The sequence below is a fragment of the Paracoccus yibinensis genome, assembly GCF_030846195.1.
GTDB classification, from domain to species: domain Bacteria; phylum Pseudomonadota; class Alphaproteobacteria; order Rhodobacterales; family Rhodobacteraceae; genus Paracoccus; species Paracoccus yibinensis.
The window spans coordinates 1-229,197 of sequence record NZ_JAVCWH010000002.1 but is presented as its reverse complement, the minus strand read 5'-3'; the positions used below and the strand labels follow the sequence as shown (position 1 = coordinate 229,197).

The 229,197-nt window shown below is 66.2% G+C and carries 203 protein-coding genes, 2 tRNA genes, 1 other RNA gene, 8 pseudogenes and 2 CRISPR repeat arrays (1 of these 216 only partly in view); of the genes and pseudogenes, 114 read left to right on the top strand and 100 right to left on the bottom strand.

All coding sequences use genetic code 11. The features are described from left to right. The 8 genes from xdhA to metH form a co-directional block, all read left to right on the top strand. A protein-coding gene (xdhA, locus tag RAH32_RS04675; RefSeq protein WP_306605592.1) for a xanthine dehydrogenase small subunit crosses the window boundary here: on the top strand, positions 1-968 show its 3' portion. It extends 484 nt beyond the left edge of the window; only the last 968 of its 1,452 coding nucleotides appear in the window; its start codon lies off the left edge, out of view; it ends in the stop codon at positions 966-968. 1 nt (position 969) lies between these two features. Further along, positions 970-3,276 (top strand): xanthine dehydrogenase molybdopterin binding subunit, encoded by a 2,307-nt coding sequence (gene xdhB, locus RAH32_RS04670; protein ID WP_306605590.1) that lies wholly within the window; start codon positions 970-972, stop codon positions 3,274-3,276. Continuing rightward, positions 3,273-4,013, top strand: coding sequence for a xanthine dehydrogenase accessory protein XdhC (gene xdhC, locus RAH32_RS04665; protein WP_306605588.1), 741 nt, complete (start codon positions 3,273-3,275; stop codon positions 4,011-4,013). The genes xdhB and xdhC overlap by 4 nt, the downstream gene beginning before the upstream one ends. After that, a complete protein-coding gene (gene guaD, locus RAH32_RS04660) occupies positions 4,001-5,284 on the top strand; it encodes a guanine deaminase (protein ID WP_306605586.1) in 1,284 nt (427 codons plus the stop codon). The genes xdhC and guaD overlap by 13 nt, the downstream gene beginning before the upstream one ends. Before the next feature lie 90 nt (positions 5,285-5,374). Continuing rightward, positions 5,375-5,833, top strand: coding sequence for a DUF1236 domain-containing protein (locus RAH32_RS04655; protein WP_306605584.1), 459 nt, complete (start codon positions 5,375-5,377; stop codon positions 5,831-5,833). A 129-nt stretch (positions 5,834-5,962) separates the two neighbouring features. Further along, entirely contained in the window at positions 5,963-7,396 is a 1,434-nt protein-coding gene (locus tag RAH32_RS04650; protein ID WP_306605582.1) for a mannose-1-phosphate guanylyltransferase/mannose-6-phosphate isomerase, read from the top strand. Between the two features lie 159 nt (positions 7,397-7,555). Next, positions 7,556-8,599, top strand: a complete 1,044-nt coding sequence (locus RAH32_RS04645; RefSeq protein ID WP_306605580.1) for a homocysteine S-methyltransferase family protein — start codon at positions 7,556-7,558, stop codon at positions 8,597-8,599. Continuing rightward, the gene (gene metH / locus RAH32_RS04640) at positions 8,592-11,306 is read left to right on the top strand and encodes a methionine synthase (RefSeq protein WP_306605578.1); all 2,715 of its coding nucleotides are present in this window, start codon (positions 8,592-8,594) and stop codon (positions 11,304-11,306) included. The genes RAH32_RS04645 and metH overlap by 8 nt, the downstream gene beginning before the upstream one ends. A 67-nt stretch (positions 11,307-11,373) precedes the next feature. On the opposite strand, the gene RAH32_RS04635 is transcribed toward metH, so the two are convergent. The 6 genes from RAH32_RS04635 to RAH32_RS04610 form a co-directional block, all read right to left on the bottom strand. After that, positions 11,374-12,414, bottom strand: a complete 1,041-nt coding sequence (locus RAH32_RS04635; protein ID WP_306605576.1) for an ABC transporter substrate-binding protein — start codon at positions 12,412-12,414, stop codon at positions 11,374-11,376. Between the two features lie 94 nt (positions 12,415-12,508). Further along, positions 12,509-13,231 carry an SDR family NAD(P)-dependent oxidoreductase gene (locus RAH32_RS04630; protein WP_306605574.1) on the bottom strand — a complete coding sequence of 241 codons (723 nt, stop codon included), beginning with the start codon at positions 13,229-13,231 and terminating at the stop codon, positions 12,509-12,511. Positions 13,232-13,241: 10 nt separating this feature from the next. Continuing rightward, complete coding sequence (gene ppk2 / locus RAH32_RS04625) at positions 13,242-14,120, bottom strand: polyphosphate kinase 2 (protein WP_306605572.1); 879 nt, start codon at positions 14,118-14,120, stop codon at positions 13,242-13,244. 3 nt (positions 14,121-14,123) lie between these two features. Then, the gene (locus RAH32_RS04620) at positions 14,124-15,050 is read right to left on the bottom strand and encodes a homoserine O-succinyltransferase (RefSeq protein WP_306605571.1); all 927 of its coding nucleotides are present in this window, start codon (positions 15,048-15,050) and stop codon (positions 14,124-14,126) included. A 4-nt stretch (positions 15,051-15,054) separates the two neighbouring features. Next, positions 15,055-15,915, bottom strand: coding sequence for an ATPase (locus RAH32_RS04615; protein WP_306605569.1), 861 nt, complete (start codon positions 15,913-15,915; stop codon positions 15,055-15,057). Between the two features lie 100 nt (positions 15,916-16,015). After that, positions 16,016-17,203 carry an OmpP1/FadL family transporter gene (locus RAH32_RS04610; RefSeq protein ID WP_306605567.1) on the bottom strand — a complete coding sequence of 396 codons (1,188 nt, stop codon included), beginning with the start codon at positions 17,201-17,203 and terminating at the stop codon, positions 16,016-16,018. Between the two features lie 238 nt (positions 17,204-17,441). Between RAH32_RS04610 and guaB the strand changes: the two genes are divergently transcribed. Both guaB and RAH32_RS04600 read left to right on the top strand, forming a co-directional pair. Continuing rightward, positions 17,442-18,890: an IMP dehydrogenase gene (gene guaB, locus RAH32_RS04605; protein ID WP_306605565.1), complete on the top strand. Its 1,449-nt coding sequence runs from the start codon at positions 17,442-17,444 to the stop codon at positions 18,888-18,890. A 175-nt stretch (positions 18,891-19,065) separates the two neighbouring features. After that, entirely contained in the window at positions 19,066-19,503 is a 438-nt protein-coding gene (locus tag RAH32_RS04600; RefSeq protein ID WP_306605563.1) for a YybH family protein, read from the top strand. 104 nt (positions 19,504-19,607) lie between these two features. Here RAH32_RS04600 and RAH32_RS04595 read toward each other — a convergent pair whose 3' ends face one another. Beyond that, complete coding sequence (locus RAH32_RS04595; protein ID WP_306605561.1) at positions 19,608-19,922, bottom strand: FYDLN acid domain-containing protein; 315 nt, start codon at positions 19,920-19,922, stop codon at positions 19,608-19,610. A 112-nt stretch (positions 19,923-20,034) separates the two neighbouring features. On the opposite strand from RAH32_RS04595, the gene RAH32_RS04590 reads away from it, so the two are divergent. Continuing rightward, positions 20,035-20,733, top strand: coding sequence for a M48 family metallopeptidase (locus tag RAH32_RS04590; protein ID WP_306605559.1), 699 nt, complete (start codon positions 20,035-20,037; stop codon positions 20,731-20,733). Positions 20,734-20,764: 31 nt separating this feature from the next. Next, positions 20,765-21,412, top strand: a complete 648-nt coding sequence (locus RAH32_RS04585) for a GntR family transcriptional regulator (RefSeq protein WP_268940868.1) — start codon at positions 20,765-20,767, stop codon at positions 21,410-21,412. Here the strand turns inward: RAH32_RS04585 and RAH32_RS04580 are convergent. After that, positions 21,409-22,062: a lipid-binding SYLF domain-containing protein gene (locus RAH32_RS04580; RefSeq protein ID WP_306605556.1), complete on the bottom strand. Its 654-nt coding sequence runs from the start codon at positions 22,060-22,062 to the stop codon at positions 21,409-21,411. The two genes, RAH32_RS04585 and RAH32_RS04580, sit on opposite strands and share 4 nt — an antisense overlap. A gap of 111 nt (positions 22,063-22,173) precedes the next feature. Further along, entirely contained in the window at positions 22,174-23,178 is a 1,005-nt protein-coding gene (gene hemB / locus RAH32_RS04575) for a porphobilinogen synthase (protein ID WP_306605554.1), read from the bottom strand. Between the two features lie 90 nt (positions 23,179-23,268). On the opposite strand from hemB, the gene RAH32_RS04570 reads away from it, so the two are divergent. The 4 genes from RAH32_RS04570 to RAH32_RS04555 are packed head-to-tail and all read left to right on the top strand — an operon-like array spanning position 23,269 to position 29,044. Continuing rightward, positions 23,269-23,841 carry a hypothetical protein gene (locus RAH32_RS04570; protein WP_306605552.1) on the top strand — a complete coding sequence of 191 codons (573 nt, stop codon included), beginning with the start codon at positions 23,269-23,271 and terminating at the stop codon, positions 23,839-23,841. Positions 23,842-23,877: 36 nt separating this feature from the next. Next, positions 23,878-27,324: a transcription-repair coupling factor gene (gene mfd, locus RAH32_RS04565; RefSeq protein WP_306605550.1), complete on the top strand. Its 3,447-nt coding sequence runs from the start codon at positions 23,878-23,880 to the stop codon at positions 27,322-27,324. After that, a complete protein-coding gene (locus RAH32_RS04560) occupies positions 27,321-28,448 on the top strand; it encodes an aminodeoxychorismate synthase component I (protein WP_306605548.1) in 1,128 nt (375 codons plus the stop codon). Before mfd ends, RAH32_RS04560 begins: the two co-directional genes overlap by 4 nt. Continuing rightward, the gene (locus tag RAH32_RS04555; protein ID WP_306605546.1) at positions 28,409-29,044 is read left to right on the top strand and encodes an aminotransferase class IV family protein; all 636 of its coding nucleotides are present in this window, start codon (positions 28,409-28,411) and stop codon (positions 29,042-29,044) included. Before RAH32_RS04560 ends, RAH32_RS04555 begins: the two co-directional genes overlap by 40 nt. Positions 29,045-29,174: 130 nt before the next feature. Here RAH32_RS04555 and clpA read toward each other — a convergent pair whose 3' ends face one another. After that, positions 29,175-31,496 (bottom strand): ATP-dependent Clp protease ATP-binding subunit ClpA, encoded by a 2,322-nt coding sequence (clpA, locus tag RAH32_RS04550; protein ID WP_306605544.1) that lies wholly within the window; start codon positions 31,494-31,496, stop codon positions 29,175-29,177. Positions 31,497-31,708: 212 nt separating this feature from the next. Beyond that, positions 31,709-32,455, bottom strand: a complete 747-nt coding sequence (gloB, locus tag RAH32_RS04545; protein WP_306605542.1) for a hydroxyacylglutathione hydrolase — start codon at positions 32,453-32,455, stop codon at positions 31,709-31,711. 58 nt (positions 32,456-32,513) lie between these two features. On the opposite strand from gloB, the gene RAH32_RS04540 reads away from it, so the two are divergent. The 6 genes from RAH32_RS04540 to RAH32_RS04515 all read left to right on the top strand — a co-directional run bounded on the left by RAH32_RS04540 (position 32,514) and on the right by RAH32_RS04515 (position 38,707). Continuing rightward, positions 32,514-33,302 (top strand): methyltransferase domain-containing protein, encoded by a 789-nt coding sequence (locus RAH32_RS04540; RefSeq protein WP_306605540.1) that lies wholly within the window; start codon positions 32,514-32,516, stop codon positions 33,300-33,302. A gap of 517 nt (positions 33,303-33,819) precedes the next feature. After that, entirely contained in the window at positions 33,820-34,380 is a 561-nt protein-coding gene (locus tag RAH32_RS04535) for a F0F1 ATP synthase subunit delta (RefSeq protein ID WP_306605539.1), read from the top strand. Further along, entirely contained in the window at positions 34,380-35,915 is a 1,536-nt protein-coding gene (gene atpA / locus RAH32_RS04530; protein WP_167621822.1) for a F0F1 ATP synthase subunit alpha, read from the top strand. Before RAH32_RS04535 ends, atpA begins: the two co-directional genes overlap by 1 nt. A 12-nt stretch (positions 35,916-35,927) precedes the next feature. After that, on the top strand, positions 35,928-36,806 hold the full coding sequence (locus tag RAH32_RS04525; RefSeq protein ID WP_103174002.1) for a F0F1 ATP synthase subunit gamma: 879 nt from the start codon (positions 35,928-35,930) through the stop codon (positions 36,804-36,806). A gap of 17 nt (positions 36,807-36,823) precedes the next feature. After that, on the top strand, positions 36,824-38,248 hold the full coding sequence (gene atpD / locus RAH32_RS04520) for a F0F1 ATP synthase subunit beta (RefSeq protein WP_103174001.1): 1,425 nt from the start codon (positions 36,824-36,826) through the stop codon (positions 38,246-38,248). 9 nt (positions 38,249-38,257) lie between these two features. After that, positions 38,258-38,707 carry a F0F1 ATP synthase subunit epsilon gene (locus tag RAH32_RS04515; protein ID WP_306605537.1) on the top strand — a complete coding sequence of 150 codons (450 nt, stop codon included), beginning with the start codon at positions 38,258-38,260 and terminating at the stop codon, positions 38,705-38,707. Between the two features lie 55 nt (positions 38,708-38,762). Here RAH32_RS04515 and RAH32_RS04510 read toward each other — a convergent pair whose 3' ends face one another. Next, complete coding sequence (locus tag RAH32_RS04510; protein WP_306605536.1) at positions 38,763-39,740, bottom strand: GlxA family transcriptional regulator; 978 nt, start codon at positions 39,738-39,740, stop codon at positions 38,763-38,765. Between the two features lie 130 nt (positions 39,741-39,870). On the opposite strand from RAH32_RS04510, the gene RAH32_RS04505 reads away from it, so the two are divergent. Then, the gene (locus RAH32_RS04505; RefSeq protein WP_306605534.1) at positions 39,871-41,280 is read left to right on the top strand and encodes a class II 3-deoxy-7-phosphoheptulonate synthase; all 1,410 of its coding nucleotides are present in this window, start codon (positions 39,871-39,873) and stop codon (positions 41,278-41,280) included. A gap of 16 nt (positions 41,281-41,296) precedes the next feature. Here RAH32_RS04505 and RAH32_RS04500 read toward each other — a convergent pair whose 3' ends face one another. Genes RAH32_RS04500 through RAH32_RS04485 form a run of 4 tightly spaced genes read right to left on the bottom strand, consistent with a single transcriptional unit; the run spans position 41,297 to position 47,907 of the window. Continuing rightward, positions 41,297-43,915 (bottom strand): nitrate reductase, encoded by a 2,619-nt coding sequence (locus RAH32_RS04500; RefSeq protein WP_306605532.1) that lies wholly within the window; start codon positions 43,913-43,915, stop codon positions 41,297-41,299. 10 nt (positions 43,916-43,925) lie between these two features. Next, a complete protein-coding gene (nirD, locus tag RAH32_RS04495) occupies positions 43,926-44,261 on the bottom strand; it encodes a nitrite reductase small subunit NirD (RefSeq protein WP_306605530.1) in 336 nt (111 codons plus the stop codon). Continuing rightward, on the bottom strand, positions 44,258-46,687 hold the full coding sequence (gene nirB, locus RAH32_RS04490; protein ID WP_306605528.1) for a nitrite reductase large subunit NirB: 2,430 nt from the start codon (positions 46,685-46,687) through the stop codon (positions 44,258-44,260). The genes nirD and nirB overlap by 4 nt, the downstream gene beginning before the upstream one ends. Positions 46,688-46,701: 14 nt before the next feature. Next, positions 46,702-47,907: an MFS transporter gene (locus tag RAH32_RS04485; protein ID WP_306605526.1), complete on the bottom strand. Its 1,206-nt coding sequence runs from the start codon at positions 47,905-47,907 to the stop codon at positions 46,702-46,704. On the opposite strand from RAH32_RS04485, the gene RAH32_RS04480 reads away from it, so the two are divergent. Continuing rightward, on the top strand, positions 47,906-48,064 hold the full coding sequence (locus tag RAH32_RS04480) for a hypothetical protein (RefSeq protein ID WP_306605524.1): 159 nt from the start codon (positions 47,906-47,908) through the stop codon (positions 48,062-48,064). The genes RAH32_RS04485 and RAH32_RS04480 overlap by 2 nt on opposite strands. A gap of 181 nt (positions 48,065-48,245) precedes the next feature. Here the strand turns inward: RAH32_RS04480 and RAH32_RS04475 are convergent. The 6 genes from RAH32_RS04475 to RAH32_RS04450 form a co-directional block, all read right to left on the bottom strand. Further along, positions 48,246-48,321: transfer RNA gene (locus RAH32_RS04475), tRNA-Ala, on the bottom strand. A gap of 34 nt (positions 48,322-48,355) precedes the next feature. Continuing rightward, positions 48,356-49,702, bottom strand: a complete 1,347-nt coding sequence (locus RAH32_RS04470; RefSeq protein ID WP_306605522.1) for a cytochrome P450 — start codon at positions 49,700-49,702, stop codon at positions 48,356-48,358. Continuing rightward, positions 49,699-50,892 (bottom strand): hypothetical protein, encoded by a 1,194-nt coding sequence (locus RAH32_RS04465; protein WP_373429666.1) that lies wholly within the window; start codon positions 50,890-50,892, stop codon positions 49,699-49,701. The genes RAH32_RS04470 and RAH32_RS04465 overlap by 4 nt, the downstream gene beginning before the upstream one ends. A gap of 55 nt (positions 50,893-50,947) precedes the next feature. Further along, positions 50,948-51,631, bottom strand: a complete 684-nt coding sequence (locus RAH32_RS04460) for a M48 family metallopeptidase (protein ID WP_306605520.1) — start codon at positions 51,629-51,631, stop codon at positions 50,948-50,950. A gap of 39 nt (positions 51,632-51,670) precedes the next feature. Further along, entirely contained in the window at positions 51,671-52,852 is a 1,182-nt protein-coding gene (locus tag RAH32_RS04455) for a vWA domain-containing protein (RefSeq protein WP_306605519.1), read from the bottom strand. Next, positions 52,852-53,016, bottom strand: coding sequence for a hypothetical protein (locus RAH32_RS04450; RefSeq protein WP_306605517.1), 165 nt, complete (start codon positions 53,014-53,016; stop codon positions 52,852-52,854). Before RAH32_RS04450 ends, RAH32_RS04455 begins: the two co-directional genes overlap by 1 nt. A 122-nt stretch (positions 53,017-53,138) precedes the next feature. Here RAH32_RS04450 and RAH32_RS04445 point away from each other — a divergent pair, with 122 nt between their 5' ends. Next, complete coding sequence (locus RAH32_RS04445) at positions 53,139-53,297, top strand: hypothetical protein (RefSeq protein WP_306605515.1); 159 nt, start codon at positions 53,139-53,141, stop codon at positions 53,295-53,297. Between the two features lie 33 nt (positions 53,298-53,330). On the opposite strand, the gene RAH32_RS04440 is transcribed toward RAH32_RS04445, so the two are convergent. From RAH32_RS04440 to RAH32_RS04425, 4 genes are all read right to left on the bottom strand, one after another. Beyond that, the gene (locus RAH32_RS04440; RefSeq protein ID WP_306605513.1) at positions 53,331-54,158 is read right to left on the bottom strand and encodes a metal ABC transporter permease; all 828 of its coding nucleotides are present in this window, start codon (positions 54,156-54,158) and stop codon (positions 53,331-53,333) included. After that, positions 54,155-55,006: a metal ABC transporter permease gene (locus RAH32_RS04435; protein WP_306605511.1), complete on the bottom strand. Its 852-nt coding sequence runs from the start codon at positions 55,004-55,006 to the stop codon at positions 54,155-54,157. The genes RAH32_RS04440 and RAH32_RS04435 overlap by 4 nt, the downstream gene beginning before the upstream one ends. Positions 55,007-55,079: 73 nt before the next feature. Continuing rightward, the gene (locus RAH32_RS04430; protein ID WP_306605508.1) at positions 55,080-55,925 is read right to left on the bottom strand and encodes a manganese/iron ABC transporter ATP-binding protein; all 846 of its coding nucleotides are present in this window, start codon (positions 55,923-55,925) and stop codon (positions 55,080-55,082) included. Beyond that, positions 55,918-56,793: a metal ABC transporter substrate-binding protein gene (locus RAH32_RS04425; RefSeq protein ID WP_306605507.1), complete on the bottom strand. Its 876-nt coding sequence runs from the start codon at positions 56,791-56,793 to the stop codon at positions 55,918-55,920. The genes RAH32_RS04430 and RAH32_RS04425 overlap by 8 nt, the downstream gene beginning before the upstream one ends. A gap of 84 nt (positions 56,794-56,877) precedes the next feature. Here RAH32_RS04425 and RAH32_RS04420 point away from each other — a divergent pair, with 84 nt between their 5' ends. Beyond that, entirely contained in the window at positions 56,878-57,297 is a 420-nt protein-coding gene (locus RAH32_RS04420) for a Fur family transcriptional regulator (protein WP_306605505.1), read from the top strand. Positions 57,298-57,304: 7 nt separating this feature from the next. After that, positions 57,305-57,661, top strand: a complete 357-nt coding sequence (locus tag RAH32_RS04415) for a YigZ family protein (RefSeq protein WP_306605503.1) — start codon at positions 57,305-57,307, stop codon at positions 57,659-57,661. Here the strand turns inward: RAH32_RS04415 and RAH32_RS04410 are convergent. From RAH32_RS04410 to RAH32_RS04385, 6 genes are all read right to left on the bottom strand, one after another. Then, the gene (locus RAH32_RS04410; protein ID WP_306605502.1) at positions 57,658-58,677 is read right to left on the bottom strand and encodes an LLM class flavin-dependent oxidoreductase; all 1,020 of its coding nucleotides are present in this window, start codon (positions 58,675-58,677) and stop codon (positions 57,658-57,660) included. The two genes, RAH32_RS04415 and RAH32_RS04410, sit on opposite strands and share 4 nt — an antisense overlap. A gap of 111 nt (positions 58,678-58,788) precedes the next feature. Then, entirely contained in the window at positions 58,789-59,661 is an 873-nt protein-coding gene (locus tag RAH32_RS04405; RefSeq protein WP_306605500.1) for a lysophospholipid acyltransferase family protein, read from the bottom strand. Continuing rightward, positions 59,658-60,542, bottom strand: coding sequence for a DMT family transporter (locus RAH32_RS04400; RefSeq protein ID WP_306605498.1), 885 nt, complete (start codon positions 60,540-60,542; stop codon positions 59,658-59,660). Before RAH32_RS04400 ends, RAH32_RS04405 begins: the two co-directional genes overlap by 4 nt. Positions 60,543-60,546: 4 nt before the next feature. Continuing rightward, positions 60,547-61,488, bottom strand: a complete 942-nt coding sequence (locus RAH32_RS04395) for a site-specific tyrosine recombinase XerD (protein WP_306605496.1) — start codon at positions 61,486-61,488, stop codon at positions 60,547-60,549. Beyond that, complete coding sequence (locus RAH32_RS04390; protein WP_306605494.1) at positions 61,485-62,942, bottom strand: hypothetical protein; 1,458 nt, start codon at positions 62,940-62,942, stop codon at positions 61,485-61,487. Before RAH32_RS04390 ends, RAH32_RS04395 begins: the two co-directional genes overlap by 4 nt. After that, entirely contained in the window at positions 62,939-63,112 is a 174-nt protein-coding gene (locus RAH32_RS04385; RefSeq protein WP_306605493.1) for a hypothetical protein, read from the bottom strand. The genes RAH32_RS04390 and RAH32_RS04385 overlap by 4 nt, the downstream gene beginning before the upstream one ends. A gap of 95 nt (positions 63,113-63,207) precedes the next feature. Between RAH32_RS04385 and RAH32_RS04380 the strand changes: the two genes are divergently transcribed. After that, positions 63,208-63,789, top strand: a complete 582-nt coding sequence (locus RAH32_RS04380; RefSeq protein WP_306606543.1) for a shikimate kinase — start codon at positions 63,208-63,210, stop codon at positions 63,787-63,789. After that, positions 63,786-64,895, top strand: a complete 1,110-nt coding sequence (gene aroB / locus RAH32_RS04375; protein WP_306605492.1) for a 3-dehydroquinate synthase — start codon at positions 63,786-63,788, stop codon at positions 64,893-64,895. Before RAH32_RS04380 ends, aroB begins: the two co-directional genes overlap by 4 nt. 19 nt (positions 64,896-64,914) lie before the next feature. Here aroB and ssb read toward each other — a convergent pair whose 3' ends face one another. Then, positions 64,915-65,415, bottom strand: coding sequence for a single-stranded DNA-binding protein (gene ssb / locus RAH32_RS04370; RefSeq protein WP_306605491.1), 501 nt, complete (start codon positions 65,413-65,415; stop codon positions 64,915-64,917). Between the two features lie 167 nt (positions 65,416-65,582). Here ssb and RAH32_RS04365 point away from each other — a divergent pair, with 167 nt between their 5' ends. Further along, positions 65,583-66,212 (top strand): lytic transglycosylase domain-containing protein, encoded by a 630-nt coding sequence (locus tag RAH32_RS04365; protein ID WP_306605490.1) that lies wholly within the window; start codon positions 65,583-65,585, stop codon positions 66,210-66,212. An 84-nt stretch (positions 66,213-66,296) separates the two neighbouring features. Here the strand turns inward: RAH32_RS04365 and RAH32_RS04360 are convergent, their stop codons facing one another. From RAH32_RS04360 to scpA, 5 genes are all read right to left on the bottom strand, one after another. After that, on the bottom strand, positions 66,297-67,586 hold the full coding sequence (locus RAH32_RS04360; RefSeq protein WP_306605489.1) for a homoserine dehydrogenase: 1,290 nt from the start codon (positions 67,584-67,586) through the stop codon (positions 66,297-66,299). A gap of 72 nt (positions 67,587-67,658) precedes the next feature. Continuing rightward, positions 67,659-68,102, bottom strand: a complete 444-nt coding sequence (locus tag RAH32_RS04355) for a methyltransferase family protein (RefSeq protein ID WP_306605488.1) — start codon at positions 68,100-68,102, stop codon at positions 67,659-67,661. Continuing rightward, positions 68,102-68,623, bottom strand: coding sequence for a hypothetical protein (locus RAH32_RS04350; protein ID WP_306605487.1), 522 nt, complete (start codon positions 68,621-68,623; stop codon positions 68,102-68,104). Before RAH32_RS04350 ends, RAH32_RS04355 begins: the two co-directional genes overlap by 1 nt. A gap of 1 nt (position 68,624) precedes the next feature. Next, positions 68,625-69,440, bottom strand: coding sequence for a glycosyl transferase (locus tag RAH32_RS04345; RefSeq protein WP_306605486.1), 816 nt, complete (start codon positions 69,438-69,440; stop codon positions 68,625-68,627). A gap of 130 nt (positions 69,441-69,570) precedes the next feature. Further along, entirely contained in the window at positions 69,571-71,706 is a 2,136-nt protein-coding gene (gene scpA / locus RAH32_RS04340; protein WP_306605485.1) for a methylmalonyl-CoA mutase, read from the bottom strand. A 57-nt stretch (positions 71,707-71,763) separates the two neighbouring features. On the opposite strand from scpA, the gene RAH32_RS04335 reads away from it, so the two are divergent. Beyond that, complete coding sequence (locus tag RAH32_RS04335) at positions 71,764-72,267, top strand: DUF4174 domain-containing protein (RefSeq protein WP_306605484.1); 504 nt, start codon at positions 71,764-71,766, stop codon at positions 72,265-72,267. Positions 72,268-72,356: 89 nt separating this feature from the next. Here the strand turns inward: RAH32_RS04335 and RAH32_RS04330 are convergent, their stop codons facing one another. From RAH32_RS04330 to RAH32_RS04300, 7 genes are all read right to left on the bottom strand, one after another. Further along, positions 72,357-72,947, bottom strand: a complete 591-nt coding sequence (locus RAH32_RS04330) for a hypothetical protein (RefSeq protein ID WP_306605483.1) — start codon at positions 72,945-72,947, stop codon at positions 72,357-72,359. Between the two features lie 14 nt (positions 72,948-72,961). Further along, a complete protein-coding gene (locus RAH32_RS04325) occupies positions 72,962-74,959 on the bottom strand; it encodes an acetyl-CoA carboxylase biotin carboxylase subunit (RefSeq protein WP_306605481.1) in 1,998 nt (665 codons plus the stop codon). Between the two features lie 102 nt (positions 74,960-75,061). After that, on the bottom strand, positions 75,062-75,274 hold the full coding sequence (locus RAH32_RS04320; protein ID WP_306605479.1) for a YMGG-like glycine zipper-containing protein: 213 nt from the start codon (positions 75,272-75,274) through the stop codon (positions 75,062-75,064). Positions 75,275-75,331: 57 nt separating this feature from the next. Further along, a complete protein-coding gene (locus tag RAH32_RS04315) occupies positions 75,332-75,574 on the bottom strand; it encodes a hypothetical protein (protein WP_306605477.1) in 243 nt (80 codons plus the stop codon). Positions 75,575-75,704: 130 nt separating this feature from the next. Next, positions 75,705-76,121 (bottom strand): hypothetical protein, encoded by a 417-nt coding sequence (locus RAH32_RS04310; protein ID WP_306605475.1) that lies wholly within the window; start codon positions 76,119-76,121, stop codon positions 75,705-75,707. An 87-nt stretch (positions 76,122-76,208) separates the two neighbouring features. Then, the gene (locus tag RAH32_RS04305) at positions 76,209-76,355 is read right to left on the bottom strand and encodes a hypothetical protein (protein WP_306605473.1); all 147 of its coding nucleotides are present in this window, start codon (positions 76,353-76,355) and stop codon (positions 76,209-76,211) included. A gap of 201 nt (positions 76,356-76,556) precedes the next feature. Then, positions 76,557-78,089 carry an acyl-CoA carboxylase subunit beta gene (locus tag RAH32_RS04300; protein WP_306605471.1) on the bottom strand — a complete coding sequence of 511 codons (1,533 nt, stop codon included), beginning with the start codon at positions 78,087-78,089 and terminating at the stop codon, positions 76,557-76,559. A 460-nt stretch (positions 78,090-78,549) separates the two neighbouring features. On the opposite strand from RAH32_RS04300, the gene RAH32_RS04295 reads away from it, so the two are divergent. Then, positions 78,550-78,696, top strand: coding sequence for a hypothetical protein (locus RAH32_RS04295; protein ID WP_306605469.1), 147 nt, complete (start codon positions 78,550-78,552; stop codon positions 78,694-78,696). A 159-nt stretch (positions 78,697-78,855) separates the two neighbouring features. After that, positions 78,856-79,958: a CRISPR direct-repeat array (repeat unit 29 nt; unit sequence GGGTCTATCCCCGCGGGTGCGGGGGAGCC). Between the two features lie 91 nt (positions 79,959-80,049). Next, positions 80,050-81,421: direct repeats of the CRISPR family, unit length 29 nt; unit sequence GGGTCTATCCCCGCGGGTGCGGGGGAGCC. Positions 81,422-81,485: 64 nt separating this feature from the next. On the opposite strand, the gene cas2e is transcribed toward RAH32_RS04295, so the two are convergent. The 8 genes from cas2e to cas3 all read right to left on the bottom strand — a co-directional run bounded on the left by cas2e (position 81,486) and on the right by cas3 (position 89,994). Then, positions 81,486-81,785: a type I-E CRISPR-associated endoribonuclease Cas2e gene (gene cas2e / locus RAH32_RS04290; protein ID WP_306605467.1), complete on the bottom strand. Its 300-nt coding sequence runs from the start codon at positions 81,783-81,785 to the stop codon at positions 81,486-81,488. A gap of 1 nt (position 81,786) precedes the next feature. Continuing rightward, complete coding sequence (cas1e, locus tag RAH32_RS04285) at positions 81,787-82,659, bottom strand: type I-E CRISPR-associated endonuclease Cas1e (protein WP_306605465.1); 873 nt, start codon at positions 82,657-82,659, stop codon at positions 81,787-81,789. Further along, positions 82,660-83,427, bottom strand: a complete 768-nt coding sequence (locus RAH32_RS04280) for a type I-E CRISPR-associated protein Cas6/Cse3/CasE (RefSeq protein WP_306605463.1) — start codon at positions 83,425-83,427, stop codon at positions 82,660-82,662. Beyond that, entirely contained in the window at positions 83,424-84,098 is a 675-nt protein-coding gene (gene cas5e, locus RAH32_RS04275) for a type I-E CRISPR-associated protein Cas5/CasD (protein ID WP_306605462.1), read from the bottom strand. The genes RAH32_RS04280 and cas5e overlap by 4 nt, the downstream gene beginning before the upstream one ends. Beyond that, a complete protein-coding gene (cas7e, locus tag RAH32_RS04270; RefSeq protein ID WP_306605460.1) occupies positions 84,098-85,237 on the bottom strand; it encodes a type I-E CRISPR-associated protein Cas7/Cse4/CasC in 1,140 nt (379 codons plus the stop codon). The genes cas5e and cas7e overlap by 1 nt, the downstream gene beginning before the upstream one ends. Beyond that, a complete protein-coding gene (locus RAH32_RS04265; protein WP_306605458.1) occupies positions 85,234-85,815 on the bottom strand; it encodes a hypothetical protein in 582 nt (193 codons plus the stop codon). The genes cas7e and RAH32_RS04265 overlap by 4 nt, the downstream gene beginning before the upstream one ends. Then, positions 85,799-87,352 carry a type I-E CRISPR-associated protein Cse1/CasA gene (casA, locus tag RAH32_RS04260; RefSeq protein ID WP_306605456.1) on the bottom strand — a complete coding sequence of 518 codons (1,554 nt, stop codon included), beginning with the start codon at positions 87,350-87,352 and terminating at the stop codon, positions 85,799-85,801. Before casA ends, RAH32_RS04265 begins: the two co-directional genes overlap by 17 nt. An 80-nt stretch (positions 87,353-87,432) precedes the next feature. Further along, a complete protein-coding gene (cas3, locus tag RAH32_RS04255) occupies positions 87,433-89,994 on the bottom strand; it encodes a CRISPR-associated helicase Cas3' (protein WP_306605454.1) in 2,562 nt (853 codons plus the stop codon). A gap of 494 nt (positions 89,995-90,488) precedes the next feature. Between cas3 and RAH32_RS04250 the strand changes: the two genes are divergently transcribed. Beyond that, positions 90,489-90,641 carry a hypothetical protein gene (locus RAH32_RS04250; RefSeq protein ID WP_306605452.1) on the top strand — a complete coding sequence of 51 codons (153 nt, stop codon included), beginning with the start codon at positions 90,489-90,491 and terminating at the stop codon, positions 90,639-90,641. A gap of 221 nt (positions 90,642-90,862) precedes the next feature. Here RAH32_RS04250 and ffs read toward each other — a convergent pair. Next, an RNA gene (gene ffs, locus RAH32_RS04245) (signal recognition particle sRNA small type) lies at positions 90,863-90,959 on the bottom strand. 41 nt (positions 90,960-91,000) lie between these two features. Next, positions 91,001-92,866 carry a bifunctional 2',3'-cyclic-nucleotide 2'-phosphodiesterase/3'-nucleotidase gene (locus RAH32_RS04240; RefSeq protein ID WP_306605450.1) on the bottom strand — a complete coding sequence of 622 codons (1,866 nt, stop codon included), beginning with the start codon at positions 92,864-92,866 and terminating at the stop codon, positions 91,001-91,003. 280 nt (positions 92,867-93,146) lie between these two features. Between RAH32_RS04240 and RAH32_RS04235 the strand changes: the two genes are divergently transcribed. After that, positions 93,147-93,599 carry a hypothetical protein gene (locus RAH32_RS04235; RefSeq protein WP_306605448.1) on the top strand — a complete coding sequence of 151 codons (453 nt, stop codon included), beginning with the start codon at positions 93,147-93,149 and terminating at the stop codon, positions 93,597-93,599. Here the strand turns inward: RAH32_RS04235 and RAH32_RS04230 are convergent. Further along, the gene (locus tag RAH32_RS04230) at positions 93,596-94,453 is read right to left on the bottom strand and encodes a prephenate dehydratase (protein WP_306605446.1); all 858 of its coding nucleotides are present in this window, start codon (positions 94,451-94,453) and stop codon (positions 93,596-93,598) included. The genes RAH32_RS04235 and RAH32_RS04230 overlap by 4 nt on opposite strands. A gap of 116 nt (positions 94,454-94,569) precedes the next feature. On the opposite strand from RAH32_RS04230, the gene RAH32_RS04225 reads away from it, so the two are divergent. From RAH32_RS04225 to ychF, 12 genes are all read left to right on the top strand, one after another. Next, positions 94,570-95,103, top strand: a complete 534-nt coding sequence (locus tag RAH32_RS04225) for a c-type cytochrome (RefSeq protein ID WP_306605444.1) — start codon at positions 94,570-94,572, stop codon at positions 95,101-95,103. 142 nt (positions 95,104-95,245) lie between these two features. Beyond that, positions 95,246-97,108, top strand: coding sequence for an extracellular solute-binding protein (locus RAH32_RS04220; RefSeq protein WP_306605442.1), 1,863 nt, complete (start codon positions 95,246-95,248; stop codon positions 97,106-97,108). 91 nt (positions 97,109-97,199) lie between these two features. Next, positions 97,200-98,276, top strand: coding sequence for a microcin C ABC transporter permease YejB (locus RAH32_RS04215; RefSeq protein WP_306605440.1), 1,077 nt, complete (start codon positions 97,200-97,202; stop codon positions 98,274-98,276). Next, positions 98,276-99,379 carry an ABC transporter permease gene (locus RAH32_RS04210; RefSeq protein WP_306605438.1) on the top strand — a complete coding sequence of 368 codons (1,104 nt, stop codon included), beginning with the start codon at positions 98,276-98,278 and terminating at the stop codon, positions 99,377-99,379. The genes RAH32_RS04215 and RAH32_RS04210 overlap by 1 nt, the downstream gene beginning before the upstream one ends. Beyond that, complete coding sequence (locus RAH32_RS04205; RefSeq protein WP_306605436.1) at positions 99,376-100,974, top strand: ABC transporter ATP-binding protein; 1,599 nt, start codon at positions 99,376-99,378, stop codon at positions 100,972-100,974. The genes RAH32_RS04210 and RAH32_RS04205 overlap by 4 nt, the downstream gene beginning before the upstream one ends. Continuing rightward, positions 100,971-102,191, top strand: a complete 1,221-nt coding sequence (locus RAH32_RS04200) for a glycosyltransferase (protein ID WP_306605434.1) — start codon at positions 100,971-100,973, stop codon at positions 102,189-102,191. The genes RAH32_RS04205 and RAH32_RS04200 overlap by 4 nt, the downstream gene beginning before the upstream one ends. A 27-nt stretch (positions 102,192-102,218) precedes the next feature. Beyond that, on the top strand, positions 102,219-103,637 hold the full coding sequence (gene cysS / locus RAH32_RS04195; protein ID WP_306605432.1) for a cysteine--tRNA ligase: 1,419 nt from the start codon (positions 102,219-102,221) through the stop codon (positions 103,635-103,637). Further along, positions 103,634-104,416: a squalene/phytoene synthase family protein gene (locus RAH32_RS04190; RefSeq protein ID WP_306605430.1), complete on the top strand. Its 783-nt coding sequence runs from the start codon at positions 103,634-103,636 to the stop codon at positions 104,414-104,416. Before cysS ends, RAH32_RS04190 begins: the two co-directional genes overlap by 4 nt. Positions 104,417-104,490: 74 nt before the next feature. Continuing rightward, a complete protein-coding gene (locus RAH32_RS04185) occupies positions 104,491-105,360 on the top strand; it encodes an ABC transporter permease (RefSeq protein ID WP_306605428.1) in 870 nt (289 codons plus the stop codon). After that, on the top strand, positions 105,357-106,169 hold the full coding sequence (locus RAH32_RS04180; protein ID WP_306605425.1) for an ABC transporter permease: 813 nt from the start codon (positions 105,357-105,359) through the stop codon (positions 106,167-106,169). Before RAH32_RS04185 ends, RAH32_RS04180 begins: the two co-directional genes overlap by 4 nt. Next, complete coding sequence (locus tag RAH32_RS04175) at positions 106,166-107,287, top strand: ABC transporter ATP-binding protein (RefSeq protein WP_306605423.1); 1,122 nt, start codon at positions 106,166-106,168, stop codon at positions 107,285-107,287. The genes RAH32_RS04180 and RAH32_RS04175 overlap by 4 nt, the downstream gene beginning before the upstream one ends. Before the next feature lie 318 nt (positions 107,288-107,605). Beyond that, entirely contained in the window at positions 107,606-108,703 is a 1,098-nt protein-coding gene (ychF, locus tag RAH32_RS04170) for a redox-regulated ATPase YchF (protein ID WP_306605421.1), read from the top strand. Positions 108,704-108,824: 121 nt separating this feature from the next. Here ychF and RAH32_RS04165 read toward each other — a convergent pair whose 3' ends face one another. Next, on the bottom strand, positions 108,825-109,583 hold the full coding sequence (locus RAH32_RS04165) for a sigma factor (RefSeq protein WP_306605419.1): 759 nt from the start codon (positions 109,581-109,583) through the stop codon (positions 108,825-108,827). A gap of 127 nt (positions 109,584-109,710) precedes the next feature. Between RAH32_RS04165 and cobS the strand changes: the two genes are divergently transcribed. Then, positions 109,711-110,685, top strand: coding sequence for a cobaltochelatase subunit CobS (cobS, locus tag RAH32_RS04160; protein WP_306605417.1), 975 nt, complete (start codon positions 109,711-109,713; stop codon positions 110,683-110,685). Between the two features lie 53 nt (positions 110,686-110,738). On the opposite strand, the gene RAH32_RS04155 is transcribed toward cobS, so the two are convergent. Further along, the gene (locus tag RAH32_RS04155; RefSeq protein ID WP_306605415.1) at positions 110,739-111,797 is read right to left on the bottom strand and encodes an alkene reductase; all 1,059 of its coding nucleotides are present in this window, start codon (positions 111,795-111,797) and stop codon (positions 110,739-110,741) included. A 134-nt stretch (positions 111,798-111,931) separates the two neighbouring features. Here RAH32_RS04155 and RAH32_RS04150 point away from each other — a divergent pair, with 134 nt between their 5' ends. The 4 genes from RAH32_RS04150 (at position 111,932) to RAH32_RS04135 (ending at position 116,833) form a co-directional block, all read left to right on the top strand. After that, complete coding sequence (locus tag RAH32_RS04150; RefSeq protein WP_306605412.1) at positions 111,932-114,241, top strand: Tex family protein; 2,310 nt, start codon at positions 111,932-111,934, stop codon at positions 114,239-114,241. Positions 114,242-114,313: 72 nt separating this feature from the next. Continuing rightward, entirely contained in the window at positions 114,314-115,093 is a 780-nt protein-coding gene (locus tag RAH32_RS04145) for a transglutaminase-like domain-containing protein (RefSeq protein WP_306605410.1), read from the top strand. Between the two features lie 118 nt (positions 115,094-115,211). Next, positions 115,212-116,372 (top strand): isovaleryl-CoA dehydrogenase, encoded by a 1,161-nt coding sequence (locus RAH32_RS04140; protein WP_306605408.1) that lies wholly within the window; start codon positions 115,212-115,214, stop codon positions 116,370-116,372. Further along, positions 116,372-116,833, top strand: a complete 462-nt coding sequence (locus tag RAH32_RS04135) for a lysozyme inhibitor LprI family protein (protein ID WP_306605406.1) — start codon at positions 116,372-116,374, stop codon at positions 116,831-116,833. Before RAH32_RS04140 ends, RAH32_RS04135 begins: the two co-directional genes overlap by 1 nt. 41 nt (positions 116,834-116,874) lie before the next feature. Here RAH32_RS04135 and RAH32_RS04130 read toward each other — a convergent pair whose 3' ends face one another. After that, positions 116,875-117,486, bottom strand: a complete 612-nt coding sequence (locus RAH32_RS04130; protein ID WP_306606541.1) for an OmpW/AlkL family protein — start codon at positions 117,484-117,486, stop codon at positions 116,875-116,877. A gap of 134 nt (positions 117,487-117,620) precedes the next feature. Between RAH32_RS04130 and RAH32_RS04125 the strand changes: the two genes are divergently transcribed. From RAH32_RS04125 to RAH32_RS04090, 8 genes are all read left to right on the top strand, one after another. After that, positions 117,621-119,225 (top strand): carboxyl transferase domain-containing protein, encoded by a 1,605-nt coding sequence (locus RAH32_RS04125; RefSeq protein WP_306605404.1) that lies wholly within the window; start codon positions 117,621-117,623, stop codon positions 119,223-119,225. Positions 119,226-119,316: 91 nt separating this feature from the next. Next, entirely contained in the window at positions 119,317-121,245 is a 1,929-nt protein-coding gene (locus tag RAH32_RS04120; RefSeq protein ID WP_306605402.1) for an acetyl-CoA carboxylase biotin carboxylase subunit, read from the top strand. After that, positions 121,238-121,966, top strand: coding sequence for a glutathione S-transferase family protein (locus RAH32_RS04115; protein WP_306605400.1), 729 nt, complete (start codon positions 121,238-121,240; stop codon positions 121,964-121,966). The genes RAH32_RS04120 and RAH32_RS04115 overlap by 8 nt, the downstream gene beginning before the upstream one ends. Continuing rightward, the gene (locus tag RAH32_RS04110) at positions 121,959-122,822 is read left to right on the top strand and encodes a hydroxymethylglutaryl-CoA lyase (RefSeq protein WP_306605398.1); all 864 of its coding nucleotides are present in this window, start codon (positions 121,959-121,961) and stop codon (positions 122,820-122,822) included. Before RAH32_RS04115 ends, RAH32_RS04110 begins: the two co-directional genes overlap by 8 nt. After that, positions 122,815-123,597 (top strand): crotonase/enoyl-CoA hydratase family protein, encoded by a 783-nt coding sequence (locus RAH32_RS04105; RefSeq protein ID WP_306605396.1) that lies wholly within the window; start codon positions 122,815-122,817, stop codon positions 123,595-123,597. Before RAH32_RS04110 ends, RAH32_RS04105 begins: the two co-directional genes overlap by 8 nt. Positions 123,598-123,641: 44 nt before the next feature. Beyond that, positions 123,642-124,097 (top strand): dUTP diphosphatase, encoded by a 456-nt coding sequence (dut, locus tag RAH32_RS04100; protein ID WP_306605394.1) that lies wholly within the window; start codon positions 123,642-123,644, stop codon positions 124,095-124,097. Between the two features lie 5 nt (positions 124,098-124,102). After that, the gene (locus RAH32_RS04095; protein ID WP_306605392.1) at positions 124,103-125,143 is read left to right on the top strand and encodes a HesA/MoeB/ThiF family protein; all 1,041 of its coding nucleotides are present in this window, start codon (positions 124,103-124,105) and stop codon (positions 125,141-125,143) included. Between the two features lie 25 nt (positions 125,144-125,168). Further along, positions 125,169-127,193, top strand: coding sequence for a M3 family metallopeptidase (locus RAH32_RS04090; RefSeq protein ID WP_306605390.1), 2,025 nt, complete (start codon positions 125,169-125,171; stop codon positions 127,191-127,193). Between the two features lie 87 nt (positions 127,194-127,280). Here RAH32_RS04090 and RAH32_RS04085 read toward each other — a convergent pair whose 3' ends face one another. Together RAH32_RS04085 and RAH32_RS04080 are read right to left on the bottom strand one after the other, a co-directional pair. Next, positions 127,281-127,775: a CatB-related O-acetyltransferase gene (locus RAH32_RS04085; RefSeq protein ID WP_306605388.1), complete on the bottom strand. Its 495-nt coding sequence runs from the start codon at positions 127,773-127,775 to the stop codon at positions 127,281-127,283. Between the two features lie 483 nt (positions 127,776-128,258). Continuing rightward, on the bottom strand, positions 128,259-128,825 hold the full coding sequence (locus tag RAH32_RS04080) for an SH3 domain-containing protein (protein ID WP_306605387.1): 567 nt from the start codon (positions 128,823-128,825) through the stop codon (positions 128,259-128,261). Between the two features lie 169 nt (positions 128,826-128,994). Between RAH32_RS04080 and RAH32_RS04075 the strand changes: the two genes are divergently transcribed. Beyond that, positions 128,995-129,996 (top strand): 2-hydroxyacid dehydrogenase, encoded by a 1,002-nt coding sequence (locus tag RAH32_RS04075; protein ID WP_306605386.1) that lies wholly within the window; start codon positions 128,995-128,997, stop codon positions 129,994-129,996. 70 nt (positions 129,997-130,066) lie between these two features. After that, the gene (locus RAH32_RS04070) at positions 130,067-131,209 is read left to right on the top strand and encodes an MFS transporter (protein ID WP_306605384.1); all 1,143 of its coding nucleotides are present in this window, start codon (positions 130,067-130,069) and stop codon (positions 131,207-131,209) included. A gap of 6 nt (positions 131,210-131,215) precedes the next feature. Here the strand turns inward: RAH32_RS04070 and RAH32_RS04065 are convergent, their stop codons facing one another. The 3 genes from RAH32_RS04065 to panC form a co-directional block, all read right to left on the bottom strand. Next, positions 131,216-131,791, bottom strand: a complete 576-nt coding sequence (locus tag RAH32_RS04065) for a hypothetical protein (RefSeq protein WP_306605382.1) — start codon at positions 131,789-131,791, stop codon at positions 131,216-131,218. A gap of 67 nt (positions 131,792-131,858) precedes the next feature. Beyond that, on the bottom strand, positions 131,859-132,668 hold the full coding sequence (gene panB, locus RAH32_RS04060) for a 3-methyl-2-oxobutanoate hydroxymethyltransferase (RefSeq protein WP_306605380.1): 810 nt from the start codon (positions 132,666-132,668) through the stop codon (positions 131,859-131,861). After that, positions 132,658-133,524: a pantoate--beta-alanine ligase gene (gene panC, locus RAH32_RS04055; protein ID WP_306605378.1), complete on the bottom strand. Its 867-nt coding sequence runs from the start codon at positions 133,522-133,524 to the stop codon at positions 132,658-132,660. The genes panB and panC overlap by 11 nt, the downstream gene beginning before the upstream one ends. 163 nt (positions 133,525-133,687) lie before the next feature. Here panC and RAH32_RS04050 point away from each other — a divergent pair, with 163 nt between their 5' ends. Further along, positions 133,688-136,180, top strand: coding sequence for a GcvT family protein (locus RAH32_RS04050; RefSeq protein ID WP_306605376.1), 2,493 nt, complete (start codon positions 133,688-133,690; stop codon positions 136,178-136,180). A gap of 21 nt (positions 136,181-136,201) precedes the next feature. On the opposite strand, the gene RAH32_RS04045 is transcribed toward RAH32_RS04050, so the two are convergent. Then, on the bottom strand, positions 136,202-136,759 hold the full coding sequence (locus RAH32_RS04045) for a TetR/AcrR family transcriptional regulator (RefSeq protein WP_306605374.1): 558 nt from the start codon (positions 136,757-136,759) through the stop codon (positions 136,202-136,204). A gap of 300 nt (positions 136,760-137,059) precedes the next feature. Next, positions 137,060-137,134: transfer RNA gene (locus RAH32_RS04040), tRNA-Gly, on the bottom strand. 158 nt (positions 137,135-137,292) lie between these two features. Here RAH32_RS04040 and RAH32_RS04035 point away from each other — a divergent pair. Further along, a complete protein-coding gene (locus tag RAH32_RS04035) occupies positions 137,293-137,910 on the top strand; it encodes a DUF5671 domain-containing protein (RefSeq protein ID WP_306605372.1) in 618 nt (205 codons plus the stop codon). Next, positions 137,903-138,277 carry a hypothetical protein gene (locus tag RAH32_RS04030; RefSeq protein ID WP_306605370.1) on the top strand — a complete coding sequence of 125 codons (375 nt, stop codon included), beginning with the start codon at positions 137,903-137,905 and terminating at the stop codon, positions 138,275-138,277. Before RAH32_RS04035 ends, RAH32_RS04030 begins: the two co-directional genes overlap by 8 nt. A 1-nt stretch (position 138,278) precedes the next feature. Here the strand turns inward: RAH32_RS04030 and uvrA are convergent, their stop codons facing one another. After that, the gene (gene uvrA / locus RAH32_RS04025; RefSeq protein ID WP_306605368.1) at positions 138,279-141,131 is read right to left on the bottom strand and encodes an excinuclease ABC subunit UvrA; all 2,853 of its coding nucleotides are present in this window, start codon (positions 141,129-141,131) and stop codon (positions 138,279-138,281) included. A gap of 182 nt (positions 141,132-141,313) precedes the next feature. Between uvrA and pyc the strand changes: the two genes are divergently transcribed. Continuing rightward, positions 141,314-144,745 carry a pyruvate carboxylase gene (gene pyc, locus RAH32_RS04020; RefSeq protein WP_306605365.1) on the top strand — a complete coding sequence of 1,144 codons (3,432 nt, stop codon included), beginning with the start codon at positions 141,314-141,316 and terminating at the stop codon, positions 144,743-144,745. A gap of 16 nt (positions 144,746-144,761) precedes the next feature. On the opposite strand, the gene RAH32_RS04015 is transcribed toward pyc, so the two are convergent. Then, positions 144,762-146,159 (bottom strand): hypothetical protein, encoded by a 1,398-nt coding sequence (locus tag RAH32_RS04015; RefSeq protein WP_306605363.1) that lies wholly within the window; start codon positions 146,157-146,159, stop codon positions 144,762-144,764. 73 nt (positions 146,160-146,232) lie between these two features. After that, a complete protein-coding gene (locus RAH32_RS04010) occupies positions 146,233-147,747 on the bottom strand; it encodes a YifB family Mg chelatase-like AAA ATPase (protein ID WP_306605361.1) in 1,515 nt (504 codons plus the stop codon). A gap of 126 nt (positions 147,748-147,873) precedes the next feature. Between RAH32_RS04010 and coaBC the strand changes: the two genes are divergently transcribed. From coaBC to uvrB, 10 genes are all read left to right on the top strand, one after another. After that, on the top strand, positions 147,874-149,106 hold the full coding sequence (coaBC, locus tag RAH32_RS04005; protein ID WP_306605359.1) for a bifunctional phosphopantothenoylcysteine decarboxylase/phosphopantothenate--cysteine ligase CoaBC: 1,233 nt from the start codon (positions 147,874-147,876) through the stop codon (positions 149,104-149,106). Continuing rightward, a complete protein-coding gene (locus RAH32_RS04000; protein WP_306605357.1) occupies positions 149,103-150,140 on the top strand; it encodes a cysteine desulfurase family protein in 1,038 nt (345 codons plus the stop codon). Before coaBC ends, RAH32_RS04000 begins: the two co-directional genes overlap by 4 nt. A gap of 31 nt (positions 150,141-150,171) precedes the next feature. Continuing rightward, the gene (sufB, locus tag RAH32_RS03995; RefSeq protein ID WP_306605354.1) at positions 150,172-151,716 is read left to right on the top strand and encodes a Fe-S cluster assembly protein SufB; all 1,545 of its coding nucleotides are present in this window, start codon (positions 150,172-150,174) and stop codon (positions 151,714-151,716) included. Positions 151,717-151,782: 66 nt separating this feature from the next. Continuing rightward, positions 151,783-152,538: a Fe-S cluster assembly ATPase SufC gene (gene sufC, locus RAH32_RS03990; RefSeq protein ID WP_306605352.1), complete on the top strand. Its 756-nt coding sequence runs from the start codon at positions 151,783-151,785 to the stop codon at positions 152,536-152,538. Next, a complete protein-coding gene (locus RAH32_RS03985; RefSeq protein ID WP_306605350.1) occupies positions 152,538-153,869 on the top strand; it encodes a SufB/SufD family protein in 1,332 nt (443 codons plus the stop codon). The genes sufC and RAH32_RS03985 overlap by 1 nt, the downstream gene beginning before the upstream one ends. Continuing rightward, a complete protein-coding gene (locus RAH32_RS03980) occupies positions 153,842-154,360 on the top strand; it encodes a hypothetical protein (RefSeq protein ID WP_306605348.1) in 519 nt (172 codons plus the stop codon). Before RAH32_RS03985 ends, RAH32_RS03980 begins: the two co-directional genes overlap by 28 nt. Beyond that, positions 154,357-154,950, top strand: a complete 594-nt coding sequence (locus tag RAH32_RS03975; protein ID WP_306605346.1) for a YIP1 family protein — start codon at positions 154,357-154,359, stop codon at positions 154,948-154,950. The genes RAH32_RS03980 and RAH32_RS03975 overlap by 4 nt, the downstream gene beginning before the upstream one ends. Then, the gene (locus RAH32_RS03970) at positions 154,947-156,158 is read left to right on the top strand and encodes a cysteine desulfurase (protein WP_306605344.1); all 1,212 of its coding nucleotides are present in this window, start codon (positions 154,947-154,949) and stop codon (positions 156,156-156,158) included. Before RAH32_RS03975 ends, RAH32_RS03970 begins: the two co-directional genes overlap by 4 nt. A 94-nt stretch (positions 156,159-156,252) precedes the next feature. Next, positions 156,253-157,467, top strand: a complete 1,215-nt coding sequence (locus RAH32_RS03965) for an NAD(P)/FAD-dependent oxidoreductase (protein ID WP_306605342.1) — start codon at positions 156,253-156,255, stop codon at positions 157,465-157,467. A gap of 158 nt (positions 157,468-157,625) precedes the next feature. After that, on the top strand, positions 157,626-159,812 hold the full coding sequence (gene uvrB / locus RAH32_RS03960; protein ID WP_306605340.1) for an excinuclease ABC subunit UvrB: 2,187 nt from the start codon (positions 157,626-157,628) through the stop codon (positions 159,810-159,812). 5 nt (positions 159,813-159,817) lie between these two features. Here the strand turns inward: uvrB and RAH32_RS03955 are convergent, their stop codons facing one another. The 11 genes and pseudogenes from RAH32_RS03955 to RAH32_RS03905 form a co-directional block, all read right to left on the bottom strand. Continuing rightward, positions 159,818-162,439 (bottom strand): ATP-binding protein, encoded by a 2,622-nt coding sequence (locus RAH32_RS03955; protein ID WP_306605338.1) that lies wholly within the window; start codon positions 162,437-162,439, stop codon positions 159,818-159,820. A gap of 502 nt (positions 162,440-162,941) precedes the next feature. Beyond that, a pseudogene (locus RAH32_RS03950) lies at positions 162,942-163,157 on the bottom strand ((S)-ureidoglycine aminohydrolase); the annotation flags it as partial. A gap of 457 nt (positions 163,158-163,614) precedes the next feature. Then, positions 163,615-165,132, bottom strand: coding sequence for an amidase (locus RAH32_RS03945; RefSeq protein WP_306605336.1), 1,518 nt, complete (start codon positions 165,130-165,132; stop codon positions 163,615-163,617). A gap of 5 nt (positions 165,133-165,137) precedes the next feature. After that, complete coding sequence (locus RAH32_RS03940; protein ID WP_306605334.1) at positions 165,138-166,136, bottom strand: acetamidase/formamidase family protein; 999 nt, start codon at positions 166,134-166,136, stop codon at positions 165,138-165,140. 23 nt (positions 166,137-166,159) lie between these two features. Further along, on the bottom strand, positions 166,160-166,870 hold the full coding sequence (locus RAH32_RS03935) for an ABC transporter ATP-binding protein (RefSeq protein WP_306605332.1): 711 nt from the start codon (positions 166,868-166,870) through the stop codon (positions 166,160-166,162). Next, complete coding sequence (locus RAH32_RS03930) at positions 166,863-167,579, bottom strand: ABC transporter ATP-binding protein (RefSeq protein ID WP_306605330.1); 717 nt, start codon at positions 167,577-167,579, stop codon at positions 166,863-166,865. The genes RAH32_RS03935 and RAH32_RS03930 overlap by 8 nt, the downstream gene beginning before the upstream one ends. Next, complete coding sequence (locus RAH32_RS03925) at positions 167,579-168,646, bottom strand: ABC transporter permease subunit (RefSeq protein WP_306605329.1); 1,068 nt, start codon at positions 168,644-168,646, stop codon at positions 167,579-167,581. The genes RAH32_RS03930 and RAH32_RS03925 overlap by 1 nt, the downstream gene beginning before the upstream one ends. Before the next feature lie 2 nt (positions 168,647-168,648). After that, positions 168,649-169,521 carry an ABC transporter permease subunit gene (locus tag RAH32_RS03920; protein ID WP_306605328.1) on the bottom strand — a complete coding sequence of 291 codons (873 nt, stop codon included), beginning with the start codon at positions 169,519-169,521 and terminating at the stop codon, positions 168,649-168,651. A 61-nt stretch (positions 169,522-169,582) separates the two neighbouring features. Further along, positions 169,583-170,818, bottom strand: a complete 1,236-nt coding sequence (locus RAH32_RS03915) for an urea ABC transporter substrate-binding protein (protein WP_306605326.1) — start codon at positions 170,816-170,818, stop codon at positions 169,583-169,585. A gap of 31 nt (positions 170,819-170,849) precedes the next feature. After that, positions 170,850-171,476 (bottom strand): ANTAR domain-containing response regulator, encoded by a 627-nt coding sequence (locus RAH32_RS03910; protein WP_306605324.1) that lies wholly within the window; start codon positions 171,474-171,476, stop codon positions 170,850-170,852. After that, on the bottom strand, positions 171,473-172,639 hold the full coding sequence (locus tag RAH32_RS03905) for a transporter substrate-binding domain-containing protein (RefSeq protein ID WP_306605322.1): 1,167 nt from the start codon (positions 172,637-172,639) through the stop codon (positions 171,473-171,475). The genes RAH32_RS03910 and RAH32_RS03905 overlap by 4 nt, the downstream gene beginning before the upstream one ends. Positions 172,640-173,160: 521 nt before the next feature. On the opposite strand from RAH32_RS03905, the gene RAH32_RS03900 reads away from it, so the two are divergent. After that, positions 173,161-173,814, top strand: a complete 654-nt coding sequence (locus RAH32_RS03900) for a response regulator transcription factor (RefSeq protein ID WP_306605320.1) — start codon at positions 173,161-173,163, stop codon at positions 173,812-173,814. Next, complete coding sequence (locus RAH32_RS03895) at positions 173,811-175,043, top strand: histidine kinase dimerization/phospho-acceptor domain-containing protein (protein WP_306605319.1); 1,233 nt, start codon at positions 173,811-173,813, stop codon at positions 175,041-175,043. The genes RAH32_RS03900 and RAH32_RS03895 overlap by 4 nt, the downstream gene beginning before the upstream one ends. 13 nt (positions 175,044-175,056) lie before the next feature. Here the strand turns inward: RAH32_RS03895 and RAH32_RS03890 are convergent, their stop codons facing one another. The 13 genes and pseudogenes from RAH32_RS03890 to RAH32_RS03835 form a co-directional block, all read right to left on the bottom strand. Next, the gene (locus tag RAH32_RS03890) at positions 175,057-175,596 is read right to left on the bottom strand and encodes a cytochrome b/b6 domain-containing protein (RefSeq protein ID WP_306605317.1); all 540 of its coding nucleotides are present in this window, start codon (positions 175,594-175,596) and stop codon (positions 175,057-175,059) included. Further along, complete coding sequence (locus RAH32_RS03885) at positions 175,589-175,852, bottom strand: PepSY domain-containing protein (protein ID WP_306605315.1); 264 nt, start codon at positions 175,850-175,852, stop codon at positions 175,589-175,591. The genes RAH32_RS03890 and RAH32_RS03885 overlap by 8 nt, the downstream gene beginning before the upstream one ends. Before the next feature lie 77 nt (positions 175,853-175,929). Continuing rightward, complete coding sequence (locus tag RAH32_RS03880; protein ID WP_306605313.1) at positions 175,930-176,973, bottom strand: NAD-dependent epimerase/dehydratase family protein; 1,044 nt, start codon at positions 176,971-176,973, stop codon at positions 175,930-175,932. Further along, positions 176,970-177,719: a glycosyltransferase family 2 protein gene (locus RAH32_RS03875; RefSeq protein ID WP_306605311.1), complete on the bottom strand. Its 750-nt coding sequence runs from the start codon at positions 177,717-177,719 to the stop codon at positions 176,970-176,972. The genes RAH32_RS03880 and RAH32_RS03875 overlap by 4 nt, the downstream gene beginning before the upstream one ends. Next, on the bottom strand, positions 177,716-179,266 hold the full coding sequence (locus tag RAH32_RS03870; RefSeq protein ID WP_306605309.1) for an ArnT family glycosyltransferase: 1,551 nt from the start codon (positions 179,264-179,266) through the stop codon (positions 177,716-177,718). Before RAH32_RS03870 ends, RAH32_RS03875 begins: the two co-directional genes overlap by 4 nt. Continuing rightward, positions 179,263-179,538, bottom strand: a complete 276-nt coding sequence (locus RAH32_RS03865) for a lipid-A-disaccharide synthase N-terminal domain-containing protein (protein ID WP_306605308.1) — start codon at positions 179,536-179,538, stop codon at positions 179,263-179,265. The genes RAH32_RS03870 and RAH32_RS03865 overlap by 4 nt, the downstream gene beginning before the upstream one ends. Positions 179,539-179,638: 100 nt before the next feature. Next, the gene (locus tag RAH32_RS03860) at positions 179,639-180,340 is read right to left on the bottom strand and encodes a VIT1/CCC1 transporter family protein (protein WP_306605307.1); all 702 of its coding nucleotides are present in this window, start codon (positions 180,338-180,340) and stop codon (positions 179,639-179,641) included. Continuing rightward, positions 180,337-182,226 carry a heavy metal translocating P-type ATPase gene (locus RAH32_RS03855; protein WP_306605306.1) on the bottom strand — a complete coding sequence of 630 codons (1,890 nt, stop codon included), beginning with the start codon at positions 182,224-182,226 and terminating at the stop codon, positions 180,337-180,339. The genes RAH32_RS03860 and RAH32_RS03855 overlap by 4 nt, the downstream gene beginning before the upstream one ends. After that, a pseudogene (locus tag RAH32_RS21490) lies at positions 182,223-182,689 on the bottom strand (FAD:protein FMN transferase). Before RAH32_RS21490 ends, RAH32_RS03855 begins: the two are co-directional and overlap by 4 nt. A gap of 55 nt (positions 182,690-182,744) precedes the next feature. Next, a pseudogene (locus RAH32_RS21485) lies at positions 182,745-183,140 on the bottom strand (FAD:protein FMN transferase); the annotation flags it as partial. A 31-nt stretch (positions 183,141-183,171) separates the two neighbouring features. Next, a complete protein-coding gene (locus tag RAH32_RS03845) occupies positions 183,172-183,651 on the bottom strand; it encodes a ferredoxin reductase domain-containing protein (RefSeq protein ID WP_306605304.1) in 480 nt (159 codons plus the stop codon). Next, positions 183,567-184,235, bottom strand: coding sequence for a flavodoxin domain-containing protein (locus RAH32_RS03840; RefSeq protein ID WP_306606539.1), 669 nt, complete (start codon positions 184,233-184,235; stop codon positions 183,567-183,569). Before RAH32_RS03840 ends, RAH32_RS03845 begins: the two co-directional genes overlap by 85 nt. Before the next feature lie 405 nt (positions 184,236-184,640). Continuing rightward, entirely contained in the window at positions 184,641-185,351 is a 711-nt protein-coding gene (locus RAH32_RS03835; protein ID WP_306605302.1) for a GntR family transcriptional regulator, read from the bottom strand. A 139-nt stretch (positions 185,352-185,490) separates the two neighbouring features. Between RAH32_RS03835 and araD the strand changes: the two genes are divergently transcribed. From araD to RAH32_RS03750, 17 genes and pseudogenes are all read left to right on the top strand, one after another. Beyond that, entirely contained in the window at positions 185,491-187,227 is a 1,737-nt protein-coding gene (gene araD / locus RAH32_RS03830; protein ID WP_306605300.1) for an L-arabinonate dehydratase, read from the top strand. A 7-nt stretch (positions 187,228-187,234) separates the two neighbouring features. Further along, positions 187,235-187,960, top strand: coding sequence for a ribonuclease activity regulator RraA (locus RAH32_RS03825; protein ID WP_306605298.1), 726 nt, complete (start codon positions 187,235-187,237; stop codon positions 187,958-187,960). A gap of 53 nt (positions 187,961-188,013) precedes the next feature. Beyond that, the gene (locus RAH32_RS03820; protein ID WP_306605296.1) at positions 188,014-189,528 is read left to right on the top strand and encodes an aldehyde dehydrogenase (NADP(+)); all 1,515 of its coding nucleotides are present in this window, start codon (positions 188,014-188,016) and stop codon (positions 189,526-189,528) included. Between the two features lie 14 nt (positions 189,529-189,542). Further along, positions 189,543-190,445: a 5-dehydro-4-deoxyglucarate dehydratase gene (locus tag RAH32_RS03815; RefSeq protein ID WP_306606537.1), complete on the top strand. Its 903-nt coding sequence runs from the start codon at positions 189,543-189,545 to the stop codon at positions 190,443-190,445. Continuing rightward, positions 190,442-191,338, top strand: a complete 897-nt coding sequence (locus RAH32_RS03810; protein ID WP_306605294.1) for a dihydrodipicolinate synthase family protein — start codon at positions 190,442-190,444, stop codon at positions 191,336-191,338. Before RAH32_RS03815 ends, RAH32_RS03810 begins: the two co-directional genes overlap by 4 nt. A gap of 71 nt (positions 191,339-191,409) precedes the next feature. Beyond that, the gene (locus tag RAH32_RS03805; protein ID WP_306605292.1) at positions 191,410-192,921 is read left to right on the top strand and encodes an ABC transporter substrate-binding protein; all 1,512 of its coding nucleotides are present in this window, start codon (positions 191,410-191,412) and stop codon (positions 192,919-192,921) included. Between the two features lie 51 nt (positions 192,922-192,972). Next, positions 192,973-194,037, top strand: a complete 1,065-nt coding sequence (locus RAH32_RS03800) for an Ldh family oxidoreductase (protein WP_306605290.1) — start codon at positions 192,973-192,975, stop codon at positions 194,035-194,037. A 68-nt stretch (positions 194,038-194,105) separates the two neighbouring features. Next, the gene (locus RAH32_RS03795; protein WP_306605288.1) at positions 194,106-195,074 is read left to right on the top strand and encodes a Bug family tripartite tricarboxylate transporter substrate binding protein; all 969 of its coding nucleotides are present in this window, start codon (positions 194,106-194,108) and stop codon (positions 195,072-195,074) included. Between the two features lie 57 nt (positions 195,075-195,131). Next, positions 195,132-195,590, top strand: coding sequence for a tripartite tricarboxylate transporter TctB family protein (locus tag RAH32_RS03790; RefSeq protein WP_306605286.1), 459 nt, complete (start codon positions 195,132-195,134; stop codon positions 195,588-195,590). Positions 195,591-195,593: 3 nt separating this feature from the next. Further along, positions 195,594-197,099, top strand: a complete 1,506-nt coding sequence (locus RAH32_RS03785; RefSeq protein ID WP_306605284.1) for a tripartite tricarboxylate transporter permease — start codon at positions 195,594-195,596, stop codon at positions 197,097-197,099. A gap of 3 nt (positions 197,100-197,102) precedes the next feature. Further along, positions 197,103-197,969 carry a DMT family transporter gene (locus tag RAH32_RS03780; RefSeq protein WP_306605282.1) on the top strand — a complete coding sequence of 289 codons (867 nt, stop codon included), beginning with the start codon at positions 197,103-197,105 and terminating at the stop codon, positions 197,967-197,969. Positions 197,970-198,084: 115 nt separating this feature from the next. Then, a complete protein-coding gene (locus RAH32_RS03775) occupies positions 198,085-198,999 on the top strand; it encodes an ABC transporter permease (RefSeq protein ID WP_306605280.1) in 915 nt (304 codons plus the stop codon). A gap of 9 nt (positions 199,000-199,008) precedes the next feature. Then, positions 199,009-199,929, top strand: coding sequence for an ABC transporter permease (locus RAH32_RS03770; RefSeq protein ID WP_306605278.1), 921 nt, complete (start codon positions 199,009-199,011; stop codon positions 199,927-199,929). Beyond that, positions 199,922-201,544 (top strand): ABC transporter ATP-binding protein, encoded by a 1,623-nt coding sequence (locus RAH32_RS03765; protein WP_306605276.1) that lies wholly within the window; start codon positions 199,922-199,924, stop codon positions 201,542-201,544. The genes RAH32_RS03770 and RAH32_RS03765 overlap by 8 nt, the downstream gene beginning before the upstream one ends. Continuing rightward, the gene (locus RAH32_RS03760) at positions 201,541-202,482 is read left to right on the top strand and encodes a 2-hydroxyacid dehydrogenase (RefSeq protein ID WP_306605274.1); all 942 of its coding nucleotides are present in this window, start codon (positions 201,541-201,543) and stop codon (positions 202,480-202,482) included. Before RAH32_RS03765 ends, RAH32_RS03760 begins: the two co-directional genes overlap by 4 nt. Positions 202,483-202,495: 13 nt before the next feature. Further along, positions 202,496-203,293 (top strand): HpcH/HpaI aldolase family protein, encoded by a 798-nt coding sequence (locus RAH32_RS03755; protein ID WP_306605272.1) that lies wholly within the window; start codon positions 202,496-202,498, stop codon positions 203,291-203,293. Positions 203,294-203,392: 99 nt separating this feature from the next. Continuing rightward, positions 203,393-204,396: pseudogene (locus RAH32_RS03750) on the top strand (IS110 family RNA-guided transposase); the annotation flags it as partial. Here the strand turns inward: RAH32_RS03750 and RAH32_RS03745 are convergent. The 3 genes and pseudogenes from RAH32_RS03745 to RAH32_RS03735 all read right to left on the bottom strand — a co-directional run. After that, positions 204,333-204,650, bottom strand: a pseudogene (locus tag RAH32_RS03745) (D-Ala-D-Ala carboxypeptidase family metallohydrolase); the annotation flags it as partial. The pseudogenes RAH32_RS03750 and RAH32_RS03745 overlap by 64 nt on opposite strands. A gap of 78 nt (positions 204,651-204,728) precedes the next feature. Further along, positions 204,729-205,016: a DUF6127 family protein gene (locus tag RAH32_RS03740; protein ID WP_306605270.1), complete on the bottom strand. Its 288-nt coding sequence runs from the start codon at positions 205,014-205,016 to the stop codon at positions 204,729-204,731. A 19-nt stretch (positions 205,017-205,035) separates the two neighbouring features. Next, positions 205,036-205,497 (bottom strand): hypothetical protein, encoded by a 462-nt coding sequence (locus RAH32_RS03735; RefSeq protein ID WP_306605268.1) that lies wholly within the window; start codon positions 205,495-205,497, stop codon positions 205,036-205,038. A gap of 467 nt (positions 205,498-205,964) precedes the next feature. On the opposite strand from RAH32_RS03735, the pseudogene RAH32_RS21480 reads away from it, so the two are divergent. The 3 genes and pseudogenes from RAH32_RS21480 to RAH32_RS03730 form a co-directional block, all read left to right on the top strand. Beyond that, positions 205,965-206,180: pseudogene (locus RAH32_RS21480) on the top strand (Arm DNA-binding domain-containing protein); the annotation flags it as partial. Between the two features lie 272 nt (positions 206,181-206,452). Further along, positions 206,453-206,623 (top strand): annotated as a pseudogene (locus tag RAH32_RS21475) (phage integrase central domain-containing protein); the annotation flags it as partial. Between the two features lie 87 nt (positions 206,624-206,710). Then, positions 206,711-207,256 carry a tyrosine-type recombinase/integrase gene (locus RAH32_RS03730; protein WP_373429678.1) on the top strand — a complete coding sequence of 182 codons (546 nt, stop codon included), beginning with the start codon at positions 206,711-206,713 and terminating at the stop codon, positions 207,254-207,256. An 80-nt stretch (positions 207,257-207,336) separates the two neighbouring features. Here the strand turns inward: RAH32_RS03730 and RAH32_RS03725 are convergent. Beyond that, positions 207,337-207,708: pseudogene (locus RAH32_RS03725) on the bottom strand (transposase); the annotation flags it as partial. Between the two features lie 74 nt (positions 207,709-207,782). Continuing rightward, positions 207,783-208,727 (bottom strand): LysR family transcriptional regulator, encoded by a 945-nt coding sequence (locus RAH32_RS03720; protein WP_306605264.1) that lies wholly within the window; start codon positions 208,725-208,727, stop codon positions 207,783-207,785. Positions 208,728-208,833: 106 nt separating this feature from the next. On the opposite strand from RAH32_RS03720, the gene RAH32_RS03715 reads away from it, so the two are divergent. The 10 genes from RAH32_RS03715 (at position 208,834) to RAH32_RS03670 (ending at position 219,013) form a co-directional block, all read left to right on the top strand. Continuing rightward, positions 208,834-209,868 carry an ABC transporter substrate-binding protein gene (locus tag RAH32_RS03715; protein ID WP_306605262.1) on the top strand — a complete coding sequence of 345 codons (1,035 nt, stop codon included), beginning with the start codon at positions 208,834-208,836 and terminating at the stop codon, positions 209,866-209,868. 5 nt (positions 209,869-209,873) lie between these two features. After that, the gene (locus RAH32_RS03710) at positions 209,874-210,689 is read left to right on the top strand and encodes an ABC transporter ATP-binding protein (protein WP_306605260.1); all 816 of its coding nucleotides are present in this window, start codon (positions 209,874-209,876) and stop codon (positions 210,687-210,689) included. Beyond that, positions 210,689-211,492, top strand: coding sequence for an ABC transporter permease (locus tag RAH32_RS03705; protein WP_306605258.1), 804 nt, complete (start codon positions 210,689-210,691; stop codon positions 211,490-211,492). The genes RAH32_RS03710 and RAH32_RS03705 overlap by 1 nt, the downstream gene beginning before the upstream one ends. A gap of 80 nt (positions 211,493-211,572) precedes the next feature. Further along, positions 211,573-212,937, top strand: a complete 1,365-nt coding sequence (locus tag RAH32_RS03700) for an FAD-dependent oxidoreductase (RefSeq protein ID WP_306605256.1) — start codon at positions 211,573-211,575, stop codon at positions 212,935-212,937. A gap of 14 nt (positions 212,938-212,951) precedes the next feature. Then, positions 212,952-214,121, top strand: a complete 1,170-nt coding sequence (locus RAH32_RS03695) for a CaiB/BaiF CoA transferase family protein (protein ID WP_306605254.1) — start codon at positions 212,952-212,954, stop codon at positions 214,119-214,121. Next, positions 214,118-214,894 (top strand): enoyl-CoA hydratase-related protein, encoded by a 777-nt coding sequence (locus RAH32_RS03690; RefSeq protein WP_306605252.1) that lies wholly within the window; start codon positions 214,118-214,120, stop codon positions 214,892-214,894. The genes RAH32_RS03695 and RAH32_RS03690 overlap by 4 nt, the downstream gene beginning before the upstream one ends. A 5-nt stretch (positions 214,895-214,899) precedes the next feature. Continuing rightward, positions 214,900-215,241, top strand: a complete 342-nt coding sequence (locus tag RAH32_RS03685; protein WP_306605250.1) for a 4Fe-4S dicluster domain-containing protein — start codon at positions 214,900-214,902, stop codon at positions 215,239-215,241. A gap of 11 nt (positions 215,242-215,252) precedes the next feature. Then, the gene (locus RAH32_RS03680) at positions 215,253-216,116 is read left to right on the top strand and encodes a dihydrodipicolinate synthase family protein (protein WP_306605248.1); all 864 of its coding nucleotides are present in this window, start codon (positions 215,253-215,255) and stop codon (positions 216,114-216,116) included. An 18-nt stretch (positions 216,117-216,134) separates the two neighbouring features. Continuing rightward, positions 216,135-217,580, top strand: a complete 1,446-nt coding sequence (locus RAH32_RS03675; protein WP_306605246.1) for an aldehyde dehydrogenase family protein — start codon at positions 216,135-216,137, stop codon at positions 217,578-217,580. Positions 217,581-217,945: 365 nt separating this feature from the next. Beyond that, positions 217,946-219,013 carry an integrase core domain-containing protein gene (locus RAH32_RS03670; RefSeq protein ID WP_306605244.1) on the top strand — a complete coding sequence of 356 codons (1,068 nt, stop codon included), beginning with the start codon at positions 217,946-217,948 and terminating at the stop codon, positions 219,011-219,013. Positions 219,014-219,145: 132 nt separating this feature from the next. Here RAH32_RS03670 and RAH32_RS03665 read toward each other — a convergent pair whose 3' ends face one another. Next, on the bottom strand, positions 219,146-219,568 hold the full coding sequence (locus RAH32_RS03665) for a c-type cytochrome (protein ID WP_373429677.1): 423 nt from the start codon (positions 219,566-219,568) through the stop codon (positions 219,146-219,148). Between the two features lie 117 nt (positions 219,569-219,685). Between RAH32_RS03665 and RAH32_RS03660 the strand changes: the two genes are divergently transcribed. The 6 genes from RAH32_RS03660 to copM all read left to right on the top strand — a co-directional run bounded on the left by RAH32_RS03660 (position 219,686) and on the right by copM (position 227,082). Continuing rightward, positions 219,686-220,081 carry a hypothetical protein gene (locus RAH32_RS03660; RefSeq protein WP_306605240.1) on the top strand — a complete coding sequence of 132 codons (396 nt, stop codon included), beginning with the start codon at positions 219,686-219,688 and terminating at the stop codon, positions 220,079-220,081. A gap of 73 nt (positions 220,082-220,154) precedes the next feature. Then, positions 220,155-221,630, top strand: a complete 1,476-nt coding sequence (locus RAH32_RS03655) for a multicopper oxidase family protein (protein ID WP_306605238.1) — start codon at positions 220,155-220,157, stop codon at positions 221,628-221,630. A 160-nt stretch (positions 221,631-221,790) separates the two neighbouring features. Next, the gene (locus RAH32_RS03650; protein WP_306605236.1) at positions 221,791-224,196 is read left to right on the top strand and encodes a heavy metal translocating P-type ATPase; all 2,406 of its coding nucleotides are present in this window, start codon (positions 221,791-221,793) and stop codon (positions 224,194-224,196) included. 142 nt (positions 224,197-224,338) lie between these two features. Beyond that, positions 224,339-224,824 carry a DUF411 domain-containing protein gene (locus tag RAH32_RS03645; RefSeq protein WP_306605234.1) on the top strand — a complete coding sequence of 162 codons (486 nt, stop codon included), beginning with the start codon at positions 224,339-224,341 and terminating at the stop codon, positions 224,822-224,824. A 165-nt stretch (positions 224,825-224,989) separates the two neighbouring features. After that, complete coding sequence (locus RAH32_RS03640) at positions 224,990-225,400, top strand: hypothetical protein (protein ID WP_155066096.1); 411 nt, start codon at positions 224,990-224,992, stop codon at positions 225,398-225,400. Positions 225,401-225,531: 131 nt separating this feature from the next. After that, a complete protein-coding gene (gene copM, locus RAH32_RS03635; protein ID WP_306605231.1) occupies positions 225,532-227,082 on the top strand; it encodes a CopM family metallochaperone in 1,551 nt (516 codons plus the stop codon). 517 nt (positions 227,083-227,599) lie between these two features. On the opposite strand, the gene RAH32_RS03630 is transcribed toward copM, so the two are convergent. Beyond that, positions 227,600-228,739 (bottom strand): hypothetical protein, encoded by a 1,140-nt coding sequence (locus RAH32_RS03630; RefSeq protein ID WP_306606535.1) that lies wholly within the window; start codon positions 228,737-228,739, stop codon positions 227,600-227,602. A gap of 166 nt (positions 228,740-228,905) precedes the next feature. On the opposite strand from RAH32_RS03630, the gene RAH32_RS03625 reads away from it, so the two are divergent. Further along, complete coding sequence (locus tag RAH32_RS03625; protein WP_306605229.1) at positions 228,906-229,076, top strand: hypothetical protein; 171 nt, start codon at positions 228,906-228,908, stop codon at positions 229,074-229,076. Positions 229,077-229,197 lie beyond the last annotated feature (121 nt).

Below are 229,197 nucleotides of genomic sequence, written 5' to 3'. Positions count from 1 at the left end.
GCGCGGGCGGTCAGGCATCCGACGCGCTGGCGGTGGAACGGGAACTCGTGACCTCGAAGCTGCGGGACATGCGGGGCGAGCGGGTCGAACTGTCGAAGGGCGGCGAACGCGCCATCATCCCCGGCGATGTGGACGATCTGGCCGCCGTGCTGGAGGCCGAACCGAAAGCCACCATCATCGCCGGCGCGACCGATGTCGGCCTGTGGGTCACGAAGTTCATGCGCGACATCTCCCCTGCGGTGTTCATCGGCCACCTGATGAAGTCCAAGCGCGTCGAGGGGGACGAGATCCGCCTGGGCGCGGGCGTGACCTACAGCGAGGCCGCGCCGCTGATCCGCCAGCATATCCCCGCCGCCTATGACTACTGGCTGCGCATCGGCGGCTGGCAGGTGCGTAACATGGGCACCATCGGCGCCAACATCGCCAACGGATCGCCCATCGGCGACACGCCGCCGCTGCTGATCGCGCTTGGCGCGCGGATCGTGTTGCGCAAGGGCGAGGCGCGGCGCGAACTGCCGCTTGGGGATTTCTTCATCGAATACGGCAAGCAGGACCGCGCGCCGGGCGAATTCGTCGAGGAGGTCATCATCCCGATCCGCCCGCAAGCCAAGGTCGCCGCATACAAGATCAGCAAGCGCCGCGACAGCGACATCACCGCCGTCGCCGCCGGCTTCTGCCTGACCGTCGAAGGCGGCACGATCACCGATGCCCGCATCTGTTTCGGCGGAATGGCGGGCACGCCCAAGCGTGCCTCGGGGGCCGAGGCCGCGCTGAAGGGGCAGCCCTTCGCCCGAGAAGCCTTCGAGGCCGCCGCCCGTGCCGTCGCGGACGACTTCCAGCCGCTGAGCGACTGGCGCGCCAGTGCCGATTACCGTCGCACGGTCGCCGCCAACCTGTTCCGCCGCTTCTGGCTGGAACAATCCGAACCCGGCCTGCCGGTTCGCCTCACCCAAGCCGTGGGAGCATGACATGAAGGACGAAACCACCATCCGCGGCCAGGCGCATCAGGACACCATCCACGACAGCGCCATCAAGCACGTCACCGGCCGCGCCGACTACACCGACGACCTGGCCGAGCCTTATGGGTTGCTGCACGCCTATCTGGGCCTGTCGCAATGCGCGCATGGCAAGATCACCGGCATGGATTTTTCGGAAACGCTGGCGCACCCGGGCGTCGTTGGGGTGCTGACTGCCAAGGACATTCCCGGCGTCAACGACGTGTCGCCCAACGGCAAGCACGACGACCCGATCTTCGCCGAGGAAGAGGTCCTGTTCTGGGGCCAGCCGGTCTTTGCCGTGATCGCGGAAACACGCGATCAGGCACGGCGCGCGGCGCACAAGGTGCGCATCACCTATGACGTTCTGCCCCATGCGCTTGACCCGATGGCCGCGAAAGACGCCGGGATGGGCTATGTCACCGATCCCCTGACCCTGCGCCGTGGCGATGCGGATGCAGGCATGGCCGCCGCGCCCCGTGTGATCAAGGGCCGCTTCAAAATCGGCGGGCAGGACCATTTCTACCTGGAAGGCCAGATCGCCATGGCCGTCCCGGGCGAGGACGAGGACGTGACCATCAACGTCTCGACCCAGCACCCGTCCGAGGTGCAGCACATGGTGGCCCATGTGCTGGGTTGCCAGAACAACGCGGTCGTGGTGAACGTGCGCCGGATGGGCGGGGGCTTCGGCGGCAAGGAAACGCAGATGAACCTGTTTTCCTGCGTTGCGGCCATTGCCGCGAAACGCTGGAACCGCGCCGTCAAGATCCGCCCCGACCGCGACGACGACATGACCGCCACCGGCAAGCGCCACGATTTCGTCGTGGATTACGAAGTCGGCTTCGACGATGACGGCAAGATCCGCGCGGTCCGGGGTGACTGGTATGCCCGTTGCGGTTTCTCTGCCGACCTCTCCGGCCCGGTGACGGATCGCGCGCTGTTCCACTGCGATAACGCCTATTACTATCCCGATGTGCGCGTCAGCAGCCATCCGATGAAGACGAACACGGTCAGCAACACGGCCTTCCGCGGCTTTGGCGGGCCGCAGGGCGTGATCGTCGCCGAACGAATCATGGAGGAAATCGCCTATACGCTGGGCCGCGACCCGCTGGAGATCCGCAAGGCGAACCTTTACCAGAACGGCCAGTTGACGCCTTATCACCAGGAGGTCACCGACCAGATCCTGCCGCAAATCTTTGCGGAGCTTGAGGCATCCAGCGACTATCACGCCCGCCGCCAGGCGGTGCTGGACTGGAACGCGAAGGGGGGCGTGATCCGCAAGGGCATCGCGCTGACGCCGGTCAAGTTCGGCATCAGCTTCACCGCGACCTGGTTCAACCAGGCGGGCGCGCTGATCCATGTCTATAACGACGGGTCCATCGCGCTGAACCATGGCGGCTGCGAGATGGGGCAGGGCCTCAACACCAAGGTCGCCCAGGTCGTGGCCGAGGCGTTCCAGTGCGACATCAACTGCATCAAGATCACCCGCACCACGACGGAAAAGGTGCCCAACACCTCGGCCACGGCGGCGTCCTCGGGGACCGACCTGAACGGCATGGCGGCGCTTGACGCGGCCGAACAGATCAAGGCGCGGCTGGTCGAGTTCGTGGCCGAACGCTGGCAGCAGCCGAAGGATGACATCCAGTTCGTGCCCGGCCATATCCGCGCGGGCGACCACCTGATCCCCTGGAACGAGGTGATCGCGGCGGCCTACATGGCGCGGATCCACCTGTCGGCGGCGGGCTTCTACAAGACGCCCAAGATCCACTGGGACCGCGCGACGGGCCGGGGGCGGCCGTTCTATTACTATGCTTATGGCGCCTCGGTGTCCGAGGTGTCGGTCGATACGCTGACCGGCGAATATGTCATCGACCGCACGGACGTGATCCATGACGTGGGTCGGTCCCTGAACCCGGCCCTGGACAAGGGCCAAGTCGAGGGCGCCTTTGTCCAGGGCGCCGGCTGGCTGACCACCGAGGAGCTGTGGTGGGACGACAAGGGGCGCCTGCGGACCCACGCGCCTTCCACCTACAAGGTGCCGCTGGCGTCTGACAGGCCGCGCGTCTTCAACGTCAAGCTGGCAGACTGGTCAGAAAACGCCGAACGCAGCATCAAGCGGTCCAAGGCCGTGGGCGAGCCGCCCTTCATGCTGGGCATCAGCGTCTTCGAGGCGATCAACATGGCCGTCGCATCCTTCAGCGACTATCGCGAACACCCGCGCCTGGACGCCCCCGCCACGCCCGAACGCGTGCTGATGGCGATCGAGAAGCTGCGGGGATGATCCGGGTCCGGGTCATGCAGGCCCTGGGGTCCACTCCGCGCGATGCGGGGGCCGAGATGTTTGTCGGTCCCGATCGCGTGGAGGGCACCATCGGCGGCGGCCAGCTGGAATACATGGCCATCGAGCGCGCCCGTGCCATGTTGGCCTCGGGCGAGGCCGAGGCGCGCATGGACATCCCCCTGGGGCCGGAAATCGGCCAGTGCTGCGGGGGCAGGGTGGTCCTGCACCTGGACCGGGAAGGCCCCACGCCCGAGGATCATCCCGACGTGCTGGTCTTCGGCGCGGGCCATGTCGGGCGCGCTTTGGCGCAGGCGCTGCAACCCTTGCCGGTCAACGCGACCCTGATCGACAGCCGTCCCGAGGAACTGGCCCAGGCCGCCCCTGGCATCGAGACCCGCCTGACCCCGCTGCCCGAATCCGAAATCCGCGCCGCCCGTCCCGGCAGCGCCGTGGTGATCCTGACCCATGACCATGCGCTCGATTTCCTGCTGGCTGCCGAGGCCTTGGCGCGCGACGACCTGTTCTATATCGGCATGATCGGCAGCGCCACCAAGCGCGCGCAGTTCACCCGCTTTGCCCGAGAGCGCGGCCTCGACGCCGCGCCGCTGGTCTGCCCCATCGGCGCAGGCTTCACCCATGACAAGCGTCCGGCGGTCATCGCCGCCTTCACCGCCGCCGAACTGATCGCGCGGCTGACTGCAGCTTCTTCTTTGAAAAAATACCCATGCAACAGCTGATCCGGGGCCGCGTTCTCGGCTTCCACGCCGACCCCCACGACACGTCCGACAACCACCGCTACCTTGAGGACGGCGCGATCCTGGTCGAGGACGGCCGCATCCTGGCCGTGGACGACTACGCCACCCTGGCCCGTCCCGGCTTGGCCGAAATCGACCACCGCCCGCACCTGATCATGCCGGGCTTCATCGACACGCATATCCACTTCCCGCAGGTGCAGGTGATCGCCAGCTGGGGCGCGCAGCTTCTGGACTGGCTGAACACCTATACCTTCCCCGAGGAAGCGCGCTTCCGCCAGCAGGGCCATGCCCCCGCCATGGCCGAGGCCTTCCTGAACCTGCTGACGGATCACGGTACGACCACGGCGGTCGCCTTCTGTTCGGTCCACGCCGAAAGCGCCGAGGCGCTGTTTTCCGCAGCCCATGCCCGCAACATGGCGATGGTCGCGGGCAAGGTGATGATGGACCGCAACGCCCCGCCCGAGGTGCTGGACACGCCCCAGCAGGGATATGACGACAGCAAGGCGCTGATCGGCCGCTGGCACGGCATGGGCCGCCAGCGTTACGCGATCACGCCGCGCTTCGCGATCACCTCGACCCCCGAACAGATGGAAGCGGCGGGAACGCTGGTGCGCGAGCATCCCGACTGCCACATCCAGACCCACCTGTCCGAGAACAAGGACGAGATCGACTTCACGCTGAGCCTCTATCCGCAGGCCCGCGACTACCTCGACATCTACGAAACCTACGGCCTTTTGTCCGACAAGCTGCTGCTGGGCCACTCGATCCACCTGCGCCCGAGAGAGATCGAGCGCATGGCGGAAACCGGCAGCCGGGCGGTGTTCTGCCCGACCTCGAACCTGTTTCTTGGATCGGGACTGTTCGACGAAGCCGGGCTGCGCGCGGCGGGCGTGGTCAGCGGGATTGCCACCGATGTGGGGGGCGGCACCAGCTATTCCATGCTGCAGACCCTGAACGAAGGCTACAAGATCCTGCAACTGCGCGGACAGAAGCTGACGCCGCTGTCGGCCTTCCACTGGATCACCCGCGGTAATGCGATGGCCTTGGGGATGGCGGACCAGATCGGCACGCTGGACCCTGGCAGCATGGCGGATCTGGTGGTGCTGGACGCCCGCGCCACGCCTGCGATGGCGCTGCGCATGGAGCGGTCGGAAACGCTGGAACAGGAACTTTTCATCCTGGAGATCATGGGCGACGACCGCAGCATCCGCGAAACTTATGTAGCGGGTAAGCCGATGAAGAAACATGGTTAATGCCGTCGCGTCAGGCCAATAATCCGTGATCCTCGGGAACTTCCGGGCCGATCTCCGAATTTTACGGCAGATACGGAAATGGAGATCACGATGAAAACCCTTCTGTCCCTGACTGCCGTTGCCGCCACCTTCGCGGCAAGCGCCGGCGTCGCCGAAACCACCATCGTTCAGACCCAGCCCTCGACCACGGTGACCCAGGTCGAAACCGACCCGAACACCACTGGCGGCGGCGCTCTTGGCGGCGCGGCGACCGGTGCAGTCGCCGGTGCTGCGGTTGGCGGCCCAGTCGGCGCGGCCATCGGCGGGGTCGCCGGTGCGGTCATGGGCGACGTCAGCGAGGACGCGCTGACCCCCGAAACCCGCACCTATATCATGGAAAACCGCACGGAATCCGTCGTTCTGGACAGCGATCTTGCTGTTGGAACGGTGGTGCCGGAAACGGCGACGATCCAGACGGTGCCGAACTCGAACGTGCAATATGTCTATGTCAATGATCGCCCCGTGGTCGTCGAACCCGAGACCCGCAAGGTCATCTACATCTACGAATAAGCGCGGGCGCGTCGTTCACGCGTTGCAGGCCGGTCCTTCGGGACCGGCCTTTTCATATGTATGGGCTTTTCTGATCCCAAGGGGCAGGCTATCCCTTGCAAGACAAGACCGGCCGCAAGGGACAGCGTCATGACCAAGATCACCCCCGTCCTGATGGCAGGCGGATCGGGAACCCGGCTTTGGCCGGTATCCCGGCAAAGCTTTCCCAAGCAGTTCGCGCCGCTGATGGGCGAGGAAACCCTGTTCCAGGCATCCGCCCGCAGGCTGTCCGGCCCCGATTTCGCCGATCCGATCGTCATGACCAACTCGGACTTCCGCTTCATCGTGGCCGAGCAGCTGGACCAGATCGCCATCCATCCCGGCGCCATCGTGATCGAGCCGTCGGGCCGCAACACCGCCCCGGCGATCCTGGTGGCCGCGCTGATGGTCGCATCGAAGGACCCCGAGGGATTGTTGCTGGTGGCGCCATCGGATCATGTGATCCCGGACCACGCCGCCTTCGCGCGCGCGGTGCGCCAGGGCGTCGGCCCTGCGTCTGAAGACCGGATCGTCACCTTCGGCATCACCCCGGACCGGCCCGAAACCGGCTATGGCTATCTGGAACTGGCGGGGAAGGGCGACGGCCCGCAGCCGCTTGCGCGCTTTGTCGAAAAACCCGATGCGGCGACGGCGGCGCAGATGCTGACGCAGGGCAATTTCCTGTGGAACGCCGGGATCTTCCTGTTCCGCGCCGATACCATGATCGACGCCTTCCGCGCCCATGCGCCGGAATACCTGTCCCCCGTGCTGACCGCCCTGGACGAGGCCAGGGACGACATCGGGTTCCTGCGCCTGGCCCGGGAACCCTGGGTCAGCCTGCCCGACCAGTCCATCGACTATGCCGTGATGGAGAAGGCGCCGAACCTGACCGTCGTGCGCTTTTCCGGCCACTGGTCCGACCTTGGCGGATGGGACGCCGTCTGGCGCGAGGCGCTGCTTGAGGCGCCTGCCGAGAATGGCGTGGTGGTGGACGGCAATTCGACCGCCATTGATTGCCAGGACGTGCTGTTGCGGTCGGATGGCAGCGATGTGCAGGTGGTGGGGATCGGGCTGACGGATGTGATGGTCGTCGCGACATCAGATGCGGTGCTGGTGGCCGACAAGAGCCGTGCGCAGGACGTCCGCCATGCCGTCAGCGCCCTTAAGGCCAAAGGCTGCAAGCAGGCCACATCCTTTCCGCGTGATCACCGCCCCTGGGGCTGGTTCGAGACGCTGGCCCTGGCCGACCGGTTCCAGGTCAAGCGCATCGTCGTGAAGCCCGGCGCGTCGCTGTCGTTGCAAAGCCACGTCCACCGGTCCGAACACTGGATCGTGGTCAGCGGCACCGCGAGGGTGACGGTTGACGACAAGGTGACTCTGGTCACGGAAAACCAGTCGATCTATGTGCCCCTGGGCGCGGTTCACCGGATGGAGAACCCCGGAAAGGTGCCGATGGTCCTGATCGAGGTGCAGACCGGCAGCTATCTGGGCGAAGACGACATCATCCGATACGAAGATGTCTATGCCCGTGGCAGTGCGGAATAGCGAATGAAGCCGGGGGCGCTTCGCCCCCCGGACCCCCAGAGGATATTTAGGCCAGAATGAAAGGGATATGCCGCGCGTTCATAATCTTCTGTAGGATTATGAATTTGCCGTCCCAAGGCTGTGTCGCTATATCTGCCCCTTCCTGGCAAGGGTGAGAAGATGACCGGCAGACTTTCCCGATCCCCCGCCTTCGCGGCGCTTGACGCTGCTGCGTCCGAACGGATCCTGATCCTGGATGGGGCAATGGGCACGCAGATCCAGCAGCTTCGGCTGGGCGAGGATGACTATACCGGCCGCGGGTCGGGCCATGTCTGCCGCCATCATTCGGACCACCCGCAGCAGGGCAACAACGACCTGCTGATCCTGACGCAGCCCGAGGCTGTCGAGGAGATCCATTACCGCTATGCCATGGCGGGGGCGGATATCGTGGAAACGAACACCTTTTCCGCCACGACCATCGCCCAAGCCGATTACGGGATGCAGGATGCCGTCCATGACCTGAACGTCGAAGGCGCGCGCATCGTGCGCCGCGCGCTGGACCGCGCCACCGCGCAGGACGGGCGGCCCCGTTTCGTCGCAGGCGCCATCGGGCCGACGAACCGCACCGCCTCCATCAGCCCGGACGTGAACAACCCCGGCTATCGGGCCGTGACCTTCGAGGACCTGCGGGTCGCCTATCTGCAGCAGGCGCGCGGCCTGATCGAGGGCGGCGCCGACATCCTGCTGATCGAGACGATCTTCGACACGCTGAACGCCAAGGCGGCAATCTTCGCCTGCATTCAGGCGATGGAGGGGCATGGGCGCGCGCTGCCGCTGATGATCTCGGGCACGATCACCGATGCCTCGGGGCGCACGCTGTCGGGGCAGACGCCGACCGCCTTCTGGTATTCGGTCCGTCATGCCCGGCCCTGGTCAGTGGGGCTGAACTGCGCGCTTGGCGCATCGGCCATGCGCCCGCATCTGGCGGAACTGGCAGGGGTGGCGGAAACCAACATCTGCGCCTATCCGAACGCGGGCCTGCCCAACGCTTTCGGCCAGTATGACGAAGGCCCGAACGACACCGCCGTCCAGGTCGCCGAGTTCGCGCGCGAGGGGCTGGTGAATGTCGTCGGCGGCTGCTGCGGCACCACGCCCGACCACATCCGCGCCATTGCCGAGGCGGTCGCCCAATTCACCCCCCGAAAGGTGCCCGAATATGTCTGATCGCCTGCTGCGCCTGTCGGGCCTGGAACCCTTTACCCTGACGCCCGACATTCCCTTTGTGAACGTGGGCGAACGCACCAACGTCACCGGGTCGGCCCGTTTCCGCAAGTTGATCACCAACCGCGATTATGCCGCGGCTTTGGAAGTGGCGCGCGACCAGGTGGAAAACGGCGCGCAGATCATCGACATTAACATGGACGAGGGGCTGATCGATTCAAAGGCCGCCATGGTCGAGTTCTTGAACCTGCTGGCCGCCGAACCCGACATCGCCCGCGTTCCGGTGATGATCGACAGCTCCAAATGGGAGGTGATCGAGGCGGGCCTGCAATGCGTGCAGGGCAAGCCGGTCGTGAATTCGATCTCTATGAAGGAGGGCGAGGAGCAGTTCCGCCAGCAGGCCAGCCTGTGCCTCGCCTATGGCGCGGCGGTCGTGGTCATGGCCTTCGACGAACAGGGCCAGGCCGACACCTGCGCCCGCAAGATCGAGATCTGCGCGCGGGCCTACAAGACTTTGACCGAGGAAGTCGGCTTCCCGCCCGAGGACATCATCTTCGACCCCAACATCTTCGCCGTGGCGACGGGGATCGAAGAGCATAACAACTATGGCGTGGACTTCATCGAGGCGACCCGCTGGATCCGCCGGAACCTGCCCCATGCCCATGTCTCGGGCGGGGTGTCGAACCTGTCGTTCAGCTTCCGCGGCAACGAGCCCGTGCGCGAGGCGATGCACGCCGTGTTCCTGTACCACGCCATCGGGGCGGGCATGGACATGGGCATCGTCAACGCGGGCCAGCTTGCCGTTTATGACCAGATCGACGCGGATCTGCGCGAGGCTTGCGAGGACGTGGTCCTGAACCGCCGCCCCGACGCGACCGAACGCCTGCTGGAGATCGCCGAACGCTTCAAGGGCGAGGGCGGGGCCAAGGCGCGCGAGAAAGATCTGTCCTGGCGCGAATGGTCGGTCGAGAAGCGGCTGGAACATGCGCTGGTGAACGGCATCACCGAATATATCGAGGCCGATACCGAGGAAGCGCGCCAGCAGGCCGAACGCCCGCTGCATGTCATCGAAGGCCCGCTGATGGCCGGCATGAACGTCGTGGGTGACCTGTTCGGCGCGGGCAAGATGTTTTTGCCGCAGGTGGTGAAATCCGCCCGCGTGATGAAGCAGGCCGTGGCCGTGCTGCTGCCCTATATGGAGGCCGAGAAGGCCGCGAACGGCGGCGGCACCCGGCAGGCGGCGGGCAAGATCCTGATGGCGACGGTCAAGGGCGACGTCCACGACATCGGCAAGAACATCGTGGGCGTCGTGCTGGCCTGCAACAACTACGAGGTCATCGACCTGGGCGTGATGGTGCCCGCGCAGAAGATCCTGGAGGTCGCGCGTGAGCAGAAGGTAGACGTGATCGGCCTGTCGGGCCTGATCACGCCCAGCCTGGATGAAATGGTGCATGTGGCGTCCGAGATGGAGCGCGAGGGCTTCCAGGTGCCGCTGCTGATCGGCGGGGCCACGACCTCGAAGATCCACACGGCGGTCAAGATCGCGCCGCGCTATCACAAGGGCGCGGCGGTCTATGTGACCGATGCCAGCCGGGCGGTGGGCGTCGTGTCCTCGCTGCTGTCGCCCACGCAGCAGGCGGATTACGTTCAGGCGATCCGGGCGGAATATCTGGACGTTGCCGAACGCCACGAACGCGCCGAGGCCGCCAAGCAGCGCCTGCCGCTGGCTGCCGCGCGGGCCAATGCGCTGAAGGTGGACTGGTCCGATTACCGCGCCACGCCCCCGCAGTTCACGGGTACCCGGATCATCGACGACTGGGATCTGGCGCAGATCGCGCGCTATATCGACTGGACGCCGTTCTTCCAGACCTGGGAGCTGAAGGGCGTCTATCCCCGCATTCTTGAGGATGAGAAGCAGGGTGAGGCCGCGCGGGCGCTGTTCCACGAAGCGCAGGAAATGCTGGCCCGGATCATCGAGGGCAAGTGGTTCCACCCCCGCGCCGTGGTCGGCTTTTGGCCCGCCAATGCGGTGGGCGACGACATCCGCCTGTTCACGGGCGAGGACCGGCAACAGCCGCTTGCCACCCTGCACACCCTGCGCCAGCAGGTGACCAAGCGCGGCGACCGACCGAATGTCGCGCTGTCCGATTTCGTTGCGCCCGAGGGACGGCCCGATTACGTCGGCGGCTTCGTTGTCACCGCCGGTCCCGAGGAAGCGGAAATCGCCGCCCGCTATGAACGCGCGAATGACGATTACGCCGCGATCATGGTGAAGGCCCTTGCCGACCGCATTGCCGAGGCCATGGCCGAGATGCTGCACGAACGGGTCCGCAAGGAACTCTGGGGCTATGCGCCCGATGAATCCTTCGACCCGCAGGATCTGATCGGCGAACCCTACAAGGGCATCCGCCCCGCGCCCGGCTATCCCGCCCAGCCGGACCATACGGAAAAGCTGACCCTGTTCCGCCTGCTGGACGCGGAAGCCGCCACGGGCGTGCGGCTGACCGAAAGCATGGCGATGTGGCCGGGATCATCCGTGTCCGGCCTCTATATCGGCCACCCGGACAGCTATTACTTTGGCGTGGCGAAGATCGAGGAAGACCAGGCTCGCGACTATGCCGCGCGCAAGGGCATGGAACTGTCCGAGGTCGAACGCTGGCTGGCCCCGATCCTGAACTATACCCCACGCAAAAAGGACGAGGCTGCGTAAGCCTCGCCCTTTCTTCTTCATCCAAATCTCCCAGGGGGCGCGGGGGACTGGTCCCCCGTTTCTCCGTTCAGAACCCGGCCTTGATCTTCTCGAACTCGGCCAGTTGCTTTTCGCGCTGCGCCGGGTCGTTCGGGGTCTGCGCCAGGATCGGGGCGTCGACCTCGCTCAGGCCTTCCTTGACCGCCGGTTCATCTGCGATGGTCGCCATCGCCTCGGTCGAGGTGTGGCCATAGCCGATCGTGTCCAGCAGCGCCTTGCCCGCCGATGGCTCCAGCCAGGCGTTGATGAAATCGTAAGCCTTTTCCTCGCTGCCCGGCCCGTCCTTCAGGTTGATGTATCCACAGAAGAAGGTGGACGACCCTTCCTTGGGTGCCCGTTGGAAGGCGACAGGGTAATTGTCATTCTGCAGATAGACGACGCCGTCGTTCCACGACCAGGCGATGTCCACTGCGCCGGATGCCATCAGCTGCGCCTGTTCGGACGGGTCCGCCCAGTAGGCCGCGACGTTCTGGTGCGCCTTGCGCAGCCAGTCGGCGGCGGCCTGGAACTGTTCGTCGGTCACATTGGTCCAGTCGGTCGTCCCCGTCGCCAGATAGCCAAGCGCCCAGACATCGTCCGAGGAATCCGGCAGCGAGGTGCGGCCCTGGTACTTCGGATCGACAAAGACCTGCAGCGTGGACACGTCCTCGGCCGGAACCGTCTCGGGGTTGTAGGCGATGGCGGTCGCGCCCCAGTCGGTCGGGATATACCAGACGCCCTCGTCGTCCTTGAAGACCTCGGAGGCCAGGAACTGCGGGTCGATCTTGTCGAAGTTCGGGATCTTCGACGTGTCCCAGGGCTCGATCAGCCCGGCGTCGCGATACTTGCTGACCATCTGGCTGCAGGGGTGGGCCACGTCGGCCTTGAAGCCCGAGGCGATCTTCTGGAAAGCCTCGTCATCGTCGCCATAGAAGGCATAGGTCGGGCTGTCGCCGTGCTTGTCGATATAGCCCTGGAAGATCGACGGTTCCTCGAACCCCGCCCAGTCGAAGACGGTCAGTTCCGGGTCCGCCGCCAGAGCCGGCAGGGCCGTGACAGAGACGAGAGCGGTGGTGATCAGCAAGCGCATGATTTCGGGCCTTCCTGTTGGGCGGTTTGATCCGAACGCTAGCGGCGTGAAAACCGTCGCGCAAGGGCATCGCGCGCCGGTCAAGGACCGTTGATCAGCGCATCCGCAACGCGCCGTCCAGCCGGATCACCTCGCCGTTCAGATAGGCGTTTTCGACGACATGCGCGGCCAGGTGGGCGAATTCCTGCGGATCGCCCAGGCGGGGCGGGAAGGTGACTTCCGCCGCCAGACCATCCTGCACCTCGGGCGGCAGCCCGCGCAGCATCGGCGTGGCAAAGATGCCCGGCGCGATGGCGCAGACGCGGATCCCCAGGCCCGCCAGATCGCGCGCCAGGGGCAGGGTCATGCCCGCGATCCCCGCCTTGGAGGCGGCATAAGCGGCCTGGCCCTTCTGCCCGTCGAAGGCCGCGATCGACGCCGTGTTGACGATCACGCCGTTCTCGGCGCGCCCGTTCTTCGCCATTTCCACCGCCGCCAGCCGCAGCACGTTGAAGCTGCCGATCAGGTTCACCTCGACCACGCGGCGGAAGGCGTCCAGGTCGTGCGGCCCGTTCCGGCCGACGGTCTTCTCGCCGATCACCACGCCCGCGCAGTTCACGCAGATGTCGATGCCGCCCATCCGGTCCACGGCCTGGGCAATGGCCGCCGCCGCGCTGTCGGCGGATGTCACGTCGGCTTGGATGTAATTCGGATCGTCACTGGCCGCGCGGTCCAGCACCACGACCGTCGCGCCCTGCTGGCGGAACCAGTCAGCCGTCGCCGCCCCAAGGCCCGAGGCGCCGCCGGTGACGATGGCACGGCTGTTCTTCAGATCCATCGCTTCCCCCTTATCGGTCCAGCAGGTCCGGCCCGCCGGTGATCGCCGGGTCGGGCGTGCCGATTGCGTCCGCATCCTTGCCCGCGAAATCGACCGCGTTCAGGATCGTCTGGATCGCGGCCAGTCGGGCGCGGCGCTTGTCGTCGGACCGGATCACCGTCCAGGGCGCGATCGGCGAATGCGACAGGTTCAGCGTGTCGCGGATCGCCACGGTGTAGTCGTCCCATTTCGCCAGCCCTTCCACGTCGATGCGGGACAGCTTCCATTGCTTCAGCGGATCGGCCTCCCGCTCCAGGAAGCGGCGCATCTGTTCGGCGCGGCCCACGTTCAGCCACAGCTTGACCAGGATGATGCCGTCATCGACCAGCATCTGCTCGAACCCCGGAAGCTGGCGGAAGAAGGCGTTGCGCTGCTGTTCGGTGGAAAAGCCGAAGACGCGCTCGACGATGCCGCGGTTGTACCAGCTTCGGTCGAACAGCGCGATCTCTCCGGCGGCGGGCAACCAGTCGACGTAACGCTGGAAATACCACTGTCCCGCCTCGCGCTCGGTCGGCGTGGGCAGGGCGACGATGGCGGCAGAACGAGGGTTCAGGTTTTCCCGCGTGCGTTCGATCGTGCCGCCCTTGCCGGCGGCGTCGCGGCCTTCGAACAGCACGACCAGACGCTTGCCTGTGGCTACTACGTCATGCATCAGGCGCACCAGCTGCAATTGCAGCCGGTCCATCTGTGCCTCGTAGGTCTTCTTGTCCATCTCGGCCCGATAAGGATAGGTCGGGTCCAAGACCTGGTCCTTGACGGCATTCTCCAGGGCTTTCCTGATGTCCTTGGGCGCGGCCTTCAGGGCCTCGGTGATCTTGCCGACCAGGGGCAGGTCCTGGATATCCGCCATTGCTTATCCTTCGCCAATCCGGGAGATGTCATATTCGGTGGTCTGATAGATCTCGTTGATCCAGTTACCGTAGAGCAGATGGGCATGGCTGCGCCAGCGGTTCGAGGGCGCCCGCGCCGGATCGTCGTCGGGGTAATAGTTCAAGGGCACGTTGATCGGCTTTCCAGCCTCGACGTCGCGGTCGTATTCTTCCTTCAGGGTCGTGCTGTCATATTCGAAATGGTTGAACACATACAGCGCGCGATGCCCCGGATCCTCCAGCAGGCAGGGCCCGCACTGGTCGCTGGCCAGCAGCGTGCGCAGGGCCGGGCGGGTGTCCACGTCGGCCTGCCGGATCTCGGTCCAGCGGCTGACCGGCACCAGCACGTCGTCCGAAAACCCGCGCAGATAGGGCGAGGCCGGGGCAAGGTTGCGGTGGCGGAAGCAGCCGAAGGCCTTGTGGTCCAGCGGGTGCTTCTCCAGCCGGTGGAAATGCCAGGCCATCGCCATGCCGCCCCAGCAGACGCCGAAGGTCGAATGGACATGGCGCTGCGTCCAGGCGAAGACGCGGGTCAGTTCGTCCCAATAGGTCACGTCCTCGAAGGGCAGCAGTTCGACCGGGGCGCCGGTGATGATGAGGCCGTCGAACTTTTCGCCCGTGGCCTCGACCTCGCGGAAGGGGCGATAGAAGCTTTCCATGTGGTCGGCCGCCGTGTTGCGGCTTTCGTGGTCGGACATGCGGATCAGCTGGAAGTCGATCTGCAGGGGCGTGGCGCCGATCAGTCGGGCGAACTGGTTCTCGGTCTGGATCTTCTTGGGCATCAGGTTCAGAAGCCCGATCCGCAGGGGCCGGATGTCCTGCGTCGCCGCCCGGCCCGGAGACATGACCATCACCCCTTCATCCGACAGGATGCGATAGGCGGGCAGGTTCTCGTTCAGGGTGATGGGCATCGGCTTATTCCTTGCGGTCGATGGCGCGGGCGATAAGGTGGTCGAAGTCGGCCGGACTGCGGACCTCGGCCACCTCCTCGGCCAGAACGGTGACGCCGCGCCGCGCCATCGCATGATAGCGCGGCTGGCGGTGGGCCAGGGCGCGCGCATAGGTCCAGCGGATGAAGTCGTCAGGATTGACCTCATCCCCGTCCAGGCCCTTTTCGACCCGATAGGCGATCCAGGCCTTTTCCAGGAACTGGGGCTGGTAATACATGGGCTTGGGCGCCCGGTCGAAGCGGCGCACCAGTTCGGCGGTATGCGCGTCCGACCCCTTGATCCAGACCATCAGCAGGTCGCGTTCAAGCGCGGACAGCACCGGATCGGCCGGATCCTCGGGGTCCACCACCTCGCAGATCGATCCGCCGCTGTCACAGACGAAATGGGGGATTGCATAGATGTCGCGGGCGCGGTCCATGAAATGGCGTGTATCCAGCAGGGCCGCGATCTCGGCGCGGCGGTGCTGGTTCTGGCGCAGGCAGTATTCGTCGAAGGGCAGCCCCCCGCGGCTTGGGCTGCCGGGCTTGCCCAGATAGGTGGACAAGGGCGCCAGGTTGTCGAAGGTGATGTTCGAGGCAATATAGACACTGTCGGACAGCAGCAGCTCGCGCAGGAAGGGAACCTTCATTGCCTCGCGCTTGAAGTTGTCGGCGATGAATTCGCCCATGTAGCGGGTGCCGATCCGGTAGTCGACGCTGTAGTGGAACCAGTCGCCCGCCTCGCGCAGCATGTTGGCCAGGTAGGTCTTGCCCAAGCCCGACATGCCGAACAGCACGACGCGCTTGGCGCTTGCCCCCAGCCAGTCGCTGCCGCTGCGATAGATCATCGGATGTCCCTTCGTTTCGGGCGCATAGGTAATGCGGGGCCCGCAAAAAGCAAAGGCCCCGCCGAAGCGGGGCCTTGCGATGTCGCAGGTGGTGCCGGTGTCAGAAGCTATAGCCGATCCGCACGCCGACGCCCCAGGCATCGTTGTCTTCCATGGTTGCGACTGTCGTCTTGTTGCCGCTTTCGCCGATGCCCAGGTCGGCATCGCCCAGCTTGGTATAGTTGATGCCGGTGGTGATCTTCATGTTGTCCATGGTATAGATCGCGGCCAGCGTGACGCCTTTGCGCCCATTGGTCGGCGCCAGCGGCGAGGCCGTGTCGCCTTCGCTGGGTTCATAAAGGAAAGACAGCGAACCCGACCAGTTCTCGGTGAACTTGCGGCCGACACCGATGGTGTAGGTCGTCGTGTCCTCGACCTCGACCAGCGGGACCGAGCCGGTGCCGGTGTTGATCGGGAAAAGGAAGTTGTCCACGACGAATTCCGACCATTTCACCCAGCGGATTGAACCGAAGACCAGCGTATCCGCAGCAATTCCGGTCTGACCTTCCAAGGTCCAGCTGCGCGGCGTTTTGACGGTATATGAGCCCGAGATGGTGTCGGTAATCCCGCCGGTCGCCGCCAGGATGACATCTCCCGTCTCGGTCATGTCGAAGTCGTGGTCGATGGACGAGTTGTAGGTCAGCGACACACGGCCGGCAATCTCGGGTATCTCATAGGCCGCGCCGAGGACGTAGCCCATACCCCATTCGTCGTCGATCTCCAGGTTATAGGGCGGCGCAATCCGGTTGTATCCCAGCCCGTTCAAGGTCACGCCACCATTGGCTTTCGAGGCGCGGATCCCGCCGTGGATCGAAAAGTTGTTCTCGAACTTGTATCGCGCCAAGGCCGTGAAGGTGGTCGAGTTGACCTCGACCCGGGTGCCGCCCAGAACGGGCGATCCGGCCGGCGCCAGCGGATAGCGTATGTCCGCCCCGAAAGGCTGCTCCATGATGATGGCAGCCGACAGGTTGTCGTTGAACTGGTGCTTGTAGGACAGGCCGACAAAGCCATAGCCCTGCGCGACGTCGCCGGTCGGGCTGGGAGGAATGCCGTTGGGAAAAAGCGGATTGGGCGGAACGCCGACATCCGTCCCTTCAACCGTGGGATCGACGCCCCCAAAGCTCAGTTCCGCATAATTTCCCTGCTCGAACAGCACGGCCAGCGACTGCGGCGCCCGTTCGATCCCGCCTGCGATGATTGGGGACGCGGATATCAGCAGGACCGCACCGCCAGTCATTATTCTTTTCATAGGTATCCTCCCTTGGCAGCCATGCAGCCGCTGGATTCAGCTTTACGCCGGATGTTCTACGAATCAATTAACGGTGCAATATGACGCGGCGTCGGCAGGGCATCTGTGCAGGGCGCGTGACATTGCGGCAACTTTCGGTTGTGCCTCGGCTGCAAGAAATTCGCGCCGCCGCACTGGACAAAACCCCCGGCGCGTGAAAGGGGAAACTGCCAAACGAAATTGCCGCAAGGACACCCCCATGCAGATTCGTGAGGCTCTTACCTTTGACGATGTGCTTCTGGTTCCCGCCGCATCCACGGTCATGCCCTCGACCGCCGATGTGACGACGCGCGTGACCCGCGCCATCGCCATGAACATCCCGCTTCTGTCCTCGGCGATGGACACGGTCACGGAAAGCCGCATGGCGATCGCCATGGCACAGGCGGGCGGCATGGGCGTGATCCACCGCAACCTGAACACCGACCAGCAGGCCGGCGAGGTCCGCCGCGTCAAGCGTTTCGAAAGCGGCATCGTCTATAATCCGATCACGCTGCGGGCGGACCAGACCGTGGGCGATGCCCGCGCCTTCCAGGAACGATTCAACGTCACCGGCTTCCCGGTCGTGGACGAACAGGGCCGGGTGGTGGGCATCGTGACGAACCGCGACATGCGCTTTGCCAGCGACGACCGCACCCCGGTGCGGGCCGTCATGACCACCGACAACCTGGCCATGCTGACCGAACCCGCCGACCGCCAGCAGGCCATCGGCCTGATGAAGGAACGCCGGATCGAGAAGCTGCTGATCACCGACGGCCGCGGCAAGCTGACAGGCCTTCTTACGCTGAAGGATACCGAAAAGTCGGTGCTGAACCCGCTGGCCTGTAAGGACAACCTTGGGCGTCTCCGCGTGGCCGCCGCCTCCACCGTCGGCGAAGAGGGGTTCGAGCGCAGCCAGGCCCTGATCGAGGCGGGCGTGGACATGGTGGTGATCGACACCGCCCACGGTCATTCCGCTGGCGTCGCCAAGGCGGTCGAACGCGTCAAGATGTTCTCGAACGAGGTGCAGGTGGTCGCGGGCAACGTCGCTACGGCCGAGGCCACGCGCGCCTTGATCGACGCGGGCGCGGACGCGGTCAAGGTGGGCATCGGGCCGGGGTCGATCTGCACCACGCGGATCGTCGCGGGCGTGGGCGTGCCGCAGTTGACGGCGATCATGGACGCGGCGTCCGCTGCGGGCGACGTGCCGATCATCGCGGATGGCGGCATCAAGTTCTCGGGCGATTTCGCCAAGGCCATCGCGGCGGGCGCAAGCTGCGCCATGGTGGGCAGCGCCATCGCCGGCACCGATGAATCGCCGGGCGAGGTGATCCTGTACCAGGGCCGGTCCTTCAAGTCCTATCGCGGGATGGGCTCGCTTGGCGCCATGGCGCGCGGTTCGGCCGACCGCTATTTCCAGAAGGACGCCGCGACCGACAAGCTGGTGCCCGAGGGGATCGAGGGCCAGGTGCCCTACAAGGGACCGGCGGGCACCGTCATCCACCAGCTGGTGGGCGGCCTGCGCGCCGCGATGGGCTATACCGGCTGCGCCACGGTCGAGGAAATGCGCAGGAACTGCCAGTTCGTGCGCATCACCGGCGCGGGGCTGAAGGAAAGTCACGTCCACGACGTTCAGATCACGCGGGAAAGCCCGAACTATCGTCTGGGTTAGCCAAGGCCTGAACCTGCTGCGCCGGAACGACATAGGCCTTTTTCCGGCGCGGACGGGACTCCTCCGCTTCCTGGGTCAGCTCTCTCGCACAATCGCGTCAAATCGACAGGGACGGCCAAAGGCGCTATGATTTGGCCGGGCGCGGCTGTCGTGCCCAGGATCGCAGGAGGGAGTTATGGTCAAGTCTTTGACCTCTGTTTCCGCAGCATGTCTTTGCCTCTTTGCAGCCAATGCTGCCTTTGCCGATCCGGCCGACGATGTAACGGCGGCCTATTCGGCATGGGACGCAGCCTTCAATGCGGGGGACGCGAAGGCCATTGCCGCCTTCTACGGCCAGGATGCAATCTTCCTGCCCGCCACGCATGACGTAATCAAGGGGCCCGGAGGGGTGGAAAAGTTCTTCGACGGACTGTTCGGCATGGGCGTGACCGGGCACAAGCTGGAACTGATCGAAGCGCGGGGCGAGGGCGACATGCTTGTCGGCACGGCCAAATGGTCCGCATCGGGCAAGGATGCCCAGGGGGCCGACCAGCCATGGGGCGGCATTGCGACCCATGTCTTCGAAAAGCAGGCAGATGGCAGCCTCAAGCTGACCGTGCATACTTTCAACTGAATGATAACGGCGGCGGCGCAGGGCGACCCATCGCCCCCGGACCAGGGTCAAGGACCCGACGCCGCGGCAGCGAAAAAGGCCGGTCGCTTGACCGGCCTTTCTTCCTATTCCTCGTCGTTGTCGGCGACGTCCGCGATGTCGTCCAGCGACACGTCGCCGTCGTCATCGTCTTCCTCCAGCAGATCATCGTCCAGATCGCCGCTGTCGTCGCCCAGATCCTCGTCGTCGTCGACCAGGTCATCGTCGTCGCGGACGGCGGTCTTTTCGGTGACCAGCGTCTTGCCGCGCGAGTCGGTCAGGCTTTCCAGCGTGAACGTGTTCCCGCAGGCGGGGCAGGTCATCGGATTGGCGCGCAGGTCGTAAAAGCGCGTCGCGCAGTGCGGGCACAGGCGTTTCGTGCCCCATTCCTCTTTGGGCATGGCATTCTCCTTCCGCCGCGTTTAGGGAATTCGGTGGACCCCCTGCCACAGGCGCGGGGGGGTGTCAAAGGCTTTTCTGACAGGCGCAGCGGGGCAGGGCAAGGGCAGGCGGATGGCCGAGGCGTTCACCATCGCCAACGGATTGCGGATCACCCTGCGCCGGTCGGCCCGGGCGCGGCGCATGGTGCTGCGTGTGCCGCGTGACGGCGGGCCGGTGGTGTTGACGCTGCCCGCCCATGTCGCCTTGTCCGAGGGAGCGGCCTTCGCAGAAGCGAAATCGGCCTGGCTGATGCAGGCCACGCAGCGGCGGCCCGCACCCAGCATCGTGCGGCACGGCGCGGTGCTGCCGGTGCGAGGGGAGATGCTGGTGCTGACGCCTGCCGCCGTCCGCGCGGCGGCGGTCAGCGGCGCGGCCCTGATGCTGCCCGCCAGCCGCCCCGCAGGTCCGGTCGTGCAGGCGTTCCTCAAGCATCGTGCAATGGCTGAACTGCGTGCCGCCTGCGACCGCCATGCCGGGGCGCTTGGCCGCCCCTATCGCGCCATCGTGCTGCGTGACACGCGGTCCCGCTGGGGCAGTTGCACGTCCGACGGACGGCTGATGTTTTCCTGGCGGCTGGCCATGGCGCCGCCTGCCGTGCTGGACTATGTCGCGGCGCACGAGGTCGCGCATCTGCGCCACATGGATCATTCGCCGCGCTTCTGGGCAGCGGTGGCGGGACTGATGCCCGATTACGCGCGGCACCGCGAATGGCTGCGGCGGCACGGGTCAGACCTGATGGCATGGCAGTTCCGCGACACCGGCGGGGATTGACGCAGGCAGGATTTGTGATCACAACCCGCCCATGAACGCACCCGCACGCCCCACCGATCCGTCAGCCCACGAGAAGCTGTATCGCAACCTGCGCAGCCGGATCATGCTGGGCGAACTGCCGCCCGGCAAGGCGCTGACCCTGCGGGGGATCGCCCGCGAATACCACCTGTCCATGACCCCCGCGCGCGAGGCTGTGCGCCGCCTGGTGGCCGAGGGCGCGCTGACCCTTTCGGCATCCGGCCGCGTGACCACGCCCGCGCTGTCGGACGACCGGATCGAGGAACTGGCCGCCCTGCGCGCGCTGATCGAACCCGAACTGGCCGCCCGCGCCCTGCCGCGCGCGCATTTCGCGCTGATCGACCGGCTGGCGCAGATGAACGCGCGCATCGCCGACGCGGTCGAGAACCACGATGCAGTCGGCTATATCCGCTGCAACCTCGAATTTCACCGGATGCTGTATCTACGCGCGCAGGCCCCGGCGATGCTGGCGATGCTGGAAACGATCTGGCTGCAATTGGGTCCGACCATGCGCGCCCTTTATGGCCGGGTGAAGCGGAACGAGCCGCCGCGCCATCACCGCATGATCCTGGCCGCGCTGCGGGCAGGGGACGAACCGGCGCTGCGGCTGGCCGTGCGCGCCGATGTCACGCACGGGCTGCGTCACCTGACCTCGGGCTAGTAGCCGCCCATCTGGGGCATCTGCATCTGCGGCATCTGCGGCAGGCCGAGTCCGCCGAAGCCCAGCGTCGGGATCTCGGACGGAATGATGCGGGTGTATTTCGTTCCCTCGATCGACGCGCCGGCCATGAGGCCGGCCTGCCCGAAAATCATCGCCACAACGGGAAGCTGCGCGGTGATGGTGTCCGCGCCAAGCGCCATGCCGCCTTGCGGGATCGCATAGAAGGCATTGGCGCCCGCCAGCCAGCCCGGCGAGGCGCGGAAGGACGCAAGGGCCGCATCGGTCTGGAAGATCAGCACATGCGCATATTGCTGGGCGCCCGCCTGCAAGCCCACGGTCGCACGGGTGGCCGAATAATAGTCCACTGTCGCCCCGCCGATGCGCAGCGCGCCCTGGCCATAGGCGCCGCCCACGCCAAGCGCGGCCTCGGTCATCAGGGGCATGTAGAGGACGCCACGCGCGTTCTGCACCAGAGCCTGCGCCGAGGGATAGTTCTGGATCAGATATTGATGGGTCGCATCCACCCGCGCATCCAGTTCGGCACTGGCATTGGTGCCGACCGCGTTGCTGCATCCCGCAATGGCCAGAACCGCCGTCCCCGCCGCACCCTTCAGCACGGCCCGGCGGCCCAACTTGAAATCGTCGCTCATCACATGCCCCATGTTGTCGGACCGGCAGGCCGGTCTTTTGGGCAGGATGTTAAGGGATTTCCCAAGGCCTGTCACCCGCCGCAATGCGGGCGGGCGACGGTTCGCCTGCGGTCAGGCGCGCGCCGCGATCGCTTCGGCCACAAGGGGCGCGAAATAGGTCAGGATCCCGTCACAGCCCGCCCGGCGGAAGCAGACAAGGCTTTCGAACATCGCGTCGCGCGACAGCCAGCCGTTGCGGATCGCGCCTTCCAGCATCGCGTATTCGCCGCTGACCTGATAGGCGAAGGTCGGCGCGCCGAACTGGTCCTTCACGGCCCGGCAGATATCCAGATAGGGCAGGCCGGGCTTGACCATCACCATGTCCGCGCCCTCGGCCAGGTCGCGGGCGACGCAGCGGATCGCCTCGCCCCGGTTCGCCGGGTTGACCTGATAGGTCTTCTTGTCACCCACCAGCCGACCCGAGGCGCCGACCGCGTCCCGGAACGGGCCATAGAAGCTGGAGGCGAACTTGGCGGCATAGGACAGGATCGCCGTGTGCTTGTGCCCCGCCTGTTCCAGCGCCCCCCGCAGCGCGCCGATGCGGCCGTCCATCATGTCGCTTGGCCCCAGAATGTCGGCGCCGCTTTCGGCCTGGACCAGGGCCATGCGGACCAGGGCCTCGACGGTTTCATCGTTCAGGATCTCTCCGTTCACGACGATGCCGTCATGGCCGTTGGCATTATAGGGGTCAAGCGCGATGTCGGTCATCACCGCCAGGTCGGGCACGGTGTCCTTGACCGCGCGGATGGCGCGGTTGCCGATGTTGTCGGGATCCCAGGCACGTTCACAAGTTTCCGTCTTAAGATCTTGGTCCGAATGGGGAAAGATGCAGATGGCCGGGATGTTGAGCCTTGCGGCCCGTTCCGCCGCCCGCCTGGCGCCGTCCAGCGTCAGCCGTTCGACGCCGGGCATGGACGCGATCTCGCCCTCGGCACCAGCGACCTCGGTCACGAAGATCGGCCAGATCAGGTTGGCGGGCGTCACGTCGCATTCCGACACCATGGCGCGGATCGCAGGGGTCCGGCGCAGGCGGCGCAGGCGCGATGCAGGGAAGGGGGCGATGATGGGCGTCGGCATGGCAGGCTTCCTTTCCGGGGGCGCAAGACGGCTTTTCCTTCGGCGACAGCCGTTCTAAGGTCGCGCGCGACCAAGGACAAGGAAGCCCGCGTGCCGCAATTCGACAGCCTGATCGGCTTTTTGGACAGCCGGTCCTTTGGCACGGTCTGGTATTGGCTGGTGGTGATCGGCACCTGGTCGCTGACCGGCCGCAGCGTGATCGGCGTCCCTGTCGAAATCGTCAGCCGCACCCGCAGCGCCGTGCAGGAAGGCAAGGGCGATTGCCCGGTGGTCCTGCATCTTCTGGACTGGCTGTCGCTGGTCCTGCCGCGATGGCGGCTGGGTCGGCAGGAAGGGCTGGCCTTCTTGGCGGTGACGGGATTTTCGCTGACCTCCCTGGCGATCCTGGGCATCGGCTATGCGCTTGAACTGGCACTGGCGGCCTTTCTGCTGCTTCTGCCCTTCGCGATCCTGTTCTGGATGCGCGTGGCCCTGGCCCGCCGCCTGATGCCGCTGCTGGAGGCGGCCGAGCAGGGCGCCCGCCCCATCCCCGAAGCCGCGGCCGAGGCGGTCCGGCGCATGGTCATCCACCGGCGGCTGGTCACGGCCCTGTCGATGGCGGCGGTGGCCGTTACAGCGTTGTGGGGGGCGTTGTGGTCGGTGATCCATCCTTATGGCTTCTGAACTTGACACCGCCGCGCGGCGCTTTACCTGACGTCCATGGCCGAACACCTGATCCTTTCCGGCGCGCCCGAAGGCTATGACGCCGCGCTGATCGCGCGCGAGGCTGCGCGCGGCACGCCCGTGATCCACATCGCCCGCGACGACCGGCGCATGGCTGCGATGCGCGCGTCCCTGGGCTTTCTGGCGCCGGACCTTGCGGTGCTGGATTTTCCGGCCTGGGACACGACGCCCTATGACCGCGTCTCGCCCTCGCCCGACATCCAGGCCGCGCGGATGGCGACGCTGGCCGGTCTGGCGCAGGGGGCGGTCAAGGGGCCGTTCGTGCTGCTGACCACGCTGAACGCGGTGCTGCAACGGGTGCCGGCGCGCGACCTGGTATCGGGCGCCAGCTTCGTCGCCCGTGTGGGTGACCGCATTGACGAAGGCGCCTTGCGCGATTTCCTGGTCGGCATGGGCTTCACGCAGTCGCCCACCGTGACCGAACCCGGCGACTATGCCGTGCGCGGCGGCATCATCGACATCTTCCCGCCCGGTGAGTCCGGTCCTGTGCGCCTGGACCTGTTCGGCGACGTGCTGGATGGCGCGCGCCGCTTTGACGCCGAAACGCAGCGTACCACCGAGAAGCTGTCGCGGATCGAGCTTGCGCCCATGTCCGAGGTGATCCTGGACGAGGACGCGATCACCCGCTTCCGCCAGAACTATCGCATGGAATATGGCGGCGGCACGAACGACCCGCTGTATGAAAGCGTCAGCGCGGGCCGCAAGACGGCAGGGATGGAGCATTGGCTGCCCTGGTTCCACGACCGGATGGAAAGCCTGTTCGACTATCTGCCCGGTGCATCGGTCGTGCTGGACGATCATCTGGGCCAAGTGATCGACGCCCGGCGCGGCATGATCGAGGAACAGTTTGGGGCGCGAAAGGCCGCCATGGCCGCCAAGGGCCGCAGCGACACGGTTTACAAGCCCGTGCCGCCGGATGCGATGTTCCCGACCGAGGCGGAATGGTCCGCCTGGCTTGCCGCCCACCGGGTGCTGCGCTTGTCGGTGCTGCCGCAGCCGCCGGGGCCGGGCGTGCTGGACGCGGGCGGGCGGGTGGGGCGGAACTTCGCGCCCGAGCGTCAGGCCGAAAGCATAAACCTGTTCAAGGCCCTGGCAGATCATGTGAAGGCGCTTTCCAGGGATCACCGGGTGATCGTCGCCAGCTTCTCGGACGGGGCGCGGGAACGTCTTTCTGGACTTCTGGCCGATGAAGGCTTGGCGGGCACGAAGGCCATTGCCGACATCCGCGATCTATCCGACAAGCCTGGCACAATCGGCCTTGCCGTCTGGCCGCTGGACGAAGGCTTTGTCGCCGACGGGCAGGCGCTTGGCAAGCTGGCGGTGATTTCCGAACAGGACGTGCTGGGCGACCGGCTGATCCGGGGCGCGAAGAAACGCCGCAAGGCCGACAACTTCCTCAAGGACACGACCAGCCTGACGGCGGGCGATCTGGTGGTCCATGTCGAACACGGCATCGGGCGTTACACGGGGCTTGAGACGATCAAGGCCATGGGCGTGCCCCATGACTGCGTGGCGCTTGAATATGCGGGCGGCGACCGGCTGTATCTGCCGGTCGAGAACATCGAGCTGCTGTCCCGCTATGGCCACGAGGAAGGCCTGCTGGACCGGCTTGGCGGCGGCGCCTGGCAGGCGCGCAAGGCGCGGCTCAAGGAACGCATCAAGCTGATCGCCGACAAGCTGATGCGCGTCGCCGCCGAACGCCTGCTGCGCGCAGCCCCCGTGCTGCAGCCCGAGGACCACGACTGGCAGGCCTTCGCGGCCCGCTTCCCCTACTCTGAGACCGAGGACCAGCTTTCCGCCATCGAGGACGTGGCCGAGGATCTGGCCGCAGGCCGCCCCATGGACCGGTTGATCGTGGGCGACGTGGGCTTCGGCAAGACCGAGGTCGCGATGCGCGCGGCCTTCATCGCCGCCAGCCAGGGGATGCAGGTGGCGGTCGTGGCGCCCACGACGCTGCTGGCGCGCCAGCACTTCAAGACCTTCGCCGAACGCTTCCGCGGCACCGCGATCTGCGTGCGCCCCTTGTCGCGCTTCGTGTCCGCCAAGGACGCGGCCAAGACGCGCGAGGGACTGGCCGACGGCAGCGTCGATATCGTCGTGGGCACCCATGCGGTGCTGGCGAAAGGGGTCCGCTTCAAGAACCTGGGCCTGCTCATCATCGACGAGGAGCAGCATTTCGGCGTCGCTCACAAGGAACGGCTGAAGGAACTGCGCAGCGACATCCACGTCCTGACGCTGACCGCGACGCCCATCCCGCGCACACTGCAACTGTCGCTGACCGGCGTGCGCGACCTGTCGGTGATCGGCACGCCCCCCGTGGACCGCCTGTCGATCCGCACCTATGTCAGCGAATTCGACAGCGTGACCGTTCGCGAAGCCCTGCTGCGCGAGAAATACCGTGGCGGGCAGAGCTTCTTCGTCGTGCCTCGTTTGTCGGATCTGCCCGATGTCGAACACTGGCTGAAGGAGAACATGCCGGAACTGAACTACCTCGTCGCCCACGGCCAGCTTGCGGCGGGCGATCTGGACCAACGCATGAACGCCTTCTACGACGGCAGCCACGATGTGCTGCTGGCCACGACCATTGTGGAAAGCGGCCTGGACATCCCGACCGCCAATACCATGATCGTCTGGCGCGCCGACATGTTCGGCCTGGCGCAGCTTTACCAGATCCGGGGCCGCGTGGGTCGGTCCAAGACCCGGGCTTATTGTTATCTGACCACCAAGCCGCGCCAGCCGCTGACCCCCCAGGCCATGCGGCGGCTGAAGTTCCTGGGCAGTATCGACGGGCTTGGCGCGGGCTTCAACCTTGCCTCGCAGGATCTCGACCTCCGCGGCGCGGGCAACCTGCTGGGCGAGGAACAATCGGGCCATATCAAGGAGGTTGGGTTCGAGCTTTACCAGCAGATGCTGGAGGAAACCATCGCCAAGCTGAAATCGGGCGAGATCGAGGGCACGCCCGAGGACGAATGGGCGCCGCAACTGAACCTGGGCGTTCCGGTGACGATCCCGGAAAGCTACATCCCCGACCTGGACGTGCGGTTGGGGCTTTACCGCCGCTTGTCCGGCCTAACCACCAAGGTCGAGCTTGAGGGCTTTGCCGCCGAACTGATCGACCGCTTCGGCCCCCTGCCGCGCGAGGTGAACACCCTGCTGCTGGTGATCCGCATCAAGGCCATGGCCAAGCGCGCCAATATCGCGCGGCTTGACGCCGGGCCGAAGGGGGCGACGGTGCAGTTCCACATGGACAAGTTCCCGAACCCCGCAGGCCTCGTCGAGTTCCTGACCGACAATCGCGCCCGGGCAAAGATCACCGGAAACAAGATCTTCGTCTCGGACGACTGGAAATCCGACGCCGACCGCATCAAGGGCGCCTTCGCCGTCGCCCGCGATCTGGCCGCCAAGGCCAAGGCCGCAAGGTGACGGGACAGGTCCGGTTCGACCGGGGCCCGCTGCCGGGCGGGACGCTGTTTGCGGCCCCGCGCATGGTGATCCGCGCGGACAGTCCCTCGGGGATCGGGCCGGCGCTGCTGGCGATCAAGGCCGCGCGGGCGCAGGGCCTGTGGGTCGCGGGCTACCTGTCCTACGAACTGGGTCATGCGCTGACGCCCAAGCTTGGCGCCCTGATGCCGGCCGAACGAGGCTGCCCGCTGATCCTGATGGGCGTCTTCGACCGCCCGCTCCCCGCGCCCGCCTTGCCCGAACCGGCCGGCGTGCGGATAGGACCGGCCCGGCCGCTGTGGTCGCGGGCGCGCTATGACGCGGCCATCGACGCGGTGCGTGCCTATATCGCGGCGGGCGACTGCTACCAGATCAACCTGACCTTTCCGATGCTGGCCGAGGTCGCGGGGGATCCGCTGGCGATCTACGCGGCCCTTGCCGCGCGGCAGCCGGTGGGCGAGGGCGCCTTTGTCGATCTGGGCGGGCCGGTCGTCCTGTCGCGAAGCCCGGAACTGTTCTTCGCCGTCGATGCCGACGGCATGATCGAGACCCGGCCCATGAAAGGAACCGCCGCACGGTCAGCCGACGCCGCCGAGGACGAACGCAACACCCGCGACCTTGCGGCCTCGGAAAAGAACCGGGCCGAGAACCTGATGATCGTGGACCTGCTGCGCAACGACTTGTCGCGCATCTGCCTGCCGGGCAGCGTCCGCGTGCCGAAACTGTTTCACGTCGAAACTTATGCGACGGTTCACCAGATGATCTCGACCGTGACAGGGCAGCTTGCGCCCGGTGCCGCCTTTGCGGACATCCTGCGGGCGATCTTTCCCTGCGGCTCGATCACCGGGGCACCAAAGATCCGCGCGATGGAGATCATCGCCGAACTAGAAGGGGCGCCGCGCGGCGTCTATTGCGGGGCGATCGGCTGGATGGATCCGGCGGGGCCTATGCGCTTTTCCGTGGCGATCCGCTCGCCGGTGCTGGAGGCGCCGGACCGCTTGCTGCTGAATGTCGGCGGCGGCATCACCCATGACAGCCGCGCCGGTTCCGAATGGGAGGAAGCGTTATGCAAGGCCGCATTCCTGGACCTGTCCCCGAAGGCCTGACCGTCTTCGAGACCATGCGCGTCGAACCCGACGGGCGCATCGCGCTGTGGCCGCTGCATCTGGACCGGCTGCGCGCGGGTCGTGCCGCAGTGGGCTTTGACCTTGACGAAACGCAGGTGCTGGTGGCCTTGGCCGGGCTGCCGCGCGGCCAAGTGCTGCGGGCGCGGCTGGCGGTCGATGCGAATGGCCATGTTGCGCTGACTCATCAGCCGTTGCCGCCGAACCCCGAGATCTGGCAGGTCGCTATCTCGGACCAGCATCTGAACAGCAAGGATGCCTGGCTGCGGATCAAGTCCTCTCACAGACCGGTTTATGACCACGTGCGCGCAGGCCTTCCCGCAGCGGTGGACGAGGCGATCCTGCTGAACGAACGCGGCGAGGTCTGCGAGGGCACGATCACCAGCCTTTTTTTGCGGCGTGGAGGCCGGCTGCTGACGCCGCCGCTGTCCTGCGGCCTGTTGCCGGGCGTCTTGCGACGGTCGCTGATCCAGACGGGCCAAGCCGAGGAGGCGGTGCTGACACCCGATGAACTGCGCGACGGTGAGGTCTTCATGGGCAATGCCCTGCGCGGGCTGATCCGGGCGCTGCTGGTTTGAGGGGGGGGGGCGGCGTTTCCGGCCCCCATCGAAGGGGCCGGAAACGCCAAGCCTTCGGCTTGCAGCCCGCCACAAGAAGGAAAGCCCCGCCACGACCAGGTCGGACGGGGCTTCGTTCTTGTCTGACCGTTCAGTCGGCCGTCAGAAGCGGTGTCTTCGACTTGCCGATCCGCGGAGCGTCGGGACCGGTGATGTCGAAGGCGGGCTTGTCGTCCTCAATCTTCACGCGGACCACGCCGCCCTTGGTGAGCCGGCCGAACAGCAGTTCCTCGGCCAGCGGCTTCTTGATATGTTCCTGGATCACGCGGCCCAGGGGACGGGCGCCCATCTTGTCGTCGTAACCCTTCTCGGCCAGCCAGTCGGCGGCTTCGGAGGTCAGTTCGATATGGACATTGCGGTCCATGAGCTGCGCTTCCAGTTGCAGCACGAACTTCTCGACCACATGGACCACCACGTCGCGCGACAGCGCCGCAAAGCTGATGACCGCGTCCAGGCGGTTGCGGAACTCGGGCGTGAAGGTCCGCTCGATCGCGGCGGTATCCTCACCCTCGCGCTTGTCGCGGCCAAAGCCGATCGCGGCCTTCTGCATGTCCGAGGCACCCGCGTTCGAGGTCATGATCAGGATCACGTTGCGGAAATCCACCTGCCGGCCGTTGTGATCGGTCAGCTTGCCGTGGTCCATCACCTGCAAAAGGATGTTGTAGACATCCGGGTGGGCCTTCTCGATCTCGTCTAGCAGCAGGACGCAATGCGGGTGCTGGTCCACGCCGTCGGTCAGCATGCCGCCTTGGTCAAAGCCCACATAGCCCGGAGGCGCGCCGATAAGGCGGGAAACCGCGTGCTTCTCCATGTATTCCGACATGTCGAAGCGCAGCAGTTCGACGCCCAGGGTGCTGGCCAGTTGCTTGGCGACCTCGGTCTTGCCGACGCCCGTGGGCCCGGCGAACAGATAGTTGCCGATGGGCTTTTCGGGCTCGCGCAGGCCCGCCCGCGCCAGCTTGATGGCCGAGGACAGGGCGGTGATCGCCGCGTCCTGGCCGAAAACCACGCGCTTCAGGGTCGCTTCCAAGTCGCGCAGGACCTCGGCATCGTCCTTGCTGACGTTCTTCGGCGGGATGCGGGCGATCTTGGCCACCACGGCCTCGATCTCCTTGGGGCTGATGGTCTTGCGGCGCTTGCTTTCGCTGACCAGGTGCTGGGCCGCCCCCGCTTCATCGATCACGTCGATGGCGCTGTCGGGCAGCTTGCGGTCGTTGATATAGCGGCTGGCCAGTTCCACCGCCGACTTGATCGCGTCATTGGTATAGCGCAGGTCGTGGTGCTTTTCGAAAGACGGCTTCAGGCCCATCAGGATCTTGATGGTATCGGCCACCGAAGGCTCGTTCACGTCGATCTTCTGGAACCGGCGGGACAGCGCGCGGTCCTTCTCGAAGTGCTGCCGGAACTCCTTGTAAGTGGTGGACCCCATGCAGCGCAGCTTGCCGCCCGAGAGCGCGGGTTTCAGCAGGTTCGACGCATCCATCGCCCCGCCCGAGGTCGCGCCCGCGCCGATCACCGTATGAATCTCGTCGATGAACAGGATCGCGTCGGGGTGGTTCTCAAGCTCTTTCACGACAGCCTTCAGGCGTTCCTCGAAGTCGCCGCGATAGCGGGTGCCCGCCAGCAACGCGCCCATGTCGAGCGAGAAGATCGTGGCGCCCGCCAGCACGTCCGGGGTCTCGCCGCGCGTGATCTTCAGCGCCAGACCTTCGGCGATGGCGGTCTTGCCCACGCCGGGGTCGCCCACCAGCAGCGGGTTGTTCTTACGGCGGCGGCAGAGTACCTGGATCGCGCGCTCCACCTCGGCCTCGCGGCCGATCAGCGGGTCGACGTCGCCCTTTTTAGACTTGGCGTTCAGATCAACGCAGTATTTGCCAAGCGCGGTTTCGTCCTTGGATTCGGGCGCGGCCTCGGCCTGCTTCTGTTCGGGTTCGTCAGACCCCACGACCTTGCGGTTCTCGTTGAAGGACGGGTTCTTCGCCACGCCATGCGCGATGAAGTTGACCGCGTCGTAGCGGGTCATATCCATTTCCTGCAGGAAGAAGGCCGCATTGGATTCGCGTTCGGCAAAGATCGCGACCAGCACGTTGGCGCCCGTCACCTCTTGCCGGCCCGAGCTTTGGACATGAATGGCCGCACGCTGGATCACCCGCTGGAAGGCGGCGGTCGGCACGGCCTCGGATCCTTCGACATCGGTAATCAAAGTCGAAAGATCGTCTTCGATGAAGTCGATCAGCAGCTTGCGAAGTTCGTCCAGGTCGACATTGCAGGCCCGCATTACCTTGACCGCGTCTGGTTCCTCGGTCAGGGCCAGCAGCAGGTGTTCGAGCGTGGCAAGCTCGTGTCGATGTTCGTTCGCCAGGGCAAGGGCCTGGTGAATGGCCTGTTCCAATGAGGTCGAGAAGCTTGGCACGGTCGTCTCCTGTCAGTCGACTGGCGGTATGGGCATATCTTGGTGCCCACCTGCCCAGACTGTCACGATACAGTTAAGATTTGGTGGAATTCGGCCGGCATCAAGTGGTATTTTTGACCGATGCCACGGTTTTCCCACGGTTGAGGCAAATGTGATGCGCCATCGTGCGGATTTCAAGCGCTGCCCGCCGTGCGGGCTTTTTCACTTGCCTGTCAGAATGTGTCCTTCATTGCGCGGAGCCTCGCAAAAACCTCTGCGTCCGAGGCGTCCTCCATCCCCAGGCCCTCGCGCAGGGCCGCCACCCGCAGGAAGGGATTTGTCTCGCGTTCAAGCGACAGGGGGGCAGGCGCGCAGGACTTCCGGGCACTCTGGACGGCCTCCAGTCGGTTGCGCAGTGCCTGGTTTGCCGGATCGACCGACAGGGCGAAGGCACCGTTGCCCGCGCAATAATCATGCCCCGAACAGATCAGCGTCTCCGCAGGCAGGGCGTTCAGCCGCGACAGGCTGTTCCACATCATTGCGGCAGATCCCTCGAACAGGCGGCCGCAGCCAAGTGCCATCAGACTGTCTGCCGTGAAGGCATAGCCGGACTGGGGGAAGTGGAAGGCGACATGGCCGACGGTATGGCCCGGCACGTCGATGATTCCGACGGGTTCGCCCAATGCCTCCAGCGGTTCGCCCGGCGTGATGCGCAGGTCCAGCGGCGGAAGGCGGTGGGCATCGGCTGCCGCGCCGATGACCATGGCTCCGGTCTCGCGCTGGATTTCGGCCACGCCATCGACGTGGTCGGCATGGTGATGGGTCAGCAGGATGGCCGACAGGGACCAGTCGCGCGCGGCCAGTTCGCGCAGGATCGGCGCGGCCTCGGGGGCGTCGACCAGAACAGTGCCTTCGTCGCCATGCAGCAGATAGGCATAGTTGTCCTTCAGGCAGCGCAGCGTGACCAGTTCCAGCGGCATTGGCAAAGTCCCTTTCCTGTGGTGTGGTCAAGCCTGTCAAAAGCCGGGCCGGGGCGCAATGCACCACGATATCGCCGACCTTCGCCAGTTCTATTACCAGCGGTCGCTGGGGCGCGTGGTGCAGCGCATCCTGCGCGACCGGCTTGTTTCTCGCTGGCCGCCGGGCGGTTGCACGGGCATGACGATGGCAGGATTCGGCTTTGCCGCACCGATGCTGCGTCCCTATCTTGCAACGGCGCGGCGGGTCACGGCGCTGATGCCGGGTCCGCAGGGCGTCATGGCCTGGCCCGCAGGGATGCCGAACCACAGCGTGTTGTGCGACGAGACGGCCTGGCCGCTGGAAACCGGCAGCGTGGACCGGCTGGTGATCCTGCACGGGCTGGAAACCAGCGACGATCCCGCAGCCCTTCTGGCCGAGGCATGGCGGGTGCTTGGCCCTGGCGGACGGGTCATGGCGATGGTGCCGAACCGCGCGGGCTTGTGGGCGGCGTCCGACCGCACGCCCTTCGGCCTGGGACGCAGCTATACGACCGGACAGATCGAGACCCAGGCCCGGCGCGCGGGCTTCGTCCCGGAATGGCACGGATCGGCGGTCTATATACCGCCTTCGGACCGGCGCTTCTGGCTGGGCAGCGCCCAGATGTGGGAACGGACGGGGACGCGGATCAGCCGCGTTCTGATTGCGGGCGTCGTGCTGACCGAATTGTCAAAGCAGGTCCGCGGCCCTATTGGCCCGGATCTGCGCGTCCATGTGCCCAGCCCGCTGGAGATTCTGGACGGGGTCGTCGCCCCCCGCCCGGCACGCGCGCCGCTGGGCCGAAACGTGCAGCATCTACACGACCAATGACCCGCCGCGGGTCGAATCGCAGGGGAACCTGTCCATAAGGTGAACTGACGGCCGGAGCCGGTTTCGCATATAGCCTAAAGTCGTAACTGGTAGCCTGCTTTTGCGTCCGTCCGCCTCGTCGGTCCCGATATCGGCAGGGCGGTCAAGCCGTCCTCTGTACCGTGCCCGGTTGCGCCCGGCGTGTGTGCCCCGTGTCCGCTGGTCACGCACGCCGGGCTTTTTCCGGCCGGTTTGCAGGAACGGCACCCCCCGGCGACACCGATTCAAGGCCTTCTCCGATCCTGCCACGATGCCAGACAGGGTGTTTTGCGCACCGATCCGCGGGCTGCGGATTGTTAGGCCGCAAGCCTCTTATTTCCATGCGCTATCCGGTTGCCCGGCCCGCAATCACCTGCTAGAGACGCCGCAGATTTCCGAACGGCCCTCCATAAGCCGTGCGACTGCGACCCGCACCCCGCGACAGACCGGCAGCAAACCGGCCCGCCAGTGGGGCTTGCGCAAACCGTAAAGGATGACCGTGGCCAACTCTGTTTCCATGTCCCAGAGCATTGCCGGGCGCTATGCGCAGGCCGTCTTCGACATCGTCAAGGAAGACGGGGGCCTGGACGCCCTGGCGCAGCAGACCGAGGATCTGGGCGCCGCGCTGCATGACAGCGCCGACTTGCGCGCACTGATCAGTTCGCCCATCTATACCCGCGACGACCAGGCCCGTGCCATAGGTGCCCTGGCGCAGAAGATGGGCTTTTCGCCGGTCCTGGCCAACACGCTGCAACTGATGTCGAAGAACCGCCGGCTGTTCGTGCTGCCGCAGTTGGTGCGTCAGTTGCAGGCGCTGATCGCCGCCGAACGCGGCGAGGTGACGGCCGATGTCACAAGCGCCGTTGCGTTGACCGATGACCAGCAAGCCCGCCTGCGCGACACGCTGGCGCAGAAGTCGGGCAAGAAGGTCAAGTTGAACACCCGCGTCGATGAGGCTCTTATCGGCGGCATGATTGTCAAGCTGGGTTCGCAGATGATCGACAGTTCGATCCGCTCGAAGCTCGCTTCCCTCCAGAATGCTATGAAAGAGGTCGGATAATGGGAATCCAGGCAGCCGAGATTTCGGCCATCCTCAAGGATCAGATCAGGAATTTCGGTCAGGAAGCCGAAGTGGCCGAAGTGGGCCAGGTGCTGTCCGTTGGTGACGGCATCGCCCGCGTCTACGGCCTCGACAAGGTGCAGGCCGGTGAGATGGTGGAATTCCCGGGCGGCGTCCGGGGCATGGTGCTGAACCTCGAAACCGACAACGTCGGTATCGTGATCTTCGGCGACGACCGCGACATCAAGGAAGGCGACACCGTCAAGCGCACCCGTTCGATCGTGGACGTGCCGGTGGGCAAGGGCCTGCTGGGTCGTGTCGTTGACGCGCTTGGCAATCCGATCGACGGCAAGGGTCCGATCGAATACACCGAACGCCGCATCGCCGACGTCAAGGCGCCTGGCATCATGCCGCGCAAGTCGGTGCACGAACCGATGGCGACCGGCCTGAAGTCGGTTGACGCCATGATCCCGGTCGGCCGTGGCCAGCGCGAGCTGATCATCGGCGACCGCCAGACCGGCAAGACCGCCATCGTTCTGGACACGATCCTGAACCAGCAGAACTACAACGGCCGCGAGGCCGAGGGCATGAAGACGCTCCACTGCATCTATGTCGCCGTGGGTCAGAAGCGTTCGACCGTTGCCCAGTTGGTCAAGAAGCTGGAAGAAACCGGCGCCATGGCCTATACGACCGTCGTGGCGGCGACCGCCTCCGACCCCGCGCCGATGCAGTTCCTGGCGCCCTATTCGGGCACCGCGATCGGCGAATACTTCCGCGACAACGGCATGGACGCGCTGATCATCTATGACGACCTGTCCAAGCAGGCCGTGGCTTACCGCCAGATGTCGCTGCTGCTGCGTCGTCCGCCCGGTCGCGAAGCCTATCCGGGCGACGTGTTCTATCTGCACTCGCGCCTGCTGGAGCGTTCGGCCAAGCTGAACGAGGCCAATGGAGCAGGCTCGCTGACCGCGCTGCCGATCATCGAGACGCAGGCGGGCGACGTGTCGGCCTATATCCCGACCAACGTGATCTCGATCACCGACGGCCAGATCTTCCTGGAAACCGAACTGTTCTTCCAGGGCATCCGCCCGGCCGTGAACACCGGTCTGTCCGTGTCCCGCGTGGGTTCGGCCGCCCAGACCAAGGCGATGAAGTCGGTCGCCGGTCCGGTCAAGCTGGAACTGGCCCAGTACCGCGAGATGGCGGCCTTCGCCCAGTTCGGCTCGGACCTCGACGCCGCGACCCAGCGCCTGCTGAACCGCGGCTCGCGCCTGACCGAACTGATGAAGCAGCCGCAATATCGTCCGCTGACCAACGCCGAGATCGTGATCGTGATCTATGCCGGCACCAAGGGCTATATCGACAACGTGCCGGTGCGCGATGTCGTGGCTTGGGAAGACGGGCTGATCCAGTTCCTGCGCAACCAGAAGGCCGACCTGCTGGACGACATGACCCGCAACGACCGCAAGGTTTCGGGCGATCTGGAAGACGCGATCAAGGCTGCTCTGGACGCATACAACAAGACCCGCGCCTGAGAGGGGGAATAGATGCCCAGTCTCAAGGATCTCAAGAACCGGATCGGAAGCGTCAAGAACACGCGGAAGATCACGAAGGCGATGCAGATGGTCGCCGCCGCGAAGCTGCGCCGCGCGCAGGACGCGGCGGAAGCCGCGCGCCCCTATGCCGACCGCATGGCGGCGGTGATGGCCGGATTGACCGCGAATGCGGCCGGTTCGGCCTCCGCGCCGCGCCTGCTGGCCGGGACGGGTGCGGACCGCAAGCATCTGCTGGTCGTGATGACCTCGGAACGCGGTCTGGCCGGCGGCTTCAACAGCACCATCGTCAAGCTGGCGCGGCAGCACGCCGACCGCCTGCGCGGCGAGGGCAAGGAAGTCGCGATCATGACCGTCGGCAAGAAGGGCCGCGAACAGCTGAAGCGTGAATACGGCAGCCTGTTCGTGAACCATGTCGACATGTCCGAGGTCAAGCGCGTCGGCTATGACAACGCCCGCGCCATCGCGGACGACGTGCTGGACCGCTTCGAGGCCGGCGACTTCGATGTCGCCACGATCTTCTACAACCGCTTCGAATCGGTGATCAGCCAGGTTCCGACCGCGCGCCAGATCATTCCCGCCGAAATGCCGGAAGGCGAGGCGGCTGGCGGAGCCTCGGCGCTTTACGATTACGAACCCGGCGAGGAAGCCATTCTGGCCGACCTGCTGCCGCGTTCGGTCGCGACGCAGATCTTTGCGGCGCTTCTGGAAAACGCTGCGTCCGAACAGGGCGCGCGGATGACGGCCATGGACAACGCCACGCGCAACGCGGGCGAGATGATCGACCGTCTGACGACCGAGTACAACCGCTCGCGTCAGGCCGCGATCACCAAGGAACTCATCGAAATCATCTCGGGCGCCGAGGCGCTCTGACACGTAGGGGTAATCACATGGCAGAGGCCACTGGTAAAATCACGCAGGTGATCGGCGCCGTCGTTGACGTGCAGTTCGACAATCACCTGCCGGCGATTCTGAACGCGCTTGAAACCACCAACAACGGCAAGAAGCTGGTCCTGGAAGTGGCCCAGCATCTTGGCGAGAACACCGTCCGCACCATCGCCATGGACTCGACCGAAGGTCTGGTCCGCGGCGAGCGCGTGAGCGACACCGGCGGCCCGATCACCGTGCCGGTCGGCGACGTGACGCTGGGCCGCATCCTGAACGTCGTGGGCGAGCCCGTGGACGAAGGCGAGCCGCTGAACGTCAGCGAACGCCGCGCGATCCACCAGCCGGCCCCGGAATTCGCCCAGCAGGCGACCTCGTCGGAAATCCTGGTGACGGGCATCAAGGTCATCGACCTGCTGGCCCCCTATTCCAAGGGCGGCAAAATCGGCCTGTTCGGCGGCGCCGGCGTGGGCAAGACCGTTCTGATCATGGAACTGATCAACAACATCGCCAAGGTGCACTCGGGCTATTCCGTGTTCGCGGGCGTGGGTGAACGCACCCGTGAAGGCAACGACCTTTACCACGAGATGGTGGAATCGGGCGTCATCAAGCCGGACAACCTGGCGGAAAGCCAAGTGGCCCTGGTTTACGGCCAGATGAACGAGCCTCCCGGGGCGCGGATGCGCGTCGCGCTGACCGGCCTGACCGTGGCCGAGCAGTTCCGTGACGCCACCGGCACCGACGTTCTGTTCTTCGTGGACAACATCTTCCGCTTCACGCAGGCCGGTTCCGAAGTGTCGGCGCTGCTGGGCCGCATCCCGTCCGCCGTGGGTTACCAGCCGACGCTGGCCACCGACATGGGCGCGATGCAGGAACGCATCACCTCGACCAAGAACGGCTCGATCACGTCGATCCAGGCTGTCTATGTTCCGGCCGACGACCTGACCGACCCGGCGCCCGCCACGACCTTCGCCCACCTCGACGCCACGACCGTGCTGTCGCGCGCGATCTCGGAACTGGGCATCTATCCGGCCGTGGACCCGCTGGATTCGAACAGCCGTATCCTTGACCCGGCCGTCGTCGGAGAGGAGCATTACCAGGTCGCCCGCGACGTGCAGGGCATCCTGCAGAAGTACAAGTCGCTGCAGGACATCATCGCCATCCTGGGCATGGACGAACTGTCCGAGGAGGACAAACTGACCGTGGCCCGCGCCCGGAAGATCCAGCGCTTCCTGTCGCAGCCCTTCGACGTGGCGAAGGTGTTCACCGGTTCCGACGGCGTTCAGGTGCCGCTGGAAAAGACCATTGCGTCCTTCAAGGCCGTGGTCGCGGGTGAATACGACCACCTGCCCGAAGCCGCCTTCTACATGGTCGGCGACATCGAGGACGTGAAGGCGAAAGCCCAGCGTCTGGCGGCAGAAGCCGCGTAAGGGGGCGAGATGGCCGATACCATGCAGTTCGACCTCGTGTCGCCGGAACGGAGACTTGTCTCCGTTCCCGTACGCGAGGTGCGCCTGCCGGGCACGGATGGCGATCTGACCGCCATGCCCGGCCATGTGCCCACCATCGTCACGCTGCGGCCCGGCCTTGTCACGGTCGTGGGGGCCGACGGATCGCAGACCGAATTCGCCGTCACCGGCGGATTTGTCGAGATCAGTGCCGATTCGGTCAGCCTGCTGGCCGAACGCGGCCACCCGCGCGAGGAAATGACCCAGGCCGTCTATAACGACATGATGGCCGAGGCTCGTCGTCGTCACCAGGCCGTCGAAGGCAAGCGCGATTCTGTGGGCGAGGATGTCGTCACCGCCGCGGTCAAGCTGCTGGCGGACATGGAGGCCCTGGGCACCCATGTGGGGCTGGATCCGAATCAATCGACCGTGCCCGCCTAAGCGGCCGGCTTGAAGAAAGAAAACCCCGGCGCGGCAGCCCGCGCCGGGGTTTTTTTCATGCCTGAGGCGCAGCCCCGGTGCCCCGTTCGCGATAGGGCGTGCTGCCGTAAAGCGCGCGATAGCATTTCGAGAAATGCGAAGGGCTGGAAAAACCGGATGCCAGGGCAACCTCGATGATCGACATTTCGGTCTGCATCAGCAGGTTGCGCGCGCGCGCCAGACGGGTTTCCATGTAATAGCGTTTCGGACTGCGGTTCAGATAGCGGCGGAACAGGCGTTCCAACTGCCGCGTGGACATGCCGGCATCCGCAGCCAGCCGGGCCGGGCTGATCGGGTCTTCCAGGTTGCCTTCCATCCGTGCGATCACCGCGGCCAGGCGGGGGTGGCGGACGCCGATCCGCGTGGGGATCGACAGGCGCTGCCGGTCCTGGTTCGTGCGGATCGTGGTGTGCAGCATCTGGTCGGCGACTTCGGTCGCGACCGCGTCGCCCTGCGCCTCGGCGATCAGGTGCAGCATCATGTCGATGGAGGACGTGCCCCCCGCCGCCGTCAACCGGTTCCCATCATTGACGAAGACCGACCGATACAGATCGACCTGCGGGAATGCCTCGGCGAAACCATCGTGGTTTTCCCAATGGATCGTGGCCCTGCGCCCGTCCAGCAGCCCCGCCTCGGCCAGGATCCAGGCGCCGGTGCAGACCGCGCCCATGCTGGCGCCGCCGCGCGCCTGCTTGCGCAGCCAGGTCAGCACGGGCTTCGTCGCCTCGCGTGCGATGTCGGTGCCGCCGCAGACGATTACCACGTCATCGCGTTCGGGACCGATCTCGGCATCAAGGCCTCCGTCCAGAGCCACCCTCGAGCCGTTCGAGCATGTGGCCCAGTCTCGGCCCTGACCGATCAGGCGCCAGGAGTACAATTCGCGCCCGGACACACGGTTGGCCAGCCGCAGTGGCTCGATGGCCGCCGTGAACGGCAACATGGTGAACCTGTCCAGCAACAGGAACGTGAAGCGTCGGGGTTTTTCGGAGGGCATGGGGCAGTCTTCGCGCGTGATCACGACACATCATCAGGGATTTGCGACTGCCGCAAGGGGATCCGCCTTCTTCCCCCCGGCATCATTCCCGTCTATACCTGCACGATCATTTTTCCAAGGAGTCCGTGCCATGACGCAGGAGAACCGCAAGACCGTTGCCACCCAATCCTGGGACAAGGCCGGTTGGCGCGCCTATCCACGCGTGCAGATGCCGGATTATACCGACGCGGCCGCCTTGCAGGCGGTCGAGGCGCAGTTGCGTCGTTATCCGCCCCTGGTCTTTGCCGGAGAGGCGCGCCGCCTCAAGGCCCAGCTTGCCCAGGCGGCCGAGGGTCGCGCCTTCCTGCTGCAAGGCGGGGATTGCGCGGAAAGCTTTGCGGAATTCAGCGCAGACAACATCCGCGACACGTTCAAGGTGCTGTTGCAGATGGCCGTGGTCCTGACCTGGGGCGCGCAGCTTCCGGTCATCAAGGTCGGCCGCATGGCGGGCCAGTTCGCCAAGCCCCGCAGCGCACCGACCGAGGTGATGAACGGGGTCGAGCTTCCCAGCTATCGCGGCGACATCATCAACGGCTTCGACTTCACGCCCGAGGCGCGGATTCCCGATCCGCAGCGGATGCTGGCGGCCTATACCCAGGCAGCCGCTTCGCTGAATCTGCTCCGGGCCTTCTCGACCGGCGGGTTCGCGGACATGCACCGCGTGCAAAGCTGGATCGCCGATTTCGTGGGCGGGCCAGAGGCCGCGAAATACCGCGACATTGCGGGCCGCATCAGCGACGCCATGGCCTTCATGCAGGCGGCGGGCGTGAACTCGGACACGGCGCACCAGTTGTCCAAGGTCGATTTCTATACCAGCCACGAAGCCCTGCTGCTGGAATACGAGGAAGCCCTGGCCCGCGTCGATTCGACCACCGGCCTGCCGGTGGCGGGGTCGGGCCACATGATCTGGATCGGCGATCGCACCCGCCAGGTCGATGGCGCGCATGTCGAATTCTGCCGGGGCGTGCAGAACCCCATCGGGCTGAAATGCGGCCCGACCACCACGGCGGATGACCTGAAGGTGCTGATGGCCAGGCTTAACCCGGACAACGAACCGGGACGGCTGACCCTGATCGCGCGCTTCGGCGCGGGCAAGGTGGGCGATCACCTGCCGCGCCTGATCCAGTGTGTCCGGGCCGAGGGCGCGAATGTCGTCTGGTCCTGCGACCCGATGCACGGCAACGTCATCAAGTCCTCGACCGGCTACAAGACGCGGGCCTTCGATTCGATCCTGCGCGAGGTGCGCGAGTTCTTCGCCATCCACAAGGCCGAGGGCACGATCCCCGGCGGCGTGCATTTCGAGATGACCGGCAAGGACGTGACCGAATGCACCGGCGGCGTCCGCGCCGTCACCGATGAGGATCTGTCGGATCGTTACCACACCGCCTGCGACCCGCGCCTGAACGCCAGCCAGTCTCTGGAACTGGCCTTCCTGGTGGCCGAGGAACTGCGCAACCGCCGCGAAGCCGCCGTCCGGGCACCGGACGCCATGGCGGGCTGATGCCGTGCGGCCGCCCTTACCGGGCGGCCGTCTTCATCTGCGCCCTTGCCAGAAGGCCCCGCAGTTCCGGGCGGCAGGATCCACAATTCGTACCCGCGCCAAGCGCCTTGCCGATGGAGTCGACCGTCATCAGCCTTTGCGTCGCGATGCCGCGCAGGATGGTGTTCACCCCGACCCCGAAGCAGGCGCAGACCACCGCGCCTTCGTCGGGCCGGCCGGCGCCCGCTTGCCCGGCCAGGATGGTATCCGCGCCGTCCTGTCCCAGGGATGCGGCGACATGGCCTCGCGACAAGGCAACCGGTTCGGGCGCCACGAACAACGCCGCCTGAAGCCGACCCCTTTCGACGAAGGCCATGCGCAGGATGCCCTTGTGCGGATCGCGCAGGATCATCGGATCCCCCGACACGCCCAGCATTCCTGGGGCGGCGGTTGCCCAGTCCTCAGGGGCTGTGCGTCCCGCCATTTCGGCCTGAACGCCGTTCGCCAGCGGCGCGCGTGCCCAGTATTCGCAATCGGGCGTGATCGTCCCCGTCGAGACAGCGAAGCCATACCACGCCGCCGCAAAAGGCCGGATCGCGACCGGCGCCGATTTAAGCGCGGGCTGGCCCGATACGGGGTCGGTCAGCCCCGGAACCAGCCTGTCCACCCGTCCGCTGGGCGCGGTTTCGCCCGTCCAGTGGATCGGCGCGAAGGGATGGCCCGGCGCCACGCGGTCCGTGACCAGCACCCGGAGGATGGCGCGGCCCTGGGGGCTTTCGACCTCGGCCAGCGTGGCGGGGGACAGGCCAAGGCGGGCGGCATCCGTCGGGTGCAGTTCCAGGAAAGGCTCTGCCAGATGGCGCGACAGGCGGGGCGACAGGCCGGTGCGGGTCATCGTGTGCCAATGATCGCGCACCCGTCCGGTATTCAGGCGGAATGGATAAGCATTGTCCAGGGACTGCGGAAGGCGCGGCGTCACTGGCACCATCCGCGCCCTGCCGGACGGGGTGTGGAATCGCCCGTCGCCGAAGAAGCGCCCGCCCTGGCGGCTGGCGGATTGCGGCCACAGAAAGGGCTGCAGCCTGTCGTATTCCGCGCGCGTGATCCCCGCATGGGCCGAGATGTCGAAATCGCTGCCTAGCTTGCCCGCGATGCCCGACAGCGCCGCGTGTTCGGCAAAGACCTGTGCCGGGCTGTCCCAGGCGAAGGCGTCGCCCCATCCCATTCGTGCCGCCACATCCGCAATGATGCGCCAGTCGTCGCGGGCCTGGCCTGCCGGGGGCAGACAACGCCGCTGCCGACTGATGCGGCGTTCGGAGTTCGTGACGGTGCCGTCCTTCTCGCCCCATCCCGTCGCGGGCAAGGCCACATGCGCCAACCGGGTCGTGTCGGTTCTCGCCATGATGTCCGACACCACCACGAAATCGCATCCGGCGATGGCCCGAGCCACGCGATCGGCATCGGGCATGGTGACGGCGGGATTGGTGCATATGATCCACAGCGCCTTGATCCGGCCATCCTCGACCGCGCGGAACATGTCCACGGCCTTGAGGCCGGGCTTGGCGGCCATCCGGGGCGCGTGCCAGAAGTCCTCCACGGCATCGCGATGCGCGGGGTTCTCGATGTCCAGGTGGCAGGCCAGCATATTGGCGAGGCCCCCCACCTCTCGGCCGCCCATGGCGTTCGGCTGGCCGGTGACGCTGAACGGACCCATGCCGGGCCGCCCGATCCGACCGGTCGCCAGATGGCAGTTCAGGATCGCATTGACCTTGTCGGTGCCGCTGTCCGACTGGTTGATGCCCTGGGACCAGACGGTGACGACCCGTTCGTTGCCGCACCACAGATCCATGAACTGCCGGATGGCGCTGTGGGCCAGGGCGGTGGCGGCGGGCAGGGTGTCGCGGGCCGCGGCCAGGGCATCCGCCAGACCATCCGGTTCTTGGGTGACCAGCCCGCGCCGATGGGTCTCGGCCAGCAGCAGGTTGAACAGCGCCGCGTCAGATCCCGGCGCCAGGGGCAGATGCAGGTCGGCGATGTCGCAGGTGGCGGTGCGGCGGGGGTCTATGACGACGACCTTCGTTCCCCGCGCCTCCCGCGCGGCGGCCAGGCGCTGGAACAGCACGGGATGACACCAGGCGAGGTTCGATCCGACCAGGACCACGCAATCGGCCTGTTCCAGATCCTCGTAAAGGCCGGGCACGGTGTCCGATCCGAAGGCGCGCCGGTGTCCTGCCACCGACGAGGCCATGCACAGCCGCGAGTTGGTGTCGATATTGGCGCTGCCGATGAAGCCCTTCATCAGCTTGTTGGCGACATAGTAGTCCTCGGTCAGCAACTGGCCCGAGACATAGAAGGCCACGGAATCCGGGCCATGGCTGGCGATGCAGTCGGAAAACCGCCGCGCCACAAGGTCAAGCGCCTGATCCCAGCCTGCGTCGCGGCCATGGATTTGCGGTGCAAGCAGGCGCCCCATAAGGCCGACTGTTTCGCCCAGGGCCGAACCCTTGACGCAAAGCCGGCCCAGGTTCGCGGGGTGATCGGGATCGCCCGCGACCGCCAGCCCGCCCGCGCCGTCGGGCGTGGCAAGGATCCCGCATCCGACGCCGCAATATGGGCAGGTGGTGCGGATGTAGCGCCGGGGGTTCTGCATGGTCATCGGCAATCCTTCAGGCGGCGGCGCTGCGTCGGATCAGGGTGGCGTCGATCAGGATGCGGTCCCCCTGCACCTGCGCGGCGAAGGTCCGAACGCGGCCTTCGTCCACGCCCTGGGCTTGGCCGGTGTTCATGTCGAAAACCCAGTTGTGCAGGGGGCAGGTGACGGATGTGCCGTGGACGATGCCTTCGGACAGCGGGCCGCCCTTGTGGGGGCAGCGATCCTCCATTGCGAAAACGCGGTCGTCGGCGGTGCGGAACACCGCCACGCAGCCCTGCGCGGTCTTCACCACGCGCGCGCCCTGCCGGGGGATGTCGTCAAGCGATCCGATATCGACAAAGATGGTCATTCCGCGGCCTCCAGCGTCAGGTCGGCAAGGGGCGCCCATTTGGGCGTCTCGGATGGGGTGGAAAGGTCGGCCCAGGGGTCGCGGCGATAGACGGACTGGCTGATCTGAAACCGCTCGACCAGGGCGCGGCGGTTTTCCAGGTCATCGACGACCTGCGCCTTGATCCAGTCGAGGCCCACCTTGCCCATCCATTTCCAGATGCGGTCCAGGTAGCGGGCGTTTTCGCGGTAAAGCTGGGTCACGGCCAGGATGATCTGGACGGCCTCGTCCTCGGACGGGGTGGATGCGAGGGGTTGGGTTTCCTTGACCTCCATCCCCGCCGCGCCGCCGATGACGATGTTGTAGCCCGAGTCCACGCAGACCACGCCGATGTCCTTGCAGGTGGCCTCGGCGCAGTTGCGGGGGCAGCCAGACACGCCCAGCTTCAGCTTGTGCGGCGTCCATGACCCCCACATCAGCTTTTCCAGTCTAATGCCGAGGCCGGTCGAATCCTGCGTGCCGACGCGGCAGAACTCCTTGCCGACGCAGGTCTTCACGGTGCGCAGGCCCTTGGAATAGGCGGCGCCCGACACCATCCCGGCGGCGTTCAGATCCGCCCACATATGCGGCAGGTCTTCCTTCCTGACGCCCAGCAGGTCGATCCGCTGCCCGCCCGTGACCTTGACCATCGGCACGCCGTACTTCTCGGCCGCGTCGGCGATCGCGCGCAGTTCGGCGGGCGTGGTCACGCCGCCCCACATGCGCGGGACCACGGAATAGGTGCCGTCCTTCTGGATATTGGCGTGATTGCGTTCGTTGACGAAGCGCGACTGGCGGTCGTCCTGATACTCCAGCGGATATTCCGCCAGCAGGTAGTAGTTCAGCGCCGGGCGGCAGGAATGGCAGCCGCCCACGGTCTTCCAGCCAAGCTCCTGCATGACGGCAGGGATCGACTTCATCCCCATGGAGCGGATCAGGCGGCGCACGTCTTCATGCGTGTGGTCCGTGCATTTGCACATGCCGGCGGGGGCCTCGGTGACCGCACCGCCCAGGGTCAGCGCCATGACTTGGCTCACCAGCCCGGTGCAGGTCCCGCAGGAGGCCGAGGCCTTGGTGCAGCTGCGCACGGCATCCAGCGTGCAGGCCCCGCCCGCGACGGCGTTCATGATCGTGCCCTTGGAAACGCCGTTGCAGCCGCAGATTTCCGCCTCAGGCGGCAAGGCTGCAACGGCCGCCATAGGGTCCGGCGTGGCACCCCCCTGGAAGGCCGGGCCGAAGATCAGCGTCTCGCGCATGGCGCCGATGTCGGTGCGGTCCTTCAGCAGGCCATAGAACCAGGCCCCGTCATTGGTGTCGCCATACATGACGACGCCGATGATGCGGTTGTCCTCCAGCACCAGCCGCTTGTAGATGCCGCGCCCCGGATCGCGGAAGACGATGTCCTCGCGCCCCGGCGCATCGGCGAAATCGCCCGCACTGTAAAGGTCGCAGCCCGTCACCTTCAGCTTGGTCGCGGTCTGGACGGGGGCGAAGACCGCCTCCTCCTCCAGCAGCGTCTTTGCCAGCACCTTGGCCTGATCATAAAGCGGCGCGACAAGCCCGAAGACCTGGCCGCGATGTTCCACACATTCGCCAAGCGCGAAGATGTGGGGGTCGCTGGTGCGCAGGGCGTCGTCCACGACGATCCCACGCTCGACCTCAAGATGCGCGTCATTGGCCAGCCGCACCTCGGGGCGGATGCCCACGGCCATGCAGACCAGGTCGGCGGGATAGACGGTGCCGTCCTCCAGCAGCACGGCCTCGGCCCTGTCGGTGCCCAGGATGGCCTTCGTCGCGCCCTTGCAATGAACGGTGATGCCGCGCTTTTCCAGATCCTTCTGCAGCAGGTAGCCAGCCGCAGGGTCAAGCTGGCGCTCCATCAGGTGGCCCATCAGGTGGATGACGGTGACGCGGGCGCCACGCGCGGCCATGCCGGCTGCCGCCTCTAGCCCCAGTAGGCCGCCGCCGATGACCACGGCGTCGCGGCCAGCCGTGTCCATCATCGCCTGCGTGTCTTCCAGGTCGCGATAGGTGACGACGCCGGGCAGGTCCTTGCCAGGCACGGGAATGATGAAGGGCGCCGATCCGGTGGCGATCACCAGTGCGTCATAGGGCGCGCCGCCGCTGTTGGAATAGACCACGCGGTTCTTGCGGTCGATGCGGACCACCGGCTCTCCGAACCGGCAATCGACATTGTGGGCGGCATACCAGGCGTCGTCATGGGTGACGATCTGCTGATAGGTCTTTTCGCCCGACAGCACCGGCGACAGCATCAGCCGGTTATAGTTGCCGCGCGGTTCAGCGTTGAACAGGGTCACGTCCCAGGCGCCGGGGGCGGCGTCGAACAGTTGTTCCAGCATCCGGCCCGAGGCCATCCCGGCGCCGATGACGACAAGTTTCTTCTTCATGGCTGGCATCCTTCTCAGGCGGCTTGCAGGGTTGCGCGGGACTGGCGGATCGAGACGTGCATCCACAGGGTGCAGGCCGCCACCAGCAGGAACAGGACGGTGAAGCAGCTTGGCCAGCTTCCGGTCGTGTCCTTCAGCCAGCCGAACAGCAGGGGCAGGACAAAGCCGCCCAGGCCGCCGATCATGCCGACCAACCCGCCCACGGCGCCCACGTTCTGCGGGTAATAGGTGGGGATGTGCTTATAGACGGCGGCCTTGCCCAGGCTCATGAAAAAGCCCAGCGTGAAGATCACCGCCAGGAAGGCCCAGACGGCCAGGCCGGGGATCAGCGCCAGGATGGCGGTCGCGGCCAGCGAAACCAGGAAGGTCGCATACATCACCGTCCGCGCGCCCATCCGATCCGACAGGATGCCTCCGTAAGCGCGGAAGATGGATGCCGGGATGGAATAGGCGGCGCCGATCATGCCTGCGGTCTTCACGTCGAAGCCATAGACGCCGATCAGGTAATGCGGCAGCCACAGCGCCAGGGCGACAAAGGCCCCGAAGCTGAAGAAGTAATAGGTTGAGAAGCGCCAGACCCGCAGGTTCTTCAGCGGCGCGAATTCCGCCCGCAAACTGCGCAGGGGCGCGCGGGTGCCACGCCGGGCGGTGGTGACGGGATCGTCTTTCGACAGCGCCCAGAAGGCCAGGGCGGTCAGCGCCAGCACGCCCGCCCAGATCTGCGCCGTGGCCTGCCAGCCAAAGGCGATCATCACGAAGGGAGCCACGAATTTCGTGACCGCCGCGCCGACATTGCCGACGCCGAAGATGCCAAGCGCCGTGCCCTGCCGCGCCCCGTCGAAAAAGCGTGACACATAGGCCACGCCCACGGCGAAGCTGCCGCCTGCGATGCCGACGCCCAGGGCCGCCAGCAGCATCTGCGGCCAGGTCGTGGCCCAGGACAGAAGGAAGGTGGCCAGGGCGGCGGCCAGCATGGTCAGCGTATAGACCAGCCGCCCGCCCATCCGGTCGGTGGCTACGCCCAGCACGATTCGCACCAGCGACCCGGTCAGGATCGGCATCCCGACCAGCAGGCCGAACTGGGTGTCTGACAGGGAAAGCTGTTGTTTGATCTGGATGCCGATGATGGAAAAGATCGTCCAGACGGCAAAGCAGATGGTGAAAGCTGCGGTGGACAGCGTCAGGGCGCGGCCTGAACCGGGGTGAAGGAATGCGGACATGACTGCTCCGATGGCGGATTGGTTGGGCAAGTGGCTGTCGGAAAGCATGGGCCGCCACCCCGCAGGACCGGGTCGAACCGTCACGCTTTCAGGAAATGCCGCATCATTGCGCGCGAACCATGGCGCGCCATTGCGCCGGGCCATGGATGCAGACTGACGGAATCGCGCGCCGGGGCCAAGTTCCCAGGATCATCACCGGACATTCCGACGCCGAAGAATGCTGCAAGCGCAAAAGGTTTGTGCGCGCTGCCTGCGGATTGGTCAGATTGGGGACCGGGCCGCAAAAAGGCCTCTGGCCATGGCAGCGCCTGGAATGGTTGTGAAGCGATCATTGAATTTGGTGGAGCCGAGGGGAATCGAACCCCTGGCCTCGTCATTGCGAACGACGCGCTCTACCAACTGAGCTACGGCCCCACTGGCGCCCTTTTTGTCCCGGCGGCGAGGAATGTCAAGCGGGTGAATTGCGCGGCGTCAGGTGGATGGCGATGCCGTCGCGGCCCCGGACGGTCAGGCGCGCGACGGGGATGGGAGGCTGGGGGCCGGGGCGCAGGTGGAAGGCCTGGGTGATGCGCGCCAGCATCACCACACCCTCGACCATGGCGAGGCCCGCACCGGGGCAGACCCGCTGGCCGGCTGAAAAGGGGATGAAGGCGTCGCGGGCGCTTTCGTGCGTTTCCGGGCGCTGCCAGCGGGCGGGGTCGAATTCGTCGGGCTGGTCCCACAGTCGCGCGTGGCGGTGCAGGTGCCAAGGCGATAGGACCACCTGCGCGCCGCGTGGCACCTGGCGACCGCGCAGCGTTTCCGATCGGGCTGCCTGTCGCACCATCATCGGCACCGGGGGATAAAGCCGCAGCGCCTCGCGGAACACCGCGCGGGCGGTGCGCAGGGCCTTGACCCCCGCCATGTCGGGGGTCAGGGACGCGGCCTCGGCGGCTACGGCGTCCTGCCATTCGGGGTGGGCCGCCAGCAGCCACAGCGCCCAGGCAAGCGCCGAGGCGCTTGTCTCGTGACCGGCCAGAAAGAAGACCGCCACCTGGTCCACCATCTCGGCTTCCGAAAAGCGGCGGCCGGTCTGCGGATCGGGCGTGGTCATGATCCGCGTCGCCAGGTCGTCGGGCGCATCGCTCGCGCGGATCGCGTCTATCCGGCCCTTGACCAGACCGGCGATCAGGCTGCGGATTTCCCCTGCCGTCCGGCGGGTGCGGCGGGAATGAGGATGCGGCAGCCAGCGGGGCCAGGGCAGCAGGGCCGCCCAGTTGACCACCGGCTGTGCGTCCTGATGCGCGCGGAAAGCGGCAAAGACCTGGGCCGCCGTCCGATGTTCGATCGGCATCGAAAACAGGGCCCGGAAGATCAGGTCGGCGCTTGCAAAGCTTGCCTCGGGTTCGATGTCCTGAAGGCCGGGCCGCAGGCGCGCGACCAGGGCATCGGCGGCGGACAGGATCGCCGGCAAGGTGTCGTGCAGGCGCCCGCCGTCGAAGGCGGGGTCGATGATGCGGCGTGCCGCGGCCCATTGCGGTCCATTTGTCACGAAGACCGAAGCCCCCAGCAGGGGCGCAAGGCCCGCGCGCAGGCGGTTCGATTTCGGGAAATCCTGCGGCCGTTCCTTCAGGATCAGGCGCACCAGGGCCGGATCGTTGCACAGGAAGCTGTGGACCAGCGGGCTTCGGAACTCGGCCATCCAGGCGCGATACAGCCGTTCCGGCAGGGCGGACAGCAGGTCGCGGCGGAAGGCGCGGGCAAGGCGCAGCACGCTGCCCCGGTCCTCGGTCGTCTCGGGACGAGGCGGGATCATGGCAGGCCTGGCCCGACGGGGATGGCAATTCGTCCGGGCGAGGGACGGCGACCGGCGAAGCGGTCGGCAAGCCCAAGCGGCCCGGCGGTGATGGCGAAATAGTCGTAATCACTTGGGCGGTCGAAGGCGCACAGATATTGCAGATGCAGCCGGAACCAGCGCCACCGCAGGGCGCGCTGCTGCTGCGGCGACAGGGTTTGTGTAAAGGCCGCCGACAGGACCAACGGCCAGCGTTGCCCCGGACCCGCGACCCCGGTCACGGCGACGGGATCGCAGAGCGCGAAGCTGCACGGATCACCGGGCGCGGTCACGTCCAACCAGAACAGATCCGGCCGTTCGGAAAGGAAGGCCAGGTCGGTCCGCAGCCGCTGCGCCTGCGGCAGGAATGAGGCCATCGGCACCACCTGACCCAGGGTCAGCAGCGCCAGGGCCGGATGGCCCGCCAAGGCGTCCCGCCGAAGCAGGTCCGCCAGGATCGACGCCGCCAGATAAGCGCCCGAGGAATGGCCGACGACCAGAACCTCGTCCAGATCCTGGGTCAGGGCGTCGGCGATGCGATTGGTGAACTGCTCCAGCCGCTGTTCCAATGCCTGTGGATAGGCGCCGTGCAGGCTGGCGGTGAAGGCATAGTCATGCATCAGATAGTGCGCGAAGAGGCGATGGTCCTGGGACCGGGCCAGGACCAGCACCCCCCAGGCGGTGGCAAGGCCCGCGCCCATCCCAAGCCATGCCAGTCCCGTCAGGGCCGTCACGACCCATCCCGCCAGCAGTGCCAGCAGGACCGCGCCCAGCAGTTGCAGCACCAGCACCGCGACCGGATACAGCGCCGCCAGAACCGGCCCGCGCCGCAGCCGCATCAGCCGCCGCAACGCGCCCGAGCGGCCATAGACCCACCCTGTCCGCAGCATCCGCGCATAGGTCGCCAGGATGCCCCCCTGCATCGAAGCTTGGACGAGGTCGGACCAGACCAGAACCTCGATCTGCGCCTGGGCCGGGCCTTCCGGGAAGCGGGCGCGGGTCTGCCAGCCGAAAGCGGCACCGTCGGCGGGCTTTTCCATTGTCAGGACAAAACCGCTGACCTGTGCCTGCTTCAGGGCTTCGCGGCGATAAAGTTCGCGGTAACGACGCGGAGGCATGGGATCGAAGCCGGGCAGATAGAACACCCGGCGGCGGAAGGGTCGCGTCATCATCTGGCCCAGTTGTGTCAGGCCAGCATAAGACAACCTTCTGTTGCCGCAAGCGTCTTCAGCCTTGCCGCCACTGTGCCTGGTTCCGCTGGATGGCAGCGATGCGGCGCCCGGTGGGCGGGTGCGACAACAGCCAGGCCGGGGCCGATCCGCCGCGATTGCCGGTCAGGCGTTCCAGCTTGCGGAACAACGAGATCTGCGGCTCCGTCCCCAGGCCCGCCCGGATCATCAAGGCGCTTGCGAAGCGGTCGGCCTCGAATTCGTCGTCGCGCGACAGGCGGGCGGCGACGGCGGTGGCGATCAGCCCGGCGATCCAGGTGCCCAGGCCGGGGATGATGCGGCCCAGGACGCCCGCAAGCGCCATGCGAATCGCGTTCTGGCCTGCAAAGTCGATCATCCGCCGCCGGGCGTGACCATGGGCGACATGGCCCAGTTCGTGCGCGATGACGCTGGCCAGTTCCTCGGGCGTGACCTCGCCCGCGTCCAGCTTGCGGATGAAGCCGCGGGTCAGGAAGATGCGCCCGTCGGGGGCGGCCAGGCCGTTCACGGGCTCGACCTCATAGACATGGGCGCGCACGGGGGGCAGGTCCATCGCCCGGCCCAGCCGTTCCAGCATCGGCACCAGGCGCGGATGGTTCAGCGGCGTCGATTTCTGGTTCAGTTCCTGCCGCAGCCGCCACAGGGAAAAGAACCACATGGCGGCCAGATAAAGGATCAGCAGGATGATCGGCAGGTATTTCATGGCACCAATATGGTCCCACGCCAGCCCCCGCGCCAGAGGTCAGCCAAGAATCCGCATCGCCTGCGTCAACCCGTCCAGCGTCAGGGGCATCATGCGGTTTCCGAAGATTTTCCCGATCATGGCGATGGATTGGGTGTATCCCCAATGCCCCTGCGGAACCGGGTTCAGCCAGACGTGGTCGGGCCAGGTCTCGGCCGCGCGGCGCAGCCAGACCTCGCCCGATTCCTGGTTCCAGTGTTCGTTGGCCCCGCCCGGCACCGCGATCTCGTATGGGGACATGGAGGCGTCGCCCACGAAGACGCATTTGTAGTCGCGGCCGAAGCGGTGAAGCACGTCCCAGGTTGGCGTCTGTTCCGTCCAGCGTCGGCGGTTGTCGGTCCAGACGCCCTCGTAAAGGCAGTTGTGGAAATAGAAATGCTCCATGTGCTTGAACTCGGCCCGCGCGGCCGAGAACAGCTCGTCCACGACGCGGATATGGTCGTCCATCGACCCGCCCACGTCTAGGAACAGCAGCACCTTGACCGCATTGCGACGCTCGGGCCGGGTCTGCACGTCGATATAGCCGTGGTCGGCGGTTGCCCGGATCGTGGCGGGCAGGTCCAGTTCCTCGGCCGCGCCATGCCGCGCCCAGTGGCGCAGGCGTTTCAGTGCGACCTTGATGTTTCGCGTGCCCAGTTCGACATTGTCGTCGAAATCGCGGAATTCGCGCTTGTCCCAGACCTTGACCGCGCGGCGGTGGCGGGATTCGTCCTGGCCGATGCGCACCCCTTCGGGGTTATAGCCGTATGCGCCGAAGGGCGAGGTGCCGCCCGTGCCGATCCACTTGCTGCCGCCCTGGTGGCGCCCCTGCTGTTCGGCCAGCCGTTCGCGCAGCTTGCGCATCAGCTCCTCGAAGCTGCCGCCGCCCTGGACCTGGGCCTTTTCCTCGTCGGTCAGCAGCTTCTCGGCCAGCTTTTCCAGCCATTCGCGGGGGATCGCCCGTTCGGTGACAAGCGCCTCGACCGGGATGGTTTCCAGGCCGGAAAACGCCTCGGCAAAGGCGCGGTCGAAGCGGTCGATGTGGCGTTCGTCCTTGACCAGCACCAGCCGGGCCAGGTGATAGAAGCCGTCCACGGACCAATCCGCGATGCCTGCCTGCATCCCGGCCATCAGGTCCAGCCATTCCCGCAGCGAGACCGGAACCCCTTGCCGGCGCAGGCTGTCCAGGAACGGGATGAACATCACGTCATCCGGTCGATGATGACGGTCGCGAACAGGCCCACGACCGCGAAGGCCATGGCGAAGCCCGCCGCATATTGCACCCGGTCGCGCCCGGTGCCGCCCAGTCCGGCGGCCCGGCGCCAGCCCAGGATTGCACCGATGGTGGCGGCGGCGATGACGATCATGAGGGCCCCTGGTCCTGTTCCGTCCCTCCAGATAGCGGCTGGTCCGGCGCGGCGCAACCAAGGGCGTGGGAACAGGCGCCCCCGAACGGGGTTGAGCCAATGGCAAAACGCAGGAGGACGCGATGGCCGAGAAGGAAAATCCCGACGCCGTTCCCCCCGGCACCACCGGCGCAGGCGAAAACATCTGCCGCAAATGCGAAGGCAGCGGGCGGATCGACGGCAAGGAATGTCCCGAATGCGGCGGCACCGGCAAGGTCACGACCGGCATCGGCGGGGGCTGAACAGCATGGGCCGCCCGGCAGTGGATCGTCTTTCTATGCGGCGGACCTGCGGCGGGTGGCCAACTGGCGCCAGAAGAAAACCAGGGTGAACAGCGCGGTCATCACCACCACGATGGTCGGTGCAGGGGCGCTGTCCAGCCAGAAGCTGATCCAGATGCCCGCCAGGCTGGATCCCGCGCCGATGGCCACCGACAGCGCCAGCATCGCCTGCAAGCGGCTGGTCAACAGGAAGGCGATGGCCCCCGGCGCGATCAGCAACGCCACCGACAGGATGATCCCCACCGCCGACAGCATCGCCACCACCACGGCCGAGATCATCGCCAGCATCCCGTAATGCAGCCAGCCGGTCGCCAGCCCGGCCACCCGTGCCTGCACGGGATCAAAGACCAGCAGCGCGAAATCGCGCCATTTCAGCACCAGGACCAGCCCCACTACGGCGGAGATCGAGCCGGCCGACAGGAAGTCATCCCGCCCGACCCCCAGGATGTTGCCGAACAGGATGTGGTCCAGGTGCACGTCGGTGGGGAATTGCGTATAGATCACCAGCCCCAGCCCGAACATCCCGGCCATCACGACGCCAAGCGTCGTGTCGGGTTTGATGCGGCTGTTGGCGTCCAGCCAGCCCGCCGACAGCGCGCAGATCATCCCCGCCACGAAGGCTCCGATCAGCAGGGGGATGCCGGCCAGATAGGCCAGGACGATCCCCGGCAGCACCGCGTGGCTGATCCCGTCGCCCATCAGCGCCCAGCCGCGCAGGACCAGGAAGCAACTGAGAAGGGCCGCCGGGATGCTGACGATGACGGCGATCAGCATGGCCTCGACCATGAAGGGGAAGGCGAAGGGGGCGGTCAGCCAGCTCATCGGGCGACCGCGCGGATGCGGCGGCGGCTGGCCAGCAGACCGTGGCGTGGGGCAAGGACAAAGGCCGCAAGGAAGATCAGGGTCTGCAGCACGACGATGATGCCGCCCGTCGCGCCGTCCAGGAAGAAGCTGACATAGGCGCCGATGGCCGAGGTGAGCGTCCCGATCGCCACCGACAGCGCGATCAGGCGCGGAAAGCGGTCGGTCAGCAGATAGGCCGTGGCGCCCGGCGTCACCACCATGGCTATGACCAGGAAGGCCCCCACGGTCTGCATGGCGGCGACGGTCGATCCGGCCAGCAGGGTGAAGAACAGCACCCGAAGCCGCCCCGGATGCAGCCCAATGGTACGCGCATGGCTTTCGTCGAAGAAGACCACCATCAGGTCGCGCCATTTCGCCAGCAGGATCACCAGCGAGACGCCTCCGATGATCGCCAGTTGCAGCGTGTCGGCGGGCGAGATCGCCAGGATGTTGCCCAGGGTGATCGCCTGCAGGTCCACGGAAACCGGGTTCAGCGAGATCATGAACAGCCCGATCCCGAAGAAGCCGGTGAAGATCAGGCCGATGATCGCGTCCTCTTTCAGGCCCGTGCGGCTGTTCAGGAACAGCATGGTCAGCGCGGCCAACCCGCCCGACAGGAAGGCGCCAAGCGCGAAGGGCAGGCCCAGCATGTAGGCCCCCGCGACTCCGGGGACGATGGAGTGCGACAGGGCGTCGCCAATCAGGCTCCAGCCCTTGAGCATCAGGTATGCCGACAGGAAGGCGCAGACGCCGCCGACCAGGGCCGAAACCCAGATGGCGTTGGTCATGTAGCCATAGGTGAAGGGGATCAGCAGAGTGTCCAGCATCAGGCGTCGGCAGCGGGGGTTTCACACCCCCGCACCCCCGTGGGATATTTCCGCCAGAATGAATGGACGCGGGTCATTCGTCCTTCCTTCGGGCGCGGTCGTCATAGAACACCAGTGGCCGTTCATCATCCGTGAACACATCCACGCTGCGCCGGTCGGCGTCGTCGTGCAGCGCAGCGCCCCCCAGCACGAAATGGCGCAGCACGCCGCCAAAGGCACGGCGCAGGTTTTCGGGGGTGAAGGTCGTCTCGGTCGGGCCATGGGCCAGGACCGTGCCCTTGACCATCACCACCCGGTCGCAATATTCCGGGACCGAGCCGAGGTCGTGGGTCGAGACCAGCATCACCCGGCCTTCCTCGCGCATCGCTTTCAGAAGGGCGATGATCGCCTCCTCGGTCTTGACGTCGACGCCGGTGAAGGGTTCGTCGAGCAGGATCACCCGCGCTTCCTGCGCGATGGCGCGGGCCAGGAAGACGCGCTTCTTCTGGCCGCCCGAGAGTTCGCCGATCTGGCGGCGGCGGAAATCGGTCATGCCGACGCGGGCCAGGGCTGCGTCCACCGCCTGCCGATCGATGGGGCGTGCGCGGCGGAAAAAGCCCATGTGGCCATAGCGGCCCATCATCACCACGTCCTCGACCAGGACAGGGAAGCTCCAGTCCACTTCCTCGGCCTGGGGGACATAGGCCACCAGGTTCTTTGCCAGCGCCTGTTCCACCGTGCCGCCCATGATGCGGATCTGGCCCGAGCTGTGCGGCAGCAGGCCCATCAGCGCCTTGAACAGCGTCGATTTTCCTGCGCCGTTGACGCCTACCAAGGCGGTGACAGACCCTTCGGGCACGATAAAACTGGCGTCGCGCAGCGCGGTGACACCATTGGGATAGGCGACGGTTAGATGCCGGACCTCGATCCCGTCATTCATTCCGCAGGCCGTCCACGATGGTTTGCGATGTCACGCGCAGCAGATCCAGATAAGTGGGGACGGGGCCGTCGGCCTCGGACAGGCTGTCCACGTAAAGGACGCCGCCATAGGTCGCGCCGGTTTCGGATGCAACGCGGCGGGCGGGGCGGTCGGACACGGTGGATTCGGAAAAGATCACACGGACATCGTTTTCGCGCATGACGTCGATGACATGGCGCACCTGCTGAGGCGTGCCCTGCGCGTCGGCATTGATCGGCCACAGGTAGAGTTCCTGCAGGCCGAAGTCGCGGGCCAGATAGGAGAACGCGCCTTCGGACGTGACCAGCCAGCGGCGATCGGGGGGCAGGGCGCGGGCGGCATCGCGCAAGGGGGCGATGGTATTGTTGATCTGCGCCTTGTAGGCATCGGCATTCGTGCGATAGGTCGCGGCGTTGTCGGGATCGGCGTCGGCCATTGCGGCGGCGATGTTGTCCACATAGATCAGCGCGTTGTCCAAGGCCATCCAGGCATGGGGATTGGGCTTGCCGTCGTAGTCGCCGCCGGTGATCGACATCGGTTCGACGCCGTCGCTGACGACTGCGACAGGGACATCGCCCAATTGGTCAATGAACTGCTGGAACCAGCTTTCCAGGTTCAGCCCGTTCGCCAGGATCAGATCGGCATCGGACGTGCGGATCAGATCGCCCGAGGTGGGTTGATAGTTGTGGATCTCGGCTCCGGGCTTGGTGATCGATTCAACGTCCGCAGCATCGCCCGCGACATTGCGGGCCATGTCGGCGATGATGGTGAAGGTGGTTGCGACCTTCAGCCGCTCGGCATGGGCGGGAAGGGCGGCAAAAGCAAAGGCAAGGACAAGGAATGACTTCATGATCCCGTTATGTGCGAGCCGTTCTCATCTGTCAATAGTTGAGAACTAGTTGCAACTGAACGCGGGATGCGTCATGAGGGTTCCATGGAAAGCCGTGCCTCACAACTGGAACAGGCCCTGCGCCGGGCGGGAGTGCGGGTGACGCGGCAGCGTGCGGCCCTGCTGCGGGTGATCGCGGGCAGCGAGGATCATCCCGACGCCGCCGAACTGCATCGCCGGGCCGAAGCCGCGGGGGCGGGGGTGTCGCTGGCGACCGTCTATCGCACATTGACGACGTTGCAGACCCAGGGTGTCATCGAGAAGCTGGAGTTCCAGGGTGAACCCGCCCGATGGGAGGCCGCGGACCAGCGGCACCACGACCACATGATCGACGTGGACACTGGCGAGGTGGTCGAGTTCATGAACGATCGGATCGAGCGGCTGCAGGCCGAGGTCGCGGCCGAGATGGGATACGAGATCGTCCATCACCGGCTGGAGCTTTACGTGCGGCGGCGGGGCGCCTGAACAGGCGATGCGCGTCTTCGACAAGATCATTTCGGACCGGGGGTCGCGCTATGCCGTGTCGGGCGGACCCGCCGCCACGCGCGCCGAGGCCCAGGCCCTGCTGGCCGAGTTGAAGCGCAGCAAGCGGTTCGCCAAGGCTACTCATAACAGTTGGGCGGCAATCCTTTCGGGCGAGGCCGTGAAGGACGACGACGGGGAAGCCGGCGCAGGCGCGCTGATCCTGCAGATGCTGGAACGCGCCGAATTGCGGGACCATGTGGTCATCGTGACCCGCTGGTTCGGCGGCAAGCAGTTGGGCGGCGACCGCTTCCGCCATGTGGCGGATGCGGTCAGATTGTATCTGCGGGAAACCGGATTGGGTTAGCGCCAGCCAAGCGCCGGGGCGACATGGCGCAGGATGCTGTCGATGACGTGGACGTTGTAATCGACGCCCAGCATGTTCGGCACGGTCAGCAGCAGGGTATCGGCCTCGGCGATCGCCTCGTCCTCGCGCAACTGCTCGATCAGGCGGTCGGGTTCGTCGGCATAGCTGCGGCCGAAGACGGCGCGATAGTTGTCGATATTGCCGATCTGGTCGCTGTCCTTGCCGCCGCGCCCGAAGAAGCGGCGGTCCATGTCGCTGACCAAGGCGAAGATCGACCGGCTGACCGATACGCGCGGGGTCCGGCTGTGGCCTGCCGCCGCCCAGGCATCGCGATAGGTGCGGATCTGGCGAGCCTGCTGGACGTGGAAGGGTTCGCCCGATTCGTCCACCTTGAGGGTCGAGCTTTGCAGGTTCATCCCCATCTGTGCAGCCCATTCCGCCGTCGCGTTGGAAGCCGATCCCCACCAGATGCGGTCGCGCAGCCCCGGCGAATGGGGTTCCAGCCGCAAGAGGCCCGGCGGGTTCGGGAACATCGGGCGGGGGTTCGGGCGGGCGAAGCCCTTGCCTTCAAGCTGCTGCAGGAAGACCTCGGTATGGCGGCGGGCCATGTCCTGGTCGCTTTCGCCCTCGGCGGGTTGATAGCCGAAATAGCGCCAGCCATCGACGACCTGTTCCGGGCTGCCCCGGCTGATGCCAAGCTGCAACCGCCCGCCGGAGATCAGGTCGGCCGCGCCCGCGTCTTCAACCATATACAGCGGGTTTTCATAGCGCATGTCGATGACACCGGTGCCGATCTCGATCCGGCTGGTGCGTGCGCCGACGGCCGCCAGCAGCGGGAAGGGCGAGGCAAGCTGGCGGGCAAAGTGATGCACGCGGAAATAGGCGCCGTCCGCGCCCAGTTCCTCGGCGGCGATGGCAAGGTCTATGGATTGCAGCAGCACGTCCTGGGCCGTGCGGACCTGCGACCCCGGTTCGGGCGACCAGTGGCCGAAGGACAGAAAGCCGATCTTCTTCATGGTTATCCCTTTGCTGCGCCAGACGCGTTGCAAGGGACATAGGGTCTTGCCGCACGGTCAGGCAAGGATCGCCCGCGCGCAGGCCATGTGCGCGGACAAACAGCAAGGGGCTTATTTCCAGCGGCGATGCACCCAGAACCACTGATCCATGTGGCGGCGCACGAGCATTTCCAGGTCGTCGTTCAGCGCCTGCATCATGGCGGCGGGTTCGCCATGTTCGACCGGCAGGCCGACATGGACCCGGAAGCGCAGTCCGTCCGGGCAGCGGATACCATGGACCGGGATCAACAGCGCGTCATAGCGCAGCGCCAGTTCGGCTGGCGTCAGGACGGTGCGGCTGGGCAGGTCGAAGAAGCGCAGTTCCGGCGCGTGGCGGTCATACTGGTCGAACCCCAGGGCCAGCCAGCCGCCGCCCTTCAGAAAGCGCAGCATCGCCGTCAGGCCTGACCGCCCGCGCGGGAACAGCGGTTCGGCGATGGCACTGATCGCGGGGATGTAGTGGCGGTTGAACGCTTCGTTGTTCATGGGGCGATACAGCGCGCCGACGGGCCAGCCGCGTGCGGCAAGGGCCGCGCGCATGGCGTCGTAGTTGCCGAAATGGGCGCAGGCGATGATGACGGGGCGCTGCGCGTCAAAAGCGGATTCGAGCGCGGGCAGGCCGGGGCCTTCCAGAGGGTCGGCCGCGTGAATGCGGGCGGTGAATTCCTCGCCCGAATAGATCTCGGCCACGGACCGGCCTGCGTTGTTCGGGACGGCGCGGACCAGTGACTTAACCTCGTCCTCCGTCAGGTCGGGGCGGGCCAGTGACAGGTTTTGGCGGATCCTCCGGCGCCACCCGGCCAACGGGCCAAGGACATGCGCGAACAGCCAGCCCACGGCGGGGATGCGCTTGTCATAGGGCAGCAGCCGGGCAAGGCCGATCACCGACAGGAAGGCGGCATTCGCAATGCGGTCGGACAGGGGCGGGGTGTCGGAATGGCTCATGGGGTCTTTCGCGCGGCGCTTGCCTCTCGGGACCAGACATAGAGGCCCGCCGCCACGATGATGGTGGCGCCCGTCACCGTCCAGAGGTCGGGCAACTGTCCGAACAGCAGCCAGCCCCACAAGCCCGCCCAGACCAGCCCGGTATAGCCGAAGGGGGCCAGCACCCCGGCCTCGGCGGTGGCGAAGGCGCGGACCAGCAGGTATTGGCTGAGCGTGCCGAAAACGCCTAGCAGCGCAAAGGCCCACAGGTCGGAAGGTGCAATCGGCTGCCAGACGAAGGGCACGGCAAGCGAGGTGAGGGCGCTGCCCACGACCGCCGACCACATCACCGATGTGGCGACCGAATCCGTCCGCGCCATCCGCGTCAGCAAGGCGCCCGTGGCATAGGTGAAGGCCCCGGCCAGTGGCAGAAGGGCCGCGGGCTGAAAGACGCCCAGGCCCGGCCGGATGATGATCAGCGCGCCGACCAGGGCGGCGGCGATGCCCGCCAGCCGGCGGGGGCCGATCTTCTCACCCAGGAACAGGGCCGCGCCCAGGGTGATCAGGACCGGGTTCAAGTCCATGATCGCCGTCGCCTCGGCCAGGCCGATGACCTGGAGCGAACTGAAGAACAGCGCGACGGATCCCAGTTGCATCAGCGCGCGGGCGAATTGCAGGCCGGGCCTGCGGGTGCGCATCACCATGGGCATCGCGCCGCGGAAGAGAACGGCGAAGATCGCCAGGTTGCCGATGAAGCGCGCCCAGACGACCTGCGCGGGGTGATAGGTCTGGGTCAGGTGCTTGGCCGTCGCGTCCATCAGGGTAAAGCCCAGGATCGCGGCCAATATCAGGGCAATCCCGGTGGCCTGGGCATTGGCGGGCTGGCGCAGGGCAAGTGTCACGGGTTCAGGTCTTTCGGGCCAGGGGATGATGGGTCAGCACCAGATCGCGCATCCTTTCGTCAAGGACATGCGTATAGATCTCGGTCGTGCCCAGGTCGGCATGGCCCAGAAGGGTCTGGATGGAACGCAGGTCGGCGCCGCCTTGCAGCAGATGCGTGGCGAAGGCGTGGCGGATCACATGCGGGGTCACGCGGGCGGGGGAAATGCCCGCCTGCACGGCCATGTCGTTCAGAAGGCGCCCGAAGGTCTGGCGTGGCATGTGGCCAGCCGCCCCGGGGGCGGGAAACAGCCACCGCGCGCCCTTGCCCGCGACAAGGCGGCCAAGGGCGCTGTCCTTGGGGGCATCATCGCGGATGGCCAGCCAGGCCGACAGCGCCCGGCGGGCGGGGGGCGTCAGCGGGACCATGCGTTCCTTGTCGCCCTTGCCCCGGATCAGCAGGACGCGCGGATCGCCCCGGCAGGCGGCCACCGGCAGGGCCACCAGTTCGCTGACGCGCATCCCGGTGGCATAGAGAAGCTCCATGAGGCAGAGGTTGCGGGCGCGTTCGGCATCCGTCCGCCCAAGCAGGGGCGCCGCGGCCAGCAGGGCGTCGATCTCGTCCCGATCAAGGGTCTTGGGCAGACGCTTGGCCCGGCCCGGTCCGCTGATGCGGATGGCGGGGTCGTCGTCGCGCCAGCCCTCCTCCAGCGCAAAGCGGGTGAACTGCCGGATCGACGACAAGCGCCGCGCCCGTGTGGCGCGCGACAGACCCTGTGCGTCGCAATGGGCCAGGTAATCCTCGACCCGTTCGCGGGTCAGATCCGCCAGGGCCAGCCTGCGCGCGGCCAGCCAGCCGGACAGGTCGCGCAGGTCGCGGCCATAGGCCAGGACCGTGTTGCGCGCCGATCCCGATTCGGCGGCCTTGGCGTCCAGGAAGGCGGATATGGCGCGGTGATCGGCGATCATGGATTCTGCCGCATCACCGGCAACAGCGACAGTTGCGCGGCTGCCAGATCGGCCTCGGCCCCCAGGCCCAGGGCGCGCAGGGTGGCAAGGCCACGGCCCGCGCGGGGCAGATCCCCGTCCAGGCCCGCGTCTATATCGGCCATGGCGGTCAGCAGCGCCTCTCCCTTCTGCGTGGCGGGCGGCTGGACCGGGTCGGCCTTCAGCGCGGGGTCCAGGACCAGCGGCACCGGCGCCGGCAGCCCCTGCCATTGGCGCAACCAGGTGGCGATCTGCGCGGCCCGGCCTTCGCCGTCCTGGGGAAGGTCGGCGGCGATCATCGCGGCCAGAACATCGGCCATGCCCGCCTGGTGGAACTGGTCGAATGCCGAAGGCAGCGCAGACGAAAGATCGCCGCTGGCCAGGGCGGCCTCCAGCGTGCGCATCGCGCCCGCGCGTTCCCAGACGCCGCCCGACGCGGCGGGACTTTGTTCGGTATAAAGCGCGCGCAGGGTGGCGGGGGCGATGGCGCCGGCGCGGGCCAGACGCTCGGCCGCTTCCAGCCGGGCCTTCCAGCCGTTGTTGGGGCGCAGGTCGGAATGGGCGAAGGCGATGGGCAGCGACGATGTGGGAAGCGGCTGGCCGATCGCCTCGTGGATGCGGAAATCCAGCGGAGTCATGCGATCCGGCGTGGCAAGCGTCTCGCCGCTGTCCACATAGGCGTCGTCCAGAAAATGCGTCAGCAGCACCGCCTGATGCTGGTCCAGAAGGCCCAGCGTTTCCGCACCGTGCAGGCTGATCGCGGCAGCCGCCCAGTCGCCGGTCTGGGCCAGGCAGAAGATCCGGGCGGCAAAGCTTGGCGCGATGCCGGGTGTGGTGTTCATGATCTCGCAAGCCCGCGCCTCGTCCCCTTCCAGCAGGGCGATGTCGAACAGGCGGCGAAAGATTTCCGGGTTGCTGGGACCGGCTGCGATCAGAAGCGCCTGCGCCCGGTCCACCGCGCCCCCATCCAGCAACCGATCGGCGCGGGCCAGAAACAGCGTCCCCTGCGGCGCAGCCGACTGCGCGGGCGGGGCGAGTTGCGTGGTCAGCACCCGATCCAGAAGCGCGTTCATCGCCGGCAGGCGGGCGGGCGTGCGCAGGATAAGGCCGGCCAGCGTGGCGGCATCGCTGCCCTGCCACAGATCGGCCGGAAGCCCCGCCTTGCGCGGCGTCCGAAGGCCCACGCTGTCGGGATTTCCGATCCCCAGGCGCGTGACCTGAACCGACCCGACCTCGCCGGTCGTGGCGACTGGCTTGGGTCCGGGCGCGCCGGGAACGCCAGGAGGCGGCGCGTCGCCCGGACGCCAAGCCGAGCTTTCGCGGTCAGGCCCGCGCACGCTGCCCGACAGCCAGTCGCTTGCCGAAAGCGGCGTTTGGGCCTGGGCGGACCAGGCAAGGCCAAGCATCATGGCCAAGGGCAGCAGGCGGCTGCTCACTCGGGTTCAGCCTCGGTTGCAGGGGCGGCGGGGGCCTGGGCAGTGGGGGCGGCACCGATCGGGCTGCGGACCTCGGACCGGACCGGCTGCATGTCGCCGAAATAGGCGTAACCGGCCAGGCCGATCACCGCGGCCAGAATCAGCACCACCAGAACCTTGAGCAGCCGCATCGAATTTCGCCTCGTTTCATTGTTGTTTGTGTCTTTCGGCCGGTCTTTCGCCGGTCTGGCCGGAATATATATGGCATTTTCCGAAAGATCACGCCATTCAGTCGGCCAATGGACGGGGGACGGACATGCGCCAGCGCCTGAGGCGCCATATCGTGCTGATCGGGATGATGGGGGCGGGCAAGACCGCGCTGGGGACGGAACTGGCCCGGCGGCTTCACGTCCCCTTCACCGATTCGGATGTCGAGATCGAGACAGCGGCCGCCATGTCCATATCCGAGATCTTCGCCCGCGACGGCGAGGCGTTCTTCCGCGACCGCGAGGCACAGGTGATCGCCCGCATCCTGCGCCAGTCGCCGCGCGTCATCTCGACCGGCGGGGGGGCCTGGATGCAGGAACGCAACCGCGCGGCCATCAAGGCGGCGGGCCTGTCAGTCTGGCTGGATTGCGACCTGGAGACGCTGTGGCACCGGGTGCGCCAGCGCAGCACGCGGCCCCTGCTGCAAACCGCCGATCCCAAGGGCACGCTGGCCCGCCTGCTGGAAGAACGCAATCCGATCTATGCCCTGGCGGAACTGACCTTTCCCGCCCGCCCTGCGGACAGCGTCGATGCCGCCACCACGCGGCTGCTGGACGCAATCCGCACCGCCGATGCAAACCTGCTGATCGAGACACCATGACCCCTGAACCCGTCACCGTCCACGTGCCCCTGGGCGACCGCGCCTATGATGTCCGCATCGGCGCCGGTCTGATCGACCGCGCGGGGGCCGAAATCGCACCCCTGCTGCGCCGTCCGCGCGTGGCCATCGTCACCGACGAAACCGTCGCGGCGCTGCATCTGCCGCGGTTGCAGGGTGCGCTGAGCGCCGAGGGAATCGTGTCCGAGGCCCTGGTCCTGCCCCCTGGCGAGGCCACCAAAAGCTGGCCCCATCTGACAGCCTGCGTCGAATGGCTGCTGGAACAGCGGATCGAGCGGCGCGACATCGTGGTGGCTTTCGGGGGGGGCGTGATCGGCGACCTGGTGGGCTTCGCGGCCGCCATCCTGCGGCGCGGCGTCCGCTTCGTGCAGATCCCCACCACGCTGCTGGCGCAGGTGGACAGCAGTGTCGGCGGCAAGACCGGGATCAACAGCCCCCATGGCAAGAACCTGATCGGCGCTTTCCACCAGCCTTCGCTGGTGCTGGCCGATATCGCGGTGCTGGACACGCTGGCGCCGCGCGACTTCCTGGCGGGCTATGGTGAAGTCGCCAAATACGGGCTGCTGGGGGATGCCGGTTTCTTCGAGTGGCTGGAGGTGAATGCCCCCCGCCTGCGCAGCGACATGGCCCTGCGCCAGCACGCTGTGGCCCATTCGGTCGCCATGAAGGCCGGAATCGTGATCCGTGATGAAACGGAACAAGGCGAACGCGCCCTGTTGAACCTGGGCCATACGTTCGGCCACGCGCTCGAATCTGCCACCGGCTATTCGACGCGATTGCTGCATGGCGAAGGGGTGGCGATCGGCTGCGCCCTGGCTTTCGATCTGTCGGCCCGCATGGGATTGTGCAGCCAGGAGGCGCCGTCGCGTGTGCTGGCCCATCTGCGCCAGATGGGAATGCCCGCCGCCATCCGCGACATCCCGGGCGACCTGCCTGACGACGCGGCGCTGATCAGGCTGATGGGACAGGACAAGAAGGTCGTGGACGGCCGCCTGCGCTTCGTCCTGGCCCGTGGCATCGGCGAGGCTTTCGTCAGCGACGACGTGCAGGCCGATACGCTGGCGGCTGTGCTGCGGGACGCGCGCTGACCGCGCGCCCCGGCAGGCATCAGAACGGGATTTCGTCGTCGTAGTCGCTGCGGCTGCCGCCGCCTTGGCTGCCGCCACCCGACGAGGGACCGCCGCGGTCGTATTCGTCATAACCGCCGCCGCCGAAACCGCCGCTGCCTTGGCCGCCACCGCCCGAACCGCCGCCATCACGCCCGTCCAGCATCTGCAACGTGCCGTTGAAGCCGCGCAGGACTACCTCGGTGGTATAGCGTTCCTGGCCGGACTGGTCCTGCCATTTGCGGGTTTCCAGCTGGCCCTCGACATAGACCTTGCTGCCCTTTTTCAGGAATCGCTCGACCACGTTCACCAGGCCCTCGGACATGATGGCGACGCTGTGCCATTCGGTCCGCTCCTTGCGTTCGCCCGTGTTGCGGTCCTTCCACTGTTCCGATGTGGCGATCCGCAGGTTGGCGACCTTGCCGCCGTTCTGGAAGGTGCGGATTTCGGGGTCGCGGCCCAGATTGCCGATCAGGATGACCTTGTTGACGCTGCCTGCCATGACGTTTTCCTGCAAATGTGTCCTTTGGAAACGGTCTAGCGCAGCCCCCGTCGCGATGCAAATGGGCGCTTTGCCGCCGCAGCGGACCTGCCCGAAAAGCGGTGCTGGCGATGCGGTCCGATTTCTGTATAGTCCCGTCAAAACCCACAACAACGAGGGACAGGGACATGACAATCATCCCTACCATCAAGGCGGGTCTGTGTGCGTTGCTGATCGCTGGAATCGCCGTGCCTGCCTCGGCCGAGGGGCTTCGCCTGTCGGGCAGTTCATCGAAATCCCGTGCCGAACAATTCGCCCGCCAGACGCGGCTGATGGATTCCCGCCTTGCCGGGCAATACCAGCAATCGGCCCGTCTGCGGCCCAACGCGCGCGGCGGCGGCGACAACTCGGTCGATATCCAGCTTTCCGCCAACATCCCCGCATATCGCGGCAAGCGCAGCGACTTCATCCCCCACGCGCGAGAGGCCGCGCGCCGCTATGGCATCCCCGAGGACCTGTTCCTTCGCCTCGTGCAGCAGGAATCCGGCTGGAATCCCCGGGCGCGGTCGCACAAGGGCGCGACGGGCCTGGCGCAGCTTATGCCCGGAACGGCAGCCAAGCTGGGCGTCAACCCGCATGATCCGGTGCAGAACCTGCACGGCGGTGCGCGTTATCTGCGGATGATGTACAACCAGTTCGGCAACTGGCGCCTGGCGCTTGCCGCCTATAACGCCGGGCCGGGCGCGGTGCAGAAATACAACGGAATCCCTCCTTACCGCGAAACCCGCAATTACGTTCGGATCATCGCGGGAAGCTGACGGCCCATCTTCTGTGCGCAAATATCCTCTGGGGGTGAATTGCCTCCATGAGGCAAGAGGGGGCGCGAGCGCCCCCTTTCTTCGTTAGACTTCCTCGATCCGCAATTCCACCGGATCGCTGGCCAGAACGCCGGTTCGGGGCAGGGCCTCGATGGCATAGTCGATGGCCTCGGGCGTGGTCTTGTGGGTCACGACCAGAACCGGGACGCTTTCCGGGCTGTGCTGGCCGTATTGCCGCATCCGGTCGATGGAAATCCCGGCATCGCCCAGAACGGTTGCGACTTTGGCAAGCGCCCCCGGCTTGTCCTGCAATTCCAGACGCATGTAATAGGCTGCCGGAACCGCCGTCCGCGCGGGTTGCGCGGCCTTCAGGCTGGCCGCTGGCTGGCCGAAGACCGGCAGGCGCACGCCGCGCGCGATCTCCACGATGTCGGACAACACGGCGCTTGCGGTCGGGCCTTCGCCCGCGCCCGCGCCGCGCAGCACGATCTGGCCCACGCTGTCGCCCTCGACCACGACCATGTTCGTGCCGCCCATCAACTGCCCCAGCGGGCTGTCCGCCGGAACCAGACAGGGCGACATGCGCTGTTCCAGCCCGCGCGGGGTCATCTGCGCCACGCCCAGCAACTTGATCTTGTAGCCCATGTCGGCGGCGCGGCGGATGTCGTCGATGCTGACGCGCTCGATCCCCTCGATCTCGACCGCATCGAAGTTGACCTGCGTCCCGAAGGCGATCGCGGACAGGATCGACAGCTTGTGCCCCGCGTCGATGCCGCCCACATCCAGCGTCGGGTCGGCTTCCAGGTATCCCAATTGGCGCGCTTCCTCGAACACCGACTCATAAGGCAGGCCCGCGCTTTCCATCCGCGTCAGGATGTAATTGCAGGTGCCGTTCATCACGCCCATGACGCGGCGGATCTCGTTCCCGGCCAGCGATTCCGTCATCGCCTTGATGACCGGGATGCCGCCTGCCACCGCCGCCTCGAAGCGCAGGGTGCGGCCCAGCCCCTCGGCCAGTTCGGCAAGCGCCTGACCGTGGACGGCCAGCAGCGCCTTGTTGGCCGTCACGACATCCTTGCCCGAACGCAGCGCCGCCTCGATGCTGTCCTTGGCGATGCCGCTGTCGCCGCCCACCAGTTCGACGAACACATCGACATCATCGGCGGTGGCCACCGCCATGGCATTGTCTTCCCAGCGATAGGCCGACAGGTCGGCATCGCGGTTCTTCATCTTGTCGCGGGCGCAGATGGCGGTGATCGACACGGGTCGGCCCGTGCGGCGCGCCAGAAGATCGGCGTGTTTCTGGACGATCTTGACGACACCGATCCCGACGGTGCCAAGCCCGGCGATGCCCAGGCGGAGGGAGGACGACATGAAGGCCTCTTGCGTAAGGTCGTCCGCTGTTAGCGCGGCGCGCGCCGTCATGCAACGCGCGAAAGGGCGCGGTCACAGCCAGCGGCGCGTGCGCTGCCGGTATGCCGCGAATGCATCGGGAAAGGCCTGGGCCAGCCGCCGCTCCTCGTGCGGGATGAAGCGGGCCGAGATGACCAGGACGAACCCTGCCACCAGCGGCACGGCTGCCAGAGGGGCGCGGAAAGCCAGACACAACCCCGCCAGGATCATCGCATCGGCGACATAGATCGGATTGCGCGACAGCCGGAAAGGCCCGGACGTCACCAGATGGCGCGGCTGGCCATGGGGATCGACGGTCGTATGCGCCCGGCGCATGGTCCATCCCGCCCATATCATCAGCGCCAGCCCGGCCAAGGCCAGCACCAGGCCCCAGCCTGCAAGCCATCCGGGACCATGCGGCGCAAGACGCCCGGCCAGCCACCCTGCCAGCACGAAGCCGGCAAGCCAGATCTTCGGATAATCTGCGGTCATTCTCATCACGGGTTGTCCTCAAATCCCGCCCATTCGCCGTCGATTCCCGTCTTGCGCATGATCGACACCACGCGCCGGGCGGCAGACAGCGTGTCGGCGTGGATGGCGTGAACAGCCGCCGGATCCATCTCGTCCGGGTAACGCTCGCCTCGGGTATTGATGAAGGTGGGGTGCCAGTGGCCCGGCTTGCTGCCCGGCCGCCAGGATGCGTGGCACAGCAGGTTCCGCTTCAGCCGGATGGCGCGCAGGTCAGCCGACAAGCCTTCGCGCCCTTCCACGCCGGCCTGCTTCATGGCGGCGGCGAAGCTGTCGATCAGCGTGCCCAGGGTATCGTCGGCGATCTCCTCGATCCGGCGCAGCCAGTCCTGCAAGGCGCGTTCGCTGACCTCCTCGCCCAGCTGGCGGCGCGTCAGCGAGAAGATGGCGCGTTTCAACGCTTCCTCCAGAAAGCCGAATCCGGCGATGGCGTGACCGATGGCCGCCGCCATCTCGTCGGGCAGGCGATCGGGCGCGCGCGGCAGGCTCATGCTACTCGCGCCACAGATCTTTCACCCAGGTCGCGGGCAGCAGGTAATGGCGCAGGTGCCGGGGCAGGCTTTCGCGCCTCTGGCCGTTGAAGGCGGCGCGCAGGTGATCCAGCGGCGGGCAGTGTTCGTGATCGTCCCGCCAGCGGCCGGCGATGGCCTCGGGCGGATTGAGATGGCCCGCGAAGATCACGATCCGGCTGTTGCGGGGCACCCTGGGTTCGATGAAGTAGTTCAGCGGGAAAGGCGGGATCGAATGCATGCGGAAATGCGCCAGCCAGCCGCGCGGCCAGAACTTGACACCTCCGGGCGCGTTGTGGGTGACGAACCGCTGCTCGAACCTGTATTTCTCGGCAATGCCCTGCGGATCGGCGCGGAAGATGTCCTGCAGGGGCGCCAGCTTGCCCACCCGCATCCGATAGACCGAGGTCTGGCCCAGCTTTTCCAGCGGCGTGTTCGGGTTACGGCCCAAAATCGTGTCGTCGGGGTCGCCGAAGGTGAAGAACGGGTCCAGGTTTCCCGTGATGATCACGTCAAGGTCCAGAAACAGCACCACGCCCGTCACGTCGCCCAGGTCGCCCCACAGTCGCGACTTGGGCCACTGCCCGCGGTTCGTGACCGGCGCCTTGTATTCGAAGACGGGCAGGGGACGGACGGCGATGTCGGGATGCAGGCCTGCGCCGTCATCGGTGAAGCAGAACAGCCGGAAGGGCGGGGTGATGTTGCGGCGGATCATCCCATGCAGGCGGTTGACGTATTCCGGCCCGAACTTCGTGCCCCACTTGATGCAGATGATCTGCTTGATTGCCGGCGCTTCCATCGTCTTTCCCCTTGCTTGGCCGCACCGTTTCACAGCGTCAAAGCCAAGGCAACGTCCTTTGCCTTGGTTCAAATATCCTCGGGGGGTGCAGGGGGGCAGACAGCCCCCCTGTGATCGCGGCACGCAAGACTCAGGCGGCGCGGTTTTCCCGGATCAGCCGCAGGATGTCGGCGGCGGCCTGGGGAATGTTGGTCCCCGGCCCGAAGATCGCCTTGACCCCGGCGTCCCGCAGATAATCATAGTCCTGCTGCGGGATCACGCCGCCGCAGATGACCAGGATGTCGCCCGCGCCCTGCGCCTTCAGCGCCTCGATCAACTTCGGCGCCAGGGTCTTGTGCCCCGCCGCCTGCGAGCTGATGCCTACCACATGCACGTCGTTGTCCACGGCGTCCTGCGCCGCTTCCTCGGGCGTCTGGAACAGGGGGCCTACGTCCACGTCAAAGCCGATATCGGCAAAGGCCGTGGCGATGACCTTGGCGCCGCGGTCGTGGCCGTCCTGGCCCATCTTGACGACCAGCATCCGGGGACGGCGGCCTTCTTCCTCGGCGAAGGTTTCCACGTCGCGCTGGATCTGCGCGAAGCCCTCGTCCCCCTCGTAGGCCGCGCCATAGACACCGGCCAGGGTCTTCACCTCGGCCCGGTGGCGGCCCCATTCCTTTTCCATCGCCATGCTGATCTCTCCGACGGTTGCACGGGCGCGGGCGGCCTCGACGGCGGCCTCTAGCAGGTTGCCGCCCTCGCGGGCGCGGCGGGTGATTTCGTCAAGCGCGTGCTGGCAGGCGCTTTCATCCCGCGTCTGGCGGATGCGGGTCAGGCGCGCGATCTGGGCGTCGCGGACCTTCATGTTGTCGATGTCCAGGATGTCGATCGGGTCTTCCTTGTCCTTGCGGTACTTGTTGACGCCGACGATCACCTCCTCGCCCCGGTCGATCTGGGCCTGGCGGCGGGCGGCGGTTTCCTCGATCCGCAGCTTGGGCATGCCGGTGGCGACAGCCTTGGTCATGCCGCCCAGTTCCTCGACCTCCTCGATCAGCGCCCAGGCCTTTTCGGCCAGTTCGGCCGTCAGGCTTTCGATGTAATAGGACCCCGCCAGCGGATCGACGACATGGGTGATGCCGGTTTCTTCTTGCAGGATCAGCTGGGTGTTGCGGGCAATGCGCGCGGAAAACTCGGTCGGCAGGGCGATGGCCTCGTCCAGGGCGTTGGTGTGCAGCGACTGCGTGCCGCCAAGCGCCGCAGACATCGCCTCATAGGCGGTGCGGATCACGTTGTTGTAGGGATCCTGTTCCTGCAAGCTGACGCCCGAAGTCTGGCAATGCGTCCGCAGCATCAGGCTGCTGGCCTTCTTCGGGGCGAACTCGGTCATGATCCGGTGCCACAGCAGCCGCGCCGCGCGCAGCTTGGCGATCTCCATGAAGAAGTTCATGCCGATGGCAAAGAAGAAGGACAGCCGCCCCGCGAACTGGTCCACGTCCATGCCCGCCTTCAACGCCGCGCGCACGTATTCGCGCCCGTCGGCCAGCGTATAGGCCAGTTCCTGCACCAGGTTCGCGCCCGCTTCCTGCATGTGATAGCCGGAAATCGAGATCGAGTTGAACTTGGGCATCTCGTTCGACGTGTATTCGATGATGTCCGCGATGATCCGCATCGAAGGCTCGGGCGGATAGATATAGGTGTTGCGGACCATGAACTCCTTGAGGATGTCGTTCTGGATCGTGCCCGACAGGACCGCGCGGGAATGGCCCTGCTCCTCTCCGGTGACGATGAAGTTCGCCAGGATCGGGATCACCGCGCCGTTCATGGTCATGGACACCGAAACCTTGTCCAGCGGGATGCCGTCGAACAGGATCTTCATGTCCTCCACCGAATCGATGGCGACGCCCGCCTTGCCGACATCGCCCACCACGCGGGGATGGTCGCTGTCATAGCCCCGGTGCGTCGCCAGGTCGAAGGCCACCGACACGCCCTGCTGCCCGGCGGCAAGCGCCTTGCGATAGAAGGCGTTCGATTCCTCGGCCGTGGAAAAGCCCGCATATTGCCGGATGGTCCAGGGTCGGCCCGCATACATCGTGGCGCGGGGGCCGCGGGTGAAGGGCGCGATGCCCGGCAGGCTGCCCAGGTGGTCCAGGCCCTCAAGGTCGGCTTCGGTGTAAAGCGGCTTGACCGGAATGCCTTCCAGCGTGTTCCAGGTCAGGCTGTCGGGGTCGGCACCCTTCAGCTCTTTCGCCGCCATCTTCTGCCAGTCATCCAGCGTGGGTTTCGTCATGGTTGATCCTTTCGCACGGCGCGGTCCGCCCTATATTCAGGGCAGAGAGGGGCGCCGATGAAGTTGAAATTCCTGATGGTTGCGATGATGCTTGCCGCAATGGGTCCGGCCCGAGAGGCGCCTCCGCCGGCCGTCGCCACCCAGCCTGCCAGCCCCGAGGAAGTTGCCACGCCCGCACCGGAACCGGCGCGGCCCGAACTGCGCATCCTGCCCGCGGCTGATACAAAGCCGGCCGATTTCCTGTGGACGGCCCGCCCTGTCGTGGTCTTTGCCGATACGCCCAACGACCCCGCCTTTCGCGAACAGATGCGTGCATTGGAGGCTGGCGACACTGCCCTGATCGAACGCGACGTGGTGGTCATCACCGACAGCGACCCGCAGGCAAACAGCGCCTGGCGCCAGCAACTGCATCCGCGCGGCTTCTCGCTGGTCATCATCGACAAGGACGGGCAGGTCAAGCAACGCCGCCCGCTGCCCTGGGACGTGCGCGAAATCAGCCGCGCCATCGACAAGCTGCCGTTGCGCCGCCAGGAAATCGGCCGGGCGGGACTGGCGCCATGAGCGTTGAAAACCGGAAGAGCCCCACCTATATTTGGAAACAGGGACAATGAGGTTCGACATGAGCACGACATCCTACAATCCGCCCCCGATCACTGGCCGGACCGGCCCGAAGCCGGGCTATTGATCTTCTTGCGGTAAGCCGCGCCCCGACCATCCAGATTCGCGCGGATCGCCTCCAGGGCGCTGTCCCCCAGTTCAAGCGCCTCAATCTTCATCGAGATATAGTCGTGATACATCCCGGCCGCGCGTTCGGCCCCGATCTTCGCGACATCCAGTTCCCGCAGATCGCTGATCATCGCCGCGATCGCGTTCAACTGGCTGTAATACAGCACCACCGGATCCACCGTGTCGCGCGGCAGCACATGAATATCGCCGATGATGGCGCGAAAGACCGCGTCGTTATGCTCGGTCGGGATGACCGGGAAGAAGCCCGGCTCGGTCAGGATGCGTTCCTTGATGCGCGCACCGTATTCCCCCACGTTGTCGCGCCGCAGCACTGCAAGATAGGCCCGGATCTCGGCAAAGACCGCCCGCTGGACATCCCGCACCCGTTCCGCCCGCAGGTTCGCATCGCGCCTGCGGTTCTGGAAGGCGACGACCCACCATCCCACCGCCAGGAACAGCCCGGCGATGACCGCCTGCTGCGCCTGGGGGCTGAGATAGTTGTCGAAGGGTGGCATCCAGGACCTGCGGGTTATTCGAATTCCATGATCACATCATCAACCTTGAGGCTTTGGCCCGCCTCGGCGTTGACCGACTTCACGACGGCCTTACGTTCGGCGCGCAGGATGTTCTCCATCTTCATCGCCTCGACCGTGGCAAGGGCCTGACCTTCCTGCACCTCGTCGCCGGGGGCGACGTTGATGCGGACCACCAGCCCCGGCATCGGGCAAAGAAGGAACTTCGAGGTGTCGGGCGGCAGCTTTTCCGGCATCAGCCGCACCAACTCGGCCGTGCGCGGGCGACGGACCTGGACCTTGAGGTCCGCGCCGCGCGTCCGCAGGCGGAACCCGGCAGGGATCTTGTCCACCTTCATGACCAGCGGGCGGCCATCGACCCGCAGCCGCGCCAGGGTCTGGCCGGGCTTCCAGTCGCTTTCCACGCGCAACTCGCGGCCGTTCACGGCGACCGTCGCGCCGTCGCGGTCGGCGCGGATGCGCGCGGGGATTTCACGGCCATTGACGAAGACCACCCAGTTTTCGCCCACGCGGCGTTCGTGGTTGTCCAGACGCCCGCTGATCCGGGTGCGGCGGATCTCGGCCACACGATGCATGGCCGATGCCGCGGCGGCCACGCGGCCCAGTTCGTCATCGGGCAGCGAGGCACCCTGGAAGCCCTCGGGATATTCCTCGGCGATGAAGGCCGTGGTGATGTCGCCAGACACGAATTTCGGGTGGTCCATCACGGCGGACAGGAACGGCAGGTTGTGGCCGATGCCCTCGACCTCGAACTCATCCAGGGCCACGCGCATCGCCTGAATGGCCTCGCTCCGCGACGGCGCCCAGGTGCAGAGCTTGGCAATCATGGGGTCATAGAACATGCTGATCTCGCCGCCCTCGAAGACGCCCGTATCGTTGCGGACCACATGGTCGGCCTCGACCACCTCGGCCGGGGGACGATAGCGGGTCAGCCGCCCGATCGAGGGCAGGAAATTGCGATAGGGATCCTCGGCGTAAAGGCGGCTTTCCATGGCCCAGCCGTTGATCTTCAGGTCGCCTTGGGCAAAGGGCAGGGGCTCGCCGGCCGCGACCCGGATCATCTGCTCCACCAGGTCGATGCCGGTGATCAGTTCCGTCACCGGATGTTCCACCTGGAGCCGGGTGTTCATTTCCAGGAAGTAGAAGTTCTTCTGCCCGTCCACGATGAATTCCACCGTGCCCGCGCTGGTATAGCCCACGGCCTTGGCAAGCGCGACCGCCTGTTCGCCCATTGCCTTGCGTGTCGCCGAGTCCAGGAAGGGCGAGGGCGCCTCCTCGATGACCTTCTGGTTGCGCCGCTGGATCGAGCATTCGCGCTCGTGCAGATAGACCGCGTTGCCGTGCTTGTCGGCCAGGACCTGGATCTCGATGTGGCGCGGCTGCGTCACGAATTTCTCGATGAAGATGCGGTCGTCGCCGAAGCTGCTGGCGGCCTCGTTGCGGGAACTCTCGAAGCCCTCGCGTGCCTCTTGCGCGGTCCAGGCGATGCGCATCCCCTTGCCCCCGCCGCCAGCGGAGGCCTTGATCATCACAGGATAGCCGATCTGGTCGCTGATCCGAACCGCTTCCTCGGCATCGGCGATCAGGCCCATGTAACCCGGCACGGTGGAAACGCCCGCTTCCTGCGCGATCTTCTTCGAGGTGATCTTGTCGCCCATGGCCTCGATGGCGGGCGAAGGCGGGCCGACGAAGGTGACGCCCTCGCGCTCAAGCGCCTCGGCGAACTTCATGTTCTCGGACAGGAAGCCGTATCCGGGATGGACGGCCTCGGCTCCGGTCTGGCGGATCGCGTCCATGATCTTGTCGATCACGATATAGGACTGGTTGGCGGGAGGCGGGCCGATATGGACGGCCTCGTCGGCCATTTTCACATGCAGCGCGTTGCGGTCGGCGTCGGAATAGACGGCAACGGTCGCGATGCCCATCTTGCGGGCGGTCTTGATGACGCGGCAGGCGATCTCGCCCCGGTTGGCGATCAGGATCTTCTTGAACATGGGCGGCCCCCCCGGCCAGGCATGAAAAAGCCGCCCAAGGGCGCGTGGCCCCGGGCGGCAATCGAAACATCACGGCGCAACGAACGCGCCGGGATCAGGTCGTTATTGGCACAGGCCCACGTCGTCGCACAGGACGCCGCCAGCGCCCCCGATGGCGGCACCCTTGACGACATTGCGGCCGCTGACGCTGGCAACGGTGGCACCGACGCCCGCGCCGATAAGCGCGCGGTCGGTGTCGGTCGGGTTGATGCCCTGGGTGCAGCCGGCAACGGCACTCGCGCCGACAAGAGCGGCAATGGCAAGGAACTTGGACATGTCTGTTTTCCTGTCAGGTGATTGGCTGGACCGGAACGCCGATCCAGCCGGTCAGGTTCAGTAACGACGCTGGCAGACGCCGGCGTCGTCGCACAGCGCGCCGCCCACGGCACCAATGGCCGCGCCGGTTGCCAGATCCTCGTCCAGGGCCTTGGCGATGACCGCACCGGCGACGGCACCGCCTGCCGCACGCTGCGCGTCGGGCGAGATGCCTGCGGTGCCATAGCCCTGCTGGCAGGCAGCCAGGCCAAGAAGAACGAAAGCGCCGGCGGCGACGCGGGTGAACAGCGAAGTCTGCATGGAAAGTTGCCTGTATAGTGGGCCGCGCAAACGGCCAGTGGAAGGTGATACCCGACTATCGCATAGCCCAGGGGCGCGTCAAACTGACATGGGTGTGAGATCAAGGCCCTAGGCAGCAAGTTGCGCATCTTCAACGATCCACGTCGTCGTCGTCGCCATCGTCCCAACCGTCGTCGTCCCAGCCGAAGTCGGGCGGGCTGTCGGGGGCGAAAAGCTCGGGAAACGAGGCCTCGGCCGCGGCCATGTCCACTTGCAGCAACTGATCGTAATCGGCCGGGTCGAAAGGTCCGACAGCCTTCACCTCGCGCCCGATCAGCCAGCCCAGCCGGCCCGCGTCAAGATTGCCGCGGACGAAAGGTTCCTCACCGAAATGTTCGATCAGGGCTGCGAGGAAGCCCGCGTCGGCGCGGCGGTCGGCGGGCTTGCGGTCGCGGAATCGTTCGCGTCGGGTGATGGGCGTCGCGCCCTTCTTGCGATTCTCGCGGCGGATGACGAACTGGAAATCGGTGCCGGGAAGGCGTCCCGGAAAGCCCCTGTGCTTCAGCATGATGGTCCCCCATGGCGGGGGCCGGGCCGGGCCGGGCCGGAAAGGCGCGGGCAGCCGGACCGCCCGCGCAAGATCAGTCGGTTCGGATCAGTTGGCGCCGTATTTGCCCTGATAGACGGGCTCGGTCGTGACGGGGTTCGGGGTGGGCACGTAAACCTCGGGTTCGGCTGCCTGACGCTGGCACGCAGCAAAGGCCGACACCAGCACGAGGCTGAGGATGATTTTCTTCGACATGTTGTCTCGCTCCTGTAAAGCGGGCGCTGCTGCGCCCGTCTGCTCGGGTTGTTGTGGGGGATGTCTTGATGCATCGCCCCGCCGGGCATGATAGCGGCGGCGCAGGGACGCAGACAGGCAGGCCGGACAGCCAGGGCCAAATGCCACGCGGCCTGTGGCTGGCCTGCATCATTCACGCATTTGTGCAACCGCGTTAACATCTTACAAAGGAATGTTGTCGTGCTTCTTCCAGGGATTCGACAGCCGCTTGGTGCGCAGGCTGGCGAAAGCCCGGGCAACGCGCTTGCGCGTCGAATGGGGCTGGATCACCTCGTCGATGAAGCCCTTTTCGGCGGCGACGAAGGGATTGGCGAAGCGGTCCTCGTAATCCTTGGTTCGCGCCGCAATCTTGTCGGGATCGCCCAACTCGCTGCGATACAGGATCTCGACCGCGCCCTTGGCCCCCATCACCGCGATTTCCGCCGTGGGCCAGGCATAGTTGAAATCGCCCCGCAAATGCTTGGACGCCATCACGTCGTAGGCCCCGCCATAGGCCTTGCGGGTGATGACCGTGACCTTCGGCACGGTCGCCTCGCCATAGGCGAACAGCAGCTTCGCGCCGTGCTTGATGACGCCGCCATATTCCTGGCCGGTGCCAGGCAGGAAGCCCGGCACGTCCACGAAGGTCAGGATCGGGATCTCGAAGGCATCGCAAAAGCGGACGAACCGCGCGGCCTTGCGCGAACTGTCGATGTCAAGGCAGCCCGCCAGCACCATCGGCTGGTTGGCCACCACGCCCACGGTCCGGCCTTCGATGCGGATGAAGCCCGTGATGATGTTGCCCGCAAAGTCCTTCTGGATTTCGTAGAAGTCGCCTTCGTCCGCGACCTTCACGATCAGTTCCTTCATGTCATAAGGCTGGTTCGGGTTGTCGGGGATCAGCGTGTCCAGGCTCTCCTCGATCCTTGCGGGATCGTCAAAGAAAGGCCGCACGGGCGCCTTGTCGCGGTTGTTCAGCGGCAGGAAGTCGAACAGGCGGCGGATTTCGGTCAGCGCCTCGACGTCGTCTTCAAACGCGCCATCTGCGACCGAACTTTTCTTCGTGTGGGTCGATGCGCCGCCAAGCTGTTCGGCCGTCACCACCTCGTTCGTGACGGTCTTGACCACATCTGGCCCTGTCACGAACATATAGGACGTGTCCTTCACCATGAAGATGAAGTCGGTCATGGCAGGGGAATAGACCGCCCCGCCCGCGCAAGGCCCCATGATCACGCTGATCTGCGGCACCACCCCGGATGCCATGATGTTGCGCTGGAACACGTCGGCATAGCCGGCCAGCGACGCCACGCCTTCCTGGATGCGCGCGCCGCCCGAGTCGTTCAACCCGATCACCGGCGCGCCGTTCTGCATCGCCATGTCCATGATCTTGCATATTTTCTGGGCATGGGTTTCCGACAGCGATCCGCCGAAAACCGTGAAGTCCTGCGAAAAGACATAAACCATGCGCCCGTTGATCGTGCCCCAACCGGTCACGACGCCGTCGCCATAGGGACGGTCGGCTTCCATCCCGAAGTCGGTGGAACGGTGCGCCACGAACATGTCGAACTCCTCGAAGCTGCCTTCGTCCAGCAGCAGTTCGATCCGTTCGCGCGCCGTCAGCTTGCCGCGCGCGTGCTGCGCGTCGATCCGCCGCTGGCCCCCGCCCAACCGGGCCAGAGTCCGGCGGTCCTCCAATTCCTGAAGAATGTCCTTCATCGCAGCCCCCTGTCGATCCTTGCGCCGCAGCCTAGTCAGGCAGGGCAGGACGGGGAAGCAAAAACGAGAAAATTTGCAAACTGTGTCATGTAATGGCAAAGAAAAATGAAAATCTGCAAACGGAAGTCGGTGCGCAAATGCTGCGGGCCGGACAAATCCGAATGCGGGAAAAGGTAAGAGGCTCGACAACGAAGCCTGGTCCTGTAGATCAATGTGTTACGAAATGGTTTGTAATAATGTGACAAACCTCCGAATGAGCGATGCGTTCCTTCCCCAAAATCGGACGGCAGCCATGATCTGACGTCTGCTGGTTTCCAAGAACGAGCAGCTCAGGATATGAAGAAGCGCAGGAACCATGACGCGGGGTTCAAGGCGCGGGTGGCGCTGGAAGCCCTGAAGGGTGAGCGCACGGTGTCGGAACTGGCTGCCGAAACGGCCTGCATCCGGCGATGATCCATCAGTGGAAGAAAGCTTGCTGGACGGTGCGGCGGATATCTTTGGGCAGGGTAGCAAGAAAGTCCCCGAGGATGTGGTGCGTGCGCTGCATCCGAAGATCGGTGAGTTGCCTGTGGCCGACGATTTCTTGTCACGAAAGCTCAACTCCTGACCTGCAGGTGAGGCGCGGGATGGCCGAGAAGATCCGCCCGAATCTGTCGGCCAGGGCGCAATGCCGTCTGCTGTCGATCTCGCGGCCGTCGTTCCGCCACGAACCGCAGGGCGAAGCGGCGGTGAGCCTTTACGACCGCCCCGCGAGGGCCGCGCCATGGGGTCTATCCCCGCGGGTGCGGGGAGCCGATTGGCCGACGCCGACGCCGACAAGCCACGCGGGTCTATCCCCGCGGGTGCGGGGGAGCCTGGCGGTCAAGCGCGAAACCGGGCTGCACATCGGGTCTATCCCCGCGGGTGCGGGGGAGCCGCCGAATGACCCCCGACACCTTTTGCTGCTGGCGGTCTATCCCCGCGGGTGCGGGGGAGCCCTGCTGGGCCATGACGATCAGATCCAGCTGACGGGTCTATCCCCACGGGTGCGGGGGAGCCGTGAATGTGCCGTTGATGATCTGGCCGGTAACGGGTCTATCCACGCGGGTGCTGGGGAGCCGGTGGACCATGACGGCATCGCCTGAAATCCGGGGGTCTATCCCCGCGGGTGCGGGGGAGCCTTCACCAGCACGAGCCTGCGGTAAGCCCCGGAGGGTCTATCCCCGCGGGTGCGGGGGAGCCAAGCTTCGATGCTCATGTCTCGGCTCCTGCCGGGGTCTATCCCCGCGGGTGCGGGGGAGCCGTCCTGTGACCATTTGCGGAAAAGGGCGCGACGGGTCTATCCCCGCGGGTGCGGGGGAGCCCCCCTCGCGCCTGCCCCTAGATCCCGTCACTCAGGTCTATCCCCGCGGGTGCGGGGGAGCCTCGGCCCGATGGGTTTCGGTCTCGGCCAGCATGGGTCTATCCCCGCGGGTGCGGGGGAGCCCGTTTTCCTTTTCCGTAGTCACTAAACGCATAGGCTCTATCCCCGCGGGTGCGGGGGAGCCGTAGAAGTCGGTATTCAGCGCCGGGTTGATCTGGTCTATCCCCGCGGGTGCGGGGGAGCCGCCTGACGCTGGACCAAGCCCGTGACGTCATGGGGAGCCGGCCCGGTAATGGGCGATCTGGCGGCGCTGCTGGGTCTATCCCCGCGGGTGCGGGGGAGCCCAGGTTGGCCGGTCGGGGGGCGGCTGTTGCGGGGGTCTATCCCCGCGGGTGCGGGGGAGCCCCCCAGCTGTGACAGCAGCTGGTGAACACGCGGGGTCTATCCCCGCGGGTGCGGGGGAGCCGGGCGGGCGGGGGCGGTGCCCCGTCGCCCGTGGGGTCTATCCCCGCGGGTGCGGGGGAGCCCCCCCATCAGCAGCCCCCGCATGAGCGCCACGGGGTCTATCCCGCGGGTGCGGGGGAGCCTCGATTGATCCGGCCTATGCGGCGGCGCAGCGGGGTCTATCCCCGCGGGTGCGGGGGAGCCTTCCCTGTGAATGCGGGTCAGCCGCGCGCCAAGGGTCTATCCCCGCGGGTGCGGGGGAGCCGCGTCCACATCGGCCACGGAACGGACGACAGCGGGTCTATCCCCGCGGGTGCGGGGGAGCCTAGCCGGACGTCACTTGCGCCGACAGGTCCAGGGGTCTATCCCCGCGGGTGCGGGGGAGCCAGCCACGCATTACGCGGCAGGACGGCAGCGGCGGGTCTATCCCCGCGGGTGCGGGGGAGCCCAGACCCGAAGCCCAGCACCTTGGCCGCGTCCAGGTCTATCCCCGCGGGTGCGGGGGAGCCAACCGGGATAGGGCCGCTTACAGCGTCCCGCAGGGTCTATCCCCGCGGGTGCGGGGGAGCCCCCGTAAAGCCGCCGCCGTCGGAGGACGGTAGCGGTCTATCCCCGCGGGTGCGGGGGAGCCGGGCTGCGGAGGCGGGCAGGGGCACGGGCGAGGGGTCTATCCCCGCGGGTGCGGGGGAGCCTCAGCCCGGATCACGGCTATCAGCCCACGTCCGGGTCTATCCCCGCGGGTGCGGGGGAGCCACCCGCCACCGTCACACCGTCCGTTGCCATCAGGGTCTATCCCCGCGGGTGCGGGGGAGCCCCTTGTGGCATGGTCAGGTCTCCGGGTCAGTAAGGTCTATCCCCGCGGGTGCGGGGGAGCCAGCATCCGGTCGAACACGCCCCGGATTTCATCGGGTCTATCCCCGCGGGTGCGGGGGAGCCACCACCACCGGCGCCGCGCCCTATACCCACCAGGGTCTATCCCCGCGGGTGCGGGGGAGCCGGCAACCGTCAGCGAGAAGGGTGCATAGCCCGGGGTCTATCCCCGCGGGTGCGGGGGAGCCAGGGGCGCGCCCTCCCGATATTCCGGGGCGTCGGGTCTATCCCCGCGGGTGCGGGGGAGCCTGGACGGTGGACACGGGGGCGTCCAGGACCCCGGGTCTATCCCCGCGGGTGCGGGGGAGCCAAGTATCCTCCCCCCGAAGATGCCGCATAACTGGGTCTATCCCCGCGGGTGCGGGGGAGCCCCCTTTGCCGGGACATCCGCGCCCGTGCCTACGGGTCTATCCCCGCGGGTGCGGGGGAGCCCAATTCCTCTGCCTTCTCGCCATAGACGCAGCGGGTCTATCCCCGCGGGTGCGGGGGAGCCGCTTCGCGTCAGGGGCGATCTCGAAAGGCTGGGGGTCTATCCCCGCGGGTGCGGGGGAGCCCATTTGACCAGATCGGCGCTCTGTTTGCCGACAGGTCTATCCCCGCGGGTGCGGGGGAGCCCCGCAAGTAAGGTTTTCTAACCTCACATACGAGGGTCTATCCCCGCGGGTGCGGGGGAGCCTCTTGCCAGCATATGGCTGATCTGCAACGATTTCAAACAGCATGTCGCGTGTAATGCGCGATATCTACTTTCGTTTTACGAGCAGAACTCCGTCTGCGTCCACGATTTCCTTCGCAGGAACGCCAAGTGTCAGAATCCTCAGGTTTCCGACGGCCTTGATGTCCCGCCAGGTCATCACGATGGAGCCGCGGCCCAGGGCTGCCCACCAGTCTTCAAGCACCGTCCAGACCCGGTCGCGGACCTCTTGGGTCATCTGCGGAGACACGTAGACTCCCGGTGCGATCTCGAGCATGACCGAGGTCAGAAAGCCGCGGTAACGATCCTCGACATCGCGGGTCACGACCGTGGTCATCTGGCCGGCCATGTCAGCTTCCCTCGATCAAACGCTTGATGCGGTCGATCATGGCAGGGATCGTCTGGCTGCGGGCAAGGGTTTCGCCGGTCAGGCGGCGGGTCACGCGCTCGATGGTCTCGGCCGGATTGTCCTTGACGCGACGGGCCGCACGGAAGGCGCAGGGCAGGGCGATCTCGGCTCGGTAAAGATCGGCGATGTCCAGAACGAAGGACTGGCCCGGATCCTCGTGGATGAAGCCCAGTTGCGGGATCGTCGCCGTTGCCGCGACGGCGATGGCGGCGGCAGCCTCGATGGCCGAGGCGGCGTGGTTCAGCGCCTGGTTGGCGAGGTCGGCCGACAGGGGATCGGCGCGGTCATAGCGGCGGCCATGCCAGTCGATCCCGGCGGCCTGGGCGGCAAGACGATAGCTTTCCTTCATCCGCGCGCCTTCGATTCCCCGCAGCACGTCCAGATCGCGATGGGGCAGAACCTCGCCCAGGCGCATCGCATACATGCGGCGGGCGATCATGATGCGCATCTCGTCATCGGCCCAAAGCCGTGCCTGCAACCGGGCCAGGCCGGAACGGTCCGGGATCAGGGGCGGCGCGGTATAAAGGCGGACGCCGTCTTCACCGACCGCAGCCAAGGCGGTTCGGGCATGGGCCAGCAGACGCAACGCATCATGGCTGACCGTCGAACCGGGTCCTAGCAGGATCATGGACACCGCCTGCATCGGTATCGCGTAATCGCCGGGCGTCAGCGCGTCGGCCTCGGTCGTCGGCCCTTGCAGGAAGGCCAGCGTGCCGTCGCGGGCCGTCAGGGCACCGCGCGCCAGGTAAAGCAGGCCCGACCGGTCGGCATGGGGAACCTTGGCGCTGTCCAGCCCCAGCCGGCCCTTGAGCATCTAGGCCTCCAAGGGCGGGCTTTGCGGCGCCCGCAGCAGCAGCATCCCGAAGCCATAGGCGCAATGCCGCCCGACGCCCCGCGACAGCAGCAGCGCAAACCGATCCGGGTCGGTGATGCGCAGGGTGCCGTGGAAAACGGCGTCCGGCCCTTCCGACAGACCGCGGCGCAGGGCTTGGCTGCGCTGGAAGCGATGCAGAACCGTGCCGTCGCGGATCAGCTCGGCGGCAGGCGCCAGACGCGCGGCAAGCCAGTCCAGATAGACCCGGTTACGGGCAACCGGCGCCGGACTGCGCGCCTGGGCTGCGACATAGGCGTCGATTTCGGCGCCCTGCCGGAAACCCCTGCCCAGCGGATCGCGGTCAGGAGGGATTGCCGAGTTCAGCCTGACAACGGGACGGGCGCGCAGGTCGAAACCCAGAACCTGGCCCAGGCGCCAGGTTTGCGGCATCGGCTTGGCCTGGAGGTTTGGCAGCGGCAGCAGCGCCAGAGCCTCGGGCGGGGCAATGGCTGCGGCTGTTTCGCGCAGGGTTTCTGGTGCGACCGTGGAATAGCCGTAAAGGCTGCTGCCCCCCTTTCCAGACAGCAGGCGAAAGGGTTGGAAGGCGGATTTCGGAACTTGGCCATCGGTTTTTCCGAAGGTTTCGGTCAGAAGGTGATGAAGGGCGCGGCCTTCGTCATGGCCGCGGCGATGCATCCAGCCGCGTTCGGCGGCATGGCGGGCCAGTCGGGACGGGTCCAGCGGCAGGCGCAGCATCCACAACGTCATGGCAGCCGCCCCTCGACCACGCGACGGGTGCCGGCGTGAAAGCCGCTGATCCAGTTTCGCAAGTCGGGAAGATCCTGCCCGCGATGACCCGTCGGTCCCTCGGTCGCGGGCCAGCAGGCGCGCAGGCCGCTGGTGTCCGGCAAGGCGGCGATCAGCGCGTCATGGGCGGTGGCGGCATCGACGGTGCCGGCCAGGATCGGCCGGGACGGAAGACAGGGCTTGCGGCCGATGAACAAGGGGCGCGCGGGATGAAGCAAAGCCTGCCGGATGTCCTCGGTCGCGGGTGACCCCGGAGCCAAGCGCGCCACCACGACCGTTTGCGCATCGGCCAGATAGTCGCGGCGGCGGCGATGAGGCGCGCCATAGCTTGCGCCATCGCGGCCCTCGGGTTCGCCCCATGTCGTCCAGCCCCGATCGGTCTTTTCCAGTTGCGCGTTCTGGATATCGGTGATGACCACACCCTCGCGCAGGAGGGCGGCTGCGAAGATCAGGCGGTCCTGGATGTCCTGATGAGCCTGCCGGTCGCGACATTCAAGGCCAAGCGCATTGGCGAAAAGCCCGGTCAGCATCGAGGCGGCGGGGAAATCCCGCACCGGCCCGACCTGGTCGATGGCAACGCCGCCAAAGGCCATCAGCGGTGCTGCCAGATCCAGTTTCAGCCAGGATTGCATCAGGCCGCGCGCCCTTCCACCAGCCGCGCGGGCAGGCCGCCCGCCCATTCGGCCAGTTGCCGCAAGGATGCGGGCGCGGCGGCAGGAACCGGCGCGTTGGCAAGGCTGAGGACGTGGCGTTCCTCGCCCGTCTCGTAGCAGCGGTCGAAGGCCTCGAGTTGCGAGGACAACGCCTGCGCGGCCGGACCCAAATGGGGCGGGCAGGGGGTGCGGAACGCCTCGGCCAGGGAACGCGGCTGGCGGTCGCCCGCTTCCAGCAGCACCATGCCGGCACGGCCATAGGGCGCGGTCGAGCCAAGCTTGGCGCCGGGCGAAACCTCGGCGATCAGATAGACCAGGTTGTGCAGGACCCGGCCCGCCAGATCGGCGTCGCCGCCCAGGTTGTCGATCAGTCCCGGAATATCGACCACGACATAGCCGTAGAACAGGCCCGAGGTCAGCTCGGTTTCCTGGATGGTGTCCGCGCCCGGCTCGTCGCCCGACAGGTCGTCCACGGCGGTGAAGTAATCGCTTTCGGCCTCTTCCTCGTGGACGGTGAAGGCATGGGCGACATGGACCGGGGCAGTGATGTTCGCCTCGGGGTCCGAGGTCACCATGCGCCCGAACAGGGCCGAGGTGAGGCCACCGGGCAGGGTTGCCGCCGCAGTCATCGCCTTAAGGCTTTTGTTCAGGCCCTTCCGCCAGGCTTCGGCCAGCGACCTGGCCGCCTTGGCGTCGCCGCCCGCTTCGTCGGCCAGGCGTGCGGCCTCGGCTGCCAGCCAGCGCAGTTCGGTTTCCCCGAAGATCAGCGTCTGGCGGGATTTCCTGGTGACGCCCTTGTCCCCGTAAAGCGCCATCTGGAACTCTGGCTCCAGGGCGTCCACGACCGCGCTGTCGATACCGGCGTCCCGCAGCGGCTTGATGACCTTCAGCGTCACCAGTTCGCGCGACCGGAAGGCAGCCTCGGCCCCGTCGATCTGCGACAGCGCATGAGGATCCTCGGCCAGCCGCCAATGCCGCTTCAGGCATTGCGACGAGATCCGGGTGCGCAGCGCGCCGCCATAGGGCAGGCGCTTGGCAAGGCCGCTGTCGTCGCGGTTCAACAGCGCCGCCGCATAGCTTGTCAGCGTGTGGATTTGCAGAAAGCGGGGCGCGGTCATTCGGGTGTCTCCTCGGATGCGGTTCGGGTCGCGCCGTCAAGGCGGCGGAAATAGGCTGAAGCAATGGTCGCGGTGTCGTCTGGGTCCAGCAAGGCAAGCGCGATCTGGGCGACATCGACGCCCGAGCCGGGCTGGATGCGCGGTGCCAGCATCCGGGCGGCCCGTTCCAGCGCCACGGCACGGGCCGGGCCGCGCGTCGCCAGAAGCTGGACCAGGCGGCGTTCGCTGACGACGCCGTCGGGGCTGTCCCCCTGCGGCTGCCACCCAGGATCGCCGCCGTCGCACAGCACCCGGCCAAAGGGACGCGCGCCGTTGTGCAGAAGCGGGCGCCCCTCGGGCGGCGGCTCGCCCTTCGGGGTCAGCAGCGCAAGAATGCGCAGGATCGTCACCCAACTGGCCTGGTCGTCCATCATCACCGGGCTTCGCGCCGCAATCCGCCAGAAGGCGGGGGCGGGATTTGCGGCATCCATGCGCCGCAACTCGGCCATGGCGCCGGTGGACAGGTGGCGCATCGCGCGCGCGGCCGAGATCGCGGCCGCGGCGATGGCGCGCCGCCGAGGGTCAGGCAGCGTCGTCATTCAGGCGCCCTTCGGTTGTGAAAAGAAAATCGAACCGCGTGTTGCCGCCATGGCCATGGCCGCGACGGATGGCCGCTTCGAAGGCTTGCCGCCCGCGTGCCTCGGCCCGGGGGCGCAGGATCGTGGCACAGGGGATTCCCGGCAGTGCAAGCTCGAAGGCGTCGCGGGCGGCGTGGAACAACCGGGTCACGAACCTGCGCATGGCTGCCTCGCGTTCGTCGCCTTGTGCGGCTGCCCGTTCCCACAGGGCCTCGAAGAACATGGCATCGGCTGCGCGGTCGAAGCGGTCGCGGGCGTCGCGGGCGCGAGCGCGATACTTGGCCTTATTCTTATCCAGCTTTTCGCGACTTCCATCAGCCGCCACGAGCGCAAGCCCATTACGGAGGGCACTGTCGAAAATCTTGATTTCGCTGATCTGGTCTTGCGCCAATGCGCCAAGATCAGGCTGCCCAAACCGCCGTCGTGCCGATCCCGGCACCGGAACGACCCGGGACTTGAAGCCTTCGGTCTTTGAGTTGCCCCGGGCAAACGCCTCGGCCACGATCACGCCCGCGCTTTCGCCTTCGCCCGGATCGGCAAGCGGCGGCCGTTTCCAGCCACCCTCGAACAGCAGTTCGCACAGGCGGGCATAGGTGAAATCCCCGTCGCCCAGCGTCAGGCTGCGCGGATTGTTGTCCATCGAGACAGGCGCCCAGGGATCGCCCGTCACACCCTTGGCATCCTTGGCGTCGATGCGCGCTTCCTTCGAGGTCGTGCGCAGCGCCACCAGTCCGTCTCCCTCCTGGATCAGCCGGATGCGGCGGCAGCTTTCGATGAACCAGGGATCAAGCTCGTGCAGGGCCAGCTTGCGCCCTTCAGGCCAAGGCAAGGTCCAGATCAGCGCCGGACCGCCTAGGGTGCCATGAACCGCATCCTTGCCTGCCTGCCGCAAGGCCAGCAGGCGCAGCACGTCGCGCCGCCACCATCCCGAGACATCCGGCCCGCCGCCATCCGACTGCATCGGTGCAAAGCCCAGCATCGGCCGGCTGGACGAACCTCCGTTCATGCGCGCGATGCCCTGATTGCCTGCCCCGCCATAACCCTCCATCGTCTGGAGCGAGACCAGCGCGAAAATCCAATCTTCGGGCGCGGCATGGCGGGCCACGGCTTGCTTCAGGTCGTGGTTCTTCGACGTGATGATCATGTCGAGCGCGTCCGGCGTCTCGACACGCGACCACTTCAGGCCAGGCGGCGCGGCGGGTTGCAGGAAGGCCGGGCGATCGTCGGGGGCGGTCAGGGCCCAGGCGGCTGCATCGCCATCCGTCAGCCGCAGAAGCAGGTCGCGCCAGGCGGCCTCGTCCTCGGGCAGGGTATCGGCGGATGCGGCGGCCAGAGCCAGGGCGCCAAGCTGCACCAGAAACATGTGCCATGCCGGTCGCTGATGCGGGCGCAGTCCGGGAAAGGCCTCGACCTCGTTGCGGGACAGGGCTGCAAGAAGGCCGGGCAGGCTGTGGCGGGTTGATTGGGTCGAGATCAGGCAGGCATCGAGCAAATTCATGGTTTGCAGCAACCAATCAACCGGAACACATTGTAAATACTAAATTCAATAATGAAGTTGCGTCCTGGGAACCGGCCTCGTCAAGCATCAATATCGGCTTGCCTGACCAACCCCGACCGCCCGTAGAACAGTGTCACCTCACCCAGGTCGAAGCGCATGCCACCTTCGACGATTTCGGTTGCCACGGGCGTGTCCGGCACCGCGATGCCACGCCAGTGGGCCGGGATCGTCATCTGCGTGATTTGCGATCCGAAGGGACCGACGGTCCCCGGGGCAAAGCGGATCAGCGGACCGGCAGACCCCAGGCGGGTCTGGACGATTTCATCCTTTCCGGGTAATCTCTCGGGGAAACGCTCGCTCCTGCGCAAAAGCCAGTTCCGCGCCTGGCCGCGCTGCGAGATGTCCCGGCCAATGGTCGAGGTCTGATAATCGGTCCATGCCGCACCGCGCCGGGCGATTTCCGTCGCTTGCGCATCCGGGTGCGTGGCGCATTCTACCAGCTCGCGGTTCATGGCCGGGACATGCCAAACGGGCTTCGAGGCGATCAGGTCCTCGGTCAGCGAAAGGCAGGCGAGATCCAGGTAGATCCCCTGGATCGAGCCGTCGGCTGGCTTCCAGGCGCCAAGGCCGTTCACGAAGGCAGGCTTCGTCAGCGGATCCAGCCCGTCTTCGGGACACAGCACCAGGCATCGCGGATCCTCGAAACCCGCCGGGCGCGGCAGGTCGTGGCGGTGCAGGCGGCCAAGCCGTTGCAGCAGGACATCGACCGGGCAGAGATCGGTGATCAGATGGTCCGCACAGATATCCAGCGATTGTTCAAGTGTCTGGCTGCCGATCACGATGGCACCCATGAACTGGCGCTCCCTGTCGGGGGCAAGTACAGCCTCGACCGCGCGATCCAGCGCATGACGATCCTCGGCGGCAAAGCGGGAATGGTGAAGCGCCGGACCGCCCGCAACCTGCAACAGCAGATCGGACCCGCCCGCCGCGACAACGGCATCGAAGGTCGCGCAGGCAGCCGACACGGTGTTGCGGATGACAAGGACGCGGGCGCCTTGGCGGGCCGCCGCCACGGCCAGCCGCGCCGTCTCGGACGGGTCCATCGTCGGATGGGCCGTCATCGCGACGGCCTTGGCCCTGCCGTCAGCCGGTTCGGTATCGGGCGTGCCGGTGCCCCGCGACCAGAGGGCGGGGTATGGGGCGGCAATCGCATCGGCCAGAGCGGGCAGGGGAAGCTGCAAGAGCCTGCTGCGCGCCCGGCTGCCCAGCGTGGCGGACATCAGCATCGCGTGGCCGCCAGCCGCCAGATGGCCTTCCAGCAGTTCCGCCAGGATTTCGGTCATGTAGGCGTCCGAGCTGTGAACCTCGTCCACCACCAGCAGGCTGCGGCTCAGGGCCGCGCCGCGCAGGTGGGCGTGTTTGACCTGCAGGCCTGCCAGCAACGCCTGATCGACAGTGCCCACCGCGACCGAGGCCGCCAGATAGCGTGTGGCGTGTTCCGCCGCCCAGCGGGCGGGCTGTGTTCCGTCTGCATCGTCCCATCGGGTTTCGAAGCCGGGCAGGCGCTGGCCTGTGGCTTCGCCCGACAGAAGCTGGCCGGGAACGGCCAGAACGGCCTCGGGCGCATCGCTGCCGAACAGCCGTTTCATGGCCTCGTTGACGCGGCGGTGCAACTGACGCGCCGCAGCCCGTGTCGGAACGGCGAAATACAGCCCCGATACCAGTCCTGCCGCGTGCAGCAGGGCATAGCGCCACAACGCAGCCTCGGTCTTGCCCGAGCCGGTTTCCGCTTCCAGCAGGACCAGGGCGCTGTCGGGGTCGGCCCTGCCGACCAGCCGCTGGGCCGCGCGCGGTGCAAACTGCGCCCCGGCCACACTGGCGAAATCGGTGGCCGGCCTGGCCGTCCCGGTATCAAGACCGATCTTGCGAAGGGCGTTCTGTGCCGCCTGCCGCGCCTTCGCCGGATAATCGGGTCCGGGATCGGCAACGAAATCGAAGAACCTGCGGTCCGAACCGATCCAGTCGGCCAGGGCCGCCAGCCCTGCGACCAGGTGAACAAGTTCGGGCCTTGCCGGCAGCGGAGGCCCGCCTTCCAGATCCGCCCAGGCCAGGGTCCAAAGCCGCAGGTAATCGGCAACGGCGCCCTTGCGGTCATAGCCCGCAACATCGAAGGTCTTGCCAAATGTTGCGGGTGCCTCGACCGGGCGCCCGTGATGGGCGAAGATCGCCATCATCAGTTCTTCCACACCCTCGCCCCAGGATCCAAGTCTGTCCGCGATGGGGCACAGGGGGTCCGACGTCTTCTGGAAAGCACGCGTCAATGATAGCACGCCATGGACGGAGTGATTTACATCGGCCGGGCAGGCAAGTTCGGGCCGGGCCTTTGCTTGAAAGCCTGGCTCCAGCTTTCCCAGGTCGTGCAGATAGACAAGGGCGGCCATCCGGGCCATGTCGCCGCCTGCAAGTGCGCGCCCAGCTGCAACCTGCAGGTGGCGGGCAATCACGGGCAGCCTGCAAAGGGCTTCGAACACCGCAGCGACGTCCATGGAATGGGCTTCCAGCGCATGAAATTCACCCTGCGCACTGGCCTTGCCCCAGGCATTGGGCTTGCCAGATGTCAAATCCTGTTTCTGAAAGTTCATTCGACCTCACCAGAGGCGGCGTCAGCGGGATACCGGCACTGTAACGCAAGTGATGGCAGGGGTGTCAAAGGGTTGCATGGGGCAGCAGCCTGCAAGCGGTAGCGGACGTGATCATCGTTTAGCCATTTTCGCGGCTCTGCACCCTCGTGGGTGTCGCGACACGCAAGCCAATTGTCGGGTCAGCCGGCATCCGGTCCTTCTCAGACGCCCACCGAAACAGGCCAACAATGGTTGGCAGATAGACCTTGCAGACGGTCGACGGGTCACGCTCTGTGACAACGTGGTTCAGCCAGTCGACACATCCTTCGTCGCCACCTTGACCGCATCGTCATGGCGCAGGAAAGCGGTCAGGCAGTTGACGGCAAGCGATTGCCTCCGCCCATCGTCCTTCATGGACCCGAGTCGTTGGCCGCTTTTGACGTAACTTTCCACAGGCGCTTGATGCTGACGCGGGCGGGGACGTCCTGGGGCGGTTGTGCATTGACGATCAAGGGATGCTGGGGTTTGCCGGTGAAGTCGCCTTCGTCACGCTCTGCCATGCGGCCCAAGGCCTCAAGTTCACCGACTGCCCCGGCGCGGGCTATCTTGCCGTTCGTTGTGCCGGGTTGCGCATCACTTTTGCCGACCTGCCAGACGCGTTCGACTGAATCACCGGCAAGGGCAGTCAGGTCATTGTCTGACGTGGCGCCCGCAGGCCAAGCGGGGTGCGCAGCTTCCCCTTGACGACAATTTGCCGCAGGTCCTTTGGCACACCAGTCGGACGAAAACTGCCTTTGCGGTCAGGCAGGGAGCGGGTTGCGCCACCCAGACGACCAAAGACCCTGCGGCGCAAGGGCTTTCCTTACATCAATAGCTTGTCAGGAGAAAAGGTGAGAGGCTGGACAACGACCCAAGCGGGGCTCGTTACGGCTGCTTCCTTCCGGACCTGACCGGGTTGGCGAGGCGCCTGCCCGCGCCAACCTCTCGACGCGTTAGATAGTGCGGGTTCGCGGCCGATGCAAGCCCGTCAAAGATGCAGGCGGATGACGGCAAAGTCGCGGTCGTTCCGGCCCACATGCTCCATCCGGCGGCCGCAGCGGTCCGCGACCTCTGCCAGAAGCGGTAGGCCTTGTGGGCCGGTCTCGAAAAGGACCGTCGTGTCGGACATGGGCGAGAACTGCCAGGCAGGGCGCGGGTCTATGGACAGGCAACGGCGCTGACGCAGGTAGTCGCGGATCACGTTCCGGGTCGGTGGGCCTGGTGGCAGCGGGCTTGGCTTGCCGGTCGTCAGGGGCGCGAACAGCCCGCAGGCCGCCAGGCGATAGGAATTCGTGGCAAGGATGAACCGGTCGTCGTCGCGGACGGGGCGCCCGCGCCAGGTCAGGTCGCGGATGCGGCTTCCGCCGGTGGGGAAGCCATCGACCGAAAAGGCGGGGGGGGCCGACAGGTCGATCCGCCAGGCGACATCCTGGATAACATCGAACTGATAGGCCGGAAAGCCCGGATCGGTCAGCGGCTGGTCATGATCGCCGGGACGGATCTGCCGAAACAGGCTGGCCGAGCGTTCAAGCCAGTTGCGCAGGTCGGCGCCGTCAATCTGCAGGGCGCAGATGCGGTTCGGGAAGGAATAGATGTCGGTCAGGTTGCCCAGCCGCAACCGGCCCGGCGCCACATCCGTGTAATGGCCGGGGCCGCCTCGCCCGCCCGCCCGGAAGGGCGCAGCGGCCGACAGGACCGGAACGTCGTCCAGCCGTGTTCCGGCCAGGCTTTTGCGCACGAACCAGCGTTGCGCCATGTTGACCAGGGACAGCGCGGGGTCCACGCCCACCAGGGCGAAATAGCTGCTGATCCGCCGGTCGCTGCGGCCGATATGCACACGCAGTCCCGCCATGGTCTTCCGGTGCGCGGGTGACACGACGCCCATGATGGCGGGGGCCGGAGGCAGGTCGGGGCCGATCGCCTCGCAGCGCGACTTCGCATCGGACAGGCGCCAGTTGGCGCCCGGACCGCGGGCCAAGGACAGGTCTATGACGCCCAGATGGGATCCGGCAAAGCCCGGCATGACGGCAGGCTTGCCCGACAAGGTGCCGCCCGCCGCATCGACGCCCGGCCTGGCTTCCATATGCTGCCCGGGAAAGACCTCGTGCGTATGGCCTGCGACAATCACGTCGACCCCGTCCAGGACGGCAAGTTCAGCCGCGACATTCTCGGCAAAGGGTGCCGCGGGCCGGTGCGAAATCCCGCTGTGGGCCAGGGCGATGATCAGATCGGCGCCCGCTTCCTTCATCTGCGGGACGACAAGGCGGGCCGTTGCCAGGATGTCGTCGCAGGCCATTTGCCGGGACAGGTCGCGGTCCCAGGCCGTCGTCTGCGGTGGCAGGAAACCCACCAGACCGATCCGCAGGCTGGCCGGTCGCCCGCCGTCGGTCAGCACGCGCTTGTCCAGGATCGTGAAGCGGGGAAAGTCCGGCCGTCCCCGGAGGCGCAGATTGGCGGCCAGAAACGGGAACCGCGCCTGCCGGGCGGCTGCTTGCAGAACGTCCAGGCCAAAGGCGAAGTCGTGGTTGCCGATGGCCGCCGCGTCATAGCCCATCCGGTTCATGGCGGCGATGGCCGGATGTCGTCCGCCCGCCTGTGCCGCCTGATCCCCCAGCGGCGTCCCTTGCAGGAAATCGCCATTGTCCAGAAGCAGCGTGTTCCGCCCCGCCCGCCGCCTGTCCACCAGGGATGCGATCTGAGCCAGGCTTCCCTGCCGGCAGGGACGGTCGGCCAGGTAATCATGGGGCAGAAGCTTCATGTGCATGTCGGTCGTCGCCAGGATGCGCAGACCGACGGTTTCCGCCAGTTGCGACGTCGGGTCGTCCTCGTTTGCCGCGCCCGCTGTGTCCCGCATCCCAATCCTCGACCGCAGGCGCGGCGCAACGGCCGCGTCCTGTCATGATCAAATTATCGACAGGCCGACATCTTCACAACCACAGATTGTTGTGCAACCATCATTGCCGGTGTTGGGGCAATCGGGAACGACTCCGTGTCCGAACCGGCACAGTGCGCCGCGCCCCTAGGTGATTCGGCGGCTGGGATTCCCTTCCGGTTGAAAGAACAGCCTTCGATGGTTATGAACCGCGCAAATCGCAGCAGCCGGGCCACTGCCGGCATGGGATGGTCAGGCAAGAATGAAATTTTCGACCCGCTTCGATAGTGACCAGCCGTCGGCCGAGCTTTTCGGCATCATCAGCGATTTTTCCAGAAGCGAACGCAGCCTGCGGGCACGAGGCGCGCAGGTCCGGCGGATCGACCCGGCCCAGGATCCCGGAACCGGACTGGGCTGGATCATCGACTTCAACTGGCGTGGGCAAGGGCGCAAGGTCCGGCTGGATGTCACCCGGTTCGACCGCCCGTCCCACATCACGCTGGACGGCCATTCAGACCAGTTCGACCTGTCCATCAACATGACCGTCGTGGCGCTGAGCCGCGTGAAATCGCGCCTCCTGTTCGAAACCGAGATCCGTCCCCGCACCATGCGCGCCCGGCTGCTGCTGCAAACCGCCAAGCTGGGCAAGTCGCAGCTTGGCCGGAAATACGACCAGCGGATCGCCGATTTCCTGACGCACCTGCGCGCGGCCTAATCCGCCTGCCGCTGCGCCTCGCGCAGGGGATCTGCGGGATAGACGCCCAGGATGTCCAGCGACGAGGTGAAATAGCGCAACTCGTCAAGCGCGCGCCGAAGGGCCGGATCCTCGGGGTGGCCTTCGACATCGGCATAGAACTGTGTCGCCGTGAAAACCCCATCGACCATGTAGCTTTCCAGCTTGGTCATGTTGACGCCGTTCGTCGCGAACCCGCCCATGGCCTTGTAGAGCGCGGCCGGAATGTTGCGGACCCGGAAGACGAAGGTGGTCAGCATCCTGTCGGACCGGCGGCTGTAATCAGGCTGCCGCCCCATGATCAGGAAGCGGGTGGTGTTGTGGTGATGATCCTCGATGTCGCGGGCCAGCACCTCAAGCCCGTGGATTTCGGCGGCCAGTTCGCTGGCCATGACGCCTTCGCCCGGAGTGCGCTCGCGCGCCAGGTCGGCGGCAGCGCCCGCGCTGTCGGCCGAGGCCGAGGCGGTGATCCCGTGCCGCGTCAGAAAGCCGCGCGCCTGCGGGATCAGCACCAGATGCGCACGGACGTGGCGCACGTCCTCCAACCGGGTGCCCGGCAGCGACATCAAAGAGATGCGGACGCGCACGAACGCTTCGTCGACGATATGCAGACCGGATTCGGGCAGCAGGTGATGGATGTCGGCCACCCGGCCATAAGTCGAGTTCTCGACCGGCAGCATCGCCAGGTCGGCCTTGTGGCCTCGCACGGCCTCGACCACGTCCTCGAAGGTGCGGCAGGGAAGGGCCTCCATGTCCGGCCGGGCCTTGCGGCAGGCTTCATGGCTGTAGGCGCCGGGTTCGCCCTGGAAAGCGATGCGGTTGGTCGGGATCGTCATGGGCCGCTGTCCGAATTTTGAAGACTTGCGGGGTCAACTATACCTTGATCCTTCAAAGCGAAAGCGGATACATACCCCACGAATTGACGAGCTTACCAAGGCGGGGACCGCACGCGATGTTCAACACCATGACCGTGACCAAGGCCGCAGGCGCGCTGATCGGCGCGCTGCTGTTTCTGATGCTGGCCAACTGGGCGGCGGGATCGCTGTATCACGTCGGCTCCACCCACCACGGCGAGGGCGAGGAGATCGCGCAGGCCTATACCATCCCGGTCGAGGAAGCCGCCGGCGGCGAGGAAGCGGCCGAGGAGGAGATCGACTTCGCAGCCCTGCTGGCATCGGCCGATGCCGCCGCGGGCGAAAAGGACTTCGGCAAGTGCAAGGCCTGCCACAAGCTGGACGGCACCGATGGCGTCGGCCCCCACCTGAATGGCGTGGTCGGCCGGGAAGTCGCATCCGTCGCGGGCTTCAGCTATTCCCCCGCCATGGTCGAGCACAGGGCCGAGGCGCCCCAGTGGACGCCCGAGGCGCTGCAGGAATTCCTGACCAACCCCAAGGCCGACGTGCCGGGGACCAAGATGTCCTTTGCCGGCCTGAAGGATCCCCAGGACCGCGCCGACATCATCGCCTATCTGCAAACGCAGCAGTAAGGCATTCAACATCGGATCGGGGCGCATCACAGGATGCGCCCTTTTTCGTGCGCGCCTGCCACGCAGCCCTCACGAAATCGCGGCTTGATCGTGTTCCCCGCGCTGCCTAGCGTGCAGCAGACACCACAGCCGGAGTTCGCCCATGCGTCGCCTTGCCCTGATTGCCGCCCTTGCCCTTGCCCCGGCATCCGCCGCCCTGTCGCAAGAGGCCGAGGCAACCGGGGACGGCGAGAACATCATCAAGACCCATGCCATCGCGTTGTTCGGCGAACCTGCGCTGCCCGCCGATTTCCCGCATTACCGCTATGTCAATCCCGACGCGCCCAAAGGGGGCGAGATTTCCTTTGGCGCGGTCGGCGGCTTTGACAGCTTCAACCCCTTCACGCACCGGGGCCGGGCCATTGCCCTGTCGGTGATCCAGCTGGAACGACTGATGGATAGCCCGGCGGATGAGCTGGGCGTCGATTACTGCCTTTTGTGCGAGACGCTGGAATATCCCGAAAGCAAGGATTGGGTGATCTTCAACCTGCGCCCCGAAGCGAAGTTCAGCGACGGCACGCCGCTGACCGCGCATGACGTTCTGTTCAGTTTCGAGACCCTGCGCGACAAGGGCTTGTCGTCCTTCCGCATGGCGATGCAGCAGATGGTCGCCAAGGCCGAGGTTCTGGACGACCACCGCATCAAGTTCACCTTCGCCGAAGGCTATCCCCGCCGCGACGTGATTTCGCAGATGGGCAACCAGATCGTCTTTTCCAAGAAGGACTTCGAGGAAAACAACCGCGACCTGGAGCAGAGCAGTGACAAGCCCTTCCTCGGCTCCGGCCCCTATATGTTCGACCGGGCCGACATGGGCCGCACCCTGGTCGTGAAGCGCAATCCCGACTATTGGGGCAAGGATCTGCCGATCAACCAGGGCCGCTTCAACTTCGACCGCATCCGATACGAGATGTTCGGCGACTTCGACAGCGCCTTCGAAGCCTTCAAGGCGGGCGAATACACCTTCCGAAACGAGACATCCTCGATGCACTGGTCCACGCGCTATGACTTTCCGGCGCTGGCTTCGGGCGCGGTGGTGCGGGAAACCCTGCCGGACGGCCAGATTGCCAGTGCGGACGCCTGGGTCTTCAACCTGCGGCGCCCGAAGTTCCAGGACATCCGCGTGCGCGAGGCGATCGGGCTGATGTTCAACTTCGAGTGGACGAACCAGACCTTGCTCTATGGTCTTGAAACCCGCGTCAATTCCTTCTGGGACAACAGCGAATTCCGCGCCGACGGCCCGCCGTCGCCCGAGGAGGTGGCGCTGCTGGAACCCGTGGCGGGCGATCTGCCGCCGGGCATCCTGACCGAACCCGCTGTGGTCCAGCCGGTGTCGGGCGAACGCCAGCTTGACCGTCAGAACATGCGCCGCGCCGTGGCCCTGCTGGACGAGGCAGGCTGGACGGTCGGCAGCGACGGGATGCGCCGCAACGCCGCCGGAGAGGTTCTGAGCATCGAGATCCTGAACGACGACGTGGGCAACGACCGCATCATCAACCCCTTCGTCCAGAACCTGCGCGCCATCGGCATCGACGCCGTCAACCGCCGCGTGGACAATGCCGAGATGGAGCTGCGCACCCGGTCCAAGGATTTCGACATGGTCGAGGATTCGCTGGGCCAGTCCTATGCGGTTGGCGGATATGCCGGCCAGGTCTTCGGGTCCGAGGATGCCGACGACGTGTTCAACCCGATGGGCCTTGCGAACCCGGCCATCGACAAGCTGCTGGAAGTCGGCCAGCAGGCCGAGACGCAGGAAGAGAACATGGTCGCGATCAGCGCGCTGGACCGCGCCCTGCGCAGCCTGCGCTTCTGGGTGCCGAAATGGTTCAAGGCGGAATACACGCTGGCCTATTACGACATGTATCGCCATCCCGAACAGATGCCGCCCTATGCGCTTGGCACGCTGGACTTCTGGTGGGCCGACACCGCGCGCGAGGCGGAATTGAAGGCGGCGGGCGCGATCCGCTGACGGCAGGGTTGATTTCCGGGCGGTCCCGCCCGACAAGGGCGGGACAAAGGAAAAGGGGCCGCAAAGGCCCGGAAGGGGCAAGGGCAATCCGATGGGCGCCTATATCCTGCGGCGGTTGCTGCTGATCATCCCGACGCTGATCGGGATCATGGTGGTGAACTTCACCCTGACGCAATTCGTCCCCGGTGGTCCCATCGAACAGATCGCGGCCCAGGTGCAGGGATCGGGCGACGCCTTCAGCAACATATCCGGCGCGGGCGCGGGCGCCGACACCGGCGTGGTCGAGGGGTACGAGGGCGCGCGCGGCCTGCCGCCCGAATTCATCGCCCAGCTTGAGAAAGAGTTCGGCTTCGACAAGCCGCCGCTGGAACGCTTCCTGACGATGATGGGCAACTATCTGACCTTCGACTTCGGCACGTCCTGGTTCCGGTCGATCAGCGTCATCGACCTGGTGATCGAAAAGATGCCGGTGTCCATCACCCTGGGGCTGTGGTCCACGCTGCTGGCCTATCTGATCTCGATCCCGCTGGGGATCCGCAAGGCGGTGCGCGATGGCACGCGGTTCGACACCTGGACCTCGGGCGTGATCATCATGGCCTACGCGATCCCGGCCTTCCTGTTCGCGGTGCTGCTGATGGTGCTGTTCGCGGGCGGCAGCTATTGGCAGATCTTCCCGCTGCGGGGACTGACCAGCGACAACTTCGCCGACCTGTCCCTGTGGGGCAAGATCAAGGACTATGCCTGGCACGCAACGCTGCCGGTCGTCGCCTCGACGATTTCCAGCTTTGCCACGCTAACCCTGTTGACCAAGAACAGTTTTCTTGACGAGATCAACAAGCAGTACGTGATGACCGCCCGCGCCAAGGGCCTGACCGAGGGGCGGGTGCTTTACGGCCATGTCTTCCGCAACGCGATGCTGATCGTGATCGCAGGCTTTCCTGCCGTATTCCTGGGCGTCTTCTTCGGGGCAAGCATCCTGATCGAGACGGTCTTTTCGCTGGACGGCCTGGGCCGCCTGGGGTTCGAGGCTGCGGTGCAGCGCGATTATCCGGTGATCTTCGGCACGCTCTATGTCTTTGGCCTGCTGAGCCTGGTCGTGGGGATCCTGTCGGACATGATGTATGTCTTCGTCGATCCGCGCATCGACTTTGAATCGAGGGCCGGTTGATGGCTTTGTCGGAACTCAACCGCCGCCGCTGGCGCAACTTCCGCAGGAACGGCCGGGCCTTCTGGTCGCTGGTGATCTTTTCCGTCCTGTTCGTGGTCGCGATGTTCGCCGAGGTGGTGGCAAACGACAAACCGATCGTCGCGAACTATCGCGGGGAACTGTATTTCCCGGCCTACAACTTCTATCCCGAAACGGCTTTCGGCGGCGATTTCCAGACCGAGGCGATCTATACCGATCCTGCGGTGCAATGCCTGATCGTCACCGGCGGCAGCCAGGATTGCTGGGACACCCCCGAGGATCTGATCGCCGCCGTGGATGCAGGCACCAGCGACATCCCCGAAGAAGAACAAGGCTGGATGATCTGGCCGGTGATCCCCTTCCATTATTCGACCATCAACAACGTGGGCAGCGCCCCAAGCGCGCCGGACGGCACGCATTGGCTGGGCACCGACGACACCGCGCGCGACGTGCTGGCCCGCGTGATCTATGGCTTCCGCATCTCGATCCTGTTCACGCTGATCGTGACGGTGGTGGCATCCGTAGTGGGAATAACGGCGGGCGCCATCCAGGGCTATTTCGGCGGGCGGACCGACCTGGTGTTCCAGCGGGTGCTGGAGATCTGGGCATCCACGCCCTCGCTTTACGTCATCATCATTCTGTTCGCGATCCTCGGGCGAAGCTTCTGGCTGTTGGTCTTCGTCACGATCCTGTTCGGCTGGCCCGCATTGGTGGGCGTGGTGCGGGCAGAGTTCCTGCGCGCGCGCAACTTCGAATATGTCCGCGCGGCCCGCGCGTTGGGCGTCGGCGACCGCACCATCATGTTCCGCCACATCCTGCCCAATGCGATGGTGGCCACGCTGACGATGCTGCCCTTCGTCGTCACGGGCACGATCAGCGGGCTGGCCGCGCTTGACTACCTGGGCTACGGGCTGCCTGCCTCCGCGCCCTCGCTGGGGGAACTGGCGTTGCAGGCCAAGCAGAACCTGCAGGCACCCTGGCTGGCCTTCACTGCCTTCTTCACCTTCGCCATCATGCTGTCGCTGCTGGTCTTCGTCTTCGAAGGCGTGCGCGATGCCTTTGATCCCCGAAAGACCTTCAAATGACCGAAGCCGTCCTGTCGGTCCAGAACCTGCGCATCAGCTTTCGCCAGGAAGGCCGGATCGCGCCCGCCGTGAAGGGCGTCAGCTTCCAGATCGGCAAGGGCGAGACGGTGGCCTTGGTGGGCGAATCTGGGTCGGGAAAGTCGGTGACGGCGCTCTCCACCGTGCGCCTGCTGGGCGATTCCGCCGTGGTCGAGGGGTCGGTGAAATACGCGGGCCGCGAGATGGTGGATGCGCCGGAAAAGGTGCTGCGCGACATCCGGGGCGACGACATCAGCTTCATCTTCCAGGAACCGATGACCTCGCTGAACCCCCTGCACACGCTGGAAAAGCAGCTTGGCGAAAGCCTAGCGCTGCACCAGGGGCTGACCGGGACACGGGCGCGGGCGCGAATCGTGGAGCTGCTGACCCGCGTGGGCATCCGCGACCCCGAAAGCCGTCTGGCCGATTATCCGCACCAGCTGTCGGGCGGCCAGCGGCAGCGCGTGATGATCGCCATGGCGCTGGCCAACGGGCCGGAACTGCTGATCGCGGACGAACCCACCACCGCGCTGGACGTGACGATCCAGGCGCAAATCCTGGACCTGCTGGCGGAACTCAAGGCGGCCGAGGGGCTGTCGATGCTGTTCATCAGCCACGACCTGGGCATCGTCCGCCGCATCGCCGACCGCGTCTGCGTGATGAAGGACGGCGAAATCGTGGAGCAAGGCCCGGTCGAGGCGATCTTTTCCGACCCCCAGCACGAATACACCCGCAAGCTGCTGGCGGCCGAACCGGCCGGCAGGGCCGATCCCGTGCTGGACGCCGCCGAAACCATGGTCGAGACGCGCGACCTCAAGGTCTGGTTTCCGATCCAGCGGGGGCTGCTGCGCCGGACCGTGGGCCATGTGAAGGCGGTGAACGGCGCCACCCTGACGGTGCGGGCCGGGGAAACGCTGGGCATCGTCGGGGAGTCAGGCAGCGGCAAGACCACGCTGGCCTTGGCCATCATGCGGCTGATCGCCAGCGACGGACCGATCCTGTTCATGGGCCAGGACATCGCCCGCTGGCAGTCGCGCCAGTTGCGCAAACTGCGCCGCGACATGCAGATCGTCTTCCAGGATCCCTTCGGCAGCCTGTCCCCGCGCATGACGGTCGAACAGATCATCGCCGAGGGCCTGGGCGTCCACGGGGTCGAGAAAGGCCGGGACCGTCGCGCCATGGTCGCCGAGATCATGGCCGAGGTGGGCTTGAACCCCGAGATGATGCATCGCTATCCGCACGAATTCTCGGGCGGCCAGCGGCAGCGCATCGCCATCGCCCGCGCCATGATCCTTCGGCCCAAGGTCGTGGTTCTGGACGAACCGACATCGGCGCTGGACATGACGGTTCAGGTGCAGATCGTCCAGCTTCTGCGCGGGTTGCAGCAGAAATACGGGCTGGCCTTCCTGTTCATCAGCCACGACCTGCGCGTGGTTCGCGCCATGTCGCACAAGATCATGGTCATGCGCGCGGGCGAGGTGGTGGAGCAGGGCAGCACGGCCGAGATTTTCGACGCTCCGCAGCAGGAATACACCCGCGCGCTGCTGGCCGCCGCCTTCCGCGACCATCATCGATGAAGATCCTGTTCGTCCACCAGAACTTTCCGGGACAGTTCCCCCATCTGGCCCCGGCGCTTGCCGCGCGCGGGCACCAGATGCTGGCCCTGACGGATGAGAAGAACCAGCGGACCAGTCAGGTTTCGACCGTGCGCTACAAGACGCCCGACCCGGTGCAGGTGAACGGTTTCGGCCGTAGCTATGCCAACCATGCCGAACGTGGCTATCTTGCCGCACGAGGCGCGCGGGCCTTGCGGGACCGGCATGGATTCACCCCCGACATCATCATCGGCCATACCGGCTGGGGCGAGACGCTGTTCCTGCGCGAAATCTGGCCCGACGCCAAGCTGCTGGTCTATGCCGAGCTTCTGTATCGCACGCGCGGCCATGACGTGGGCTTCGACCCCGAACTTCAGCAGGACAGCGACGAATCGCGGATGCTGACCATCGCCCGGTCGGCCCACCTGATCCAGGGCATCGTTCAGGCTGACGCTGCCATTTCGCCGACACGATACCAGGCCGACAGTTTCCCGCCTGAACTGCGCACCAAGATCACCGTGATCCACGACGGCATCGACACGGCCAAGGTCTGCCCCAACTCCCAGGCCACGCTGGCGTTGCCGGGCGGACAGGTGCTGCGCGCGGGCCACGAGGTGCTGTCCTATGTCAGCCGCTCGCTGGAGCCCTATCGTGGGTTTCACATTTTCATGCGGTCGCTGCCTGCCGTTCTGGCCGCCCGCCCGCAGGCGCAGATCGTGATCGTCGGGGCCGAAGGCACCAGCTATGGCAACGCCCCCAAGGACGGCGGCACCTGGAAAGCACGGATGCTGGCCGAACTGGGCGACCGGCTGGATCTGTCGCGCGTCCATTTCCTGGGCCGCGTGGCTTACGACGAATATCTGTCGCTGATCCAGATCGCCCGCGTGCATTGCTATCTGACTTATCCCTTCGTCCTGTCCTGGTCCCTGACCGAGGCGATGGCAGCGGGCGGCTATGTCGTGGCCTCGGATACCGAGCCGGTGCGCGAACTGATCCGGGACGGCGAGAATGGGCGGCTGGTGCCCTTCTTCGACGTGCCCGCGTTGTCGGATGCGCTGATCCGGGGCCTTTCTGGCGATCCCGATGCGGACCGGCTGCGGACGGCGGCGCGGCAGACGATTCTGGACGGCTATGACCTGCATCGCCACAGCCTGCCGCGCCAGATTGCATGGGTGGAAAGCCACGCCCCGATAGGCTAGATCCGCCCTGTTACAGAAAGGCGCATCATGGTCGAGATCCGGCTGACGAATACCCGCACCCGCAAGAAAGAGGCGTTCACGCCCATCGACCCCCGGAACGTGCGCCTTTATCTCTGCGGACCCACCGTCTATGACCGCGCGCATCTGGGTAATGCCCGGCCCGTCCTGGTGTTCGACGTCCTGGTTCGCCTGCTGCGCCATGTTTATGGCGCGGATCACGTGACTTACGTGCGCAACTTCACGGATGTCGACGACAAGATCAATGCCCGCGCCGCCGCCACCGGCCGCACCATCCGCGAGATCACCGAGGAAACCGTCGCCTGGTATCACGCCGACATGGACGCGCTGGGCGCCGCGCGCCCCGATCATGAACCCCGCGCGACCGAATACATCGTGCAGATGATCGCCATGATCGAAACCCTGATTGCCAACGGCAACGCCTATGAGGTCGAGGGCCACGTCCTGTTCGACGTGCGCTCCTTCCCCGAATATGGCCGGCTGTCGGGCCGGTCCGTCGATGACATGATCGCGGGCGCGCGGGTCGAGGTCGCGCCCTTCAAGCGCGATCCCATGGATTTCGTGCTGTGGAAGCCGTCCGAGGCCGACCAGCCCGGCTGGGACAGTCCCTGGGGCCGCGGCCGCCCCGGCTGGCATATCGAATGTTCCGCGATGTCGGCGGCGTTGCTGGGGCCAAGCTTCGACATCCACGGCGGCGGCATCGACCTGCAATTCCCCCACCATGAGAACGAGGTCGCCCAAAGCTGCTGCGCCCATCCCCAGGCGGATTTCGCCCATGTCTGGCTGCATAACGAAATGCTGCAGGTCGAGGGCAAGAAGATGTCCAAGTCGCTGGGCAATTTCTTCACCGTCCGCGACCTTCTGGACCGCCGCATTGCGGGCGAGGTGATCCGCTATGTCCTGCTGTCCACCCATTACCGCAAGCCGATGGACTGGACCCAGGGCAAGGCGGACGAGGCGCGCGACATCCTGTGGCAGTGGCGGCTGCTGAGCAAGAACGTCGAGCCTGCAGAGGCCCCTCATCCCGAGTTGGTCGAGGCGATTGCAAACGACCTGAATACACCTGGCGCCATCGCTGTGCTGCACCGGCTGAAGGACGATCCGCCGCTACTGCTGTCGTCTGCTCGCTTCATTGGTTTGCTGCAGGTAGGCGATGACGAATGGATGCGCGCTGATTTCGACGCTCTGGACAGCCAGGTCGCCCTGGGGGATTTCGACCAGGTTCTGACCCGCTTGCAGGACCGTCTGGCGCAGATTCGGGCTGATGCGATGACAAGCAAGGATTTCTCTCGGCTGGACCGGTTGAAATCCGCGCTGATCGATGCCGGACTGGAGGTGCGCATGTCCAAGGCCGGTATCGAATTGGTGGTGAGCCCGACCACGGTGCAAAAGAATGTGGCCCGCATTGCCGAGGATCTGGAGACGTGACGCTGGATGCCTGCGCCGACCTGGTACGGAGCCATGATCCCGACCGCTTCGGCGCCGTCCTGGTAGCGCAGCCACAGGATCGGCCTGCGCTTATTACGCTTTACGCCCTGAACCTCGAAATCGCCCGGGCGCCGTTCCAGTCGGGCGAACCGCTGCTGGCGGAAATGCGGCTGCAATGGTGGATCGACCGCTTGGCCGAGATGGCCGCCGGCAGGCCTCCGCCCCTGCATGACGTCCTGACTCCCTTATGGGATTCGTGGGGCGATGCTGCCGGTGATCTTGTCCCGCTGGCCGAAGCGCGCCGCCGTGACTGCGCCCGAGAACCGTTCGACAATCCTGACGCGGTGGTGGCCTATGTCGCCGGAACCTCGGGCAGGCTGATGGTGCAGGCGGCGGCCCGGTTGGGCGCGCAGGGTGCGGCCCTTGATGTTGCGGCCGATCAGGGGCTGGGCGCGGGACTGGCGGCCTGGCTGCGCGCGCTGCCACGGCTTCAGCCACTCGGCCTGGGTCTGGCAAAGACCGATGCCGCCGCTGCGGTCACCCTTGCCGGAATGGCGCGCGATGCCCTGGACCGCGCGGCACGGTCCCGCAGGCTGTTGCCCAAACGGGCAACGGCGGCGCTTTATCCCGGTCCCGGCGTGTCCCGGTTCCTGGCCGATGTCCGTAGCAACAAGATGAACATCTTTCAGGAAACCGTTGACGTCACACCGTTTCAGAGGCGCGCCTCCCTGGCCCATCTGGCGCTGACCGGACGATGGTGGAGGCAGGGCGGACACTGATGCCGCGCATAAACCCTCTTTTCACGCTTTATCCGATATGAAAGGAATTGCGCAGGCGCGGCAGGAAGGATCGGATGGCCAAGGGACTGGATGCACAGGCAAGGCAGGGCTATGCCCTGATCGCGCCGCCGTTCCTTTATGCGCTGCTGATCCTGGCGGCGCCGTTGCTGACCATCCTGACCTACAGCTTCCTGACCGACGGCTATCTGGAGGTCGTGCGCGACTTCACCTGGGCCAACTATGCCCAGGTCTGGACCGATCCCATCGTGCGCACGGTGATGCTGCGGTCGCTGGTGGTGTCGGCACTTGTCACACTGGTCACGGTCCTGTTGGCCTTTCCCGTGGCTTATTACGTCAGCTTCATGGTGCGACCGGAAAAGAAGGCGACCTGGCTGTTCCTGATCACCATTCCCTTCTGGACCAGCTATCTGATCCGGGTGTTTCTGTGGAAGGTGATCCTGGGCTACAACGGCGTCATCAATTCCAGCCTGACCGGGCTTGGCATCATCGACGAGCCGCTGACCTTTATCCTGTATAACGTGAACTCGATCGTGATCACGCTGGCCCACGCCTATGCGCCTTTCGCCATCCTGCCGATCTTCGTGGCCCTAGAAAAGATCGACCGTTCGCTGCTGGAAGCCGGACGTGACCTGGGCGAGAGCCGGGCGATGACCTTTTGGCGGGTCACGCTGCCCCTGGCGATGCCGGGCGTGCTGGCGGCGGTGCTGATCGTCTTCATCCCGACCATCGGCGATTACGTGACGCCTGAACTGATCGGCGGCGGCAAGATCCCGATGATCGCGAACCTGATCCAGGTGCAGATGCTGGCGCTGGACAACCGGCCGCTGGGATCCGCCCTGGCAGTGACGGCGATGGCCATCGTCGCCCTTGTCAGCATCGTCTTCCTGCTGATCAACCGCCGCTTCCTGAAGGTGCGGTCGTGAAGGGGCAGGGGCGCGGCTTGCAGGCCTATGCGCTTCTCTACCTGCTGTTCCTTTACGCGCCGATCATCTTGCTGCCGCTGTTCGCCTTCAATTCGGGCACGATCATCGCCTTTCCCTTGCAGGGCTTCACGACCGGCTGGTTCGCGCAGATGTGGGCCAATGCCACGCTGCGGACCGCCCTGACGAATTCGCTGATCATCGCGGTCAGCGCGGCGATCCTTGCGACCTGCCTGGGCATCTTCGCCGCCCGTGCATCCACGCGGTTCGAGTTTCCAGGAAAGGGCGGCATGATGGGCTTCATCCTGCTGCCGATGGTGCTGCCGGAAATCATCGTGGCGATGTCGCTGCTGGTCGTGCTGCTGGGCGTGGGCGTAGAACTGTCGATCCTGACGGTGATCCTGGGCCATGTGCTGATCTGCATGCCCTATGCCATCGCCATCCTGTCCACGGCCTTCTCATCCCTGGACAGGTCCCTGGAGGAGGCGGCCTATGACCTGGGTGAAACACGCTGGAGCGCGTTCCGGCTGGTCACCCTGCCGCTGGTCATGCCGGGGATCATCAGTTCGCTGCTGATTTCCTTCACCATCAGCCTGGACGAATTCATCATCGCCTTCTTCCTGGCGGGCAACCAGCCGACGCTGCCCACCTATATCTTCAGCCAGCTTCGCTTTCCCAAGCAGATCCCGATGATCATGGCGCTTGGCACCGTCCTTGTGGCGCTGTCCATCGTGCTGCTGACCTTGGGCGAATACTTCCGCCGCCGCGGCAATGCCCGCATGGGCGGCAATCCGACCGGAGGATTCCTGTGACCGACGACCGCAAGCCGATGATCGAATGCCGCGGCGTCCACAAGCATTACGGCGACTATCACGCGCTGCGCGGCATCGACCTGACCATCCGGGCGGGCGAGTTCTTCTCGCTTCTTGGCCCGTCCGGCTGCGGCAAGACCACGCTGCTGCGCACCATCGCGGGGTTCGAGGATATTTCCGAAGGCGCCATCCTGATCGACCAGAAGCGCATGGACGAGGTGCCGGCAAACAAGCGCCCCACCAACATGGTGTTCCAGTCCTATGCCATCTTCCCGCACCTGACGGTTGCGCAGAACGTGGCTTTCGGGCTGCGCCGCGATCCGCGTGGCAAGGCGGAAAAGGCGGCCCTGGTCGAGGAAGCCCTGGCGATGGTCGGCCTGCGGGGTTTCGGCAACCGCGCCGCGCACGCGCTGTCGGGTGGTCAGCGGCAGCGTGTCGCGCTGGCCCGCGCGCTGATCCTCAAGCCCAAGGTGCTGCTGCTGGACGAGCCGCTGTCCGCGCTGGACCGCAAGATGCGCGAGCAGATGCAGGTCGAACTGATCAAGCTGCAACGCCAGGTCGGCATCACCTTCGTGCTGGTCACTCATGACCAGGAGGAGGCCCTGGTTATGTCCGACCGCATCGCCGTCATGTTCGAGGGCGAGATCGCCCAGCTTGACGGCCCCGAGGCGCTGTATGCCCGTCCAGCCAGCCGCCGCGTCGCGGATTTCATCGGCGTGATGAACTTTCTGCCAGCCCGCATCCTGGGTGAAGGCGATGGCACCGTCACCGTAGAGGCGCCGGGCCTGGGCGTTGTGGAGCTGCCCGCCCGCCAGGTCAGTCGCGCCAACCCCGACGATGAAGGCCCGATGATCGGCTTTCGCCCGGAAACGATGACCCTGGTGGGGTCAAACCAGACCCACAGCCAGCCGCGCGAGACAAGCGCCACCATCGACGAGGTCGTCTATTACGGCGACATGACCTATTACGATCTTCGCCTGGATGGTGCGGCGGGTCTGGACGGCAGGGCGCGGCCGGTGCGGATATCCATGCGCAACGTCTTCGGGCGCGACGTGCAGGAGGTGGGGACGCGGACCCGGCTGGCCTGGTCGCCGGGATCGCTGGTGTTGTTCCGGTAGGGCGGGTTCAGGTCCGCGACTCGGCTGGCCAGACTAACGAAGGCCATCGCCTTCGCCACGTGGCTCTATAACCACACACACCGCCGGGCCTCAAAGGCCCGGCCAGCGCCCGCCCCGCCCTCGGCGGGCGCTTCACGCCCACCGGGTCGGGCGCCGGCCTACCGGGGTCGCAGACCGTTTCCGATGGCACCCGATCATTCGGGCGGGGGAAACGCATGCGTTTCCTGATCCCGTCCGGTCCACCGTGGGAAGGGGCCGCTTGCGAAACCCCCGCCGCTTGCCTAGAACGCGCCCTGACTTGAGCAAAAGGGGCGCGTCATGGGCTTTCGCATGGGAATTGTCGGCTTGCCGAACGTGGGCAAATCGACGCTGTTCAACGCGCTGACGAAGACCGCCGCCGCGCAGGCCGCGAACTTTCCCTTTTGCACCATCGAACCCAACGTGGGCGACGTGGCCGTGCCGGACCCGCGGCTTGACACTCTGGCCCAGATTGCGGGCAGCAAGCAGATCATCCCGACCCGCATCACCTTTGTGGACATCGCGGGTCTTGTGAAGGGCGCCAGCAAGGGCGAGGGCCTGGGCAACCAGTTCCTGGCCAATATCCGCGAGGTGGACGCCATCGCCCATGTCCTGCGCTGCTTCGAGGACGGCGACGTCACCCATGTCGAGGGCCGGGTGGATCCCATCGCGGATGCCGAGACCATCGAGACCGAGCTGATGATCGCCGACCTGGAGTCGATCGAGCGGCGGCTGGCCAATATCGCGCGCAAGCTGAAGGGCGGCGACAAGGAAGCCGTGGCGCAGGAGAAGCTGCTGAAGGCCGCGCAGGCCGCGCTTGAATCCGGCAAGCCCGCCCGCACCGTCACCGTGGCCGACGAAGACCGCAAGGCTTGGAACATGCTGCAACTGCTGACGGCCAAGCCCGTGCTGTTCGTCTGCAATGTCGAGGAGGACAAGGCCTCGACCGGCAATGCCCAGTCCGATCGCGTGGCGAAGATGGCCGCCGAGCAGGGCGCAGGCCATGTCGTCATCTCGGCCAAGATCGAGGAGGAGATCAGTCAGCTTCCCGCCGACGAAGCCGCCATGTTCCTCGAGGAGATGGGCCTGCACGAGGCGGGCCTGGATCGCCTGATCCGCGAAGGCTACAAGCTGCTGGGCCTGGACACCTATTTCACCGTCGGTCCCAAAGAGGCGCGCGCCTGGACCATCCACAAGGGCACGCTGGCCCCGCAGGCGGCAGGCGTGATCCACGGCGATTTTGAACGCGGCTTCATCCGGGCAGAAACCGTCGCTTATGACGACTACGTCGCCTACAAGGGCGAGGCGGGGGCACGCGAGGCGGGCAAGTTCCGGGTCGAGGGCAAGACCTACCCCGTCAAGGACGGCGACGTCCTGCACTTCCTGTTCAACGCCTGATTGCCGCATGGTGGGGTTTTACCCCACCTTTGCCCGACCCGATGCGAAAGGAATATGGTGGGGTGAAACCCCACCCTACGGGTAGGTCAAACCATGGGCTTTGCGTGCCGGGGGCAACCGGTCAGCCTTGCCCCATCCAGAAATACCAGGCCAACGCCGCGACCAGCAGGATCGCCACGACCCCCCAGGGACCGCGCCACCAAGACCTGCGCTCCAGCGGATCGACGGAAAGCGGCGCCACGCCATGCCCCAGACTTTCGCGGATCCGTTGCCGCGCGCGGGCAGGGGCCATGACCGGGGTCAGGTCGCCCGCAAAGCCCGCAAGCCGTTCCTTCCAGTCGGCAAGTTGCGCCTGGTCCTGGGGTTCGCCCTCGCGCAGCGCAAGCGCCTGTTCGGCCGTGGCAAAGCTTACGCCCTCATCCGCGGCATGTCCGGCAAGCCGTTCCAGCCCTTCGTGCAGGGCGTGGCGGGCTTCGTCGGCCGAGATTCCCAGGCGTTGCCCCAGGAGGGAATAGTCCAGCCCCTCCAGATAGGCGATGCGAACCAGGTCCAGCCCGCCCCCGCCCCGCTTGTGTCCCGCACCGGCGGGGACCGGCCCGGGAAGCCCGCGCAGGCGGTCCACCGCCCGGTCCCGTGCCTGCGTGACCAGCCAGGCCATCGGCGAAAGCCCGCTTTCCCGGTAACGGCCGGCGTCGTTCCAGATGCCGATATAGGCCTGTTCCAGCGTTTCCTCGGCTTCTCGCCGGTCCTTCAGGATCGACAGGCACAAGGCGTTCAGCCGTGCGGACGTGGTTTCGTAAAGTTCGTCAAAGGCGCGGCGATCGGCCTTGGCGACACGTGCGATCAGATCGGCCAGCAAGGGCTGTCGGTCATGTTGCAAGGGGCAGGGATCCTCTTGTGGTTGCAGCCAACTTAGCAGCCGTCCCGGGCCCGTCAACGCAAGCCCGCCTTGCGCATGGCGGACTTATGCGCAATCAAGGCAGCCGATGCGATGAAAGGGCCTTGCGATGCTGGAAACGAACGCCAAACCGACTGAGGAGATCGACCTGCGCGAGGTGTTCGGTCTGGACAGCGACATGAAGGTCAAGGGCTTTGCCGAACGCACCGATCGCGTGCCGGAAATCGACAGCACCTACAAGTTCGATCCCGACACCACGATGGCGATTCTGGCGGGTTTCGCCTATAATCGCCGGGTGATGATCCAGGGCTATCACGGCACCGGGAAATCGACCCATATCGAACAGGTGGCGGCGCGGCTGAACTGGCCCTGCGTGCGGGTGAACCTGGACAGCCATGTCAGCCGGATCGACCTGATCGGCAAGGACGCGATCAAACTGGTGGACGGCAAGCAGGTGACGGTCTTCCACGAAGGCATCCTGCCCTGGGCCTTGCGCAACCCGACCGCCATCGTCTTTGACGAATATGACGCGGGGCGCGCGGACGTGATGTTCGTGATCCAGCGGGTTCTGGAAACCGACGGCAAGCTGACGCTGCTGGACCAGAACGAGGTCATCACCCCGCATCCGTGCTTCCGCCTGTTCGCCACCGCGAACACCGTGGGCCTGGGCGACACCACGGGGCTGTATCACGGCACCCAGCAGATCAACCAGGGCCAGATGGACCGCTGGTCGCTGGTTTCTACCCTCAACTATCTGTCCCATGACGCCGAGGCCGCGATCGTGCTGGCCAAGAACCCGACCTACAACACCGAGAAGGGCCGCAAGATCATCAGCCAGATGGTGACGCTGGCAGACCTGACGCGCACGGCCTTCATGCAGGGCGACCTGTCCACCGTCATGTCGCCGCGCACGGTGATCGCCTGGGCGCAGAACGCGCGCATCTTCGGCAACAACATCGGCTATGCCTTCCGGCTGACCTTCCTGAACAAGTGCGACGAGTTGGAACGGCAGACCGTGGCCGAGTTCTATCAGCGCCTGTTCGACGAGGAACTGCCCGAAAGCGCCGCCGCACGGGCGAAGTGAACGTGGCGCCCTGAATGGAAAGGCGGGCCATCAACGGCCCGCCTTTTTCGTGATCAGACTTCCTCAGCCACCGGATAATCGACATAGCCCTTCGGCCCGCTGCCGTAGAAGGTCGAGGGATCCTGCTGGTTCAGCGACAGATCCTCGGCGAAGCGGCGGGGCAGGTCGGGCGTGGCGATGAAGTCCTTGCCGAAGGCCGCCGCATCGGCGCGGCCCGACCGAACCAGGTCGCTGGCGCTGTCGCGGGTCAGTTGCTCGTTCGCGATGACGACGCCGCCGAAGGCAGCCTTGATGTCGTCCATCAGGCTATCAGCACCCAAGTATTCGCGCAGGCAGATGAAGGCCAGGCCGCGCTTGCGCATCTCGCGCGCGACATGCGTGAACAGCGCCTTGGGATCGCTGTCGCCCATGTCGTGGCTGTCGCCGCGGGGTGCCAGGTGCAGGCCAACGCGATCCGCGCCCCAGACGCCGATGACGGCATCCGCGATCTCGGTCAGGAAGCGGGTCCGGTTCTCGATGGATCCGCCATACTGGTCCGTGCGCCGGTTGCTGCGGTCCTGCAGGAACTGGTCGATCAGATAGCCGTTGGCGCCGTGGATCTCGACCCCGTCGAAGCCGGCGCGCTTGGCGTTCTCGGCGCCCTTGCGATAGGCCTCGACGATGCCCGCGATCTCGGCGGTTTCCAGGGCGCGAGGCGTCTCGTATTCCTTTTTCGGCCGGACAAGGCTGACGGTGCCCGCGGGCTTGATCGCGCTTGGCGCGACCGGCAGTTCGCCGTGCAGGAACATCGGGTCGGAAATGCGGCCCACATGCCACAATTGCAGAAAGATCAGCCCGCCCGCGTCATGGACGGCCTTGGTGACCTGCTTCCAGCCTTCGACCTGTTCGTCGTTCCAGATGCCCGGCGTATCGGCATAGCCCACGCCCATCGGCGTCACGCTGGTAGCTTCCGACAGGATCAGCCCGGCACTGGCACGTTGCGCGTAATATTCGGCCATCATCGCGTTAGGCACCCGTTCGGCCCCAGCCCGCGCGCGAGTCAGCGGCGCCATGACGATGCGGTTGCGAAGGGTCAGCGGTCCAATCTGGAGGGGATCGAAAAGGGTCGGCATCAATGGTCCTTTCAGTTCTTGCGTTCTGTGCAACTGTGTATCGCGCCCTGCGCTGTCAACATGCGCCGCGCGCATGTCGGACTTGGCCTAGACGCCCTGGCCGGTTAGAACCGCCTTCCGACCCGGAGGATCCCATGGACACAGCCGCCCGCATCGCCCGAACGATTGCAGCCGAGATCAATGCAACCCCCGCCCAGGTCACGGCTGCGGCAGACCTGCTGGATGGCGGCGCGACGGTGCCTTTCGTCGCACGCTATCGCAAGGAGGCGACGGGAGGGCTTGACGACACGCAACTGCGGACGCTTTCCGACCGCCTGGCCTATCTGCGCGACATGGAGGCGCGGCGGGCGGCGATCCTCAATTCCGTCAAGGATCAGGGCAAGTTGACCGACGACCTGGCCCGCGCCATCGCCGGGGCCGAGACGAAGTCCGCGCTGGAAGACATCTACCTGCCCTTCAAGCCCAAGCGGCGCACCAAGGCCATGATCGCCCGCGAAAACGGTCTGGAGCCGCTGCTGCGCGCGATCCAGGACGACCGCGCGGCCGACCCGGCGGCGCTTGCGGCGGGTTATGTCACCGATGCCGTGCCGGACGCGAAGGCCGCGCTTGACGGCGCGCGCGACATCCTGGTCGAGGAACTGTCGGAAAACGCCACCCTGCTAGGCAACCTGCGCGATTTCATGCGGGCCGAGGCGTTCATCGCCGCGAAGCTGATCGCGGGCAAGGAAACCGAAGGCGCGAAGTTCAGCGACTATTTCGACCATCGCGAGAAATGGTCGGCCATCCCCTCGCACCGGGCGCTGGCGATCCTGCGCGCCGCGAAAGAGGAGATCGTGACCATCGACATCGCCCCCGACCCTGAAACCGGGGCGCAGCGGGCCGAAGGCATCGTGGCGCAGGCCATCGGCATCCGGGGCAACGCGCCGGGCGATCAATGGCTGCGGCAGGTGGCGGGCTGGACCTGGCGGGTGCGACTGTCGAACACGATGTATATCGACCTGATGACGGACCTGCGCAAACGGGCGCATGACGAGGCGATCCGCGTCTTTGGCCGCAACCTGCGCGACCTGCTGCTGGCAGCCCCCGCCGGGGCGCGGGTGACGCTGGGCATCGACCCCGGCATCCGAACCGGTTGCAAGATCGCGGTCGTGGACGCCACCGGCAAGCTGCTGGATACGGCGACGATCTATCCCTTCCAGCCCAAGAACGACCTGCGCGGGGCCGAGGCCGCGCTACTGGCGCTGATCGCCAGGCATGGCGCGGACCTGGTCGCCATCGGCAACGGCACCGCCAGCCGCGAAACCGAACGGCTGGTGGCGGATGTGCTGAAGCGCCTGCCCAAGGGCGTGAAGGCGCCGACCAAGGTGATCGTCAGCGAGGCGGGGGCGTCTGTCTATTCCGCATCCGAACTGGCCGCCAAGGAGTTTCCGCAGCTTGACGTTTCCCTGCGCGGCGCGGTGTCCATCGCCCGCCGCCTGCAGGACCCGCTGGCCGAACTGGTCAAGGTACCGCCCGAATCGATCGGCGTCGGCCAGTACCAGCACGACGTGGACCAGCGGCAACTGGCGAAAACGCTTGAGGCCGTGGTCGAGGATGCGGTGAACGCCGTCGGCGTGGATTTGAACACCGCGTCCGCGCCACTGCTGGCCCATGTCGCGGGGCTTGGGCCGTCGCTGGCGCAGAATATCGTCGCTTGGCGCGACGAGAACGGGGCTTTCCCTTCGCGTGCCGCGCTGAAGAAGGTGACCGGCCTCGGCCCGCGCGCGTTCGAGCAATGCGCCGGCTTCCTGCGCATCCAGAACGGCAAGGAACCCCTGGACGCATCTGCCGTCCACCCCGAGGCTTACGGGGTTGCGCGCAAGATCGTCGCCGCCTGCGGGCGCGACATCCGCGCGATCATGGGCGACGGGGCGGCGCTGAAAGGCATCCGGGCGGAGCGGTTCGTGGACGACCATTTCGGCCTGCCCACCATCCGCGACATCCTGTCCGAACTGGAAAAGCCCGGCCGCGACCCGCGCCCCAGCTTCGTCACCGCCAGCTTCGCCGAGGGGATCGAGGAGATCACCGACCTCAAGCCCGGCATGACCCTGGAAGGCACCGTCACCAATGTCGCGGCCTTCGGGGCCTTCGTGGACATCGGCGTGCATCAGGACGGGCTGGTTCATGTCAGCCAGCTGGCCAACCGTTTCGTCAAGGACCCGAACGAGGTGGTGAAGGTCGGCGACGTTGTCCGCGTCCGCGTGACCGAGGTGGACGTGCCCCGCAAGCGCATCGGACTGACCATGCGGACCGACGCCGAAGCCGCCAAACCGGCCGCGCGCCCGCAGGCCGGCGGCGCTCCGCGCGTCAGCCCGACCGGACCGCGATCGGCCGGATCTGCCCGCGAAACGGGCGGCCAGGGCGGTTTCGGCGATGCCCTGGCCGAGGCCTTCCGGCGAAAGTAGCCATATCGTCCAGACCACGGATCCAAAGCGCCCCCTGCGCCGTTCCCTGCAATCATCAACAGGCGGGCGCAGATGCGGATCACGATCCAGGTGGACCTCCACTATAAGTTCCTGACACCAGGCCCGGCGCTCCTCGCGATCGAGGCGGCCGGTGCCTTCGGGCAGGAAATCAGCAATGCCGCGATCGACTTCGGCGAGGTGGAGCATTTCGCCCGCGTCCCCGGCGAAGAGGGCATCGGCGAGAAGATCATCATCCGCACGGCCGACAACCTGCGCTGCCGCTATCGGGCCGACGTAATCGTCACACGGCCCCGGCCCGTCTTCGAGCGACTGTCGGCAGCCGAGGTGGACGAGATGTCGGGCGATGCGCTGCGCTATCTGCTGCCCTCGCGCTATTGCCAGGCGGAACGTTTCGTCCCCTTCGCGCAGCAGCGGTTCGGGGACGTGCAGGGCGGGGTCAAGGTTCTGGCGATCCGCGACTGGATCGAGCAGCGGCTGGACTATGTGCCGGGCAGCAGCGACGCCAACACCACGGCGGCGGACACCTTCATCGAACGGCGGGGCGTCTGCCGCGATTATGCCCACCTGATGGTGGCGATGTGTCGGGCGGCGCAGATCCCCGCGCGCATCGCAAGCGTCTTTGCCCCGCGCGTCGATCCGCCCGATTTTCATGCCGTGGCCGAGGTTTACCTGGACGGGACCTGGCACCTGATCGATCCCACTGGCATGGCAAGCGCAGACGAGATGGCGGTTATCGCAGTTGGGCGCGATGCCGTGGACGTGGCCTTCCTGACCACCTTTGGCGGTACGGAACTGCTGGCCCAGACCGTGACGGTCACCCAGGTCCGCTGAACCCGAGCCGATGTTGACCCATCCCGCATTCGGGCGCAGGCTCCGGCTTGACGGAAGATGGGTGGACCATTTATATCGGAAATGAACGGTCGTTCAATAAACCGGAGGAGGGGTGCCGATGTTCACGCGGGGGATGGAATTCGATCTGGGCGAGGATGTGAACGCCCTGCGCGACATGGTGCATCGCTGGGCGCAGGAACGCGTCAAGCCCATCGCGGCAGAGGTTGACCGCAGCAACGCATTTCCGAACGAGCTGTGGACCGAGATGGGCGACCTGGGCCTGCTGGGCATCACCGTCCCCGAGCAGTTCGGCGGCGCGGGCATGGGCTATCTGGCTCATGTCGTCGCAACCGAGGAGATCGCGCGGGCATCCGCCAGCGTCAGCCTGTCCTATGGCGCGCATTCGAACCTCTGCGTGAACCAGATCAAGCTGAACGGCACCGACGAACAGCGCCGCAAGTATCTGCCCGACCTGTGTTCCGGCAAGGCCGTGGGTGCCCTTGCCATGTCCGAGGAAGGCGCGGGCAGCGACGTGGTCTCGATGAAGCTTCGGGCGGAAAAGAAGAACGACCGCTATGTCCTGAACGGCAACAAATACTGGATCACCAATGCCCCCGACGCCCAGACCCTGGTCGTCTATGCCAAGACCGACCCGGAAGCCGGCAGCAAGGGCATTACCGCCTTTATCGTCGAACGGGGCATGGCGGGCTTTTCCACCAGCCCGCATTTCGACAAGCTGGGGATGCGCGGGTCTAACACCGGCGAGCTGATCTTCGAGAATTGCGAGATCCTCTTCGAAAACGTCCTGGGCGAGGAAGGCCGTGGCGTCCGCGTGCTGATGTCGGGCCTGGATTACGAACGGCTGGTGCTGTCGGGCATCGGCACCGGCATCATGGCCGCCTGCCTGGACGAGGTGATGCCCTATGTCCGCGATCGCAAGCAGTTCGGACAACCAATCGGGTCCTTCCAGCTGATGCAGGGCAAGATCGCCGACATGTATGTCGCGCTGAACACCGCCCGCGCCTATGTCTATGAGGTCGCGCGCGCTTGCGACGCGGGCAAGGTCACGCGCCAGGATGCGGCAGGCGCGGTGCTTTACGCCAGCGAGCAGGCCATGGTGCAGGCGCACCAAGCCGTGCAGGCCCTTGGCGGGGCGGGTTTCCTCAACGACAGCGTGGTCAGCCGCCTGTTCCGCGACGCCAAGCTGATGGAGATCGGCGCGGGCACCAGCGAAATCCGCCGGATGCTGATCGGCCGCGAATTGCTGAGCCTGGTGTGATGCGCGTCCTGCTGGCCTGGGCGCTGCTTGCTGCGCCGGCCCTGGCGCAGGACGTGGACACGCTGACGGTGGATGCATCTGTTGTCGAGGCTTGCGTGGCCGACACCCCGCCGGGCGAACTGACGCCTGCCTGCATCGGCGCGGCCTCGCAGCAATGCCAGCAGGAACCGGGCGGCGACACGACCCTCGGCATCGTGGAATGCGTGATGGGCGAACACGCGGCCTGGGACGCCGTGCTGAACCGCGAATACAAGGCCGCGCGCGCGGCGTTCCAGGACGATCCGGCAGCCGACAGCCTGCTTGCCGCGCAACGGGCCTGGATCTCCTGGCGCGACGCGGAATGCGCCTTCCAGTATGACCGCTATGGCGGCGGCTCGATGCGATCCATCGCCGCCGCCAACTGCAAGATGAGCATGACGGCGATGCGCGCGTGGGAACTGAAGGCGCTGCGCGGATGGTAGGGGGGCGCCGCAACCCTGCCGGGAGGCGCCCCGCTGGGGTGTCAGAACTTCATTACATAGCTGATGCCGGCGACGACCGGGTCAACCTCGACCTCGCCGATATTCCCGCTGTTCAGTTCCACGTCGGCGTCGATGTCGATCCATCGAAGGTCGGCGCGAATGGCCGAGCGGTCATTGATCCAGTAGTCGGTCCCCAGATGCGCCGCCAGCCCCCAGCTGTTCTTCACGCGCAGTTCGTCGTCTGCCAGCGGCCCCTTGGACTCCGCGTCAAAGAAACCGGTGAAGTTCACGCCGACGCCCACAAAGGGCTTCAACTGCGGCGTGGCGTCGAAATGGTATTGCAGCGACACGACCGGCGGCAGGTGCTTGACGGTGCCGATCTCGGTCCCGTTCGACTTGATCGAATGCTTGAAGGGCAGGGCAGCCAGAAGTTCGACCCCGATATTGTCGCGAATGAAGTATTCGACGGTGATCTGCGGACGGGTGTTGTCGCCGATGCTGATCGGAACCGCGCCGCCGACCAGGGCGCCGTTGTCCGACTTGGGGTTCACGTTGGCCAGGCCCAGACCCAGGGTCAGGTCGCCCGCCTGCTGCGCAGCCACCGGGGAAACAACGGCCAGAACGGCCGCGGCGGCAAGACACAGGGTTTTCATCATACGACTCCTTCAACGGTTGCGGATCGCGGCATGACCGTTGCGCGCGGCCGAAAATATGATCTGGATCAAACCGCTGCGAAGATAAGCTCGGCTGCGACATTGCGCCGCGCCTCCTTTGGGAAAGCCTGCCCATGAAGCTGACATCATCCGCCCTGACGACATCCGACACCTTCCGCGCCAACCGAGAGGCGCATCTGGCGCTGCTCGACGTTGCGCGCGAGGCCGCCCTGGCCGCCGCCGCCGGGGGCGGGCCCAAGGCGATGGAGCGGCACACCAGCCGCGGCAAGATGCCCCCGCGCGAACGGGTGGCTAACCTGCTGGACGCCGGCAGCCCCTTCCTGGAGATCGGCGCCACGGCGGCGCATGGCATGTATGACGATTCGGCCCCCGGCGCGGGCGTGATCGCGGGCATCGGGCGCGTGCATGGCCAGGACGTGATGGTCGTGGCCAACGATGCCACCGTGAAGGGCGGCACCTACTATCCGCTGTCCGTCAAGAAGCACCTGCGCGCGCAGGAGATCGCCGAACAGTGCCATCTGCCCTGCGTCTATCTGGTCGATAGCGGCGGCGCGAACCTGCCCAACCAGGACGAGGTTTTTCCCGACCGCGACCATTTCGGGCGCATCTTCTTCAACCAGGCGCAGATGAGCGCGAAGGGCATCCCGCAGATCGCCGTGGTGATGGGGTCCTGCACCGCAGGCGGCGCCTATGTCCCCGCCATGTCCGACGTGACGATCATCGTGCGCAACCAGGGCACGATCTTCCTGGCCGGTCCTCCGCTGGTGAGGGCCGCGACAGGCGAGGTCGTGACGGCCGAGGATCTGGGCGGCGGCGATGTCCACACCCGCCTGTCCGGCGTGGCCGATTATCTGGCCGAGGATGACGCCCACGCCCTGGCCATGGCCCGCCGCGCCATCGGCAACCTGAACCGCCGGATGCCCGACAGCGTGGTCTGGCAAGCCCCCGAACCCCCCGCCCATGACCCCGAGGAGATCCTGGGCGTCGTCCCCGCCGACCTGCGCACCCCCTACGACATCCGCGAGGTCATCGCCCGCGTGGTGGACGGCTCGCGCTTCGACGAATTCAAGGCCCGCTTCGGCGAGACGCTGGTGACGGGCTTCGCCCATGTCGAGGGCTGCCCCATCGGCATCGTCGCCAACAACGGCGTGCTGTTTTCCGAAGCCGCGCAGAAGGGCGCGCACTTCATCGAACTCTGTTCGCAGCGGTCCATCCCGCTGGTCTTCCTGCAGAACATCACCGGCTTCATGGTCGGCCGCAAATACGAAAACGAAGGCATCGCCCGCCACGGCGCCAAGATGGTCACGGCGGTCGCCACGACCAATGTCCCCAAGATCACCATGCTGGTCGGCGGCAGCTTCGGTGCGGGCAACTACGGCATGGCGGGCCGCGCCTACTCGCCGCGCTTCCTCTGGACTTGGCCCAACAGCCGCATCAGCGTCATGGGCGGCGAACAGGCGGCGGGCGTCCTCGCCACCGTCCGGCGCGAGGGCATCGAACGCACCGGCGGCACCTGGACGCCCGAGGAGGAGGCCGAGTTCAAGCGCCCCACCATCGAGATGTTCGACCGCCAGTCCCACCCGCTCTACGCCTCGGCCCGGCTCTGGGACGACGGCATCATCGACCCGCGCAAGACCCGCGACGTGCTGTCCCTGTCGCTGCGCGCCAGCCTGAACGCCCCCATCGAGCCGACGCGCTTCGGCGTCTTCAGGATGTGACGCGGATGGTTCTTTCGCTTTGGTTCAAATATCCCGCGGGGGTCCGGGGGCGCGAAGCCCCCGGCTTGGCCCGCCACACGCAGGTGCCGCCATGTTCCAGAAAATCCTGATCGCCAACCGGGGCGAGATCGCCTGCCGCGTCATCGACACCGCCCGCAAGCTGGGCGTGCGCACGGTCGCGGTCTTTTCCGATGCCGACCGCGCCGCCCGCCATGTGGCGATGGCGGACGAGGCGGTCCATATCGGCGGCCCCGCGCCTAGGGACAGCTACCTGCGCGGCGACGCGATCATCCAGGCGGCACTTGATGCCGGCGCGCAGGCGATCCATCCGGGCTATGGCTTCCTGTCCGAAAACCCGGATTTCGTGGATGCCGTCACGGCGGCGGGGCTGGTCTTCATCGGGCCGTCTGCCGCCGCGATCCGGGCCATGGGCCTGAAGGACGCCGCCAAGGCGCTGATGGCCGATGCTGGCGTTCCGGTCGTGCCCGGCTATCACGGCGAAAACCAGGAGCCGGCCTATCTGAAGGAACAGGCGGACCAGATCGGCTATCCCGTGCTGATCAAGGCGGTGGCGGGGGGCGGCGGCAAGGGGATGCGCCTCGTCGAGCGACCGGCAGACTTCGCCGCCGCCCTGCAATCGGCGCAGGGCGAGGCCGCGACCGCCTTCGGCAACCCCGCCGTGCTGGTCGAGAAATACATCCAGCAGCCCCGCCATATCGAGGTTCAGGTCTTTGGCGACGGCACCAAGGCCGTCCACCTGTTCGAACGCGACTGTTCCCTGCAGCGCCGCCACCAGAAGGTGATCGAGGAAGCCCCGGCCCCCGGAATGACGCCCGAGATGCGCCAAGCCATGGGCCAGGCCGCCGTCCGCGCGGCGGAAGCCATCGGCTATGCGGGCGCGGGCACCATCGAGTTCATCGTGGACGGCTCGGACGGCCTGCGACCCGACGGCTTCTGGTTCATGGAGATGAACACCCGCCTTCAGGTCGAACACCCTGTAACCGAGGCGATTACCGGCATCGATCTGGTCGAATGGCAGCTTCGCGTGGCCTCCGGCGAACCCTTGCCCGCGCGGCAGGACGACCTGACCATCAACGGCCATGCCTTCGAGGCCCGCCTTTACGCCGAGGACGTGCCCGCAGGCTTTCTGCCCGCCACTGGACGCCTGGCGCACCTGCGCTTTGCGGAAGAAGCCCGCAACGAGACCGGCGTCCGGCAGGGCGACACGATCAGCCCGTGGTATGACCCGATGATCGCCAAGGTCATCACCTGGGGCAAGACCCGCGCCATCGCGCTGAGCAAGCTGGAAGCCGCGCTTGTCGATACCGAAGTCGCGGGAACCGTCACCAATATCGACTTCCTGATCGCCCTGACGCGGCATCGGGGTTTCCGCGCGGGCGAGGTCGATACCGGCCTGATCGCCCGCGACCTCGACGCGTTGGTCGCGGCGTCCGAGCCCCATCCCGCGGCCCGCGCCCTTGCCGTCATCGGCCTGGCGGGTCTTGCCGATCCTCAGGTCAAGGGCGGCATGACTCTGTGGCAGCCGCTGCGGCGGACGATCCATTGGCAGGGCGGGCAGGCGGTGCTTGAAGTCCTCGGCCCCGGCGCGGCCCGCGTCACGCTGGACGGCCAGCCGCTTGATGTCCGCTGGCAGGGCGACCGCTGGTGGGTGGACGGCAGCCTGTGCCGCCACCGGATCACCGGCCATGACAGCGGCGTCAGCGTCTTCGGCGCGGGCAGCCTGCATCTGGCGCCGCTCGACCCACTGGACCGGCAGGCCGACGCCGGGGCGGGGGCGGCGCTGACGCTGTCCCCCATGCCGGGGCTGGTCAAGGCGGTCGATGTCAGCGCGGGCCAGGCCGTCAGCGCGGGCGACCGGCTCTGCGTTCTGGAAGCCATGAAGATGGAACACAGCCTGACCGCCGCCCGCGACGGCGTGGTGGCCGAGGTGCTGGCGAAAGCGGGCGATCAGGTCGAGGCAGGCGCCCCCCTGATCCGGCTGGAGGAAGAGGATGCCTGACACGCCGCCCGAACCCGTTCCGACCGACGCACCGCCCCCCGCCCAAGGCGGGCCGGTGGACGACGGTCAGGGGATCATCCTGTGGCATGTGCCGCTGTCGCGGTCCATGCGCATCCTGTGGCTGCTCAATGAACTGGAACTGCCCTTCGCCCTGCGCGTGATGGACCTGCGCAGCAAGGACATGCGCGGCGCGGAATACGAGGCGATCCACCCCGTCGGCCGCGCGCCCGCCTTGCAGATCGACGGCAGCGTGATCCACGAATCGGGCGCCATGGTCGAATACCTGTGCGAGACGCGCGGCCCGCATCTGTGGCGCGCGCCCGGGGTCGAGGGGCGGCTGGGCTGGCTCGACTGGCTGCATTTCGCCGAAACCATCGGTCAGCACATCGCCAACCTGACGCAAAGCCACCTGATGCTGCGCGACCCGTCGATGCGCTCGCATACGGTGATGAAGCTGGAAACGGCGCGTCTGGCCCGGGCGCTGCGGATGGTGGAACAGACGGTCAAGGGGCAGGACTGGCTGATGGCGGGCGGCTTTTCCGGGGTGGATTGCGCGGTCGGCTGGTCGGTCTGGACCGCTGGCCGTTTTGTGCGCCTGACGCCCGCGTTGCAGGCCTATGCCGACCGCTGCATCGCGCGCCCCGCTTTTCAACGCGCCCTGCCGCAGGAAGGCGAGCCGCAACTTTACGAGCGCGATTTCTATGAGCTTCCCGATGCGTGAAACGGTTGAAATCTTCGAAATGGGGCCTCGCGACGGGTTGCAGAACGAAAAGCGCCTGATTCCGGCAGCGGACAAGATCGCCCTGGTCGATCTGCTATCGGGGGCAGGCTTCCGGCGGATCGAAGTGACCAGCTTCGTCAGCCCAAAATGGGTCCCGCAGATGGGCGATGCTGCCGAGGTCATGGCGGGCATCCGCCGCGCTCCCGGCGTCCGCTATGCAGTCCTGACGCCCAACATCAAGGGCTATGAAGGCGCAAAGGCCGCCCGGGCCAGCGAGGTCGCGATCTTCGCAAGCGCCTCGGAAGGCTTCAGCCGCGCGAACCTGAACGCCACCATTGCCGAAAGCCTGGAACGACTGGTCCCGGTCGCGCAGGCGGCGCAGACCGACGGCATCCCCGTGCGCGGCTATGTCAGCGTGGTCACCGACTGCCCCTTCGACGGTCCCACGCCCCCCGCCAATGTTGCCCGCGTCACTGCGGCCCTGCGCGACATGGGCTGCTATGAGATCAGCCTGGGCGACACCATCGGGCAGGGACGCCCCGAAACCATCGACGCCATGCTGGCCGCCGTGCTGGAGGAAATGCCCGCTGATCGCCTGGCCGGGCATTACCATGACACCGCCGGCCGCGCGATCGAGAACATCGACGCCAGCCTTGCGCGCGGACTGCGGGTCTTCGACGCCGCGGTCGGGGGCTTGGGCGGCTGCCCCTATGCCCCCGGTGCGGCGGGCAATGTCGCAACGGAAAAGGTCGCGGCGCATCTGGCGGCGCAGGGCTATGCGCATGGCCTCGACATGACCATCATCGAAAAAGCCGCGGCCTTTGCGCGCGGATTGCGGGGAATGACCCATGCCTGAGACGATCCGCATTGACACCGACCCGCGCGGCGTGGCGACCCTGTGGCTGGCGCGGCCCGACAAGCACAACGCCCTGTCGCAGCAGATGATGGAGGAACTGACCCACGCCGCAGCGCAACTGGGCGCGGACCCGGCGGTGCGCGTAGTCGTGCTGGCGGGCGAGGGCGCAAGCTTCTGCGCGGGCGGCGACCTGGGCTGGATGCGGGCGCAGATGGATGCGGATGCGGAAACCCGGCGCGCGGGCGCGCGGGTGCTGGCCGTGATGCTGTCGGCGCTGAACCTGCTGCCCAAGCCGCTGATCGCCCGCGTCCACGGCAACGCCTTCGGCGGCGGCGTCGGCATGATGGCCGTGGCCGACATCGCCATTGCCGCCAGCACCGCGAAATTCGGACTGACCGAAGTGAAGCTGGGCCTGATCCCCGCCACCATCGGCCCCTATGTCCTGGCGCGGATGGGAGAGGACAAGGCCCGGCGCGTGTTCTTCTCGGCCCGACTGTTCGGCGCAGAGGAGGCCGTGACGCTGAACCTTGCCGCCCGCGCGGTTGCCCCCGGCGACCTGGACGCGGCGGTGGAATCCGAGGTCGCGCCCTTCCTGCTGGCGGCCCCTGCCGCGGTCGCCGCTGCCAAGGCGCAGTGCCGCGCCCTGGGTCCGCGCATCGACCAGGCCGTGATCGAGGACAGCATCGACCGCCTTGTCGCCGTCTGGGAAGGGGATGAGGCCCCGGAGGGGATCGCCGCCTTCTTCGACAAGCGCAAGCCCCGCTGGCAGGTCTGATCCGCATCCGCTAAGGCTGGCGAAGGACAGCAAGGGCGGCGGGCATGGAAGTCAGGATACTGGATGCGCGGATCCACGAATGGGGTTTGCCAGATTACCAGACAGCCGGTTCGGCGGCGATCGACCTTTTCGCCTGCCTCGACACACCCATCGATATTGCCCCGCAGGCCCCGGCTGTGCTGATCCCGTCCGGGATCGCGCTGTCCTTTGGCGACTTCTCCTTCGCCGGGCTGGTGCTGCCCCGGTCGGGCCAAGGCCACAAGCGCGGGCTGGTCCTGGGCAATTCCGCCGGCCTGATCGACCCCGACTATACGGGCGAGGTGATGATCAGCACCTGGAACCGCAATCCGCCGGGGTCGGACCCGATCCTGATCCAGCCGGGGGAACGGATCGCGCAGATGATCTTCGTGCCGGTGATAAGGCCCTCCTTCACGGTCGTTGACAGCTTCAGCCGCAGCACTGCGCGGGCGGCGGGCGGCTTCGGCTCGACCGGGGCGTAAGGGCGATGCTGGGCTTCTGGCTGCTGGTGGGCGTCGCGGTCGCAGGCTGGGTCTTCGGCCTGCCGCGCCGGTGGCTGCTGGCGGCGCTGACGCTCGCCTGGGCGGTCATCGAACTGGCCCATCTGTCGGGCAGGGGCGCGGTCTTCGGCGGTTCGGCGCGCGGCTGGCTGGTCGCGGGCGGGCTGGCGGGGCTGATCCTTGCCTATCGCGCGGGCCTGCGGTGGCTGCGGTCGCGTGCGACGCCCGTCGAACAGCCCGTACCGGAGCCGGTGGCGGTCGCCGATGCCGAACTGGACCGATACGCCCGCCACCTGGTGCTGAGAGAGATCGGCGGGCCGGGCCAGATGCGCCTGCGCGCGGCGAATGTGCTGGTGGTCGGCGCAGGTGGGCTTGGCGCACCGGTCTGTCTTTATCTTGCGGCGGCGGGGGTCGGGCGGATCACCGTTGCGGATGACGACACCGTCAGCCTGTCGAACCTGCAACGCCAGGTGATCTTTCGCAGCGACCAGCAGGGCCAGGCCAAGGCCGAAGCTGCGGCAATTGCAATGCGCGCGCTGAACCCGCATGTCGAGGTGGCGGCCCTGCCGCGGCGCATTAGCGAGGCCGATGCCGACCTGATCGCCGGGCACGACCTGGTGCTGGACGGCACCGACAGCTTCGCGGCACGGCAGGCCATCAACCGCGCCTGCGTCGCGGCGGGCGTGCCGCTGATCGCGGGGGCGATCGCGCAATGGGAAGGGCAGGTGACGCTTTACGACCCTGCACACGGCGGTCCCTGCCTGACCTGCCTGTTCCCGACCGCCCCGGCACCCGGATTGGCGCCGCCCTGCGCCGAGGCGGGCGTGATCGGTCCCCTGCCGGGTGTTGTCGGCAGCCTCATGGCACTGGAAGCGATCAAGCACCTGACCGGGGCGGGGCAAGGCCTGCGGGGGCGGATGCTGATCTTCGACGGGCTTTACGGCGAAAGCCGGATGATCGGCACGGCGCGGCGGGCGGATTGTTCGGTCTGCGGATCGGATCTGGAAGGCGGCGCGGAACGCTCCTAGGGTCGGTCCCACAAGGAGGCCAGCCATGAATTTCGAACTGACCCGCTGGACCGGCCCCGAGGGGCTGCCCCGCTTCGACCTGATCACTGATGGCGATTTCGCCCCCGCCTTCGACCGTGAACTGGCCGCCGCCGAGGCCGCGATGGAGACCATCGCCGCCAACCCCGAGCCGCCGAGTTTCACCAACACCGTCGCCGCCCTGGAAACGGCCGAGGACGGGCTGAACCGCCTTTTGTCGATCTTCTACACGCTGGCTAGCGCCGATTCGAACCCCGCGAGAGAGGCGCTGCAACGCGACTTTGCCCCGCGCCTTGCGGCCTATAACAGCAAGACCGGGATGGACCCGCGCCTTTATGCCCGCGTCAAGGCGGTGGCCGCCACTGCCGACACCCTGCCGCCCGAGGATCGGCGCATCACCGAACTGGCCCTGCGCGGCCTGACCCGGTCGGGCGCGGGGCTGGAGGGCGAGGCGCGTGATCGCATGGCCGCGATCCGCGCCCGCATGGCGGTCCTGACTACGCAGTTTTCGCAGAACGTGCTGGCCGACGAGCGCGATTACGTCCTGGCGATCCCGGACGACCGGCTGTCGGGCCTGCCCGACTGGCTGCTGCGGTCGATGCGCGCGGCGGCCAAGGCACGCGGGCTGGACGGCCACGTCGTCACCCTGTCGCGGTCGCTGATCGTGCCCTTCCTGGAACATGCCGGCGACCGCGCGCTGCGCGAGGTGGCCTTCAAGGCCTGGGCCGCGCGCGGGTCGGGGCAGGGCGCAGGCGGAGAGGCCACCGACAACCTGCCGCTGGTGACCGAGATCCTGGCGCTGCGCCACGAACGCGCGCGCCTGCTGGGCTATGCCGATTTCGCCGCCTTCAAGCTGGAGCCGGAGATGGCGGGCACCGCCGACCGCGTCGCGGATCTGCTGGGCCAGGTCTGGCAGCCTGCCCGCAAGCAAGCGGCTGAAGACGAGGGCAAGTTGACCGCGATGCTGCGCGAAGATGGCGTGAACGGTGCGTTGGAGCCTTGGGACTGGCGGCTGTATGCGGAACGGTTGCGGCGGCAGGAACATGATTTCGACGCGGATCAGGTCAAACCCTATCTGACGCTGGACGCGATGCTGGGCGCGATGATGGATGTGGCGCACCGGCTGTTCCGGCTGGAATTCCAGCCCTTTGCCGCGCCGCTATGGTCGTCCGATGCCCGCGCCTGGCGGATCACGCGCGACGGGCAGTTGATGGCGATCTTCGTGGGCGATTATTTCGCACGGCCCTCGAAGCGGTCGGGGGCATGGTGTTCATCATTGCAGGTCCAGCACAAGATCGGCGCGGGGCAGCGGCCCATCGTGGTGAACGTCTGCAACTTCACCCCGCCCGAGGAACCCGGCGAGCCGGCCTTCCTGTCCTGGGACGACGCGCGGACGCTGTTCCACGAATTCGGCCATGCGACGCATCACATCCTGTCGGATGTCACCTGGCCCTCGATTTCCGGCACGGCTGTCGCGCAGGATTTCGTGGAACTGCCCAGCCAGCTTTACGAACATTGGCTGGAACAGCCCGCCGTTCTGGACGCCCATGCGCGCCACTACCGGACGGGCCAGCCGCTGCCGGCCGATCTGCGCGACCGGCTGCTGGCGGCGGGCAAGGCGGATGCGGGATTTTCCACGACCGAATACCTGGAAAGCGCGCTTGTGGAGCTGGCCTTTCACCGGGGCGATCCCCCCGCCGATCCGATGGCCCGGCAGGGGCAGGTGCTGGCGGAACTGGACGCGCCCGCCGCAATCCCGATGCGCCACGCCACGCCGCATTTCAGCCATGTGTTCAGCGGCGACAGCTATGCCAGCGGCTATTACAGCTATATGTGGTCCGAGGTGATGGACGCCGACGCCTTCGCGGCCTTCGAGGAAACCGGCGACATCTTCGACCCCGAAACCGCGCGGCGGCTGGAGGAGACGATCCTGTCGCGCGGCGGATCGGCCCCGGCGGACCAGCTGTGGCTGGCCTTCCGGCAGCGGATGCCGGGGGTCGATGCGCTGCTGCGGGGGCGGGGGCTGGCCTAGTTGTTCACCGGGGTGGTCGCGCATGGCGGGCCGGCGCTTGAAACCGTCGGCGCCGCGGATCGCAGGATGCCCGCCGCAGCCCGGTGATCACCGCCCGCGCAGGGCGCGAAACGTCCTGACGGGCCACGTTTCCTTATGCCACCGCAACAACGAATAGGTCGGGCGACCCTGGTGATGCGCGTCGGTCGAAAGTGACCCGATTTCCGCGATGAAGCGGCGGACATCCCCTGTCGGCAGGTCGGACAGCGTCTTGTGAGGGAAATCCCACCAGCGGGACGCCAGCAGGCTTGACCTGATCTCCGGCTTGAACCTGTATCGAAGCGGCGTCGATGAGACGCCCGCAACGATGGCGTAGGGGGGGACATCCCGCCTTACCACGGAATTGGCCCCGATCACCGCGCCTGTGGATATCCTGACGCCGGGGAAAATGACCGCTCCATCACCGATCCAGACGTCGTTTTCGATGATCGTGGGACCGGGTTCCTTCGGCGCGCGCGCACCGGCCCATGCCAGGTATTCCTCGGTCCGGTTCATGTCTTCCGGGCGGGACCCAAGCCGTGGGCTGGTCGTCAGACCCGTCATGGAATGTGCCGCCGCGCCGATGGATACCCTCCGCCCGATGCTGCAGTAGCGGCCGATGAAAACCGTTCCGAGGAGATATCCCCCGGAGTTCATGTAGCTGTGTCCTCCGAAGAAAACCTTGTCCCTGGGACCGGTGGTTCCCGAGTCCAGGCTGACACCGTCTTCGAACAAGAGATGCTTCAGGTTTCTTGCCCGGCCGATGCCTGCGGCGCGCAGCGATCGGGATGACAGCGGCTGGTCAGCGCGAAGGTGACCGGCGAGGAACGCTTCAAGCTTGGCAGAAATCATCTTTTCCACATGACAGAACCATTGTCGCCTGCGACTGCGTCAGTGCGGGCGGGTGTCTCCAGGCAAGACGCTTGGTGACGGCCGTGATTGCAGCAGCCCCAGCCCTTCCTGATGCAGATCTGGGTCTGAGATGAAACAAGGTTCCTACAGGATTCTTGTGAAGCGCGACCTTGCGATCGGGCACCGCCTGCCCGTTCAGTCGCGCACCTCGTCGGGGTCCACGCCCCAGATCGCCGATTTCGGCACCCAGCCCCGCTGACCGCCGCCCGAGATGCGGCACCAGCCGGGGTCGCATTCGCCCAGGCGGACGATGGCGCCCAGTTCCGCCCGTGCCACGATGTCGGCATCGGGATGGGGGCGGCTGCGCAGTTCGACCATGTCCTGCGTCACCAGTGCGGTGCGCACCCCCGACAGCAGCGCATAGTGGATCCAGCCCCCGGCGCCGTCCTTGTCCTCGACCCGGCGCCAGTGGCCGAACTCGGCGACGACGCGCAGGGGCATCCCGGCATGGCGGAACACCCAGTCGATGCGATGCGACAGGCTGGGACCGCGGCGGGCATTGCCCTCGGATCCCTTCAGGCTGACATAGCGGGGGACGGGCAGATTGGTCACCGGGCCGCGCGTTTCCCCGGCGCCCTGGTCCTGGACCCGGACGATGCGCGCATCCGCCGACTGCGGCACCGTGTCCGTCTGGGCCGAAGCCAGGCCCACCGACACCGCAAAAGCCAGCGCCGCGCCACCCAAAAGCGTCCGTATCCTCATCTTCCGTCCGTTCCTGCGGCCGCCCCTTGGCGGCGTTTCTGCCCTTTGCGGGGGACCGCGCGGCGACCCCGATGGGGTCTTGTGCGCGCCCCATATCGCGGGCAGTTTGCCAAAACCGGCGCCCGTTTGAAAGGCCGCCCCGACATGACATCGAGAAAGTGAGGCCATCATGCACAGCCCGCAACCCTCGCGCCAGAAACTGCGCGTCGTCGTGACGCGTCGCCTGCCCGAGCCGGTCGAGACGCGCATGACGGAACTGTTCGACGTGGTGCTGCGCAACGACGACGCCAGGATGTCGCGCGACGACCTTGCCGCAGCGATGCGGGGGGCGGACGTGCTGGTGCCGACGGTGACCGATCATATCGATGCTGCCATGCTGGCCCAGGCAGGCGAGCGGTTGAAGCTGATCGCGAATTATGGCGCGGGGGTCGATCACATCGACGTGCATTCCGCCAGGCAGCGCGGCATCCTGGTGACAAACACGCCGGGCGTCGTGACCGAGGATACTGCCGACATGGTGATGGCGCTGATCCTGGGCGTCACCCGCCGCATTCCGGAAGGCATGGCGGAAATGCAGGCGGGCCGCTGGGCCGGCTGGGCGCCGACCGCGCATCTGGGGGGGCGTGTCGGGGGACGGCGCCTGGGGATCCTGGGCATGGGACGGATCGGTCAGGCCGTGGCGCGGCGGGCCAACGCCTTCGGAATGCAGGTTCATTACCACAACCGCCGCCGCCTGCGCCCCGAGATCGAACAGGAATTGCAGGCGACATACTGGGAAAGCCTGGATCAGATGCTGGCGCGCATGGACATCATAAGCGTGAACGCGCCGCATACGCCATCCACCTTCCACTTGCTGAACGCACGGCGGCTGAAGCTGCTGAAGCCGACCGCCGTGGTGGTGAACACCTCGCGCGGCGAGGTCATCGACGAGAACGCCCTGACGCGGATGCTGCGCGCCGGAGAGATCGCGGGTGCGGGCCTGGACGTGTTCGAGCACGGTCATGAGATCAACCCCCGCCTGCGCGAACTTCCGAACGTGGTGCTGCTGCCTCATATGGGCAGCGCCACGGTCGAGGGCCGCGCCGAGATGGGCGAGAAGGTCATCATCAATATCAAGACCTTCGTCGACGGGCATCGCCCGCCCGACCTGGTCGTGCCGTCGATGTTGTAGGGGGCGCTGCCCCCGTCCCCGTTCCGGGGACTCCCCCGGGATATTTTGCACAGAAGATGAGGCATGGATCATGGTCGGGATTCAGGCGCGCTTGGCCGTGTCCGCGCTGTTTTTCGCGAACGGCCTTGTGGTGGGAAGCTGGGCGCCGAAGCTGCCCGCCATGATGTCGCGGCTGGGGATCAGCGAATCCGTGGCCGGTTTGCTGGTGCTGGCACTTGGCATCGGATCGGTCTGCCTGATGCCGGTGTTCGGCGGCCTGGTTGCGCGGCGCGGATCGGCCCATGCGGTGAAGCTGGCGGCCGTGCTGTTCACGCCCAGCCTGATCTGGATATCCCTGGCGCCGAATGCCTGGGCGGTCGCCCTGACTGTGTTGGTCTTCGGTGGGCTGATCGGCGGCATGGACGTGGCCATGAACGCCAATGCGGTGGCGGTCGAGCGCGCCAGGCGGCGGGCCATCATGTCATCCTGCCACGGTTTCTGGTCCCTGGGGGGACTTGCCGGTGCCGGGGCAGGGGGGGCGATCATCCAGGCGGCAGGAGAGACGGCGCACGCCCTCCTTGTGTCGATGATCGTGGCCGGGATCCTGGTTCTGGCCTTTCCGCGCCTGTTGCGTGACAGCCCGGCGGGGGAACACAGGCACCAGCCGCTGCGCCTGCCGCGCACGCCGCTGCCCTATCTGATCGGCGTGATGGCGCTTGCCTGCATGATCCCGGAAGGGGCGATCCTGGACTGGGCGGCGGTGTATCTGCAGCGGGAAATGGACGCTTCGCTGGCAGTTGCTGGGTGGGGATTCGGCGCTTGTGCCGGAACGATGGCCGTGATGCGCTTCCTGGGGGACGGGATACGCCGCCGCCATGGCGCGGTCAGGACGCTGCGAATCAGCGCGGTAATCGCCATGGCGGGACTGGCCGTCGCGGCCTTGGCGCCGACGCCCCTGATCGCGCTTGCGGGCTTCGGCCTGGCCGGGGTCGGCATCGCGAACCTGGTGCCGATCGCCTTTTCCGCCGCAGGCAACGTGCCGGGGCTGGCGCAGGGGATCGGGCTGTCGGTCGTCACCACCATGGGCTATTCCGGGATCCTGCTGGCACCCGGCAGCATCGGATTTCTGGCGGAACACACCAGCTTTGCCGTCATCTACGGGGGCTTGTCGCTGCTGCTTCTGGTGCCGCTGCTGTTGTCGCGCCTGGCGCGGACCGCCGATTTCGGTGGCTGATGCGTTTCAGGGACGCAGCGCGCCCGCCACCAGCATCACCGACACCAGCCCCAGCCATACCGAGGCCGCGCGCTGCATCACCTGCATCCGCCCTGCGCCGCCGGGACCCATCCGGGCCACGCTGCCCGCGCCGCCCCAGATCAGCGCCACGACCGCGGCTGTCACGCAGAACAGCGCCAGCCGGGATGCGAAGGCCGGGGCGGCGGGTGCGGGCAGCAGGACCAGGGCGATGATCAGGGCCTTGGGGTTCAGGACCGTGGTGACATAGACGCGGCGGGCCGTGATGTCGCCTCCGGCCTGCGCCAAGGACCCGCGCCCCCACAGCTTGACGGCCAGGACCATCACCCAGGCAGCCGCCGCAAGCTTGATCCCCTGCGCCGCCAGAGGGAAGTTCCCCAGAAGGCTGTGGCCGATAAGGGCCAGAGGCAGGATCGTCGTCAGATACCCCAAGACTTCGGCCGGGATCAGTCGGGCCGTGCGACCGATTCCAGCCGAGGCCCCGGCAAGGCCCATCAGGGTATTGGTGGGACCGGGCGTCAGCAGCAGGCCCAGAACGGCGGTCAGAAAGGCGGCAAGGGTCATGGTCGTCCGTCGCGATGTTTCCGCCTGGCTATCTTCTGGCGGTCGGCGCGGCCTTGACCTGGATCAGTCAGCGATAGACGTTTTCCTCGGCCGGGAAGCTGCGGTCGCGGACGGCGGCGGCATAGGCGGCGATCGCCTCGTCGGCGCTGCGGCCCAGGTCGGCGAACTTGTGGACAAAGCGCGGCACCCGCGCCGACAGCCCCAGCATGTCGTCCAGAACCAGGATCTGCCCGTCGCAGCGGGCGGATGCGCCGATGCCGATGGTGGGGACCGCAACCGATTCCGTCATGCGCACGGCCAGCGGCTCCACCACACCCTCGACCACGATCGAGAAGGCCCCGGCCTCGGCCACGTCAACGGCATCCTGGATGTGGCGCGCCCAGCTGTCGGTGTCGCGTCCCTGGGTCTTGAACCCGCCAAGGGTATGGGTTGCCTGCGGCAGCAGGCCGACATGGCCCATGACCGGGATGCCACGTTCGGTCAGGAACCGGATGGTGGGCGCCATGCGGCTGCCGCCTTCCAGCTTGACCGCGCCACAGCCGGTTTCGGCCATGATGCGCGCGGCGTTGCGGAAGGCCTGCTGGGGGCCTTCCTCATAGCTGCCGAAGGGCATGTCCACGACCACCATCGCACGTCGGCTGCCCCGGACGACCGCCTGTCCATGCAGGATCATCATCTCGGTCGTGACGCCCACGGTCGAGGTCAGGCCGTGGATCACCATGCCCAGGCTGTCGCCGACCAGGATCAGGTCGGCATGGGCATCCACCATAGCGGCCATCGGAGCGGTATAGGCTGTCAGCGCGACAACGGGCATGGCGCCCTTGCGTTCCGTGATCTGAGGTGCGGTGACGCGCTTGATGCGGGTTTCAACTGACATCGGGAACACCTTTCGGATGGGCGACACGCTGGTCGATCAGCAGCACGTCGCCGAAGCGGACGGCCAGCAGGATCACTACCGGCCGCTGGATCAGGGCAATTCGGGACAGATCGGCAGCATCGCGAATGTCGATGGAACGGACCTGCGCCAGAGGTTCCGCGGCGATGATGCGGCGCAGTTCGGCCCGGACGGCGGACAGGCCTGCGCCCTCAGCCACCATCTGCTGCGCGCGGTCCAGGGCGCGGTTCAGTACCGGCGCAGCCGCACGTTCGGAAGCCGACAGCCGGCGGTTGCGGGACGACATGGCAAGGCCGTCCGGTTCGCGCACGGTCGGCACGGGCAGGATCTCGACCGGCACGTCCAGGTCGGCCACCATCTGCCGGATCACGGCAAGCTGCTGATAGTCCTTTTCGCCGAAGGCCGCCGCATCGGGCCGGACGATGTTGAACAGCTTGGTCACGACCGTCGCCACGCCGCGGAAATGGCCGGGCCGCAGCCGTCCCATCAGCATCCGCGACAGTCCCGTCACCTCGACAATGGTTTGCGCGCCGGGGCGGTAGATGTCGGCGACCGTCGGCAGGAACACCGCGTCGCAGCCCGCATTGCGCAACAGGGCGATGTCGTTTTCCTCGTCCCGTGGATAGGTCGCCAGATCCTCGTTTGGACCGAACTGCGTGGGATTGACGAAGATCGAGGTGACGACCTGACCGCCGCCCCGGGCGTCCAGCCAACGCCGGGCATGGGCCACCAGCGACAGGTGGCCGTCATGCAGCGCGCCCATCGTCGGAACCAAGGCCACGCGGTCCCGGCCCTGCCGCCAGTCGCGCATTGCCTGCCTGTCACGGCAAATCTGCATTCCGTCCCCCCTTGGTGGCGCAGACCCTAATGGAATGACACGGATTCGCACAAGTGCTGCGTTGCAGCATGTCGTTTTTGGCCATTATTGGTCGGGCCTATCTGACGGGCAAAATGCAGCCATGGCAGTAACGGGCAACAACACCACCCAAGGAGTCGGGCGAATGAAGTCGCATGTGAAGGTTCTTGTCGTCGGAGGCGGCGCGGTCGGCTGCGGCATCGCGCTCCATCTGGCCCGCGCCGGGTGGGAGGTGATGCTGGTCGAGCGCGACGAGCTGACGGCCGGATCCACCTGGCACGCGGCGGGCCTGCTGCCGCTGTTCAACATGGGCTATGCGACGACCCATATCCACGACTATTCGGTCAAGCTTTATGCCGAACTGGAAGCGCAGACCGGCCTGAATGCGGGCTTCACGCGCTGCGGCAACCTGCGCATGGCGCAGACGCAGGACCGGATGGACGAATACATGCTCTATTCCGCGACCGCCGAGACGGTCGGGATCGAGCACCAGTTCCTGACGCCGCAGCAGATTAAGGACCGTTGGCCGCTGGTCCGCACCGAGGATCTGAAAGGCGCGCTGTTCCACCCGACCGACGGCTATATCAACCCCGCCGACGTGACCCAAGCCATGGCCAAGGGCGCGCGCATGGCGGGCGCCACCATCGAGCGCAAGATCCAGGTCAACGGCTACAAATGGACTGGGTCGGAATGGATCGTGACCTGCGAGAAGCTAGTCGAGAAGGGCGGCAACCTGGTTGGATCGGGTGAGACCTTCGAAATCCGGGCCGAGCATGTCGTGACCGCGACCGGCAACCACGCGCAGCGCACCGCGCGCCTTCTGGGCATCAAGATCCCCGCGATCCCGGTCGAGCATCAGTATATCGTCACCGAGCCCGACCCGGCCCTGGTCCAGTGGCGGGCGGCTGGCAATCCCGAACACCCGGTCCTGCGCGATGCGGATGCGAAATGGTATGTGCGCGAGGAACGCGGCGGCTGGATCCTTGGGCCTTACGAGCGCAACGCCCCGGCACGGTTCCTCTATGACGTGCCGGAATCCTTCCGCGCGGACCTGTTCCCGCTGGATCTGGAACGGATCGAGGAAGAATACATGTCGATGATCCACCGGATTCCGACCTCGGAAACGGTGGGGCTGAAGGACGATTACAACGGCCCGATCTGCTATACCCCCGACGGCAACCCGCTGGTCGGTCCCGCGCCCGGCCTGCGCAACATGTGGCTGGCCGAGGGCTTCAGCTTCGGCATCACGGCGGCGGGCGGCGTCGGCCATTACCTGACCCAGATGATGGTCGAGGGCGAGGCCGAGATCGACATGGCGTCCCTGGATCCGCGCCGCTATGGCAGCTGGATGACGACCGAATACGGCGCCCGCAAGAACGAGGAGGCCTATGAGCACGTCTTTATCCTGCACCATCCCGACGAGGAGCGCGAAGCCTGCCGCCCGCTGCGCACCTCGCCCGCCTATGACCGGCAGAAGACGCGCGGCGCGCAGTTCGGCCATGTGAACGGCTGGGAACGCCCCAACTACTACGGCCCGCAGGACTTCGACGACCACGCATCCCGCAGCTTCCGTCGCGGCGGCTGGTGGCAATATGCCAAGGCCGAGGCCGAGGCGATCCGCAATGCCGCGGGCCTGATCGACGCGACGGCCTTCGCCAAGCACATGGTCAAGGGACCGGGCGCGACGGCCTTCCTGGACTGGCTGACCACCAACAAGCTGCCCAAGATCGGCCGCATCAACCTGACCTATGCGCTGACTGATGCGGGCACGACGCGGACCGAATACACCATCGTCCGCCTGGCCGAGAACGACTATTACCTGGTTTCCGCCGGAGCCTGGGCTGCCTATGACGGCGACAACCTGGTCAAGTCGGCCGAGGATTTCATGGCAGCGGGCGGCAATTACGTCAGCATCCAGGACGTGACGACGCAGTGGGGCGTCTTTGCGCTGGCGGGTCCGGCCTCGCGCGACATCCTGGCGGGTCTGATCCGCGACGCGCAGCCTGAAACCGCGCTGTCGAACAAGCGGTTCCCCTGGCTGTCGGCGAAACAGATCGAGCTGGGCATGGTGCCGGTGAACGCCATCCGCGTCGCCTATACCGGAGAGCTTGGCTGGGAGCTGCACCACCCGATCGAGATGCAGAACCATCTGTTCGACCGGCTGATCGAGACGGGCGAGCCGTTGGGCATGAAGCTGGTCGGCGCACGGGCGCAGAACTGGCTGCGGCAGGAAAAATCCTATCGCGCCTTCGGCACGGAACTGGGCCGCGACGCGACCCCGCTGGAGGCCGGGCTGGACCGCTTCGTGGACCTGTCCAAGGACTTCCGCGGCAAGGCGGCGATGGAGGCCAAGGGCATCCGGTCCCTGTGCGTCACCCTGCTGATCGACGGGCCGCAGGATGCCGATCCCTGGGGGCGCGAGGGGATCTTCCTGGACGGGCAGAAGGTCGGGCGCCTGACCTCGGGCGGCTATTCGGTGGCCTTCGGCAAGCAGATCGGCATGGGCTATGTCCGCCCGGACCTGGCCCAGCCCGGCACGAAGCTGAAGGTTCGCATGTTCCGCGAGTTGTGGGATGCCGAAGTGACCGAGGACAGCCCCTATGATCCGCAGAATGCGCGGATCCGCGTGGACGGGTAAGGCTGTGCCCTGCGCCGCCGGTCAGCCGACCAGCAGGCGCAGGGCATCCTCGTATGACGACACCTGCACCGGGGATTCGGGCGGATAGGGCTGATCCATGTTCAGCATGGCAAAACCATGGGTCAGTGCCCAGACCGCCGTCTCGAACGGGGCGGCCTCGCGATCCCGAACAAACGGCTGGCAGTGTTCCTGAAGAACGACATAAGCGGCCCGGGCCACCGATCTCAGGTCGGGATCCTGGGTGGGCAACTGGTCGAACATCAATCGAAACAGCGGCGTATGGCGCCGGGCAAAGCGGATATAGGTCAGGTTCACCGCCAGCAGCCGCTGGAAGGCCCCGGCATCGGCAGGCTGGGCGTCGCGGGTCGCGATCAACTCGCGGCGGAAATCCTGGAAACCCTGGGTGGCGATGCCGATCCGCAGGCCGGGCAAGCCATTGAAATGATGCGCGGGGGCCGCATGGGACACACCCGCCCGCGCAGCGATTCGACGTAATGTCAGGCCTTCGGCACCTTCTTCGTCCAGGATCGCCAATCCGGCTTCTATCAGCATTTGGGGCAAGTCGCCGCGAGCAGGCATCCCCCTCTCCATTACTCAACTTGACAGTGTAAAGATAATCGCCGAATGTGGCTTGTCTCAGATGGTTAACGGCACGCTGGCAAGCGAGACGGCCGTGCTTTTTTGTGCTTGGGTAAGGGGTTTCTGGGGTCGCCCGCTTAAGCTCTGGCCTGTTATTGTTGGTTTTTCTGTTTCAGAGGTGTGCAGGCCAGAGCCTTTTCAGGGGATCATAGCCCCCCTTGCAGATTCTGCAACCGCAAGGCGACAATTTTTTCCTGGATAAAACAAAAAAGCCGAACCCGAAGGTCCGGCTTTTTGTCTTGGAGCGGGCGATGAGATTCGAACTCACGACCCTAACCTTGGCAAGGTTATGCTCTACCCCTGAGCTACGCCCGCATCCTTTTCCGTTGGCCGCTGGCCTTCGGTAGGCGGTGATTTATGGGACTGCGCCGGGGGGTGCAAGAGGAAAAATCGTCCCGCAACGCGAATTTTTCGGCGCCGTTGACATCCATGGGCAAAGCGCGTGAATCTGCCCGGAAACGAGGACGGGCGGGATGGCATCGGCCGATCAGTTGTCAGACTTTGTCCGTGATGCCCTGGCTGCGGGACATGGCGATGCGCGCATCCGTGCGGCCCTGGCGCAGGCCGGATGGACTACGCCAGAGATCGACGGCGCGGTGATGGCCTGGTCTGCGGGCGGGGATCTGCCGCCTGTGCCGCGTCCACAGCCCTATGTCTCGGCGCGCGAGGCGATGCTCTATGCGCTGCTCATGATCGCCCTGGTGCTGGTCTGCTTCCATGTTTTGCGCCTTGGTTTTCTGGTCATTGACGCGGCCATCCCCGATCTTGCCGAACCGGGAATGATCGATACCTGGCCGATGCGCTTTTCCATCGCCGCGATCCTTGCCTTCCTGCCGCTGTTCGTGGTGCTTGATCACCGCATGGCGAAGCAGGCGGTCCAGGGCGATCAGCGGCGGCGATCGCAGGCGCGCCGTGTCTTTGCCTCGATCACGGTTCTGGCGGCCGCCCTGGTCCTGCTGGGGGATGCGGTGTCGGTCATCCATGCGTTCCTGTCGGGCGATCTGACGCTGCGCCTGGCCGTGAAATGCGCCTTGGTGGGTGTGATGGGCCTGCTGGTGGCGGCTTGTTACCGCGAGGATCTGGATGGCTAGGCGTTGGCCCGTCTGGGCGCTGACTGCGCTGTCGCTGGCGGTTCTGACTGCAGGGGTGGTCGCCACTGGCGGTCCCGCGCAGGGCAGGGCGGAGAAACGCGACCGGTTGCGGGACAGCGACCTGTCCGAAATCCAGTCGCTGCTGTTCTGCAAGGCGCAGCAGGCGGGACGGGTCGTGACCGATCCCACCCCGACCGAGGCTTGCCCGATGACCCCGCGCCTGGCGGATCCCTTTACCGCCGCGCCTTATCGGATCGAACTCGTGGCCTCGGACAGCATCCGCCTGTGCGCGGGATTCGAGCTGCCCGCCCGGTATTCAACCCGTGACGAGGCTGGCTGCATCGTGCAGCGCATCGCCCTGGACTGACCTATTCCGCGGCCCGGACCCGTGCGGGGCGCAGCATCGGCGCCAGATAGCGGCCGGTATGGCTTTCATGGACCTTCGCCACATCCTCGGGCGTGCCGACAGCCACGATGCGCCCGCCGCCGTCCCCGCCTTCGGGGCCGATGTCGATGATCCAGTCGGCGGTCTTGATGACATCCAGGTTGTGTTCGATCACGACGACCGTGTTGCCCTGGTCCACCAGCCGGTGCAGCACTTCCAGCAGTTTGCGCACGTCTTCAAAATGCAGGCCGGTGGTCGGTTCGTCCAGGATATACAGCGTCTTGCCGGTGGACTGACGCGACAGTTCCTTGGCCAGCTTCACCCGCTGCGCCTCGCCGCCCGACAGGGTGGTGGCCTGCTGGCCGACCTTGACGTAGCCAAGCCCGACTTCCATCAGCGCGTCCATCTTGTTGCGGATCGCGGGCACGGCGGAAAAGAAGCTCTGCGCATCCTCGACCGTCATGTCCAGCACGTCGGCGATGGACTTGCCCTTGAACAGGACCTCCAGCGTTTCGCGGTTGTAGCGCTTGCCCTTGCAGGTCTCACAGGTGACATAGACATCGGGCAGGAAGTGCATCTCGATCTTGATGACGCCGTCGCCCTGGCAGGCCTCGCACCGGCCGCCCTTGACGTTGAAGCTGAAGCGGCCGGGCTTGTAGCCCCGCGCCTTGGACTCGGGCAGGCCCGCATACCAGTCGCGGATGGGCGTATAGGCGCCGGTATAGGTCGCGGGGTTCGACCGGGGCGTGCGGCCGATGGGCCGCTGGTCGATGTCGATCACCTTGTCCAGATGCTCCAGCCCCGTGATCGTCTCGCACGGTGCAGGGGTCTGGCGCGCGCCGTTCAGGCGCAGGCTGGCGGTCTTGAACAGCGTCTCGATGGTCAGGGTGGACTTGCCGCCGCCCGACACGCCGGTCACGCAGACGAACTTGCCCAGGGGAAACTCGGCCGTGACGTCCTTGAGGTTGTTGCCCGTCGCCTTGACGACCTTGACCGCCTTGCCGTTGCCCTTGCGGCGTTCGTCGGACACCGGGATTTCTCGAACGCCTGACAGATACTGTCCGGTAAGGCTCGCCGGGTCGGCGGCGATTTCCTCGGGCGTGCCCTTGCTGACCACGGTGCCGCCATGGACACCCGCGCCCGGCCCCATGTCGAAGACATAGTCGGCGTGGCGGATCGCATCCTCGTCATGTTCCACCACGATGACCGAGTTGCCCTGGTCGCGCAGGCCCTTCAGCGTGTCCAGCAGCCGGTCGTTGTCGCGCTGATGCAGCCCGATCGAGGGTTCGTCGAGGACATAGAGCACGCCAGTCAGCCCCGACCCGATCTGGCTGGCCAGCCGGATCCGCTGGCTTTCGCCGCCCGACAGGGTGCCCGCCGCGCGGGAGAGCGTCAGGTAATCCAGGCCCACGTTCACCAGGAAGCCAAGCCGTTCGCGGATTTCCTTGAGGATCGCGTGGGCGATCTCGTTCTTCTGCTTGCTCAGGTGTTTCGGCGCAGCCTCGATCCACGCCAGCGCCTCCTTGATCGACAGTTCGACAACCTGGCCGATATGCTGGCCCGCGATCTTGACGGCCAGGGCCTCGTCCTTGAGGCGATAGCCGTGGCAGGCGCCGCAGGGGCGGTTGTTCTGGTAACGCTCGAACTCCTCGCGGACCCACTGGCTGTCGGATTCGCGCATCCGGCGTTCCATGTTGGGGATCACCCCTTCGAAGACCCGGGTGACGTTGTAAACGCGTCCGGCATCGTCGAAGCGGAAGGCGATCTCCTCATTGCCCGATCCGCGCAGGAACATCTGCTGGATGTTCTCGGGCAGGTTCTTCCACGGCGTCTTCCTGTCAAAGCCGTAATGCTTGGCCAAGGCGTTCACGGTCTGCGTCAGATAGGCCGATTTCGACTTGGCCCAAGGGGCGATGGCGCCCTTTTCGACGGACAGCGCGGCATCCGGCACCACCAGCCGTTCGTCGAAGAACAACTCGGCACCCAGCCCGTCGCAAACCGGACAGGCGCCGTAAGGGGCGTTGAAGGAAAACAGCCGCGGTTCGATTTCGGGAATGGTGAAGCCGCTGACCGGGCAGGCGAAGTTTTCGCTGAAGGTGGTCCGTTCGGGTTCATCCGCCGCGGTTTCCACGACGGCGATGCCGTCGGCCAGATCCAGCGCGGTGCGCAGCGAATCGGCTAGGCGGGTTTCCAGCCCCGCGCGCACGACGATGCGGTCCACCACCACGTCGATGTCGTGGCGGAACTTCTTGTCCAGCACCGGCGGTTCATCCAGTTCATGGAACTGGCCGTTCACCTTGACCCGCTGGAAGCCCTGCTTGCGAAGCTCCAGGAACTCCTTCTTGTATTCACCCTTGCGGTCCCGGACGATGGGCGCCAGCAGATAGGCGCGCGTGCCCTCGGGCATCTCCATGATCCGGTCCACCATGTCCTGGACCTGCTGCGCCTCGATCGGCAGGCCGGTGGCGGGGGAATAGGGCGTGCCCGCGCGGGCGAACAGAAGCCGCAGGTAGTCATAGATTTCCGTGACCGTGCCCACGGTCGAGCGGGGGTTCTTCGAAGTCGTCTTTTGCTCGATGCTGATGGCGGGCGACAGGCCAGTGATGTGGTCCACGTCGGGCTTGCCCATCATGTCCAGGAACTGGCGCGCATAGGCCGACAGGCTTTCGACATAGCGGCGCTGGCCTTCGGCATAGATCGTGTCGAAGGCGAGGCTGGACTTGCCGCTGCCCGACAGCCCGGTGATGACCACCAGCTTGTCGCGCGGGATGTCCATGTCCACGCCCTTCAGGTTATGCTCGCGCGCACCGCGAACCTCGATGAACTTCTGTTCCATGCTTTGTCCCTGGACGGCCAAGCGCATCACATAGGGGCGCGGTTTCAAAAAGCAACCGCAAAATGGGAACATCCCGCGAACACGACCTTGCGTAAACCTTTTGTTGCAGTCTGGCTGCTGTGCCGCTTGCGCTGCGCTGCGGCATTGCTACTGTCTCGCGCAATGTTGAAGGGGGACCGCGCATGTTCAACAAAATCCTGATCGCCAACCGGGGCGAGATTGCGATCCGCGTGATGCGGGCGGCCAATGAGCTGGGCAAGAAGACGGTCGCCGTCTATGCCGAGGAGGACAAGCTGGGCCTGCACCGCTTCAAGGCGGACGAGGCCTACCGGATCGGCGAGGGGTTGGGGCCGGTCGCGGCCTATCTGTCGATCCCCGAGATCATCCGGGTGGCCAAGGAGTCGGGCGCGGACGCGATCCATCCGGGCTATGGGCTGCTGTCGGAGAACCCCGACTTCGTGGATGCCTGCGCCGCAGCCGGGATCACCTTCATCGGCCCGCGCGCGGACACCATGCGCGCGCTTGGCGACAAGGCATCGGCGCGGCGCGTGGCGATCGGCGCAGGCGTGCCGGTGATCCCCGCGACCGAGGTTCTGGGCGACGACTTCGAGGCAATCAAGGCCGAGGCGGCCGCCATCGGCTATCCGCTGATGCTCAAGGCCTCCTGGGGCGGCGGCGGGCGCGGGATGCGGCCGATCAACGGGCCGGACGAGTTGGTGGACAAGGTCCGCGAAGGGCGCCGCGAAGCCGAGGCCGCCTTCGGCAATGGCGAGGGCTATCTGGAGAAGATGATCCTGCGCGCCCGTCATGTCGAGGTGCAGTTGCTGGGCGACACGCATGGGGGGCTGTATCACCTCTATGAACGCGACTGCACCGTGCAGCGCCGCAACCAGAAGGTCGTGGAACGCGCCCCCGCGCCCTATCTGACCGAAGCACAGCGCGCCGAGGTCTGCGAACTGGCGCTGAAAATCGGCCGCGCCGTGGGCTATCAGAACGCGGGCACGGTCGAGTTCCTGATGGATATGGACAGCGACCGGTTCTACTTCATCGAGGTGAACCCGCGCGTCCAGGTCGAGCATACCGTGACCGAGGAGGTCACCGGCATCGACATCGTGCAGTCCCAGATCCGCATCGCCGAGGGCGCGACCTTGGCCGAGGCGACGGGCGTGCCGTCCCAGGACCAGGTCACGCTGTCGGGCCATGCGCTGCAATGCCGCGTGACGACCGAGGATCCGCTGAACAACTTCATCCCCGACTATGGCCGGATCACCGCCTATCGCAGCGCGACCGGCAACGGCATCCGCCTGGACGGCGGCACGGCCTATTCGGGGGGCGTGATCACGCGCTATTACGACTCGCTGCTGGTCAAGGTCACGGCCTGGGCGCAGACGCCCGAGGGGGCGATCCGCCGCATGGACCGCGCCCTTCGCGAATTCCGGGTGCGCGGGGTTTCGACGAACATCGACTTCGTCATCAACCTGCTCAAGCACCCGACCTTCCTGGACGACACCTATACGACCAAGTTCATCGACACGACGGCAGAGCTGTTCCAGTTCGACAAGAAGCAGGACCGGGCCACGCGGATCCTGACCTACCTGGCGGACATCAGCGTGAACGGCCACCCGGAAACGGCAGGCCGCCCCATGCCGCCCGCCCAGGCCCGCCCGCCCGTGCCGCCCGCGCCGAAGGGGGAACCCGCGGCCGGCACCCGGCAGTTGCTTGAGCAAAAGGGCGCGCAGGCCGTGGCCGACTGGATGGCCGCCCAGACGCGCCTGCTGATGACCGACACCACCATGCGCGACGGCCACCAGTCGCTGCTGGCAACGCGGATGCGGTCCATCGACATGATCCGCGTGGCGCCCTCCTATGCCGCGAACCTGCCGCAGTTGTTCAGCGTCGAATGCTGGGGCGGGGCGACCTTCGACGTGGCCTATCGCTTCCTGCAGGAATGCCCGTGGCAGCGGCTGCGCGACATCCGCGAGCGGATGCCGAACCTGATGACGCAGATGCTGCTTCGGGCGTCCAACGGCGTGGGCTACACCAACTATCCTGACAATGTGGTTCAGTCCTTCGTGCGGCAGGCGGCGGAAACCGGCGTCGATGTGTTCCGCGTCTTCGACAGCCTGAACTGGGTCGAGAACATGCGCGTCGCCATGGACGCGGTGATAGAGACCGGCAAGATCTGCGAGGGCACGGTCTGCTATACCGGCGACATGCTGGACCCCGAGCGGTCCAAGTATGACCTGGCTTATTACGTGAAGACCGCGCGGGACCTGAAGGCCGCGGGCGCCCATGTGCTGGGACTGAAGGACATGGCGGGCCTTCTGAAGCCCGCCGCCGCGCGCATCCTGATCAAGGCGTTGAAGGAGGAGGTGGGCCTGCCCGTCCATTTCCACACCCATGATACTTCGGGCCTCGCTGCCGCAACGATCCTGGCGGCAGCAGAGGCAGGCGTGGACGCGGTCGATGCGGCCATGGATGCGTTCTCGGGCGGCACCTCGCAGCCCTGCCTGGGCTCCATCGTCGAGGCGCTGGAGGGGACCGAGCGCGACACCGGCCTGGACATCGCGGCGATCCGCCAGATCAGCAACTACTGGGAACGCGTGCGCGAGAACTACGCCGCGTTCGAGAGCGGCCTGCAATCCCCGGCCTCCGAGGTCTACCTGCACGAGATGCCCGGCGGGCAATTCACCAACCTCAAGGCCCAGGCCCGCTCCATGGGGCTGGAGGACCGCTGGCACGAGGTGGCCCAGGCCTATGCCGACGTGAACCGCATGTTCGGCGACATCGTGAAGGTCACGCCGTCCTCGAAGGTGGTGGGCGACATGGCGCTGATGATGGTGGCGCAAGGGCTGACGCCCCAGCAGGTGCTGGATCCGGCGACCGAGGTCAGCTTCCCCGACAGCGTCGTGGACATGATGAAGGGCAACCTGGGCCAACCCCCCGGCGGCTGGCCCGAAGCGATCCAGAAGAAGGTGCTGAAGGGCGAGGCCCCGATCACCGACCGCCCCGGCGCGCATCTGCCCCCCGTGGACATCGAGGCCACCCGCAAGAAGCTGACCGAGGATCTGGGCGTCGAGATCGACAACGAGGATCTGAACGGCTACCTGATGTATCCCAAGGTCTTTTCCGACTACATGGCCCGACACGAGACCTATGGCCCGGTCCGCACCCTGCCGACGCGCAACTTCTTCTACGGCATGGAGGCGGGCGACGAGATCAGCGTCGAGATCGACCCCGGCAAGACGCTGGAGGTGCGCCTGCTGACCATCGGCGACACGGACGAGAAGGGCGAGGTCAAGGTCTTCTTCGAACTGAACGGCCAGCCCCGCCAGGTCCGCGTCCCGAACCGCAAGGCCACCGGAACCAAGGCCGCCCGCCCCAAGGCTGATCCGGCGAACGCCGGTCATGTCGGCGCGCCGATGCCCGGCGTTGTGGCCTCGGTCGCGGCGGCGGCGGGGGCGAAGGTCCGCCAGGGCGACCTGCTTCTGACCATCGAGGCGATGAAGATGGAAACCGGCCTGCACGCCGACCGCGACGGCACCATCAAGGCCATCCACGTCCGCCCCGGCGAACAGATCGACGCCAAGGACCTGCTGGTCGAGGTGGAGTGACCCCTGGCCGCGGCCCTTACAGCAGGGTCGCGGCCAGCAGCACCCACAGGGTCAGAGCAGCCCCGGTCGTCAGGGCATAGAGCCCGTTCCAGACCATTCCGGCATGGCGCGCCTCGACCCCGCCCAGCTTGCCGACCAGCAGGACGGAGGCCGTGAAGGGAGAGGTGTTGCCGCTGATCGCCCAGCCGCCGGTGATGGCGATCACCATCGCCGTGGGATGCACCCCCAGGTCGGCGGGCGATGGTAGCAGCGGCACCAGCAGCGACACGGCCAGGATCGGGTTCATGCCGATCTGGCCGGTCAACGGGATCACCCAGACAAGCGCCGCCAGGATCAGCGGGGCAGGCAGCGCCGCCAGGTCCGGCCCATGGGCCTGCATGATCGGCACCAGAAGCCACGACCCCATGCTGCCGATGAAGCCCGCCATGAACAGCAGGATGATCTCTCCGCGATAGCCCGCAAGGTCGCGGGTGGCGAACTGCCCGACCCGCGCGGCCAGCGTTGCCGCCCGCCCGCCGCGCATCGGCGGAAGGATCAGCGTCCAGGCCATCGCGATCAACGGCACCACGGTCATGACCGCGCCGGTGACGGCGACGCCGGTCGCCAGGTGCAAGGCAAAGACGCTGCCGACGACGATGGTCAGCAGGATCAGCAGCGGGCGCAGGCGCAGCAGCCAGTTGTCGGTTTCGGCCATGCGGGGCGGAACTGGGGCGGAAAGCTGCGGCTTGAACATCGTGTCCAGCAGCCAGCCGATGCCGATCATCAGGGCCGAGCTGACCAGGCAGAAGCCGACGGCCTGCGGCCAGGACGCGCCTTGCACCACCGTCATCGCCACTGCGATCGACAGTCCCATGGGCGACCAGCAGATCGTCGAGGCAAAGCCCCGCTGGATCGCCACCAGCATCCTCCGCAGCCGGTGGCGGCGCAGTTCCTGGTTCGTCTCCCTCGCGGTGCTTTCGGCGGCCAGCCCGCCGAGCAGCGAGATCGAGCCGTAAAGCAGGATCAGCCCGAACAGATGCCCGCCGACCGTGAGCGCAAGATACCGCCGCCCCGGCGGTTGGCGGGCCAGGAAGCGGCCGCAGTCCAGGATGTCCTGCGATCCCACTGCCGCACTGCGCAGCGCGGACAGAGCCGTGAACAGTGTGATGATGAAGCCCCCGCGCGTCAGGGCCGTCAGGGTGGCCTGTCCCCAGTCTGGCCGCGTCGCCGCAGCCCATCCAACCAGGGCAAGGCCCACGGCCACGAAGGCCAGCCGCGACGCCCGCGCGGTCAGCGAGAACAGGGCAAGCGCACCGACCAGCAGAAGATCGGCGGTCACCGCAAAGCCCGGCCCCGCCCCGAACTGGGGCGGAATCGTCGCCAGCAGGGCGCAGGCGGTCAGGATGCCGCCGATCCGGGCGCTGATGGGGGGCATGGGATGGTCCGTCTTCAGGGTCGCCCAGCGATAGCGCCGCCTTGCACGATGCGCAATTCGTCAGCCGCCCCGATCAGCCGCCTGCGACGAAGGGCAGGCGATAGCTGATCGCCTCGGCCAGGTGCGGCGCACGCACAGTGGCGGATCCGGCCAGGTCCGCGATGGTCCGGGCGGTGCGCAGGATGCGGTGATAGCCCCGCGCGGTCAGGCCCAGGCGTTCGGACGCCTTCAGGATCAGCGCCCGGCCTTCGTCGTCCGGGGCGGCGATCTGGTCCAGCAGACTGCCCGAGGCCTCGGCATTCACACGCACCTGCGGGTGGTCGCGGAACCGTGCGGCCTGCACATCCCGCGCCGCTGCGACACGCGCCGCCACTTGGGCCGACGTATCGCCGCCCGAGGGCAGTTCCAGGTCCATGAAGCTGACCGCCGGAACCTCCAGCCGCAGGTCGAAGCGGTCCATCAGCGGACCCGAGATCTTGCCCATGTAGTCCCCCCCGCAGGTCGGCGCGCGCGAACAGGACCGCGCGGCATCGGCCAGATAGCCGCAGCGGCAGGGGTTGGCGGCGGCGATCAACAGGAAGCGGCAGGGATAGCGGATATGGGCATTGGCGCGAGCCACCACGACCTCGCCCGTCTCGATGGGCTGGCGCAGGGTTTCCAGCACCTGCCGGGGAAATTCGGGAAACTCGTCCATGAACAGCACGCCGTTATGGGCCAGGCTGATCTCGCCCGGTTTCGCACCCCGCCCGCCGCCGACGATGGCGGCCATCGACGCGGTGTGGTGCGGCTCGCGGAAGGGCGCGCGACGGGATATGCCGCCGTCGTCCAGCGTGCCTGCAAGCGAATGGATCATCGAGGTTTCCAGCGCCTCGACCGCGCCAAGGGGCGGCATCAGGCCGGGCAGGCGGGCGGCCAGCATGGATTTGCCCGCACCGGGCGGGCCGACCATCAGCAGGTGGTGGCGACCTGCCGCCGCAATCTCCAGGGCGCGCTTGGCGCGTTCCTGACCTTTCACCTCGGACAGGCAGCCGCCCGTCGGAGCAGCGTCGATCATGCCGGGGGCCGCGCGGGCGATGGGCGTGCGGTCGGTCAGGTGGTCGATCACCTCGCGCAGCGTGGCAGGGGCCAAGACGGGAACGGCATCGACCCAGGCGGCCTCGGGTCCGCAGGCGCGGGGGCAGATCAGGGCGCGGTCATCCTCGGCCGCGGCCATGGCGGCGGGCAGGGCGCCTGTCACCGCGACCAGCCGCCCGTCAAGCGCAAGCTCGCCCAGGGCCACGCAGCGCGACAGTTCCTCGGCCGGGATGATCTCCAGCGCGGCCAGGATCGAAAGCGCGATCGGCAGGTCGAAATGCGAGCCTTCCTTGGGCATGTCGGCGGGCGACAGGTTCACCGTCAGCCGCCGGTTCGGCATGGCGATGGCCAGCGATCCGAAGGCGGCCTTGACGCGTTCGCGCGCCTCGCTGACGGCCTTGTCTGGCAGGCCCACGATGGCGAAACCCGGCAGGCCCGCCGCGACGGAACACTGAACCTCGACCAGCCGCGCCTCGATCCCCTCGAAGGCGACGGAATAGGCGATTGCGACCATGGCTTCCCCTTTGCGTTGCGGGGATGGTTAACGGGGCCGGTTTAAGGAAAGGTTAACGGGCGGGCATTGCTTGCGGCACGGGGGCCGGGGGGCTATGTGACTGATGCGCAAGGTCATGGGGGCAAGATGAACGGCAAGCGTATCCTGCTGATCGTGGGCGGCGGCATCGCGGCCATGAAGGTGCCGCAGCTGATCCGCCTGCTGCGCGCCGAGGGGGCCGCCGTCACGCCCGTCCTGACGCAGGCGGGCGCGCAGTTCACCACGGCCATGACCCTGTCCGTGTTGGCGGGCGAGGCCGCGCATGACAGCCTGTGGGACATCGAAGCGGAGGCCGAGATCGGCCATATCCAGCTGTCGCGCAACGCCGATCTGGTGGTGGTGGTGCCTGCGACGGCGGACCTGCTGGCGAAGATGGCGCATGGGATCGCGGACGACCTGGCCTCCACGCTGCTGCTGGCGACCGACAAGCGCGTGCTGGTTGCCCCTGCGATGAACGTGCGCATGTGGCACCATCCGGCGACGCAGCGGAACCTGCGGACCCTGCGCGACGACGGCATCCTGTTCGTCGGTCCCGAGGATGGGGACATGGCCTGCGGCGAATATGGCACCGGCCGCATGTCGGAACCCGAGGCGATCCTGAGGGCCATTCGCGAGGCATTGGCCCCTCAACCCCTGAAGCTGCTGCCCGAGGCGCAGATCCGGCCCGGCACCCTGTCGGGGCGGCATGTGATCGTGACCTCGGGTCCGACGCACGAACCCATCGATCCGGTCCGCTACATCGCCAACCGCTCCTCGGGGGCGCAGGGCGCGGCAATCGCGGCGGCTCTGCGCGACATGGGCGCGCGGGTCAGCTTTGTCACCGGCCCGGCCGAGGTTTCCCCGCCCGACGGGGTCGATGTGATCCGCGTCCAGACCGCCGGGCAGATGCACGAGGCGGTGGAAGCCGCGCTACCGGCCGATGCGGCGGTGATGGCGGCGGCAGTGGCCGACTGGCGGGTGACCAATTCATCCGCGACCAAGATGAAGAAGGACGGATCAGGCAGGCCGCCGTCGCTCGAGATGACCGAGAACCCGGATATCCTGGCCTGGATCAGCCAGCCCGGCGACCGCCGCCCCCGGCTGGTCGTGGGCTTTGCCGCCGAGACGAACGATGTCGTGGCCCATGCCACTGACAAGCGGCTGCGCAAGGGCTGCGACTGGATCGTGGCGAATGACGTCAGCGAGGGAACCGGCATCATGGGCGGAACGGAAAACGCCGTGACGGTCATCACCGAAGACGGCCCCGAGGAATGGCCGCGCATGGCCAAGGACGCCGTGGCCCGCAAGCTGGCCCAGAAGATCGGCGAGGCTCTGGGATGAGAACCTATCTGGACTGGAACGCCACCACCCCCCTGCGCGAGGAAGCGAAGGCCGCGATGCGCGGCGGGATGGAAATCGTGGGCAACCCGTCATCCGTCCATACCGAGGGGCGCGCGGCCAAGATGGCGATGGAGCGCGCGCGCGAGCAGATCGCGGCTGCCTTGGGTGCGGAAGGCGCGGATGTGATCTTCACCTCGGGCACGACCGAGGCTGCGGCCATGATGCTGGCGGGCAGCGGCGCCCATTGCGCGCCGGTCGAACACAGTGCGATCAAGGTCTGGTGCGAACAGGATCTGGCGGTGGATGGCGACGGCATCGTCACCGTGCCCGATCCCGCGAATGCCAGCCTGCAACTGGCCAACAATGAAACCGGCGTGATCCAGGCCTTGCCCGAAGGGCTGGCGTCCAGCGACCTGACGCAGGCCTTCGGCAAGATCCCCTTCGCCTTCAACTGGCTGGGGATCACTGCAGGCTTTGTCAGCGCGCACAAGCTGGGCGGGCCCAAGGGCATCGGCGCGCTGATCGTGAAACGCGGCACCGATGTCGAGGCGATGATCCGGGGCGGGGGCCAGGAAGGGGGCCGCCGGGGCGGGACCGAGAACTTCCTGGGCATCCTCGGCTTTGCGGCGGCGGCCACTGCGGCGCAAAAGGAACTGGAGGCTGGCCTGTGGGACGAGGTCGCCGCCCGCCGCGACGCGCTGGAGGATCGGCTGCTGTCGCTGCCCGGCACAATCGTCGCCGGAAAGGGCGCGAAGCGCTTGCCGAACACGACCTGTCTTCTTACATCGGGCTGGAAGGGTGAAACCCAGGTCGTGCAGATGGATCTGGCGGGCTTTGCGATTTCGGCGGGGTCGGCCTGTTCGTCGGGCAAGGTTCGGGCCAGCGGGGTTTTGCAGGCCATGGGTTTCGACGACAAGGCCGCGCAATCGGCAATTCGGATCTCGATAAGCCCGGCTACGGGCGACGATCAGGTGAACCGATTTGCGGATGCGTGGGAAAGCGCGTATTCACGCTGGCGCGAACGGAACGGCTAGGCGACAGGCCAGGCCCGAGGAAGGACAAAGGATGACTGCAACCACCGATCTTGATGTGCGCGAGGGCGTTGACCGCGAAACGGTCGAGACCGTGCAAAGCATGGGCAGCTATAAATACGGCTGGGATACCGAGATCGAGATGGACTATGCCCCTATGGGGCTGAACGAAGATATCGTCCGCCTGATCTCGCAGAAGAACAGCGAACCGGAATGGATGCTGGAATGGCGCCTGGAAGCCTATCGCCGCTGGCTGACCATGACCGAACCGAAATGGGCAATGCTGAATTATCCCGAGATCGATTATCAGGACCAGTATTACTATGCCCGCCCGAAAAGCATGGAAGTGAAGCCCAAGTCCCTGGACGAGGTCGATCCCAAGCTGCTGGCGACCTATGAGAAGCTGGGCATTCCGCTGAAGGAACAGATGATCCTGGCAGGGGTCGAGGGCGCCTTGCCGTCGCCCGGCGTGGACATGGCGGTCGCGGCCACCGAAGGGCGCCGGGTCGCCGTCGATGCCGTCTTCGATTCGGTGTCCGTCGGGACCACCTTCAAGGACGAACTGGCCAAGGCCGGCGTGATCTTCTGTTCGATCAGCGAAGCGATCCGCGAGCATCCCGAGCTGGTCAAGAAATACCTGGGCAGCGTCGTGCCGCAGTCCGACAACTATTTCGCGACGCTGAACAGCGCGGTCTTTTCGGACGGCAGCTTCGTCTATGTCCCCAAGGGCGTGAAATGCCCGATGGAACTGTCCACCTATTTCCGCATCAACGCGGAAAACACCGGGCAGTTCGAGCGTACGCTGATCATCGCCGACAAGGGGTCTTACGTCAGCTATCTGGAAGGCTGCACCGCGCCCAAGCGTGACACGCATCAGCTTCACGCGGCGGTGGTGGAAATCGTCGTGCTGGAAGATGCCGAGGTGAAATACTCGACCGTCCAGAACTGGTATCCGGGCGACGAGGAAGGCCGCGGCGGCATCTACAACTTCGTCACCAAGCGCGCCGACTGCCGCGAGGCCCGCGCCAAGGTGATGTGGACGCAGGTGGAAACCGGGTCGGCGATCACCTGGAAATATCCGTCCTGCATCCTGCGGGGTGACGAGTCCCAGGGCGAGTTCTATTCGATCGCCATCGCCAACAACATGCAGCAGGCCGATACAGGCACCAAGATGATCCATCTTGGCCGCAACACCCGGTCGCGCATCGTGTCCAAGGGGATCTCGGCGGGCCGCGCGCAGAACACCTATCGCGGGCTGGTGACGATGCATCCGCGCGCCACCAACAGCCGCAACTATACCCAGTGCGACAGCCTGCTGATCGGCGACCAGTGCGGCGCCCATACCGTGCCCTATATCGAGGTGAAGAACACCTCGAGCCGCGTCGAGCACGAGGCGACGACCAGCAAGGTCGATGACGACCAGCTGTTCTATTGCCGCCAGCGCGGCATGGACGAGGAAGAGGCCGTGGCCCTGGTCGTCAACGGCTTCTGCCGCGAGGTCCTGCAGGCGCTGCCGATGGAATTCGCCATGGAGGCGCAGTCGCTGGTCGCCATTTCGCTGGAAGGTTCGGTCGGCTAAGGCCGCGAAGGATTTGATGATGGTGCCGTGGCTTCGGCACCGCCGCCACCATCTGATGAGGAAAAGATGCTGAAAATCGACAACTTGCACGTCAAGCTTGAGGAAGAAGACAAACAGATCCTGAAGGGTCTGTCGCTGGAGATTCCGGCCGGTCAGGTTCACGCCATCATGGGTCCGAACGGTTCGGGCAAATCGACGCTGTCCTATGTCCTGTCGGGCCGCGACGGCTATGAGGTGACGGAAGGGTCCGCCACGCTGGACGGCGAAAGCCTGCTGGACATGGAGCCGGAAGAACGCGCCGCCGCAGGCCTGTTCCTGGCCTTCCAGTATCCGGTCGAGATCCCCGGCGTCGGCAACATGACCTTCCTGCGCACCGCCGTGAACGCGCAGCGCAAGGCGCGCGGCGAGGAGGAACTGTCCTCGGGCGATTTCCTGAAGCTGGTGCGTGCCAAGGCGGCGGAATTGCAGATCAGCCCCGAGATGCTGAAGCGCCCGGTCAATGTCGGCTTCTCGGGCGGCGAGAAGAAGCGCAACGAGATCCTGCAGATGGCCATGCTGGAACCGCGCATGTGCATCATGGACGAGACCGACTCGGGGCTTGACGTGGACGCGATGCGGCTGGTCTCGGACGGCGTGAACGCGCTGCGGTCGCCCGACCGCAGCTTCCTGGTCATCACCCATTATCAGCGCCTGCTGAACCACATCCAGCCGGACGTGGTGCACATCATGGCGAATGGCCGGATCGTGAAGTCGGGGGGGCCGGAGCTGGCGCTGCAGGTCGAGCAGGAAGGCTATGGCGACCTTCTGGCGGAGGTCGGCTGATGGCGGACACCGCAGTCCAGGCGAAGGACCACACCCCGACGGTCGAGGGCACGCCGAAGCCGGCCGGCGCCCTTGACGCGCGGCTTGCGGCATTGACGCTGCCGCAGGGCGGCTTTGCCGCCGCTGCGCGCCGCGACGCCCTGGCGCGCCTGCAGGACATGGGTCTGCCCGGTCCGCGCGACGAATACTGGCGCTATACCGATCCGCGTCCCTTCAACGCCCCCGAGGCCACGGCCATTCCCGTCCCGCAAGAACAGGCGACCCCGCTGTTCGAGACGCTGGACCGGCTGACGCTGGTCTTTGTGGATGGCGCCTTCGACGAGGCGGCGTCCGACGACCTGGCGCTTGAGGGGGTCGAGATCACCACCCTGGCCAAGGCCGACGACGCGAACTGGGCCGCCGATCTTTACGGCAAGCTCGAGGCCGCGGGCCAGCATCCCGTCCGCCGTCCCTTTGCGGTGCTGAACACGGCGGCGGCCCAGGACGGGCTGCTGATCCGCGTGACCGCAAAGCCGTCGAAGCCCATCCATGTCGTGCACCGCCGCGCCTCGGACAAGGCGGATGCGATGTGGCATCACGTGATCCGGGTCGAAACCGGGGCCGAGCTGACGCTGCTGGAAACCGGCATGGCTGGTGCCCGTTCGAACGGCATGATCGAGGTCGATCTGGCCGAGGGCGCGGTGTTCCATCATGTCGCCTCGAAACGCGCGATCGAGGCCAAGGTGGGCATCGGCCACATCTTCGCCCGCGTCGCCGCGAAGGCGCAGTTCAAGTCCTTCACCCTGTCGGTCAACGGCACCGTCATGCGCAACGAGGCGGTGATCGACATCGCGGGCGACGATGCCGTGGCCCATATTGCCGCCGCCGTTCTGGGCGACGGCGGGGTCGCGCCGTTCCATCAGGACGACACCGTCTTCATCACCCACGGGGCCGAACGCTGCGAAAGCCGGCAGGTCTTCAAGAAGGTCCTGAAGAACGGGGCCGAGGGCGTCTTCCAGGGCAAGATCCTGGTCAAGCCCGGCGCGCAGAAGACCGACGGCTATCAGATCAGCCAGGCGCTGCTGCTGGACGAACGCAGCCAGTTCCTGGCCAAGCCCGAGCTGGAGATCTATGCCGACGACGTGAAATGTTCGCACGGCTCGACCACCGGCGCGATCGACGAGGAAGCGTTGTTCTATCTCCGCTCTCGGGGCGTGCCGCGGGAACGGGCCATCGTGTTCCTGGTCCTGTCCTTCCTTGCCGACGCCCTGGCGGAAATCGAGGATGAGGCGATCCGCGACTGCATCTATGAACGGCTGGACCTGTGGCTGACCCTCAACGCGGTTCAGTAAGGGCGGCGCCCGCGGGCATCGTTCCCCGGGTGCTGCAAAGCTGGGTGGCCCCGCGCCGGGTGGTGCGGGGCCTTTCCGACATGTCGGAGGGCACGAAGCTGGCCGTGCTGATGGCCGCGATGCTGATCTTCCTGATCGCGCAGGCACCTTCCAATGCGCGGCTGGCGCAGCTTGACCCTTCCGTCCCGTTCCAAGCCCGCATGGGTGGTGCGCTTCTGGGCGTGATGTTCATGATGCCTATTCTGGCCTATGCCCTTGCCGCGCTGGTTGCGGGACTGTCGCGTCTGACCCCCTGGCGCCTTTCGCCCGAGAATTCGCGTCTGGCGCTGTTCTGGGCCTTGCTGGCCGTGGCGCCCGCGATGCTGCTGGCGGGTCTGGTCGCGGGTCTGGTCGGGCAGGGGCCGGGCCTGGCCCTGGCCCAGGCGGTTTGCGGCATCGGTTTTCTGGTGATCTGGGGCGTCGGAATATCAACTCTGGCGAGGCGAAGATGACTTTCGACGACTTCAAGGCCCTGGTCGGCCTGTCGTTCCGCAATCCAAACGCGGCGGCACATACGCTGATGGGGCAGGGGTGGCCGATCCAGGCCCGCTGGATGGCGCTTTTGGCTGCAGTGTCGCTGTCGGCGCTGCTCGCCTCGTTGGCGGCGGTGCTGTTCAGCACGCCGGCGCCGGATGGAACCCAGGTCGTGATCCTCAGCCAGCAGCCGATGGTTCTGGCCCTGATGCAGCTTGGTGCGATCGTGCTGGCGGCGGGGCTGATGTCCGGGGTCGGTCGTATGTTCGGCGGCCATGGCCGGTTCGAGGATGCGCTGCTGCTCACCGTCTGGATCGAGGTTCTGCTGCTTGTGGTCCAGGCCGTCCAGTTGGTGGTCTCGCTGGTCCTGCCCGGCGTCGCAGGTATGCTGGGGGTGGCGGCGCTCGTCCTGTTCCTGTGGCTCACCGTGCAGTTCACCAAGGCGCTGCACGGTTTCCGCAGCAGCGCCAAGGTCGCCCTTGGCCTGATCGGAACCGCCTTCGTGGCGGGCTTCGTGCTGTCGCTGATCGCTGCCGCCCTTGGAATCCTGCCGGAGATGCCGCAATGAGCTTTGACGTCGATGCCGTCCGTGCCGATTTCCCGATCCTGTCGCGGCAGGTCAACAACCGACCCCTGGTTTATCTGGACAGCGGCGCCAGCGCGCAAAAGCCGCGCCAGGTCATAGACGCGATCACCCGCGCCTATGAAGGCGAATACGCCAACGTCCATCGCGGCCTGCATTTCCTGTCGAACCTGGCGACCGACAACTATGAACGCGTCCGCGCGATCATCGCCCGCTTCCTGAACGCCCCGCACGAGGACGAGGTGATCTTCACCAGCGGATCGACCGAGGGGATCAACCTGGTCAGCTATGGCTGGGCCGCGCCCCGCTTGCAGGCGGGGGACGAGATCGTGCTGTCGGTCCTGGAACATCACGCCAACATCGTCCCCTGGCATTTCCTGCGCGAACGGCAGGGGGTGGTGCTGAAATGGGTCGAACCCGAACCCGATGGGTCGTTACCGCCCGAAAAGGTGTTGGCTGCAGTGGGGCCAAGGACGAAGCTCATCGCCGTCACGCATATGTCGAACGTGACCGGCACCGTTGTCGATATCGGGGCCATTGCGCGCGGCACCGATGTGCCCGTCCTCGCCGATGGAAGCCAGGCAGCGGTGCATATGCCGGTCGATCTGGCGGCGCTTGGCGTGGATTTCTACTGCGTCACCGGTCACAAGCTTTACGGGCCTTCAGGTTCCGGCGCGATGTGGATCCGCCGCGAACGGCAGGCCGAGATGCGCCCCTTCCTGGGCGGCGGCGACATGATCCGCACCGTGGCGCGCGACGCGGTCGAATACGCCGACCCGCCCCTGCGCTTCGAGGCGGGCACCCCGGGCATCGTCAACCAGATCGGCCTGGGCGCGGCGCTGGAATACATGATGGACCTGGGGATGGAGAACATCGCCGCCCATGAACGCGGTCTGCGCGACTATGCCCGCGACCGTCTGCGCAGCCTGAACTGGCTGCAGGTCCAGGGCGACGCGCCGGACAAGGGCGCGATCTTTTCCATGACCATGCAGGGCGCCCATGCCCACGATCTGTCCACCATCCTGGACAAGCGCGGCATTGCGGTGCGTGCCGGCAGCCATTGCGCCATGCCGCTGATGGAATTCTTCGGCGTCACCGCAAGCGCGCGGGCGTCCTTTGCCATGTACAATACCAAGCAGGAAGTGGACTCCTTGGTCGAAGGATTGACCTTCTGCCGAGAACTTTTCGCCTGAATCTTGCAAAGTTTCGGCGGGTCGCCGAAGATCGTCTTGTCTGAGCACCGAATGTCTGCATCCCTGTCCGAAATTCGCCGGACGGGGGACGAATATGACAGAGATTCTGGTTCTGGGCGCGGGCATGGTTGGCGTCACCACCGGGCTGGCGCTGCAGGCCCGCGGGCATCAGGTCACCATCATCGAACGCGGCGTGCCGGGGCGGGAAACCAGTTATGGCAATGCGGGCCTGATCCAGACCGAGGCGGTCGAACCCTATGCCATGCCTCTGGCCCCTGCCGCGCTGATCCAGATTGCCCTGGGAATGGGTTACGACGTCAAATGGAATCTGCCCGGCCTTGTGTCGCAACTGGGCGCGGTCTGGACCTATGCGGTCAATTCGCTGCCTGCGGGACATCGCCGGGCGACCCAGACCTGGGGCAAGCTGATCCGCCAATCGACCGAACGCCACGCGCCCTTGGTTCAGGCGGCGGGCGCCGACAACATCATCCGCCGCGACGGCTATATCGAGGTGCATCGCACCCCCGCCCGCATGGAAAAGGCCCGCGTCACGGCCAAGCGGTTCCTGGACGAATTCGGGGTCGAGGCCAAGCTGATGGACGGCCGCGCCCTGCGCGCCCTGGAACCCGCCATCAGGATCGAGGTCGAGGGCGCGACCCATTGGGCCGACGCCTGGACCTGCTCCGATCCGGGCGGGCTGGTGGCGGCCTATGCGGCGCTGTTCGAACGGAAGGGCGGGCGGATCGTCAATGCCGATGCAGGCGACCTGCAACGCACAGGCAGCGGCTGGCGCGTGGGGGATGACACGGCCGAACACGCGGTCGTGGCGCTTGGCCCCTGGTCGCCCATGCTGCTGCAGCGTTTCGGACTGACCGTGCCGATGGTCTTCAAGCGCGGCTATCACCGCCATTACCGCATGGAAACGCCGCCCAATCACCCGATCGCGGATTTCGGCAACTCGGTCGTGCTGTCGCCGATGCGGCGGGGCCTTCGCATCGCCACCGCCGCCGAACTGACCAGCCACCCGCGCCTGACGCCGCCGCAACTGAAGCACGGTGAAAAGGCCGCGCGGGAACTGTTCGACATCGGCGCCCCTGTCGAGGCCGAACCCTGGACCGGCCGTCGCCCCTGCATCCCCGACATGCTGCCGGTGATCGGCCGCGTGCCCGACCAGCCGAATCTCTGGGCGCATTTCGGACATGGGCACCAGGGTTTCACCCTGGGTCCGGTCACGGCGGAAATCCTGGCCGACGAAATGAACGGCGGCCAAGGCTGGCCGGAATTGCAACCCGCCCGCTTCAAGCGGTGATCGCCGCTTCTTCTTCACCCAAATATCCTCAGGGGGTGAATTGGCCGCAGGCCAAGAGGGGGCGCGAGCGCCCCCTGCTGCCGCAATCCGTCATCAGAGCCGGTTGACTTTCGCGCGCGGCGACACACCTTGGAAGTCTGCCGCATGAAGGTTGCCTGATGGGTCACAACAACACCAACGCGCCGGTCGCGCGTCCGATCGAAGTCACCCGTCCCAAGCTGGAAGGCGGGCGGCGCTTCGTCATGAAAAGCGAATTCCAGCCCGCGGGCGACCAGCCGACGGCCATCGTCGAGCTGACCCAGGGCGTGCAGGCGGGTGAACGCGACCAGGTGCTGCTGGGCGCGACGGGCACCGGCAAGACCTTCACCATGGCCAAGGTGATCGAGGCGACGCAGCGCCCGGCCATCATTCTGGCGCCCAACAAGACCCTGGCGGCCCAGCTTTATGGCGAATTCAAGGGCTTCTTCCCCGACAACGCGGTCGAATACTTCGTCAGCTACTACGACTATTACCAGCCCGAGGCCTATGTCCCCCGGTCCGACACCTATATCGAGAAGGAATCGCAGATCAACGAGGCCATCGACCGGATGCGCCACTCTGCCACCCGGGCGCTGCTGGAGCGCGACGACGTGATCATTGTGGCCTCCGTCTCCTGCATCTACGGCATCGGCTCGGTCGAGACCTATTCGGCCATGACCCAGGACATGGTCGTGGGCGACAGCTATGACCAGCGGGAATTCATCGCCCAGCTTGTGGCGCAGCAATACCGCCGCCTTGACGCGGCGTTCCAGCGGGGTGGGTTTCGGGTGAAGGGCGACGTGGTCGAGGTCTGGCCCGCCCACCTTGAGGATCGCGCCTGGCGCTTCGACTTCTTCGGGAACGAGCTTGAGGCGATCACCGAATTCGATCCCCTGACCGGGCAGAAGACCGACAACTTCCGCCAGATCCGCATCTATGCCAACAGCCACTATGTCACGCCGCGCCCCACGCTGCAGCAGGCGATCAAGGGCATCAAGGCGGAACTGCAGACCCGGCTGAAGCAACTGGTGGACGAAGGCAAGCTGCTGGAAGCGCAGCGTCTGGAGCAGCGCACGAACTTCGACCTCGAGATGCTGGAGGCCACAGGCGTCTGCAACGGGATCGAGAACTATTCCCGCTACCTGACTGGCCGCGCGCCGGGCGAGCCGCCCCCCACGCTGTTCGAGTTCATCCCCGACAACGCCATCGTCTTTGCCGACGAATCCCACGTGTCGGTGCCGCAGATCGGCGGCATGTATCGCGGCGACTTCCGGCGCAAGTTCACACTGGCCGAACACGGCTTCCGGCTGCCAAGCTGCATGGACAACCGCCCGCTCAAGTTCGAGGAATGGGACGCCATGCGACCCCAGTCAGTCTTCGTCAGCGCCACCCCTGCGCAGTGGGAGATGGACCAGACCGGCGGCGTCTTCACCGAACAGATCATCCGCCCCACCGGCCTTCTGGACCCGCAGATCGAGATCCGCCCGGTCGAGATGCAGGTGGACGACCTGCTGGACGAAATCCGCAAGGTCAGCGCGGCGGGCCTGCGCACGCTGGTCACGACGCTGACCAAGCGCATGGCCGAGGACCTGACCGAATATTTCCACGAACAGGGCGTCCGCATCCGCTACATGCACAGCGACATCGACACGATCGAGCGGATCGAGATCCTGCGCGACCTGCGCCTTGGCGCCTTTGACGTGCTGGTGGGCATCAACCTGCTGCGCGAGGGGTTGGACATTCCCGAATGCGGCCTTGTGGCGATCCTGGATGCCGACAAGGAGGGCTTCCTGCGGTCGGAAACCAGTCTGATCCAGACCATCGGCCGCGCCGCGCGGAACGTGGACGGGCGCGTGATCCTTTATGCCGACAGCATCACCGGCAGCATGGAACGCGCCATGGCGGAAACCGAACGCCGCCGCCAGAAGCAGATGGCCTATAACGAGGCGCATGGCATCACCCCCCAGACCGTCCGCAAGAATGTCGAGGATGTGCTGGCGGGCCTGTGGCAGGGCGATACCGACCAGTCGCGGATCACGACCAGGGTGGACCGCCCGATGGTCGGCGCGAACCTTCAGGCCCATCTGGACGCCCTGCGCGCCCAGATGCGCAAAGCCGCCGAGAACCTGGAGTTCGAGGAGGCGGCCCGCCTGCGCGACGAGGTCAAGCGGCTGGAGGCGGTGGAACTGGCCGTTGCCGACGACCCCCTGGCGCGCCAGTCCGTGATCGAGGAGGCGGCCGAGGAGGCGGTCAAAGCCTCTGGCCGGTCCACGGCAGGCAGGGCGGGGCAGCGCGGCGGCAACAAGCGGTCCAAGCGGCGGCGCTGACGCCCTCAGCCCAGGGCCGCTGCGATCTTTCGCGCCAGTTGGTCAAAGCTGAACGGCTTGGCCAGGAAATTGCCACCCGCCTTCACCCGCGTGTCAATGTCGGACGAGTCTCCGGTATATCCGCTGGCATAGACGACCTTCAGGTCGTCCCGAAGCCTGCGGGCCTGTTCGACCAGTTGCGGTCCGGTCATCTGCGGCATGACCACGTCCGTGAACAGCAGGCTTACATCCCGGCGGCGCGACAGGATGTCCAGGGCGGCCGGTCCCGACGAGGCTTCCAGGACCGTATAGCCCAGGTCCCGCAGCGACGCGACCGTGAAGGCGCGGACCCGGTCCTCGTCCTCGACCACAAGGATCACCTGTGCGGGCTGGCCCAGCGGCACGTCGTTGGCAAGATCGTCCGCCGTTCGGGCGGCATGGTCCAGGCTGCGGGGCAGATACAGATCCACGGCGGTCCCCTGGTCCACCTGCGATGTGATCGTGACATGGCCGCCCGATTGGCGGATGAAGCCATAGACCTGGCTTAGCCCCAGGCCGGTGCCGCGTCCCGTGGGCTTGGTGGTGAAGAACGGATCGAAGGCCTTGGCCAGGACTTCGGGCGTCATGCCCGTTCCCGTGTCCAGCACCCGGATGCGCACATAGGCCCCCGGCTCGATCCCAAGCTCGCGGGCCTCTGCGGGCGCCAGATCCGCATTGGCGGTTTCCAGCGTGACTTGCCCGCCATCCGGCATCGCGTCCCGGGCGTTCACCGCCAGATTGATGATGGCGTTTTCAAGCTGGTTGCGATCGACCTTGGTTGCCCAAAGATCGGGTTGCAGATGCGTGTCCAGCACGATGGTTTCGCCCAGTGACCGCGACAGCATGTCGGACAGGCCGATCACTTGGGCATTGGCGTCGATCACCGCCGGCTCCAGCGGCTGTTGCCGCGAAAAGGCCAGCAGCCGCTGCGTCAGCGCGGCGGCGCGGCCCGCCCCGTCCAAGGCCCCCTCGATATAGGCGCCGACATCGGCATTGCCCCGCGCAAGCTGCCTTTGGGTCAGGTTCAGGCCGCTGATGACCACCGCCAGCATGTTGTTGAAGTCATGGGCAATGCCCCCCGTCAACTGGCCCACCGCCTCCATTTTCTGCAACTGGCGCAACTGGCGTTCCGCGGCCTCTCGGCGCTCGAATTCCTCGCGCAGGACGATCTCGCGCTGTTGAAGTGCTGCTTCCTGCTCCTCGACACGGCGGCTGAGGCTGATCAGTGCCTCGGCCCGTTCGATGGCCAGCCATGTCTGCTGCACGATTTCCTTGGCAAGGATGATTTCGGGTTCCGTCCAGATGCGCACGTCAGCCTGATGAAGATAGATCCCCGCCGCCCATTTTCCGCTCGTCAACAGCGGCACGCATATTCCGGCCAGAACCCCTTCCTGGGCGTAAGGCTTCAGTTTGCCGTCGCAGTCCTGACGGCTGTCTCCGAAGACCAGGGCGCGGCCCGCGCGGCGTTCGGCATCGGCGTGCTGTCCGTAATGATCCGTGGTCTGTGATCCCGTCAGGGGTTCCAGCGTGCCGTCGGACCAGGAGGCCTCGTGGCGGACGCGTCGCGGTTCGATCATCCGATAGAAGCCGACACGGTTGACACCCAGCCGCTTGCCCAAGGCTTCCGAGGATGCGCGCAGTATTTCCTGCGGATCGCTTTGCGTCCGCTGGCGCGCGATCTGTTCAAGAACGAATTCCCGTTCCTCTTTCGCGGCGCGCAACTGCAGTTCCGCCTCTTTCAGGCGGGTGATGTCATAGCTGACGCCCGGCATCCGCACGCAACGGCCGTCCGGCCCCGCCATGCATTGCCCCTGCGCCGATACCCAGGACACCGTCCCGTCGCGGCCCAGCAGCCGGTATTCCGACGAAAACTTTCCCACGGCTGCAATGGTCCGCGCGATCTCCGCCTGGACCCGGGGGCGGTCTTCGGGATGAATGCCCTTGATGAATTCCTCGACCCTGGTCCCTTCGGCCGCAATATTGGGATCGACGCCATAAAGGTTTGCGAAGTTGCTGTCGGCAGTCAGGCGGTCTGCGATCACGTCCCAGTCCCAGATGCCCACGCTGTTGCTGGACGACATCGCCAGTTCCAGACGCTCGGTCGCCTTGGCGCGGGCGCGTTCGGCCAGGATCCGGTCCGTGGTTTCGCCTGTGACGCAGATCAGCCCGGCAATGCCGCCGTTGGCGTCGATGACGGGGGAATAGGTAAAGGTCCAATAGCTTTCCTCGGGCAACCCGTTGCGGCTGAGATCCAGCCGCATGTCCACCATCTTCTGGCTTTCGCCAGCGAGGCATCGGTCCACCAAGGGCGAGATATCGTCCCAGATGCTTGCCCACAGATCCCGGAAGGGTTTGCCCAGCGCATCCTTGGCCCGATAGCCCAGGATCGGCTCATAAGCGTCGTTATAGAACGAAATCAGTTCCGGTCCCCAGGCCAGATACATCGGCGTGGGGCAGGCCAGCACCGTGGCCAGGATGGCACGCAGATCCGCAGGCCAGGACTCCATCTGCCCGATGGGCGTATCCGACCAGTCCCGTCTGGCGATGTCGCGGGCCACCCCGCTGTCACTCCCTGCCAGCCAGTCGCCCAAGGACCGTTCGATATCCATCTGTCATTCCATCCCGCATTGCGGCCAAGACGCCTTGGCCTTGCGAGGTTCCTGCCGCTGTTCCGCCCCGATATTTGCGTCTGCCCGCCGCGACCGCAAGGCCCTGAAAAGGCTGACCGCCAACAAGACGCAACCCTGTGTCGGCAAGGAAAGGTCGGGGGTTGATGATCGCCGTGCCAGCCCGATGCGAAGACCCGGTTCGTCAAGTTCCCCTGACATCAGAGAACGGCATGGCTTCCCAAGGGCAAGGTGGTGCAGATCGCGGATATTCGCCAGAAGCACCATGTCGCACCGCTGCAGACCAAAGAGCGGCCGGTGTTTCCATGCCCGAGCCACGATCCCTCCCCATCAAGGCGGCACGGAAGGCTTTCTGCCAGGCTGCTACGTCGACTTGGCGTACATGCTTCGTCTGGATGCCGCGTTCCCTGATCGAGGAGGCGACGGGGGCCGATGTCTCGCCCGAGCCGCTGCTGTCCTATCTGGAAGGCAAGTTCGGCCAGATCGTCTCGGCAAAGGGGATGGAGCCGCCCGGCTTGAAGGTCACGACCGTGATGTGCATGTCGTGGCGCAGGTCGGCCGGGTCCATGAAGCGCGTGGTGCCCCGGGCTCCGTCCGTGTCGGGCATCATCGAGGGCGCGATGTCCTGTTCCTGCGCGACGATGGGATCGGGCCTGTCCACGCCATTGCAGGGCTGCCACCGCTTGCGCCACCAGTGAAAGCCGGTGTTGCCGGGCGCGGACCAAGGCCGCTGGCAAGCGGCGCAAGCGCGTTGTCGAGCAGAAGCAGGCGAACGGCAAGACGAAGACAAAGACGATCACGCAGGGGACACCGAAGGTGGCGCGGTGGCCTTCATTGCAGTGCGGCTGATCGCCTGCATGGCCGGCGGTGAGGAGTTCGGCCCCTTTAAGGACTGAACGACGCGGCTTTGCCTGTCGCCTGCTGCACCGGTGCGATACAGACCCCGCATTCACGATTGGGTGGCGATGGCAGGCGTGAGCGTCCATCACCTCTCAGCGGCCAGGTATGACCTGCGCACCCAGGGCGGCCTGCCCCTGTTTCCGGGCGGGTCGGTAGAGAACGCGCGCGGCAACCCTTGAAACTCGTTACCCAAGGCGGGGCAGGCGGTCCTTTGGGCAAGACAGGCTATTTCCTCTGCTTTGTTGGTGCCTCCTGGATCAGACAGCCGGTTTGCGGTGCCGCGTATGCTGTTCGTAGGCATAAGCCTGGCTCAGCAGTTCCGCCTCTGACCATTGCAGCCCAAGGAAGATCAGGCCAAAGGGCGCTCCTGACGCGTAGTAGCCGGCGGGGACGGTGATGCCTGGAATCCCGGAAATGTTAAGTTCGCCAACGGTGGTTTCGCGAAGCGCTTCCCCCGCGTGAAGTTCGGGGAGTTCATTCAGCATCTGTGGGTAAACCAGGCTGTCCAGGCTGTGCTTCGCGAAAACAAGTTCCAGCAGCTCCAGGTACCGGCGTTTCAGTTCTGTAAAGGCCGGCAGGGCAGGGGGCGTTTCGGGGTCCGCAAGACATGGTGCAAAATCTGGAAGCTCTTGCAGATAGCCGAGGATCGCGCCCTTCCCAAGGACATTCTCGGAGGCAGTGGCCGCAATGAACTCTTTCCACGATTTCAGCGCGGCGTCGGGTCCAAGGCGACGCAGGTAGCAGGTCATGTCATAGGGCAGCGATTCAAGGCCGCGCCCGTCGAAGAAGGGTGTTCCGGGTGTGATCTGGCGCAGGCTGGCGAAGTCGGTTCCTGCGAAGGGATCCTCGACCAGAACGGCGCCCGCCGCCACGAGTTCCCGCTTCGCACGTTCATAAAGCTGAGTAGCTTCCTCCGAGAGAAGGTCTGGTCGCCAGCCCGGGCCATAAAGCCCCAGCCGCTTGCCCCGCAGCCCGTCGGTTGACAACCGTGCTGCATATCCACCCGGGGGAACTTTCCCGACCGCAGCCAATGTCTTCGGGTCCTCGGTGGTGAAGCCGGCCAGCACCGTCAGGCATTCGGCGGCATCTGTGACCGTGCGGGCGACCGGTCCCACCACGTCGCGATTGGCCGACAGGGGCACGACGCCTGCATTGGGCACCAGCCCGATGGTCGGTTTGATGCCCACCAGATCCTGGGCCGAGGCCGGGTTCTGGATGGATCCACCCGTTTCCTCGGCCAGCCCGATCACCGCCATGTGGGCGGCTACCGCCGCCGCCGAGCCGGCGCTGGACCCCCCCGGCACGCGGTCGGGTGCAGCGGGATTGATCGTCGGTCCGGCCCAACTGTCATTGGCATGGGTCCCGGTCCAACTGAGGATCGGGACGTTGGTCTTGCCGATGATGACCGCGTCTGCGGCCCGCATCCGCGCCACCACGGGGCTGTCGCGTTCGGGCATAAGATCGACGCCGCCCGCACCGGAATAAAGCAGCCGCCAGCCCGCGGTCGACGGAAAGCCCACCATGTCCATGGGGTCCTTGACCACGACGGGAACACCCGCCAAGGCACCCACCTCCTCGCCTGCGGCAATCCGGCGGTCGATGTCGCGGGCCGTGTCCAGCGCCGCGTCATTTTTGAAGATGACCGCGTTATAGGTGCCGTTCGTCGCCTGCATCTGGGCGATTGCGGCCGATGTCAGCGCCTCGGCGGTGAAGGCGCCGCTGGCCAGGCCTTGGCGAATGCCGGCCACCGTCAACTCGCCCAAGGAGGGAAGCATGTCCTTCATCGGGCGATTCCAACGATGGATTTCAGGACCGATGCGCCGACCGTGTATTTCGGGTCCACCATGTTGCCCAGCCGGATGCGGCCGCACTGCGTCAGAAGCATATAGGCGTCGATCTCGTCAAAGCCGAAGTCGGCGGCCATCCAGCGGATCAACTCGCGATAGGCGCCGCGCGCGGCGTCCTCCATCGGCCGCGAGGAGCCGATGGTCATGTAGAACTTTTCGTTCTCGAGCCGCGGGGTCTTGATGGTCCAGCCCTTGATCAGATCGACGCGGACGGTGGTGACGGTCGGGTGTTCGATCGCGACGCCGCACAATTCGCCGTCGCCCTGCGCGGCATGGCAGTCGCCCAGGAACAGGAACCCGCCCTCGGTCTGGACGGGCAGATAGACGACCGCGCCCGGCGCCACGTCCGGCAGGTCCATGTTGCCGCCGTAATAATCGGGCACCAGCGAGGAGATGGCCTCGATCTGCGGGGCGGTGCCGATGGTGCCGATGAAGGGTTCGTAAGGCAGGGTGATGCGGTCGTTCCAGACGGTGCCTTCTTCGGCGGTGACATTCAGCTTGCGCACGCGTTCGGGCAGGGGGGCGGTCAGCAGGGCCGTGTCCGCCGTGGGCACCAGGCCGCCGAATTCGGGCATGATCACGGTGGTGCCCCGGGGTTGGGGTCCGCGCGGAACGATGCTGTCGATATGGACGGCGATGGTGTCGCCCTTTTCCGCGCCGTTGATCCAGACTGGTCCGTTCTGGGGGTTGAGAAACGGAAAGTTCAGCTTCTCGGTCGGCTTGTCCGCTTCCGACGTAATCGCACCTTCGAACGCGTCGTGGGTTTCGCAGGTCAGCACCGTGCCGGGATCGATCCTCAGCACCGGCGGGATCGCCGCGCTGTAGACATAGTGATACCTGCCTTGCTGGGCCTCGGTCAGCGATGCTTCCGCCCGTGCCTCTCCTTTGGCGACGGCCTTGCGGGCCATGATGGAGTCTTCGAACCAGCTCATGTGGATACCTTTCTGGATGGGGGTCAGACGGACAGATGGCTTCGGATAAGATCCTGGTCGTCCAGGTCGGAACGGCTCAGCGCGGCGGTGATGCGGCCCTTGTCCATGACATAGCAGCGCTGTGCCATGGCGCGGATCATGTCGATGTTCTGTTCCACGAAGACCACGCCAAGCCCGGATTTTGCATTCAGGTCCACCATGATCCGGGCGATCGACTGAACGATGTTGGGCTGGATGCCCTCGGACGGCTCGTCCAGCAGGACGAGGGACGGGCCGCCCATTAGCACCCGGCCGATGGCAAGCTGCTGCTGCTGGCCCCCGGACAGGGTGCCCGCGCGCTGGCCCGCCCGTTCCTGGAGGATGGGGAAATAGTGAAAGACTTCCTCAAGCTTCCCATCCAGCTTGCGGCCGGAAATCGACTGGCCAACCAACAGGTTCTCCAGCACCGTCATGCGGGGGAAGACGTCGCGACCTTGCGGGACATAGCCGATGCCCAGGCGGGCGCGGCGATGCGCCGACAGGCCGTCAACCGGCCGGCCCCGGACCAGGATCGATCCGCGCTGCGTCGGAAGAAGACCGATCAGCGTCTTCATCAACGTGGACTTGCCCACGCCGTTGCGGCCTATGATTGCGACGATCTCCCCCTCGTTCACGTGGAAATCGACACCTTGCAGGACAGGCTTGCCGCCATATCCGCCGTTCAGCGCGGAAGTTTGCAGAAGGGGTTCAGGCATCGACCTCTCCCAGATAGATCCTGGCCACGCGGGGATCGGCGGTGATGTCGTCGATGCTGCCCTGGGCGAAGACCTTGCCCAGATGCAGCACCGTCACCCGATGGGCGATCTGGCGCACGAAGGCCATGTCGTGTTCCACTGCCAGCACGGTCATGCCCTCGGCGTTCAGCCGGTGCAGCATCTCGCCCGTGGCATGGGTTTCGTCGGGCGTCATTCCGGCCGTGGGTTCGTCCAGCAGCAGAAGGCGCGGCTTCAACGCGATCGCCATGCCGATTTCCAGCCACTGCTTCTGGCCATGGCTGAGGTTGCCGGCCAGTTGCGCCTGATCCCCCGACAGCTTGAGGAATTCCAGCAGCCGGTCCACCTCCTCGCGCAACATGCCGGCCGGGACATGGTGCTGAAGGGCGATGACCAGGTTCTGACGGGTGCTGAGTTCCTTGAAGATGCCGGGCACCTGGAACTTGACGCTGATGCCCTTGCGGATGCGCTGGAAGGACTTGGCGCGGGTGATGTCTTCGCCTGCCAGCAGGATCTGGCCGCTGTCGGGCTGATGCTCGCCCAGGATCAGGCGGAAGAAGGTGCTTTTTCCGGCGCCGTTGGGGCCGATCAGGCAATGCATCTCTCCGGTTTGCAGGGTGAAATCGACATTGCCCGTGACATGCAGGCCGCCGAAGTGCTTGTTCAGCTTGCGGGTTTCCAGGATGGACATCAGCGGACCTCCTTCCGCCGCGTCAGGCGGCCGGCGGCGTCAACGATGCCCATCACGATGCCGCGCGGCGCGACCAGCACGGTCAGGACCAGCAGGATGCCCATCACGACCAAAGCATACTGGCTGCCGTGGATGGTCAGCATCTGGAACACGATCAGCACGGCCAGGGTGCCCACCAGCGTCGTGGTCAGGTCGCTGCGCCCGCCGACCGCGACCCAGACGATGGGCAGCGCGGCCGCGGTCATCCCCATCGAGGCGGGCGTGATATAGTTCCCCCAGGACGTGTAAAGCACCCCCGACAGCCCCGCGAGCGCCGAGCCGATGACGAACCCGCCCAGCTGGAACTTGCGGATGTCGTAGCCCAGCATCTCGGCCCGTTGCGGATTTTCGCGGATTGCCACCAGGACGTTGCCAAAGCGCGAATTGACCAGCATCCGCAGCGCCAGATAGACGACCACCAGAAGCGCAAGCGTCAGGTAATACAGCGGCAGGTCGGGAAACAGCACGATATCCCCGCCCGGCCAGGGGATCGTCAGCGAGGGCATTCCGCCCATGCCGTTGAACCCGTTCAGCCGGGCCGATCCGATGGCCCATTGCGGGCCGGCCGTCTGCGCCATGAAGCGTTCTAGGACCAGCGTCACCGACAGGGACACGATGCCCAGGAACACGCCGTTGATGCGCCCGAAGAACAGGAAATAGCCCAGCACGGCGGCAAAGACCGCGCTGAAGCCCACCGCCAGCACCAGCGAAAGAAGCGTCAGCCCATAGGCATCGCCCAGGTTGATCGTCAGCACGCCATAGCAATAGCCCGCGACGCCGAAGAAGGCCGTCTGCCCGAAGCTGAGCGATCCGCCATAGCCCCAGATCAGCGACAGGCCCATGGCCATGAACAGCCAGTTGAAGAAATAGACATTATTGCCCACGTCATAGCTGTCGGCGAACATCGGATAGGCGCAGGCGCAGGCCAGGACGACCAGGAAGCCAGCCCAGAACCTGGGGCCACGGCCGATGGTCTGCGGTCCTTCGACCAGGCGCAGGGCCGCGCGCAACCGGGATTGCTCGGCCATTCTCAGGCCCTCTCTTTCAGAATCTTGCCGCTGATCCCTCGTGGCAGGATGCGGATGACGATGATGACGGCGATCAGCAGGCCGATCTGCCCGGCAAGCTGTCCTTGCCAGCCGGTCAGGGCGGCCTTGATGACGCCAAGGATCGCGGCGGCGGGCGCCGTGCCCAGGAAGATGTCTGCCCCGCCGACGACGACGGTGACAAAGGCCTCGACCATGAAGGACGCCCCCATGGTGGGCACCAGCGTCATGGTCGGCGCATAAAGCCCGCCTGCCAGTCCTGCCAGGCCCGCGCCAAGGCCGAAGGTCACGCTGTAGATCAGGTTGGTGTTGACGCCCATGGCTTCGGCCACATGGGGAACCTGGATCGTGGCGCGCGACAGAAGGCCGAACCGCGTCCGGGTGAACATCAGCCACAGCAGGGCCAGCGTGCCGATCGCGGCAATCATCAGGATGACGCGGTAGACGGAATAGGAATAGCCGCCCATCGTGAAGCTGCCGAAGGGTGTGCCTACACCCTGCATGCTGGGACCAAGGACGATCAGCGTCCCCTGGGTCACGATCATGGAAATGCCCCAGGTCGCGACGATGGTGTCCAGCGGACGCTGATACAGGGGGCGGATCACCAACAGTTCCACGATCATGCCCGCAATGCCCGCGGCAACGGCCCCCGCGACGATCGCAAGCGGCAGAGGCAAGCCCGCATGGACCGCGCTGGTCGAGACATAGGCCCCGCACATGATGAATTCGCCATGGGCAAGGTTGATGACGCCCATCATGCCGAAGATGACGGCCAGCCCGCAGGCGCTGAGGACCAGAAAGGCGAAGGCATCGCCGAACTGGTAGAGAAAGCTGAAGATCAGATTGAAGATGTCCACGTAGGCGGCCCCTTTGGTCTGGTGGCGTCCGGGCGGGCAGGCCGCCCGGACAGGTCGGGGATCAGCCGTTGGCCGGGGGCGGATTCGACGGCGTGTACTGTTCGCTGGGATCGCTGACGGTCAGGTCGCAGCCCGCCTGGCCCAGCCAATAGGGCTGGATCGCCTCCCACTTGGTCGGAAACTCGACCGAATGGTCATCCGTCACATGCGCCAGATGGATGGTGTGCGAGACATGCTGGCTTTTCGGGTCGATGCACATCTGGCCGCCGGGCCCATCGACGCAGACATCCCCTTCGGCGATGACCTTGCGGATATCGGCCAGTTCGGTCGACTTCGCGCGCTCGACCAACTGCTTGTAGAGATAGACGGCGGCGTAGGAGTTGCTGGCCTCCTGGTTGATGTAGGGTTCGTCAGGGAACTTCGCGCGAAACTTCTCGACGAACTCCTTGCTGGCCGGGCTGTCGATTTCCTCGACATAGTTCACGGTCGCGTACATGTCCTTGAGACTGGGCGGCGTGAAGCGCTTGTGCTCATAGCCTTGGCCCACGTTTACCGAGGATGCCATCGGCAGGCCCAGGTTCGCGGCGCCCGCCTGTTCGTAATAGGACGCCTGCGCGGTTCCAACCAGCAGCGTCACGACGAAATCGGGCTTCGCTGCCTGAATGTTCTGGATGGTCTGCGAAAACTGCGACACGCCCAGGGGGATGAACTCCTCGCCCACCATGGTGCCGCCATTTTCCGCGACGATGTTGCGCACCCATTCGGCCGAGATCTGGCCGAAGTTGTAGTCGGCCGCGATCGTATAGACGTTGGGTCCGTAATTCTCGATCATGTAGGGCAGCAGGGTCGAGAACTGCTGTTCTGGAACGGCGCCCGTCACGATCATGTTCGCGTCGCAGACCCCGCCCTCATACTGGTTGTTATAGAAGGCCAGTCCGTCGAACTGGTTGACGATCGGGCGGTAAGCCTCTCGCGAGGCCGAGGAAAATCCCGCAAAGACGGCATCCACCTGATCGCGCTGCAACACCCGGCGCATGAATTCCTGATAGCGGGTATTATCGGACTGGGTGTCGTATTCGACCAGTTCCAGCGGGCGCCCGTCGATCCCGCCAGCGGCATTGATTTCTTCGGCCGCAAGCTGGATCGCATGGACCTTGCCGATCGTGGCAAGGGCGAAATCGCCGGACTGGTCTTCCAGGACACCCAGCTTGATGGGTTCGGCATCCTGTCCGAACGCGGCGCCAGCAAGCAACAGAACTCCGAGCGCCGAAACGGCGCTTCTTGATTTGATCAACATTGACAACTCCTTGTCGGTTCTCGACGTGGGATTAGGCCCAGCGTCGCCTTTCATCAGTCGGCGAGGCTTCTTCGTCCTCGTTATGTCTTGACGCTTTCAGGCCCTGGCAGAAGTCCTCGACGCTCTGGCGAGCGTGCATGGCGCTGCGACGCAGGCGATCATAGGCCTGGTCAGGCCCGATGCCTTCGCGAAGTACCATGTCGGTTACTGCGCGCAGGACATGGGCACGGCCTTTTCGCCGCTGCTTCAGTTCCTCGATCTGGGCCTGCATTGCCATATTGCGGGTAAGGGAATTGACCGCCAGGAACAGCGCGGAATAGACCGATCCGCTGTGGACGGGCTTGGTCAGGAAGGCTTGCGCGCCAAGGCTGACCAGCCCGCGCAGCCGGCTGGGCGCTTCGGACCCGACCAGCCCGACAATGGCGCAATCCGGCGGTCTGTCAGGTTCCTCACCTGCAGGGGGCAGCGCCATGTCGCCGTCGATGAAGGCGACGCGGGGGCCTGCCGATGGCTCAAACAGCAAGGTCTGGTGGACCGCATCGACCGTCAGTCCAAGGCGCGGCAGAACGATCTGCAGTGTATTCGTGCTGCGGCTGTCGGATGTGATGATCGACGCTCGGAAATCGCGGAAGTTCTGCGTCACGCGGGGCTGTTTCATTTCACGATCCTCAGTTGCGAGGGCAGGGAAGACGGTTCTGTGGTGCGCGACCACTGCACCAGGTAGGGATCCGGCTGCACCGGCCCTGGGCTTTCGATCAGCACATCGAATTCGTAATCCGCGCGGGAGATACCGATATGCGGCGTCAGATAGGCGTGCATCGTCGCCGGATCGATCATCACCGGTCCCTGCGGCGCATCGAAGCGGCAGGCGGTTACGGCGGTGCGAACCTGTGCAATGTCTTCGCCACCGGCCCGCGCGACGGCGCGTGCCAGCAGGTGGATGGCAATATAGCTGGACTCTGCGTCGGCGCAGGCGGCCGGTCCATTCGGAAAAGCACGGCGATAGGCTTCAACAAAGTCGGCATTGCGTGCCGTCTGAATCGAGGAAAAATAGACGCTGGAGGTGATCTGTCCATCTGCCGCCTCTGCCCCGATCGCGTGCAGTTCCGGTTCGGACAAGGTGCAGCTTGCCACCGGCATGTTTCGCGGCTGGTCGATCCCGGCAGCAGCGCTGGCCCGGCGCAGGCGCCGCAGGAACTCATACGATGATGACCCGATCAGGGAATTGAAGATGTAGTCCGGCCGAAGGTCCAGAATTTCGGTTACATACTGGTCTAGGTCAGTCTCCCCTACCGGCACATAGCGTTCGGCTGCGATCTGTCCTCCCAGGCGCGTAATGCCTTCGCGGAAGACGCGGTTGCTTTCCCAGGCCCAGATATAATTCGACCCGATGCAATAGGCCGTGCTGCCGTATTCCTTGAACAGAAAGCCGATAAGCGGCGTCAGATGTTGATTTGGCGAGGAGCCGGTGTAGATCACGTTCTGCGAGGTCTCAAACCCTTCGTAATGGCTGGGATACCACAGCAGCGCATCGTGCTTTTCCACGATCGGCAGCACTTCCTTGCGGCTGGAGGAAGTATAGCAGCCGCAGATATGGAGAATGCCTCGATCCAGCATCGACTGGATCCCGTCTCGGTAACTGGCCAGCTGTCCACGAGGGTTCACGTGCAAAGGCTCTAGCCTGAGGGGCAGGGATGCATCCTCGTTCACCTCCTGGCACGCCAACATCGCCCCATTCAGAAGTGCCTGAGCAACCGTGGCGTAAGGCCCTTCGGTCGAAAACAGCAGGCCGATCTGAAGTGAGGTGCGTTCCAAGTTCATGTCCACGTGAAAACAGCCCTGAGGCAGCGAATGCCCAGGGCGGAATTGCCGTTATGTCGATGTCGTCAGAGCTGTGCGTGACGGCTCAGTTGCCTTGCACATGTCTCACGCTAAGGCCGCGGGAACAGACCTGTCAATCAGCAAAGAGGATGAGGCGCGGGCGTGCCTTGATTTTCAGCAGCCCACCAGGATCAGATGGGGAATTGCACAATAAAGGTGAAGGAAATTTCCGGCGTTTGATGAAGTGTCGAGGCTTTCCCGAACCGCATCAGTCGGCGAGGGTGGGGGTGTTGCGTCAGGCGGAGAGTGGATGTCCGTGGAATTCGCTTTGCGGACTTTCGGTTCATGGCGGATCGCCTGGCCGGCTGACGGCAGGTCCGGCTCTTAAGGTGCTGGATGACTTCAACCGCGAAGGGCTGGCATCGAAGACACGGCGCGCGCCCTCGCGTTTCCGCGATGCGGATTGGCGTTGATCCGGGGGCCGCTTCCCGGCATGTGTGGCCCATCATCATGGGGGCATCATGCGGGTCCTGCTTGTCGAGGATGAGGCCGATATCGCCGATGCGCTGCTGCGCTTCCTGCGCGCCCAGGGTCATGCGGTGGATCATGCCGCCGACCTGGACACGGCACGGACCGCGATCGCCGTGGCGGATCATGGCGCGATCCTGCTGGATCTGGCGCTGCCGGACGGCTCGGGGCTGGACCTGCTGCGCGACCTGCGCCGGGGCGGCAACAGGGTGCCGGTGCTGATCGCCACCGCGCGGGACCGGATCTCGGACCGCATCGCGGGACTGGACGCGGGCGCCGACGACTATGTGGTCAAGCCCTATGACCTGGCCGAGGTCGAAGCGCGGCTGCGCGCCCTTGCCCGCCGCGCGTCCGGCGATCCGGCACCGGAAAGCAGGGTCGGCGCGCTGACGGTGGACCGGGCCGGCGCGCGGATGTTCCGCGACGGGCATGAGATCCGCCTGACCTCGCGCGAATGGGCGCTGTTCGACGCGCTGCTGTCGGCGCGTGGGCGCGTATTGTCCAAGCAGGCGCTGGAGGAGCGGCTCTATGCCTTCGACAACGCGATCGAGGGCAACGCGGTCGAGGTCTATGTTTCCCGCCTGCGTACCAAGCTGGGCGCGGACGCGATCCAGACCCGCCGCGGCCTGGGATACCTGATCCCGTGAGCCGCCCCTGGTCCCTGCGCGGCAGGCTGGTGCGCCGGGTCGTGCTGGGCGCAAGTCTTGCCTGGATTGCGGGCGTGGGGCTTGCCGCCCTGGTGATCGCGCACGAGATGTCGGAGCTGATGGACGAGACGCTGGAAGGCTCGGCACGCTTTTCATTGGATCTTTATCGCGGGACCGAGGATGTCGAAGCACTGACCCGATCCACCGGCACCGTCCGCATCATCGAGGGCGGCCTGGAAAGGGCCAGCGCCCCCTGGCCGCCGCTGTCGCAGGACGGCGGCCAGGACGTTCCCGGCTGGCGGGTCTTCCGCCTGACGGATCCGCAGTCGCAGGTCGTGGTCGAGGTGGGGCAAAGCGACGAATGGCGCCGCGACGAGCTGCTGGAAAGCCTGGGTGGGCTGGTGGCGCTGATGCTGCCGGTGCTGCTGGCCGCGCTTGTCGCCGTTCGCGGTGCCGTTGCTTCAGCCTTGCAGCCGGCGACGCGGTTTGCCCAAGTGCTAAGGAACCGGTCGGCGCAGGATCTGTCGCCGGTCGAGGAAGATCAGTTGCCAACTGAGTTGGCGCCAATCCCGCAGGCGCTGAACACCTATCTGGACGACATCCGCGCCCGCATCGAGGCCGAGCGGCAGTTTGCCACCAATGCCGCGCATGAGTTGCGGACGCCGGTCGCCGCAGCCTCAGGGCAGGCGCAACTGATCGCGGCGGGCCTGGCGGACGCCTCCGCGCCTGAACGCCTGACCGGTGCGCTCGGCCGGATGAGCAACCTGATCGACCGGCTGTTGCACCTGTCGCGGGCCGAGGCGGGGGCTGCGGGACGCGGTCCGTCCGATCTGGTGCGGGTGGCGCGGATGGTGGCGGCCGATCTGGACAGGCCGGTGCTGGTTGATGATGGCGAGATCGAGGCGCTGCCGGTTCCGGCCGATCCCGATGCCCTGGCATTGATTCTGCGCAACCTGCTGCGCAATGCGGCCGACCATGGCACCGGCACGCCGCGCATTGTTCTGTCGCCCGCGCCGGCCCTGACAATCAGCAATGCCGTTCCGCCGGGGGCAAGCTTCCGGCACGGGATGTTCGACAAATCCGCCGCCTCAACGGGCGCGGGGCTTGGCCTTGCCATCGTCACCCGTGTCGCGCAGGCGCAGGGGATCGCAGTGGATTACGCCATTGCCGATGGCACCGCGTCGGTAACCGTGCGCTTTCCGCCGGGACCGGGGACCCCGGCGGCGTGATGGTATGTGGGTGTCAAGGGTGGTCCTTCGCGGCCAGCGGCCGCTTGGTGCCGGTCAGCATCGACAGGACCAGGTTCTCGCGGTGGCGCAGGCTTTCCACCACCACACCCGCCACATGCAGCGCGGCAAGCACCAGGATCAGCGTCGCCAGAACCTCGTGGACTTCCTCCATCGCCTCCGATCCCCAGAAGGCGTCGGTGGTCTGAAGCCAGCCGGTCAGGGCGGTCCCGGACACGGCCAGCAGCAGCGCCACGATCATCGCCCCACCCGCCGGGTTGTGACCCAGATAGCGCGGCTCGCGGCCCGCACGCAGCGCATGCAGATAGGCCAGGACGGCCCGCGGTCCGCGCACGAAGTCGCCGAAGCGGGCATGGCGGGGGCCGACGAACCCCCAGACCAGCCGCGCGGCGATCAGGCCCGCGATGGCATATCCCATCCGTTCATGCCACAGCTTCGGCCCGTCCGAGGTGAGCCAGGTGCCGGCGATCAGCGCGGCCAGCGACCAGTGGAACAGCCGAACGAAGCCGTCCCAGACCCGGACCCTGTCAGTCATCTGAGCCCTTCGCCTCGAAGGTGGCGGGGTCGAAGAAGATCTCGACCTTCTCGCCTTTCTCGTCCTTGCCATAGACCTCGTAGCAGCCATCCTCGGTCTTGACGTTGCTGATGGTCCAGCCCTTGGCGGTCAGGTCGGCCTTCAGCTCCTCGACCGGGCGCCAGTCCGCCTCCGGCACGGTGCAGCGGTCCTCGGCCAGGGCCGGCAGGGCGGCGGCGATCATCAGGGTGGCGGCGGGAAGCAGGGTGAAACGCATGAAAAGGTCTCCTTTGGCAGTGTTTCGATGCCATCCTTCAAGCAGGCGAAGCTTGCGGAAAGCTTACGGGGGCAGGCCTATTGATGCAGCAGAACCCGCTTGTCCCGGGGTCCGGGAAGGGCTGCCGGGTAGTGGCTGGCAAACCAGTCGACATAGCGCGCCAGTGCCAGGGCCAGGGGCGTCTGCTGGCGGGGTCCGATCAAGCGTTCCAAAAGTGTGGTGTCCGCCCAAGTCGCCTCGACATCGCCGGGCTGCATCGGCAGCAGCTGCAATCGCCCCGTGCGCCCGGTGGCGGCTTCCAGCGCCTCGATGAAGTCCATCAGCGGGATCGGCCTGCCATTGCCGATATTGACGACGCGGAACGGCGCCACGCTCGACAGGCTGTCGCCCTTCACCGGTATCGCGGGATGATGCGGGACCATGTCGATCAGCGCGCGGATCGCCTCGACCAGGTCATCGATATAGGTGAAGTCGCGCTGCAACCGGCCGTGGTTGAAGAGCCGGATCGGCCGATCCTCGAACAGGGCCGAGGTGAACAGGAACGGTGCCATGTCAGGCCGCCCCCAGGGACCATAGACGGTGAAGAAGCGCAGCATCGTGACCGGCAGGCCATAGAGCGCGGCATAGGAATGGGCCATCGTCTCGGATGCCTTCTTGGTCGCGGCATAGAAGGACAGCGGCTGGTCGGTCCGGTCGGTTTCCCTGTGCGGCATCCGGTCGCTGCCTCCATAAACCGAACTGCTGGAGGCCATCAGCAGATGATCGGGCGGAAAGGCCCGTGCCGCTTCCAAGACCTGGAACGTGCCGGCCAAGTTGGCCGAGGCATAGCTGCCCGGCGCCTCGATCGAATGGCGCACGCCGGCCTGGGCTGCCAGATGGACCACCACGCGGGGTCGGTGGCTGGCCATGATATCTGCCAGCAGGCCCGGAGCCTCGATCCCGCCGCGCAGGGACAGGTAGTTCGGATGGGCGATCAGTTGCGCCTCGCGCGCAGCCTTCAGGGCCGGATCGTAATAAGGGTTGTGGTCGTCCACCCCGATGACGCGGGCGCCTTCGGCCAGCAGGCGGCGTGTCAGGTGAAAGCCGATGAACCCTGCGGCCCCGGTGATCAGGACGGTCATGCCGCACCCCGCATGTCCTGGGCCGGCCGTGACAGCTCTTGCGCCTGTGTCAAGCGACGGCGGCGTATCAGCCAGGCCGCGCCCAGCAGGTCCACGATGCCGACCAGGGCGCGTTGCAGGTTGCCATAATTGGACCGGCCGAAGGCGCGGGGGGCGTGGGTGACGGGTATGGTCACGACCTCGAGCCCTTCTCGCGCGATCATGGCGGGCATGAAGCGGTGAATGTGGTCGAAAAAGGGCAGCGCCAGGTAAACCTCGCGCGGGAAGGCCTTCAGCCCGCAGCCGCTGTCCTGCACCCCGTCGCGCAGCAGCCCCGCACGGATGCGGTTTGCAAGGCGCGAGGCCAGCCGCCGCGTCCAGCGGTCGCGCCGCCCGACCCGCTGGCCCTGCACCAGCCCAAGCATGGGGATGCCCTGCCGGAAGGGCGCCAGAAGGGCGGGCAGGTTTTCGGGCGGGTTCTGGCCGTCCGCGTCCAGTGTGGCGATCAGGGCGCCTCGCGCGGCCAGCACGCCGCTGCGGATCGCGGCGGACTGCCCGCAGGAGCGGTTGTGGCAGATCACCCGAAGCTGCGGCAATTCCGCCTGCAACCCCGCCAGTTCCTGCGGCGTCCGGTCAGTCGAGGCGTCGTTGACCACGATGATCTCGTGCGCATGGTCCTGCAGAACGGCGGCGATGGCGCGCAACAGGGGGGCGATGTTGCCAGCTTCGTTCTTGGCCGGAAGGACAACGGAAACGTCAGGCGTCATGGCGCGACCTCTTCTGAACGGTAAAGGCTGTATGTGCCGCCGCGATAGGGCAGCGCGGCGACGGGAATCATGCCTGGGATCGCCAGGCCGGCCCGGTCCAGAAGCAGGCCATCGGGGTGGGCTTGCCGCCAGGCCGCCACGGCTTCTGGACCCGCCAGCCGGGCCACGGGATTGCGCAGCCGGCCCGCGAAGTTCAGTTGGGCGTGATAGGTGCCGTCGGTGACGGCAATTCCCGGACGATCAAAGGGCGAAACCGCCTGGCCAAGCGCCGTCATGTCGTAGCGCGCAAACAGAAGCGGGCTCAGTGCCAGATGCAGCCCGATCATCAGCGCCAGGGGCAGCGCGGCTAGGGCGACGGGCGCCGACCGCAGCCGCAGGAAACCGACAATGCCGACAAGCAGGCAAGCGGAGCCCAGGACCAGGGACCACAGAGGCAAGGGGTCGTCCAGCTTCCTGGGCGCAGGGATCAGCCCGGTCGCGGCGGCCCCGAAGCCCGCCAGGGCGGCCAACAGCGGCAGCGCCAGCCACAGGTCGCGGCGTCGCCATTTGCGCGTGGGAAGTCCGCCCGCCATCAACAGTGCCAAGGCCGGCATCTCGGGCAGCAGATAATGGGCCTGCTTGCCGCTGATGAGCGAGAAGGCCGCCAGGGCACCCCCCGCCCACAAGGCGACAAGCTGCGTCCCCCTGTCGGCGAGCAGACGGCGTGGCCGCAGCGCGGCAAAGCCCGACCAGGTCCAGCCGAAGGGCCAGATCATCAGCGGCAGCAGCGCCAGGAAGAACCACCACGGCTTCTGGTGGGCGAACGAGGCCACCATGCGCCCGCCGCTTTGACGCCAAAGAACCTCGGTCCGGTAGTCCGCGCCTCCCAGGATCAGCGCAGGGACAAGCCACAGCCCCACCAGCAGAAGCGCCACCAGCAGCGCCAGCCCGAGGCCCGTGGCCCAGACGCGCCCGGACGGACGCGCGGCACCGGCCCAGACCGGCATGGCCAACGCCGCAGGCAGCACGTGCAGCAGGATCACCGGCCCCTTGGCATAAACCCCGAAGGCGACCGCTGCGCCAAGCGCCGCCCAAGCCGCGCGCCTGGGGCGCTGCGCCGCCGACCACAGTGCCAGCATGGACAGCAGCGTGGCGCAGGTCAGCATCGCGTCGAACATCGTGGCCGAGCCGAACAGCAGCCAGACAGGCGATACCGCCAGGATCAGCGCCGCCCCACCTGCGCGGGCAGGCTGATTCGGCCAAAGCCGTCGCGCCAGCAGCCCCGTTAGCGCGACGGAAGCCGCCGCGAAGGTCGGTCCGATCAGCCGGGCGGGAAACTCGGCGATGCCGTCCAAGGCCCAGACCAGATTGATCAGCCAGAACAGCAGCGGCGGCTTGTGACCATACAGTGCGCCGTTCAGATGCGGCACCCAGGGAGATCCGCCAATCCGCATCTCCCATGCTGCGGCCATGTAGCGCGTCTCGTCGACAGGCATCAGTGGCCGCAGCAGGATCAGCGTCAGGGCCGTCAGCGTGAACAGCAGCGTGGCCGAAAGGACGGGCCTCATGCGGCGGCAGCCCGGCGGTGCTGCCGGATCAGCATCAGGTTGCGCAAGTAGACGACAAGGCCCAGCCCCTGTCCCAGCACAAAGACCGGATCACCCCGCCAGAGCGCATAGCTGAGAAGGGTCGCTCCGCCTGCCAGCGAGAACCACCAGAAGGCCAGCGGCACGACGCTTTGGCGCAGTCGCTCGCTGGCCAGCCACTGGACGATGAAACGTGCGCTGAACAGCGCCTGCCCCAGAAAGCCGATGCCGATCCAGACCGTCTGCGTTGTCATATGCCATGCCGTTCGCCGCCCTTTGGCTGGAACTGGCATCGCAACCTTGCGCGCAGCTTACAGCATGGGTGCAGCCGCCACGAAATCCCAGCCCGAGCAGTTACCCGACCGTGACGCCGAACAGCATTCCCACGATGGCCGTGGCGCCCATGGCAAGGACGCCCCACAGCGTCACCCGCATCGCGCCACGAAGGATGCCCGCGCCGCCTGCGGAAGCGCCGAGGCCACCCAGCACGGCAAGGGCCAGCAGCGTCGCGACACCCACGAACACGACGGTCTGCGCGGGCGGCGCCAGCAGCGCCACGATCAGCGGCACCACCGCGCCCGCCGCGAAGGTCAGGGCCGAGATGACAGCCGCCTGCACCGGATGCGAGGTGACCGTTTCGGAAATCCCCAGCTCGTCGCGTGCATGGGCGCCAAGCGCGTCATGCGCCGTCAGCTGCACCGCCACCCGCTGGGCAAGGTCGCGCGTCAGACCGCGCTCCTCATAGATCCGGGTCAGTTCCTCAAGCTCCGCCTCGGGCATCTCGGCCAGTTCCCTGTGTTCCTTGTCAAGATCGGCGCTCTCGGCATCAGTCTGCGAACTGACCGAGACATATTCGCCTGCGGCCATCGACATGGCGCCCGCGACCAGTCCGGCCAACCCGGCAATCAGCACCTCGGTCCGGCCGGTTCCGGCGGCGGCCACGCCCACCACCAGGCTGGATGTGGAGAGGATCCCGTCATTGGCCCCCAGCACCGCGGCGCGCAGCCAGCCAATGCGGTGAACCATGTGGATTTCCGAATGGGACAGGCGGCTCATGCAAAGACTCCTTCCTGGTGCGGTTCATCGGCCGGGTGGGCCATGCGGGCCTGGGCAGGTCGGATACGCAGGGCGCGCAGGGCGTTGAGGATGACGGCCACGTCGATGGCTTCCTGGATCAGGGCGCCCTGAACGGGGGTCAGGTGGCCCAGGGCGGCGGCGGTCATGCCCAGGACCGACAGGCCGATGCCCGCCACCACGCTTTCAAGCGCGATGCGGCGCGAGCGGCGCGCGATCTCGATCCCGGGGCCGATGCGATCCAGGCGGTCCACCAGCAGGACCACGTCGGCGGCCTCGGCACTGGCGGCGGCGCCGCGCGCGCCCATGGCCACGCCGACGTCGGCCGCGGCCAGGGCCGGGGCGTCGTTGACGCCGTCGCCCACCATCATCACCGGGCCGTTCTTGTGTTCGGTCAGGACCAGAAGGACCTTTTCGTCGGGCGTCAGGCCCGCGCGGATGCCGTCGAGACCCAGGCCTTCGGTCACGCGTCGGGCGACCTCGGCCCGGTCGCCGGTGGCAAGCAGGATCCGTTCGATCCCCTGACGGCGAAGGCCCGCCAGCATGTCGCCCGCGCCGTCGCGCAAGGGGTCCGACATCACCAGATGCCCCGCCATCCGGCCGTCGACCGCCACCGCCACCATGACCGATCCGGCGGCCATGTCCGGCTGTTGGCCCGCATGGCCCACGCGCCCGGCGACGAAGCCATGGCCCCCCACGACGACCTGCCGGCCCTCGACCAGGGCGGTCACGCCCTCGCCCGGGATTTCGGCCGCGTCGCGGGGAACTGGCAGGGTCATCCCGCGGGCCTTGGCCGCCATGACGATGGCCTGGGCGACGGGGTGCTTGGTTGCCTGGTCGGCCGCTGCCGCAAGGCGCAGGATGTCGTCCCCGGTCATGCCCTCTGCAGGGTCGATGCTTACGATCCGGGGTCGTCCGTCGGTCAGCGTACCGGTCTTGTCGAGGATCAGCGTGCGGGTGCGGGCCATCGCCTCCAGCGGCTTGGCGCCCTTGACCAGCACGCCGAAATGGGCGGCACGCGACAGGCCTGCGACCAGGGCCACGGGCACGGCCAGGATCAGCGGGCAGGGGGTGGCCACGACCAGCACGGCCACCGCACGGATCGGATCGCCCGTGAACCACCAGGCCGCCCCCGCAATCAGCAGCGTCACGGCCAGAAACGCCAGCGACCAGCGATCGGCCAGCCGGGCCATGGGCGCGCGGGACCGCTGCGCCTGTTCGACCAGGCGGACGATGCCGGCATAGGTGCTGTCGCGGGCCTCGTGCGTGGCGATCAGGTCGAAGGCGTCGCCTGCATTGGTGGACCCGCTCATCGCCTCGGCGCCTTCACCAAGGCGGACGGGCAGGGACTCGCCCGTCAGCGCCGAAGTGTCGAGGAAGGCCGTGGCCGAGGCGACATGCCCATCCACCGGCACCACGTCGCCCTGGCGGATCAGCAGGCGGTCGCCGGGGCGGATGTCGTCCAGGGCCACATCCTCCAGGCCGCCATTGCGGTGGCGGGTGGCGGTGCGGGGCACACGGGACAGCAGGTCGCGCATCTCGCGCCGGGCGCGGCCCTCGGCAAAACTTTCCAGGAAGGTGCCGCCTGAATACATCACCGCGACGACGGCGGCAGCCAGCGTTTCGCCAAAGACCAGGGCCGCCGACATCGACAGCGCCGCCACGATGTCGAGGCCGACCTCGCCCCGCGCCAGGCTGCGCAGGATCTCGGCCAGCAGGGCGGCCAGGATCGGCAGGACGCCCGCAGCCCAGGTCAGCCCCGCAAGATCGGCACGCCCTCCCAGCTGCAGGACAAGACCCGCTGCCAGTCCGGCAAGGGCAAAGACCAGAAGGCCCGTCTTCAACAGATCCGTTCGCTTGTAAGTCACGCCCGTCCCCCAGCCGCTGCCGTGGCATCGCTTCCAAAGAGGCGCCCAACAGCCCGCGTCTGCAAGCCCTCCTTACCATCGCGCAGAAGAAACAGCGGGTCGAGGTCGTGATCTGCCGCAAGCGCAGCCCCCGCCGAAAAGCCTGCCGCCACCAGCGCGGTCGCCCAGGCGTCGGCCGGGGCGCAGGTCGGCGCCACCACGGTGACCGATGCGGGCGGTGCGGCAAGCGGCGCGCTTTTCCGCGGGTCCACCGTGTGCGACAGGCGGCCCTGCACCGTGACCCCGTGGCGATAGTCGCCCGAGGTCGCCACCGCGCCGTCCTGAAGCATGGGGACGGAGTGCGGGGTGCGGCGGTCTGGATCGGGTGCCTCGACCGCGATGGTCCATGCCGATCCCACCGCAGGCCCAGGGCGCGCATCTCTCCGTCGATGCCCACCAGCCCATCGGCAATCTCGTGGTGCACCAGCACCCTGGCCAGGCAGTCCACGCCATATCCCTTGGCGATCGTTCAGGTCGAGGGCGGTGGGTGTCGTCTTCCGCACCGCATCGCCATTGATCTCCAGCACCTCATGGGCAGGCCTGCGGGATCTGACAAGGGCAGCGCGCATCGCTTCCGGGTCGGCAGCATCAGGCCCAAGGCCCCAGGCGCGCACCGCATCGCCCATGCCGATGTCGAAGGCACCCGCCGAGGCGCGGGCGATCTGAAGCCCGAGCGTCAGGACGCGGGCGAAATCAGGCGGCACCTTCACCCATTGTCCCGCCGGCGCCCGGTTCAGGCGCATCAGGTCGCTGTCCGGTTTCCAGGCGGACATCCGGCCATCGGCCATGTCGACCCCCTGCTGAAGCGCCATCCGCAGCGGTGCCGGATCAAGCCCGGGCGGGACATGGGACAGGGCCGACCACCGGGTTCCCATGGTCGGGCCGTTCAGGGCAGGGCGGACCGGATCAGAAGACATCTTCGACATAGCGTCCTTCGGCGTTCAGCATGGCCGGCGTCAGACCCGCCGGCGCGAGAATGTCGTCAAGCGCGCGGGACACCCCTTCCGCCTTTGCTCGGCCGCCGCAGACCATGATGCGCGCGCCCTTGCGGACCGTCTCGGCCACCTGCTCGGCTTCGTCTCGCAGGGCATCCTGGACGTAACGCGGCTTCTCTCCGCGCGAGGTGGCGGTGGACAGGCGCGTCAGCCGCCCTTCAGCCTGCCGGCGGGCCAGATCGTCGCGGTAGAGGAAATCGCCGTCGGGGTGGCGCAAGCTAAAGAACAGATCCAGCGGGCAGCGACGGGCATTGGCGGGGATGAAGCCCGCCAGCGGCCAAATGCCGGTGCCCGCGCCGACCAGGATCAGCGGCGTTCTGTCCTTGCATGCCTGAAAGCGGTCGTTGCGCCGCAGAAAGGCCCGCACGCTGTCGCCGGGTTCAAGCGCCATGAGCTGCCCCCGAACACAGGCCGCGCGGGTGTTTCCTGGCCCACGATCTCCACGAAGCCGTCGCTTGCGCCCGAAGCCAGCGAATAGAGGCGCGGCACCGCCGATCCCTCGGGCAGGATGCCCAGAAGATCGCCTGCCTGGAACCGTGCCAGCCCTTTGCCTGTCAGCCGCTGCCGAAGGGTGGTCCCGGGCAGGGCAAAGCGCAAGATGGCTGTGGCGGCTTGCACCTCTGCCCCATAGTCGCGGCGCGACAGCAGGGACAGCCTCTGTGTGACCGGTGTTGCGGGCTCGTGCGAAAGCTCGAGCGGTATGCCGATGGCCGCGCCCGGCGTCCGCCCCCAGCGGGCAAAATCCTGCGGGGATTGCCTGTCAACCGTGTCCAGCGGCAACAGCGCGGCCCAGCGCCTTGCGTGCGCGGCAGCATCGACCTGAAGGGCGAAGGCGCAGAAAGCGGTAAAGCTGCGGTCGCCGAAGCCCAGCACGGCTACAGGTGCGGCGGGGGCTGCAGGCAGTTGCGCCAGCCGGTCGAGGAACCCTTTTGCCGAAGCCGGGGCATCACCTTCGCCATGGGTCGCCGCAAGGATCAGGAACCGTTCGGCCCCGGCATGGCGGGCGGGATCGAATCCCCCATGGATGTCACATGCACCGACTGGCCCGCCGCGCGCAGCCCGTTGGCCAGCCGCTAGGTGTGCATTCCAGATACTGGTGCTGCCCTTCGCTTCCAGTCAGTTTTCCCCAAGCGGCGGCCATGACGTCTGCCCCCCTCGTTCCGGCACAAGGCGAAATATAGCCTGCCTTGGGTGTCGTGCAGCGCGTCCAAGCACCGCCAGATGGCTTTCTCCGACACGCCGAACGCCCGGACGTCCCAGGCGCGACAAAGCATTCGACCAGAAGTTGACCACCGCTCCGCACGTTTTGCTCCTGGTAACCTGCAACTGCTTCGCCAATGGGCTGCGATCTTCCGTTCTGCCGACGATGGAACAGCAGGCCTAGCCGAAATACTGGGGAAACTCCTCGCGCAAGGTTTCAACCTTGGACACCGTCTGGCTGAGATGGTCGCGGATTGCGGCGATTGCCGCGTCGGGATCGCCAGAGGCGATCCCTTCGACAATGGCATGGTGACCGGACAGAATATTCAGCACCTTCCCCTGTTCCGGCAGGTGCAGGCGCCGAATTCGCTCCAGATGGCCGGACCGTTCACGCACGAGGTGGTGCAGCCCAGACTGCCCTAGTCCCGCGAACAGAGTCTGGTGGAACAGCTCGTCCAGTTCCTGGAAGACCGCGATCTGGCTGGCATCCTCGGCAATTGCTTCCTGCATGCGGATGATGGACCGGGCGCGGGTCAGGGTGTCCTTGTTCGCCTCGGTCGTCAGCCTGCGGCAGACCTCGGTTTCCAGGGCGACACGCAGGAAATGCGCCTCGTAGGTCTGCGGCACGTCGATGCGCGTCACCACCGTCTTCGACTGGGGAAAGATGTGGACCAGGCCTTCCTGCTTCAGCAGTTGAAGGGCCTCGCGGATCGGGGTCTGGCTGACACCGTAGGTCTCAGTAAGGTCGGTCCGCGACAGCGTGGTGTCGGGCGGCAACTCCAGTGTGATGATCCGCTTGCGCAGGCTTTCGTAGACGCGCTGCACCGTGCCCCCGCCCGCATGAACCTGCATGGCGGGAAGCCCGAAACTGTCTGCAAGCGATACGGCCATGACGCTCTCCTTCAACCTGGACGAACCTAGGATTTGGCGGGTCCGACAACAACAGGAATAGTGCTATTGATATACCTGGCAAACTGAAATATTAGTATGTTTGAGACGCGCTGAATGATTCCGGCGTGGAGGAGGGATCATGACGACAAGAAAAACAGCTGATGATCTTCGGTCGGCCCGATGGTTCGCGCCCGACGACCTGCGCAGCTTCGGGCATCGCTCGCGGATGATGCAGCTGGGCTATGGCGAGGCGGATTTTCACGGAAAGCCGGTGATCGGCATCCTGAACACCTGGTCCGAGCTGAACACTTGCCATTCGCATTTTCGTGCGCGGGCCAAGGACGTGGCGCGCGGCGTGCTGCAGGTCGGCGGGCTGCCGGTCGAGATGCCTTCGCTGTCGGTCGACGAAAGCTTCACCAAGCCGACCTCGATGCTCTATCGCAACATGCTGGCGATGGAGACCGAGGAGATGATCCGCTCGCATCCGCTGGACGGCGTGGTGCTGATGGGCGGCTGCGACAAGACCACGCCGGGTCTGGTCATGGGCGCGATCAGCGCGGGCGTGCCGATGATCTATCTGCCCGCCGGGCCGATGCTGCGCGGCAACTATGCCGGGCGCATCCTGGGGTCGGGGTCGGATGCCTGGAAATACTGGGACGAACGGCGCGCGGGCAACATCACCGACCAGGAATGGATCGGGCTTCAGGGCGGCATCGCGCGCTCGGCCGGGGTCTGCATGACCATGGGCACCGCGTCCACCATGACCGCCATCGCGGATGCCATGGGGATCACGCTGCCGGGGGCGTCATCCATCCCGGCGGTCGATGCCAACCACCAGCGCATGGGCGCCGAATGCGGCCGCCGCATCGTCGAGATGGTGTGGGAGGATCTGACCCCCGACCGGATCATCACCGAGGGCGCGGTCAGGAACGCCGCCATCGTCGCCATGGCCACGGGCTGTTCCACCAACGCGGTCGTCCACCTGATCGCCATGGCGCGCCGCGCGGGCATCGCCCTGACGCTGGACGACCTGGACGCGCTTGGCCGCACGACGCCGCTGATCGCCAATGTCCGCCCCTCGGGCAAGGACTACCTGATGGAGGACTTCTATTACGCGGGCGGGTTGCGCGCGCTGATGAAGCAGATCGAGGATCGGCTGGATTGCGGCGCGTTGACCGTGACCGGCAAGACCATGGGCGAGAACCTGGAAGGTGCCGTCGTCTACAACGACGATGTCATCCGGCCCTTGTCGAACCCTGTCTATCACGAAGGCTCGCTGGCGGTGCTGAAGGGGAACCTGTGTCCCTCGGGCGCGGTCATCAAGCCCGCCGCCTGCGACCCGCGCTTCCATGTCCACGAAGGCCCGGCCCTGGTCTTCGACAGCTATCCCGAGATGAAGGCCGCCGTGGACGACGAGACGCTGGAGATCACCCCCGATCACGTCATGGTCCTGCGCAACGCGGGGCCGCAGGGCGGGCCGGGTTTCCCGGAATGGGGGATGCTGCCGATCCCCAAGGCGCTGATCAAGCAGGGTTATCGCGACATGCTGCGGATTTCCGACGCGCGCATGTCGGGCACCTCCTATGGCGCCTGCATCCTGCATGTCGCGCCCGAAAGCTTTGTCGGCGGTCCCCTGGCGCTGCTGAAGACCGGCGACATCGTGCGGCTGGATCTGCCCAATCGCCGCCTGGACATGCTGGTCCCGGACGAGGAACTGGCTGCCCGCAAGGCCGCCTGGACGCCGCCCGAGCCCCGCTTCGAGCGCGGCTATGGCTGGATGTTCGAGCGTCACGTGACGCAGGCCGACCAGGGCTGCGACTTCGACTTCCTGCAAACCGACTTCGGCCGCTCGGCCGGCGAGCCCGACATCTTCTGAGGACATCATGGCCGAACACACCCTTTCGGACGAAACCCGCGCCAAGCTGAAGAAGGTCTCGACCGCGTCCATCGCCACCGCGCTCTACAAGCGGGGCCTGCGCAACCAGTTCATCCAGGGCGTCGTCCCGGTCGCGCCCAAGGATGAGAACATGGTCGGCCCGGCCTTCACCCTGCGCTACATCCCCGCGCGCGAGGACCGCAATCCGATCACCGTCTTCCGCAATGCCGACCATCCGCAGCGCGTCGCCATCGAGACCTGCCCGGCGGGGCATGTGCTGGTCATGGACGGGCGCAAGGATGCCCGCGCCGCGACGGCGGGGTCGATCCTGATCACGCGGCTGGCCCTGCGCGGGGCGGCGGGGGTCGTGACCGATGCCGGGATGCGCGACGCCGAGGGCATCGGCAAGCTGGACATGCCGGCCTATTTCGCCAAGTCCAGCGCGCCGACCAATCTGACCCTGCACGAGGCTTTGGACATCAACGTCCCGATTTCCTGCGGGGATGCGCCGGTCTTTCCGGGCGACATCATGGTGGGCGACAAGGATGGCGTGATGGTGATCCCCGCCCATCTGGCCGACGAGATCGCGGACGAATGCACCGGCATGGAAAGCTTCGAGGATTTCGTGCTGGAGCAGGTGCAGGACGGTGCGGCCATTATCGGCCTTTATCCCTGCACCAAGGAAGAAAACCAGAAGAAATACGAGGAATGGCGCGTCCGCACCGGCCGCTGACCCCTGAAGGCGGGCCGGGGCGTCCGGTCCGCGCCATGACGAAAGGATTTCCGATGACCTTCACCCCCCACGGCAAGCACCTGATCGCAGGCGAATGGGTCGGGACCGAGGCCCGCTTTCCCAACGAGCCCGCCTTTGGCCCTGTCCACGAGTTCAGCATGGGCACGGTCGAACTGGTCAACCGGGCAGCGCAAGCCGCCGAGGAGGCCTTCTGGTCCTATGGCCAGGCCAGCCGCGAGACGCGCGCGGCCTTTCTCGACGCCATCGCCGACGAGATCGAGGCGCGCGCCGAGGCCATCACGGAAATTGGGACTCAGGAAACTGGCTTGCCCGAGGCGCGGCTCAACGGCGAACGCGGCCGGACGACCGGCCAGTTGCGCCTATTTGCCGAGCATATCCGCAAGGGCGACTTCCTGGACCGCCGCCACGACCCCGCCATGCCGGACCGCCAACCGGCGCCGCGTCCCGACATCCGCATGGTGCAGCGGCCCATCGGCCCGGTCGCGGTCTTTGGCGCCTCTAACTTCCCGCTGGCCTTCTCGACCGCGGGCGGCGATACCGCCGCCGCGCTTGCCGCAGGCTGTCCGGTGGTGGTCAAGGGCCATTCCGCCCATCCCGGCACTGGCGAGATCGTGGCCGAGGCCGTCCATGCGGCCATCAAGACCTGCAACCTCCATCCCGGCGTTTATAGCCTGATCCAGGGCGGCCGCCGCGAGGTCGGCACCGCCCTGGTGCAGCACCCGCTGATCAAGGCCGTGGGCTTCACCGGCAGTCTCGCCGGGGGACGGGCGCTCTTCGACCTCTGCGCCGCACGGCCCGAGCCGATCCCCTTCTTCGGCGAGCTTGGCTCGGTCAACCCGATGTTCCTGCTGCCCCATGCCACCCACGCGCGGGCCGAGGATCTGGGCAAGGGGTGGGCCGCCAGCCTGACCATGGGCGCGGGCCAGTTCTGCACCAATCCGGGCATCGCGGTCGTGACCGAGGGCGCGGATGCCGACCGCTTCGTGGCCGCCGCCAAGGCCGGGCTGGAGGCCGTGGGTCCGCAGACCATGCTGACCGACGGCATCGCGCGGGCCTATCGCGAGGGCAAGGAGCGTTTCGAGACGCGCAACTCGGTCACGCCGGTGGTCTCCACCGACAGCCACGACCGTCAGGCCAGCCCGAACCTCTACGAGACCACGGCCGAGGCCTATCTCCAGGACCACGCGTTGGGCGAGGAGGTCTTCGGCCCCCTGGGCCTGGTGGTGCACGTGCGCGACACCGACGAGATGGTTCGCCTGGCGCGTGGCTTTGAGGGGCAACTGACCGCCACGATCCACATGGACCCCGCCGACCTGGCCGATGCGCAGGCGCTGCGCCCGGTGCTGGAGCGCAAGGCGGGCCGGGTGCTGGTCAACGGCTTTCCGACCGGGGTCGAGGTGGTGGACAGCATGGTCCATGGCGGGCCCTACCCGGCCAGCACGAACTTCGGCGCGACCTCGGTCGGAACCCTCTCGATCCGCCGCTTCCTGCGGCCGGTCGCTTTCCAGAACTTCCCCCAAGAACTCTTGCCCGAGGATCTGCAATGAAGGATGTCACCATGATCGCCCCCGACCACCTGCGCGACATCATCCGCACCGGCCTTCTGTCCTTCCCGGTCACACCCTTCGACGCGGAGGAGCGCTTCAATCCCAAGCCCTTTGCGGCGCATCTGGAATGGCTGTCCTCCTATCCCGTCGCCGGGCTGATCGTCGCGGGCGGCACCGGAGAGCTGTTCTCGCTGACCCCCGGCGAGGTGGTCGAGGTCGTCAGGACCGCGCGTCAGGTGGCGGGCGACCAGCCGGTGATCGCGGGCTGCGGCTATGGCACCCGCATCGCCTGCGACATGGCGCGCGAGATCGAGGCGGCTGGCGGCGACGGCATCCTTCTGCTGCCGCACTACCTGACCGAGGCGCCCGCCGACGGCATCGCCAACCGCATCCGCGCGGTCTGCAAGGCCACCAACATGGGCGTCATCGTCTATAACCGCGGCCAGGCGCGGGTCAGCGCGGAACAACTGGCGCAGCTGGCCGACGAATGCCCGAACCTGATCGGCTTCAAGGACGGCACCGGCGACATCGACACCGTGCGCCGCGTGACGGTGATGCTGGGCGACCGGCTGTCCTATATCGGCGGGATGCCCACGCACGAACTGTTCGCCCAGGCCTACAAGGGCGCGGGGATGCCGACCTATTCCTCCGCCGTGTTCAACTTCGTCCCGGAAACCGCGCTGAAGTTCCATGCCGCCTTTACCGCAGGCGATGACGCCACCTGCGAACGGATGCTGCGCGATTTCTACTATCCCTTCGCGAAGATCCGCGACCGCAAGGCGGGCTATGCGGTCTCGGCCATCAAGGCGGGCGTGCGCCTGCGCGGGTTTGACGCGGGGCATGTCCGCGCGCCCCTGACCGACCTGACCGAGGACGAGATGGGCATGATGCAGGCCCTGATCGACAGCGCCCGATGACGCTGCAATCGGCGCTGACCGGCATCTCGGGCATTCTGGTCACGCCCTTCGATGCCGACGACCGGATCGCCCCCGCGCGGCTGACACCCATCATCGACCGGGCGCTTGCGGCGGGGCTGCACATCCCGGTCGTGAACGGCAACACGGGCGAGTTCTACAGCCTGACCCTGGACGAGGCCGAGGCCATGTGCGCCGAGGTCTGCGGGATGGTCGGGGGCCGCGCGCCGGTCCTGGCCGGGGTCGGCCGGTCGGTGAAGGACGCCTGCCGTCTGGCCGCTGCGGCTGCCAGGGCAGGCGCGGCGGGGCTGATGGTCCATCAACCGCCCGACCCCTTCGCCGCGCCGCGCGGCGTGGTGGACTATGTCCGCCGCGTGGCCGATGCGGGTGGCGGGCTACCCTTGATGCTGTATCTGAGGAACGACGCCATCGGCACGGCGGCCATCGCCGACCTTTGCGCCATTCCCGGCGTGATCGGCGTCAAATGGGCCACGCCGAACCCCTTGAGGCTGGCCGAGGCCATTGCCGCCTGCGATCCCGGCATCATCTGGGTCGGCGGCCTGGCCGAGGTCTGGGCGCCCGCGCTTTATGCAGTCGGCGCGCGGGGCTTCACCTCGGGCCTCATCAACATCTGGCCGGAACGGTCGCTGGCGATCCATGCCGCGCTGGAGGCGGGCGATTACGCCAGGGCACGCGACCTGATCGCCGGAATGGCCGCCTTCGAGGAGGTCCGCGCGCAGGAACTGAACGGCACCAACGTCACCGGCGTCAAGGCCGCGTTGCAAGCCATGGGCCAGGACTGCGGCCCGACCCGCCCGCCCGCCGCCTGGCCGCTGACGGACGCGCAGCAGCGCAAGATGGAAGGCTTCCTCAAGGAAAACGGACTTCTGCACTGACCACCCGTCCCGGCGGGAGGCCGGGCGGCAATCAAAGCCCGGCGCCGCCGGACAAAAGGGGAGGAAAACAGATGAAGATCAAGGCAGCATTGTTCCTGTCGGGCGCCGTCCTGGCCGGTGGCATGGCCCATGCCCAGGACGCCAGCCGCGACGTGACGGTGGTCCTGTCGGAAACCGTCAGCGTGGTCGAACCCTGCATGGCCGCGCGCCAGGACGTGGGGCGCGTCATCTCGGAAAACGTCAACGAGATGCTGATCGAGTTCGACTATGTGAACGGCGGGCTGAAGCCGCGCCTGGCGACCGAATGGAGCCAGGTCGATGACGACACCTGGGAGTTCAAGTTGCGCCCCGGCGTGAAATGGCACGACGGCAGCGCCTTCACCGCCAAGGACGTGCAGTTCAGCATCGAGCGGAACAAGAACGCCGACCTGTCCTGCGAAACCGGCGGCAAGTATTTCGGCGGCATGGCGTTCAGCTTCGAATCCCCCGATGACACCACCATCCGCATCACCACCAATCCGCCCCAGCCGATCCTGCCCCTGCTGATGTCGGTGATGCCGGTGCAGTCCGCCGCGACCACGCCCGCAGCCGAGTTCGACCGCAAGCCGAACGGCACCGGGCCTTATGTCTTCAGCGACTGGCAGAACGGGCAGTCGATCACGCTGACCCGCAATCCCGATTACTGGGGCGACCAGCCGCAGGTCGAGAAGGCCACCTATCTGTTCCGGTCCGACAGCGCCGTGGCGGCCGCCATGGTGGAAACGGGCGAGGCCGACATCGTGCCCTCGATCGCGCTTCAGGACGCCAACAACCCGGAAACGGATTTTTCCTATCCGAACTCGGAAACCACATCGCTGCGGATCGACACGCGGACCGAACCCACCAGCGACCGCCGCATCCGCGAGGCGCTGAACCTGGCCGTGGACCGCGAGGCGATGATCGGCACGTTGTTCCCGGCGGATGCGCAGATCGCCACGCATCTGGTGGTGCCGACCACCATCGGCCACAATCCCGACATCCCCGCCTGGCCCTATGACCCCAACCGCGCCCGCGAGCTGGTCGAGGAAGCCAAGGCCGACGGCGTCAACGTCGAGGCGCCCATCCGCATCATCGGCCGCAACGGGATGTATCCCAACGGCACCGAGACGATGGAGGCGATGATGGCGATGTTCCAGGACATCGGCCTGAACGTCGCGCTGGACAGCTATGACGTGTCGGTGTGGAACAACTATTTCGTGTCGCCCTTCGTGGCCGATGCGGGGGCCACGCTGACGCAGTCGCAGCACGACAATGCCACCGGCGATCCGGTCTTCACGGCCCATGTGAAATACGCGTCCGACGGCGCGCATTCCATGGTCCGCGACCCCGAGGTGGACCGCCTGATCGCCGCCGCCAGCGCCGCCACGGGCGAGGAACGCACCAAGCTGTGGCAGGAACTGTTCACCCGCGTGAACACCGAGATCATCGCCGATGTGCCGATGTTCCACATGGTGGGCTTCACCCGCGTCTCGCCGCGGCTGGACTTCAAGCCGACCATCGCCACGAACTCGGAACTGCAGTTGCAGCAGATCCGGTTCAAGTAAGCGGCAGCCGGGCCGGGACAGCCCGGCCCACCCCCTTGAAAGGACATGCCGATGCCGCGATACGACCGCGACGAGTTGCTGCGCTACGCCGAGGCCCTGCTGACCCGCGCCGGGATGGAGGCCGACAAGGCCACCGTCACCGCCGCCGTCCTGGTGGAAGGGGACATGATCGGCCATGAAACCCATGGCCTGCAACTGATGCACTGGTATCTGGAATGCCTGGGCGACGGCAGCCTGAACGGCACCGGCAGTTATGAGGTCGTGGCCGACAAGGGCGCGGGCTTCGTCTGGGACGGCCGCCTGCTGCCCGGCGCCTGGCTGCTGGTGCAGGCGCTGGACCAGGCGATGGAGCGGGTGCGCGACCACGGCATCGTCGGCGCGGCGATCCGCAACTGCCATCACACCTGCGCGCTGTCGGCCTATATGCGGCGGGCGACGGACCGGGGGATGATCGTGCAACTGTCGGTGTCGAACCCGGCGGCGCGGCGGATGGCGCCTTATGGCGGCACCGAAGCCATCCTGACGCCGAACCCGCTGGCGATGGGCTTTCCGACCTCGGGCGATCCGATCCTGGTGGACGTGTCGTCATCCATCACCACGACCACCATGACCCAGCTTCTGGCCAAAAGGGGCGAGCGTTATCCCGAGCCCTGGGGCCTGACCGCCGGGGGCCAGCCCACCGACGACCCGCGCGAGATCACCGAGCGCGGCGGCACGATGATGCCGCTTGGCGGCACGTCGAAGGGGCACAAGGGCTACGGCCTGGCGCTGATCGTCGATCTGCTGGGGCAGGGCCTGTCGGGCAAGGGCCGCGCGAACACCGACGCCCCCGGCCCGCTGGCGCAAAGCGCCTTTCTTCAGGTCATCGACCCGGATTTCTTTGCCGGGCTGGAGGCCTTTACCGAACAATCCGACTGGCTGGCCAATGCCTGCCGCAGCAATCCGGCCGCGCCCTGGAACAAGGGCGCGGTGCGGGTGCCGGGCGACGCGGCCTCGGCCAGGCGCCGCGAGGCGCTGGAACAGGGCGTGCCGGTGGCGCAGGGCGATTGGGACCGGATGGCGAAACATGCCGAACGGCTGGGCGTGGTGCCCCCCGAGGCATCTGCGACGTATTGACACACTAATATTTCAGTTATAGGCGTAAACGGAGTGGTGGCAGGAAAGCCGCCAAGGGAGGAGAAAACATGTTCATGAGATTCGTCGCGGCTGCATCCTGCGCCGCAGTCCTGGGCAGCGCGGCGCTTGCGCAGGATTATCCCAGCGACAACGTCACGGTGATCGTGCCCTTCGCGCCGGGCGGGGCCAGCGACACGACCGCGCGCACCGTCACCCAGGCGATGCAGGCCGATTTCGGCCAGCCGCTGGTGGTGGAAAACAAGCCGGGCGCGAACGGCGCCGTGGGCGCCGCCGAACTGGCGCGCGCCAAGCCCGATGGCTACACGATCATGGTGGCCTCGATCGGCACCTATGGCATCAACCCGGCGCTGCGCGCCGACCTGCCCTATGACCCGCGCGAGGACATGGAGATGCTGACGGTCGCCGTTCGCACCCCCAATGTCCTGGTCACGCGCCCGACCCTGGAGGTGAAATCGGCCGAGGAGCTTATCGCGATGCTGAAGGAGCAGCCCGACACGATGCTGTTCGCATCGTCGGGCGTGGGGTCCTCGGACCATCTGACAGCGGAGCTGTTCTGGCAGCAGACCGGCACCAGCGGCATCCACGTCCCCTATAGCGGCGGCGGACCGGCCCAGACCGACATCATCGGCGGCCATGCCGACGTGTCCTTCCAGAACCTGGGCGCAGTGGCCGGTTTCGTGCGCGAGGGCCAGATGAAGATGCTGGCCATCGCGGCCGCCGAACGCTCGCCCGATTTCCCGGACGTGCCGACCTTCAAGGAACTGGGCATCGAGGGGATGGAGGTCTATTCCTGGCAGGCCTTCGGCGCGCCCAAGGGGCTGGACCCGGCGGTCAAGGAAACGCTGGTGGGGGCAATCCACGGCGCGCTGGAAAAGCCCGAGGTGCAGGAAACCTTCAAGAACCTGGGCTTCGAGGTTCTGGCGAACACCCCGGCCGAGGCCGACGCCTTTGTCGCCGATGAGATCGCCCGCTGGAGCGAAGTCGTCAAGGCCGGCAACATCACCCCCGAAGAGTGATGCCCAATGCGCGCCCCGGCATGGGCGCGCATCTTTTTTTGCAAAAGGGTAGATGCGATGCAGGGACACCGCACGAAGGACTTCTGGGCGGGCGCCATCTATCTGGCGCTTGGCTTGGCGACCGTCATCCTGGCGCGCGACCTGACGCTGGGCAGCGCCGCGCGGATGGGTCCGGGCTATTTCCCGACCGTGCTTGGCGGGCTGCTGGCCGTGATCGGGGCGGTGTCGCTGCTGCGCGGGTTGCTGCGGCCCGGCGAGCTGGTCGGGCGGATCCACCTGAAGCCCATGATCCTGGTGATCGGCGCGACCCTGTTCTTCGCGCTTGCGCTGGACGCTCTCGGCCTGGCCGTGGCGCTGCCCGCCGCGATGTTCATCGCCGCGACCGCCAGCAAGCGGTTTCGCCTGGCGCCGGTGCCGCTGCTGGGCCTTGTGGGTTTCACGATCTTCTGCGTGCTGGTCTTCGTGCGCGGGCTGGACGTGCCCTTGCCGATGTTCGGCACTTTGTTCGGAGGCTGAGCCATGGAAATCCTCGGCGACCTGTGGCTCGGCGTCCAGACGGCTTTCTCCTTCTGGAACCTGACCTATTGCCTTCTGGGGGTGTTCCTGGGCACCGCCATCGGCGTGCTGCCGGGGCTTGGCCCTACGGCGACGGTGGCGATGCTGCTGCCCGTGACCTTCGGCCTGTCGCCGGAAACGGCGATCATCATGCTGGCCGGCATCTTTTATGGCGCGCAATACGGCGGATCGACCACGGCGATCCTGGTGAACCTGCCGGGCGAAAGCTCCAGCGTGGTCACGGCCATCGACGGCTACCAGATGGCGCGGCAGGGGCAGGCGGGCAAGGCGCTTGCGACCGCCGCCATCGGGTCCTTCATCGCGGGCTCCATTGCCACGGTGCTGATCGCCTTTTTCGCGCCGCTGTTGTCCAGTGTCGCGCTGGCCTTCGGGCCGCATGAATATTTCGCGCTGATGGTGCTGGGGCTTGCGGCCTCGGTCGTGTTGGCCAGCGGGTCGCTGCTGCATGCGGTCGGCATGATCCTGTTCGGGCTGATCCTGGGCCTGATCGGCACCGATGTGCAGACGGGCGCCATGCGCTTTACCTTCGGCAGCTTTGAACTGGCCGACGGCATCAGCTTCGTCGTGGTCGCCATGGGCGTCTTCGGCCTGGGCGAGATCCTGTCGAACCTGGAAAACGAAGCCGACCGGACGACCGTGCTGACCAAGGTCACGGGCCTGATGCCGACGCGGGCCGACCTGCGCGCCATGCTGGCCCCGGTCGGGCGCGGCACGGCCCTGGGATCGGTCCTGGGCATCCTGCCGGGCGGCGGGGCGATGCTGTCGTCCTTCGCCTCCTATGCGCTGGAAAAGAAGGTCTCGAAGACGCCGCAGCAGTTCGGCAAGGGCGCCCTGGCGGGCGTGGCGGGACCCGAGGCCGCGAACAACGCGGGCGCGCAGACCAGCTTCATCCCGATGCTGACGCTGGGGATCCCGTCGAACCCGGTGATGGCGCTGATGATCGGCGCGCTGATCATGCAGGGCATCCAGCCAGGGCCCTCGGTCATCCAGGACCAGCCGGTGCTGTTCTGGGGCCTGATCGTGTCCATGTGGGTCGGCAACCTGATGCTTTTGGTGCTGAACCTGCCGCTGATCGGGATCTGGGTGAAGATGATCTCGATCCCCTATGGCTATCTGTTCCCCTGCATTGTCGCCTTCTGCCTGATCGGCGTCTTCAGCCTGGCGAATTCCACCTTCGACATCTGGCTGATGGGCCTGTTCGGGGTCGCGGGATACATCCTGCGCAAGCTGGATTGCGAGCCCGCGCCGCTGCTGTTGGGCTTTGTCCTGGGACCGATGCTGGAGGAACACCTGCGCCGGGCCATGCTGGTGTCGCGGGGAGACGTGACCTCGTTCTTCACCAGCCCGATCAGCGCGGTGCTGCTGCTGGTTGCGGCGCTGCTGATCGCCAGCGTCCTGGCGCCCGCGATCCGCGCCAAGCGCGAGGAAGCCTTCCAGGACGAGGACTGAGGAATGGCCCGCCGCCCCGCGCTGCTGGCCGCCGGGCTGATGCTGGCGGCGGCCGTGCTGGCGGGGCTGGACGCGGTGATCGTGCGGTGGCTTGCGGGGCAGCTGCATCCGCTGGTCATCGGCTTTTTCCGCGCGCTGTTCGGGCTGATCGCGGTGCTGCCCTGGACGCTGGGGCGCGTTGATCTGCGCGCCTCGCCCTGGCGGTGGATGCATGTGCTGCGGGCGGGGCTGAAGCTTGCCTCGCTGGTCGCGGTCTTCGTGGCCTTTGCCCATGCGCCCCTGGCCGATGCCATGGCGCTGACCTTCACCATGCCGCTGCTGGTCACGCTGGGGGCGTGGGCTTTCCTGGGCGAGGCCGTGGGCGCCGTCCGCCTGCTGGGCGCGGTCGCGGGCTTTGGCGGCATCCTGGTCATCGTCCGGCCCGGCGCGGCCTTTGATCCCTGGCTGCTGTTCGCCTTTGCAGGGGCCGTGCTGACGGCGGTGATCCAGCTGATGCTGCGCCACATGGCCCATTCTGATACGACCGAGCGTCTGGTCGCCTGGAACCTGATCGCCATGGTCCCGCTGGGCCTGCTGGCGGCGCTGCCCGTCTGGACGACGCCGACAGCGGGTCAGCTTGGCCTGCTGGCGCTGCAAGGGGCGCTTGGCGCGCTGAACATGACGCTGATCACGCGGGCCTTTTCGCTGGCCGATGTGTCCTTCCTGGCGCCGCTGGATTTCCTGCGCCTGCCTGCCGTGGCCTTGCTGGCATGGCTGTTCTTTGCCGAGATCGCGCCCGCCTCGTCCTGGATCGGCGCGGCGGTCATTGTCGCAGCAAGTGTGTTTTCACTGCGCAGCGGGCGAAAAAAGCCTTCCCCTGAACAACATTGATACTAATATATCAATTGAGGCGCGACGAATCGCCTCACCCGGTCTGGGAGGGACCGGCACTGCCCAACGGCCAAACGGCAGGCCCAGACCTGCCACCCAAGGGAGGAGGCGACCTATGACCGGCTTCATCGGAAAGCGTGCGCTTGCCAGCGGCATTTCGCTGATCGGCCTTGTGATCCTGGTTTTCTTTCTGTCGCGCCTGACGGGCGATCCGACCAACCTGTACCTGCCGCTTGACGCCTCGATCGAGGCGCGCGAGCAATTCCGCGAATTGCATGGCTTCAACGACCCGCTGATCGTGCAGTTCGGGCGCTATGTGCTGGATCTGGCGCAGGGCGATTTCGGGGAATCGCTGCAACAGGCCCGCCCGGCGATGGAGGTCGTGTTGCAGGCCTTCGGCTGGACGCTGCGGCTGGCCGTCATCACCATGACCTGCGTGACGGTGGCGGCCATCGTCATCGGCTCGCTTGCGGCCTTCAAGGTGGGCGGGATCTTCGACCGGATTGCCACCTTCTTTTCGCTGGTGGGCGCATCCGCCCCGGACTTCTGGCTGGCCATCGTCGCCATCGTGATCTTTGCGGTGAACCTGCACTGGCTGCCGACCTCGGGGACGGGAACGCCCTGGCATTGGGTGCTGCCGGTGGCGGTGCTGTTCGTGCGGCCCTTCGGCCTGATCCTGCAGGTCGTGCGCGGGTCGATGATCACGACCCTGTCCTCGGCCTATGTGAAGACCGCGCGGGCCAAGGGGGTGCGCACGCGGCCGATCATCTTCGTCCACGGGCTGCGCAACGCCATGCTGCCGGTCATCACCGTGATCGGCGACCAGGCGGCGGCGATCCTGAACGGCGCCGTGGTGATCGAGACGATCTTCGGCTTTCCCGGCATCGGCAAGCTGATGATCGACAGCATCCTTCTGCGCGACTTCTCGGTGGTGCTGGCGTCGATCATGGTCTCGGCCGTTGCCATCTTCATCATGAACCTGCTGATCGACATCGCCTATGCCATGCTCGATCCCCGTATCCGGTATTGAGCGATGGCGATGACCGACACCCGTATCCAGTCCGACCCCAAGCCTCGCGGCCCCTTTGCAACATGGCTGTCGATGCTCTGGGCCGACAAGCTGGCCTTCTTCGCTGCCCTGTTCCTGCTGATCGCGGTGCTCTGCGCGATCTTCGGGCCGTGGCTGATGGGCGATCTGGCAACGAAACAGAACCTGCGCGGCCGCAACGCGCCGCCCTTCGACCTGTCGCGGGGCTGGCTGATGATTCTGGGCGCCGATGCGCTTGGCCGCCCGGTGCTGCCGCGCATCGTGGTGGCCGCGCAGAACACGCTGATGGTGGCGGGTGCGGCGGTGCTGTGTTCCGCCGTCATGGGCTGCGGGTTGGGCCTGGTCGCGGGCTATAGCCGCAAGCGCGCCGCGCAATGGATCATGCGGCTTGGCGACGTGATCATGTCCTTTCCGTCGCTGCTGCTGGCGGTGATCGTGCTCTATATGCTGGAGCCCTCGGTCGCCAATATCGTGCTGGTGCTGGCGATCACCCGCATCCCCGTCTATCTGCGCACCACGCGGGCCGAGGTGCTGGAGGTGCGCGAGCGCATGTTCGTCCAGGCCGCCCGCGTCATGGGCGCCTCCGACCGCCGCATTATCTTCCGCCATATCCTGCCGGTGGTGCTGCCCACGCTTCTGACCATCGCCACGCTGGATTTCGCCTTCGTGATGCTGGCCGAAAGCAGCCTGTCCTTCCTGGGCATCGGCATCCAGCCGCCCGAGATCACCTGGGGCCTGATGGTGGCGCAGGGCCGCGAATACCTGACCACGGCCTGGTGGCTGTCCTTCTGGCCGGGCCTGGCGATCATCGGGACCACGCTGTCGTTGAACCTTTTGTCGAACTGGATGCGCATCGCGCTGGATCCCGCGCAACGCTGGCGGCTGGAAATAAGGGGACGCAAGAATGACTGACCACCTGTTGGAAGTCCGCGACCTGTCGGTCGAGTTCCACACCGCCGCTGGCACGGTGAAGGCCGTCCAGAACGTCAGCTGGCACCTGGACCGGGGCGAGACGCTGGCCATCCTGGGCGAAAGCGGATCGGGCAAGTCGGTGTCTGCCTCGGCCGTGATGAACCTGATCGACATGCCACCGGGCAGGATCACCAGCGGCCAGATCTTGCTGAACGGGCGGGACATGCTGGCGATGACGGCGGAACAGCGCCGCCGGATCAACGGCTGCAAGATCGCGATGATCTTCCAGGATCCGCTGGCGCATCTGAACCCGGTCTATACCGTCGGCTGGCAGATCGCCGAGATGGTGACGACCCATGGCGGCACCCGCGACAAGGCGCAGGCCCGCGCGCTGGAGCTTTTGCGCCGCGTCGGCATCCCGGAGCCTGAGGTCGCGATGCGGAAATATCCGCACCAGTTCTCGGGCGGGCAGCGGCAGCGGCTGATGATCGCGATGGCGCTGGCCTGCAAGCCCGACATCCTGATCGCCGACGAACCCACCACGGCGCTGGACGTGACCGTGCAGGCGCAGGTTCTGGAACTGCTGGAGGAGTTGCAGGCAGAGACCGGCATGGGCCTGCTGCTGATCACCCATGACCTGGGCGTCGTGGCAGAGATCGCCGACCGCGTGGTGGTCATGAACGGCGGCCAGATCGTCGAGACGGGCAATGCCGCCGAGGTTTATCGCAATCCCAAACACCCCTATACCCACAAGCTGATCGACGCCGCCCCCGGCAAGGGCGCGATGCCCGCCGAGCGCGACCGGACGGGCCAGCCGCTGTTGCGGGCGGAAGGGCTGACCAAGACCTATGGCGCGTTCCAGGCGCTGAAGGGCGTGGACCTGACCATCATGCCGGGCGAGACCGTCGCGGTCGTGGGCGAAAGCGGCTCGGGCAAGTCCACGCTCGCCCGCGCGATCCTGCGGCTGGACGATCCCGACAGGGGCCGCATCCTCTATCGCGGCAATGACCTGATGGCGATGGCGCCGCGCCAGCTGTTCGGGCTGCGGCGCGATCTTCAGATGGTGTTCCAGGATCCGACGCAGTCGCTGAACCCGCGCATGACGGTGTTCCAGCTGATCTCGGAAGCCTGGGTGATCCACCCCGAGATCCTGCCGAAAGGCCTATGGCGCGACCGCGTGGCCGAGCTGCTGGTCAAGGTCGGCCTGCGCCCCGAGATGGCCGCCCGCTATCCGCACCAATTCTCGGGCGGGCAGCGCCAGCGGATCGCCATCGCGCGCGCCCTGGCGATGGAGCCCAAGCTGATCGTCTGCGACGAAGCGGTCTCGGCGCTGGACGTGTCGATCCAGGCGCAGGTGATCGAATTGCTGGACGGCTTGCGGCGCGAATTCGGCCTGTCCTATCTGTTCATCGCCCATGACCTGCCGGTGGTGCGCGACTTTGCCGACCGCGTGGTGGTGATGAAGTCGGGCGAGATCGTCGAGGAAGGCCCGGTGCGCCAGATTTTCGATGCAGCCCGACACCCCTATACGCGGGCGCTGCTCTCGGCCAGTCTGGACCCCGACCCGGCGGTGCAGGCCGCCCGCCGCGCCGCCCGCCCCCTGGAGACCGCATGAAGCCTGATGTCCTTGTCGCCTATCCCCTGCGCCCCCGCTTCTTGGAGGCGCTGGAGGCGCGCTATACCCTGCACCGGCTGGACCAGGCCACTGACAAGGACGCGGTGCTGGCCCATGCCGGACCGCTCTGCACGGCCATGGTCGTGAACGGGCATGTCGCGGTGGATGCGGCGATGCTGGACCGGATGCCCGCATTGAAGCTGGCAGCCTGTTCCTCGGCCGGGTTCGATCTGATGGACCTGGACGCCATGACGCGGCGGGGGATCACGCTGACCAATACCTCGACGGCGCTCGTCGATGACGTGGCCGACACGGCGGTGCTGCTGATGCTGGCCGCGCGTCGTCGGCTGGTTCAGGCCGATGCCTATGTCCGGTCGGGGGATTGGGGGCGACAGGGGATGTTCCCGCTGACGGCATCGACGGCGGGCAAGCGCGCGGGGATCGTGGGGCTTGGCAATATCGGCCTGGCCATCGCCCGGCGCTGCGAGGCCATGGGGCTGGCGATCGGCTATTCTGGCCGCAACCCCAAGCCGGGGGTGGCACACGCCTACTTCCCCGATCCGGTGGCCCTGGCCGAATGGGCCGACATCCTGATCGTCGCCACGCCGGGCGGGGCAGGGACCGCAGGCCTCATTTCGGCCGCCGTGCTGGAGGCGCTTGGACCCCAAGGCACGCTGGTCAATGTCGCGCGCGGCTCGGTCGTGGACGAGGGGGCGCTGATCGCCGCCCTGCGCGATGGCCGCATCGCGGGGGCGGGGCTGGACGTGTTCCTGAACGAGCCCCATCCCGATCCGGCGCTGACGGCGCTGCCCAATGTCACCCTCTATCCCCACCACGCGAGCGGGACCGAGGAGACGCGCGACCGCATGGCGCAACTGACGCTGGACAACCTGGATGCCTTCTTCGCGGGCAGGCCGCTGCTGACGCCGGTCAACTGAAGGCGGGGAACCCATGAAGCCCAACCGTATTCGCGAAATCTGGGCGCGTGGCAGCTGTGCGCTGAACGCCTTCCTCTCCATCCCAAGCCCCTTCGTGGCCGAGATCATGGCGGCGCAGGGCTATGACGGGCTGATCGTCGATCTCCAGCATGGCGTCACCGACTACATGACGGCTGTCGGGATGTTTCAGGCCATGCAGGGCAATCCGGTCGCGCCCATGGCACGGGTGGAATGGCTGGATCCCGTCGCGGTCATGAGGATCCTCGATGCCGGAGCCTATGGTGTGATCTGTCCCATGGTGAACACTGCGGACGATGCCGCGCGCCTGGTGTCCTATACCCGCTATCCGCCCCATGGCGTCCGCAGCTTCGGCCCCGGACGGGCCGTCTTTTCCGCCGGTGCGGATTACGGGCAGCGGGCCGAAGACGAGATCGTCGTTCTTGCCATGGTCGAAACCGCCCAGGCCATGGAGAACCTGGACGCCATTGCGGCGACTCCGGGCCTGGACGGTCTTTACATCGGGCCTGCGGATCTGACCCTGGCCTTGACCGGACGAAAATATCGCACCGGATTTGATCGCGAGGAGCCCGAGATGATCGAGGCGATCCAGCGCGTTCTTGCCGCAGCGCACGGGGCGGGAAAGCGGGCGGCGCTGCATTGCGGCTCTCCAGACTACGCGCTCCGCGGCAAGGAATGGGGCTTTGACATGGTCACCGTTTCGAACGATGTCAGGTTGATGGCAGGAGCTGCAGCGGCCTCGGTTCAAATCTTTCGAAACGGGCAGGCCAAGTGCCGCGATGGGAGTTATTGAGTTACCCACCGTCCCCCCGTTGGCATTGATGATGTGACCGCCCCCAACGGCATCTGTGTGCCAGGGTGGGTCTGCAAAGATCCACAAAGGGGACGGGTCATGTCGGAGATTATCACCGTCGGGCTTGATCTGGCGAAGAATGTGTTCCAGGTGCATGGAGCCAACGGCGCAGGGCGGGCGGTTCTGCGCAAAAAGGATACGGTGCACTCAGGTGCTGGAGTTCTTCAGCTTGCCCTGTTGCGTTGTGGAAATGGAGGCCTGTGGCGACGCTCATTTCGCTGCGCGGTCCTTCGGTTCCAGGGCCGTGAGATCGGCAATCTTGGCGATGACGTGCGGCTGATCCCGCCTGCCTATGTGAAGCCTTTCGTGAAGCGCCAGAAGAACGACATGGCGGACGCCGAGGCTATCTGCGAGGCGGCAATGCGACCCACGATGCGCTTTGTTTCGTTGAAGAGCGAAGAGACTCAAGGCGCGGCAATGGTCTTCCGCGTGCGTGAGCTTCTGATCCGCCAGCGCACACAGACAATCAACGCGCTTTGGGGGGGCATCTGACCGAGTTCGGCCAGATCGTGCCGCAGGGAGCGCCCAACGCATCAAAACTCGTGGCCCTCGTCGAGAACCCGAAAAGTGATCTGCCTGCCGATGCCATCGCACGCCGAAGGTCTTGATCGCGGCGCTTGCGCATCTGGAGGCAGAGATCGCTAGGCTCGATGCGGAGATCGCCCATCGCGCCAAGGGAAATGACGTCGCCCGGCTGCTGATGACGGTTCCGGGCATAGGCCCGCTGATTGCCACGGCCATTGCTTTTCTGGCTCCGCCGCCCGAGACGTCCACAAGGCACGCGACTTTGCCGCCTGGCTGGGTCTGGTGCCCCGGCAGCATTCGACCGGCGGCAAGGAACGTCTTGGGCAACGACAAAGATGGGCGAACGATCCCTCAGGCGCCTGCGGATCCTTGGCGCCAACAGCGTCATTATCAAGCGGCACGTCCATTCCTCTGCGCGACCCGGCACATGGCTGGCGAGGATGCTGTCGCGCAAGCCGAGGAACCCGACGGCTCGGGCGGCAGCCTCGAAAGCAACCGGATCGTGGTTCGCCATGGCGATATCGGAGGCCGCGTCGTCGAGGTGCTTCGACTGGGTGGCGCCGCCCACGGCGCGGCTGTGCTCGGGGCTGCGATAGGCCGAACGGACGATCAGCGGCTTGCCCAGCCGGTCGCGCAGCGCCTGCAGCTTGTCGAGCGCAGCTTCGTTGACCAGCAGATTGCCGGTGCCCCGGCAGGCGATTTCTGCGGGCGAGAAACTCGGCCAGCGCCAGGCGCTCTCCGGCACGTCGCGCCAATGGCGGTAGAAGGTCATCGTTATGGGGGTCCTCCAAAACGAAAAGCCCGTCTCAAGGGCGGGTGCGGTTGGGCTGATGGATGGGATGGTGAGCGGCTACGGGCCGCCGCCGAAGATCTTGAGCTTGATGGCAATCCCCGCGAGCAGCGCCAGCATGACGCTGGTGGTGATCATGCGGACGGCGGTCTGCATGGCGGTGCGGCGCACCAGCCGGATGCAGTCCACGAGGGAGCGCAGATCGCGGATGTCGAGCGCTGCCTCGTCGCCGTCGAGACCGACATCGGCGAGCGCACGCTTCGCGCCTTCCTCGGCCGCCCGGGTCAGGATCGCCTCGAACTCGGCGTCGGGGATGCGCACGAAGTCATCGGACTGGGGTGGTGTCATTGGATCCTCCCTCTGCCGCTCAGCCGACGTTCGCGCCCCAGAAGGACATGTGGTCGGCGGCGAAGTAGCCGTCCGCCACCCGGAAATACCCCTGCAACTCGACAGTATCGCCTGCGGTGAGCGGGACCATGGTCTGCAGCCAGATCGCGGTGGCGAGCGAGACGTGGGTGGCGGAGATTTCGCCGAGGGAGCCACGGATTTCGGTGGTGCCGTTCAGGACCAGCCGTCCGCGCATGCAGGCCGTGGCTCTGGCGTTGATCTTGTAGAGAAGCGTCGCGCCGAAGCGGTAGGTGCCGTCGACTGGCGCCACGAAGTGGTTGTTCGCAACGTCGAATGCCCCCTGGTCGTTGTAATCGGTGTTGTCGAGGCCGATCTTCGTCCAGGTCCCGACGCCGGCCTCTTCGGGCGGCACGGCCATCGGGAAGGATTCTGAGGCGATCCGCATCGTGTCCACGGTGATGCGCCGCGTCTCGACCGCCACCGTAGCCGTCCTCCCGACCGTCCTTCGCTTTCGTGTCGGTCTCCGCCATCAGATTATGTCGTGAACGGCACGATTCTATGAACGCGGCAACCCATGCGAGGATGTTTCACGCCGCCCTGTGACCATCGAGGGGCGCTCGAAGAGAGACGCAGGCAATTCGGAGACGCATTCTGCGTCAAGCGTCCAGTCTCCGAAGGGCGGATAGCCCAACCAAAACCCTTTGAAATAAAAAGAAAAAAGGCCCCAATTGGGGTCCTTGGACGGATTCGGCAACTGAATGTGGTGGAGCAGGTGAAGTCAATAATTGCTCCTTATGAGGATCATCCGACCTCATCACGGACAGACAAGTCATTGATGCTCTTAACCTATATCGGTCAGGCGTTCTCATCGGCTCTCATGGCTCGTTAGCCCAGCCCACCGCCGCCTGTTACCATTTCCTGACCGGGGTAGCGCCTGAAAGGAAAACAATGCCGCTGACAGTAACGCAGATCGAAGCCGCGACATTCGGCAAAAACAAGGAACGCCTTGGCGATGAATCGGGCCTGTTTCTCAGGCTCTATCCATCGGGCAGCAAGGTCTTCCAGGTTATTCTGCCTGCGGAGGCCTGCCTGCCGCGCCGGATCTGGGTTTCCGTCGGAGACTTTCCGGCCACGAGCCTGAAGCAGGCCCGTGAACGCGCATCCTGGGCACGGCTCAGTCTGGTCGGAGCTGGAGCGTTGAGAGGATCCGTGCGGCTGTCCGGGGTGATCTTGAATATACCGAGGTGCGCAGGCCGGAAGGCTCAGGCAAGCAGGGGTTGGAACCAGCTGCCGAACGGCAGGGACGGCGAAAGCCGAAGGCGGTCGCGGTGGCGGCGCCGAAATCCACCTTTGCTGACGTCGCGCAGCTCAGGTTTCAGCAGAAAAGCCAGGGCCTCAGCAATGGGAAGCACATCTCCTAGAACTGGACGACCCTCCAGGCGTATGTCCTCCCAGTGCTGGGTCGCAGACCCGTGGACGAGATCACTACCAACGACATCGTCGAGTGCTTGCGCCCCATCTGGCGCGACAAGCATGAAACGGCACGACGCACTCTTGCCCGTGCTCGTGAGGTCTTCGAACTGGCCCGGCTGAAACACGGTCTCGCAGGAAATCCGGCACAGTTCGATCCTGGGATCGCATACGGGCGCGTGCAGCGGAAGACCCGGCACTTCGGCTCGCTGCCCTGGCAGCGGATGCCCGAGTTCTGGACGTGGCTGTGCGAGGTTCCCTGTGGCGAGGTGATACGGCAAATGGCGATGCTGATCGTGCTGACTGCCAAGCGCACCTGTGAGGCCCGTTTCGCCCGCTTCGACGAGATCGATGCCGAGATGGCAACCTGGACCACGCCCGCGGAAAAGATGAAAATGAGACAAGAACATCGGGTGCCGCTCAGCCATCAGGCATTAATCGTTCACGAGAACCTGCGCTGCCTCAATGGCGGGCGGGATTACCTGTTCTTCAAGGCAAGGACGAAATCGGGTGTGCTGTCCGAGAAAACCGTCCTCAAGCTGGTCCAGCGTTTCGATCCCGAGATCACCGGGCACGGGGTTCCGGGCGACCTTCAAGGGGTGGGCGCGGTTCCAAAGGCGGTATCGGAAAGATGCTATCGAGTTCGCCTTGGCCCATGGTCTGCCGCCGCTGGAGGCTGCCTATTTCCGCGAGGATCTCCTCGAGGAGCGTCGGCCGATGATGCAGGATTGGGCGGACTTTGTAGGCGGAGGATTAGGGGTTCGCAGTGATGCTTTCCTGTGGGGAGGTGTAGCTGGCGCTGATCATCACCGTGATGTTCGGCGCGGGCCTGCTTGATCAGGATGCCACTGCTGACGACGGGATCATCCCCCATCGGAGCGATGGTTGCCAGCGTCATGTAGCGGGCGCGCTGAACGGCCCATTCATTGTTTTGTTCGAGGAGCAAAGCCCCGACAGGCGCTGGCGTCGTCATTCTGGAAGATTCCGGCGACGTCGGTGTGGCGCTGGATCTCGCCGTTCTGACGCTCGATCGGGTTGGTGGAGTGCAGCTCGGCCCGGTTTTCCTTGAGGAAGGACGTGTAGGCCAGCACGTCGTGTTCAGCATTCGCCACCGGGCTCGAACCGATGGCGCCACGATGGCTCATTCCATCAGTGTGGCGAGCTTTGGCACCTTGGGCCGGATTTGATCGGCCACGGCGCACCACTGGGTGCTGACGGCGTCGGTCGCCTTCTAGTGCGGCGACAGCATTCAGTCCACCTTTCATTGGCGCCTATAGTTAGCCACGCCCGCGGCTTTCAGGAATCCAGGCGCATTCTTGCCATTTCCCGGGCCAAGGCACCGCACATAAGGCGTTTGGCCGGATCAATCGAACTGCTGCTGGAGACAAAGATGCCTACGCGTATGTTAACAAGCATTTCTTGCAGCAGCGGCACGAAGCGGAGGGAGCCGGCCTCAACGTCATCGTAAAAGCCGATCTTTGTATAGAGTCCGATGCCATGACCTTCCAGGATCATCTGCCTTGCCAAGAAAAGCGTATTTGTAAAAATATGGGTCGACAGGGGCGTCACTAAGGTGTTGATCGCCTGGTCGATGATCGAATTGCCCCCCCTGGCGTCGATAGTGCGCACTAGGCGGTAGGTCAGGATGTCCTCAATTGTGACGCTGGTTCGGCCCGCAAGCGGGTGATCCGGACGGACGAGGACGCCGAAGGGGGCGGATTTCTCCGAAAGCAGCCTGACACCAGGGTGGTCTGTAAACGTGAAGGCAATTCCGATCTCAGCAGCCCCCGTCGCCACGGCATGGATGGCATCCTCGGGTTGGGCGGTCGTGACCGAGATTGAGATGTCGGGGTAAATCTTGCCGAACTCGTTGATCGCGCGCGGAAGGCAACCCATGGCGATCGAGTCGATCGTGTGAATGTTGATATGGCCCGTGCGCAGGTCTCGCATATCATCTATGAGGATTTTTGTCCGCTCGAAGTCGTGCAGAACGGTGCGGCAGTGTTCTAATAAAATCGCGCCGACGGCGGTCAATTCGACTCCCTCGGGGGTTCGATCGAAAATGGACACGCCTAGCCGCTCTTCAACGCTGATGATCTTGCGGTTGACCGAGGTCGACGAGACGTTAAGCAGTTGTGCCGCCTTCCGGATGGATCGCTGGCGAGCGACTTCGTCGAAGTATCTTAGAAAGCTAGTGTGCATCATGCCCCGCTGGAAATAGGGGTGGTGCGTTTTCTGCACCACAGTTGGCAGGTCTTTCTTCTACCTGCACTGCGGGGGCAACGATAGAGTCAATGAAGAAGGTCGAAACAAGGGCCGCCCTCCCACCCAGCAGAGAGATGGAAAGATGCGAGACAGAACAAAGCTCGACCGGCGCAGTCTGTTGCGGGGCATGACCGCCCTTGGCGCCGCCTTCGCAGGAACCCGGATCAGCATCCAGCGTGCCTGGGCTTCGGACCTTCATACCGTCAAGCTCCAGCTCGGCTGGCTTGCGGGGAACGGCATCCTGGGGGAATTGGCCGCAGACCAGAACGGCTACTTCGCTGAGGAAGGCCTGGCCCTGGAGGTCGTCGCGGGGGGCCCGAACGTCGACGGCGTCGCCTCGGTCGCGTCGGGACGCGCGCATATGGGTTCGATCAGCTCCAGCCCGTCGCTGATGCTGGCGCGGTCGCAGGGGCTGCCGGTCAAGTGCATCGCTGCCGGCTATCAGCAGCATCCTTTCACCTATTTCTCGCTCGAAAAGAACCCCGTCCGCGAACCAAAGGACCTGATTGGAAAGACCGTTGCTACTAACGGCACCGCCCGCATTCTCCTGCAAGCGCTGCTGGCGGCCAACGACATCCCCGAGGATCAGGTGAACGTGCTGGTCATGGGCGCCGACATGGCGCCGCTGCTGACCGGGCAGGCCGACGTGGTGACCGGCTGGAAGACGAATGTCAGCGCCCTGTCGGTCCTGGGCCCGGATCGCGTCGACATGACCCTGTGGGACGCGGGCATCAAGCTCTACGCCAATCCCTATTATGTCACCGACAAGTCTCTCAGCGAGAACCCTGAACAGGTCCGCGGGATGCTGCGCGCGATCGCCCGTGGCTGGGGTTGGGTGCATGACAATCCCGAAGCGGCCGTCGAGATCCTACTGGCACGCTATCCCAACCTGGACCGGGAGGCCGAGATGGCGGCCGTGGGACCCGTCATCGGATACAGCTTCAACGACGCGACGCGCGCCCAAGGCTGGGGCGCGATGACGCGCGAGAACTGGCAGGCGCAGATCGACATCTATGACCGTCTGGGCCAGTTTGAAGGCGCGACCCCTTCCGTTGACGATGTGATGACGCTGTCTGTCCTGGACGAAATTGCCGCGGCGCGGCCGGCATACGGGTGATCGGCATGATGGAACCCCTGGAAACCCTTGTCGGCCAGCCGGTTGACACACCCCGCGCGTCCCTTGCGGCGGCCAGCCTCAAGGCGGCGTCGGTCCGGTTCGGCACCTATACCGCGATCGACCGGCTTGACCTGAGGATCGAGGCCGGCGCGTTCTACACCATCCTCGGGCCTTCGGGCTGCGGCAAGTCCACGCTGCTGCGGCTGGTGTCCGACCTGATCCCGGCGGCGGGCGGCGATGTCTCGATCTTCGGCAAGACGACCGAGCAGGCCCGGCTGGCGCGGGAATTCGCCTTCGTCTTCCAGGACGCGGCCCTGCTGCCCTGGCGATCGGCGCTGAAGAACGTCGAACTGCCGCTGGAAATCGGCCGCAAGCGCGGGGCCGTGATCCCCACCGGGCCGCGCAGCCCGCGCGAGCTTCTGGAACTGGTGGGCCTGAAAGGCCGCGAAAACGCCCTGCCGCACGAGCTTTCGGGCGGGATGCGCCAGCGGGTGGCGATTGCGCGCGCGCTGCTGTGCCAGCCGAAGCTTCTTCTGATGGACGAGCCCTTCGGCGCCCTGGACGAAATGACCCGCGACCGCCTGAACCTGCAACTGCTGGACATCTGGCGCGAAACCGGAACGACTATCCTGTTCGTCACCCATTCGATCTCCGAGGCGGTGTTCCTGGGCCAGAAGGTCATCATGCTGCGCGCCAATCCCGGCCGCCTGCGCGAGATCGTCGACATCGACCTGCCCGAGCCGCGCGAGATGAAGATGCGCGATACGCCGGAATTTAACCGCTATTGCAGCCACCTGCGCGAACTTCTGGAGACCTGCTGATGGCCGCCATAGACACCCTTCCCATCGCCGATCCCCAGGCGGCCGCCCGCAGCGCCGCACGCAGGGAACGGCTGGTCTCGGCCATCGTGCCGATCGGCACGGCGGCGGCGCTGATCGGGCTGTGGCAGCTGGGGGTCAGGACCTTCGGCGTGCCCACCTATATCGCCCCCGCACCGTCGGACGTCGCCGTCACCTTTGTCGAGAAGTTCCCGCTGCTGATGCAGAACTTCTGGCCGACCTTCTTCGAAAGCGTGGCGGGCTTCCTGGTGGGCAACCTGGCCGCCATCCTCATCGCGGTGGCCTTTGTCCATTCGCGCAATGTCGAACGGGCCTTCTTCCCGATCGCCGTATTCGTCAACACGATCCCGATCCTGGCGATCGCGCCGATCCTGGTTCTAATCTTCGGGCCGGGGATGACCGCCAAGGTGGTGATCGCCGCGCTGATCTGCTTTTTCCCGACGCTGGTGAACATGGTGCGGGGCCTGCAATCGGTCAGCCCGCAGACACTGGAACTGGCGCGGATCCTGTCGGCCTCGAAATCCGAGGTGTTCTGGAAGATGCGCCTGCCCTCGTCGCTGCCCTTCCTGTTCTCGGCGCTGAAAATCTCGGCCACGACATCGGTGATCGGCGCGATCGTGGGCGAATGGGTGGGCGCGGATCTGGGGCTGGGGGCGCTCATCATCGACGCGACCTTCAACTTCAACTCGCCGCTGCTCTACGCCACCGTGCTGATGTCATCGGGGCTGTCGGTCCTGATGTTCGCCCTGGTCACGCTGGCCGAACGCCGGATCGTCCGCTGGTAACCTGAAGCCGCTTGAAACAACCAACAATTCGACGCCGCGGGCCTGATCCGCCCCGGCGTGACAGGAGGAGTTTGTCCAAAATGACCGACCGCATCAGGGAATTTCTGACCACCAAGGCCGAACAGGTGCCGGTCGTCACCGACACCGACGTCGTGGTCATCGGCGCGGGACCGGCGGGACTGTCCGCCGCCGTGTCCGCCGCCCGCAACGGCGCTAGGGTGACACTGGTGGAACGCTATCACCATCTGGGCGGCATGGCCTCGGGGGGGATGGTTCTGGTGCTGGACGACATGGTGAATGACGGGACCGAGATCGTCACCACCGGCATCGTCAGCGAATTCGTGGACCGGATGCAGCGCCAGGACGGCGCGGTCTTTCCCCCGCCCCAGGATTGCCTGACCAACTGGGAGATGTGGCGGAAATGGGCCCGCTGGGGCTGCATCGACTTTCACAAGCAGGGGATGCCGCAGCCGATCATCCACGCGGTCGCCTTCGATCCCGACGCCTGGAAGCGCGTCAGCCTGGATCTGGTCGGCGAGGCCCGGATCGAGCTGCGCACCCACAGCTGGTTCTCGGAAGCCATCGTGGAAGACAACCGCGTCACTGGCGTGATCGTGCAGACCAAGCTGGGCCGCCAGGCGATCCGGGCGAAGATGGTCGTCGATGCCTCGGGCGACCTGGACGTAGCGGCCTCGGCCGGCGCGTCCTTCGCGACCGGGCAGTTCATCGTCACGACCGTGTTCCGGCTGATGGACGTGGATACCGCCAAGGCCGAGGCCTTCGAATACGACAACCCCGAGGCGTTCAAGGCGCTTGACCGCCAGGCGCGGCGGGTGATCGGCGGCGCTTGGGGCATGTGGTGGCTGAAGACGCCGCTGCCGGGCGTAGTGTGGTGCAACTGCCCGCACATGCCGGGATACGACGGCTTGTCGCCCGAACACATGGTCGAGGCCGAATACGAAGGCCGCCGCCGGATGATGGCGCTGCTGGACTTTGCCCGCGCGAACCTGCCGGGCTTCGAGAACGCCAAGATGCTGGGCGCGGCCGAACAGATGGGCATCCGCCAGACCCGGCTGCTTCAGGGCGAATACATCGTCACCAAGGAAGACGTGAAGAAGCGCCGCCATTTCGCGGATTCAGTCTGCCGGGGCCGGGATTATTATACCCCCTACCGGGCGCTGCTGCCGCGCGGCATCGACAACCTGATTGTTGCGGGCAGGCATTATTCCGTCGAAAGCGAGGCGCAGAAGCAGTCGCGGGAGATCCCGCCCTGCATGGCCCAGGGCGAGGCCGCCGGCGTCGCCGTGGCCAAGGCGCTTCAGGCCGGCTGCGCGCTGCGCGACGTCGATGTCCGGGCCATCCAGAAGCAGATGCGGGCGCAGGGTGCCGATCCGGGCGACGTGCCCTCGGCCAATGCCCTGATCGAAACCACCGCCGCCGCCTGAAGAAAGGAAACACCATGACCAAACAGCACCTTCCGCTGGACGGGATTCGCGTCCTCGATTTTACGCAGGTGATGATGGGGCCATGCGCCACGCAGATGCTGGCCGACTTCGGTGCCGACGTGATCAAGATCGAACGCCCGGGCGAAGGCGACCTGTCGCGCAACTTCTTTGGTGAGCCGAGCGAGGAGGCGATGAACAACGCCGTCTTCGCCTCGCTGAACCGCAACAAGCGGTCGGTCGAGATCAACACCAAGTCCGAGGCCGGCCGGCAGATGATCTATGACCTGGTCGCGCAGTCCGATGTGGTAGTGGACAACTTCCGCGCCGGCGTGATGAAGCGGCTGGGCTTTGATTACGACACGCTGTCCCGGATCAACCCGGCCATCATCTGCGCCTCGGGCACGGGCTTTGGCGAGGTCGGTCCCTATGCCCACAAGGGCGGCCAGGACGTGCTGGCGCAGGCGATGACCGGGGTGATGGAAAAGACCCAGGATCCGGCGGTGCCGAAGTCGATCTATCCCACGACGCTGTGCGACTACACCGCCGGGATGCATCTGGTGCAGGGGATCCTTGCGGCGCTGCTGGCGCGGGCCAAGTCCGGGCGCGGGCAAAAGGTCGGCGTCTCGCTCTATGACTCGATGATCGCCATGCAGATGCAGGAAGCCGCGCAATGGTCCAAGCACCGCGAGGTGCTGAACTGGGCCGCGATGCCGCTGACCGGCGTCTTCGACACGACCGACGGCGCGGTGGTGGTGGTGGGCGCCTTCAAGCCCCATCCGCTGCGCGACATCTGCGCTGCCTTGCAGATCGAGGATCTGTCGCCCGCCTATCCGAACCTGGCTGCGCAGCGCGCGAACAAGCCCTATCTGCAAAGCCGCTTCCGCGACGCCTTTGCCACCAACACGACGGCCCACTGGATCGAACGGCTGGAGGAGCAGGATCTGCTCTGCGCCCCGGTCCGGTCGCTGGGCGAGGCCCTGGACGACGCACAGACGGCAGCGAACGGGATGCTGGTGGACCTGGATCACCCGGTCCTGGGCAAGATTACCTTGGTCGGTTCACCCGTCCATCTGAGCGAGGCCCCCTTGGTCATCCGCCACGCGCCGCCGCGCCTGGGAGAGCATACCGACGAGGTGATCCGCGAATTCGGCCTGTCGGCAGTGGCCCGGAAGGAGGCGGTATGAGCGTCCGCTTCGACATTGCCGATCATGTCGCGCGCGTCACCATCGACCGTCCCGAGCGGATGAACGCCGTCGATGCCGCGACCGATGCCGAACTGAACCGCGTCTGGTCCGACATCGAGGCCCGCGACAACATCCGCTGCGTGATCCTGACCGGGGCAGGCGACCGCGCGTTCAGCGCGGGCGCGGACATGAAGGCCGCGAACGGGCTCAGCGGGCTGGAATACTGGGGCGCGGCCAATCCCGACGGCTTCGGGGGCATCGCCCTGCGGCAAAGCCTGACGGTGCCGGTCATCGCCCGCGTCAACGGCCTGGCCCTTGGCGGCGGGTTCGAGATGGTGCTGGGCGCGGACATCGTCATCGCCTCGACCAATGCCCGCTTCGGCCTGCCCGAGGCGCGGGTGGGGCGCCTGCCGCTGGACGGCGGCATGGTCGTCTTGCAGCGCCTGATCCCGCGCAACATCGCGGCCGGGCTGATGATGACAGGCCGCATGCTGTCGGCCGAGGACGCCGCGCGCTTCGGGCTGGTCAACGCGGTCGTGTCCCCCGACCGCCTGGACGCCGAGGTCGATGCCTGGGTGGCCGACATCCTGTCCTGCGCGCCGCTGTCGGTGGCCGCGATCAAGGACACCATCCGGTCCACCGCCCATCTGAACCCGCAGGAAGCCCGCGACCTGCGCCGCCCCGCCCTGATCGCGGCCCTGACATCCGAGGATTCGGTCGAAGGGGTCACCGCCTTCCGCGAAAAGCGCGCGCCCGTCTGGCGGGGAAGGTAGCGGCGATGGCGCTTGTCATCCAAGGCCAATGCATCGACGTCAAGGACGGCATCTGCACCACGTCCTGCCCCGTCGACTGCATCTACGAGGGCGAGCGGATGTTCTACATCCACCCCACGGAGTGCATCGAATGCGGCATGTGCGAAAGCATCTGCCCGGTCGATGCGATCCGCTACGAGGACGAACTGGACGCCGGCAACGCCATCTTCGCGCGCATCAACCGCGAGGTCTTCCTGAACGACGCCGGAGAGATGGACGAGCCCGGCGGCTGGTCCCGCGCCATGACACCCCGGCGGGATCATCCCGACCTGCCGGTCCGTCCCCGTCTGCTTGAGCAGGCAATCTGAAGGAGAATGAGATGAAGGGAATCATTGCCGCGGTGCCGACGCCGTTCGACGCGCAGGGCGGCTTCATCGCCGGGGCCTTCCTGGAGCACGCCCGATGGGGCCTATTGAACGGGTGCGATGGGCTGAACATCCTGGGCTCGACCGGAGAGGCGAATTCGCTGGACAGCGCCACGCGCCGGGTCGTCATGAGCCATGCCGCCCAAGGCCTGGACCGCAGCCGCCTGATGGTGGGCACCGGCACGCCCTCGATCCGGGAAACGATCGACCTGACCTGCTATGCCGACGACCTGGGCTATCCGGTGGCCCTGGTGCTGCCGCCCTATTACTACAATCCCACGGAAGAAGGGCTGATCGCCTGGTATCTGGCCCTTGACGCGGCGCTTGGCGACCGGCCGATCCGGGTCTGGTTCTACAACTTCCCGCAGATGACCGGCTTCGTCATCCCCCAGGCGGTGATCGTGGCCCTGCACAAGGCCGCACCGCGCCGCTTTGACGGGATCAAGGACAGTTCGGGCGATCTGGCCTATTGCCGCAGCCTGGTGTCGCGGCTTCCCGGCCTTCAGGTCTTTCCCAGTTCCGAAACCACCCTGGCCGAAGGACGCCAGGACGGCTTCGCCGGCTGCATCTCGGCCACGGTGAACCATACCGCCCCCCTTTGCGCCCGCGTCTGGAAGGGCGAGACCGCCCTGGCCCCGCAGATCGCCGACCTGCGCGCAGCCATTTCGGGCTGCCCGCTGATCCCGGCGGTCAAGTATCTGGTGGCCCGCCGCACCGCCAATCCCGACTGGCAGAACGTGCTGCCGCCCTTCACCCAGCTGGACCCCTCGGCCACCGCCTTGCTGGACCGGCTGGTCCGCTACCGCATCGCCGCCTGAACGCGGCAGGAGAACACCATGAAAGACATGAACGACATCCATGGCAACTTGATCGGCGGCGAGTGGCTTCCGGGCGAGGACGTGCGCCCCAACGTTAACCCCTCCGATACCCGTGACATCGTGGGCCACTATGCCTCCGCCGGTCTGACCGCCGTAGACGAAGCTGTCGAGGCCGCCCGGTCCGCCTTTCCGGCTTGGTCCGCAGCAGGTCCGCAGGTCCGCCACGACCTGCTGGACGCTGTGGGCACCGAACTACTCGCCCGCAAGGACGAGATCGGGCGGCTACTGGCGCGCGAGGAGGGAAAGACCCTGCCCGAGGCTATTGGCGAAACGGTTCGGGCAGGTCAAGTTTTCAAGTTCTTCGCCGGAGAGGCGCTGCGCCTGACCGGCGATTCCCAGCAGTCGGTCCGACCCGGTATCGACGTTACCGTGACTAGAGAGCCGGTGGGCGTTGTTGCGCTGATCACACCCTGGAACTTTCCCATCGCAATCCCGGCCTGGAAGATCGCCCCTGCACTTGCTTACGGCAACTGTGTGGTCCTGAAACCCGCAGAACTGACACCCGGCTGCGCACATGTGATCGCGCAGCTTCTGCACAAGCATGGCTGCCCGGCCGGCGTCTTCAACCTCGTGATGGGTCCAGGAAAGGTGGTGGGCGATGCGCTCGTATCGCACCTTGGGATAGATGCGGTGTCCTTCACTGGCTCGGCCGCCACCGGCGAACGCATCGCCGCGACCTGCGGGAAACTGCGCCGGAAGGTCCAGCTCGAGATGGGCGGCAAGAATCCGATGGTTGTGATGGATGACGCGGATCTTCAAACGGCGGTTCAGGCCTGCCTGAACGGCGCGTTTTTCTCGACTGGGCAAAGATGCACCGCGTCCTCGCGCCTGATTGTCCAGAAGGGCATCCACGATGCCTTTGTTGATGTGCTTGGCCGCGAAATGCAGGCTTTGCGGGTTGGCGATGCCTTGCAAGCCGACAGCCAGATCGGGCCGGTGGTCGATCAACATCAGCTTGAATCGAACCTTTTCTATATCGAATTGGCCCGCAGCGAGGCTGCCGAAGTGATTGGCGGACAGCGGCTTGAACGGGACAAGCCTGGTTTCTATCAGGCCCCCGCTTTGTTCCTAGGAACCACCAATAGCGCTAGGATCAGCCGAGAGGAAATCTTTGGACCCTGCGCTTCGGTCATTCGGGTCGAGGATTTCGACGAAGCCCTGACCGTGGCTAACGACACTGCATTTGGTCTATCAGCCGGGATCTGCACCACCAGCCTGCGGCACGGCACAGAGTTCCGGCGCCGGGTCGAGGCTGGTATGGTGATGGTGAACCTGCCGACGGCAGGTGTCGACTACCACGTGCCTTTTGGCGGGCGCAAGGCGTCTTCCTTTGGCCCACGCGAACAAGGGCGTTATGCGGCTGAGTTCTACACGGTGATGAAAACGGCTTATCAGTCTGCTTAGCTCGTGCTTGGAAGTTGACTCGCTACTCTCAGGTCTGGGCCTTTGCCAGGTCCAGAACTACCGGAGGGGATGGGTCTGACGTCGAACCTTCTCTGCCATATAAGCCATTGTTTTATATGACGCTGGTGATGGTTTGAATGGTCATCTGGTTCAGGCGCGACTGGCAGCGAAACGGATGATCGGGGCTATTATGGCTTCATGGAGAGATCGACTGACCTGCCCGCTGCGGCGCGCCGTGGATTCACGACGGCCATCAGCCGTCCCGCGCGTTTTTGGCCTTCCTGAGAGGGGTGCCAAAATGTAGGCACGTCTCATCGCATTGACATGACGGCAATTCTTTAAGCGCCGTGGTGGAGCCCGGCAAGATGAATTCGACGTTTTCCCTCCTTCTGGTCTTCCTGGCCCGGTTCTTCATGCCGCGGCACAACGCGCAGATGCGGCTGCTCAAGGCCCAGATCCATATTCTCCGGGCCCGCATCCCGGCGCAAAGGATCATCCTGTCGCCCGCCGAGAAATCCGAGCTGCTGCGCATCGGGGCGGAGTGCGGACACGATATCGACGGGCTCATGGAGGTGGCCAGGCCCGCGACCTACAAGCGCTGGCTTGCCCAGATGCGTGATGGGCGCGCTTTCAAGGCCGTGGGCAGGCCGCGCCTGACGCAGGAGCTGCGCGACGTCGTCATTCGCATCGGCTCGGAAAATCTCCTCTGGGGCTACAAGCGGATCGCCGGCGAGCTGAAAAAGCTTGGGCTCTATGCAGGCGCCAACTCGGTCAAGCGCATCCTCGATGAGGCGGGCATCCACCCTAGCCCCGAGAAGCGAAAGAAGAAGCCGGCCCTGCCGTGGAGCACCTTCGTCAGGGCGCATATGGAAAGCATGGTCGCCTGCGACTTCTTCACCAAGGCCGTGTTGACCGCCCGTGGGCCGCTGACGGCTTATGCGCTGATTTTCATCCACCTTGGCAGCCGCCGCGTGTTTTGCAGCGCCCCGACCTACGCCCCCGACTCGGCATGGGTGACCCAGCAGGCCCGCAACACGCTGATGTGGTGCGCGGAAGAGGGGATCACACCACGCTTCCTGATCCGCGACGCCGACACCAAGTTCAGCGCCAGCTTCGATACCGTCTGGGCGTCGGAAGCCGCCCGCGTCATCCAGATCCCGCACCGGGCGCCGAACGCCAATGCCTTTGCGGAATCCTTCATCGGCACCATCAAGCGCGAATGCCTCGATTTCTTCGTCTGCTTCAGCCGGTCGCAGCTCGACTATATCCTGCGCACATGGGTGCGCCATTACAATGTCGAGCGTCCGCACCGCGGCCGGGACATCGGGAACAACGTGCTTCAGGTGGATTTTCGCCCCGCCCGCGACGGCCCGATCTGCTGCCGGCGCCAGCTCGGCGGCATCGTTACCTCCTACACACGCGATGCGGCGTGATCCGTGGTTCGAGAGCGAGCCGCAGAAAGCCTGACGGCTTTGACGCCGAGGGCATCCGCCAGAGTGACTCCATTTGGAACCATCAGTGCGTCAGCCCGCTGACCATATTGCCGGGCCGTTGCTCCCGGACCTTCAGTCCCGGCGTGAAACTTCGCTCTGATATCGACGCTCACGTTCGGGCCAGGTGCTCCTGATGAAGGCAAGAACCGCCCGGATTTCCGCATCGCTCAGCACAACGGCAAACCCGGGCATGTCGCTTTCATAGCCGCCCCCGACGACAGCGGCGGTGCCTTCCTTCACGATGCGGAACAGAAGTTCGTCGGAGTGATGCCAGGTGTGGCCGCTGGCATCGTGTGGTGGTGCGGGCAGGCGGCCGGAGGGCAGCGGGGATTGCCAGTCCGGCTGTCCTTCCAGCGATGCCCCGTGGCACGATGCACAGTGATCGGCATAGAGTCCGCGCCCGGCCTCGATCGTCCTGGTAGAGTCAGCGCTTGTCGCGTGATTCTTGCCGAATTGCCAGATGAACAGGAGCGCAAGGGAGAGCGATACTGCCATCACAAATACCAGATGTGTTCTGGAAATCCCGCGCAATCGCTCCTCCGAATCTTCCGTCATGGATCACGATCATCACGATTTCGTTCATGTGGGCGCAAGCCTGCGGCATTGGCGGCAATGGACAATTGCGACCGGTCTTCCTATCTTCGTCGCATGTTTGGTCGCATAGTCGCGCTTCTCGTCGTCCTGTCCTTCGCCGTCGTCACGGCGATGACGGCGGCGCATGCGGCGCGCACGATGCTGGATGGCACAATGGCGGCCGCCCATGACAGCCACATGATGGTGAAGCCAGATACCGGCAGCGCCGATTGCGGAACGGGATCGGATTGCGGCACCAGCGATGCCGCCGCCTGTGCCATGACCTGTGCCGGTGTACCCGGCGTCATCGCGTCTGTTCCGGACGCGGCAATCGAGGATCGCCCGCGCGCCGCCCATACCCTGCCGGTTGACATGGATGCTCCCGGGCAGGGTCCGGGCCTGAACGAACGACCTCCCAAGATCCGTCTCCTCTGATCTCGCCCCGGGCCCTCGCCCGCGGCGGCCCATCGGACCTGACATGCGGGACGGCAGTCCCGAGGAGACGAACATGAACAATCTTACCCGTCGCGGCTTTCTGGCCGCAGGCGCTGCCGTGCTGGCAGCCGCCCATCTTCCCCGTGCCGCCTATGCCGAGGCGGCCCCACTCGCCTTGACCGCAACCCGCAGGACGCTCGACATCGGCGGGCGGGCGGCCACGGTCTTCGGCCTTGCCGGCCCCGGCGGTCAGGGGCTGACCCTCGATCCCGGCCAGCGGTTCCGGGTCGATCTGAAGAATGATCTCGACGTCCCGACCATAATCCATTGGCACGGGCAGATCCCGCCCAATGCCCAGGATGGCGTGCCCGACATGCCGCTGCCGCTCATCGCGCCGGGTGAGACGCGGTCCTTCGATTTCGCCCCGCTGCCCGGCACCTTCTGGATGCACAGTCATGTTCCGCTGCAGGAAATGCAACTGCTGGCCGCTCCACTGATCATGCGCGCTCCCGAGGATCTGACCGCCGACCGGCAGGAGGTCGTGCTGTTCCTGCACGATTTCTCGTTCAAGACCCCCGAGGAGGTGCTGGCCGAGATCGGCGCCGGCGGTGGCGGCAGCCACGGGGGGCACGGCGACGGGATGCAGGCCATGGGGTCCGGCATGATGGGCATGGGCGCGATGCAGCGGATGGACCACGGCTCCATGGGCGGCATGGCGATAGGCGGCATGGCCATGGACCTGAACGATTACGACTGGGACGCCTATCTCGCCAATGACCGCACGCTTGCCGACCCGGAGGTGGTGGCGGTGGAGCGCGGCGGGAGGGTACGGCTGCGCGTCATCAACGCCGCCGCCGCGACGGTGTTCTGGATCGACACCGGCGCCGCCCGGGCGCGGCTGATCGCCGTGGACGGGCATCCGGTGCAGCCCGTCGCGGGCAATCGCTTCGGTCTTGCCATGGGGCAGCGCCTGGACCTCGACATCGACTTGCCAGCCGAAGGCGGCGCCTGGCCGATTCTGGCGCTGAGGGAAGGCGCACGCGAACGCACCGGCCTGATCCTCGCTACGCCGGGGGCCGCAGTTCGGCGCGTCGAGAGCCTCGCCGACACCGATACCCCCGCCTTTGACACCGATCTGGCACAGGAGTCGCGGCTGATGGCTGCCGATCCGCTGACCGAGCGTCCGGTCGATCGCAGCCAGATACTGATGCTGGGTGGCCAGATGCAGCCCTATGTCTGGACGATCAACGGCGCCACCTGGGGTGAGCACAGGCGGGTCACTGCGAAGTCGGGCGAGCGGGTGGTGCTGTCCTTCCACAACATGTCGATGATGGGGCACCCGATGCACCTGCACGGCCATGTGTTCCAGGTCGTCGGCCTGAACGGACGGCGCGTCGCGGGTGCCCGGCGCGACACCGTTTATGTGCCGCCGATGTCGATGGTCGATATCGCGCTCGACGCAGGCGAGGCGGCACGCTGGATGCTGCACTGCCACCACATGCCGCATCTGGCCAGCGGCATGATGACCGAGATCGCGGTCAGCACATGACCGCGCAATGCCGAGGGCGCCGCATGTCAGCGCCCCTCGGCGGAGAACCTGCAACGGGCAATATTTCAAGCTTCCCGATCGCCTCTTGACCTTCCAGCGGTTGGAAAGCGCAGAACAGGTGAAACGCAAGCTCAGGATGAAACGCCGAGGAGGCGTGGAAATGACCAGCAAGACCGAACACGATCACCAGAAACATGCGCACGCTCGTTCGACCCACGGGCATGTGCACGATCACGCGCAAGACCACGCGGCCGCCGCGCCGGACACAGCCCACAAGGTCAAGGACCCGGTCTGCGGCATGATGGTCGATCCCCACACGACCGCGCACAAGGCCGAGCATGGCGGCCGGCCCTATTACTTCTGCTCGGCCGGATGCCGAACGAAGTTCCTGGCAGACCCGGACCGCTATCTGGATCCGGAAGCGGCGACCGAGAAGGCCGAGCCGGTTCCGGAGGGGACGATCTACACCTGCCCGATGCACCCCGAGATCCGCCAGGTCGGACCGGGGTCATGCCCGATCTGCGGCATGGCGCTGGAGCCGGTGCTGGTCAGCCTGGAGGTCGGGCCCAACGAGGAACTGATCGACATGACGCGCCGGTTCTGGATCGGGCTGGCGCTGACGATTCCGGTGGTGGTCCTCGAAATGGGCGGCCATTTTCTTGGCCTGACCCACTATATCGGCCAACTGACCTCGAACTGGTTGCAACTGATCCTCGCGACGCCGGTCGTGCTCTGGGCCGGTTGGCCGTTCTTCCAACGCGGCTGGCAGTCGCTGGTCAACCGCAGCCTCAACATGTTCACCCTGATCGCCATGGGCACCGGGGCGGCGTGGATCTACAGCGTCGTCGCCACGCTGGTGCCCGGCATCTTCCCGGACGCGTTCCGCGAGCATGACGGGTCGGTCGCGGTCTATTTCGAGGCGGCGGCGGTCATCACCGTGCTCGTGTTGCTGGGTCAGGTGCTGGAATTGCGGGCGCGCGAAAGCACCAGCGGCGCGATCCGCGCGCTCTTGGACCTTGCGCCCAAGACCGCGCGGATCATTCGTGACGACGGCACCGAGGAGGAGGTGCAGCTCGACAGCGTTCACGTCGGCGACCGCCTGCGGGTGCGGCCCGGCGAGAAAGTCCCGGTCGACGGCGCGGTGCTGGAAGGCCGCAGCGCCGTCGATGAATCGATGGTGACGGGCGAGTCGATGCCGGTAACCAAGGAGGCCGGCGCCACCGCCATCGGCGGCACCATGAACCAGTCCGGCGCGCTGGTGATCGAGGCGCGGAAGGTTGGCCGCGACACCATGCTGTCGCAGATCGTCCAGCTCGTCGCCGAGGCGCAGCGAAGCCGCGCGCCGATCCAGCGGCTGGCCGATCAGGTCTCGGGCTGGTTCGTGCCGGCGGTGATCCTGGTCGCGGTGCTTGCCTTCATCGCCTGGTCGATCTGGGGCCCGGAGCCGCGTTTCTCCTTCGGTCTGATCGCTGCCGTGTCGGTGCTGATCATCGCCTGTCCCTGCGCGTTGGGACTTGCGACGCCGATGTCGATCATGGTCGGCGTCGGTCGTGGCGCGCAGGCGGGCGTGCTGATCAAGAACGCCGAGGCGCTGGAGCATATGGAGAAGGTCAACACCATCATTGTCGACAAGACCGGCACCCTGACCGAAGGCCGGCCGGCCGTCACCGCCATCGTTCCGGCTGCTGACTTCAGTGAGGACGAGGCACTGCGGCTTGCCGCCAGTGTGGAGCGGGCCAGCGAGCATCCGCTGGCGCTCGCCATCGTCCGCGCCGCCGCGGAGCGCGGTCTCGACCTCGCCCCGGTTGCGGATTTCGACTCGCCCACCGGCAAGGGCGCCTATGGCACCGTCGAGGGCAAGCGCATCCCACTTGGCAACGCGAAGTTTCTCGCCGAGCAGGGCGTCGATGTCGCGCCGCTGGCCAACGAGGCCGACCGGCTGCGCGCGGACGGGGCGACCGCGATCTTCATGGGCGTCGATGGTCGCCTCGCGGCAATCTTTGCCATCGCCGATCCAGTCAAGCCCTCGACGCCCGAGGCGCTGGCCGCGCTCAAGGCGCAAGGCATCCGCGTGGTCATGCTGACGGGGGACAACTGGACGACGGCGAAGGCCGTCGCCCGCCGGCTCGGAATCGACGAGGTCGAGGCCGAGGTTCTCCCCGATCAGAAAAGCGCGGTCGTCGCGCGGCACAAGGCGGCGGGCGAGGTGGTGGCGATGGCCGGCGACGGCGTCAACGACGCGCCGGCGCTGGCTGCCGCCGATGTCGGCATCGCCATGGGCACCGGCACCGATGTGGCAATGGAAAGCGCCGGCGTCACCCTGCTCAAGGGCGATCTCAACGGTATCGTCCGCGCCCGCCGGCTGTCGGAAGCGGTCATGGGCAACATTCGCCAGAACCTGTTCTTCGCCTTCATCTACAACGCGCTTGGCGTGCCGGTCGCGGCGGGGGTGCTCTATCCGTTCTTAGGCATCCTGCTGTCGCCGATCATCGCCGCTGCCGCCATGGCGCTGTCCTCGGTCAGCGTGATCGCCAATGCCGCCCGGCTGCGGAGGGTGAAGCTGTGATCGCCGTGCGGCATCAACAGCCGAACCCGCGCACGCACATGCCGACGTCGTGCCGCGGCAGATGCGTACCTGCTCACCCCTTCGTGCGTCGCGCCCCGACCGTGACGGCGAGACAATGCAATCCACGAAACGAGGTTTGACGATGAGAAACGATCACAACATCAGCCGGCGCACCATTCTGGCCGCTGTCGGCGTGCTGCCCTTGCTGATGTCGATGCCGGGGCGGGGACATGCCGAAGCGCTGCCGCTGGTGAGCGTCAGCAAGGATCCGACCTGCGGCTGCTGTGACGGCTGGGTCGCGCATATCGAGGCGGCGGGGTTCCCTGTGCGGGTAGTGGAGTCCGCCGACATGGACAGCCTCAAGCAACGCCTCGGCGTGCCGGCCGATCTGGCATCGTGCCACACCGCCGAGGTGGGCGGCTATGTGGTCGAGGGCCATGTCCCCGCCGAAGCAATCCGCCGCCTTCTGTCGGAGCGGCCCGAGGCGACAGGGCTGGCCGTTCCCGGCATGCCCGCCGGTTCGCCTGGCATGGATTTTCCGGGCGTGGATCCCGAACCCTACGAAGCGTTCCTGTTCGGCCAGACCACCCGCAGCTTGGGGCGCTTCCTCGGTTCACGGGAAATTTGACACAGGCAGGCCCGACATGACCGCCCAGTTTGCGCATGATCGAAAGCAGTACCTGGCCGAGGCGGCTCGCATCCGTCAGCGGGGCGGTCTCTTGACGGCTGGTGGCGCGCGATGTGAACGCGGCAACGCATCGGTCTCGCGGGTCACCGAGAAGGCAGGTGGCGCATGAGCGAGCGTGCACGAGTTGCTTTTCGGGCGGGGTATGGCCGATTGCGCCAGGTTGCAGTCTGCATCCTGCTGCTTGCCATCGGCGCCCTGGTTCTGCAGGCGCCGGCACATGCCGGCCCAGCCGGACACGCCATCCACCAGCAACAGAGCGCCGCCACGGCAGGCCACTGCACCCAGCATCACATGCTGGTTGACCATGGCGCTGGTTCAACTGCTGGCTGCGTCAGTGCTGACAGCGGCGTCAGTCTGGTGGACTGCTGCCAAGCCTGTCTGATCGCCGCCGTTCCCGTCGAGCCGCCGGCGTTGGGCGTATCCGCAAGTAGTGAGGTTTTTCTCGGTCTGCGCCGTGACTTCTGCGGGCGATCCCCCGAAGGAATCCTGAAGCCGCCCCGTCTGATCGCGGCGTGAGCGCCGGGAATTGTCGGGAGATCCCGAGATGTCTCCGGCCGCCCCGCGCCAACCCGAGAAACCGACGAACAGAACGGAGAACCGCGTCCGCGAATCCGGGCCGGGGCTCTCGGAACCAAAGGATGAAATCAATGAATCGAACCGTATTCGCCCTTTCCGCCAGCATCCTCTCCGGCCTGGCGGGCGCTGCCTTCGCTCAGGCCGAGCATGACACCCACCACCCGGCAACCCCGCCCGCACAGGCGGAGCAGGTGCCCGCGCCGACGCCTCCCACAGGCCACATGCCCCACATGCAGGGCATGACCGGCATGCAAGGGATGATGCCCGAGCAGTGCCGGGCCATTATGCAGGCCATGACTCCTGAATGCATGGGCGCGATGCAGCAGATGATGCAGGGCGGGATGATGGCCACGCCGCACGCCGAGGCGGCTCCGGCGAATGAAAGCCTTCCCGACTTCACTCGGGCCAATATCGAGGCCATGGATGCGATGCACGGACCGATGATGGACGGCGTCATGGCCGACGATCCGGATGTCGCCTTCGTCCGGGGCATGATCCCGCATCATCTGGGTGCGATCGACATGGCCAGGATCGTCCAGCAATATGGGGACGATCCGCAAACGAAAGAATGGGCCGCCCAGATCATCGCGGCGCAGGAGCGCGAGATCGCCGAAATGCAGGCCTGGCTGACGGCGAATGCCGGCGAGGCGTCGGCACCCTTGGGTCAGACAGGTGGAACCGTCTATTCCGCCAATGAAGGCGGCAACTCGATCAGCGCCATCGACCTCGGCACCGGAGCGGTCGACACCGTCTCGATCCCGGTCGCTCCTCACAACGTCGATCTGACCCCCGATGGCAAGCTGCTGTTGGCGGTTGGCGAGCCTGCTGCCGGCGGAGATCATGGCGCGGACGGGCACGGGCATGGCGCGGAAGGCGCGGCCGAGGGTCTGCTGGTCATTTTCGATCCGCAGAACATCGCCGCGCCCAAGGCGACCGTCGCCGTGGGCTCCCACCCGGCGCATGTTGTTGCGGACCGGCTGGGGCGCGCGTTTGTCGCGCTGTCGGGCGGCGACGAGATCGCGGTGGTTGATCTCGAAAAGGCCGAGGTCATCGGGCGCATTGCGACGGGCGACTATCCGCACGGCCTGCGGCTTAGCCCGGATGAGACCGAGCTCTATGTGGCCAATGTCGAGGACGGATCCGTGTCCGTCATCGACACGCAGGCGCTCTCCGAGGTTGCGCGCATTCCGGTGGGCGCAGCGCCGGTCCAGGTCGGCTTCACGCCTTCGGGCGCTCAGGTCTACGTCTCGCTTCGGGACGAAAACCGTGTGGCGGTCATCGACACCTCTACCCGCGAGGTGACGGACAGGATCGATGTCGGGCCGAATCCGATCCAGATGTTCGCGACCCCGGACGGAGCCTATGTCTATGTGGCCAACCAGGGCACCGACGCGGAGCCGAACGACACCGTGTCCGTGATCGACACCGCGACCGGTCAGGTGGTGAAAACCCTCACCACCGGTGGCGGCGCACATGGCGTCTCGGCATCGGCGGACGGTGCCTTGGTGTTCGTGACCAACATCGCCGATGACAGCGTGTCGATCATCGACGTCGAGAGGCAGGAAGTGGTGAGCACGGTGCCGGTCGGCGATCGTCCGAATGGCATCGTCTACGGCGGATGAGCCGTTGAGCGATCGGCGTCGGGGATCTCTCCGGCGCCAGTCGTCGGCCGGGGACTGAGCGCGACTCCCGGCCGCCGTCGAAGATCTTGAACTTGATGATGATGCCGGTCAGCAGCGCCAGCACTACGCCGGCCGAGATCCCTGCACGCTGTCGGGGTGCTGCTCGCGCTGCTTGCCCCGCCGCTGCAGCGAGCAGCAATCCAATGGTCTGGTCGTGGGTATTGGGGCTGAATCGTCTGCAATTGACTGAGCTGCTTGGCGCGACAAGTTCACAACTTGTCACTGCTGGCATCGGTGAAGCCTAGAAGGTGCAGGGTGCACAATTGTGCCCATCGCCCCACGGGACAGATGTGGCATTGCCGTGCCACCATTCCGGCGCAGCGAATCCCTGCCGCTCTTTGAATCTGTGAACCTGTGATCCGGGCCGGGCGTGTCGCTCCGGTCGAGGCGTCTGGCGCTTCCCGATGCGATGCCGCCCGGCCCGGCATTCACACACGCTGGCGTTCATGCCTGCAGATCAAAAGTCCGTCTCGACATAGACCCCGGCGCAGTCATAGGCGACGGCGGCGGCCGTTGCGCCGGTGTTGAGGAAGAGCCGCGGCGACAGGAACTGGGTTGCGGCGGGCAGATCGGCGCTGATCTCCTGTTCGAAGACTGCGCCGGAGACCTCGTCGACGATGCGCACCCAGACGGAGCTGCCATTCGGCGGGGCGGCGATGTAGAGGGTCAGCACGCCGCCGGTGGCGATGGCGAAGCTCGCCCCCATGTCGGTCTGCGTCGGGGCCCCGGTTCCATCGTTCGCGACCAGCTGCCATCGGGTGTGCGTGCCGCGCTGGAAGCCGATGCCGATGCAGTTCACCACGGCGGCCAAGGTCAACGTCGTCGCCAGCGCGGCCGTGGATCCGTAGAGACCGAAGAACCCCATCCCGGTCGCCTGCAGGGTCGTCAGCGACAGCCGCGTGACAAAGGTCCAGCCGCCAAGCCCCGCCGCATTGCCGCGCCAGCAGGCCCAGCCTGCGGAGCGCTGATCCGCCACTGAGTCAACGACTGCCGCCGAGGTCAGTCGCCAGCGTCGCATGGAGGTGGCGAGGTTCGTTGCGGCCAGTGCGGGCGTGGAAACGGTGCCGACCGAGGTGATAGGCAGGCCTTCGCTGTTGATCGTGGTGCCGGTAGAGGGCGACCAGTTGGCGATGCGGTTCACCCCGAAGTGGGGTTGCAGCGGGAAGTCGCGGCCGGAGGGACGCATCACGTCGATCCACGGCGCCCCGGCGCGGCTGCGGGCGTAGATGGCGGCCTTGCCTGCGGGCGGCGGAGGCGGGGCGGCGGCCAGTCCCGGCAGGACCGTGGGCTGCGGCAGTTCCACCTGGCCGCTGGTGCGGTCGATCCGGATCGCATCAAAGAAGGTCGAGCCATCCGGGCTGACCTTGAAGCTGAAGTCGTCACTGCCGAGAAGGCCGATCAGCGCGCGGGCGGAAAAGCCCGTCTTGAAGGCAAAGGCCGCATCGTTCCCGGCCGCCGCTTTGTTGACCGTGGCCTCGATCCCGGCCCCGGCGTTGTTGAACAGGAGCGCTGGGGTGTTGACCGAAACCCGATTGTAACTGTCTGCCGTTGCCCCGCCGAGGCCGAGCAGCTGCGCAGTCAGGTTGGCCTGGGGCATGCCGACCTGCGTGACGGCATTGGCGAAGGTGACCATCGGCGTGTTGATGACGGTCGTGCCCCCGGCCCCGGCGGTGGCCGAACCGATGTTGACGACCGTATTCGACCCCGACGCGCCACCCGTCCCGAGGTTCACGGTCTTGGTGACGCCGGTGGTCGTGGCCCCGGTGCCCATGCCGTATGTGGCGGTCGTCGTCGCTGTGCCGATGCTGGCCGAGGCCGCCGAGACCGTCACAGTGCCCGAGGCGGTCAGCGTCCCTGAGAAGGTCTTGTTCCCGGTGAAGGTCTGGGTACCCGCAAGGATCGCGAGTTCTGACGAGGTGTTGGGCAGCGTGTAGCTGCGGGTCGTAGCGGTGGAGATTGTTGATTTCCACCCAGAACTGAGCCGGCATTTCCATCGAGAAGTGAGCCACCTCTGACTATGGATTTCCGGTCATTCAGTGGTCAAGGCGTGATGGT

Coding starts and splice junctions, on each gene's coding strand:
- xdhB (WP_306605590.1), top strand. CDS start 970: ATGAAGGACGAAACCACCATCCGCGGCCAGGCGCATCAGGACACCATC.
- xdhC (WP_306605588.1), top strand. CDS start 3,273: ATGATCCGGGTCCGGGTCATGCAGGCCCTGGGGTCCACTCCGCGCGAT.
- guaD (WP_306605586.1), top strand. CDS start 4,001: ATGCAACAGCTGATCCGGGGCCGCGTTCTCGGCTTCCACGCCGACCCC.
- RAH32_RS04655 (WP_306605584.1), top strand. CDS start 5,375: ATGAAAACCCTTCTGTCCCTGACTGCCGTTGCCGCCACCTTCGCGGCA.
- RAH32_RS04650 (WP_306605582.1), top strand. CDS start 5,963: ATGACCAAGATCACCCCCGTCCTGATGGCAGGCGGATCGGGAACCCGG.
- RAH32_RS04645 (WP_306605580.1), top strand. CDS start 7,556: ATGACCGGCAGACTTTCCCGATCCCCCGCCTTCGCGGCGCTTGACGCT.
- metH (WP_306605578.1), top strand. CDS start 8,592: ATGTCTGATCGCCTGCTGCGCCTGTCGGGCCTGGAACCCTTTACCCTG.
- RAH32_RS04635 (WP_306605576.1), bottom strand. CDS start 12,414: ATGCGCTTGCTGATCACCACCGCTCTCGTCTCTGTCACGGCCCTGCCG.
- RAH32_RS04630 (WP_306605574.1), bottom strand. CDS start 13,231: ATGGATCTGAAGAACAGCCGTGCCATCGTCACCGGCGGCGCCTCGGGC.
- ppk2 (WP_306605572.1), bottom strand. CDS start 14,120: ATGGCGGATATCCAGGACCTGCCCCTGGTCGGCAAGATCACCGAGGCC.
- RAH32_RS04620 (WP_306605571.1), bottom strand. CDS start 15,050: ATGCCCATCACCCTGAACGAGAACCTGCCCGCCTATCGCATCCTGTCG.
- RAH32_RS04615 (WP_306605569.1), bottom strand. CDS start 15,915: ATGATCTATCGCAGCGGCAGCGACTGGCTGGGGGCAAGCGCCAAGCGC.
- RAH32_RS04610 (WP_306605567.1), bottom strand. CDS start 17,203: ATGAAAAGAATAATGACTGGCGGTGCGGTCCTGCTGATATCCGCGTCC.
- guaB (WP_306605565.1), top strand. CDS start 17,442: ATGCAGATTCGTGAGGCTCTTACCTTTGACGATGTGCTTCTGGTTCCC.
- RAH32_RS04600 (WP_306605563.1), top strand. CDS start 19,066: ATGGTCAAGTCTTTGACCTCTGTTTCCGCAGCATGTCTTTGCCTCTTT.
- RAH32_RS04595 (WP_306605561.1), bottom strand. CDS start 19,922: ATGCCCAAAGAGGAATGGGGCACGAAACGCCTGTGCCCGCACTGCGCG.
- RAH32_RS04590 (WP_306605559.1), top strand. CDS start 20,035: ATGGCCGAGGCGTTCACCATCGCCAACGGATTGCGGATCACCCTGCGC.
- RAH32_RS04585 (WP_268940868.1), top strand. CDS start 20,765: ATGAACGCACCCGCACGCCCCACCGATCCGTCAGCCCACGAGAAGCTG.
- RAH32_RS04580 (WP_306605556.1), bottom strand. CDS start 22,062: ATGAGCGACGATTTCAAGTTGGGCCGCCGGGCCGTGCTGAAGGGTGCG.
- hemB (WP_306605554.1), bottom strand. CDS start 23,178: ATGCCGACGCCCATCATCGCCCCCTTCCCTGCATCGCGCCTGCGCCGC.
- mfd (WP_306605550.1), top strand. CDS start 23,878: ATGGCCGAACACCTGATCCTTTCCGGCGCGCCCGAAGGCTATGACGCC.
- RAH32_RS04555 (WP_306605546.1), top strand. CDS start 28,409: ATGCAAGGCCGCATTCCTGGACCTGTCCCCGAAGGCCTGACCGTCTTC.
- gloB (WP_306605542.1), bottom strand. CDS start 32,455: ATGCCGCTGGAACTGGTCACGCTGCGCTGCCTGAAGGACAACTATGCC.
- RAH32_RS04540 (WP_306605540.1), top strand. CDS start 32,514: ATGCACCACGATATCGCCGACCTTCGCCAGTTCTATTACCAGCGGTCG.
- atpA (WP_167621822.1), top strand. CDS start 34,380: ATGGGAATCCAGGCAGCCGAGATTTCGGCCATCCTCAAGGATCAGATC.
- RAH32_RS04525 (WP_103174002.1), top strand. CDS start 35,928: ATGCCCAGTCTCAAGGATCTCAAGAACCGGATCGGAAGCGTCAAGAAC.
- atpD (WP_103174001.1), top strand. CDS start 36,824: ATGGCAGAGGCCACTGGTAAAATCACGCAGGTGATCGGCGCCGTCGTT.
- RAH32_RS04515 (WP_306605537.1), top strand. CDS start 38,258: ATGGCCGATACCATGCAGTTCGACCTCGTGTCGCCGGAACGGAGACTT.
- RAH32_RS04510 (WP_306605536.1), bottom strand. CDS start 39,740: ATGCCCTCCGAAAAACCCCGACGCTTCACGTTCCTGTTGCTGGACAGG.
- RAH32_RS04505 (WP_306605534.1), top strand. CDS start 39,871: ATGACGCAGGAGAACCGCAAGACCGTTGCCACCCAATCCTGGGACAAG.
- RAH32_RS04500 (WP_306605532.1), bottom strand. CDS start 43,915: ATGACCATGCAGAACCCCCGGCGCTACATCCGCACCACCTGCCCATAT.
- nirD (WP_306605530.1), bottom strand. CDS start 44,261: ATGACCATCTTTGTCGATATCGGATCGCTTGACGACATCCCCCGGCAG.
- nirB (WP_306605528.1), bottom strand. CDS start 46,687: ATGAAGAAGAAACTTGTCGTCATCGGCGCCGGGATGGCCTCGGGCCGG.
- RAH32_RS04480 (WP_306605524.1), top strand. CDS start 47,906: ATGACTGCTCCGATGGCGGATTGGTTGGGCAAGTGGCTGTCGGAAAGC.
- RAH32_RS04485 (WP_306605526.1), bottom strand. CDS start 47,907: ATGTCCGCATTCCTTCACCCCGGTTCAGGCCGCGCCCTGACGCTGTCC.
- RAH32_RS04470 (WP_306605522.1), bottom strand. CDS start 49,702: ATGATCCCGCCTCGTCCCGAGACGACCGAGGACCGGGGCAGCGTGCTG.
- RAH32_RS04465 (WP_373429666.1), bottom strand. CDS start 50,892: ATGATGACGCGACCCTTCCGCCGCCGGGTGTTCTATCTGCCCGGCTTC.
- RAH32_RS04460 (WP_306605520.1), bottom strand. CDS start 51,631: ATGAAATACCTGCCGATCATCCTGCTGATCCTTTATCTGGCCGCCATG.
- RAH32_RS04455 (WP_306605519.1), bottom strand. CDS start 52,852: ATGTTCATCCCGTTCCTGGACAGCCTGCGCCGGCAAGGGGTTCCGGTC.
- RAH32_RS04450 (WP_306605517.1), bottom strand. CDS start 53,016: ATGATCGTCATCGCCGCCGCCACCATCGGTGCAATCCTGGGCTGGCGC.
- RAH32_RS04445 (WP_306605515.1), top strand. CDS start 53,139: ATGGCCGAGAAGGAAAATCCCGACGCCGTTCCCCCCGGCACCACCGGC.
- RAH32_RS04440 (WP_306605513.1), bottom strand. CDS start 54,158: ATGAGCTGGCTGACCGCCCCCTTCGCCTTCCCCTTCATGGTCGAGGCC.
- RAH32_RS04435 (WP_306605511.1), bottom strand. CDS start 55,006: ATGCTGGACACTCTGCTGATCCCCTTCACCTATGGCTACATGACCAAC.
- RAH32_RS04430 (WP_306605508.1), bottom strand. CDS start 55,925: ATGAATGACGGGATCGAGGTCCGGCATCTAACCGTCGCCTATCCCAAT.
- RAH32_RS04425 (WP_306605507.1), bottom strand. CDS start 56,793: ATGAAGTCATTCCTTGTCCTTGCCTTTGCTTTTGCCGCCCTTCCCGCC.
- RAH32_RS04420 (WP_306605505.1), top strand. CDS start 56,878: ATGGAAAGCCGTGCCTCACAACTGGAACAGGCCCTGCGCCGGGCGGGA.
- RAH32_RS04415 (WP_306605503.1), top strand. CDS start 57,305: ATGCGCGTCTTCGACAAGATCATTTCGGACCGGGGGTCGCGCTATGCC.
- RAH32_RS04410 (WP_306605502.1), bottom strand. CDS start 58,677: ATGAAGAAGATCGGCTTTCTGTCCTTCGGCCACTGGTCGCCCGAACCG.
- RAH32_RS04405 (WP_306605500.1), bottom strand. CDS start 59,661: ATGAGCCATTCCGACACCCCGCCCCTGTCCGACCGCATTGCGAATGCC.
- RAH32_RS04395 (WP_306605496.1), bottom strand. CDS start 61,488: ATGATCGCCGATCACCGCGCCATATCCGCCTTCCTGGACGCCAAGGCC.
- RAH32_RS04385 (WP_306605493.1), bottom strand. CDS start 63,112: ATGCGGCTGCTCAAGGTTCTGGTGGTGCTGATTCTGGCCGCGGTGATC.
- aroB (WP_306605492.1), top strand. CDS start 63,786: ATGACCCCTGAACCCGTCACCGTCCACGTGCCCCTGGGCGACCGCGCC.
- ssb (WP_306605491.1), bottom strand. CDS start 65,415: ATGGCAGGCAGCGTCAACAAGGTCATCCTGATCGGCAATCTGGGCCGC.
- RAH32_RS04365 (WP_306605490.1), top strand. CDS start 65,583: ATGACAATCATCCCTACCATCAAGGCGGGTCTGTGTGCGTTGCTGATC.
- RAH32_RS04360 (WP_306605489.1), bottom strand. CDS start 67,586: ATGTCGTCCTCCCTCCGCCTGGGCATCGCCGGGCTTGGCACCGTCGGG.
- RAH32_RS04355 (WP_306605488.1), bottom strand. CDS start 68,102: ATGAGAATGACCGCAGATTATCCGAAGATCTGGCTTGCCGGCTTCGTG.
- RAH32_RS04350 (WP_306605487.1), bottom strand. CDS start 68,623: ATGAGCCTGCCGCGCGCGCCCGATCGCCTGCCCGACGAGATGGCGGCG.
- RAH32_RS04345 (WP_306605486.1), bottom strand. CDS start 69,440: ATGGAAGCGCCGGCAATCAAGCAGATCATCTGCATCAAGTGGGGCACG.
- scpA (WP_306605485.1), bottom strand. CDS start 71,706: ATGACGAAACCCACGCTGGATGACTGGCAGAAGATGGCGGCGAAAGAG.
- RAH32_RS04335 (WP_306605484.1), top strand. CDS start 71,764: ATGAAGTTGAAATTCCTGATGGTTGCGATGATGCTTGCCGCAATGGGT.
- RAH32_RS04330 (WP_306605483.1), bottom strand. CDS start 72,947: ATGCCACCCTTCGACAACTATCTCAGCCCCCAGGCGCAGCAGGCGGTC.
- RAH32_RS04325 (WP_306605481.1), bottom strand. CDS start 74,959: ATGTTCAAGAAGATCCTGATCGCCAACCGGGGCGAGATCGCCTGCCGC.
- RAH32_RS04320 (WP_306605479.1), bottom strand. CDS start 75,274: ATGTCCAAGTTCCTTGCCATTGCCGCTCTTGTCGGCGCGAGTGCCGTT.
- RAH32_RS04315 (WP_306605477.1), bottom strand. CDS start 75,574: ATGCAGACTTCGCTGTTCACCCGCGTCGCCGCCGGCGCTTTCGTTCTT.
- RAH32_RS04310 (WP_306605475.1), bottom strand. CDS start 76,121: ATGCTGAAGCACAGGGGCTTTCCGGGACGCCTTCCCGGCACCGATTTC.
- RAH32_RS04305 (WP_306605473.1), bottom strand. CDS start 76,355: ATGTCGAAGAAAATCATCCTCAGCCTCGTGCTGGTGTCGGCCTTTGCT.
- RAH32_RS04300 (WP_306605471.1), bottom strand. CDS start 78,089: ATGAAGGACATTCTTCAGGAATTGGAGGACCGCCGGACTCTGGCCCGG.
- cas2e (WP_306605467.1), bottom strand. CDS start 81,785: ATGGCCGGCCAGATGACCACGGTCGTGACCCGCGATGTCGAGGATCGT.
- cas1e (WP_306605465.1), bottom strand. CDS start 82,659: ATGCTCAAGGGCCGGCTGGGGCTGGACAGCGCCAAGGTTCCCCATGCC.
- RAH32_RS04280 (WP_306605463.1), bottom strand. CDS start 83,427: ATGACGTTGTGGATGCTGCGCCTGCCGCTGGACCCGTCCCGACTGGCC.
- cas5e (WP_306605462.1), bottom strand. CDS start 84,098: ATGCAATCCTGGCTGAAACTGGATCTGGCAGCACCGCTGATGGCCTTT.
- cas7e (WP_306605460.1), bottom strand. CDS start 85,237: ATGACCGCGCCCCGCTTTCTGCAAATCCACACGCTGACAAGCTATGCG.
- RAH32_RS04265 (WP_306605458.1), bottom strand. CDS start 85,815: ATGACGACGCTGCCTGACCCTCGGCGGCGCGCCATCGCCGCGGCCGCG.
- casA (WP_306605456.1), bottom strand. CDS start 87,352: ATGAATTTGCTCGATGCCTGCCTGATCTCGACCCAATCAACCCGCCAC.
- cas3 (WP_306605454.1), bottom strand. CDS start 89,994: ATGAACTTTCAGAAACAGGATTTGACATCTGGCAAGCCCAATGCCTGG.
- RAH32_RS04250 (WP_306605452.1), top strand. CDS start 90,489: ATGCTGGGGTTTGCCGGTGAAGTCGCCTTCGTCACGCTCTGCCATGCG.
- RAH32_RS04240 (WP_306605450.1), bottom strand. CDS start 92,866: ATGCGGGACACAGCGGGCGCGGCAAACGAGGACGACCCGACGTCGCAA.
- RAH32_RS04235 (WP_306605448.1), top strand. CDS start 93,147: ATGAAATTTTCGACCCGCTTCGATAGTGACCAGCCGTCGGCCGAGCTT.
- RAH32_RS04230 (WP_306605446.1), bottom strand. CDS start 94,453: ATGACGATCCCGACCAACCGCATCGCTTTCCAGGGCGAACCCGGCGCC.
- RAH32_RS04225 (WP_306605444.1), top strand. CDS start 94,570: ATGTTCAACACCATGACCGTGACCAAGGCCGCAGGCGCGCTGATCGGC.
- RAH32_RS04220 (WP_306605442.1), top strand. CDS start 95,246: ATGCGTCGCCTTGCCCTGATTGCCGCCCTTGCCCTTGCCCCGGCATCC.
- RAH32_RS04215 (WP_306605440.1), top strand. CDS start 97,200: ATGGGCGCCTATATCCTGCGGCGGTTGCTGCTGATCATCCCGACGCTG.
- RAH32_RS04210 (WP_306605438.1), top strand. CDS start 98,276: ATGGCTTTGTCGGAACTCAACCGCCGCCGCTGGCGCAACTTCCGCAGG.
- RAH32_RS04205 (WP_306605436.1), top strand. CDS start 99,376: ATGACCGAAGCCGTCCTGTCGGTCCAGAACCTGCGCATCAGCTTTCGC.
- RAH32_RS04200 (WP_306605434.1), top strand. CDS start 100,971: ATGAAGATCCTGTTCGTCCACCAGAACTTTCCGGGACAGTTCCCCCAT.
- cysS (WP_306605432.1), top strand. CDS start 102,219: ATGGTCGAGATCCGGCTGACGAATACCCGCACCCGCAAGAAAGAGGCG.
- RAH32_RS04185 (WP_306605428.1), top strand. CDS start 104,491: ATGGCCAAGGGACTGGATGCACAGGCAAGGCAGGGCTATGCCCTGATC.
- ychF (WP_306605421.1), top strand. CDS start 107,606: ATGGGCTTTCGCATGGGAATTGTCGGCTTGCCGAACGTGGGCAAATCG.
- cobS (WP_306605417.1), top strand. CDS start 109,711: ATGCTGGAAACGAACGCCAAACCGACTGAGGAGATCGACCTGCGCGAG.
- RAH32_RS04155 (WP_306605415.1), bottom strand. CDS start 111,797: ATGCCGACCCTTTTCGATCCCCTCCAGATTGGACCGCTGACCCTTCGC.
- RAH32_RS04150 (WP_306605412.1), top strand. CDS start 111,932: ATGGACACAGCCGCCCGCATCGCCCGAACGATTGCAGCCGAGATCAAT.
- RAH32_RS04145 (WP_306605410.1), top strand. CDS start 114,314: ATGCGGATCACGATCCAGGTGGACCTCCACTATAAGTTCCTGACACCA.
- RAH32_RS04140 (WP_306605408.1), top strand. CDS start 115,212: ATGTTCACGCGGGGGATGGAATTCGATCTGGGCGAGGATGTGAACGCC.
- RAH32_RS04135 (WP_306605406.1), top strand. CDS start 116,372: ATGCGCGTCCTGCTGGCCTGGGCGCTGCTTGCTGCGCCGGCCCTGGCG.
- RAH32_RS04130 (WP_306606541.1), bottom strand. CDS start 117,486: ATGAAAACCCTGTGTCTTGCCGCCGCGGCCGTTCTGGCCGTTGTTTCC.
- RAH32_RS04125 (WP_306605404.1), top strand. CDS start 117,621: ATGAAGCTGACATCATCCGCCCTGACGACATCCGACACCTTCCGCGCC.
- RAH32_RS04120 (WP_306605402.1), top strand. CDS start 119,317: ATGTTCCAGAAAATCCTGATCGCCAACCGGGGCGAGATCGCCTGCCGC.
- RAH32_RS04115 (WP_306605400.1), top strand. CDS start 121,238: ATGCCTGACACGCCGCCCGAACCCGTTCCGACCGACGCACCGCCCCCC.
- RAH32_RS04110 (WP_306605398.1), top strand. CDS start 121,959: ATGCGTGAAACGGTTGAAATCTTCGAAATGGGGCCTCGCGACGGGTTG.
- RAH32_RS04105 (WP_306605396.1), top strand. CDS start 122,815: ATGCCTGAGACGATCCGCATTGACACCGACCCGCGCGGCGTGGCGACC.
- dut (WP_306605394.1), top strand. CDS start 123,642: ATGGAAGTCAGGATACTGGATGCGCGGATCCACGAATGGGGTTTGCCA.
- RAH32_RS04095 (WP_306605392.1), top strand. CDS start 124,103: ATGCTGGGCTTCTGGCTGCTGGTGGGCGTCGCGGTCGCAGGCTGGGTC.
- RAH32_RS04090 (WP_306605390.1), top strand. CDS start 125,169: ATGAATTTCGAACTGACCCGCTGGACCGGCCCCGAGGGGCTGCCCCGC.
- RAH32_RS04085 (WP_306605388.1), bottom strand. CDS start 127,775: ATGACGGGTCTGACGACCAGCCCACGGCTTGGGTCCCGCCCGGAAGAC.
- RAH32_RS04080 (WP_306605387.1), bottom strand. CDS start 128,825: ATGAGGATACGGACGCTTTTGGGTGGCGCGGCGCTGGCTTTTGCGGTG.
- RAH32_RS04075 (WP_306605386.1), top strand. CDS start 128,995: ATGCACAGCCCGCAACCCTCGCGCCAGAAACTGCGCGTCGTCGTGACG.
- RAH32_RS04070 (WP_306605384.1), top strand. CDS start 130,067: ATGGTCGGGATTCAGGCGCGCTTGGCCGTGTCCGCGCTGTTTTTCGCG.
- RAH32_RS04065 (WP_306605382.1), bottom strand. CDS start 131,791: ATGACCCTTGCCGCCTTTCTGACCGCCGTTCTGGGCCTGCTGCTGACG.
- panB (WP_306605380.1), bottom strand. CDS start 132,668: ATGTCAGTTGAAACCCGCATCAAGCGCGTCACCGCACCTCAGATCACG.
- panC (WP_306605378.1), bottom strand. CDS start 133,524: ATGCAGATTTGCCGTGACAGGCAGGCAATGCGCGACTGGCGGCAGGGC.
- RAH32_RS04050 (WP_306605376.1), top strand. CDS start 133,688: ATGAAGTCGCATGTGAAGGTTCTTGTCGTCGGAGGCGGCGCGGTCGGC.
- RAH32_RS04045 (WP_306605374.1), bottom strand. CDS start 136,759: ATGCCTGCTCGCGGCGACTTGCCCCAAATGCTGATAGAAGCCGGATTG.
- RAH32_RS04035 (WP_306605372.1), top strand. CDS start 137,293: ATGGCATCGGCCGATCAGTTGTCAGACTTTGTCCGTGATGCCCTGGCT.
- RAH32_RS04030 (WP_306605370.1), top strand. CDS start 137,903: ATGGCTAGGCGTTGGCCCGTCTGGGCGCTGACTGCGCTGTCGCTGGCG.
- uvrA (WP_306605368.1), bottom strand. CDS start 141,131: ATGGAACAGAAGTTCATCGAGGTTCGCGGTGCGCGCGAGCATAACCTG.
- pyc (WP_306605365.1), top strand. CDS start 141,314: ATGTTCAACAAAATCCTGATCGCCAACCGGGGCGAGATTGCGATCCGC.
- RAH32_RS04015 (WP_306605363.1), bottom strand. CDS start 146,159: ATGCCCCCCATCAGCGCCCGGATCGGCGGCATCCTGACCGCCTGCGCC.
- RAH32_RS04010 (WP_306605361.1), bottom strand. CDS start 147,747: ATGGTCGCAATCGCCTATTCCGTCGCCTTCGAGGGGATCGAGGCGCGG.
- coaBC (WP_306605359.1), top strand. CDS start 147,874: ATGAACGGCAAGCGTATCCTGCTGATCGTGGGCGGCGGCATCGCGGCC.
- RAH32_RS04000 (WP_306605357.1), top strand. CDS start 149,103: ATGAGAACCTATCTGGACTGGAACGCCACCACCCCCCTGCGCGAGGAA.
- sufB (WP_306605354.1), top strand. CDS start 150,172: ATGACTGCAACCACCGATCTTGATGTGCGCGAGGGCGTTGACCGCGAA.
- sufC (WP_306605352.1), top strand. CDS start 151,783: ATGCTGAAAATCGACAACTTGCACGTCAAGCTTGAGGAAGAAGACAAA.
- RAH32_RS03985 (WP_306605350.1), top strand. CDS start 152,538: ATGGCGGACACCGCAGTCCAGGCGAAGGACCACACCCCGACGGTCGAG.
- RAH32_RS03975 (WP_306605346.1), top strand. CDS start 154,357: ATGACTTTCGACGACTTCAAGGCCCTGGTCGGCCTGTCGTTCCGCAAT.
- RAH32_RS03970 (WP_306605344.1), top strand. CDS start 154,947: ATGAGCTTTGACGTCGATGCCGTCCGTGCCGATTTCCCGATCCTGTCG.
- RAH32_RS03965 (WP_306605342.1), top strand. CDS start 156,253: ATGACAGAGATTCTGGTTCTGGGCGCGGGCATGGTTGGCGTCACCACC.
- uvrB (WP_306605340.1), top strand. CDS start 157,626: ATGGGTCACAACAACACCAACGCGCCGGTCGCGCGTCCGATCGAAGTC.
- RAH32_RS03955 (WP_306605338.1), bottom strand. CDS start 162,439: ATGGATATCGAACGGTCCTTGGGCGACTGGCTGGCAGGGAGTGACAGC.
- RAH32_RS03945 (WP_306605336.1), bottom strand. CDS start 165,132: ATGCTTCCCTCCTTGGGCGAGTTGACGGTGGCCGGCATTCGCCAAGGC.
- RAH32_RS03940 (WP_306605334.1), bottom strand. CDS start 166,136: ATGAGCTGGTTCGAAGACTCCATCATGGCCCGCAAGGCCGTCGCCAAA.
- RAH32_RS03935 (WP_306605332.1), bottom strand. CDS start 166,870: ATGCCTGAACCCCTTCTGCAAACTTCCGCGCTGAACGGCGGATATGGC.
- RAH32_RS03930 (WP_306605330.1), bottom strand. CDS start 167,579: ATGTCCATCCTGGAAACCCGCAAGCTGAACAAGCACTTCGGCGGCCTG.
- RAH32_RS03925 (WP_306605329.1), bottom strand. CDS start 168,646: ATGGCCGAGCAATCCCGGTTGCGCGCGGCCCTGCGCCTGGTCGAAGGA.
- RAH32_RS03915 (WP_306605326.1), bottom strand. CDS start 170,818: ATGTTGATCAAATCAAGAAGCGCCGTTTCGGCGCTCGGAGTTCTGTTG.
- RAH32_RS03910 (WP_306605324.1), bottom strand. CDS start 171,476: ATGAAACAGCCCCGCGTGACGCAGAACTTCCGCGATTTCCGAGCGTCG.
- RAH32_RS03905 (WP_306605322.1), bottom strand. CDS start 172,639: ATGAACTTGGAACGCACCTCACTTCAGATCGGCCTGCTGTTTTCGACC.
- RAH32_RS03900 (WP_306605320.1), top strand. CDS start 173,161: ATGCGGGTCCTGCTTGTCGAGGATGAGGCCGATATCGCCGATGCGCTG.
- RAH32_RS03890 (WP_306605317.1), bottom strand. CDS start 175,596: ATGACTGACAGGGTCCGGGTCTGGGACGGCTTCGTTCGGCTGTTCCAC.
- RAH32_RS03885 (WP_306605315.1), bottom strand. CDS start 175,852: ATGCGTTTCACCCTGCTTCCCGCCGCCACCCTGATGATCGCCGCCGCC.
- RAH32_RS03880 (WP_306605313.1), bottom strand. CDS start 176,973: ATGACCGTCCTGATCACCGGGGCCGCAGGGTTCATCGGCTTTCACCTG.
- RAH32_RS03875 (WP_306605311.1), bottom strand. CDS start 177,719: ATGACGCCTGACGTTTCCGTTGTCCTTCCGGCCAAGAACGAAGCTGGC.
- RAH32_RS03870 (WP_306605309.1), bottom strand. CDS start 179,266: ATGAGGCCCGTCCTTTCGGCCACGCTGCTGTTCACGCTGACGGCCCTG.
- RAH32_RS03865 (WP_306605308.1), bottom strand. CDS start 179,538: ATGACAACGCAGACGGTCTGGATCGGCATCGGCTTTCTGGGGCAGGCG.
- RAH32_RS03860 (WP_306605307.1), bottom strand. CDS start 180,340: ATGAGCCGCCTGTCCCATTCGGAAATCCACATGGTTCACCGCATTGGC.
- RAH32_RS03845 (WP_306605304.1), bottom strand. CDS start 183,651: ATGGCGCTTGAACCCGGCGACAGCGTGCGGGCCTTTCTGCGGCGCAAC.
- RAH32_RS03835 (WP_306605302.1), bottom strand. CDS start 185,351: ATGGCCGTATCGCTTGCAGACAGTTTCGGGCTTCCCGCCATGCAGGTT.
- araD (WP_306605300.1), top strand. CDS start 185,491: ATGACGACAAGAAAAACAGCTGATGATCTTCGGTCGGCCCGATGGTTC.
- RAH32_RS03825 (WP_306605298.1), top strand. CDS start 187,235: ATGGCCGAACACACCCTTTCGGACGAAACCCGCGCCAAGCTGAAGAAG.
- RAH32_RS03820 (WP_306605296.1), top strand. CDS start 188,014: ATGACCTTCACCCCCCACGGCAAGCACCTGATCGCAGGCGAATGGGTC.
- RAH32_RS03810 (WP_306605294.1), top strand. CDS start 190,442: ATGACGCTGCAATCGGCGCTGACCGGCATCTCGGGCATTCTGGTCACG.
- RAH32_RS03805 (WP_306605292.1), top strand. CDS start 191,410: ATGAAGATCAAGGCAGCATTGTTCCTGTCGGGCGCCGTCCTGGCCGGT.
- RAH32_RS03800 (WP_306605290.1), top strand. CDS start 192,973: ATGCCGCGATACGACCGCGACGAGTTGCTGCGCTACGCCGAGGCCCTG.
- RAH32_RS03795 (WP_306605288.1), top strand. CDS start 194,106: ATGTTCATGAGATTCGTCGCGGCTGCATCCTGCGCCGCAGTCCTGGGC.
- RAH32_RS03790 (WP_306605286.1), top strand. CDS start 195,132: ATGCAGGGACACCGCACGAAGGACTTCTGGGCGGGCGCCATCTATCTG.
- RAH32_RS03785 (WP_306605284.1), top strand. CDS start 195,594: ATGGAAATCCTCGGCGACCTGTGGCTCGGCGTCCAGACGGCTTTCTCC.
- RAH32_RS03780 (WP_306605282.1), top strand. CDS start 197,103: ATGGCCCGCCGCCCCGCGCTGCTGGCCGCCGGGCTGATGCTGGCGGCG.
- RAH32_RS03775 (WP_306605280.1), top strand. CDS start 198,085: ATGACCGGCTTCATCGGAAAGCGTGCGCTTGCCAGCGGCATTTCGCTG.
- RAH32_RS03770 (WP_306605278.1), top strand. CDS start 199,009: ATGACCGACACCCGTATCCAGTCCGACCCCAAGCCTCGCGGCCCCTTT.
- RAH32_RS03765 (WP_306605276.1), top strand. CDS start 199,922: ATGACTGACCACCTGTTGGAAGTCCGCGACCTGTCGGTCGAGTTCCAC.
- RAH32_RS03760 (WP_306605274.1), top strand. CDS start 201,541: ATGAAGCCTGATGTCCTTGTCGCCTATCCCCTGCGCCCCCGCTTCTTG.
- RAH32_RS03755 (WP_306605272.1), top strand. CDS start 202,496: ATGAAGCCCAACCGTATTCGCGAAATCTGGGCGCGTGGCAGCTGTGCG.
- RAH32_RS03740 (WP_306605270.1), bottom strand. CDS start 205,016: ATGACACCACCCCAGTCCGATGACTTCGTGCGCATCCCCGACGCCGAG.
- RAH32_RS03730 (WP_373429678.1), top strand. CDS start 206,711: ATGCCCGAGTTCTGGACGTGGCTGTGCGAGGTTCCCTGTGGCGAGGTG.
- RAH32_RS03715 (WP_306605262.1), top strand. CDS start 208,834: ATGCGAGACAGAACAAAGCTCGACCGGCGCAGTCTGTTGCGGGGCATG.
- RAH32_RS03710 (WP_306605260.1), top strand. CDS start 209,874: ATGATGGAACCCCTGGAAACCCTTGTCGGCCAGCCGGTTGACACACCC.
- RAH32_RS03705 (WP_306605258.1), top strand. CDS start 210,689: ATGGCCGCCATAGACACCCTTCCCATCGCCGATCCCCAGGCGGCCGCC.
- RAH32_RS03700 (WP_306605256.1), top strand. CDS start 211,573: ATGACCGACCGCATCAGGGAATTTCTGACCACCAAGGCCGAACAGGTG.
- RAH32_RS03695 (WP_306605254.1), top strand. CDS start 212,952: ATGACCAAACAGCACCTTCCGCTGGACGGGATTCGCGTCCTCGATTTT.
- RAH32_RS03690 (WP_306605252.1), top strand. CDS start 214,118: ATGAGCGTCCGCTTCGACATTGCCGATCATGTCGCGCGCGTCACCATC.
- RAH32_RS03685 (WP_306605250.1), top strand. CDS start 214,900: ATGGCGCTTGTCATCCAAGGCCAATGCATCGACGTCAAGGACGGCATC.
- RAH32_RS03680 (WP_306605248.1), top strand. CDS start 215,253: ATGAAGGGAATCATTGCCGCGGTGCCGACGCCGTTCGACGCGCAGGGC.
- RAH32_RS03675 (WP_306605246.1), top strand. CDS start 216,135: ATGAAAGACATGAACGACATCCATGGCAACTTGATCGGCGGCGAGTGG.
- RAH32_RS03670 (WP_306605244.1), top strand. CDS start 217,946: ATGAATTCGACGTTTTCCCTCCTTCTGGTCTTCCTGGCCCGGTTCTTC.
- RAH32_RS03665 (WP_373429677.1), bottom strand. CDS start 219,568: ATGGCAGTATCGCTCTCCCTTGCGCTCCTGTTCATCTGGCAATTCGGC.
- RAH32_RS03660 (WP_306605240.1), top strand. CDS start 219,686: ATGGACAATTGCGACCGGTCTTCCTATCTTCGTCGCATGTTTGGTCGC.
- RAH32_RS03655 (WP_306605238.1), top strand. CDS start 220,155: ATGAACAATCTTACCCGTCGCGGCTTTCTGGCCGCAGGCGCTGCCGTG.
- RAH32_RS03650 (WP_306605236.1), top strand. CDS start 221,791: ATGACCAGCAAGACCGAACACGATCACCAGAAACATGCGCACGCTCGT.
- RAH32_RS03645 (WP_306605234.1), top strand. CDS start 224,339: ATGAGAAACGATCACAACATCAGCCGGCGCACCATTCTGGCCGCTGTC.
- RAH32_RS03640 (WP_155066096.1), top strand. CDS start 224,990: ATGAGCGAGCGTGCACGAGTTGCTTTTCGGGCGGGGTATGGCCGATTG.
- copM (WP_306605231.1), top strand. CDS start 225,532: ATGAATCGAACCGTATTCGCCCTTTCCGCCAGCATCCTCTCCGGCCTG.
- RAH32_RS03630 (WP_306606535.1), bottom strand. CDS start 228,739: ATGCCCCAGGCCAACCTGACTGCGCAGCTGCTCGGCCTCGGCGGGGCA.